The following is a 223,057-nucleotide window of genomic DNA, read 5'->3' on the forward strand; positions in this document are numbered from 1 at the left end:
GCTACCACGGATGGTGGTACCCACTGCCAGAGCCTCGTTGTCGGCGACGCGACGGGGAGCTTTCTGCTTGCTCATCAGCGCTTACCCTTCTTGTCGGCAGCGTGACCCGGGAAAGTGCGCGTAGGTGCGAACTCGCCGAGCTTGTGACCGACCATTTCTTCCGAAACGGAGACCGGGATGAACTTGTGGCCGTTGTACACGTTGAACGTGAGACCGACGAACTGGGGCAGGATGGTGCTGCGGCGCGACCAGGTCTTGATCGGCTTTGCGTTGCTTGCGTCCTGAGCCTCTTCGGCCTTCTTCAGAAGGCTGAGTTCGACGAACGGACCTTTCCAGACGGAACGAGCCATGTCGGATTACCTCTTCTTCTTCGCGTGGCGCGAACGGATGATCATCTTGTCCGTCTGCTTGTTGTTACGCGTACGGGCGCCCTTGGTCGGCTTGCCCCACGGAGTGACCGGGTGACGGCCACCGCTGGTGCGGCCTTCACCACCACCGTGCGGGTGGTCGACCGGGTTCTTGGCGACACCGCGGGTAAGCGGCTTGATGCCCATCCAGCGACGACGACCGGCCTTGCCCAGGTTCTGGTTCTGGTTGTCGGGGTTCGACACGGCGCCAACGGTGCCCATGCAGTCGGCGCGCAGGTAACGCTGCTCGCCGCTGTTGAGGCGCACGATGACCATGCCGCGGTCACGACCGACCAGCTGGACGTAAGCACCTGCCGAACGTGCGATCTGACCGCCCTTGCCGGGCTTCATTTCGACGTTGTGGCAGATCGTGCCGACCGGCATCTGGCCGAGCAGCATGGCGTTGCCGGGCTTGGTGTCGCACTTTTCAGCTGCGATCACCTTGTCGCCGACAGCGAGGCGCTGCGGAGCAAGGATGTAGGCCAGTTCCCCGTCTTCGTACTTCACCAGGGCGATGAAAGCGGTGCGGTTGGGATCGTATTCGATCCGTTCCACGGTGCCTTCGACGTCCCACTTGCGACGCTTGAAGTCGATGAAGCGGTACTTCTGCTTGTGACCGCCGCCCATGCCGCGCGAAGTGACATGGCCCTTGTTGTTGCGACCGCCGGTCTTGCGCTTGCCTTCCGTAAGCGACTTGACGGGCTTGCCCTTGTACAGGCCCGACTTGTCGACGAGGATGAGGCCGCGGCGTGCGGGGCTCGTCGGTTTGTAGTTCTTGAGTGCCATCAGCTCACACCTTCCGTGATGTCGATCATCGAACCCTCAGCGAGGGTGACGATCGCCTTCTTCACGTCGTTGCGCTTGTAGGGCTTGCCCTTCCAGCGCTTGGTCTTGCCCTTCACGTTGATCGTGTTGACCGAGACGACCTTTGCCTTCTGATCGGCATAGATCGCTTCCACGGCTTCCTTGATCTGCGGCTTGGTCGCATCGCCTGCGACCTTGAACACCACCGCGTTGTTTTCCGACGCAAGCGTCGACTTCTCGGTGATGTGCGGAGCAAGGATCACGTCGTAGTGACGCGCGTCGATTGCCTGCTTCTTAGCCATTGAAACGGCCCTCCAGCTTTTCAACAGCGTCCTTGGTGAGGACCAGCGTGTCGTGCTTCAGGATGTCGTAGACGTTCGCGCCCATGGCGGGCAGGACGTTCACGCCCGGCAGGTTGCCGGCAGCCTTCTTGAAGCCGTCGTTCACGGTTTCGCCGTCGATGACCAGGACCTTGCCGGCCCAGCCATTCTTGTCGAACATGCCCTTGAGAGCCTTCGTCTTGGCGTCCTTGAGCTCGAGGCTATCGACGACGATGAGGCCGTCCTTCGCCTTGCTCGACAGGGCCATCTTGAGGCCGAGAGCGCGGATCTTCTTGTTGAGCGACTGCGCGAAGTCACGCTTGCGCGCACCGTGGGCCTTGCCGCCGCCGATGAAGATCGGGGCTGCACGGTCACCGTGACGAGCCGTACCGCCGCCCTTCTGGCGACCGAACTTCTTGCCGGTGCGGGCAACGTCCGAACGCTCACGCGTCGGGCGGGCGGTGCCGCGGCGGTTTTCGAGCTGCCACGTCACGACGCGGTGCAGGATGTCAGCGCGCGGTTCGAGGCCGAAGACGTCGTCATTCAGCTCGATATCGCCCGACGCCTTGCCGTCGATTTTCTGGACCTTGACCTTCACGATCAGGACTCCTTGCTCTCGCCGTCGGTCGCGGCATCGGCCTGACCTTCGGTGGTGGTTTCGGCATCAGCACCGGCTTCCTGCGCCTTCAGCAGCTCTTCCTGCTGTTCGGCGGAAACTTCGGTGCCGACTTCATGCTCGGCTGCGCTCTCGACGAGACCCGGCTTCGCTTCTTCCGAGGCGAACTGGTCTTCGTTGCGGCGCATCACGCCCGGGAACGGCAGTTCGGCCGGAGCAGCAACCTTCACGGCGTCGCGGACGAGCAGCCAGCCATTCTTCGCACCCGGGACCGAGCCCTTGACGAAGAGAAGACCACGGTCGGCATCGGTGCGCACGATTTCGAGGTTCTGCTGGGTGCGCTGACGGTCGCCCATGTGGCCGGCCATCTTCTTGCCCTTGAACACGCGGCCCGGATCCTGACGGTTACCCGTCGAACCGTGGGCACGGTGGCTGATCGAAACACCGTGGGTGGCGCGCATACCGCCGAAGCCCCAGCGCTTCATGGCGCCAGCAAAGCCCTTACCCTGGGTGTGGCCGGTGATGTCGACCTTCTGGCCGGCAATGAAGTGTTCGGCCGAAATGCGTGCGCCAACGGGAAGCAGGGCTTCCTCGCTGTCGACGCGGAATTCCGCGACCTTCATCTTCAGCGCGACTTCGGCCTTCGCAAAGGCTTCGCGCTGCGGCTTGTTCACGTTCTTCTGCTTCGCTTCGCCCGAACCGACCTGGACGCCATAATAACCGTCACGGTCCTGCGTGCGATGTGCGGTAACCTGGCAATCTTCCAGCGAAAGAACGGTCACGGGAACGTGCCGTCCGTCCTCCTGGAAGAGGCGGGTCATCCCGACTTTCTTTGCGATAACGCCTGTGCGCATCGTCAAACTCCTCAACAGAGGCACCCAAGGGCCCATCCCATGGGTGCTTGCCAGCCCGATTGTGCGATGCGTGCCCCCGTCCGGGCTGATTGCCTTCGAGAGGAAGGCAGACGGGGGACGCAGTCCCGGATGAAATCCGGCGGTATCCCGATGTCTTGCCGGGCCTTGCGAGCCAGGCGGGGCAATCGAGGGCCCCTGAAACTTCCGGCGGCTTTAAGGTCCTGCCGGGGACCGGATCAGTGGCTTAGGCCAGCTTGATCTCGACGTTCACGCCAGCTGCGAGGTCGAGCTTCATCAGCGCGTCGACGGTCTGGGCGTTGGGCTGCACGATGTCGAGCAGACGCTTGTAGGTGCGCACCTCGAACTGCTCGCGCGACTTCTTGTCGATGTGCGGGCCGCGGTTCACGGTGAACTTCTCGATACGCGTCGGCATGGGAATGGGACCACGAATGAGGGCACCCGTACGACGTGCGGTTTCTGCGATTTCGCCAGTTGCCTGGTCGAGAACGCGATGGTCGAACGCCTTGAGGCGAATGCGGATATTCTGTGCTTCCATTACCTACACCGATGCGAAAGAGCCAAACGGACCAGCGGTGGCCCGCAAACAAAAAGAAAGGTCTGACCCCGCTTGTGAGCCCGGTTTCCCGGAACGGGCGACCTTCCATGAATTCTTGTACAGGGACGAATCCCCGTCTGTGGGCGCGCATATACGGGCGAGACCCGCATCTGGCAACCCCCGAATTCCACCCATTTTCACAGGTGGTCCGGAGGCGCGACGAACCGTGTTCCAGGCCCGTTCGCCAGCCCTCATAAAACCGGAAGGCCCGCCCTCCCCGAAGGAAGGACGGGCCTGCCAGATTTCAGCCGCTAATTACTTCTGGATCGAAGCAACAACGCCCGAGCCGACGGTGCGACCGCCTTCGCGGATTGCGAAGCGCAGACCTTCGTCCATGGCGATCGGTGCGATCAGCTTGACCTGGATGGTCACGTTGTCGCCCGGCATCACCATTTCCGTGCCTTCGGGAAGGATCACTTCGCCGGTGACGTCGGTGGTGCGGAAGTAGAACTGCGGACGGTAGTTCGCGAAGAACGGCGTGTGACGGCCGCCTTCGTCCTTCGACAGGACGTAGACTTCTGCGCTGAACTCGGTGTGCGGGCTAACCGAACCGGGCTTGCAGAGAACCTGGCCACGCTCGACGTCTTCACGACCGATGCCGCGGATCAGGGCGCCGATGTTGTCGCCGGCTTCGCCGCGATCGAGCAGCTTGCGGAACATTTCAACGCCGGTGACGGTGGTCTTCTGCGTGTCGCGGATACCGACGATTTCAACTTCGTCGCCGACGTTCACGACGCCGGTTTCAACGCGGCCGGTAACAACCGTACCACGGCCCGAGATCGAGAACACGTCTTCGATCGGCATGAGGAACGGCTTGTCGACCGGACGGTCCGGGGTCGGGATGTAGCTGTCGACGGCGTCCATGAGAGCCTTGATCGAGTTTTCGCCGATTTCCGGATCGCGACCTTCGAGAGCGGCCAGAGCCGAACCCTTGATGATCGGAATGTTGTCGCCGTCGAAGTCGTAGCTCGAAAGCAGTTCGCGAACTTCCAGTTCGACGAGCTCGAGGATTTCCTCGTCGTCGACCTGGTCGACCTTGTTCAGGTACACGACCAGCTGCGGAACGCCGACCTGGCGAGCCAGCAGGATGTGCTCGCGGGTCTGCGGCATCGGGCCGTCAGCTGCGTTCACGACCAGGATAGCGCCGTCCATCTGGGCAGCACCGGTGATCATGTTCTTCACGTAGTCGGCGTGACCCGGGCAGTCGACGTGTGCGTAGTGACGCGCGTCGGTTTCGTACTCGACGTGTGCGGTCGAGATGGTGATGCCGCGCTCACGCTCTTCGGGAGCCTTGTCGATGTTTGCGAAATCGACGGCTGCGCCCTGGACCTTGGTGATCGCCGCGGTCAGCGTGGTCTTGCCGTGGTCAACGTGACCGATGGTGCCGACGTTGACGTGCGGCTTGTTACGCTCGAACTTTTCCTTCGCCATTTTCCAATAACCTCTGTCTTAAAATTTGGGATTTCTGCGGGGAGGAAACGGCGCCCGCTGAATCAGGCGCCGCCCCTAGACCTTGAAGCTGGCTTACGCAAGCTTCTCCTTGACCTCGGCTGCGACGTTAGCCGGAACCTCGTCATAGTGGCTGAACTGCATCGTGTACTGCGCACGGCCCTGCGTGAACGAGCGCAGTTCGTTGACGTAGCCGAACATGTTCGCGAGCGGCACGTTGGCTTCGACTGCCTGGGCATTGCCGCGGCTGTCGGTGCCCTGGATCTGGCCACGACGCGAGTTGAGGTCGCCGATGACGTCACCGAGGTAATCCTCGGGGGTCACGACTTCCACCTTCATGATCGGCTCGAGCAGCTTGATGCCCGACTTCTGGGCCACTTCACGCATGGCACCGCGACCGGCGATTTCGAACGCGATCGCGCTCGAGTCGACGTCGTGGTAGGCACCATCGTAAAGCGTCACGGTGAAGTCGATGATCGGGAAGCCGACCAGGAAGCCGCTTTCGGCCTGCTCGCGGATACCCTTCTCGATGGCCGGGATGTATTCCTTCGGAATGTTACCGCCCTTGATTTCGTCCTGGAAGACGAAGCCCTGGCCACGTTCACCCGGCTCGACCTTGACCTTCACGCGGCCGAACTGGCCTGAACCACCCGACTGCTTCTTGTGGGTGTAGTCCACGTCCACCGGCTTGCCGAGGTATTCGCGGTAAGCCACCTGCGGCGCGCCGACGTTGGCTTCGACCTTGAACTCGCGCTTCATGCGGTCGACGAGGATGTCGAGGTGCAGTTCGCCCATGCCCTTGATGATGGTCTGGCCCGATTCATGGTCGGTCGAGACGCGGAAGGACGGATCCTCGGCAGCCAGGCGGTTGAGGGCGACGCCCATCTTTTCCTGGTCGGCCTTGGTCTTGGGTTCCACCGACAGCTCGATGACCGGCTCGGGGAATTCCATACGCTCGAGGATGATCGGCTTGGCCGGATCGCACAGCGTATCGCCCGTGGTGGTGTCCTTCATGCCGGCAAGCGCGACGATGTCGCCTGCGAATGCTTCTTCGATGTCCTCGCGGTTGTTCGAGTGCATCAGGAGCATGCGGCCGATCTTTTCCTTCTTGTCCTTGACCGAATTCAGGACCGAGCCCTTGGCGAGCTTGCCCGAATAGATGCGGGTGAAGGTGAGCGAGCCGACGAACGGGTCGTTCATGATCTTGAACGCGAGAGCAGCGAAGGGCTCGTCATCCGAAGACGGACGCGTTTCTTCAACGTCGCTATCGGGCAGGACGCCCTTGATCGCCGGAACGTCGAGCGGGGACGGCATGTAGTCGACCACTGCGTCGAGCAGCGGCTGAACGCCCTTGTTCTTGAAGGCCGAACCACAGGTAACCGGCACGAAGTCGCGCGCCATGGTGCCCTTGCGGATCAGCTTCTTGAGCGTGGCGACGTCAGGCTCGTTACCTTCGAGGTAGGCTTCCATGACATCGTCGTCCTGTTCGACGACGGTCTCGATCAGCTTCTCGCGATATTCGGCGACCTTGTCGGCCATGTCGGCCGGAATGTCGACGAACTCGTACTTCGCGCCGAGGTCTTCGGCCTGCCACACGATGCCGCGGTTGGCGACGAGGTCGACAACACCCTGCAGGTTGCTTTCGGCACCGATCGGGAGCGTGATCACCAGCGGGTTTGCACCGAGGCGGTCGACGATCGACTGGACGCAGTAATAGAAATCTGCGCCGGTGCGGTCGAGCTTGTTGATGAAGCACATGCGCGGAACGCCGTACTTGTCGGCCTGGCGCCACACGGTTTCGGACTGCGGTTCGACGCCGGCAACGCCGTCGAAGACTGCGACCGCACCGTCGAGCACGCGCAGCGAGCGTTCGACTTCGATGGTGAAGTCGACGTGGCCGGGGGTGTCGATGATGTTGATGCGGTACTTCGGCATGTTGGCACGCAGGTCTTCAGGCGCCGAGCGCGGATCCATTGCCGGATCTTCGGGCGTCCAGAAGGTCGTGGTGGCAGCCGAGGTGATCGTGATGCCGCGTTCCTGCTCCTGCTCCATCCAGTCCATGGTGGCGGCGCCGTCGTGGACTTCGCCGATCTTGTAGGACTTGCCGGTGTAGTAGAGGATACGCTCGGTCGTGGTGGTCTTGCCGGCATCGATGTGGGCCATGATGCCGATGTTGCGGTACCGCTCCAGCGGATATTCGCGTGCCATGTTAAGTCTCCATGAGGGGCAGCCCCCTCGATAAGTTTACCAGCGGTAGTGCGAGAAGGCGCGGTTTGCGTCCGCCATGCGGTGCGTGTCTTCGCGCTTCTTGACCGCGTTGCCGCGATTGTTGGCCGCATCCATCAGCTCGCCCGAGAGACGGGCAGCCATGGTGGTTTCCGGACGACCGCGAGCGGCCGAGATCAGCCAGCGGATGGCCAGCGCCTGGGCACGCTCAGGGCGAACCTCGACCGGCACCTGGTAGGTCGCACCACCGACGCGGCGGCTGCGCACTTCGACCTGCGGCTTGATGTTGTTCAGGGCTTCGTGGAACACCTCGACCGGGTTCGTCTTGGCCTTGGCTTCGACGGTGTCGAGCGCGGTGTAGACGATACCTTCTGCAACGGCCTTCTTGCCGTCATACATCAGGTTGTTCATGAATTTCGACAGGACCTGATCGTTGAACTTGGGATCAGGCAGGATTTCCCGCTTCTCGGGACGACGACGACGTGACATCTATCTTGCTCCTAACGGGATATCTTACTTCGGACGCTTCGCGCCGTACTTCGAACGGCTCTGCTTGCGATCCTTGACGCCCTGCGTGTCGAGCACGCCGCGAAGGATGTGGTAGCGCACGCCGGGAAGGTCGCGCACACGGCCGCCGCGGATGAGCACGACGCTGTGCTCCTGCAGGTTGTGGCCTTCGCCCGGGATGTAGGAGATGACTTCGCGCTGGTTGGTCAGGCGGACCTTGGCAACTTTACGCAGAGCCGAGTTCGGCTTCTTCGGGGTCGTCGTATAGACGCGGGTGCAAACGCCGCGCTTCTGCGGGTTCTGCTCCATCGCAGGGACCTTGCTCTTGGCCTTCTGCGGAACGCGGCCCTTGCGGACCAGCTGGTTGATCGTCGGCATGTGAGTTCTTTCTCTTCACCGTATGAAGGTGACGACTAGTGGGGTCCGGGTGGTGTGTCGGGTTCGTGCTTGCGACGCGCGCGGCGCATAAGCACCGGGGCGGCATATCTGCACGAGCCTGAAACGCTCCACCCTTCGGCCACACGGCCACCGGGTTACTTTGACGGCTGCCCCGAGCGATCCCATGAGGTTCGCTGCAATAGAAAAGAGCCTGGTCGAATTCTCGACAGGCCCCCGGGACATGACCGGCAATGTTCAGCTCTATCTGGCCGGAGCGGGACGAATCCTACGCCGGATGGGCGCGCACATAGTGGGATGGGGGGGATGGGTCAAGGGTTGGTCGGTTCGCTCGCTGTTTAGTCTAGGAGCTACGCGAAATATGCCTATCCAAGACCTCCTGTAATTCTCCCCGCCAAATCCGAACTTGCTCGGCATGCTCAGCAGTTACGTCTACCTTTTGTCCGTCACGAGTTTCGCTCATTGTAATGATGCGGTTCTCAAGCATCGGAAGCGAACTATCCCACACTTCTATTTGGCGCTTAGCCCATCTTACAAATGCGTCGTCCATATGCTCTCCTTTAATATCGAACGATTGGCGGCACTCATGAGCAACGCTGCGCATCCCGCCTTATAAAGTCAGCATCAAATCGCGTGAGAACCACCATGGTCAGAGTGGATCTCCTAAATCCATAGATATTCACACGGGCTCGATTTTTGCGAACAATGGCCAGAGGACGGCCAGAACCTAATCTGAGTGATTCACAGAAAGCGGATGAAAAGAGATTTCCACTGCTCCAAGGTTGTTTCATCTACGTGCTTGCTCGGATTAGCGATTAGCTTCTCTTTCACGCCTAAAGAAAGACGAACTTTCCACCCGGATTCGAGTTCGAAGCCTTGGCTAGTGGCCCATTCTTTGATTTGCGGAACGATCGGTTTCTTGGGGTCATGAAAATCCTCAAATTCGCGGTCAGCACGACGCTCCATCCGGTCTAAAACTTGACAGATCAACGCTGGCGGAATGAGATCCTCTATCTCTGTTCCGCTCAAATTTTCAATGACCTCATCGGTCATTAGGACGGAGTCTTCTGCGCCTTGGTAAAGCGTTTCACGAAGGGCTTTGGCAGCCTGCTTGCCAGGACCGTCTGAATCAAAAAGCACAACTGGCAAATCGTCATCCCGACCGGACAAAATTGATGCAATTATCTTTGCGGTCTTGGCGCCGCCCGATGGCGGAAAAACCAGTTCCGTCTTCGGCGCGATCTTCTTCTTCCCAATTAAGACACTCTTGATGGCAGAAAGGTAATGTTGGTCAGAAGGGCCCTCTACAATCACTGGCTTACACCCAAGGAGTAAGCTTTCAGCAACTGTGAGATTCAGGGCTGAATGGACGGCGTAGGTTGCCCCTCGCTCCCTTTCACCATCCCTACTGCGCGCCTCTCCTAAGTCGCTCGAAGCGACCGTCCCGCCACTCTCGCTTACGTAAACTTTACGCACACGATCAAGCCGGTCCGCATCGATCATAAAAGGGGAGTGTGTGGTGAAGAGAATTTGATTGGTTCTCGCGAGATTGTCGAAGAAATCCGAAAGATCCCGCTGCGCCAACGGATGCAATGAGTGCCCTGGCTCATCCAAGAGCACGATGGCATCCTCATGTGTGTCTTCACTTTCGTACGTGAAGACGAGAAAGAAACTCAAAAACCATTGGAGACCGGCACTTCGGTTCTCCAATTCAACCTCTTCGGGCCGCCTCGCGTCGGCTACGAATATTCGAAAATAATTCCCATCAGCCACCAATCTGAATCGGTAGTCCCCCTGCTTCCACCACTCCCGAAATGCCTTGGTCAGTTTACTAGATGCTGATTGAAGCAAAGCTTGCCGTTCGCGAAGTTGCTTGTCATCCTTCTCAATCTCGTCATCAGTCTTGCTTGTGAGCAAGCCGATCCGTTGGCCTTGCTGATTGACCCGCTCAGTCACCCCAGTTGCTCGGGCTAACTCAAGTACTTCCTCAGCGCTCAAACCAACGAGATCAAAGAGCACTTCTAAAGTTCGGGCTTTTGCAGCCTCCTTTTGACCGAGGTCGTCGCGCTCCATATTCTCGACCACATGCGGCAAGTAAATCTGAGCATCGAGATTGCCGTAGTTCGAATAGTAAACAAATTTCGGAAGTCGGGCTTTCATTGCCTTCCAAAGACTCGGCCCCTTATCTGCCTCGGTTTCGCCATCTTCGTCACTATCAGTCTCGACTGGTTTGTAGGCTTTTGTGAAAATGAATGATGGTAATTCTGGGAATTTGAAACCCATACGACCTTCAAAGTCACGCCAAACCTCCATCGTCGAAATCTTTGACCGTTCAGCGCCGTAGCTCGCCGCAAGCTCTTGCTCTTTTTCAGTAAGTTCAAATACACACCTGACGAAGTCATGACTGTCTGGATCGCTGCGCATTTCCGCATATCGGCCCCGGGGCATGTCATCGAGAAGGCTTATCTGACCGCCAGCTGATGGATTGAACTTCCAGAGAGGCAAAAGCAGGTTTGTCTTCCCAGCCTCGTTTTCTCCAATCAATGCCGTGACGTCCGAGACATCGATCCATCCACTATCCTCAACCGAACGAAAATTCGTCACGCGGAACTTGACCAGCTTCATCGGGATCACTCGTCCTTTTTCAACAGCTTGATGCTCCGCTAAACACCATTGATAGCGTCATTGCCAGCCTCTTCTCAATTGTTACACACCGTCAATAGAGGATACGATCAATTGAGCGAATATTATTCTTTGACCCTTGTCACCAGTAGGGGGCGCACTGAGACGTACTAATTGAAATCCACATCCGACGTGTGATTACATATTTCTGGTCCCTCAAACGCTGGGCGCGACGCGTCGGCGTCGCTCGGCTTTTTCGCATGAGCTCGGGCGGGCGGTCTCCCTATCCTGATCTGCGGCTCGGCGAGCCCGCCGGCCAGAACCATTTTCCTACACAACCAAAATCTGCATCCTGCGGTGGGCCATGACCGAACCCACCCGCAAGATCGCCCGCCAGGCCACCTCCGCCGTCGCTCACATCGCGCCCGAGCCGGAGGAGGACGATCCGCTGCTCGCCTTCGCGCCCTTCATCCATGCAGCGCCGCGGCGCAATTCGATTACGCCGGACTTGCAGCGCCGCTTCGTGGGCACGCTCGCGGCCACGGGGATAGTCACTCAGGCGGCGCGCTCCATCGGCAAGAGCATGGAGGCGCTCTACAAGCTGCGCGCGCGGCCCGGGGCGGAAGGGTTTGCCGCCGCCTGGGACGCGGCGCTGGAGCGCGGCGTGCAGCGGCTGGAGGATTGCGCGCTCGAACGCGCGCTGCAGGGCACGCCGACGCCGATCGTCTCGTCCGGCAAGCTGCTGGGCGTGTGGCACAAGCCCGATAACGGGCTACTCAAGTTCCTCCTCCAGCACCGGCTCAGGGACAGGTATTCCCCGGCCTCAAGCAGCGAAGCGGTAGGCCTCAAGAAAGGCGATGCGGTGTATGAGGCTATCAAGGCCGAGGTGCTGGCGGAGGAACGGGCGAAGGCCGCGGCGCGCTCGCCCGAGGCCGTCAACGCCGCGCGGCGGGAGCGGGCGATCGCGCTCTACGGCTACGATCCCGAGGAGGGGGAGCCGCCGGAGGAGGATGCGGGCGACGGGGCGATCGACTGGGACGCCGCCTTCCCCGGCGAAGAGCCGTGAGGGACGCGGCCTAGAACCAGGCCCTCAGCCCCAGGAGGAGCGCGATGCCGTCCGTATCCTCGCCCGCAAGGCGCGCGATGTCCGCCGTCTCGCCCAGCTTGGCTTCGTAGCCGACGCCGACATAGGGGGCGAATTCCCGCGCGAATTCGTAACGCAGGCGCACCCCTGTCTCCAGCTTGGTCAGCCCTGCCCCGATGTCGCGCTCGGGAATGTCCTGTGCGGACAGTTCCAGCTCCGCCCGCGGCTGCAGGATCAGGCGCTGGGTCAGCTTCCAGTCGTATTCGCCCTCCACCCGCGCGGTAATGTCGCCGCGATCGGACAGGAAGGCCGCCGCATCGACGTGCCACATGTAGGGCGCAAGGCCCTGCACGCCGAGGACGAGGTGGCTGCGCGTCTCCGGCTCCACATCCAGCCGCACGCCGGCCTGCAGGTCGAAGAAGGGGCCGATGGCATGGCCCCAGAGCGCCTGCAGTTCGGCATCCTCGATGCTGCCGCCGAATTCGCCTTCGCCTTCGGACTTGAAGACGAACTTGTCGATATCGCCGCCGTACCAGCCCTGCACGTCCCATAGGAAGGCATCGTGGCCGTCCGCGACGCGCGCTTCCAGCCGTTCGACCATGACGGTGCCGGTCTTCATCTCGCCGTGGGTCGCGTGGTTTTCCGCGCGGGCGGCGGCCATGGCCTCGGCCCCGAAGATGGCGTCGGCGGCGTGCTGCGGCCCCTCGAACGCCTCTGCCGGCGGCGGGCCGGAGGGCAGGTCGCCGACCTGGTGCGCCGAGTGGTCCATTTGCGGGGCGCCGGTCATGTCGGGCAGCTTGAACGGTGCGGGCGCCTTGGCGGGGGCCTTGGCGGGTTCTTCCGTGTGGCCTTCATGGCCGGTGTGGCCCGAGTGGTCCTGCGCTGCGGCCGGAAGGGCGAACAGGATCAGTGGCAGGGCGAGAGCTGTCTTCATGCGCCCTCTCCCGCCTTGGGGAACGGCCGCACGGTCACCGTCTGCATCATCCCTGCGTGCATGTGGTAGAGCAAATGGCAGTGGAAGGCCCAGTCGCCCGGCTCGTTCGCGGTGACGTCGAAAGTCGCCGTGCCGCCCGGCTGGACGACAACCGTGTGCTTCAGCGGCTGGTTCATCATCCCCGCGCCGTTCACCAGCTCGAAGAAGTGGCCGTGCAGGTGGATCGGGTGCGCCATCATCGTGTCGTTGACCAGCTTCACCCGCACCCGCTCGTCATAGGCGAAGCGGATCGGATCGTCGGTGACGGCGGAGAATTTCCTGCCGTCGAAGCTCCACATGTACCGTTCCATGTTGCCGGTGAGGTGGATCTCCAGCTGTCGCGTGGGCATGCGGTGCGGATTGGGCCGCTTCGCCTTGAGGTCGGTGTAACGCAGGACGCGGTGGTCCACCTTGTCGAGGCCGAGGCCAGGGAAGTCCATCCGGTCGACCGGCATCGGCGCCACCATGTCGAGGCCGGGTCCGACCTTCACATTGTCCGGCAGTTTCGAGGTATCGCGCATGGAATGGTCCATCGAGCCGTGGTCCATACCGGCCATCGCATCGCCGGAGCCGTGGTTCATCCCGCCATGGCCGTCGTGCCCTCCATGACCGCCATGACCGCCCTCGCCGCCTTCCATCGAGCCCATGCCCATGTCGGCCATGGTCAGCGTCACCGGTTCGCGCAGCGGCGGCGGGGCGGCGCGGTGGCCCTTGTGCGAGGTGAGCGAGGCGACGCCCATGCCCGAACGGTCCATCGCCTCGGCGACCAGAGCGTGGCTGCCGTCGGGCGGCGTCACGATGACGTCGTAGGTCTCGGCCGTGCCGATCTGGAATTCGTCGACTTCGAACTCTTCCACATCCTTGCCGTCGGCAGCGATGACGGTCATCGGCACGCCCGGAATGCGGATGTTGAAGAAGGTCATGGCCGATCCGTTGATGACGCGCAGCCTGATCCGTTCGCCGGGGGTGAAGAGATACTCCAGCCCGTCCATCGGCCCGTGGCCGTTGATAAGGAAGGTATAGGTCGCCCCCGTCACGTCGGAGATGTCGCGCGGGTTCATCCGCATGCGGCCCCACATCAGCCGCTCTTCCAGGCTCATCTCGCCTTCGGTCGCGGTCTGCATCTGGTAGTTGTAATAATGCTCCCCGACCTTCAGCTTGCGCGCGATCTCGTGCGGGTGGACGGGCGTGAACTCGCTCAGCAGCACGACATAGTCGCGATCGTAGCGCGGATCGGGCGTCGCGCTTTCGATGATGAGCGGGCCGTAGTGCCCTTCCTGCTCCTGAAGGCCGGAATGGCTGTGCCACCAGTAGGTGCCGTTCTGCCGGATCGGGAATTCGTAGGTGAAGGTCTCGCCCGGCTTGATCCCGGGGAAGCTGACGCCCGGCACGCCGTCGAACTGGAAGGGTAGCAGCAGGCCATGCCAGTGGATCGAGGTGTCCTCGGCAAGCCGGTTGGTCACGTCGATGCGCACGTTCTGCCCTTCGCGCAGCCGCACCAGCGGCCCGGGCACCGTGCCGTTCACGGCCACCGCGTGGCCGCTCCTGCCGCCGACGCCGAAATGGTGGCTGTCCACCGTCAGCGCGATGCGTTCGCCGCTCACCTCGCCGAAACCCTGGCGGGCGTGGGTCAGCGATTGCCCCTTGGCCCATGCAGGCAGCGGGACCGCGCTTGCTGCGGCAAGGCCGACGGTGCTGCGGATGAGGTTGCGACGCGTAATCAGGGGGGAGGAGTTCATCGACACTTCTGTACGGTTGCCACGGGGGTATTCGCGGCCCTATATATACCCCCATGGGGTATTTGGAAGGACCCATTTCGAGATGAACGAGAAGTCTGCCGCAAAGATCCGCCGGCTGAACCGGATTTCCGGACAGGTGAACGGAATCGCCCGCATGATCGAGGATGATCGCTATTGCATCGACATCCTCCACCAGATCCAGGCGGTGAAATCCGCGCTCGCCAAGGTGGAGAGCGAAGTGCTGAAAGACCATGCGGCCTGCTGCGTGTCCGAAGCCATCGCCAGCGGTGATGAAAAGGAACAGCGCCAGAAGTTCGAAGAACTGGTCGACCTCCTCGAAAAGCGGCGTTAGGCCGCGCCCCGAACCGAACAAGAGACAGCAGGAAAAACGAAGCCATGACCCTTACCTCGTTCACCCGCACTCCCCTTCGCATGACACTGGGCCTCGCACTCGCGGCCTGTGCCGGTGCGGCGCAAGCGACCAGCATCACCATGTACCGCGATCCCAATTGCGGCTGCTGCCTGTCATGGCTCAAGCACGCCAACGACCATTTCGCGAAGGGCGAGGAAAAGGTTACGGCCAAGTCGGTCGACAGCCAGAACATCGCAGCCTTCAAGTCGGCCAAGGGCGTGCCCGCCGACCTCGTTTCCTGCCACAGTGCCATCGTCGACGGCATGGTCATCGAAGGCCACGTCCCTGCAGCCGATATCGAGCGCCTGCTGAAGCAGCGCCCCAAGGGCATCACCGGCCTTGCCGTCGCCGGCATGCCGCTCGGCTCGCCCGGCATGGAAGCGGGCGACCGGCGGCAGGCCTACCAGGTCATCGCCTTCGGACCGAACAAGCGGGTCGTCTGGGCGACCTATCCGGCCAAGGGCGGTTAAGGCTCGGCTGGGCGTCAGGCGCCCGGCTCGATTTCCTCGGCAATCTCCGGCGTTACGGGCCGTTCGACCGTCTTCTTGGCCTTCTCCAGCAATTCGGGCGTCAGCTCGGCCGCGCGCGGTGGCAGGGGCGTACCATCGCCCATCTCGCCGTTGCGCTCGATATCTTCAAGCAGCAGCTTCATCTCCGCGATTTCCATAACCTGCGCCTCGATGATGGAATCGGCCAACTTGCGCACGCGTGGATCGCTGATTTCCGCGCGGCGGCTGGTGAGGACGGCAATCGAGTGGTGCGGTATCATGGCCTTCATCCATGCCTCATCCCCGACCGTCGACTGGCTGCGCGCCAGGAACAGAAACAGGAAGAAACCGGCGACGGCGGCGACCATCACGATGATCTTTGTCGCGAAGGTCTTGTACATGCCCCACATGAAACCGAGCATGATGACGATCATCGCCATGCCCATCATCAACGCCATCCACATCCGGGTCTGGCTGAAAAAGGCGTGATCGGCTTCGTAGATATTGGAATATTTGAGCACGAACATCGTCACGATCGATGTAGCGATCATCGCGAAAAAAGTGCTCCACTTGCCGTGGTGCGACCCACTGTTCTGATTTTGCATGGTTTTCCCCTTTCGGGGGATATTACGCGCTGAAAACCGGCATGGTTCCGGGGCGGAACTGCTATGCAATTCCCGCGTAAGGCGGAGCATGAGCATCGAGAGCGGTATCCCCAAACCCCCGTTTACGCCGTGGCGCGGCGGCTGCGGCCCCGGCTCCATCGACACGGCGCTTGAGGATGCGACACCCGTCTGCATCCGCCGCGTGACCCCTGCCGACGAGGCGCTGATGCGCGAGGGGATCGAACGGATGTCGCCGCGCTCGCGCTACCTGCGGTTCTTTTCCGGCATGCGCACCCCGCCCGATTGGGTGATCGAACGCTTGCTCGACGCAGACGGCGAGAAGCACCTTGCCTGGGGCGCCATCGACCTGTCGCAAGAGACACGCCCTGCCATCGGCGCGGTCCATGCCTTTCGCGATGAAAACGATCCCGACTGCGCGGAGTTTTCGGTCGCCATCGTGGACGATTACCACGGCCTCGGCCTCGGCAAGCTGCTGACCGCGACCATCCTGCTCGACGCGCGCGAGGAAGGGATCAGGCGCTTCCATGTCGAAACCCTGTCGGAAAACCACAGCGCTGCCAGCTTCACCCGCATGCTGGGGGGCGTGGGCAGCGGGAGCGTCGACATGACCCGCGGCTTCGTGCTCGAGGTGGAGGAAGCGCTCGCCCGCCTGCGCGACGCAGCCGACCCGCCGGGCATCGCTTCGGTATTTGCCGCTTTCGCCTAGCGCGGATCGCTGGCCAGCAGTCCGTAGACCAGCACATCGCGAAGCCCGGCATGGGTCGTCTCGTGCTGGCGGAAATGCGCCTCCTTTTGGAAACCGAGCCGTTCGAGCAGGCGGATGGATGGCGTGTTGTCGGTATCGACTTCGGCGGTGAGCTTGCGGGCGCCTTCTGTGAAGAGATGCTCGACCAGCGCGGCCATGCATTCGCTTGCGACGCCGTCGCTCTGCCGGTCCATCACGGTGACGTAGCCGACCTCCTCGACACCCGCCTCATGGCCGGGCACGGCGACGAACCTGCCGCAAACCGCGCCGTTTGCTCCCTCGGCAATCCAGGTGCGCCCGTTCCAGCCCGGCTCGGCCAGCCAGCCCCACAATTCCTCTTCTGACGTGAACGCCGGACGCGTCAGGTAAAGGCACTGGCCTTCGTCGGCGAAGGTGGGGAAAAGCGCGGCGGTGTCGTCGCGGCGCATGGGTCTCAAGGTGAAGCGGTCCGTGCGCAGGACCGTTACGTCACGCACCTTCCAGGAAAGCGACCAGCGCCTTGACCTTCTTGGTGCGCCATTGCGGCGTCGGCGCGACGAGCCAGTAGGCGCGCGTGCCGGGTTCGGGGCCGTCGAGCACTTCGAGCTGGCCCGCCTCAATCGCTTCCTTGGCAAGCAGTTCGGGAAGGATCGCCTTGCCCAGACCAGCCATGGCGGAGGACAGCGCCTGTCCTGCATTGCTGACGGTCACATGCGCCTGCACGCCGTCCTGCAGCGGCAGGCCCCAGTCGATCCACTTGTCCGGCGCGCCGGGTGCGGCCACCGTCACGCGGCGGGCCGCGGCCAGTTCAACGCCCTGCAGATCCCCAGGACCGTCGACCAGGCGGATCGCGCAATCGAGGTTCGCCTCGGTGAAATCGGCGTTCTCGTCCGCCACGAAAGCGAACTTGATGTCGGGGTTTGCCTCCCCGAACTTCGCGAGGCGCGGGGCCAGCCACTGCGCGTAGAATTCGCGCGGGCAGGCGATCGTATAGCTGTCGGATGCCTGCCCCGCCTGCATAGCGGACACGCTTTCCTCGAACTTCAGGAAGCCTTCGCGCAGCGCGTCGAGACCGGCCGCGCCTTCCTGCGTCAGTTCCAGCCCCTTGCTCGTGCGGCGGAACAGCACCGTGCCGAGATGGTCTTCCAGCGCGCGGATCTGTTGCCCCACGGCGGCAGGCGTCACCGCCAGCTCGTCCGCGGCGCGGGTAAAGCTGAGGTGACGCGCGGCGGCGTCGTATACGCGCAAGGCGTTCAGGGGCAGATGCGTGCGCTTCATGGTCTCACGCGTTTAGCAGTGCTGCGCCGCAGCACAAGATGGCAGGAAAAAGGCGCGGGTCAGCGCGTCAGAGGACGCTTTCGAGCCACTGCTTGAGCTGGCCCTTGGGCGCGGCGCCGCGCATCTGGGCGGTCGGCTCGCCGTTCTTGAACAGCACGAGATAGGGAATCGACTGCACGCCCATGGAGCCGGGAACGCCGGTGTTTTCCATGATGTCCATCTTGGCGATGGTGACCTTGTCGGCCATTTCGTCCGACAGTTCTTCCAGCGCCGGGGCGATCATCTTGCACGGCCCGCACCATTCCGCCCAGAAGTCGACGAGGACGGGCTTGTCGCTGTCGAGCACGTCCTTCTGGAAGCCTTCGTCGGTTACGTTGATGGTGGCCATGGGATATCTCCTGAATTCGTGTCTGGCGCCGATGTGGTGCGGCGGGGGCAATTACTCAAGCGGCGGCAGGGCAAAGCTTTCCTGCCGATCCGGGAAGGCGGCCTTGTAGGGTGCGAGAGCGCTCTCGGGCAAGGCGATGAGTTGCGGGGTCTGGGTATAGAGCACCGCCGCCGAAACGCGCCGCCCGGGATAGATCGCCTCCAGCGCGGCGACATAGGCGGCCATCTGGCGCAGGGTCGTCTCCGGCACCGCTTCGAGCGAGGCAGGAGGGCGGCGCGCGGTCTTGAAATCGACCACCGTGACCGTGTCGTCCGTCACCAGCAGGCGGTCGGCGGTGCCCATGACCACCTGTCCCTGCACGGTCGCGGCGAGCGGGATTTCCGCCAGCGCGCCGGGCGCGAAGATCGGCGCAAAGTCCGGTTCGCGCAGCACGTCGAGTGCGCGGGCGAGCATTTCGGCCCGCTCCGCATCGGGCAGGTCGGGCGCCCGGTTTGCCAGCCACGCGGTTGCCTTAGCCTCGCGCTCGTCCTCCGCCACTTCGGGCAGGCGTTCGAGCAGGGCATGGATCAGCACCCCGCGCCGCGCTGCACCTGCCGCGATCTCGGGCGGCAGAGGCGGGTCGCTGCCCTCGACCTCGCCGAGGCCGGAAGGGGCAAGCGGGCGCGGTGGGCGCGGTTCGGGGCCGACGGGGCGCTGCGCCCAATCGGGCAGTTCCGTGCGCGGCTCCGCCCCGCCAGGGGGCGGCGGCAGCTTGGCATCGCTCAGCGCGCCCCATTCCCAGCGCGCACCCCACAGATCGTCTTCCAGCGCCTCGTCGCCGAACAGCGGCTTCAACCGCGCGTACCAGCTGTCCTCGTGCGGGCCGTTCTTCGCATCGCGCGGACCGAGCGATCCGCCGATGAACAGCGCTTCTTCCGCGCGCGTCATGGCGACGTAGAGCTGGCGCCAGTGCTCCTCCATCGCTTCGGCAGAGGCGATGTCCTCGGCTTCACTCAGCGGTCCGACCTTCTCGTCCTTGCGCAGGCCCGGCAGCGGCACGGGGTGGACGAGATCGGTGCCGAGCGGCCTGTCGGCCAGTTCGAGATCGCCCGCGCCGTCCGGCCCGATGGCGGCGTCGGCGAGGATGACGATGGGCGCCTGCAGGCCCTTCGAGCCGTGCACGGTCATGACGCGGACCTGGTCCCCGCCCTCGCCCGCCTCGCGCTTGATCTCGCCCTCGCCCGCATCGAACCAGCGGATGAAACCCTGCAGGCTCGCCACGTGGCTGGCGGCATAGGCATTCGCAGCGTTGAGCAATTCGTCGATCGGGTCGTTCGCCTCGCGCCCCAGCCGCGCAACCAGCGCGCGCCGACCATCCATCGGGCCGACGAGGATCCAGTGCAGCAATTGCTGCGGGCTGTCGTAATCGGCACGGCGCAGAATCTCGCGCAGATCGGAAACCGTCTGCACCACGCGAGGATGCTTGCCTTCGCGCAAATGCTCCCACAGGCGCACGCCCTTGGGACGGAAACCGTGTTCGAGCAGCTCTTCCTGCGACCAGCCGACCAGCGGCGAGACCAGCAGGTTCGCCAGCGTCAGATCGTCGAGCGGCTGCGCTGCGAAGCGGATCGCGGCCATCAGGTCCTTCACCACCAGCGGATTGCCGAGCCGCAGGCGGTCGACGCCCGCCACCGGCACGCCGTGGCGATAGAGCCGCGCGACGATCAGCGAGGCGAGGTCGCGGCGCTTGCGCACCAGGATCATCACGTCGCCCGGCCCCGCGCGGCGCGGCTTGTCGCCTTTCACCAGCGGGAAGCCGTCGTCCATCCAGCGCTTCACCTGCCGCGCGATACGGTCGGCGAGCTTGCGGTCGTGCTTGCCCAGCCAGCTGTCGTCCGCCTCGCCCTCTTCCATCCCGCTGTCGGCATGGATGGTGTTCCACAGCGCCACGAGGCCGGGGCGGTCCTGCCCCTTGTGCGCTTCCGCCGCGCGGTCGAGGCCGAGCCGTTCGGAGCCGATCGCACCGATCGCTTCATCGACGAAATCGAGGACGTTGTCGGCGGTGCGGAAGCTCTGGCCGAGCCCGTATTCCTGCAAGGTGCGCGCCCGCTGTGCCCCGCGTGCCTCGTCCGCGGCTTCGGCGGCGCGGCGCATCCGTTCGGCGAAGCGGTCCCGCGCCTCGGCGAAATTGCGCGGGCTGGTGCCCTGGAAGCCGAAAATCGCCTGCTTGAAATCGCCCACGGTGAAGATCGTGCGGATACGATCCGACCTTGCGCCCTCGCCCGAGAAAAAATCGTCGGTCAGCGCCTCCACGATCTGCCACTGGGCGCGGTTGGTATCCTGCGCCTCGTCGACGAGGATATGGTCGAAACTGCGGTCGAGCTTGTAGCGGATCCAGTCCGCCACGGCCGCATCGGACAAGAGGTGCGCGGCGCGCTGGATGAGGTCGTCGAAATCGACCAGCCCCTCGCGCGCCTTGGCCTCCTGCCAGCGCAGCGCAAAGGCGCGTCCGGCCTCCAGCTGCGGGGCAAGGAATTCGGCCAGGTCGAGCAAGGCGGAGCGTTCACCGACAAGTCGCACGGCCTCGCCAATGACCTCTTGCTTACGGCCGAAATCGGGATCGTTCTTCTCCGCCCCCTTCATAGAAGTTGGGTTGCCATCCTTCTTCAGGATGCAGTTCCGCTGACGGAAGCCGTCGATTTCGCCAAGGCGTCCCACGGGGTCGAGTGACAGCCAATATTCGATGAAGGCGCGACTTGTTTCAGCTGACACCGTCTTCCAGCCGTCAAATGCGGAAAGCACGGAACGCAGAATATCGACGGGGAAGTTCGCATCTGAGCAAGCTTCCGCCACCCAGCTTTTGTCAGCGTCACACGGCACGCCCAGCACGCGCCGGACCGCGCCGGACAAGTCGCCCTGCCAGCCGGGCAGCTTCCACAGATCGAGGTAGCCTGCGCATTTCATCAGCCAGCCGCGCACCGCATCGGCCCCCTTGCGGCGGCTCATCTCCGCTATCGCTTCCACGAAGCGCGGATCGCCTTTTTCAAGCAAGTCGCCCAGCACCTCGCGGCTGAGGAGGTCGCGCTCGCGATCCTCCATCGGCTGGCTGCCGGGCAGGATTTCAGCCTCTGCCGGGAAGGCTGCGAGCAGGTATTGCGCAAAGGCGTGGATCGTATCGATCCTGAGGCCGCCGCCCGGACAATCGAGCACGCGGGCAAAGAGCGAGCGTGCCCGCGCCCGCGTATCGGGATCGGTCCGCGCGCCTAGGTTGCCCAGCTCTTCGGCCAGCTGCGTGTCTTCCATGCGCACCCAGCGCGCCAGCACCTCGTTCACGCGCACCGCCATTTCGGCTGCGCCCGCCTTGGTGAAGGTCAGGCAGAGGATCTGCGACGGGTCGGCGCCCGGCTCCAGCAGCAGGCGCAGCACGCGCGCGGACAACACCTGCGTCTTGCCGGTGCCTGCGCTGGCGGACAGCCACACGCTTTCCTGCGGGTCGACCGCATCGCGCTGGTGGCCGACCAGGGGATAGACCTTGCCGCTCATGTCTCGTCCTCCTCGACGTCCATGTGCGGCAGCCATTCCTCCAGCCGCATCAGCTGGTCATAGGTGTCGTAGGCCGGATAATCGGGATTGAAGCGCGCGGTGAAGGGATGCTCGCCCTTGATCCAGCGCGTGATGGCATCGGTCAGGTAGGTTTCGGTCTCGGGCAGGAAGTCCTCCGGCTCGATCCCGGTGCGCTTTTCGTCGATCTTGAGCGGGGTCTCGACATAGCCGAAGCCGAAGCGATTGGTATCCGCCTTCGCCTTGGCGAGCGACCAGTATTCGAACGCGCTCGCTTGGCCCTTTACTCCGCCGAAGCCGCTTTCGCCCGCCATCATGCCGAGCAGGCCAAGCTGGAGCGCGAAGCCCTGTTCCACCATCTTGGACGACGGGGGCGATCCGGTCTTGTAGTCGACGATGCCCAGCGTCCCGTCGGCGAAGCGGTCGAGCCGGTCGATCTTGCCGTGGACGCGCACGCCGTCGACATGCATCTCGCCCCACTGTTCCACCGCGACCACCTCGCGCCCGTCGGCATGGGTGATCTTATCCTCTACCCATTCGAGCGCTCGCTGCAGCCGCGGCTGCCACAGTCCGCGCATCAGCGGGTGGACGTTGCGCGCCTCGAACACGCGGTCCATCACCTCGGCAATCGGCACCTTGGGATCGGCTTCGTGCCATTGCTGGAGGATTTCGTGCGCCACCGTGCCCTGCCAGGCGGGCGAAGGTTCGGCATCGAGCGCGTCGAGCTCGGCAAGCTGCATGATCTTGCCCGCGTAGAACTGGTAGGGATCGCCCCGCAGCCGGTCGAGCGCAGTGGCGGAAATGTCGACCAGCCGCTGCTCGGCAGACGGCATGGGCTTGGGGCGCGGATAGGGTGCGGCAGGGTCCGCCCGCGAAATGGCCTTCGCCAGTTCGACCGCGCGCTTTTCCTCGTGGCGGGACAGCTGGTCGCCCAGCAGCGCCTGGACCCTCAGCAGGAAGCGGCTGGGAATGGCAGGCCCGCCTTCGTCCCGCGCCGCGCGGCTCAGCACGACTTCGGGTGCCCCCAGCGTCCCGGCAAGGTCGTGCGCGGATAGGCCGATGCGGAAATCGCTGCCGGGCACACCGAGATTGCGCAGCACCGGCGGAGCGAGAAGTGCATCGACGCTGCCGCGCGCGGGCCACACGCCCTCGTTGAGGCCGGCGCAGATGACGAGATCGGCGCGGTTCATGCGCGCCTCCAGCAGGCCGAGGACCTGTACGCGGGCATGGCCGCCATAGGGCGGGCGGACCGCCACCTGCTCCATCGCGTCGGACAGGAGCGCGGCAACATCACGCGGGGCGACGGCGAAACCGGCCTCGCGGGCATGGAGGCGGAAGTCCTCCACGAAAGAGGCGAGGCTGCGCCCGTCCTCGCGCGCCCACAGCCGTTCGCCGCACAGCGCCTCGGCACTGGCGGCCAGCGTATCGATCAAATCGCCGAGCGGCGCGGCGGCATCGTGATCGCGCGCCACCAGCGGTGCGAGGGCGGCTTCGGCAGTATCCCAGAACTTCGCCACATTGCCGTGCTTTTCCGACAGCTTGGCGGCGGTTTCTCTGACCGGGTCGAGGCCCGCTTCAAGCCGCGGCCCGCGCAACTCGCGTTCCACCCGGCGCAGCTGGCGCAGCCACACGCCGCGTTCCATCCCGCCGCTTGCCAGCGGGTGGCCGAGCAGCGCCATCAGCGGCACCGACATGGCATTTTCCGCCATCACTTCGGCAGCGAGCAGGAAGGCCCGGCCCGCCGCCGTCTGGGAGAGCGGGCGACCCGCGGAATCGTCGGCGAGGATGTCCCAGCGTGCAAGGTGATGCACCACGCGGCGGGCCAGCGCGCGGTCGGGCGTGACGACGGCGACCCGCTTTTCGGGCTGCTCGACCGCCTCGCGCACCAGCAGGGCGATGGCCTGCGCCTCCTCTTCGGGATTGGCGCATTGCATGACCCGCACCCCGGCAAGTCGGCGCTTTTCGGGCGGGAGGTCGACCCAAACCTTGCTTGCCTCGGGCGGCAGGAACAGCGCGCCGATGGCGTGGCTGCGCTCCGGCGGAGCGGCGGTCATGCCCTTGCGGTGCCAGGGCTGCACTTCCTCGCGGCGCACGCCCATGCGGTTGAGCAAGAGCTTGAGGTGGTACTGCGGGTGCGTGACCGCATCGTCTCGGTCGAAGACGATGTCGTCGGGCGTGGGGCGGTTGCCTGCCCTGCCCAGCTCGTCCCACACCTCGCCGCTCATCGTGAGGTCGAAATCGGGCAGGATCACCGCTCCCTGCGGCAGGTCGGCAACCATGCGCAAAAGCCTCGCGAGCGCGGGCGCGGCGCTGGTGACGCCGGCGGCGACGATCGGGGTTTCGGGCGGGTTCGCCTTCCAGCGGGCCGCGGCATGATCGAACAGGCGGTTGCGCCTTGCCGCTGCATCGAGCGCGCCGTTCGCTTCCAACCACGCGAGCCATTTGACCTGCACGCGGGCGAATATCCGCAGCGATTTCTGCCAGTGTTCGGACAGGCTGGGGTGGATGGCGAGCACCTTCTCGTCGAGCAATTGCTCGGGCCCCACGTCCTCCACCAGCAGGCGGTCCATCGTTGCGCCGGTTTCGCGGGCGAGGCGTAGCAGCGTCGCGCCCTTGGGGGCCTCGGCGCCCATTTCCTCCGCAATCAGCGCGGCGAGCGCGAACATGCGCCGCTGCGGGTCGATGGCGGGCTTGATGTCGCTGGTACCGAGCGGGTCGAGCAGCGGGCCCAGTGCCTCGTCGAGGTCGAGATCGCCGACCACGGCCATGCGCGGCATCAGCAGGCCGGGCGTACCGTTCTCACCCGCATGGCGGATGAACGCCTCGGCAATCGTGCGGCGGGCGCGGCTGCTCGGCAGGAGGAGAGTGAGGCGGGCGAGGCCAAGCCCGTCCTCGGCATAGCGCGGGACCAGCCCTGCCACGAGCGCATCGGCGAAACCGCGGTGGGCGGCGATAGAGTAGACCTTCGGCTGGTTTGCGACCCTGCCTTCCTCAGCCACCCGTCAACGCCTCTTCGGTTGGCCTGATGTGCTGCGGCGTGCCGACTTCGTACCATAGGCCGGTGAAGGCGACGCCGAAGAGGCGGCCTTCGGCAATGGCGCGGTCCCACAGGATATTGGTCGAGAACTTGCCGTCGGGCGCATCGCGCAGCAGCCGGTGCGAGACCAGCTGGATGCCGGTGTAGATGAAGGGTGCGATCCGGCCGGGCAGCTTGCGCTTCAGCCGACCTGCGCCGTCCATGTAGAAATCGCCCGTCCCGTCGAAATTATGCGCCCGCGCATGGGTTACGACCAGCAGCAGCGCATCCATGCGTTCGGGGTCCCAGGCATGCGAGAGGTCGCGAAAGGAGTTGCGCGGCCCGTCCAGCCAGATACTGTCGGCATTGCAGGCGAAGAACGGGTCGGGCAGCAGGCCCGCCTTGCTTGCCTTGACCATCCCCCCGCCCGTTTCAAGCAGCTCGGCGCGCTCGTCCGAGAAGGTGACGGAAGGGCTCTTGCGGAACTTGAGATGCGCCTCGATCGATTCCGCGAGGTAGTGGACATTTACCACCGCCTTGGCGATGCCCGCATCCTCGATCCGGTCCATCGCGCGGTCGATCAGCGGCTTTCCGGCAACCCGCACCATCGGCTTGGGCATGGCGGCGGTCAGCGGGCGCATCCGCTTGCCGAGGCCTGCCGCCATCAGCATCACCGTGTCGGAAGCCAGATCGCTCATGCGATTTCGCCCCCCTGCGCATCGCGCAGCGCCTGCGGGATATTGGCCTCGAACCACGCCGCGACAGGGGCAAGCGCCTCGTGCTGCAGGTCGCGTTCCATCGCCTTCCACACGCGCGGGATCATGCGCAGGTAGCGCGGCTTGCCGTCGCGCTTGTAGAGGCGCGTGAAGATGCCGACGATCTTGGCGTTCCGCTGCGCACCGAGGCGGGCGTAGTCGGCCTCGAAATGCTCGTCCGGACCGGCGGCCGCGCGGTAGCGGCACATCATGTCGTGTTCGAGCTGTTCCGACACGTCGCGGCGCGCGTCCTGCAGCAGGCTGACGAGGTCGTAAGCCTTGTGCCCGACCAGCGCGTCCTGGAAATCGATGATGCCCTGCTCCCCGCCCAGCTTGCCGGGTTCGAGCAGCATGATGTTCTCCGCATGATAGTCGCGCAGCACGGTCACGCCCGGCTGCTGGCGCTCGAACAGCGGCGCGAGCGCTTCCTCCCATGCGCGAGTCCAGCCCGCTTCATCGACCGGGAGACCTGCGGCAGGGCAATACCACTCGGTGAACAGGCCCGCCTCGCGCTGGTAGACGGCCATGTCGTAAGGCTCGAACGGGCCGGCCGGCAGGCGGTGCAGCTGCACCAGCGCGTCGATCGCCTGCGCGTAGACGGCCTGTTCGTCCCCCGGATGCTCGTCGATCCATTCCTTCATGCGGGAATCGCCGAAATCCTCGGTCAGGACCCAGCCCTGTTCGGGCAGTTCCGCGTAGATTTCCGGTGCGCGCATGCCATTGGCGGCCAGCCAGTGCGCGACATGGAGGAAAGGCGCGGGATCTTCATGCGGGGGCGGCGCGTGCATCAGCATGGCGCTGCGCCCGCCCATGCGCAGGCGGAAATAGCGGCGGAAGCTGGCGTCCCCGACCAGCGGCGCGATTTCCGCCCCCTGCCATGCGGTGTCGCCAAGAAACTCGTGAATGCCCTGCGGCAGCGTGTGGTTCATGGCATCCGCCCTTGCCAAGCTTCGCCCGCCGCGACAACGGCCCTGCGCCCCTCGCCCACGGTTTCCAGCGTGATTTCGAGGCAGGCCACCTCATGTGCGAAGCCGCCCGCGTGATCGGGCCATTCGGCGATCAGCGCGGCACCTTCGCGGTAATCGTCGAGGCCGATTTCCTCCGCTTCGGAGGGGTCTTCGAGCCGGTAGAAATCGGCATGGACCAGCGGCACGCGAAGGTGCTCGTAGGTCTCGATGATGGTGAAGGTCGGCGACGGCACTTCGCCTGCATGCCCCAGCGCCGCGATGATCGAGCGCGCGAGCGTGGTCTTGCCTGCCCCCAGCCCGCCCGACAGCGCTACCACGTCACCCGGCTGCAGGCGGGCCGCGATGCGTTTGCCGAATTCCTCCATCGCCGGAAGGTCCGGCAGCGGTTCGATGACCGGCGCGCCCGTCACGGCAGCGTGATGACCGCGCTGGTGCCCGCATTGCGGCGGCTCTGGATTTCCAGCGTGCCGCCATGTGCCTCGACCAGTTGGCGTGCGAGCGGGATGCCGAGGCCGTGGCGGCGCTCGATCCCCTTGCCGTCGGGCGCCATGCGGATGCCTTCGAGCGCGCGTGCGAGCTCGTGCTGGCTCATGCCGCGCCCGTTATCGGTGATCGAAATACGGTTGAGCCCGCGCTGCTTGGCCACGTCGATCACGATGCGGCCGCCGGGCGGCGTGTTGCCGATGGCATTGTCGAGCAGCTGGCCGATGGCGCGCTGCAGCTGCTGCTCGTCCGCCTCGACGATCTTGTTGGCATTGCCCTTGAGGTCGAGCGTCAGCCCGCCATCGAGGATCGACTGTTCGCGCTTGCGCACGATCTTCGTCAGCATCGGCAGCAATTCCACCCGCCCCTTGCGCAGCGGCATCAGCCCCGCTTCGGACTGCGAGAGGTCGAGCACGTTTTCCACCTGCTCGGTCAGCTTGCCGACCGACTGGGTGATTGCCGCCACATATTCTTTCGCCTGCGGGGTCAGTTCGCCCGCCAACCCGCTTTCGAGCATTTCGGCAAAGCCGCCGATGGTGGTGAGCGGGGTGCGGAATTCGTAGCTCATGTTGGCGAGGAAGCGCGTCATCACCGCGTCCGCTTCCTCCAGCGCGCGGTTGCGTTCGCGCAGCGCCTCTTCCGCCTGCTGCGAGGCGGTGACATCCATCACGGTGAGGAGGCCATTGCCGTCGGGCAAAGGAACGCCCGCGTAATCGAGCGTGCGCCCGTCGGCGAGTTCGATGCGCCCTTCGCGGTTCTTGCGGTCGAGCGTGGCCGAACGAATGGTCTGGCCGATCTGCGAGACCGCCTTGGGATCGACCAGCTGTCCGGCAATCGCTTCCAGCAGCTCTTCTGCCTGCGGATGGTTGTCGAGCACTTCGCTGTCGAGGCCCCAGGCGCGTGGGAAACCGCGATTCCACAGTTCGAGGTGCCCGTCCGGCGCGAAGACGGCGAGCGCTTCGAACAGGCTGTCGAAGGTCGCCGTGCGGGTGCGCAGCAGCGTGTCGCGGGTGGCGGACAGGTTGAGCTGTTCGGTCCGGTCTTCCGCGATGAGCACCAGCCCGCCATCGGGCAGCGGCTGGGCGACGACGCGCAAATGGGTGCCGTCGGACAGCGGCCAAGCCATTTCCTCCGGCTCGTCCTTCTGGAACCAGCCGACCAGTTCGCCGCGCCATGCGGGAAAATCGCGCACTTCGGGAATGCGCCCGTTCTCGCGCGCGACCATCAGCATCTGCTCGAAAGTGGTGCGTTCGTTGACCACGCCGGGGGGCAGCGAGAAGACGCGGTGGAACGGCTGGTTCGCAAAGGTCATCCTGCGCCGCGCATCAAACTGCGCGACGCCGATCGACAGCTGGTCGAGCATGGACCGCTGCGCTTCGCGGAAAGCGCGGAATTCGCGGGCCTGCTCTTCCATTTCCTCGATATCGACCGCGTATCCGGCGATCCCCTCGCCCATCAGTGGCAGGTCGGTCACGCGGATCGTGCGGCGCGCGTCCTTGATCGTGGCCGACACGATACGCTCGATCGGCTGGCGGCGGTCGGCGGCCTGCTGGGCGACTTCGGCAGCCGTGCGTCCGCCGACAGTTTCGACCAGTTCCACCTGGTCGGTCACGACTTGGTCGGCGCTGGTGCCGCCCACCGCCTCGACATAGGCGCGGTTGACGAGCCGCAGGTGCATGTCTGCGCCGCGGAACCACATCGGCATGGGCGCGGCCTCGATCAGGCCGACCAGCGCGCCGAAATCGTCACGCGCGCGCGCGGCCTCTTCGCCGAGGCGGGCAAGTTCGTCTTCGGTCTCGGTGAAATCGAACACCCAGACCAGTGCCGCGCCGCTGGGCGACACGGCCGGGTCCGCCAGCGCGCCGCGCAGGGCCAGCGTCTTGCCCGAACCCGGCGGGCGCAGCGACATCTTGAACGGCTTGGCGCTCTTCTGCGTGCGGCGCACAAGCGTGGAAAGCTGTTCGATCTGGTCTTCGGCAAGGCCGGTCCCGTCCTCGCGCGCCAGCTCGCTGAGATATTCGGGCACGCGGTCGAGCCCGAGCCAGCGGGCGAAGCGGTCGGGCGCCTCGATCCGGCCGTCGCTGCGCACCATCAGCGGGATGGCGGGGCCTTCCTCGACCATGCGTGCAAGCCGCAGCGCCGCCTTGCGATGCGATTCCGCCGCCTGCGCGCGATTGGTGGCGCGCAGCATCAGCCAGACGGCCGCGCCGGTCCACACGGCAAGCAATACGCCGATCAGGGGAAGGAGTGCGGGCGAGACTTCCATTACCCGCCAGCTATGCGGCCAGCGGCGGGGATGCAATGCCCCGCCGCCCTATTGCCTTGCTTACCCGCCGAAAAACGGGCGTTTTGCGATCAGTAGCGGTAATGTTCCGGCTTGAACGGACCTTCGACCGGCACGCCGATGTAATCCGCCTGCTCCTTGCTGAGCTTGGTCAGCTTGACGCCCAGCTTGTCGAGGTGGAGCGCGGCGACCTTCTCGTCGAGGTGCTTGGGCAGGACATAGACGTCGTTTTCGTAGTCGTCCGTGTTCTTCCACAGCTCGATCTGGGCCAGCACCTGGTTGGTGAAGGAACAGCTCATCACGAAGCTGGGGTGGCCGGTGGCGCAGGCGAGGTTCACCAGGCGGCCCTTGGCCAGCACGATGATTTCCTTGCCGTCGGGGAACTTCACCAGGTCGGTGCCGGGCTTGAGCTCGGTCCACTCGTAATTGTCGAGCGCGCTGATCTGGATCTCGCTGTCGAAGTGGCCGATGTTGCACACGATGCTCATCGGCTTCATCGCCTTCATATGTTCGGCGGTGATGACGTCCTCATTGCCGGTGGTGGTGACGAAGATGTCGGCGCGGGTGACCGCGTCTTCCATCGTCACGACCTCGTAGCCTTCCATCGCCGCCTGCAATGCGCAGATCGGGTCGATTTCCGTCACGAGCACGCGCGCGCCGCCATTGCGGAGCGACTGGGCCGAACCCTTGCCGACATCGCCGTAGCCGGCGACGCAGGCGACCTTGCCCGACAGCATCACGTCGGTCGCGCGGCGGATCGCGTCGACCAGCGATTCGCGGCAGCCGTAAAGGTTGTCGAACTTCGACTTGGTCACGCTGTCGTTCACGTTGATCGCCGGGAACGGCAGCTTGCCCTGCTTGGCAAGGTGGTAGAGGCGGTGGACGCCGGTGGTGGTTTCTTCGGACACGCCCTTGATGGCCTTGACCGTCCTGGTGAGGTAGCCGGGCTTCTTCTTCACGAAGTCCTTGAGCGCGCGCTGCATCTCGATTTCTTCGGCATTAGTCGGGGCCGGCATTTCCTCGCCCGCTTCGATGCGCGCACCCCATAGGGCGAACATGGTGGCATCGCCGCCATCGTCGAGGATCATGTTGGCGGTGCAGTCCGGGTCCTCATCGCTCGACCAGTCGAAGATGCGGCCGACATAGTCCCAGTATTCGGCCAGGCTTTCGCCCTTGATGGCGAAGACCGGAATGTCCTGCGCGGCGATCGCGGCAGCGGCGTGGTCCTGCGTGGAGAAGATGTTGCAGGTCGCCCAGCGCACTTCGGCGCCCAGCGCGGTCAGGGTCTCGATCAGCACGGCGGTCTGGATCGTCATGTGAAGCGAGCCGGTGATGCGCGCGCCCTTCAGCGGCTGCGCTGCGCCATATTCCTCGCGCGTGGCCATCAGGCCCGGCATTTCGGTTTCGGCGATGCGGATTTCCTCCCGCCCGTAATTGGCGAGCGAGATGTCCTTGACGACGTAGTCGGTAAACTGGGCCACGAGCGGTCCTTTGCGTTCGGTGAAATGGAACGTGTACCGCGCATACGAGAAGGGGCGGCACTGTCTGCGCCGCCCCTAGCTTGTGATTTATGGGAGGGCAACAGCGCCCCACTATCGCCCTCCCTCGCGTATCCCGAAAGGCCTCAGCGCCGCGCGTAGCGACCGCCGCCTGCCGGGCGCGGACCCAGCAGTTCGTCGGCGGCCTGCGCCAGCACGGCAGGATCCCTCGACTGCGAGAGGTCGGAGGTGATTTCCTTCAGTTCCGAACAGCCCAGCCAGGGATGGCCCTGTCCGTATTCGTTCGCCATGCCGACGCTCATCTTGTCGAGCGCCCGCTTCGCGCCGCGCGCACCGTGGCGCTTGACGAAGCCCTGCTCCATCCTGCGTGCCGCGCCGTTGAGCGTGTGCAGGTGGTTGGCCGAGAACTTGCGATAATGGTGCTGGAAGTCGTCCGAACCCATCCGGCACCGAAGCGAAGTGACCATCAGCATGATGTCGAGCTTGCGGATCTGCTCGTCGCCCGTCCCGGCGCTCGCAGTAGTAGGCACGCAAAGCAGCGCAGCGGCGGATGCCGCGAGCGCAATATCCCTCAGATTTTTCATAGTCCCTGGTCTCCCTTCGCGAGCGACCCGTTGCCCGCGATGGAAACATGAGTGCAAAATTTTACCGGGAGTTAAAGCCGCGCAGTAAACCCATCTTAACCATCCGACTCCCTTGCATGCACGGCTCGTCGCTCTACATCGTGGGTGTGGATGGGAAGACACAGGAGTTTTATCAAATGACAATCGCTGTTGGCGACAGCCTCCCCGATGTGAAGCTGGTGAAGGCGACGCCCGATGGGCCTCAGCAGGTCCAGTCGAGCGAGTATTTCAAGGGCAAGACCGTGGCGCTGTTTTCGGTGCCCGGCGCGTTCACGCCGACCTGCTCGGCGCGACACCTGCCCGGCTATGTCGACAAGGCCGAGGAACTCAAGGCCAAGGGCGTGGACGAGATCGCCTGCACCGCGGTCAACGACGCTTTCGTCCTCGGCGCTTGGAAGAATGCCAACGAAGCCGGCGACGTGACCATGCTGGCCGACGGCAATGGCGATTTCGCCGAAGCCGTGGGCCTGACCATGGACGGTTCGGGTTTCGGCATGGGCAAGCGCGGCCAGCGCTATTCGATGCTGGTCGAGGACGGCGTGGTGAAGCAGCTCAACGTCGAGGCGCCGGGTGACTTCTCGGTGTCGAGCGCGGAGCACATGCTCGAGCAGATGTAAGCCTGCAATCTGTCCCGATTGCGGACAATCCCGCGCCCCGTCTTGCCTCCGTGCACGGCGGGGCGCAGTCTTTAAGGCATGGGCAAGGACAGGGAAAAGCAAGACACGCCCAAGGAGGTGACATTCGGCATCCTCCTGGGCTGGGAATCCGCTCCTGCGGGAGAGCGCATCGCGCTCAAGCTGCAGAGCACCGACAAGGTCGTGACGAGCGCCTCCGACGTGCACGAATTCCGCTATTTCCTGACCAAGGAACAGGCCGTCCTGCTAGGCAACCACCTCTACACGCTCGCTGGACAGACCGCGCCCACGCGCAAGAAGCGCGGTTTGATCGAAAAGCTGATGGGCGGCTGAGCCCGGCTCAATCTGCCTGAACGGCAGCACCGACCGCTGCCCCGCGCAGGTCCAACCATGCGAGATACTGCTCGATCCACAAGTCGCTGGTCGTGCCCTGCGGGCGCATTCCGAAACCGTGCGATCCGCCGGCATAGAGGTGGAACTCGACGCTCCCGCCACTCTCGTGCCAGTCGCCGGCCAGGTCCAGTATCCCCTCGTGGAAAAGGAAATCGTCGATGGCGATCGCCATGAAGAGATCGGGCCGCGGCTTCATCGCGATGTCCTGTTCGACCGGCGGGTAGATGAGCGCGAGGTTCTGGACGAGCGAGGCCTCCTCTCTCGCCTCGAGCAGCCTGATGGCGGAGTGCGCGCCGGCAGAGAAACCGATTACACCCAGCCGATCCTCTGCCAGGCCCCATTCTTCCGACTTCCCGTGCACGAGGGAAACTGCGGCGGCCAGATCGTCCACCGCCGGCGGATAGTCGAAATCCTCGTCGTTGCTCTGGCCGGACCATTCGGCCAGCAAGCGGGTCATGAAAGCACCGGGGTCGCCGGGCGTGGCGCGGGGGCGATACTTGAGGACGAAGGCGGTGTATCCCTGCGCCGCAAGCCGCTCTCCTACCCAGAAGCCTTCGCTTTCGATCGACACGAAGGAGTAGCCGCCACCGGGCACGATGATGACGGCACGGCCATTGTCGCGGCCGTTCTTCGGAGCGATACGGTAAAGCGAAGGCCGGGTCACGTTGCGCACCCAGACCTGGCCGATCACCCGGTTCCATTGCTCGGTATCCGGCACCGCAGGTCCGGCGGTTTCAAGCGGGATCTCGTCTCCCGGCACTTCCGGGATGACCAGCGCGACCGGCGGGGCAGTGTCGGTCTGGGACGCAGCGGGTGATGCAAGGAAGATCGCCGTCAGCAAGCCAATCAGTGCGTTTTTCGTCATCCGGCCCTCACCCCCTCGTTAGGAAAAGCCAGAAAAGGCGAAGGCAGGGCGTTTGACAAGCACCGGATTGCCGGAAAGATCAGCTGTGCCCGGACGTCCGCCCCGCAGAATGGCGAACGCCCGGGAAACGGGCCATCAGTGATCACCGAAATGGACGATCCCTAGATTGCTGCAGCTGACATTGGGGTTCCACTGGGCATAGAGGCCGGCAGGATTTTCCTCGAACAGCCAGACATGCAGGTCGTAATGCGGCATGAAATTGTGTGCCTCGTCCTGCGGGGTTGCCGGATTGTCCGCCATGTAATTGTACTCGCGCCCCCGATATTTCGGCTTTTCCTTGTGCTCGGCGTGCCAGGCTTCGGCAAAAACGAGCATCTCGATGCCGACCAGTTCGAGTCCGCCGTGCCCATCCGGTGCATAAAGCAGGATCGCGGGCGGATTGGTGCCGGTATAGGTACCCGTGCCGTTCATCTTGCCGTTGATTGGCGCAGTGAATTCCAGAAGGCGCGGATTGACGTAATGGAAGCCCATCCCGCCAAGCGTGGGATGCACCTCGCAACCCGAGCCCCGGACGTAGCCATTCCGCTCGGCGTAAGCGACATCCTTGAAAGGTTCGAGTTGCCTCGCCAGCTCCTGCAGCGCCTGGTCGGGCTGGTCGCGCGGCACGTCTGCCGACACGGCTGTGGCGATCAACACCGGGCCAAGGGCCAGGGTCTTGAGAAATCTCTTCATGAAAGCCTCCTCGCTTTCCCGGCCAAGAGGCGGTCGGGATATGAGGAGTGTCGGTAGGCAAGCCCGCCATGTCCATGAAGGAAGGGTGACGGTTTCCCGATGATTTGCCGATGACCGTTTAGGGACCGGCTTACCTTGGTAGACTAGTCGCCCGCTTTGGTGAAATAGGCCGCGCTCATCGGTTCTTCGGCCAGGCCGCTGCAGCGCGAGCGCCACAGGCGATTGTTGCGGGCGACGGCTTCCTCAGAGTGCTCCATGCGCTTGGCGTCGGCAAAGCGTTCGAGGTCGGCTGCGTGCTGCGCATTGACCGCCTGTTCGAGCCGCGCGCGAGCTTCGGATTCACTGAGACCGCTTGCCATTGCGCTTTGCTGGGCTTGCTTGGTCCAGGCGACGAGACCTTCGCGATCGATCGTGTAACCCAGCTGTTCGCAGGTTTGCACCGAACTGACCGCAACGGCGATCTTCTCGTACTGCTCCGAATAGTCGGCCTGGGCTGCGGTCAGTCCGATCGCAACGAACGGAAGGGCCGAGACTAGAATTCCCATGGCAAGTCCTCTCCTGTTGATGCCCGGAAACCTGCGCCCCCGATACTGTCAGCTGGATGAACGGCTCGATTACCTCAGCCGTAACCCATCAGGCTGAGCACTTCCTTGCGGCTGCGCTGGTCTTCGAGGAAGGTGCCCATCATCCGGCTGGTGATCATGCCCACACCGGGGGTCCGCACGCCGCGCGCGGTCATGCAGCTGTGCGCTGCCTCGATCACCACGGCCACGCCCTGCGGCTGGAGGTGTTCCCAGATGCAGTCGGCCACTTCGGCGGTCAGGCGTTCCTGCACCTGCAGGCGGCGGGCAAAGCCGTGGAGCACGCGGGCGAGCTTGGAAATGCCGACCACGCGATCGTTCGGCAGGTAGGCGATCGCCGCTTTGCCGATGATCGGGGCCATGTGGTGTTCGCAATGCGACTGGAAAGGAATGTCCTTGAGCAGCACGATCTCGTTGTAGCCGCCGACTTCCTCGAACACGCGGCTGAGGTGGTAGCCGGGGTCTTCGCCGTAGCCGAGACAATATTCCTTCCATGCACGGGCGACGCGCGAGGGCGTGTCGACCAGCCCTTCGCGGGTCGGGTCGTCGCCGGTCCATTCGATCAGCGTACGGATCGCTTCCTGAACGTGTTCGGGCACGGGCGGCTTGCCGCGCGGGTCGTCTTCGTCCGGTCCTACAAGACTGCTCATTTGCCCCATTTTCCTCTGATTCTGGTGCGAACCCTCTCGAGCCGCGTTCCCTTGCGGAAAAGACCGCCCTTTGCAAACGGCTCGAACATGTCGTCTGGATCTTCGGGATCCAGCAGGCTGCTGTGCGCAACCTTCTTTTCCGCCTCGGTCAGTTCGGGTGGATGGTAGCGCTTCAGGTTCCGCCCGCCTTCGCTGACGGTGTGATCGATCATGCCGGCCATCGAACCGTAGCGCGCCAGCAGGTCGGGCATTTCGCTTTCCTCGACCCCGCAATGCTCGGCCAGCAGCGAATGGCGGATCGCGCGAATGGCATCGACAGCGTGCTCGTTCCCCTTGCGCGCAGCATCGACGAATACGTCGCATTCGCTGTCCAGCCCCATCGACCGGTTGTTGAGATTGGCCGAGCCGATGCGGAATATCTCGTCGTCGACGATCATCATCTTCGCATGCACATAGATCGGAGTTTCGCCGCTGTAGGGCATCCAGATGCTGAAGCGGTGGTTGTCGTCGACTTCCTCGATGCAGCGTACCAGTTCGGCGCGGGCATGATCCATCGCCTGCTGCTCGAGCCAGCCGTCGGCGTTGGCGGGATGGACGATCACGACCTCGGGCGGGTCGTCCTCCTGCATTCGCGCAAGGATGGCTTCTGCGACCTTGCGCGAGGCGAAGTACTGGCTTTCGGCATAGATGAACTTCTTCGCCCGCTTGACGTGCTGGACGAACAGCGCCTCGATTTCCTTCACCCCGTCCCAGTCGCGATAGGCGGCACGTGTCCGGGCGATGCCGACCTCGACATTCTCGAAGGTCGGCTCCAACTCCTTGGGCCACAGGCTGTCCGTCCGCGCCTTGATCGGCAGCAGAGGCTTGCCGCCGGCGCGCTGCCAACGGTCGAGGCCAAGCTCGCTCAGCGCGTCGGAAATCGGGCCTTCCATCATCATGGTCGCATCGTGCCAGGGCTCGTAGGCCTGGCCGCGCGGCGTCTTGCGATGAGGATTGTCTTCCTCGTGGTCGCGCGTGTCCCAGCGCTTTACCGTCATGTCGATGCCGCCGCACACGGCCAGCCGGTTGTCGAGGATCGCGATCTTCTGGTGGTGGCTGCACCCGGTGGGATGCGCGCTATCGAACTTGAAGTCGATCCGGCGGTGCCGCACCCAGCGCATCAGGTCCCACCACATCGAACCGCGCACGACGAATTTGAAAACGCCGAAGCTCCACTTCAGGATGCGGATCTCAAGGGTGGGGCGATGCCGTACCAGCCAGGAAAAGAACCCGCCCAGCCGCGAGGGATATTCGCGCCGGTAGGGCCTTTGCCACCAGCGGCGCCCGTCGGTGAGGTGAATTCGGGTGTCGAAGTCCCAGCCGATCAGGAAGATGCGGTGCTGCGCATTGAGCATCGCTTCCTGCATGGCGGCGAAGTAATCCGCCGCATCGATGATCACGCGCGCGCGTTCGACCTTCTCATAACACCACACGCCCGGCTCGACGCCATCGTCGAGCCGGGACACGCGTTTCGGGTCGACCGGTTTGTCGGTTTCGTCCCCCACCCCCTTGGCCATCCTATTCCTTGGCGTCCTCTTTCTTCTCGGGCGTCACCTCGGCCTCGGCCTTCTCTTCCTTCTTCCGGCGCTCGAAAACCTGGCGCATGTGCTTCATGTCGTCGTCTTCCAGATAGTTCTCAAAATCGGGGAAGTGCTCTTCCTCTTCCTCGTCGATATGGTGGCGATAGTCGTGGGCGAAGGTCTTGAACTTCGTCAGCCAGCCGCCTTCCGACATGTCGGTTGCGGCAAGGTCATTGAGCGCTTCGTCCAGCTCGTGATGTTCTGCGACCGAATGGCGCGTCTCGTCCGTGGTCGGGGGCTTGCGCAGCATGGTCGAATAGAGCGCCTGCTCTTCGGCGGCGGCGTGGGCTTTAAGCTCCTTGGTCAGTTCCGTGAAAAGCTCCTTGCGCTCCTCGCTCTCGCCGCTGGTGTCGAGCAGCTTGTCGATCAGGTCGCGGTGGCGGTCGTGATCTTCCTTCAGGCGTTCGAAGATTTCGGTGGCTTGGGTCATCGGGTTTCTCCTTTGCCTACCTGAACAGGCGAAAGCCGAGCGGGTTCCGTTCTTGCAGGATGCAGGTGCGCGACTCATATGAAGGCGATGCTCCACCTTCGCCCCGGCCCGACCCAGCAACAGATGCAGCAGATGGCGGAAGCCGTCCGCGCGACCCTGCCCGCGCAATTCCGCGAGCAGATGGAAGAGATCGTCATGAGGGTGGAAGAATTCGCCACGGCCGAACAGCTCGCCAGCGTCGACCTGGACGACAAATGGGAACTGAGCGGCCTTTACGAAGGCGTGTCCCTGCCCGATCGGTCGATCTGGGAAAGCGGGCGCCAGCCTGCCCGCATCTGGCTGTTCCGCCAGCCGCTGATCGCCGAGTGGCGCGATACGGGCGTCCGGATGGACGAACTGGTGCGCCATGTCGTGATCCACGAGGCCGGTCACCATTTCGGCTTCAGCGACGACGACATGCACTGGCTGGAAGACCAGGAAGACTGATTTCACCGGCCCCGAAACCACGAAAGCCCACCACTCTTTCGAGCGATGGGCTTTCGTGGCGCGCCAGGAAGGATTCGAACCTCCGACCGCCTGATTCGTAGTCAGGTACTCTATCCAGCTGAGCTACTGGCGCGTTGGAGGGCGGCACATAGGCAGGTGCTCTGCCCTTGGCAACACCTAATCGGGCATTTTTTCCAGCAAGCGTGCGGCAAGCACGATATCGAGCGGCGGCTTGTCCAGTCCGGCAATGGCCCCGGGCGCGAACCAGGCGACCTCGCCGCCTTCCAGCGCCGCCACCTCGCCCGTCCAGCGGCTGCAGGTGTAAAGCAGGATTACAATCGGCGCCCTGCCCTCTGCCTGTGCCTCTTCGGCAAAGCAGCAGGGCGCAAGGTCTGCTTCGCGAATCGCGATTCCCAGCTCCTCGCCGATCTCGCGAACCAGCGCAGACGCAGGCTTTTCAGCCGGTTCCACCTTGCCGCCGGGGAATTCCCACAAGCCGCCGTGATGCTTGTGCGCGGGCCGTTTGTGCAGGAGCCAGCGCCCGTTTTCGTCCTGCAGCGCCAGTGCCACCACGCACATCCATGTCGGATTATTTTCCAAAAGCGAGATCCTTCGAAACCCTTTCTTAACGGGTCACCGCGTAGTTCGACGATGTCAGCTACGAATTCAATCGAGGGGCAGGACAAGTGATCGAATTTCTCAAGAATCTGGGACGCGATGACTCCGGCGCCACCGCCATTGAGTACGGGCTGATCCTCGCTCTGATCTTTCTCGGCATGATGACCGCCGTGACTGGGGTCGGTCAGACCACCATCAACATGTGGAACAACGTCAGCACGACTGTCGCCACGGTTACCGGGGTCTGAGGCGAGAAAACCAAAGACGGTTGGCGATTAGGGAATTGTCAACTTGTCCGAGGCAGAAAGAGGATAGCTCGAACCGCAACAGGGGTGAGAGCCGGGTATTGAAGACTGAACCAGGAGACTAGACATGAAGTTCATCAACAAGCTGCGTCGCAACGAAGAAGGTGCAACCGCCATCGAGTACGGCCTGATTGCCGCTCTCATCGCCGTTGCTGCGATCACTGCCATGCAGAGCCTCGGCCAGGAGCTGAGCACCACGTTCAACACGACCGACTCGGCCATGGCAACCGCCAACGCTGCTGTCTAATCGACACGGCTTTCAGCCAAACAGAAAGGCGGCGAGGTCACCCTCGCCGCCTTTTTTGTTGCGCGTAACGAAAGCGCGGCGACCTAGCGGCCGCGCACCACGATTTTCACCTTCTGCCCTGCGCGAACGGTGTCGCTCGACGACAGGCCGTTGAGGACGCGGAAGCGGGTTTCCTGCGCATTGGAATAGGCCATCTTCGCGGCCATGGTGGCCACCGTGTCGCGCGAGCCCACCGTCACAACGTCGATGCTGCGCGGAATGACATTCGCTGCCTCGGTCGTGGAGATACGCCGCATCGACTGGAACATGCCGTTGAAGGTCCCCGACTGGCCGGCCGGCGTCAGCGCGAGGAAGTGGTAAGCGCGGTCGTTCGCGAATTCATAGGCGAACACGGTCACGTCGACCTGCTGCCCGCCATTCGTCACCCGCGCGGTCCCATAAGCAGCCGGAAGGCCGTTCACGGTCGTGCGCTGGATACTCGACGGGGTGATCTGCTGCTGCTGGCTAAGCGCCGCAAATACGCTGCTGACATAGCTCTGCAGATTGCCGTTGTACGGACCCAAGGAAAACTGGGCCTTGCCGCTCTGCCCGCTGATCGTCACGGCACGGGTGCCGTTGACCATGTAGAAGCCCTGCGGCGCGGTGAAAGCAAGGCGCAGATCCGGGTGGATGAACTGGCGCCCCTCGACCACGCCCTGTTGCGGATCGTCGCCATACAGGATGCCGTCGATCCGGGTCAGGAAGGTGTCGCGATTGGTCACCCCGCCCGTGCCGCCGGTCTGCTGCGCGAAGCTGAGCGCGGTCTGCACGCGGCTGGCCGGATCGGGGTGGGTCGAGGCCCATTCCGGCAGGCGCGCATTGTCGCGGCCCATCAGCTGCGCATCGAGCGCGTTCTGCGCCGCCAGGCTCGACAGCACGGTCGCCATGGCGCGCGTGTCGTAACCGGCAGTGTTGAGATACTGGATGCCGAGGCGGTCCGCCTCCAGCTCCTGCTCGCGGCTGAACTTGAGCGTCAGCAGCTGCGAGCCTTGCAGCGACAGCTGGCCGAGCTGCTGGCCGAGGCCCGAATTGCCCAGCAGGACCGAGCTGGCGATCGCGCCGAGCACGCCGAGGATGGAGTTACGCTGCGCAGCCTGCTGGCGACGCTGGGAGTGGCGGGCGGCGACGTGACCGACTTCGTGACCCAGCACGCCGGCCAGTTCCGCCTCGTTGTTCATCAGCGCGACCAGCTGGCGCGTCGTGTAGACATAGCCGCCGGGGATCGCGAAGGCGTTGTTCACCGGGCTGTTTAGCAGCGAAACTGTAAAGGCGCTGCGGGCATTGCCGAGGCCCGACTGGACCGCAATGTTCTGGCCGACGGTTTCGACATACTGTGCCTGCGGGCCGCTCATCGCGCCGCCGAATTCGGCAAGCAGCTGCGGATGCGCTTCGGCGCCCTGCTGAGCCTCGCCCTGCGATATCGGTGCGGAGCTGTCGGGAATGGTGGCGCAGCCGGTCAAAGCGAGTGCCAGCGTCGCGGTCGAGGCGGCGAGTGTCTTCATTGCGGACATTGGGTTCCCCTTGATTCTGGCCATGCGGGTCCCACCGCCGCCGGGCCGGTTCTTATACGCAAGGGGAAACAGGGGGATGCGGCTGTTTGTTCCCGCATCCCGAAACTTAGGCTCAGCCCGCGATCTTGAGGAAGCGCTCCTCGCGCATCCGCATCAGCTCTTCGGGCGAATAGCGCGACAGCATGTCGAGTTCCTCGCCGATCGCCTCGCCCAGCGCATGGGCGGCTGCACGCGGGTCGCGGTGGGCGCCGCCGACGGGTTCGGCAACGATCCGGTCGATGACGCCGAGCTCGGCAAGGTTCTGCGCGGTCACCTTCATGGCTTCGGCCGCATCGGGCGCCTTTTCAGCGGTGCGCCACAGGATCGAGGCGCAGCCTTCGGGCGAAATCACTGAATAGACCGCATGTTCGAGCATCAGCACCCGTTCGGCGCTGGCGAGCGCGACCGCGCCGCCCGAACCGCCCTCGCCCACGATGGTCGCGACCATCGGAACCGGCAGGGCCAGGCACGCCTCGGTCGAACGGGCGATGGCTTCTGCCTGCCCGCGCTCTTCCGCCTCGACGCCCGGGAAGGCGCCAGAGGTATCGACCAGCGTCACCACCGGCAGGCCGAAGCGGCCCGCCAGTTCCATCAGGCGGATCGCCTTGCGGTAGCCTTCGGGCTTACCCATGCCGAAATTGTGGCGCAGGCGGCTGGCGGTATCATTGCCCTTTTCGTGGCCGATCAGCACGACCTTGCGGCCGTTCAGCTTGGCAAAGCCGCCCATGATCGCCTCGTCCTCGCCATAGGCGCGGTCGCCGCCCAGCGGCACGAATTCCTCGAACGCATATTCCACGTAGTCGCGGAAGTGCGGGCGCGAGGGATGGCGGGCGACCTGCGTCTTCTGCCAGGGCGTCAGCGCGGCATAGGTCGTCGCAAGCAGATCGGCGCTCTTGAGTTCGAGGCGCTGCAGCTCGTTGGAAATGTCGACATCGTCGCCCTCGGCCGCATTGCGCAGTTCGGCAATGCGCGCTTCGAGTTCGGCAACCGGCTTTTCGAATTCGAGATAGGAAATCATCGCAGACCCGCTAGTCGCTCGCGCGCGGACGGGCAAGGGGATGGCGTTCGTTCACCAGCTTTACCAACCGTGCCGCATCGACATGGGTGTAGATTTGCGTGGTCGCGATATCGGCGTGGCCGAGGAGCGTCTGCAGCGCGCGCAGGTCCGCCCCGCCCTCCAGCAGGTGGGTCGCAAAGGCATGGCGCAGCACATGGGGACTGAGCTTTTCGGGCGGCAAGTCGGCCCGCACCGCCAGTTCCTTGAGCAGCTGGAACAGCCTGACGCGCGAGATATGCCCACTGCGCGAGGGAAAGAGGAAGCGCGAGCCCTGGTCACGCAAGCCAAGCCAGCGCGACAGCGCGTGCTTCGCGCGGCGGCTGACCGGCACCATGCGCGCCTGCCCGCCCTTGCCGGTGACGGTCAGGAACGGCTCGTCGCGCGGGACCGCCGAAATCGGCAGCGAGACGAGTTCGGTTGCACGCAGGCCGGATCCGTAGAGCAGTTCGAGCATCGCCAGCATGCGCACAGCCTCGGGCCGGTCGCTGGCGGCCTCGTCCTCGGCGCGGGCGAACAGGGCCTCGACCTGCGCTTGGCTGAGGATCTTGGGCAACGGACGGCGTGTGGCAGGGCGCGGCAGTGCATGGGTCGGATCGTCTGCGCGCAGCCCCTCGTCGAGGAGGAAGCCATAATACTGCCGCAGCGCCGAAATCTTGCGCGCCATGGTCGATGCCGCGAGCGAGGCCCAGCCCTGCCCCAGCTTCGAAAGCTGCGCGGCAGAAGCCCCGGCAAGGTCGCCGCCCAGCAGTTCTTCCGCCTGCGCCAGGTCGCGCCCGTAGGCGAGGATGGTGTTGCGCGCCGCTCCGCGTTCGGCGGCGAGCATGGCGAGGAAATCCTCGATCGTGTCCCCTGGGACAGCCACCGCCGGCTCAGGCTCGCGCGACCGCCTCCGCGGCGATCATCCGGGCTTCGGCTTCCATCCCCACGCGGCTCAGCGCGGAGACGATGTGATAGAGGTGGCGCGCGGTCATGCGGTCCCAGCTGTCGCCCTGCATGCCGAGGCCTGCAAGATAGGCGACGAGTGCACGGTTCTCCACTGCGGCAGCCCGGTCGATCATCTGCGTCCAGCGCGTCGGCGCACCGAGGTTCATCTCCAGACGCTGCGAATATTCCGCGATATCGCCCTCGTCCACACGCCCGAGGCCGGCAAGCCCGGCAAGCAGCATGCGCGACTTGCGGCTGTTCTGCGAATCATCGTCGTCGAAGAAGGTGTCGAGCTCGCCGTCGCTGACCGTTCCGCCGCGCGGGTTTGCCAGTGCCAGCAGTGCCCAGCCAAGGCTGCCCGCCTCCACGGCGTCCGCCCAGCGCAACGCATCGCGCTCGAGGCCCGCAGTTAGCATGGACGCGATCAGTTCGCCTGCATCATCGGCGAAGTCCTCGCTCGGCGTGACGCGCGCAGCGGCATAGGCGGTCAGCACCATGCGCCCGTAGTCCGCATCGCTGCCGCTCCACACGTCGCGGATGGCCGCAACGCGGTTTGCAGGCGACGGATCGACATAGGCATCGCGCAGGCGGGATGCGGTGGTCAGGGCAGGCCCCTCGCCAGCGTCGGTGCGTGCCGCGTAGAGCTGGCCATAGAGATCCACGATGGCTGCCGCCGAGAGCACGCCCGAAGCTGCCGCGACGTCTGCCCCGCGAATGCGCTGCGTTACCGGCAGGGCGGGCGTAATCGCTTCGGAGATCAGGTAGGTCGCGCCCAGATCTTCGGTGAGGTTTTCCGGCAGCGGTTCGCCCAGCGCATTGGCGAGCGCGAAACGCCATGGGGTCATCGAATCGATGCCGTCCCACTCGATCGTTACCGCGCGGCGCCCGTCGCCTGCCGCCCCGGCGAAACGCTGGGCCAGCAGCACGTCGATCCGCGCATCTCCCTCGGCGCGGGAAAGCAGGCGGCGAAGGTCGTTCTGGGCGCGCTGCGATTCGCCGGCAAATGCCGCGCAAATGCCTTCGAGCATGGCCCAGTTCGCAATCTCGTCCGTGCCGGTGCCGAGCAGGACCGAGGGGCAGGCCCCGACGATGTCGGCCGTGCCGATGTAGGCGTCGACTGCGGCCTGCGTCAGCGCAGGCGAATAGTTCGCCGTATCGATATCCTGCACCACCGCGCGCGCTGCGGCATATTCTCCCATCGAATTGAGCACGCGCACGCGCAGGGTGGCGAATTCGATCGGGCTCATGCCCTGCGGCGCGTCGAGACGGCTGGCGAGCGCGCGGCGCATGAGGATGTGCCCCCAACGCGACACCATCGGCCCGCGGATGCCGCCCAGCGTGGCGCGCACCAGTTCGGCAGGCTGGTTCGCCAACGAAAGCGGCGGAAGCCCGCCTTCCGAAGCGGCAATCACCCCGACGCGCGACAGCGAACGGCGTGCGGCAGGCGGAATGTCGAAGCGGGGCTTCAGGCCGAGAACCTCGTCGAGTTCGGCCGTGCTCATCGCCTCGAGTTCTTCCACCGAGGGGATATCGGACAGGTCGATGTCCGAGGTGTCGACCGGCTCGGGCGCGCTCGGCAGCGGCTGGACCACTTCACCGGTCTGGCCCGCGGGAGCGGAGGGCGCAGGCGATGCAGCCGGTGAGGGCGTGCGGGCAGGTGCCGGGCTCGGCGCGGGTGTATTCGCGGACGACGGCAGGATGCTTTCCGGCGCACGCTGGGCCAGCACCACGGTGGAAGACAGGACGAGCGCCGCGCCGGCGAGCCAGTAGCCGCGGCTCATCGGGCGATCTCCGGCACTTCGACAGGCTCGGTAATCGGCCGGATCGGCTCTTCGCCGCCGTCGATCCATGCGATGACGAGCACGGCCAGCAGGGCAAGCGCAGCTATCCCCAGAATGCGCGGGCGTTTCACGGCCAAGATTTTCGTATCCTCGATCAACAATCCGTGTGACTTGCCCGCGCCCTAGCCCATCTATAGGCCGAGCGGCAATGAACAACGCGCACAAGCCTTCCGAAACGGTGGACCGTGCCGGCATCGCCAGCAGGCTGGACCGGCCGCTGGTGCTCGTCGGCCTGATGGGCGTGGGCAAGACCAGCATCGGGCGAAGGCTCGCAGGCGCGCTCGGGCGCGATTTCGTCGATGCGGACGAAGAGATCGAAAAGGCGGCCGACCGCAGCGTCTCCGAAATCTTCGAAGAACATGGCGAGGCCTATTTCCGCGACGGCGAACGCCGCGTGATCGCACGCCTGATGGAGGAAGGCCACGGCGTCATCGCGACGGGCGGCGGTGCCTTCGTCGATCCCGAAACCCGCGCGCTGGTGCTGGAAAGGGGCGTAGCCGTGTGGCTCGACTGCGACCTCGACACGCTGGTCGAGCGCACATCGCGCCGTAACACGCGGCCGCTGCTCAAGACCGGCGATCCGCGCGAAATCCTGTTCAACCTGAAGGAACAGCGTGGCCCCGCCTATGCCGAAGCACAGATCCATGTCGTGACCGGCGACGGTCCGCACGATGCAGCCGTGAACCGAATACTGGAGGAACTGGCCGCATGGCTGTGATCGACGTCGCCCTTGCCGGGCGCAGCTACGAAGTGCGCGTGGGGCACGGCCTGCTGGCCGCCATCGGCGAACAGGCCGCGCCGTTCCTGCGCAAGGCGAGCGTGCCGATCGTCGCCGACGCCAATGCGCGCAAGCACTGGGGCGAAGCGGTCGAGGCATCGCTACGTGCTGCCGGCAAGGAGCCGCGCTGGTACGAGGTCGCGCCCGGTGAAGGATCGAAAAGCTGGGACAGCCTTGCCCGCCTGACCGACTGGCTGCTGGCCGAAGGGGTGGAGCGCGGCGACCACGTGCTGGCACTGGGCGGCGGGGTCGTGGGCGACCTCACCGGGTTCGCCTGCGCCATCCTGAAGCGCGGCTGCGGTTTCGTGCAATTGCCGACCACCTTGCTGGCACAGGTCGACAGTTCGGTAGGCGGCAAGACCGCAATCAACACCGCTGCGGGCAAGAACCTCGTCGGGGCATTCCACCAGCCGGGCCTCGTGCTCGCCGATCTCGACGCGCTCGCCACATTGCCCGCCCGTGAAATGCGCGCCGGCTATTCCGAGGTGCTCAAATACGGAATCCTCGGCGATCCCGGCTTTTTCCACTGGCTCGAAGCGAACGGGGCCAAGGTGCTGGCCGGCGATCCCGCTGCGCTCGAACATGCCGTGGCCGCCAGCGTCGCGATGAAGGCACGGATCGTGGCCGAGGACGAGCGCGAAACTAGCGGCGCGCGCGCCCTGCTCAACCTCGGGCACACTTTCGGCCATGCGCTGGAGGCGGAAACGGGCTTTTCCGATCGCCTGCTCCACGGCGAAGGCGTGGCGCTCGGCATGGTGCTGGCAGCCCGCTATTCCGCTCGGCGCGGGGAGATTTCCGCCGACGCAGCCCAGCGGGTCACGCACGCGGTCGATGCCGCTGGACTTCCGGCGGAAATCTCGGCGCTGGGTCTAGATTGCGACGGACGCGCGCTGGCCGATCACATGCTGCACGACAAGAAGATGGATGCAGGCACCCTGCCCTTCATCCTGCTGCGCGGCGTCGGTGACGCCTACCTCGCGAAGGATGTCGAACTGGCCGACGTCGCGGCCTTCCTCGACGAACAGCTGCAGGCGCATTAGGAGGGAAGGCATGACGCGCTTCATCGACCTGTCCATCTCGATCACCAACGACGTGGTCTCGGACCCGGAAGTGATGCGGCCGAAAATCCAGTACATGACCCACGAGAACACGTGGGAACAGATCGCCATGTTCTTCCCGGGCCTCGAAAAGCAGGACCTACCCGATGGCGAAGGATGGGCGGTGGAGATGCTGGAGCTTTCCACCCACAACGGCACCCACATGGATGCGCCGTGGCATTACCACTCGACGACGGACGATGGTGCCCGCGCCGCGCCCAGCATCGACGAGGCACCGCTCGACCGGTTCTTCCGCCCCGGTGTGAAGCTCGATTTCAGCCATTTGCCGCACGGCCACGTGGTGAGCGCGGCGGAGGTGGAACAGGCATTCGGGAAGATCGGTTACGACCTTCAGCCGCTCGATATCGTCCTCGTCCAGTCGGGCGCGGTTTACGGGACGGAGAATTTCACCGACCAGGGTGTCGGTCTTGGCGCGGAAGCGACGCTCTGGCTAACGGAACGCGGGGTGGAAGTGGTCGGCACCGATGCGTGGAGCTGGGATGCTCCCTTCAGCCACACTGCACGGCGCTGGGCGGAAAAGCGCGACCCCGCGATCATCTGGGAAGGCCACAAGGCAGGCCGCATCAGGCCCTATTACCAGATCGAGAAGCTGACCAATCTCGCCGCCCTGCCCGACCACGGCTTCACCTTCAGTTGCTTCCCGGTGAAGATCGAGCGCGCCAGTGCAGGCTGGATCCGCGCGGTCGCGATGGTGGAAGACTGACCATGCGGATTGCCGAGGCTAGCCTGGCGGACCCGGCGGTTCGCGACCTCATCGCTTTCCACCAGCAGGACATGGAGGCGATGTCACCGCCCGGCACCAGCTTCGCGCTCGATCTTTCGGGCCTGTCGGGGGCGGAGACGACCGTGCTGGGCGCGTGGGAGGGCGAGGAACTGGTCGCCATCGGTGCCCTCAAGCGGCTCGGCAGCGGGCAAGCGGAACTGAAATCGATGCGCACGCGGCCCAAACATCTCGGCAAGGGCATTGCGAAAGCGGTGCTGGAGGCGCTGATCGATCTTTCACGCGCGGAACGGATTGCGCGGCTGAGCCTGGAAACGGGGACTTCGGACGAATTCGTCCCCGCCATCGGGCTTTATACGAAATACGGTTTCGAACGCGGCGATGCCTTTGCGGACTACGTCAACGGGCCGCACAACCAGTGCTACCACCTCCCGTTGACGGAATGACCTTGCTCAGCCCGCGCGCGGTTCGAGCCGGGTGACCTTGGCCCCCGCGCCGACCGGCTGGTAATCGGCCAGCATCGCGTCGTGTTCTTCGAAAAGGCGTTCGATTTCAGGGCGGCGTTGCAGCAGCATCTGCGCGATGCCCGGTGCGAGGCTGTCGCCTTCGCCGATCTTGCCGAGAATGCCAGCGAGGTCCGCGATCGTCGCGTCCTCGGGCGTCTTGTGGTAATTGCCCCTGGTATCGAAGAAGCCTGTGCCCCTGTGTGCCATGCGATAACTCCTGTGCGTGTTGCGTCAGAAGCGAACCGAAGGCGCCCAGTATCTCCGGCTTACCGATTCGGTAAAAGCCCGTTCACCATGTTTGGGTGCAATGCAGCGAAATTCGCAAGGAATGTCGCGCAACCCTTTCAAAAGATTGCGCGGCCGTATCCTTAATCGCGCAAGGCACTTGCCTATTCGAGTTCGAGGATGACCTCGTCCACCGCCAGGCTGTCGCCCTCGCCTGCGTTGATCTTCCCGACCACCGCCTGTTTTTCGGCGCGCAGGATGTTTTCCATCTTCATCGCTTCCACCGTAGCGAGCGGCTGTCCGGGCTGCACTTCGTCCCCTTCGGCAACGTGCAGTTTCACCAGCAGACCGGGCATGGGGCAGATGAGCATCTTCGAAAGATCCGGCGGCTCCTTCTCGATCATGTGTGAAGCGAGATGCGCGATGCGCGTCTGGAGCATGCGCAGGCTGTGCGTCGCGCCGCGCGTGGTGATGGCATAGCCTGTACGGGTGGGCTTCAACTGCAAGGTGATCGCCTCCCCCTCGGCCTCGAGGTCGATCATGGTCTCGCCGGGCGTGTATTCCATGTCGAGATCGACCGGTCGGCCGTCGACCGTGATGGCATCTTCCTCCAGCACGACGCGGTAATCGGTTTCCCCCAGCCGCACGGTCCAGTCGCCCGGCGCGTAGAAATCGCCGTCCAGCTGCTGGTCGATGCGCCGCGCACGGTCGGCATCGGCAGTCGCAATGACCCCGCCGACGGCTGCCAGAACACGCTTCAGATCGTCCGAGGCGGCCGCGCCCTCAAACCCGTCGGGATATTCCTCGGCGATGAAACCAGTGGTTAGTTCACCCGAACGGAAGCGCGGGTGCTGCATGATCGCGCTGAGGAAATCGACATTGTGGCCGAGCCCTTCGATGCGGAATGCGTCGAGCGCCTGCACCTGTAGATCCGCCGCCTCGTCGCGCGTTTCGCCCCAGGTAATGAGCTTGGCGATCATCGGGTCGTAAAACATCGACACCTCGCCGCCTTCGAACACGCCGTCATCGACGCGCACGCCGGCCACGCCGCGGCGGCCGTTCTCCGCCCCGTCGTCGGCCCAGGGCTCGACCGGCGGCTGGTAGCGCACCAAGCGGCCCGTGGAAGGCAGGAAGCCGCGATAGGGGTCTTCGGCATAGACGCGGTTCTCGATCGCCCAGCCGTCGATCTTCACGTCGTCCTGCGTGATGGAAAGCTTTTCGCCTGCCGCGACGCGGATCATCTGTTCGACGAGGTCCACGCCGGTGATCGCCTCCGTGACCGGATGTTCCACCTGCAGGCGGGTGTTCATTTCGAGGAAGTAGAAGCTCTCGCCCGTCTTGTCGGCGCCGGAAACGATCAGTTCGACCGTGCCTGCGCTGTGATAGCCGACCGCCTTCGACAGCGCGACGCACTGTTCGCCCATGGCCTTTCGCATTTCGGCGCTGACGAAAGGCGACGGCGCTTCCTCGACCACCTTCTGGTGGCGGCGCTGGATCGAGCATTCGCGCTCGTTGAGGTAGATGACGTTGCCGTGCTTGTCGCCGAGGATCTGGATCTCGATGTGGCGCGGGTCCTCGATGAACTTCTCGATGAAGACGCGGTCGTCGCCGAAGGAATTGAGGCCTTCGCGCTTCACGCTTTCGAAGCCTTCGCGCACGTCCTTTTCGCTGTAGGCAAGGCGCATGCCCTTGCCGCCGCCGCCGGCGCTGGCCTTCATCATGACCGGATAGCCGATGTCGTTCGAGATCTCGACCGCATGCTCGGTATCGCGAATTTCGCCGACGAAACCGGGGACCACGTTCACGCCTGCCTCGCGGGCGATCTTCTTGCTCTCGATCTTGTCGCCCATCGCGGCGATCGCCTTGGTCGGCGGGCCGACGAAGGCGATGCCTTCCTTGTCCAGCGCATCCACGAAGCTCGCGCGTTCGGACAGGAAGCCGTAGCCCGGGTGAACCGCATCCGCGCCGGTCTGCTTGCAGGCGGCGATGATCTTGTCGGCGATGAGGTAGCTTTCGGACGCAGGGGCCGGACCGATGTGCACCGCCTCGTCCGCCATCCGCACGAAGGGCGCCCGCGCGTCGGCATCGGAATAGACCGCCACGGTGGCGATCCCCATGCGCTTGGCCGTCTTGATGACACGGCAGGCGATTTCGCCGCGATTGGCGATCAGGATTTTCTTGAACATTCAGGCTCCGGGAGCGGCAGAGGTCATGCTTAAGCCTATGCCGCCCCTTCGGAGCCACTTCAAGTCATGGTCAGTGATCGGCGTGCGCGTGCCCGATGTAACTGGTTTCGCGCGCGATGAGGGAATCGAATTCCTCCAGCAGTTTCTGCGCCTTGTCCCGGCCGCCGGCCAGCTTGGAAAGCTGTTCCATCCACGCGATATCGTCGGGCGAAGTGGCCCAGGTCAGGTCGTTCGGTCCGCCTTCCATGGGAAAGACATACATCAGGTCCCATTCGCCGGTGTTGAGATGGATGCCGTGGATGCCGCTCTTCTTGCCGGTCATGCCGTCGGCCTTGGCGAAATAGTCGCGGATGATTTCTGTCCCGCGTCCGCGCTTGCCCTGCTTGAACTTGGTCAGGACCACACGGGCCCAGGTCACGCCTTCCATGCGTTCCGGCCCTTCCTGGGCTATGGCAGGTGCAGCGGGAAGTGCGAGGCTAATTGCGGCTGCGGCGAGTAAAAGCTTCTTCATACGTCCTCTCCCTTCAAGGAATGCGGCCCTGAGAAGCGATCCGAATTGTAATGATGCTGTTGTCCCCCAGCGGCGCGAAAGACACGCCTTTTCCCGCCGGGAGTCAAGGAAGGCGCCTAAGCACCTGCCTCAACTGGATTTTTCCGCATAGGCGACCAGCGCCTCGGCATAGGCGCCGGCGCCGCGGCGGTCGCCCTCGCCGTCCAGCAGGGTGCGCATCGCGCCCGCCAGCCGCTCGACATTATCGCGCGACAATTCGCCCAGCGGCGAAACGTAGATGCCGATGGTGAAGAGGATCGCGCCCGTTTCGGGCAGGCGGCGCAGCGTCTGGCGTTCGGAGCGCACGAACAGCGTCTCGGCTGCATTGTCGGGGGTCACATGGGCAAAGGCCTGTGCCGGAGGCTCCGCCACCCAGCGCCGCTCACCCGTGGCAGCGATGAACCAGTTGCAGCGCCCGTAGATCGCGCCAGCCTTCAGCTTGGCCATGAAATGATCGACGCCGCTGGCTAGCTGCTCCTCGTATCCCTGGATCGGCGCATGGAGTGCGCGCAGGGGAAGCCCCAGCTTGTCCGCCGGTGTCCAGTCGGACGGCCATGCGACCGCCGCACCGACCAGGCGATACTGATCGTCGCCTTCGCGAAGGGTGAGGAGGCACATGTCCTCGTGATGCGCGCGAGCCGCTTCCGCCAGCCCGCCCGACAGGCCGAGCATGGCAGCGAGTTCCGCTCCCGGTGCCTCGCCCTCCGGCGAAATCTGGATGCCTTGCGGATAGGCTGCAAACCCAGCCTCGCGTGCAGCGAGCTCGGGATCGGGCTGGAGCCACTCGTCCTCGTCCAGCTTGACGAGCCCCATCTTCAGCACGCCGCCACCGCGTGCCTTGGGGAGCAAGTCATCGACTGAGAAGCCCAGCGTCATTCGGCTTTAAGACCTGCATTACTAATACGGACAGCGACTGCATGGCCGATGGAATAGATTAGGGCGGTCACTACAAGCCCCAATGGGTTTTCTTGAAGCAGTTTCCAGAAGAAGCTTTGGATGCCTGTCCAGTGAAGCACAAGGGCAACCAGAGTGACGAAGGCTACGCCGCCTGCACACGCAATCGTCACCTCTTTCACCAACCTGAAGGCCGCGGTTTTCGTCACTCGGCAGGCTCCATGACCTTGCAGGCGCGCATCGGCTCTTCCTGCTTGAGCGCGGTGAGGCCCAGCTTGGCGAAGAGCGCCGCATCGCTGTCGTCGCCCGCATTGGGCGCGGTCAGCAGCTTGTCGCCGGTGAAGATCGAATTCGCGCCCGCCATGAAGCACAGAGCCTGTGTCGCTTCGCTCATGCTCTCGCGACCGGCGGACAGGCGGACCATCGACATGGGCATGGTTATACGCGCAACCGCCACGGTGCGCACGAATTCGATATCGTCGATCTTGGCGAGCGGGGTGTCGGCCAGCATGTTGCCCAGCACCGTGCCCTTGACCGGCACCAGCGCGTTGACCGGCACGCTTTCGGGATGGCGTTCGAGCGTGGCTAGAGTGTGGACGAAGCCCACCCGGTCCTCGCGCGTCTCGCCCATGCCGACGATCCCGCCGCTGCACACGTTGATGCCCGCGTCGCGCACGTTCTGCAGCGTGTCGAGCCGGTCCTGGTAATTGCGGGTCGAGATCACGCGCTCGTAATATTCCGGCCCGGTATCGACATTGTGGTTGTAGTAATCGAGGCCCGCTTCCTTGAGCATCTCCGCCTGTTTCGGCGTCAGCATGCCCAGCGTCATGCAGGTTTCGAGGCCCATGGCGCGCACGCCCTTCACGATCTCGACGATCGCGGGCATGTCGCGGTCCTTGGGATTGCGCCACGCCGCGCCCATGCAAAAGCGCTGGCTGCCAGAATCCTTGGCCTGCGCCGCGCGCTGGAGGACGGATTGCGCCTCCATCAGCTTGGTCGCCTCGACGCCGCTGTCGGCCTTCACCGATTGCGAGCAATAGCCGCAATCCTCCGGGCACCCGCCGGTCTTGATCGACAGCAGAGTGCAGAGCTGGATCTGCTCGGGCGGATGGAATTCGCGGTGCACCGTGGCGGCGCGGAAGAGCAGTTCGGTGAAAGGAAGGTCGAACAGTCCCGCGATTTCCTCGCGGGTCCAGTCGGTACGGATTTTTATCATTCTACTCTTGGCCGATCTTTTTGATGATTTTTCTGGCGAACCAGTGGAACACGAGCACGCAAATCACAGCGTAAATGATGGCTGGCACAGAGCTGGTTAGCCAAATGTCCCAATTCGATGGCTCGTTACCGTCCGTGATTTGGCGACGCACCTGACCAATGCCGTCAACGGTGAGCCAGAAGATCACCGAGAACACGGCAAACCCAAGCGAAACGAGGCGGACAAACCTCCCCATCATTCCGCCGCCTCGTCCAGATCCTCTCCGGCAGGCGGCATGTTGTGGCCAAGCAGGCGCAGCACGTCTGCGGCACACTCCACGACATTGCTGCCCGGGCCGTAGATGCCCTGCACGCCTGCGCGCTTGAGGAAGTCGTAGTCCTTCTGCGGGATCACGCCGCCGGCGATCACCTTGATGTCGCTGCGACCCGCTTCCTTCAGCAGGGTGATGAGTTCGGGGATGAGGGTCTTGTGCCCCGCCGCAAGGCTGCTCGCCCCGATGGCGTCGACACCGTTTTCGAGCGCCATGTCACGCGTTTCCTCGGGCGTCTGGAACAGCGGGCCGGACACGACCTCGAAGCCCATGTCGGAAAATGCCGAGGCGATCACGTTGGCGCCGCGGTCGTGGCCGTCCTGGCCCATCTTGGCGACCATCAGTTTCGGCGCACGGCCAAGGCGGCGCTCGACCGCCTTCACGCCCTCGGCCACCTGCCGGTAGCGCGTGTCATCCGAATAGGCTTCCGAATACACGCCGCGCACCGGACGCGGCATGGTGTCGTAGCGGCCATAGGCGTCTTCCATCGCCTGGCTGATTTCGCCGAGCGTCGCATCGTGGCGCGCCGCCTCTACCGCGAGGGCGAGTAGGTTGCCTTCCTTCTGCGCCGCCCCGCGTGCCAGCGCATCGAGCGCGGCCTTGCAGGCGAACTCGTCGCGACCTTCGCGCACGGCCTTGAGGCGGGCGATCTGGCTCTGGCGCACGGCGTGGTTGTCGATGTCGAGTGTCTCGATATCGGCCTCTTCCGGAAGGCGGTACTTGTTCACGCCGACGATGACCGTCTCGCCCTTGTCGACGCTCGCCTGCTTGGCCGCAGCGGCCATCTCGATCTGCGCCTTGGGTTTGCCGCTGGCGACATATTCGGTCATGCCACCCGCCGCCTCGACCTCGTCGAGCAACTTGCGCGCTTCTTCGATCAGCGCGGCGGTCAGGCTTTCGATGTAATAGCTCCCGCCCAGCGGGTCGGCGACCTTGGTGACCCCCGTTTCTTCCTGGATCACCAGCTGCGTGTTGCGCGCGATGCGGGCGGAGAAGTCGGTGGGCAGCGCAATCGCCTCGTCCAGCGCATTAGTATGGAGCGACTGCGTGCCGCCCAGCACCGCCGCCATCGCCTCGATCGTGGTGCGAATGACGTTGTTGTAGGGATCCTGCTCCTGCAGCGAGACGCCGGACGTCTGGCAGTGCGTCCGCAGCATCTTCGACTTCTCTTGTCGTGCCCCCAGCTCCGACATGACATCGTGCCACAGCGCGCGGGCGGCGCGCATCTTGGCGATCTCCATGAAGAAGTTCATGCCGATGCCCCAGAAGAAGGACAGGCGCGGCGCGAAGGCGTCGATGTCGAGGCCCGCTTCCATCGCGCGCTTGGCGTATTCCTTGCCGTCGGCAATCGTGAAAGCCAGTTCCTGCACCGCCGTCGCCCCGGCCTCGTGCATGTGATAACCCGAAATCGAAATGCTGTTGAATTTCGGCATGTTGGCCGAAGTATATGCGATGATGTCCGAAACGATCCGCATGCTCGGCTCGGGCGGGTAGATATAGGTGTTGCGGACCATGAACTCCTTGAGGATGTCGTTCTGGATGGTCCCGGCGAGCTTGTCCTGAGAGACGCCCTGCCGCTCTGCCGCGACGATGTAGAAGGCCATGACCGGGATCACCGCCCCGTTCATGGTCATCGACACGCTCATTTCGTCGAGCGGGATCTGGTCGAACAGGATTTCCATGTCGCGCACGGTGTCGATCGCGACGCCCGCCTTGCCGACATCGCCGACCACGCGCGGGTGGTCGCTGTCATAGCCGCGGTGCGTGGCGAGGTCGAAAGCAACCGACAGCCCCTTCTGCCCCGCCGCAAGGTTGCGGCGATAGAAAGCGTTCGATTCCTCGGCGGTGGAGAAGCCCGCATACTGGCGGATGGTCCACGGACGGCCGGTGTACATCGAGGCATAGGGCCCGCGCGTGAAGGGCGCGATGCCGGGCACGCCGGGGTCGATCCCTTGCGTATCCGCGCTAGTATAGAGCGGTTTCACCGCGATGCCCTCGGGCGTTTGCCAGGTCAGGTCGCGGCCCTTCACCTCCTTGTCGGCGAAGGGCTTCCAGTCGTCATAGGTCGGGGTCTTGTCGGTCATGATCGCACTCAGGCTTTTGCACTCGGGCGGGCGGACACGCGCTCGTGCCAGCCGCGCAGGTTTTCGCAGTCCTCGGGCATGCCGCAGCCGACGAACTCGGCGAAATCGGCTGTCGTCAGCAGGAGGATGTCGGCCGCGCTATAGGCCGATCCGGCGAGGAAGTCGCGGTCCGCCAGCGACTGGTCGAAGAAGCGGAAGGCATCGGCGACGCGCGGGCGGTTGGCCTCGCCCCATTCGGCATTGCGGCCGGGCAGCGCGGCGGTGAAGGGATGCGTGTGGACCCAGACCGCGCCGATTGGCGGCATCGCGATCATCTCGACGCGGCGGCTCCACATCTCGATCTCGGCAATTTCGAGCGGCGTGGTGCCGAACAGCGGCGGCTCCGGGTGCAGCGCCTCGAGATAGCGCATGATCGCCACGCTCTCGGCAATCACCGTGCCATCGTCGAGCTCGAGGATCGGCGTCTGCCCGCGCGGGTTCTTGGCGACGTAATCAGGCGCCTTCTGCTCGCGCTTCGGGATCGAGACTTCACGGCTGGGCAGGTCGATGCCCTTCTCCGCCGCAAAGATGCGCACGCGGCGCGGATTGGGCGCCGGGTTCGGACTATCGTAGAACAGCATTGTCGTCCTCTCTCCCCGCGCCGGTCAGTTCGACCAGTGCGCGCCCGTCTTGGGCGTTTCCATGATCTCGGTCAGCTGGCCCATCATGTCCTTGGGGTGGAGGAAGAAGATGGGCGTACCATGCGCCCCGATGCGCGTGGGGCCGAGGATGCGCTTGCCCAGCCCCTCGAACCAGCTGCGCGCTTCCTCGATATCGTCGACCTCGTAGCACAGGTGATGCTGCGCGCCGGCGGGGTTCTTCTCGAGGAACTTGGCGATGGGGCTGTCGGCGCCGAGTGGCTCGATCAGCTCGATCTGCGTGCCGTGGGTGTCGTTCAGTCCCGGCGTATCGACGAAGCAGACCTTCACTCCCTGCGCCTCTAGATCGAACGGCTTGTGGAACGAAGTCGCGCCCATGACGTCGCGGTAATAGCGCACCGATTCTTCGATCGAAGGCGTCGCGACGCCGATATGGTTGAGACGGCCGAGTTTCATTTGATCATTCCTCAGTCTCTATTCGGTTTAGGAAATCTTCGAAACTTTCGCTGACCTTCTCCAGCGTAGTTTTGCCCGCATGGTTTAGCCGAAACCAAATGGAGTTGTCGGCCTTCAGCAAGTAAATTCCACCAAGTTCACAGCGAGCAAAAGGTAGGGCTCCTACTTCCAGATACTCATCTAGATACGCGCCCTCCGTCTGATCGATACGTTCAAGATCTAAGAAGCCGAGTACGCTGTATCTGCCTGCGCCATCAACCGAACCTCCGATGAATGCTCCGCCGTAGCGCGTTGCAAATTCTCGCAATGAGGTGGGCAAGGAGCGCCCTACACGAAATTCCAACGCGTTCAGCGCCCGCTCCGAACAGGGCTTTGCAGGTTCAATGTTGGTAGATGAGTCGATCACAACGGAATGTTGTCGTGCTTCTTCCACGGGTTCTCGAGCTGCTTCCCGCGCAGCTTCCTTAGCCCGAGCGCGATGCGCCGCCGCGTCGAATGCGGGTAGATCACCTCGTCGATATAGCCGCGCTGTGCTGCCACGAAGGGGTTGGCGAAGCGGTCTTCGTATTCCCTCGTCTTCTCGGCGATCTTGTCGGGATCGTCGCGGTCCTGGCGGAAGATGATCTCCACCGCGCCTTTCGCGCCCATCACGGCGATTTCGGCGGTGGGCCAGGCGTAGTTGAGGTCTCCGCGCAGGTGCTTGGACGCCATCACGTCGTATGCACCGCCATAGGCCTTGCGGGTGATCACGGTGATCTTGGGCACGGTCGCCTCGGCATAGGCGAACAGCAGCTTCGCGCCATGCTTGATGATGCCATTATGCTCCTGCGCGGTGCCGGGAAGAAAGCCGGGCACGTCGACGAAGGTCAGGATCGGGATTTCGAACGCGTCGCAGAAGCGCACGAAGCGCGCGGCCTTTTTCGAGGAGTTGATGTCGAGCACGCCGGCGAGCACCATCGGCTGGTTCGCCACCACGCCCACCGTACGCCCTTCGACCCGGCCGAAGCCGCAGATGATATTGGCGGCGTGGTTGGGCTGGATTTCGAAGAAGTCGCCCTCGTCCAGCGTCTTCCGGATGACTTCGTGCATGTCGTAGGGCTGGTTGGCATTGTCGGGGATCAGCGTGTCGAGGCTTGGCTCCTCGCGGTCCCATGCGTCCGAGGTCGGGCGCTCGGGCACTTCCTCGCGGTTCGACAGCGGGAGGTAATCGAAGAAATTGCGCGTCGCGAGCAGCGTCTCGATGTCGTTCTCGAAGCTGTTGTCGGCGACGGAGGTCTTGGTGGTGTGCGTTTTCGCCCCGCCTAGTTCCTCCTGCGTGACAACCTCGTTGGTCACCGTCTTCACCACGTCGGGGCCGGTGACGAACATATAGCTCGAATCCTCCACCATGAAGATGAAGTCGGTCATCGCAGGGCTGTAGACCGCGCCGCCCGCGCACGGCCCCATGATGAGGCTGATCTGCGGCACCACGCCGCTCGCCAGCACATTGCGCTGGAACACCTCGGCATAGCCGCCCAGCGAGGCAACGCCTTCCTGGATGCGCGCACCGCCCGAATCGTTGAGACCGATGACGGGCGCGCCGACCTTCATCGCGGTGTCCATGACCTTGCAGATCTTCTCTGCATGGCGCTTGGAAAGGGAGCCGCCGAAGACTGTGAAATCCTGGGAGAAAACATAGACGAGGCGGCCGTTGATCGTGCCCGATCCGGTGACCACGCCATCGCCCGGGATGCGCTGCTGGTCCATGCCGAAATCGACGCAGTCATGCTCGACGTAGCGGTCGAGCTCCTCGAAGCTGCCTTCGTCCAGCAGCACGTCGAGGCGCTCGCGCGCGGTCAGCTTGCCCTTGGCGTGCTGCGCGTCGATGCGCTTCTGCCCGCCGCCCAGCTCTGCAGCGGCGCGGCGGCGTTCCATTTCGGCGATATTGGCGGACATATTCTCTCCGTCTGAACTCTCTCGGCAAAGCGCCTAGAGCGGACGGAGCGGCAGCGTCAATGACGTCAGGTTGTCCTGTGCGCGCTAATCAGGAATTCCACATTGCCTTCGGGGCCGGTGATCGGGCTTTCGACAATGCCCTGCACTGCGAAACCGAGACCTTCGGCCCATGTCCGCACTTCTTCGCAGACGCGGGCGTGGAGGGCGGGATCGCTGACCACGCCTTTCTTGCCCACTTCCTCGCGCCCGACCTCGAACTGCGGCTTGATAAGGGCGACGAGACGGCAATCGCGCTCCGCCAGTTCGAGCGGGCGTCCGAGCACCTTGGCGAGGCTGATAAAGCTCGCATCGCACACGACCCACGAGACTGGGCGGTCGATCATCTCCGGCGTCAGGATGCGGGCGCTGGTCTGTTCGAGCACGGTGACACGTTCGTCCTGCCGCAGTTTCCACGCAAGCTGGTTGGTGCCGCTATCGACTGCGAACACATGCTCCGCCCCGCCCTGCAGCAATACGTCAGTAAATCCGCCGGTGGACGAGCCGATATCCATTGCCGTGACGCCGCGCGGATCGAGCCCGAAATGCTCGATCGCGTGGGCGAGCTTGATCCCGCCGCGGCTGACCCAGGGATGGTCGCGCCCGCGCACGTCTAGCGGCGCGTCCTCGGGCAGTTGCTGGCCGGGCTTGGCCATCTTCTGTTCGCCGGAAAAGACCAGCCCCGCCATGACCAGCGCCTGCGCCCGCGTGCGGCTTTCCACCAACCCGCGGTCCACCAGCATCTGGTCGAGACGTTTCTTCGCCACAGCAAACTCCGTTTGAAACCTAGGGCGTTAGCGCGCATTGTTCGTCTATGAAACCGATCTACGGACATTTTGCCGCCGCTGCCGCACTGACGCTCGGCCTTGCCGCCTGCATCCCGCCCGCGCCGGAACCGACGCCAGCGCCCAGCCCCACGCCTGCAGCGAGGCCGGCTCCGCCGCCAGCCCCGATTGCAGCCGCACCGGCGCCAGAGAACTGGATCGATGCGCCGCAGACCCCGGGCGACTGGAGGTACGGAAATAACAGCGCGACCTTTGGTACCGGGACTTCGCCGATGGAGACGGCCTTGTCGCTCAGCTGCAATCCGGCGGACCGGACGATTTCCATCGCACGCACGATTCGCGGAACGAACACAGCCTCGACCATGACGCTGCGGACCGAAACGCAGGACCGCACGCTGCAGGCAAGGCCTGCCACCTCGCAGGCGCCCCTGTCGGTGGCGGTGGTCGCGGCTCGCGATCCGCTGCTCGACGCGATTGCGTTGACCCGTGGTCGATTCGCAGTCGAGACACCGGGCCAGCCCACGCTTTACCTGCCCGCATGGGCCGAAGTGACGCGCGTGATCGAGGATTGCCGCTAGGCCGATTCCCTGCGGCCTCCACCGCCTTGCGCAAGCCAGCGATCGACCAACGAAAAAGGCCCGGAGCATGCTCCGAGCCACAAATGCTGATTCTGACGTGGGAAAACTTTTTTTCAAGCCTTGTTTTACACGCCGCAACGCAACAAATTGATAGTCAAGATCAGCGGCGAACGCGGTCTTGGGGCCCTTGAAAAGGCTTCTAGCTCACTAGCGCGAAAGGAGGTGATCCGATGTCTCATGGTTCAGCAGAGAGGTCGGCAAGTTTCCGCGCGAGGTACTATCGGTAAGCAGACCCGATAGAGACTTCGTGAGCGGCACTTCCGCCGCTGACCATGCGAAGGGCAGTTTCTCCTCCGGGCGAAGCTGCCCTTCTCATTTTGTGGCTTCAGACCTTGCCCTGAAACCCGCCTACCTTTAACCGCGCGGGCATGGATTTCGAGCACATCCCCCACCCCGCCCCGGTCCCCGGCGAAACGCGCCAGCAGGCCCTTCTCGACCCCGGCTTCGGTAAGCTCTTCACCGACCACATGGTCGTGATCGACTATGATGCCGACAAGGGCGGGTGGCACAAGGCGACGCTGGGACCGCGCGAGCCGATCAGCCTCGATCCGGCTGCTGCCGTGCTGCACTATGCGCAGGAAATCTTCGAGGGGATGAAAGCTTACAAGCAGGGCGACGACAGCCTTGCCCTGTTTCGCCCCGAACAGAATGCCCGCCGTTTCAACGACAGCGCCCGGCGCATGGCCATGCCCGAACTGCCGGAGGAACTGTTCCTCGAATCAATCCGCCAGCTGGTCGCGATCGACCGCGACTGGGTGCCGACCATACCCGACGGCGCGCTCTACCTGCGCCCCTTCATGTTCGCGTCCGAGGCTTTCCTCGGCGTGCGTCCGGCCCGCCAGTACAAGTACATCCTGATCGCCTCGCCGGTCGGCGGCTATTTCAAGGGCGGCGCGAAGGCGGTGAAAATCTGGGTCAGCCGCAACTACACCCGCGCTGCCCCCGGCGGCACGGGCGCGGCCAAGACCGGCGGCAACTACGCCGCCAGCCTCGTCCCGCAGGCCGAAGGTATCGAACACGGCTGCGACCAGGTCGTCTTCCTCGATGCGGTCGAGAAGAAGTGGATCGAGGAACTGGGCGGCATGAACCTGTTCTTCGTCTTCGACGACGGCAGCGTGATCACCCCGCCGCTCACCGGCACGATCCTGCCGGGCATCACCCGTGACAGCCTGATCCAGCTGCTGCGCGAGGAAGGCCTCACCGTGCGCGAGGAGCCTTACAGCATCGACCAGTGGCGCGCCGATGCCACCTCGGGTCGCCTGCTGGAGACCATGGCCTGCGGTACCGCAGCGGTGGTCACGCCGGTCGGCACGGTGCTCGGCCCCGACGGCGAATTCCACATCGGCAGCGGCGGCACGGGCCAGATCACCAACAAGATCCGCGAAAAGCTGGTCGGCATCCAGAAGGGTGCCGTTCCCGACACCCACGGCTGGACGGTGAAGCTCTAATCCCTAGCGGCGACCGACGGTTCGACCGCGCTGCAATCGCCCAGCCGCTCGCGGATCGCATCGATCAGCCAGCTGGTCGCCGGGCCTGGGCGTGCATCGCGGCGCCAGAGCGCGCTGAGCGTGTAGTTCGCGCCGGGCTTTTCGGGCAGGTCGAGCAGACATAGCCGGCCTTCGGCGATATCCGCGCTCACCGTGTGGCGCGGCATGTTGCCCCAGCCGATGCCCTCCTTGAGCAGCGCGTGCTTGGCGCCGAGATCGGCCAGCCGCCAGCTTTGCGGTGACAGGACCGAGAACTCGCGTCCCTCCGTCAGCGGCGACCTGTCAGACAGGACGAGTTGCAGGTGCTTGCGGCTTTCACCAGGCGCGACGCCCTTGCGGGCAAGAGGGTGCTGCGGCGCTGCCACGGGCACCAGCTCGACCTCACCGATCGCTTGCCGCTCCAATTCGGGATGGTCCGCCAGCACCGGCCCGCCGACGGCAAGGTCCGCGCCGCCATCGAGCAGGCAGGCCGCCACCGCCCCCAGCGCCTCGACCTGCAAGCGCAAGGCGACGGTCGGAAACATCGCGCGGAATTCGCGCAGGACGCTGGCAGTGACCTCGCCCGGCAGCATCACGTCGACCACCAGCGAAACCTCGCTTTCGAGTCCCGCGTGGAGGCTGCGCGTCTTGGCCAGCAGGGCATCGATCCCGTCGGCAATGCCCTTGGCCTCGGCCAGCAGGCCGCGCCCCTCTTCGGTCAGCACGGGCCGGCGCGATCCTTCGCGTTCGAACAGGGTGACGCCGAGCTGCGACTCCATCTGCGCGATGCCGTAACTGACGGCGGAAACCGCCCGCCCCATGCGCCGCGCGGCCGCGCCGAAGCTGCCCTCCTCCGCCACGGCGAGAAAGATGCGCAATTGGTCGAGGCTCGGTTCGCCCAACTTCATTGTTCGGATTTCCTGAACATCCTGATGTGTTTTATCGCAGTTATCGGAACGCGGTGCAAACTCTATCTCCACTCTCAACGAAGCATTCCCACAGGGAGACACGTCATGATCGAACTACGGCCTTTCAACACGCTCGGCGCGGCCAACCACGGCTGGCTCGATGCGCACCACCACTTTTCCTTCGCCGGATATCACGACCCCTCGCGCGTCAATTGGGGCGCCCTGCGCGTCTGGAACGACGACAAGATCGCGCCCAAGAGCGGCTTTCCGACCCACCCGCACCAGGACATGGAAATCATCACCTATGTCCGCAGCGGCGCGATCACGCACCGCGACAGCATGGGCAATGAAGGCCGCACCGAAGCGGGCGACGTTCAGGTGATGAGCGCGGGCCGCGGCGTGGCCCATTCCGAGTTCAATCTCGAGGACGAGGAAACCACACTGTTCCAGATCTGGATCATCCCGTCCGAACGCGGCGGCGATCCCAGCTGGGGCGCGCGGCAGTTTCCCAAGGGCGACCGGGCCGGCCAGTTCGTGCCGCTCGCCAGCGGCGCTGCCAATGATGACGATGCGCTGCGCATCCGCACCGATGCCCGCGTGCTGGGCGCCACGGTCAAAGCGGGCGAAAGCGTGACCTACACGCCTGCCCAAGCCGACCGGCACCTCTACCTCGTGCCCGCCACCGGCAGCATCCGCGTGGGCGACATCGAGGCGAGGGCGCGCGACGGCATCGCCATCACCAAGGAAGACAGCATCACCATCACCGCGCTCGAGGACAGCGAACTCGTCCTCGTCGACACAGCCTGAACAGGAGACAGTAACATGAGCACCATCCTTCACATCACCGCCAGCATCCGAGACGGAGAATCCGTTTCGCGCAGCCTCGGCAGCAAGCTCGTTGAAGGCCTCGCCGCGAAGCAGGGCGCAAGCGTCGTCACCCGCGACTTGTCGCAGAACAACCTGCCTTTCATCGATGCAGAGCGATTCGCTGCAAACCTTGCGCCCTATGCCGACCGCTCGCCCGAGCAGCATGAGCTGGCAAAGGTCGCCGACGAGCTGATCGAGGAACTGAAGGCAGCAGACACAGTGGTCTTCAGCGTGCCGATCTACAACTTCTCGGTCCCTGCGACCGTGAAGGCCTGGGCTGACCTCGTCGCGCGCGCCGGAACGACCTTCCAGTACACCGCCAATGGTCCCGAGGGCCTGCTGACGGGCAAGAAGGCCTACATCACCGCCGCTTCGGGCGGCACGCCGGTCGGCAGCGCGATGGACTTCATGACGCCTTGGCTGACCTTCTTCCTCGGCTTCCTCGGCATCAAGGACGTGGAAGTCGTTGCTGCCGACGGCATCATGGGTGAAGGCGGCGAAGAGAAGATCGCCGCCGCCCACCAGCAGGTAGAAAAGCTGGCCGCCTGATCAGGCCGGCTTTTGCGCCGCCAGTATGTCGCGCCGCTTCCGGAGTTCATAATACTCCGGGCGGCGCGGATACTGGACGGTCAGCAACAATGTCAGGGCTCCGGCGAGACCGGCCCCCACGATGAGGAAGATCGCGGGCAAGCCCCCAAGCGCATCGGTCTTGCCGAGCATGTACGCCCCGAACGAAATGCCGAAGTTGGACACGGCCATGTAGATCGTGAACTGCGTGGCGGCGACCGCCGGATCGCACAGGCGCATGGATATCGGCAGCAGTGCCACCGTGATCAGCATGTCCAGCGGGATCCAGAAGCACACGAAGGCCACGAAGACGGCCGAATTGCTCCAATAGGCGACGCCGAAATACATGACGGCACAAAGGGCAATTCCGGAGGCGAGCCACATCAGGCCTATCCGTTTCGCGCCGAACTTGTCGCCAAGCCAGCCCCCCAACGTCATGCACAGCACACCCGCCAACAGGCCCCCCGTCGCGGTCAGGCTGGCGATTTCCGACGTATCCCAGCCGGCATAATTCGCCCCGATCAGCGGGGTGGCCCCCGTAAACGCCCCGTAGAGCATCCCGCGCCCGAACAGGCACGGTATCCAAAGCAGGCTCACCGCCCGGCTCATCGAATGGAACGTCGCTTTAAGGAGCGGCCACCAGGCATCGAGCTGGATTTCCAGGTTCCGCCGATGCGCCTGCCCCGCGCTCCACGGCAACGACCTCTCTCCGCTGCGTTCCCTGAACGATGCGATGTAGACGCACAGGGCGAAGATCAGCGCCGCAACGATAAGGAAGGCGGCAGGCGCACCCAGACGCTCGATCACGAATCCGCAGATGGCCGTGGCAACGCCGACGCCGATCGATTGTCCGCCGAACATCATTCCGGACCCCCGGGCCCGTTCGTCTTCGGTCATGATATCGACTGCAAGGCCATCGACAGCGACGTCCTGGAACGTGGTCGCCATGTTCACGGCAAAGCCTATGCCGCCGAGGATGGCGACGTCGGTCACTGCCGGATCGATCAGGGCGCCGGCGACCAGGCACGCGATCATCACGAACTGCGCGCCAAGTATCCACGCCCGGCGCCTTCCCATGGGCAGGAAGGTGTAACGGTCCATGATGAAGCCGTTCACCAGCTTCAGCGACCATGGGAGTGCCGTCAGTGCGGCGACCGTGCCGACATCGGCAGCCGATGCCCCGTTCACCGCCATCCAGGCGGGGATGGCGAACCAGAACAGGCCGATGGGCATGCCTTGCCCGACATAGAGAATGAACAGCGTGAACAGCCGCAGTCGCTGGCTGTTCTCGAGAATCCACGCATTGCTTGAACCGGCAACAGCCATGCTCGTCCCCCCTTGAAGTGAGCGGCTGGCTTTGTGCCGTGGCCGGATGCGTCCCTAACGATCCGTGCCGGATGTGTGACTCGGAATCACCGCGATGGCAAGTGCGTCACGCAACCCCCTGATTTCGCGAAGACAAGCATCATATCCGCGTCTTCACGAGCAGCGGCTTGAAGATATTGCGCGTGGGCCTGAGGACGATGATCGCAACGCCCGCCAGCGCGATTGCCCCACCCACGACCAGCCTCGTGCTCACCGCATCGCCTGTCAGCCATGCTCCGAATACGATGGTCAGGATCGGTGTCATGAGAGTCAGGGGCACGACGAGATTTGCGTCGTTTTCCTGAAGCAGCCGGTAGTAGGCCGTGTGTGCGCCAACCGAAACGACGATCGCGGCGAACACCAGGCAAGCGGCCAGTTCCCACGGCGCGGCTCTCCAAGACGTAGCCTGACCCGTCTCCATCACCAGCGATAGCGGCAGCAGGACGAGAACCGACGCGAGGGCCGCCCATGCCTGCAGCCGGATCGATGAGATATCGAGCTGCTTCATGAACACCGTGCCCAGCGCACCGACGACCGCACCGGCAAATATGAAGATGAGGCCGGTGCTCGCCTCCATCTGGTTGCCGCCCGTCATCGCGTAAAGGACGCCTCCGAAGGCCAGTGCGATGCCGAGGGCACGTTTCCAGCGGATGCGTTCGCCAAGGAACAGGATGGCGAACAGCACCGTCATCGGTGCGCCCGACAGGCTGACCACTCCCGCAGCCGATGGGCTGGCTGTCTGAAGCCCTATGAACAGCAGGGCAAAGGACCCGCCGCTGATGGCGAGGCCGATCAGCATCACTCTACCCAACTGCCTCGGAACCGGTCGCAGCAGCGGCAGCAATGCCAGCGCGACGATGGCCGACCGCAGGAAGGCATAAAACAAGGGCGGCGTCTCGAGGTCGCTCACCGCAATCTTGCTGACCACGACATTGAGCGCCCAGACGACGTTGCACGTCATGATTATGGCAAAGGCGCGGGGCGACACGGGCTCAGCCTTCCAGCGGCGGAAGCGCGCCGTGCAAATCGGCCAGCCAGACATCGGCGACCGCATCGCTCGGTGCGCGCCAGTCGCCGCGGGGCGACAGCGCGCCGCCCGCGCTGACTTTGGGGCCATTGGGCAAGGCACTGCGTTTGAACTGGCTGAAGGCGAAGAAACGCTTCACGAAATTCTCGAGCCATTTGGCAATGGTGGAAAGGTCGTACTGGTTGCGCGCTTCATGCGGGAAGTCGATCGGCCACAACCCCGCCTGCGCGTCCTTCCACGCGTGCCATGCTAGAAAGGCGACATGGCTCGGGCTTTGCCCCCAGCGGATGACGTGGTGGAGGAAGAAGTCGTTCAACTCATAGGGTCCGATGATCGACTGGGTGGACTGGATGGCTCCGTCCGCTCCTGCCGGCACCAGTTCGGGGCTGATCTCGGTGTCCAGGATGGCGAGCAATATCTCGTCCACGCCGTCGTCGAACTGGTGCGTCGTGGTCGTCCATCGGATGAGGTACTGGATCAGCGTCTTGGGTACGCCCGCATTGACCGCATAATGGCTCATCTGGTCGCCCACGCCATAGGTGCACCAGCCGAGCGCCAGTTCGGACAGGTCGCCCGTGCCCAGCACGAAGCCCGAATGATGCCCCGCGAGACGGAACAGGTAGTCGGTCCGCAGGCCTGCCTGCACGTTCTCGAAGGTGGTGTCGTATTGCGGCTCGCCGTCGGAGAAAGGGTGATCGATATCCTCCAGCATCTGACGCGCGGCCGGCTTGATGTCGATTTCCTCTGCCGTGATGTGGAAAGCTTCCATCAGCTTCCAGGCATTTGACTTGGTGTGGTCCGAGGTCGCGAAGCCGGGCATAGTGTAACCGCGAATGTCGGTTCGGGGCCGCCCCAGCCGGTCCATCGCCTTGGCCGCGACGAGCAGCGCGTGGGTCGAATCCAGCCCGCCCGAGATGCCAATCACGATGGTCTTGGCCTTCGTGGATTCGATTCGGCGCATCAGCGCATCGACCTGGATGTTGAACGCCTCGTAGCAATCCTCGTCCAGCTTCTCGCGCCGGTTTGGCACGAAGGGGAAGCGGCGGATCGGGCGCACGAGACCGATGTCCCTGCGCGGCGCCCCGTGCTCGAACGTGGCGCGGCGATACCAGTCCTCGGGCCTTCCGGCGAAATCTCCGGCGTCGCCCCAGGTCTGCATCCGCATCCGCTCGGCAAGGATGCGGCGGGTGTCGATATCCGTCACGCATAGCTCGGGCGCATGGTCGAAGCGTTCGCTTTCGACCAGCAGGTCGCCAAGCTCGTAGATCATGCCCTGTCCGTCCCACGCGAGGTCGGTCGTGCTTTCGCCGTAACCGCTCGCCGAATAGGCATAGGCGCAGACCGAGCGCGAGGAACTGGCACGGGTGAGCATGTGCCGCTCGTCGGACTTGCCGATGGTGATGTTGGAGGCCGAGAGGTTCAGCAGGATCGTCGCCCCGGCCAGCGCGGCAAGCGTGCCGGGCGGGTTGGGCGACCAGAAATCCTCGCAGATCTCGATCCCGAAAGTGAAACCCGACAGGTCGCTCGCCTCGAATACGAGGTCCGTGCCGAAGGGTACAGTCTCGCCGCCCACCGTGATTTCCAGCCCGACGCACTCGCGCCCGTGGCTGAACCAGCGCTTCTCGTAGAACTCACGGTAATTGGGCAGGTAGCTCTTGGGCACCACGCCGAGGATGCGGCCCTTCGCAATGGCGATGGCGCAATTGTAGATGCGCCCGTTGCGCCGCAGCGGCGCCCCGATGACGAGGACGGGCGAAAGCCTCTCCGATGCCTCGACAATGTCTGACAGGTGCCGCTCCACCGCTTCGAGCAGGGCCGTCTGCAGGTGCAGATCGTCGATCGCATAGGACGAAAGGCACAGCTCGGGATAGAGCAGCAGGTCGACACCCTGATCGTGCGCCTTTTCGGCCTGCTCCAGAATGCCTTGCGCGTTGTAGGCCACGTCGGCCGTGCGAGTCCGGGGTGTAGCCGTCGCCACACGCACGAAGCCGTGGGTGTGCAGGTCGTAGAAGGGGTGCGTATCGCCCTTTGCCATTGGTCGGGTGTCTTTCTCGCCTTCAGAGGCAGGGGTGATCCAGTCGGCGGGCTGGCATATGCCGAGCTCGGAAAGTTTGCGCTGGGCATCGGCGCGCGCGATCCGGCCCTTGCTCTCCCAGCCGAATACGGTCTGTGTCTTGAAGCCGTGCCGCGAGGCGAATTCTTCCGCCGAGAGGGGCGGATCCTGCGACAGGCGCCAGGCCTTGAGTTTCTGTCCCGCGAGATGCATGCCCGTGCAATTATCTCTAAAAGATAATCGATGCAAGGCTCATGCAGCCTTTAGCAACTCCGCTGCCGCCGGCGCTTCCTGCAGCAGATCGATCAGCGCCCGTTCCTCGCGCGTCAGCCAGCGCGTAGCACGCGGGAGGCGCAGGTTCGCCCGCCACTCATCCTGCCGTTCCACCAGGTCGATCACGGCAGGGTGGATATAGCTCCTGCGCGTCACCGCGGGTGTATTGCCCAGCTTCTCGGCCACACAGTCGAGCAGCGCCTTGAGCGGCATCTTCCCCTCGCCATTGCGCAGGCATTCGAGCGCCAGCACGCTGGCGTGCCAGGTGCGGAAATTCTTGGCGGTGAACCGTTCGCCCATGGCCTCTTCGAGATAGTGGTTCACGTCGCTGGAGGTGACGGCATTCACTTCTCCGTCCTCGTCGACATATTTGAAGACGTTCTGGCCGGGCAGGTCCTGCATGCTCCGCACCATGCGAGCCAGCGTGCCGTCGGTCAGCGTCACCTCGCGCATCTTGCCGGACTTGCCCTTGTACCTGAGGCGCAGGGTCTTGCCCGTCACTTCGGCATGGCGGCGGCGCAGGGTCGTGGCTCCGAAGCTTTTGTTGCGCTCGGCATATCCTTCGTTCCCCACGCGCACGGCGCCAAGGTCGAGCAGGCGCACCACGCTGGCCACGGCCCGTTCGCGCGTCAGCTTGCGGCCTTTCAGATCGTCCTCAACCCGCTTGCGCACCAGCGGAAGCAGGTTTCCGAACGCGATGCAGCCATCGAACTTCTCGCTCTCGCGCGCGGCGCGGAATTCCGGATGGTAGCGGTACTGCTTGCGCCCCTTGGCATCGATGCCGGTGGCGAGGATGTGCCCGTTTGCCGCCGGGCAGAACCATGCGTCGGTATAGGCCGGTGGCAAGGCGATCGCATTGAGCCGCTTCTTCTCCGCCGCATCGCCGATCAGCCTGCCCTTCTCGTCGTAATAGGCCCAGCCCTTGCCGGCACGTTTGCGGGAAATGCCTGGCAGGCTGTCGTCGACATAGATGAGCTTCGTCATGGCGAAGCGAAGAACCGTGGCAGGGCTGTAGCGGTTCCCCATCTTGCGACGAACGGATGAGCCAACTAGCCCATCACGCAAAGGAGAACCCGATGGCCGACCCGACCTATACCCCGCCCGCAGTCTGGACCAACGACGCAGAGAACGGCGGCCGCTTCGCCAGCATCAACGCCCCGACCTCCGGCGCACGCGAGCAGAAGGACCTGCCGACTGGCGACCACGACTTCCAGCTCTATTCGCTAGCCACGCCCAACGGGGTGAAGGCCACGATTATGTTCGAGGAACTGCTGGAAGCGGGGCATTCGGGCGCGGAATACGATGCCTTCACGGTCAACATCGGCAATGGCGACCAGTTCGGATCGGGCTTCGTCGACCTCAACCCCAATTCCAAGATCCCCACCCTGCTCGACCGCAGCGGCGAGAAACCTGTGCGCGTGTTCGAAAGCGGTGCAATCCTGATGCACCTTGCGGAGAAATTCGGCGCCTTCCTGCCGACCGACGCCTCGCGCGCCGAAGTCCTCAGCTGGCTTTTCTGGCAAGTCGGCAGCGCGCCCTTCATTGGTGGCGGCTTCGGGCATTTCTATGCCTACGCACCGGAGAAGTACGAATATCCGATCAACCGCTATGCCATGGAAACCAAGCGCCTGTTCGATGTCGCGGACAAGCGGCTTGCGGACAGCGAATACCTTGGCGGCGACGAATACACGGTAGCCGACATCGCAACCTTCCCCTGGCTCGCACCTTTCGTCGAAGGCACGATCTACAACGAGGCGAAGACCTTCCTCTCGATCCACGAATACGAGAATGTCGCGCGCTGGGCGAAGCAGATAGCGGCTCGCCCTGCCGTCAAACGCGGACGGATCGTCAACAAGGCATGGGGCGAGGAGGACACCCAGCTTCTCGAGCGTCACTCTGCAGCGGATTTCGAGGGCAAGAAGCTCTAACACCCCCTTCACATCGGCGGCGGGCGCGCTATAGGAGCGCCCGCCTGCTGGGGTGTAGCCAAGTGGTAAGGCATCGGTTTTTGGTACCGACATTCGCAGGTTCGATCCCTGCCACCCCAGCCACTTTCTCCCATTTGCGTATTCGGCGCTTCCCGCTAACCCTGACCGCATGAGCGATCAGGACCCGAACCGCATTCCCGTCATCATCGGCGTTGGCCAGATCAACGACCGCACCGAAAATCCCGGCGACGCCCTCGACCCCATCGGGCTGATGGCAGAGGCACTTCGACGCTCCGATGCCGATGCAGGCGGCGGATGGCTTGAGACCTGCGATTCGCTGGCCGTGGTCGCGCAGCTGGCATGGCCGCAGCTCAACCCGGTCGACGGGGCGCTGGCCGAAAGGCTCGGCATCGAGCCGGCCCACCGCATGCAAACCGCCATGCCCAATGGCGACAGCCCGATCCTGCTCCTCCACGAAGCCGCCAACCGCATCGCCAGTGGCGAAGCGAGCGTGTGTGCAGTGGTCGGCGGCGAGGCCCTGCGCACCGCCGCACGCCTCGCCGCGCTGAAACCGCGGGAAGACGGCTCCAAGCCCAACGCGCTGCGCGATGCCTCGCACCGGCGGCGCACGGGCTATGCGCAGGGGTTCGGGCTGGTCGTGCCGACCGACGTATACCCGCTCTACGAGAATGCCGGACGCGCGGCCTATGGCCAGACGCTCGCGCAAGGGCAGGCGGAAAGCGGCATGATCTGGGCCGGCATGAGCAAGGTCGCGGCCGGGAACGAGAGCGCCTGGATCCGCCGCGAGGCAGAAGCCGGGGACATCGTCACCCCGTCGGACAATAATCGCCCGATCGCCTTCCCCTATACCAAGCTCCAGGTCGCCAATTCATCGGTGAACCAGGGCGCGGGCTTCCTCGTCACCAGCCTCGGCGAAGCGCGCGCGCGCGGTCTTGCCGATAATCAGGTGGTCTTCCTGGGATATGGCGCAGCGGCGCACGAAAGCGGCAATTTCCTTGCCCGCGACCGCTACGACGCCTCGCCCAGCCTTGCCACGTCGATCGAGTGGACGATGCAGCTGAACGATGTCGAAGTAGGCGACCTTGCCCATGTCGAACTCTATTCCTGCTTCCCCTGCGTGCCGAAAATGGCACGGCGCGTGTTGGGCTGGCCGCTGGACAAGCCGGCCAGCGTTTTCGGCGGCCTCACGTTCGGCGGCGGACCGATCGGCAATTACATGAGCCATGCGGTCGCCGAGATGGTGCTTCGCTTGCGCGGCACGGCGGACAAGGGCCTGCTCTTCGCCAATGGCGGCTACGCCACGCACAATCACACGATCCTGCTGTCCGGCCAGCCGACCGGTGCAAGCTTCCCGCAGGACTTCGATTACCAGGCAGAAGCGGACGAGCGGCGCGGCGACGTGCCCGAACTCGACGAAGAGTACACCGGCCCTGCGACGGTCGAAACCTATACCGTGTTCTACGAGCGCGACGGCAGCGTGCGCGAGGGTGTCGTGGTGGCACGCACGCCGGAGGGCAAGCGCACTCTCGCCGCCATCTCCGGCGATGACGCAGACATGATTGCCTTCTTCACCGACGGCACCAGCGAGCCGGTCGCCACTGCTGGCTCCATCGCATTTGGCGAGGACGGACGCGCAATCTGGCAACGCTCCTCGCAATAGGTTGCAATCGCGCACCGATTTGCGCAGAGGGGTTGCACAGATACATGAGAGAGGGACTGGAGAGATGAGCGATTTCGAAATGATCACGGCGACCCGCGAAGGTCCGGTCCTGACGATCACGCTCAACCGGCCCGAACGCCTCAACGCCTGCCCCCCGCAGATGGCCGACGAGATTTTCACCGCACTGCGCGATATCGGCGATGCACGCGCGGTGCTGTTGCGCGGCGAAGGCCGTGCCTTCTGTTCAGGGGCGGACCTTGCCGCCAATGCCGAAATGTCGGTCAGCGGAGGCGACCGTGCCTTTGCCTCGCTCAGCAAGCATTACAATCCGATGGTGCAGGCGCTGGCCAGCCTCCCCGTGCCCGTCGTTTCGATGGTCCAGGGCCCGGCAGCCGGCGTCGGCTGCTCGATCGCGCTTGCCGCCGACTTCGTGCTGGCGGGCAAAAGCGGCTATTTCCTGCAGGCCTTCGTCAACATTGGCCTCGTGCCCGATGGCGGATCGAGCTGGATGCTCCCGCGCCTTATCGGCACCGCACAGGCAACGCGCATGATGATGCTGGGCGAGAAGATCCACGGCGAAGAAGCCGAACGCATCGGCCTCATCTACAAGTGCGTGGAAGACGACGCGCTGGAAAGCGAAGCCCGCGCGCTGGTCGAAAAGCTGGCCAATGGACCTACCGTGGCGCTCGGTCAGATGAAGCGCACGCTGCGCGACGGGCTGCAGGCCGATTTCCCCGCCACGCTGGCGGCAGAGGCCAATGCCCAGCGTATCGCGGGCAGTACGCAGGATGCGGTCGAAGGTGCGATGGCATTCCTCCAGAAGCGCAAGGCCGCTTTCAAGGGCGCCTGAGGCAAAGGCTGCTCTGGCCAAGCAATGGCCGGCGGCCCTAGAAGGCGTTCATGACCAACTTCGACGAGGCGCTCGCGCTGCTTGCGGGCGCTGTTCGCCCCTTACCCACTGAAAGCGTGTTGCTCGAACAGGCGGCAGGGCGCTTCCTCGCGGCCCCGCTCCACGCGCGCTCGGACGCCCCTGCCCGCGCCGTGTCGGCAATGGATGGCTATGCCGTTTCGCTGGCCGAAGTGAATCCGGACCGGTGGATGGCCTTGGCCGGAGAAAGCCGGCCCGGCCTGCCTGATCCCGGCACCCTCGAACCGGGCACTGCCGTGCGGATATTCACCGGCGCTCCGCTACCTGCGGACGCAGATTGCGTGATCATGCAGGAATATGCCGAGCGCGAAGCCGGGCAGGTCCGGTTCCGCAGCGGCTTCGGTCCGGCGCGGCATGTAAGGACTGCCGGCAGTGATTTTCGTGCAGGCGACCTCCTCTTGGCCGCCGGGACAAGGCTGACACCACGCGCAATGGTGGCGGCGGCGTCTGCCGACCGGGACACGGTAGAGGTTTCAGCCAGCCCCAGGATCGCGATTATCGCGACGGGCGACGAATTGGCTGCCCCCGGGACTGCGCATCTGAAGGCGGGTGCAATCTCCGAATCCGCGAGCTACGGCGTAGCGGCAATGTGCGAGGCGATGGGTTGTGAAGTGGTCCTGCGGACAAGAGGCGCCGACCGGCTCGAATTGCTGGAAGAGGTGGCCGCCAAGGCCTTGGAAGCCGCCGATTGCGTGGTCGTGACCGGCGGCGCTTCGGTGGGCGATCACGATCTCGCCAAGCCTATGTTCGGCAAGGCAGGTCTGGACCTTGTCTTCGAAGGCGTTTCCATCAAGCCGGGCAAGCCGGTTTGGTTCGGGAAAGCGAATGGCCGCCTCGTGATGGGCCTGCCGGGCAATCCGACATCCGCCATGGTCACTGCGCGCCTGATCCTGCGCCCGATGTTGGCAGCGATGCAGGGCGGAATTCCGGCAGCAGAGTTGCGCTTCGTCCCATTTCCGCTGGCCGCACCCCTGCCCGAAACCGGCGACCGCGAGACATTCGTCAGGGCAACGGTCACGTCGGAGGGGTTGGTGCCGGTAGGAAACCAGGAAAGCGGGGCGCAGGCACCGCTCGCAGCAGCCGACTGGCTGGTCAGGCGTCCTGCCGGATCGCCTGCCTGCAACAAGGGGTCCCTCGTCGAGGCTCTCCCCTTCTGAAATGCGAAGCGCAGCCGCGCCGCGGGAACTCGGTGTTCCTCCCGCGGCGCGGCTGCACCTTTATGCCGGTCAGAACCGGTAGCTGACGCCGGCGCTGAGCACCCAGGGGTCGAGCTTGTGCTTGGTCTGGATGGCCAGCGTGTCACCGACATACCACTGCGCGGTGGTGTCGACGAAATAGCGCTTGGCATCGAAAGTCAGGCCAAGGCCCTTGTCGTTGAGATCGACATCGAAACCGGCCTGCAGTGCGACGCCGAATTCGTCCGAAAGGTCGGTGTCGGTCACGCCCAACGGCAGGGTCGCCGCACCCGGATCTTCGCCGACCCACAGGAAGTAGGTCGGGCCTGCGCCGACATAGGGACGCACCGCGCCGAGGTCGAAATGGTACTTCGCGGTGAAGGTTGCAGGGATCACCTTGGCGTTCGACACCAGTTCTGCGCCCGGGAGGCCCGAAACGGCATCGACATCGTGCTGGGTCATGCAGCAGATCGTCTCGACCGAGAAATTGTCGCTGAAGTAATATTCGATAGCCAGCGTCGGCACGAAGTTGTCGTTGGCCTTGGTCTGGGTATCGGCAGGCAGGCCGACGATGTCGGTGTCCACACGCGTGATTTCCCCGTCGGGGCTGACCAGCGTGCCCAGAAGCTTGACCTGCAGGTCGCCGGCTTCGGCAGATGCGGTGGCCGGGAAAGCTGCGATTGCCAGGGTGGCGAAGCTCAGCGCGAACTTGTTCTTCATGATTTCCGTCCTGGCGCTGCAGTGGCCGTCCTTTACGGCCGAGGTTGTTACAGCGCTCGCCAGTCCCAATGCCTTTGGCGCAAGGCCCTGACCTTGATTTAGGTCAATGCCGCCAAAGGTTTTGTGCGGCATCGCCGCGCAATGATGACCTTCGCCGAGCAATTCGACCGGTTTGCGCAGCTGCACCTGCCGGCACATCTTGGCGATGACGCCATCCTGCGGTTCCGCTCGCTGGCGCGCCCTGTGGACGCGGCGCGTGACGTCGCTCTCGGCCTTGACGAGGGGAGCGACCATCTCGTGTTCGTGTCATCGGGCGCAATCAAGCTGGTCGCCCATGCCTCTGCCGGCCGCAACCAGGTGGTCGCATTCCATTTCCCCGACGAACTGGTAGTCGTCCCTGCCCGCGCCGAGCATTCCTATACGCTGAGCACGCTGCGCAAGAGCGACCTCTTGGTGTTCGATTACGCCAGCTTCGCCGACCTTGCCCGCAGCGATCCCGCGGTATTGCGCAGCCTGCTCGACACGGCCCGCAGTTCGCTTTCACGTTCGCGCGAAAAGTCGCTCACGCTCGGCCGCAAGACCGCCACCGAAAGGCTCGCCAGCTTCCTGGTGGGCATGGCGCACCGCATCGGCGTGGAGCGCGAAGGCCTCACCTTCATCGACCTGCCGATGTCGCGGCGCGACATCGCCGACAGCCTCGGCCTGACCATCGAGACGGTAAGCCGCCAGTTCACCATCCTGCGCGACCTCGGGATCGTCCGCACGGTCGGCAAGTCGGGCGTGCAACTGGTCGACCTGCGCGCCCTCGAGGCGCGGGCCGGATACCTGACCGAGGCCGCGTGAAATTTTTGATCAAAATTGCGCTGGATCAAAGTTTGCCCGCCAGCGGGTGGCTAGCAGCAGTGCCGGACAACGGAGATTTCAATGCAAGCTGAATCTGCTCTCGGGCGCGTGGCACTATGGTTTGTCATCGCCCTGCTGGCACTGGCGGCGATGCTATCGGCCAAGGACGGCGGTTTCGCCGCGCATGCGCTGATCGTCGCGGTGACAGCCTTCGCCCTCGTCCTGGTCAGCGCCGCAAGGTTCGATCCCACGACATCGCTCAACAGCTTCTTCCGCATCCCGCCGGGGGAAAGCCAGTATGATGACGACCCGGTCCGCTGGGGCGTGCTGGCGACGATGTTCTGGGGCCTGGCAGGCTTCGTGGCAGGGCTCTACATCGCCCTGCAGCTTGCGTTTCCGCAGCTCAATTTCGAGCCCTACCTCAATTTCGGCCGCCTGCGCCCGCTGCATACCAGCGCGGTGATTTTCGCGTTCGGCGGCAATGCGCTGCTCGCAACCAGTTTCTACGTCGTCCAGCGTACCTGCCGCGCCAAGTTGGCCTTCCCCTCGCTCGCGCGCTTCGTGTTCTGGGGCTACCAGATGTTCATCGTGCTGGCGGCCACCGGCTATCTCCTCGGCGTTACGCAGTCCAAGGAATACGCCGAACCCGAATGGTACGTCGACCTGTGGCTGACCATCGTCTGGGTCGCCTATCTTATCGTCTTCGTCGCCACGATCGTGAAGCGTAAGGAACCCCACATCTACGTGGCCAACTGGTTCTTCCTCGCCTTCATCATCACCGTGGCGATGCTGCACGTGGTCAACAACCTCGCCATCCCGGTCAGCCCGACGGGTTCGCGCAGCTACCAGGTCTTCGCCGGGGTGCAGGATGCGCTAACCCAGTGGTGGTACGGCCATAACGCGGTCGGCTTTTTCCTGACCGCCGGCTTCCTGGCGATGATGTACTACTTCGTCCCCAAGCAGGCTGAGCGTCCGGTCTATTCCTACCGCCTGTCGATCATCCACTTCTGGTCGCTGATCTTCCTCTACATCTGGGCGGGTCCGCACCACCTTCACTATACCGCGCTGCCCGACTGGGCGCAGACGCTGGGCATGGTGTTCTCGGTGATGCTGTGGATGCCCAGCTGGGGCGGCATGATCAACGGCCTGATGACGCTGAACGGCGCCTGGGACAAGATCCGCACCGATCCGATCATCCGCATGATGGTCATGGCGCTCGCCTTCTACGGGATGAGCACCTTCGAAGGCCCGATGATGTCGATCAAGGCCGTGAACAGCCTGTCGCACTACACCGACTGGACCATCGGCCACGTCCATTCCGGCGCACTGGGCTGGAACGGCATGATCACCTTCGCCTGCGTCTACTACCTCGTGCCGCGCCTGTGGAAGCGCAAGCGGATGTATTCGCTGCGCATGATCAACTGGCACTTCTGGCTCGCGACGCTGGGGATCGTCTTCTACGCCGCAAGCATGTGGGTGGCAGGCGTCACCCAGGGCCTGATGTGGCGTGAATACGGTGCCGACGGCTACCTCGTGAACAGCTTTGCCGACACCGTCGCAGCGCTGCACCCGATGTACCTGCTGCGTGCCTTCGGCGGCCTGCTCTACCTGTCGGGCTACGTCATCATGATCTGGAACGTGTGGCAGACCCTCGCCGGTCGTGTCCGCGAGGAAGCTCCGATGACCGAGACCCCGCACGACGAGAACGCCGACCGTCCCCTTCCCCCTGCCGCCGTACCGGCCGAGTGAGAACGAGCATGACAGACCAAGTCGTCAAAGAAACCGTCAAGGGCCACAAGCGGCTCGAACGCAACGTCACCCTGATGGCGGTCGCGACCTTCCTCACCGTCACTATCGGCGGCATCGTGGAAATCGCCCCGCTGTTCTGGATCGACAACACGATCGAGAAGGTGGACGGGATGCGTCCCTACACACCGCTCGAACTCGCCGGCCGCGACATCTACATCCGCGAAGGCTGCTATACCTGTCACAGCCAGATGATCCGTCCGTTCAAGGACGAGGTCGAACGCTACGGCCACTACAGCCTCGCGGCAGAAAGCATGTACGACCACCCGTTCCAGTGGGGCTCCAAGCGTACCGGGCCGGACCTTGCCCGCGTCGGCGGCCGCTATTCGGACGAATGGCACGTGCAGCATCTCAAGAACCCGCAGGATGTCGTGCCCGAAAGCGTGATGCCGCAGTACGGCTTCCTGGCGGAGGCCGATCTTTCGATCGCCGATCCGGCCGCCAACCTCGCGGCGCTTCGCCGGGTGGGCGTGCCCTATTCGGACGAGCAGATCGAGAAGGCCGAGGCCGACCTCAAGCTCCAGGCTGACCCTGCCGGCAATGCGGCGGACCTCGCTGCCCGCTATCCCAAGTCGCAGGTGCGCGATTACGATGGCAATCCGGCTCGCCTGACCGAGATGGATGCGCTGGTCGCCTACCTCCAGATGCTGGGCACGCTGGTCGATGTCGACAGTGCCGCCGCGCAGGAGGAACTCGCCACCGAGAAGGGGCGCTGAGGATGTACGAGACCCTGCGCCACTTCGCCGACAGCTATGGCCTTGCAGCCATGATGGTCGCCTTCCTCGCGCTCTGCGCCTGGCCGTTCCGCCCCGGAGCACACCAGCACAACCAGAACGCCGCCAATTCGATTTTCAAGGACATGCCCGATGGCGAATGACGACAAGCGCATCGACCAGCCGACTGGGACCGAATTCGTCGGTCACGAATGGGACGGCATCGAGGAACTGAACACGCCGCTGCCGCGATGGTGGCTGTGGACCTTCTACCTGACGGTCTTCTGGGGCCTCGCCTACACGGTGGCCTATCCCGCCTGGCCGATGATCTCGGGCGCCACGCAGGGCATGCTGGGCTGGACCAGCCGCGGCCAGCTGGCAGACGAGATGGATCTCGCCGACCAGGCCCGCATGAGCGTTAACGAGCGGATCGCCGCTCTGGACGTGGAGAAGCTGGCCGCCGATCCCGAACTGATGGAACAGGCCATCGCTGGCGGCGCCGCGGCATTCCGCGTGAACTGTTCGCAGTGCCACGGATCGGGCGCAGCGGGCTATCAGGACCTCGGCTATCCCAACCTCAACGACGACGACTGGCTGTGGGGCGGTTCGATGAGCGAGATCGAATACACGATCACGCACGGCATCCGCCAGCCGGGTGAAGATCGCCGCCAGGGCGTGATGCCCCCGTTCGACGGCGCATTTGATAATGCCCAGATGGCTGCGCTCGTCTCGCACGTCCGGTCGCTCAGCGGCCTGGAACAGCCCAATGCCGCCGGCGCTGCCACTTATGCGGACAATTGTGCCGCCTGCCACGGCACCGCAGGCGAAGGGAACCGCGAACTGGGCGCGCCGCGCCTCGACGACGCCATCTGGCTGCGCGGCAGCAGCGCCGCAGCCATCCGGGCGCAGATCGTGAACCCGAAGATGGGCGCAATGCCCGCCTTTGGCGAACGGCTCGATCCGGTGACCATCAAGATGCTGGCGGCATTCGTCCATTCGCGCGGGGGAGGCGAGGACTTCGTGGAGGCTCCGGTCGAAGAACCGGTCGCCGAAGCCGATGCCGCAGAATGACGATCCGCGGCAGGTAATCGAAGACGGGGTCGTCAAGACCAACGACCCCGTCTCGAGCGCCGTTGCCAGCCCCGAAGCGGCCACCCGCAGGCACGAGCCGCACCAGCCGCCGCGTCAGGACCTGCCCGAAAAGCTCTACGAAGCGCGCAAGGCGGTTCACAACAAGCGCATCGACGGCCCGTTCCGCCGCTTCAAGTGGCTGGTGATGGTCGTTACCTTAGCGATCTACTACGGCACGCCGTGGATCCGCTGGGACCGTGGCCCGTACGCACCCGACCAGGCAGTGCTGGTCGATCTCGCCAACCGCCGCTTCTACATGTTCGGCATCGAGATCTGGCCGCACGAATTCTACTTCGTCGCCGGCCTGCTGATCATGGCGGGCATCGGCCTCTTCCTCGTGACCAGCGCGGTCGGCCGCGCCTGGTGCGGCTATGCCTGTCCCCAGACCGTGTGGACCGACGTGTTCCAGCACGTCGACCGCTTCGTCGACGGCGACCGCAATGCGCGCATGCGCCTAGACGCGGCGCCGTGGACGTGGAGCAAGGTCATGCGCCGCGCCTTCAAGTGGTCCATCTACCTCTTCATCGGCTTCTGGACCGGCGGCGCGTGGATCATGTACTTCGCCGATGCACCTACCCTGGTGCATGATTTCTGGCGCGGAGAGGCTGCCCCGGTCGCCTACATCACGGTTGCCGTCCTGACGCTGACCACCGTCACGCTGGGCGGGTTCATGCGCGAACAGGTGTGCATCTACATGTGCCCCTGGCCGCGTATCCAGACCGCGATGATGGACGAAAAATCGCTGCTGGTGACCTACAAGGACTGGCGCGGTGAACCGCGAGGCAGCGTCAAGAAAGCCGCCAAGAACCCCGGCCAGTTCGGTGACTGCATCGACTGCACCCAGTGCGTGCAGGTCTGCCCGACCGGCATCGACATCCGCGAAGGACCGCAGATCGGCTGCATCACCTGCGCATTGTGCATCGATGCCTGCGACCGGGTGATGAAGGATATCGGTCGCCCGCGCGGCCTGATCGACTACGCCACGCTTGAGGACTGCGAGCGGGAGGCCGCAGGCGGAACGCCGCGCCCGCCGTGGAAGGCGCTGCTGCGTCCGCGCACGCTGGTCTATCTCGGCATCTGGTCGGCGATCGGCTTCGCCCTGCTTTTCGCGCTCGGCACAAGGTCGCATCTCGACCTAACTATTTCACCCGACCGCAATCCGCCCTTCATGCTGATGAGCGACGGTTCGATCCGCAATTCCTACACGCTCAAGCTGCGCAACATGACCACCAGTCCGCGCGAGATGACCGTGACGATGGAGGGGCTGGAAGGCGGCCGTTTCTGGACCGACCGCATCAGCCAGGATGCCGCAGCGCGCAGCCAGGCCTTCACCGTCCCCGCGGACGAGACGCGGACCGTCAGGGCCTATGTCGTGGCGCCTGCAGGCAGCGGCCAGCAGGACTTCACCTTCACGCTGGCGACCGACGACCAGCAACCCGAAACCGCCAGCGGCACGACCCGCTTCAGCGCACCGGAGAGCGAATGATGACCAAGCGTTTCACGGGCTGGCACATGACCGGCATCCTCGTAGGAGGCTTCGGCGTGGTGGTCGCTGTCAATTTCATGATGGCCGGCCTTGCCGTGAACAGCTTCGGCGGAGTCGTCGTGGAGAATTCCTACGTCGCCAGCCAGAAGTTCAACGGCTGGCTGGCAGCAGCGGAAGAGGCCAATGAACTCGGCTGGTCGGCCCGTGTGGCACGAAATGGCGCAGGTCATCTGGAAGTCCAGACCGAGGGCACGCCCGTAGGCACGCTCGCGACGGCCGAACTGCGTCACCCGCTCGGCCGGGCAGAACCGCTGCGCTGGCAGCTCGAGGCAGAAGATGACGGCCGCTTCGTCAGCGCCGCGCCTTTGCCCGAAGGACGCTGGCTGGTTCGCCTGACCCTTGCCGAAGGCGAGCAAGAATACCGCATCGAGCGCCCCGTGGGATGAACGCTCTCGCCACTCCCCTGCCCGACGAGGCGCCGGCTCTGGTCGACAGCCGCTTCACCGTGCCGGGGATGCGGTGCGCAGGCTGTATCGCGAAGATCGAGCGCGGCCTTGGCGACATCGATGGTGTCGACGCGGCGCGCGTGAACTTCTCTGCCAAGCGCGTAGCGGTCCGCCACGATGCGCGAGTGGATGACGAGGCGCTGATCTCGGCACTCGAACACCTCGGCTTCGAAGCGCAGCCGGTGGCCGCCAACCCGCTGGCGGAAGACGACCGGGAGGCAAAGCGCCTGTTCCGCGCGCTTGCGGTCGCAGGCTTCGGCATGATGAACATCATGCTTCTGTCGGTCAGCGTGTGGTCGGGCGCAGGCGGCGTGACGCGCGAGCTGTTCCACCTTCTTTCCGCCCTTATCGCCCTGCCGGTGGTGGCTTATTCCGGCCGCCCCTTCTTTGCCAGCGCGGCCATGGCGCTGCGCTATCGCCGGACCAACATGGACGTCCCCATTTCGATCGGTGTCCTGCTGGCGACGGGCATGTCCTTCTACGAAGTGCTTACCGGCGGCGAGCATGCCTATTTCGATGGCGCTGTCATGCTGCTCTTCTTCCTGCTGGCAGGGCGTTCGCTCGACACCATGATGCGCAACCGCACGCGGGCAGGCATCGGCGCACTGCTGTCGCGCATGGGCAAGAGCGCAGCCATTGTCCAGGAGGACGGCAGCACGCAGCGGATCGCGGCGGAAAACCTCTTTCCCGGCATGACCATGATCGTGGCGGCCGGCGACGCCCTCGCCGCAGACGGCACGGTCGTTTCCGGCAAGGGAGCGCTCGACAATGCCATGCTGACGGGCGAAAGCACGCCCGAAGCCGTCGCCCCAGGCGATACGGTCCATGCTGGCGCGATCGCCCTCGAAGGCCCGCTGACTGTCGAGATCACGGCGACGCAGGGCGACACCGCGCTCGCGGAAATCGCGCGCCTTATGGATGAAGCGGGCCAGTCCCGCAGCCGCTACGTGCGTATCGCGGACCGCGCCTCGCGGCTCTATGCGCCTGCGGTTCACACGCTGGCCGTGCTGGCATTCGTCGGCTGGATGATCGCGGGCGCCGGCTGGCACCAGTCGCTCGTCATTGCGATTGCGGTGCTTATCATCACCTGCCCCTGCGCGATGGGACTTGCAGTTCCGGCGGCGCAGGTTGTTGCCTCCGGTGCGCTCATCAAGAAGGGCCTGCTGGTCAAGGACGGGACAGCGCTCGAACGGCTGGCAGAGGTCGATATCGCCCTGTTCGACAAGACCGGCACGCTCACGCTGGGCGAGCCTCGCCCCGATATCTCGCATCTCGACGAACGCGCCAAATCGGTCGCCCTCGCCCTTGCACAGGCGAGCAGCCATCCGCTCAGCCGCGGTCTCACGGCAAGCCTGCGGGCGGAAGACGTGAAACCTGCGACCCTTGCCGATATCAGCGAGATCAAGGGCGAAGGGATCGTGGCGACCTGGGACAATTCCTCGGTCGCGCTGCGCCGCAACGAGATCGGCGGGCCGGGCATGTCCACCACGCTCCATGTCGGCGGGCTCGCCTATCCCATTCTGTTTTCGGATGCCCTGCGACCGGACGCGAAGGAAGCGATCGACACGCTCGCGCGGATGGAGGTGCGCTCGCAGGTCATTTCCGGCGACCGCCCGGGTGCCGTCGCGAAGGTGGTCGAGGAACTGAACCTCGAAGGTTTTGCCGGAGTCGGTCCGGAAGAAAAGCTCGAACGGCTCGAAGGCCTGCGCGCTGAGGGTCACTTCCCGCTGATGGTCGGCGATGGCCTCAACGACGGCCCTGCCCTTGCTGCCGCCCACGCCTCCATCGCGCCGGGCACGGCCAGCGATATCAGCCAGCAGGCCGCAGATGCAGTCTTCATCGGCGAGCGCCTTGCGCCCGTGGCAACTGCCGTGAGCGTGGCTCGCGACACGATGCGTATCGTGCGCCAGAACTTCACCTTCGCCATCGGTTACAACGTGCTGGCCGTTCCGCTGGCGCTGGCAGGCATGGTCACGCCGCTGATAGCAGCCATCGCCATGTCGCTCAGCTCTCTGGTGGTGGTCGCAAACTCGCTTCGCCTCGCACGAGCTGCGAAGTGAGCGGGCTTGCGATCCTCATCCCGATTGCGCTCGGCATGGGCGTGTTCGGGCTGGCGATGTTCTTCTGGGCCATGCGCGACGGGCAGTTCGAGGATCTCGACGGCGCTGCGCACCGCATCCTTATCGACGATGAGGACGAGAGCGAGGAGAGCGCCAAATGAGTTCCTTCGCGTTCCCCCTTGCTGCGCTGCTACCACTGATAATCGGCCCCCTGCCCGCCGAAGCCACGAGCTTGACGGCTACGCTTTGCGCCAGTGGTGAAACCATCGTCCTTACCCTCCCGATGCGCACCGGCGGAGAAGACCAACCCGGCGCCTGCCTGCAAAAAGGGTGTCACGCCGGTTGCTCTCGAAAACGGCTTGATCGAAGTCAATGAAAGCGGGGGAAAATCCCGCCAATCCGGCCTGCATGTGGCCCTATCATCCCGACCTGCTCGCAACGCCCGTCCCGCGTTACACCAGCTTCCCGACTGCCGCCGAGTTCGGCGACATTCCGGGCGATGCCTATCGCAAGGCCTTGGAGAGCGTGTCGGGCGATGTCTCGCTCTACGTCCACATCCCTTTTTGCGAGAAAATCTGTTTCTACTGCGGCTGCAACACCGGCAAGGCCGGGCGCCGGCAGCGGTTGGAATCCTATCTCTCGGCACTGCACGCAGAGATTGATCTCGTGTCCTCGCTCCTCCCGCGAGGCACGAAGGTCGGGCGGGTGGCATTCGGCGGCGGCAGCCCCAATGCCATCACGCCTACCGATTTCGTGCGGCTGGTCGACACGCTGACCATCCGCTTCGGTCTCGACGACCCGATCTTCTCGATCGAGCTCGATCCGCGCACGATGACGCGCTCATGGGCCGAGGTCATCGGCCACGTCGGGATCGAGCGTGCCAGCCTCGGCGTCCAGACCTTCGCCCCGCACTGCCAGGAAGCGATCGGGCGCGTGCAGGCAGAGGATTCGATCGTCGAGACGGTCGATCTGCTGAGGAACGCGGGCGTTACCTCGCTCAATTTCGATCTCATGTATGGCCTGCCCGGCCAGACCCGCGACGACCTGCTCGACACGCTCCAGCGCACCCGCGTTCTGGGCGCGGATCGCGTTGCGCTATTCGGCTATGCCCATGTGCCGCACATCGTCCCGCGCCAGCGGATGATCGACGATACCGACCTGCCCGACCAGGCAGAGCGGTTCGCCATGGCCGGGCTCGGCTATTCCTACCTTGCGACCCACGGCTATGTGCCGGTCGGTTTCGACCATTTCGCGCGGCCCGGCGGCGATCCCCTTGCCCGTGCAGCGACGGAAGGGCGGGTGCACCGCAATTTCCAAGGCTTTACCGACGATGCCGCGCCGAACCTGATCGGCCTTGGCAGTTCGGCGATCAGTTCCTTCCCGCACCTACTCGCCCAGAACGAGAAGAACAGCGGACGTTACCGCATGATCGCCTCGCAAGGATCGCTCACCGCCCAGCGCGGGTTCGAGCGCAGCGCGGAGGACGGCGAGCGCGGCAAGGCAATCGAGGAACTGCTCTGTCAGGGCAGGACCGAATTGCCCGAATATCTCGCGGCAGACATCGCCTGCCGCCTGTCGGCTTTCACCGCGCGCGGCTTGGCATCGCTGGACGGGAACGTGCTGACCATGGACCCCGACGGCCTGCCTTATGCGCGGACGATCGCCGCCCTTCTCGATCCGTACCGGCAAGTGTCAAAGACGCGCTTCAGCGCAGCGGTCTGACAAACGGGCGGATGCGATCGGCATGGACGACCCGGCCTGGCCGGCCTAGCCTCTTGCCGTGGATACCACCCTCGATCCGAGCCAAATTGCCATCGTCATTGCCGCCGGCGGGCGTGGCGAACGCATTGGAGGAGACAAGCCTGCTCGGCTACTGGCCGGCCGGTCCATGCTGGAACGCGCCATCGATGCCGCGAAGACCTGGGGCGAGACCATCGCGATAGCGGTCGGGGAGCCGGGGCAGGCAGCGAATTCGAACCTTCCCGTCCTGCTTGATAACGCGAAAAACCTCGGCCCGATTTCGGCGCTCGCCAGCGCGTTCCGCTTTGCCAGTCAGCAGAACTCCTCTCACGTCCTGCTAGTCTCTTGCGACATGCCTTTCCTGCCCCGAGACCTTTTGCCGCGCCTTGCGGCAGCTATCGGCGATAAAGGCGCCGCGCTTCCCGTCGCGGAAGGTCATCTGCAGGCGATGGCAGGTCTCTGGCGAGTGGCACCGGACGAGCTTTCCGTTTTCATCGCACAAGGCGGGCGTTCGCTCCTGCGGTTTGCGGAGGTGCAGGAAGCGACCGAAATACAATGGCCTGCGGACGGGAGCGGCAATGCATTCGAGGATATTGACGACCTTGCACAGCTACGCGACGCCGAAGCACGGCTGAGCCTGCCAGGTCAGACGGCCTGCTCTCCGTAATACAGGGTGACGGCGTGCTTTGCTTCGGCGAAGAACAGCCAGCGCTCGGTCGCAACCCCGACCTGGCAGGCGACAAGGCCAATCACCGTAAACGGCAGTGTCAGGGGTTCGAAGGGGAAGACAAGCCCGTCCACCATGGCGAGCATTGGGATGATGAAACCGGACCATACGGTAATCCGCCGCAGCTTGTCCGCATGCTTCCTCGCGATGCGGAAGCCCATCTCCCGCAAGAGGTAATTGTCATTGTCGTGCGGGCTGCCGGTCATCTCGACCCGTCCCAGATGGCCCAGCCCTGTCGCCGAACCTGCCGTGCTGACGGGAGCGGAGGCGTGGATGTTCCGCCAGTAAGCCAGCTTCACGCCTAGCCCGATCATTAACAGTACCAGCGCAAGCAGCCGCGTGATCGCCGCCGCCTGGTCGACATCGGAAGCGTCCAGCAGGAATGCGAGGATCACCGCGCCATTCATTGGCCCGATGACAAGATAGCCGGCAACAGTCCAGCCGTTGAACCACGCGGGAACAGGCCGCAACGAAGCGTAGATCATGGCCGTACAGTAAACCGTCACGAGCGACAGGGCCGCTCCCGCGGTGCCCAGCGCGACGGCGGCCGAGCTTGTGATGAGGTTGAAGCTCCACGAAATCGCGAACAGGCCGAGCGGGACAAAGGCGATCACTGCTGCCAACCCTTCGCGCGAAAGCCAGCTCGAACGCCACTGCGACAACGCCCGCCATGCGCGCTCCGGACGTCCGAGATGCAGCGTCGAGGACAGCAACCCCGAAACGATCAGGGCGAAAGCCAGGCCGAAAGTCGCGAAACCGAAACCCGCCTCTCGCGGCAGGACGCCCAGCGATGCGAGGAAGGCCAAGACGATCATCATCCCGTAGCCCGCGCCGCTGGCGGTGGTGAAGAAGATCACGGATTTCGCAGGATGCATCGCCCGTTCCCCTACGACAGGATCTTGTCGACCCAGCGGGCGATCAGGCCCGCCCCATCGGTCGTTCCGTCGACATGGTCAAGCATGCGGGGGGCCTTGGCCCCTTCCCGCCCGTCCTGTCGCGGTCGCGGCGGCAGGTACTTGTTGACCGGTTTCGTCAGCTGTTCGGGCATGAGGTCGTAGCCGCCCCTTGCAGCGACGAGGCGTGACACTTCGCTATCCGGATCGCCAAGATCGCCGAAACTGCGCGCGCCTGCCGGGCAGGTCGATACGCAGGCGGGCACGCGGCTCTCCTCGGGGAGGTTCTCGTTGTAGATCTTGTCGACGCAGAGCGTACATTTCTTCATCACGCCCTGGTTCTCGTCATATTCGCGCGCGCCATAGGGACAGGCCCAACTACACAGCTTGCAGCCGATGCAAATATCCTCGTTGACCAGCACGATGCCGTCTTCCTCGCGCTTGTAGCTCGCCCCTGTCGGGCACACGGTCACGCAAGGCGCATCCTCGCAATGCAGGCAGGACCGTGGGAAATGGACGGTCTGGCCGCGGCCCGCGTCATCGGTCGTCTCGTAGGTGTGGACGCGGTTGAACCAAACGCCGTCCGGCTTCTTGCCGTAGGGGTCGTAATCAGTGAGCGGCGCGGACTTCGCCCCGGCGTTCCATTCCTTGCAGTTCACCGCGCAGGCGTGACACCCGACACAGATGTCGAGATCGACGACGAGGCCAAGCTTCTTGCCAGTAGTCTCCGGCAGGCTGGTCATGTCCCGTCATTCCCCCGGTTACCGCGCCCATCCCTGATGCCGTCGATCCAGCCGTGATTGGCGTGGCGCTGGCCGATAAATTCCTTGAGTACGGCCTTCCCGCCCGTCCCGTCACCCCTGAGGTCCGCGCCAAACTCCAGCGGGCCGTCCTGTCTCGAGACGTACTGTCCTACGGGCTCGAAAACGGGATAAGCTTCACCTGCCTCCTCCGCCGTACACTTCCGCAAGCGGACGCGAAGATCGTACCATGCGGCCTGGCCGGTCACCGGGTCGGAATTGGAATAGGCCTTGTCGCCCTTCTCCGGCAGCAGCTTATCGGTGATGATGTGATTGAGGAGGAAGCCGCGCGTCATCTCGGGGCTGTCCTTGTCGAGGCCCCACGCGCCCTTGCGCTTGCCGATCGCGTTCCAGGTCCACACGACATCGGGGTTCACGCCGGTTACGAGCTTCACCTGCGCCTTCACCCGCCCGCGGCCGTTTTCGATCCAGACCCAGTCGTCGTCCGCGAGGTCATGCTTCGCTGCAAGGTCGCCGTGCATTTGTAACTTGTTCGCGCTGGTGATCTGCCTCAGCCAAGCGTTTTGGCTGCCCCAGCTGTGATACATGTGCATCGGCCGCTGCGAGAGCGCGTGGACCGGGAAGTCTTCCCCGCCCTCCTCGCGTTCGAGGAAGGGCTGGTACCAGATGGGCAGAGGGTCGAAATAAGTGTCGATCCGTTCGCGATGCTCTTCCGGCGGCTGGATCTGGCCGTGCCCGCGCGCCGCCAGGCGGAATTTCTGCAAATCCTCGTTGTAGAGCTGGAAAGTGATCGGGTCGGTCGAACCGAGCCAAGCCATTTTCTTCGCATAGGCGAGGTATTCGCGGTTCGCGTATTTCATGAACTGCGCCGAAAGCGGCAGTTCCTCGTGCCAGAAGCACCCGTTCTCGATGTAGCGGTCCAGTTGGTCGGGATTGACCGCGCCGACGCCAGACTTGCTCCCGTCCTCGCCGCGCCAGCCCGATAGCGGACCGACGCCGGGCGCGCGTTCGTGGTTGACGATATAGTCCTCGTAGCCGCCCGGAAATTTCGGCGATCCGTCGGGATTGGTCATGCCGGGCAGGCCCAGCCGAGCACCCAGATCGAGCAGGACCGTCTGGAACGGGCGCACATCGCGATCGAGCGGCAGGACCGGCTGGCGGATCGCGTCCCCGCCGCCATGGGCAGACGAGATCGGCCGGTCGAGCATGGAGATGCAGTCCCACCTCTCCAGATAGGTCGTGTCGGGCAGGATCAGGTCGCAATAGGGCACCGTCTCCGACCAGAAGGCATCGGAGTAGATGATCTTCGGGATGACGTATTCACCGTCCTCGCACTTCTTCGTGAAATAGCCGAGCGTGTCGGGGATATTCATCGAGCTGTTCCAGGCCATGTTGGCCATGAACATGAACAGCACGTCGATGCCGTAGGGGTCCTGGGTCGCGGCGTTGTGCAGCACCATGTGCATCATGCCGTGCAGCGCCAGCGGGTGCTCCCAGCTGAAAGCCTTGTCGATCCTCAGCGGTTCGCCATGCTGGTCGACAATCAGGTCTTCGGGCGATCGCGGGAAGCCCAGCGGGGGGCCGTCCAGCGGAACGCCCGCCTCCGCCTTGGGCCATGCCGCCTTGACGCCGGGCGGGATCGGCTTGGGGAACGGCGCCTTGTACCGCCAGCCACCCGGACAATCGACCGAACCCAGCAACGCCTGCAGGATGTGGATGGCCCGGCAGGTGTGGAAGCCGTTCGAATGTGCCGAAATTCCGCGCATGGCATGGAAGGACACGGGCCGGCCGACGAAGCGGTCGTGGTGGCGCCCCCAGGCATCGATCCACGGCTCCTCGATCACGAGTTCCTTCTCAAACGCCGTCTCGGCGAGCTCTGCGGCAATGCGGCGGATCGTGTCCGCCGGAATGCCGGTCGTCTCTGCAACCGCATCGGGTGAGAATTCGGCGTCTAGGTACCGTTCCGCGAGCAATTGGAAAGACGGAACGACGCGGCGGCCATTGACCTCGCGCTCGCCCGCAAAGGCCGGTTGGATGTGCGCAGCATTGGCCCTGATCGCCCTGCCCTGCTCGAGGCACCAGGCAAGCGGTGCGCCATCATCTTCGTGCCGCAGGAACAGGCCGTCATCGGCAGCGCCCGGCTCGTTGATGACCAGCCACGGGGCATTGGAATATCGGGCAAGGCTCGCCCAATCGATCTTCTCTGCCCGCAGCAATTCGTGGATCAGCGCGAAGACGAATAGCCCGTCGGTCCCCGGTCTGATGCCGATCCATTCGTCGGCGATCGCCGAATAGCCGGTGCGCACCGGATTGACCGACACGAACTTCGTGCCGGGCCGGGTCTTCAGATTGCCGAGGCCGAGCTTGATCGGATTGCTGTCATGATCGTCGGCCACGCCGAACATCATGTGGTAGAGCGTGCGCTCGTAATCGGGCTCGCCGAATTCCCAGAATGCCCCGCCCAGCGTGTAAAGCCCGCCCGCCGCCATGTTGACCGAACAGAAGCCGCCGTGGGCTGCGAAATTGTGCGTGCCGAACTGGCTGGCCCACCAGCCGGTCAGGGATTGAGACTGGTCACGCCCGGTGAAGAAGGCAAGCTTGGCCGGATCACGCTCGCGAACCTCGCCCAGCCACTCGGTCGCCAGTTCCAGCGCCTCGTCCCATTCGATCTCGCGGAATTCGCCCGATCCCCTCTCCCCTGTGCGAAGCAGCGGCTTGGTCAGCTTGGCCGGCGCATACTGGTGCATGATGCCCGCGCTACCCTTGGCGCACAACACACCCTTGTTGACCGGATGATCGGGATTGCCCTCGATATAGCGGATCGTGCCGTTCTTCAGATGGACCCGGATACCGCAGCGGCAGGCACACATGTAACAGGTAGAGGTCTTCACCTCGTCGGCCACCTGCGGCGACAGGGCCACGTCCTCGCGGACGGTCTCGAAGGGGTTAAAGCCCATCTCTCTCCCACGGCTCGCGACTTGTTTTCATATCACGAGTTCCTAATACAGCTATTGCAGGGCCGGTTTCGCGACGCAACCGCGAATGGCCCGGTTGTCAGACGCGCGCGTGATGCCCGCAGCCAAGGAGCCGCCAGGTGGATCTTCCGCTTGAAATGATGCAGGAAAATGCGGGCCGCGCCGTCGCGCTGCTGAAGTCGATGGCGAACGAATCTCGGTTGATGATCCTGTGCCAGCTGTCGCAAAAGGAAATGACGGTCGGCGAATTGGCGACCAAGATCCCGCTATCGCAATCGGCACTTTCGCAGCACCTGAGTGTCCTGCGCCGCGAAAATCTCGTGAAGACCCGGCGGGAATCGCAATTCGTCTGGTATTCGATCGATAGCGAGGACGCGAAGGCCGTAATCGGCACGCTCTACGACCTGTTCTGCGCGCAATGCGAAACGGACGCCGGTCAGGCTTCGGCCTGATCCCCGCGCCCACCCCGCTCACATCCGTTTCTCTATCCGGTTGGCGCCGAGGTCTGGCGTCGACATGGTGCCGTGCGCAACTGCATCTGGCGCGAGCGTCTTGAACGCATCATACTGCGTCAGGAATATCTTGCCGCTCAGCTTGTAGAGGAAGTGGGTGCGCGACAGCCGGTCGGTGACGGGTCCCTTCACTTCGGACAGGTGCATGGTCACCCCAGCATCGCCCAGCCGCTCGTTGAGCGCCTCCAGCACTTCCAGTCCCGATGCGTCGATGAAATTCACCGCCGAGCACATCAGGACGAGGTGCTTTACCTCCGGATTGTCGGCAATTTCGCTGAGGACGAATTCCTCCAGCCAGCGCGAATTGAGATAGGTCAGGGATTCGTCGACGCGAATGGTGAGGACCCGCGGATCGCACAGGACCTTGTGCCGGCGCACATTGCGGAAATGCTCCGTATTGGGAACCTGCCCCACCACCGCCGCGTGAGGCAGCGAGGAATGCCAGACGAACAGGGCAAGGCTGGCGAGCACGCCAACCAGCACGCCCGTTTCCACCCCGTCCACGAGGGTAACGAGGATGGTGGCGGCGATCGCGATGAAATCCCGCTTGGAATAGCGCCACAGCTCGACAGGCTTGTGCAGGTCCACCAGGGTGAGGACTGCCACAATGATCGTCGCCGACAAGGTCGCCAGCGGCAGGTAGAACAGCAGCGGCGTCAGGAAAACGGTGGCCAGCGCGATGCCGATGGCCGTAAAAGCCCCTGCAGCCGGCGTTGCTGCGCCGGCGTCGAAGTTGACCACCGAGCGTGAAAAGCCTCCGGTCACCGGAAAACCTCCGGACAGCGAGGAAGCGAGGTTCGACGAACCGAGCGCCACCAGCTCCTGGTCGGGATCGATGCGCTGCCTGCGCTTCGCGGCAAGCGTCTGTGCGACGGATACTGACTCGACGAAGCCGATGATCGAGATGAAGGCGGCTCCGACCAGCAGTTCCGACCAGAGCCCCGCATCGAAGCTGGGCAAGGCGAACGGTGGGAGGCCGACCGGGATGTCGCCCACGGTCCTGACACCGCGCTCGTCGAGGCCCAGCAAGGCTACGGCTGCGGTCGTCACGACGATTGCCAAAACCGGGCCTGCCTTGGTCGCGACGCCTGCTCTACCTTCCTTGAGGCCGAGCTTCATCAGGGTAGGCTTAAGACCCTTTCGCACCCAGACTAGGAAGGCTGTTGCGCCTGTACCGATCGCCAAGGTGACGAGGTTGGTTTCCCCGACATGCGAGGAAAGCGACAGCACGATTTCGACCAGCGTTTCGCCCTCTGCCTTCACGCCCAACAGGTGCTTGAGCTGGCTGGCGGCAATGATGATCCCGCTTGCCGTGATGAAACCGCTGACGACCGGATGCGACAGGAGGTTGGCCAGGAAGCCGAGCCGCAACAGGCCCATCGCAGTCAGCATCAGCCCGGAAATTGCTGCCAGCGCGATGGTCGCGGCCAGATATTCGGCAGTACCGCCCGCAGCGACCTTTCCTGCCACTGCCGCGGTCATGAGAGAGACCACGGCCACCGGCCCGACCGAAAGCGTGCGGCTGGTACCGAAGATGGCATAGGCGATCAGGGGCAGGATCGAGGCATAAAGCCCGACGACCGGCGGCAGGCCCGCCAGCAGTGCATAGGCGAGGCTCTGCGGGATCAGCATCAGCGTGACGATCACCGCCGCGATGAGGTCGCTGGACAGCGTGACCCTGTCGTAGGTGCGCCCCCAGTCGAGTATGGGCAGGTAGCGCTGGGCGTGCTGGCGGGTCAGGCGCATCGCGCCGCCTGTCAACGATCCGTTCCCGGTGCCGGGAGCCTTGCTACCCATTCAACGCACCGCCGGTCAGAGGTTCGGACGCATCGAAGCGAGGTCGTATCCGGCCTGCGCCGCGATACCGATCCGCTCGTCCGGCGTCAGCCCGTCCGGATTTGCAAGCATCCAGAGGATGGTGGAGCGCCGGCCGCTGCCGCAATAGGCCAACACCTTGCCCTCGGCAGACTCCAAGATGTCGCCCTGGAACCCAACTTTTTCGGGCGTCAGCGTGTCTGGGGTTACAGGGTTGTTGTGGAAGGCGAGGCCAGCCGCACTCGCCGCCGCAGCGATAGCGTCGGCGGAAGGCTGGTCGGGGCTTTCGCCGTCGGGACGGTTGCAGACGATAGTCGTGAAACCTCCGTCCTTGGCGGCCTGCACGTCCTCGGCCGTAATCTGGCCGCGAACGCTCAGGCGATCGGTGAGCTTATTGGCTTGCATGGGCAGGTGCCTTTGCTTTCTGGTCGAAGAGCACGCGATGCATCAGCATCCCGGCCAGCAGGCTGGCGCAGAATACCACTGCTTCGAGCGGGGCGATGGCGAGGATTGCAAAGCCGGGTCCCGGGCACAGGCCGGCAAGGCCCCAGCCCACGCCGAAAAGAGTCGCGCCGCCCACCAATTGCGGGGTCAGGTCGGTCCTGTCGGGCAGCGAGAACTTCGGTGCGAACAGCGGATGCGCCATACGGGGCACGAAACGCCATGCGATCGCCATGACCAGCACTGCGCCGCCCATGACGAAGGCCAGCGTCGGGTCCCACGCACCGAAGATGTCGAGGAACCCGCGAATACGCGCAGGGTCGGTCATGCCGCCCAGCGCGAGGCCTGCGCCGAACAGGGTACCGGAAACCAGCGGAGGTAGATGCGTGCGGATCATCACAGAACTCCCATTACGGCCACGGTCGCGATACCCGCGATCATGAAGGTTGCCGTTGCCACGAGCGAACGCTGCGACAGGCGGCTGACACCGCAGACGCCATGCCCGCTGGTGCAACCACTGCCGAGACGCGCGCCGAAACCGACTAGCACACCTGCAACAGCGAGCAGCGGCAGGGGCACGAATTCGGGATCGAACCCGCCCTTCAGCGTTGCCACCAGGAACGCGCCGAGCGGCAGGCCGATGACGAAGGTCCAGGCGCTCGACCAGGACATGCCGCTGTCGTTGATGCCGAAGGCTCGCCCGACAATGCCGGACACGCCGGTGACACGGCCCGCACCGAGCAGCATGAGCGCTGCAGCGAGGCCGATGAGCAGGCCGCCCGCCAGGCCGGCGAGCGGGGCTGCTTCAGGGAAGCCGGGGAGGATCATACCGCGTTCACCGGGATCTTGATGTAACTCACGCCATTATCCTCCGGCTCGGGCAGGCGCCCGCCGCGAATGTTCACCTGCACGCTGGGCATGATCAGCTTGGGCATGTCGAGCGTCTTGTCACGCGCGGTGCGCATCTCGACGAATTCGTCCTCGCTGGTGCCTTCCTTGACGTGCACGTTCTCGCGCTTCTGCTGGCCGACCGTGGTTTCCCAGGCATATTCGTCGCGGCCAGGTGCCTTGTAATCGTGGCACAGGAACAGGCGCGTGTCCTCGGGCAGCGACAGGAGCCGCTTGATCGACTGGTAAAGCTGGCGCGCGTCGCCGCCCGGAAAGTCCGCACGGGCGGTCCCGAAATCCGGCATGAAGATGGTGTCGCCGACAAATGCGGCATCACCGATGATGAAGGCCATGTCCGCCGGCGTGTGACCGGGAACATGCAGCGCAATGCCCTCTAGCGTGCCGAGCTTGAACGTCTCGCCGTCATCGAACAGATGATCGAACTGCGAACCGTCGCGCTGGAAATCGGTGCCTGCATTGAACAGCTTGCCGAAGACTTCCTGCACGCGAATGATCTCGCGCCCGATGGCGAGCCTGCCGCCGAGCTTTCCCTGCAGATAGGGCGCTGCCGAGATGTGATCGGCATGGGCGTGCGTTTCGATCAGCCAGGTCACGGTCAGGTCGTTCTTGGTGACATATTCGATGATGAGGTCCGCCGAACCGTTGGAGGTACGGCCTGCAGCAGCATCGTAGTCGAGCACCGAGTCGATGATCGCCGCCTCGTTGGTGGCGGGATCGTGGACGACGTAGCTGATCGTGTTGGTCGCTTCGTCGAAGAACCCTGCAATAGAGGGCCGCAGCGCCTTGTCGTCGAGCGCGCGGCGGATCTGGGTCGTGGCGTTTTCCATAACGGTATCGTGGGTAGACATGGTCTCTAGCTCCCTAATATGAGCATTATCTAATATACTCCGCGGGGATGTCAATGTTCCCGGGAAAACTCGTTGGCAGAAAGCTCGTAACCTCCAATGAGAGCGCATAACTTGTCGTTTGGTCGGACTTGCGCCAGCTTCCGGTCAGGGGTCGATGTATTCGAAAGGAGGAAACAGGATGGGGATCAAAAGCATTAGTGCGGTCATGGCATCCGCAGCGCTTGCCGCACCGGCGCCACTGTATGCCGGAACTTCAGCCGATGTGCCGGCAGAGCTGCAGACCAAAATCGACGAGGCCGCCTCGGTTTGTGGGGAAATGGACGGCGGCACATTTGCTATGGAAGACACGGCGATCCAGCGCGTCGACCTCGACGGTGACGGCGACGAGGACTGGGTGCTGAACGAATCCGCCTTCGCCTGCTCCACCGCTGCCTCGATGTATGGAGGCACCGGCGGGACCATGTCGCACTTCCTCATCGACGACAGCCTCGCCTCCATGCTGACCCAGGGTTGGGGCATGGCGAAGCTGGGCCCACACACGGTCTTGCTGGCAGACGTCCACGGTTCGCAATGCGACGGGATCAACCCGACCCCGTGCGTGACCGCCAGCGTGTGGGACGCCGAGGAAAAGGTCTGGCGCTCTACCGGCGCCAGCTGGGAGTAACTCCCGACCCCTGCGATTTCGGCCGGGTTAGCCGGCTCTGTCAGCTACTCGGCAAATTCACAGAAGGTTGCACCATACTCGGCCCGGTCTAGTCCGGCCGCTTCGGCATCCGCTTCGGATGGATAGCGATTGCCGTCGGCATCGCAGACCTCGAACGCTTCAGTTTCCTGCGCGGCCGGTGCTTCAACCTCGGCTGCAGCTGCGGCGACCTCTTCCTCGGCTTCAGGCTGCGCGGGCGCACCGCAAGCCGCTACGAGAAGCGCGCCGACCACGGCACAGCTCGTTCCATACATCATCTTCACTGTCTTTCTCCCTGTTCCCCTTCAACGACCCAATTTCCAGCCTACAGCCTCACTCGACACGGTCAAACCGGACGCTATCGGTGCCGCCGGAGATACAAAGAAAGTCAGTTCACCGATAAGCGCGCCGTCCACCTGACGCGCCAGACGGCAGTGATCTTCCGCGCGAGGCTCGACGGTTCCTGGGACCTCAATCCCACCGACCGGAGGCGCGGTAGCTGCCGGAGGGCTCGACCCCCTACTCGCGCGCTACTCCTGGTGCGCTTCGTGGTAGTGGCGCCTCAGCCAATCGGATCCGTAGTCATTCGACGGGTCGCGCATGATCGAATGCACGTGATTATGCGCTCCGTCGCCGGACGGTTCACGGACATAGTCGATCAGCACTGACGGGCCCTGCACCCTGAACATGTAGCGGCCTCTCGGCTGGTCGGTGGGCCCCCACCAGGCAAATCGCAATGTGTCCGGACCGTCGGCACCGATCGACGCGCGTTGCCGCGCGGCCGCCTCATTCGACGCATCGCCGAGATATTCGTCGAGCAGGTCTTCCAGCAGGCGGCGCTGCACCAGGTTGAGGTCCGAGGCCTTTATCCCGAAGGACTGCTGGTGGTTTTCCTGTTTACCTGGCCCGGCAAAGACAGCGGCATCGACCTCTGCTGCCACGACGGCTTGCGCCAGTTGATCGTCGTCGAGGGATCCGAGCAAGGCCAACGCCCTGTCGGATTCATGCTGGAGCAGTTGCCAGCCTGCGTAGCGCCCCTCCTGGACAACCTGGGGATTGGCACCGAGGAACATCGGCGTGAACGCGATCTTGCCGCCGGACACGGTGAAGTTGACGGCGAAATGATGTCCCGTCACCAGCCAACCCCATTCGTCACCCCGGGCGTCGCCGAACACGGAGACGAAATACTTTTCGCTGTCGTAATTGTCGGCAAAGCCCAAAGCCTGGGCCTTGCGCGGATCGGTGTCCGGCATAGCCCCTACCATCGCGTCGAACATCGCCCGCAGCACGTCCTCGTGCCACATGATCGTCGCCGACTTGAGGTAACCCTGGCTCGACAGGGCCGACGCCATCATGGCGTGAAGCGCGCGGCGCTGTTCGGATGACATTTCCGCTACGACCAGTCCTGATCTCGGCGCCATGCTGACAGGCAGGTTGGACCAGCTTGTCCTGGTGGCATTGTCGTCCAGCGTGCTGCTCGCCTTTTCGCGTTGTTCGTCGGTCAGTGTGCCGAGAAATGCCAGCGTGGCTCCCTGCATGTCCGCCACCCGCATCGCTTCCAGTTCAGGGACAACCGGGTCGTGAGCCTGCGCCTGCATCGCAGGGAGGACCAAGGCGGAAACAGCAACGGCATAAAACAAGGATCGCGCGAAAGCACTCATAACCAAATCTCCCCCGGACCCGAGGGAAGACTATGACAGTCGAGCGCCAAGCACAAATCTTGAGGAAATCCGGTGGCAGAGGAATAGCTAGGCAGCCATTCCTGCCTGGTTCCCGCGTTCAAGCCACTGCCTGAAATCCGACGGCAACTTGGCCATCGCTTCCTCGTAGAGCGCGAGGTCTTCCTCATCCAGGACGCCAACCCAGCGCCGGTTCGTGCCCTTGTGGATGAAAGTATCCGCCCCTCCCTCGAAGGCGAAGGAGATACCCTCGCCCACCACCTTGGACGGGTTCTTCTTGACCTCTTCGAAAGTGCAACGGCGAACGACGTCCGGCCAGTTCTCCTCGGCCACGTCGATGTCCAGATACGCGGCAATGCGCCTCATCTCGCCTTCGAGATCGGCTCTAAGATCGTTGAAGTGGACCATCAGGATATTGTCCATCTCGCGATGGTTCCAGAAGGTGAGCGCGTAGCTCAGATGCGACCAATAGGGGTAGCCGCCGATCTCCCAATCGAACCAGCTGCGGGTGATCCAGTCCCGCCACATCTCCTTGATATCGCCGCCGAAACGCGGGAACTCGTCGCCCACTCTCCCGGGGGTCGAATTCGCCGCCATGTAGAACGCTTCGGTGTGGTTTCCCCAATGGTTGAGGAGCGACATGAAGACGTCCCGAGGATCACGGCTGACGCAGATGTACTTGGCTTCGGGGAAACAGGGCAGGCCGTCGAGCGGGGTATGCGTCTTGATGAATCGCCGGTGTTCCTGCGCTTCCAGCTGGCCGAGCACCAGTTCAAGCGGGAAAAGCCTGAAATCCAGCCACGGCGACAAATCGGATGCAGGCGCCGGCATATCGTCGTGCGGAAACAGGAGGTTTGCGACGATGGTCTGCATCAGCGTCGTCCCGGCCTTGTAGGACGTGGCTATGATGATGTCGTTGTCGCGGGGGTTGAACCAATTCCACCTCGTCGAATCCAGGTGGTGGTTCTGATATACGCGTGTCTTCGCTGGTTGATTTGCCAATAGAGCCTCCTCCCAGCGACCCTGACAGGTTGGCTACACCTGCCGGTCGCATCTTGGCAAGAAGTGGCGTGTCACCGCGGATTTCTGGGAAATCGCAACGGAGGGAGGCTCGCCGCCCCGACCTTCGAATTTGATCGATTTATTGGAATGACCGGCAACAATTGCCTCGGAGACGCCTTTTACAACCCAACTCGAACACGCTTCTCTGTTGTCTGCAGTGATGTTAGGTCTGTCCAAAATCAGGGGGAGACGGGGAATGGGCAAGGAAACTCCTGGCCGCAGATCGAGCGGCTTCTTCGCGACAAGCGCACTTTTGATTGCCGCTCTGGTTCTGCTGAGTTTTCCGGCCACCTACTTCATTCCCCTGGCAACAGGCAGCAAGCAATTCACGCTTTTGCGCCACCTGCACGGGTTGGCGTTCTTCGCCTGGGTTGGGCTCTTCGTGGTGCAAACGCAGCTGGTAAGAACAGGCAAGGTGACGCTGCACCGCGAACTCGGCATGGCAGGGGTCGCGCTTGCCGGAGCGATGTTGCCGCTCGGCATATGGCAGACTGTGCAAGCGGCAGGCGAACGACAGGCCCGCGGCGTTGAACAGCCGTTCGAATATGCGATCTACAACTTGGTCGATATCACGGTTTTTTGCATCGCGTTTGCCTGGGCCATCTTCGAAGCGACGCGGCGAGTTGAGTGGCATCGCCGGCTCATATTCGTGGCATTCCTGAACCTTTTCGCACCAGCCTTTTCACGAATTAGCTGGATGACCGTGATCCCGTTTCCATGGTCGGACATGATACCGGCATTGGTAGGCGATGCAGTTCTGATCGCGCTTGCCATCTACGACAAGCGCAAGCTTGGCCGGATCCACCCCGTAACCCTCGGGGCGATGACGATCCTGATCCCGGTGCATGCAATTTCGCCACTCATCGCCCGCACGGACTGGTGGAACTCGATTGCGCCGTTGCTGTTCGGATTTTGGTAGCGGAGGAGGGACTAGCCTCCTGTGCCCAGAAAATCGCAGAAATCCGCCACTTCGTGGACCCCTACCCTACTCCTTTTGACCCGGTTTTTGTACCACCGCAAGTACTGATCGAGGTCTGCCGTCGTGGCAATTCACGCAGCGAAATCCTACTCACCGAAACGGTAGACGGAAAATCCGGGGGGTACCATCAGCTCTTGCCGGAGGGACCCACTGGCATGCCCAGTGGCATTTGCTCTCTGAACATTGCCGCCCCCTTTCCGGGCTTCACGTGATAAAGGAGCGAAATGGCGAAGATCGATAAAGCAGAGGCAGGCAAACGCCTCATTGTCGCGGCTATTAAAATGGTCGAGCGTGGGGATGAACCATTAGCAAGTCACTTAGTCGCCACCTCAGCTCTGAATGTCCTTCGCGACCTTATCACCCACAGGGGTCAGGAGTATGTCACCGAGATTGTGAAGCGGGGAATGTTTAGCCTCGCGGAGGCGCAGTCGAAGGGCCTACCACTAGGCTTCGAAGTTCCCGAGGAACTTGCCGGAGTGATTGAAAAATTGTCTGAGGCAATAAGGGAAGGCAAGGTAACGAAGGCCGAAGAGCTCACCTTCGAACACGAAAAGCCCTGGGAGATGCTGGCGTATCTTCTCCGACCCACAAACTTTGTGAAGCATGCTGATCGCGACCCAGACGCGACAATCGATGAAGAAGAGGTCGATCCTGAAGATGCCATCGGTCAGGCTCTGGCGGCGTATTCGATGTTGCGGCCCGATGATCAACTTCCTGAGGAAACCGAGGAATACCTCAAACGCCGAGGCTTTATTTAAGGCGTCCGCTTTCTCATATTGATTGCGACGCCTGCCAAGAAACCACCGATCCCCGGTAGGCCGCAAGCAGTCAGGATCGCCAAAATCGTGGCGGAGACCGTGTAGGGCACCGGGTCGTCTCTTAAGGCACGCGCTGCTCTCTTGGCGAACCTCGCCGCATCTGTAGCCAAACCATCATTAAAGGCTTCTGTCAGACGTCCCTCATCAGCCGCTTCGATGAGTTCACCGAGCACGCTGTGCAAGTTTCTGAGCTCCGCGATGGCTTCTTCTATTTCATCGCGTTGAGGCCCCCCATTGTGTCCTGGCTCATCTAGGGTCGCCAACAGATGCGCCACCGCCTGCTGCGCCACAGGCATGAGGGTCCTAACGGCGGCTACTCTCTCGGTAGGTTTCGTCGCGCCTGTCCATGCGGAACTGCTGTAAGAAGCACGTCCGTCGCTGATGACATCGGCTGTCTCTTCTGACCCCATTTCCGCGAACAGCCACGTCTTTTCGGCCTCGTAGAGCAGCGGTTCAAATTGTCGGCGGATTTCCTGCCTTCGCGGCTCCCATTGTGGCGATAAGCTCTTGAGGGAAGGCCACATAACAGCGAGGTCGCGATGTCGACGAACAATTGAGGGGACGTAGCTCGCGTATGAACTCTCACTCATCAGGAGCTCGCGCAAGAATTGATACTCGCGCTCAGCTTCAGGGCCACGTTGCCCTTCAGCTGCTTGGAGTACGATATCCTGCAGCCGAAGTAACGCCTCAAGATCGTCATCAAACGGCCCAAACTCGTTTTCGTCGGTTTGAAATTTCATCAGGATGTTCTTGGCATGAAAAGTCGACAACCACTAGCCGTCGACGGGGCCCACAACTTGTACCTTTCGGACCTAGTGTCCCAGCCTGGTTCGGGATGGTCGAAAAGATACCATTAGGGGTTGTGGCCCATGGCCATTTGCGACAGGTACCTTCCCGTCCATCAGCGAGGCCCAAATGACCCACCGTATCGCCTATTATCGCGTTTCAACCCATGACCAGTCGATCGACGCTCAGCGTGAAGCCTTGGGCGGCAGCTTCCAAGAGGAGTTTATCGACGAAGGGATCAGCGGGGGCACTCTCGCTGCCGACCGGCCCGGCTTCAGCAAACTCCTCGCTCATGCCCGAAAGGGTGATGCCGTCCACGTCTACTCCATCGATCGGCTGGGGCGCGATGCGCTCGACGTGCAGGCGACGGTCAAGCACCTCCTCGACAAGGGCGTGACGGTCGACGTACGGGGCCTCGGCCCCATCTCGGGAGACGCTGGCAAGATCATCGTCGCTGTGCTGGCCCAGATGGCCGAGATAGAGCGCAACCGGATCAGAGAGCGCTGCGATGCAGGCCGAGCAGCCGCCAGGGCTTCCTTGGCAGCCACAGGGAAGACCCACAGGGGCAAGGCGAGCTTGGGGAGACCTATGGCCGCTGACGCTTCCGAGGTTATATCTTGGCGCAAGGAGCGGAAAGCCAGCATCCGGCAGACTGCGGAGCACTTCGGGATCAGCCCCACGAGCGTGAAGCGGTACTGCGCGGACGCTCTGGCCGCCTAGAGCCGTTCAGAAAATAATCGGGCAGGCTGAACGGCGCTAAGGCCGCTGTGGAGCCCGTGTTTTCGCATCTGGCGGCCAATCAGGCAGTGACGTAGTCGCCCTCGCCCACAGCAGCGCATGACCAAGACCGAGGGACCGTTGCTCCCTTCAGGAGACCACCCGTGCCTTCGACCAACCTGCCCACCCTCAAGACCGCAAGGGAAAACGCCTGCCTTGTTTCCTTGATGGGGAATGCACGCTCACCAGCAGCCCGAGCCTTCGTTCAGCAGCTCCTTGATGAGGTGATCCTGCCGCGTCGTGGGCTCTCTGAGCGGAAGAAGCAGGTGGGCGACGCGACCCTGGACAAGCTCAGGACAGCTACCACAACATTGCTGGCAGACCTGATGAACCTTGCTCGCCCTTCTCGGCGTACGACTGGTCCACTCGCGGCTGCCCATGGGATGTCGCGTAGCCACTTCCCTTCGGCAAAGCTCGGCTTCGGTTATGACATTTTTACAGAAGTCGTCAGGGCCTTAGAAGCTGAAGGGCTACTGGTGCGGCGGGTCGGCTATCCGCGCTGGGGAGCACCCGAGGGTGAGAAACACGGCGTGGCAACCTGCTTCCACATGACCGATCAGTTGATTGGGATGACGGCGGCGGCTGGTATGATCGTGGGTGATTGGGAAACGCACTGGACCCTGAAGCCAAGAGTGGTCGCGGCGGACGGCAAGCGGCTCGAGCTCCGTGCTAAGCGCCAGACCAGGTTCGGCGACAAGTTACCATCAGAGGAACTCCCCTTCGAACTTAGCGACCCGAGGGTGGCGGAGCTTGATACTCAGATTGAGCGGATAAACCAATTCCTGAACAGTCAGAACGTCGACGGTCTGTCTTTCCAAGGCCTGCGTCGCATCTTCAACAATGGGGACCAGCCAGACTTCGCTTGGAACAAGGGCGGGCGCTACTACTCGATCCGTGGCGGGGACGCCTACGAGCGGTGGAGCGCGGATCAGAGGCAGGAGAAGATCAGCATCAATGGAGAGAGGGTGGTGGAGGTAGACCTCAGAGCCTCCCACCTTACGTTGCTTCATGCCCTCGCTGGTGAGCCATTCGATCCTTGTGATGACCCTTATAACGTAGGAGATCTCCCAAGGGTTGTGGTGAAACTGTGGGTGGCACAGGCTGTCGGAGCATCGAACCCTGTAGCCCCCAGATGGTCCAAGACTTCGCAAGCCCACTACGAGGCAGAGCGTCGAAACCAGCGGCTGCAGGACGAGTTTCCGATCCGCGAGGTGGCGGCTGCCGTGAAAGCGAAGCACCCACTCCTCATTGACGTCGGGCACCTCGGGTACTCCACGCTCGACCTCCAGTACCACGAGGCTGAAATCCTGCGGGTCGCGATGGAAAAGCTCATGTTTGCTCAGGGTATCCCAGTCCTGCCGATCCACGACGCCCTGATCGTTCCTCGGTCGCGGACCGTGGAGGCCGAACAGTCCCTGAAGGATGCCTTCAGGGAGTACTTGGAGGGGGTGACAGGAAAGACATGCCTTATGGTGCCGAACGTCACCCTCAAGGACAGCTAACGACCCCAGGTCCCAAGGTGGGGAGTGTACAACACCCCCTCCCCACTCTTCAGATGATCATAGGGGACCGAAGGGGAAACGAAGGGGGAAGCATTAGAGTACGAAATCCTCCGACCGTCCTGCAATTCTGCGTGGGCCTTAGAAAAGTCGTGATTTGTAAACCACTTACCTCCAAAGATAATACGCCGCACGCAGCACACGAGGAAGCCATGGACGCCGATTGGTCATCACGACAGTGCAAGTTGACTGAGCCTGCTGTGCTGGAGACAGCTATCCGTTTCTCCGCGTACCTCCAGTACATGGCTGTCGGGGTCGACCTATATGACGACGCCTGGACCGAGTTCAGAACCCTCATTGCATCCGAAGTCGAAGAGCGGCTCGAGAACGAAGCTGAGGAGCTAGAGACCTACTCGGGGCTCAGCGGCTACGGGGACGAGTTCGCCATCGCCGTGATGGGCTGGGGCGGCATCTATTTCGTGGAAGCCTGCGAGTTCGAGCGGCACGGCTACTACCTCCGACTGGAAGATGCGCGAGCTGACGCAATGCACATTGCCGAGTGCTACTCGGGTATCGATGAGGGCGACACCGTCAGCCCCGTGCCGGGGCAGCGGATACGTGCATGGTACACGGACGACCTTCTCGCCTCGCACGGCCACCTGGATCAACCGACAGGCGAGCTGGAAGTCCACGCGGACACCGAGATCATCGCTCAGATAAGCTCCGGCCATCAAGTGAGTTTAGAGCTACCGAGACTGGCCAAAATTGGTGGCGAGTGGGTTCAAGTCGTGTGGCGGTTCAATATGCGGGGCCCTGGCAGTGCTTCCATCTGGCTCTATTCCCGCGATGGCAGTGAACCAGAGGTGCTTGAGGTCACATCGATGCAGATTGGCGATGAACCGGCTCGCAAAGCTCCTCCAATCTACGAAGATTGAAGCCGGGCATCTCGTGCATACCGCGTCAGCACAAAGTCCCACACCTGATCGACCTTCGCGTCCCAAAGGTCCTTCGGGTAAGGGTCTTCCGGTAGCTCGTTCAGGCCAACCTTGATTGCCCACTGTACAGCCCCACGGGTCTCCTGACCCCGCATCCAGTCGACCGCGTCTACAAGGCCCTGAAGCTTCTCCAAGAGCCCTCGGGCCACCTTCTTGACCTCCTGCTCCTGGGCCTTGGTGAGCTTTGGCTCCGGTGTGGTAAGCAAATCAAAGATCGCCAGCTCTTCCTCGGTCAGCTCCTCACGTGCCGCCCGCTGCTCTTCCTCGTCCAGACTGTCTATGAACGCCTTCAGGCCCTCGAAGAACTTCTCGGCGTCGATGGAGCCCGCATTGTACTCGGCGACCAGTTTCTCCAGCCGCTCGACAAGGTTGACCCTTGTGGGGTTGGCCTCAGCCATCTTCTTGACCTTGTCTTCGGCAGCCTCACGCATCTTCTCTGCCGCCACCTTGGGGCTGGTGTCGAACAGGCTCGCGAGCTTCTCGAAGTCTATGCCTGACAGGTCCACACGCCCCTCGGCGCTGTCGCCTCCGACGATAGGGGTGACAATTGCGACCCCCTCGAGTTTCTCGTCGAGGAGTTGCGCGATCCTGTCTGAGATGGCCGAGATGTCGACCGGGCCCAGCTTGGCTCTCACGGCATCGGACAGCATGTGAAAGACCGCCACGGGCCTCAGGAACGGTGCGGCTCGCTCATCCGGCAGCAGAGCCTTGTAGGCCCTTGTAACTGCCCCTGCGAGCCTGAGGAACTCGCGCCGCCGCTCGTCGGGGGCCACCAGGGCCTCTACGGCGCTGTTGATGAGCTTCAGGCGCTCAAAGTCCTTGGCGGCCATGATCGCCTCAGGATCGACCCCTAGCGGCGCTGAGAAGGCTCTGGCAGCCTCCAGGGACTTCTCCAGCTCCCTGACAAGCTCTTCCTTGTCCTTGATCGGCGTCTGGCCGTCGCCTCGACCAGCCGCATAGACCGCAAGCGCCTTCTGGAGGTTCTGAAAGACACCCACGTAGTCGACGATCACGCCGGAGGTCTTGCCCTCCGCCTTCCGGTTCGCCCTGGCGATGGTCTGCATCAGCGTGTGCGACTTCATCGGCTTGTCGAGATAGACCGTGCCAATGCTGGGCACGTCAAAGCCTGTGATCCACATGGCGCACACGAACACTAGGCGCAGCGGATCATCCTTGTTCTTGAACTTGGCCTCGAGGTCCTCCTTCTGCATCCGCTCGCGGTGCGGCAGGATGTCGAGCCCCTTCTGGCGCAGGTCGTCGACCTCGTTCTGGCCCTGGCTGACCACCACTGCCATGTCGAGCTCTCGCAGCCACATCAGCCGCTCGGCGATGGCCGCTCCTTCGGCCTCGTGGGCCGTCTTTAGGCGTCGCTCGTCCTCTGCGATCAGACGTGCCACCGCCGTCTTGACCCTGTCGTGCATTGATACTGCCGTGGCCTTGTCGATGGCCACGAACATCGCCTTCCCACGGTAGCCGCGCTGGGCGAAGTGAAGCGCCACGTCCTCAGCCACTTTGTCGAGCCGGTCGGGGTTGGTGATCAGGGTGTACTGCCGGGCAAATTGCTTGCTGAGCTTCTTCTCCTGCTCCTCGTCCAGCGCCGCCTCATCCAGTAGCGCGTCGAGCTCCTCCTGCAGCTCGTCGGTGTTGAGCTGGAGCTCCGGCTTGCGGCCCTCGTAGAACAGCGGCACCGTCGCGCCGTCCTTTACCGACTGGGCGAAGTCGTAGACCGAAACGTAGTCCCCGAAGACTTCCTTGGTTCGGCTCTCGTCGCCCTTGATCAGGGGGGTCCCGGTGAAGCCAATGAAGGCCGCGTTCGGGAGCGCTTTGCGCATATTGGCCGCGAGCTGAGCGTATTGGCTCCGATGGGCCTCGTCAGTCATCACGATGATGTCCGAACGCTCAGAGAGCACCGGCATGGGCTCCTGGTCGTCGGTCGAGAACTTCTGGATCAGCGTGAAGACATAGCGCTCATTGCCCGCAAGGAGGTCCCTTAGGTGCGCCCTGCTTCCCGCCTGGGCCTGCTGGGTGTCTTTTGTCAGTGCGCCAGCTGTGGCGAACTGCCCCGCGATCTGATCGTCGAGTTCGGTTCGGTCGGTCACCACCACAAAGGTGTAGTTGCCGCCCATGCGCCGCAATGCCTTCTCGGCGAACATCACCATCGAAAGGCTCTTGCCGGAGCCCTGGGTGTGCCAGAAGACCCCAAGGCGACCCTGGTTCTCCTCGATGTGCCGCAAGGCCTCGATGGCCCGGTTGACCCCCAGGACCTGGTGGTAGCGCCCAATGATCTTGATGAGACCGCCCTTGGCCTCGTCGAACAGCACGAAGTTCTCGATCAAGTCGAGGAAGCGGGCAGGCTCGCAGGTAGCCCGCAGCATGGTCTCTAAGCTAGGGTCTTCGGGGCCGCCTTCCTCCAGCCGCTTCCAGGGCGAGAAGAATTGGAAGGGCGCGTGGCTTGCCCCGACGACGCTCTCGAGGCCGTTGGATAGGATTACCAGACCGTTGGCATGGAAGAGCTGCGGGATAGCGTCCTTGTAGTCTCTGAGGTTCTTCTCGTAAGCGTCGGCCAGCGGCGCGGTCGGGGCCTTCCATTCTGCCAACAGCAGCGGCAGGCCATTGACGTAGCCGATGGTGTCGGGTCGCCGCTTGTGGAGCACCCCCTCGATCCACACCTGGTTGGCGACCAGGAAGTCGTTGTTGGTAGGGTTCTTCCAGTCGATCACGCGAACCAGCACGTCCTCGAACTTGCCCTGCTCGTTTTTCACCTCGACCCTGACGCCGTCCGTCACGAGCTCCAGGACCTCGCGGTTGGCCGCCACGGGCAACAGGGCCGTGCGATCCCGTGTGAGCTCTTCCTCGGCCAGGGTGAGGGCGTCCTCCGGCAAGTCGGGGTTGAGCTTGGCCAGCGCCGCTCGCAGCCTTGCAAGGAGGTAGGGCTCCTTGAGGCTGGCCCGCCCGTAGACATTCTCCGGCCCCGGCTGGTCATGGTAGAGGTTGACACACTCCCAGCCGAGCTCCTGCAGCAGCGCCAGCGCGGGCTTCTCGATGATGCCGTCTTCCGAGGCGACCAGGCCAGAGAGCGAAGGAGGCATCAGTCAGTCTCGTTGCCGTCCTGCGACTGGTCTAGGCCTTCACCGCTCTCAGGCAATTCGAGCACAAGGGGACGAAACACATCGTAGAACCGCTCGAGTTTTTCGATCAGCCAGGTGTGCTGGCGACCCCAGTCGCTCTCGTTTGTCGGATCGGCATTTTCAAGGTAGAGGGCCACGCGGCTCTGCTTCTTGCCGTCTAGTCGCTGCCACGACAGGGGATGGCCTATCTTGGCTTCGATCTCGTCCCGGTGGGCGACAATCGCATCGTACCAAACCTTGCCAGGCGGGCCGTTGCAGCAAAACTCAGCCCAGACGTTGTTCTTCTGGGTATTCATGCACGCGCCAAGCCAAGCTCCAGAGCGACCCAACGCGTATGTGGTCCAAGACTGCGGCTGCGCTTTCTGCGGACGCACCTTGCTACCCCGTTCGATCAATGCAGATCGCAGCGCGCTCCAGTAGTGTCGTTGGGTTTCCTTGAGGTCACTGACCCGCCCGCCTGCCCCCTGCTTCACTTCTCGCTGCCAATCGTTCGGCTCAGCGATGATGTTGAACATGGGTGCGGGGGGCGATCCCGCGATCTGCCACAGCTCAATCTCCAGCCCGAAGAATTCGAGCTGATCGCTGGTGACATCGTTGAGCCAGTCGAGCGCGGCGCGGTGCTCTTCGGCGAAGCTCTCCGCGATCCAGACAACAGTCACCGCATCTAGGCCAGCGGCGTAGGTCAATAGCTGCCCGAGGTGCCGGTGATCCGTGCGCTCGAGCTGGTTCTCGATCAGCACCCAGTGGTCATCGGTTGTGTCAGTGCGCTTGGCCAGAATGTCAGCCTTGAAGGGCCCTACGAATTTTTCAGTCGCCTCGACCTCCAACTCCATTCCTAGCGCTTCCTGGAGGAGTTCCATGCCTTCGTCAGAGGCTAACCAAGGGGTGAAGTGGCTAGCCTCGTTGGGCCAAGCGCTTCTGACGTCGACCCGGTGCACCTTTCCGAGCTTCGGGATCATGCGGCGTCCTCCAATTGGCGTTCGGCAGCCTCGACGGAAAGCTGGCCGGAGATAAGACGAGGAAGTAGGAGGTCGCGGGACGCGGCGAGTGACCGGTTCGAGCGCTCGAGGGAGAGCACCATGTCATGCATGGGGCGAGCAATATCTTCGAACTGAGCGGTCACTCGGTTATCGGGTACGCAAACCTTGAGTTTCTTAAAGACGCCCTTGGTTATCTCTTTGAAGGTCGCGCCCGTAGCGTGAGCAATGAAGATCGGTACATTCTGAGCAAGCAAATGGTAGAGGTAAGTCCTCGGCAGGCGCTCATTTGGCAGGCATGTAATGAAGCCTTGGTTAGTGCTCGCTGGACCTGTGCAGATCGAGATGACACCCAACGTCGCTCGGCTAGTCATCATAATGCTATCTGCGGGAAAGAGCTTGGCGGAACTTTTGGCCAAACCTGCTTCGGTGATACGAAGGCTGGATCGGTCCATAAACAACGATCCTGACCCCGTCAGATCAGTGGGAGTGTACCAGTCGACAGTCCCACCGGTCCAATATTCCTCAATTTTCTTGCTTGGAGTGCCACCACCAAGGAAGTCGAAAGCGTCCTCGATGTGCTGGAACTCCCACCCATCAGGCAGAGGACCATCGGGAGTGTTGAGGATGGACACGTTTTCGTGGCCGGGGAATTGGAAGCGGACGAACCACTCCTGGAAAAGGCCCCGCGCCATCTCCTCCAGCACCGACACTCGCCGCCGGTTCACTTCGATTAGGTCGTCATAGGCCCCGAGGATCGACGCGATGCGCTGTTGGGTTTTGACGGGTGGGAACGGGAACTCAATCCTCTCGATGATCGCTTGGTTGAGCGTGGCCATCGTCGACCCATGTGAAGACTGGTTGAGTATCCAATCCCTATGCTGCTTGGTTCTGAGGCAGAAGGAAGCGAACCTGTCGTCAAGATCGTCGCTGACCAGTCTCAGCCTGAGGCAGTCAGAGCCTTGCATCCAGCCCTCTTGTTCGGTGACCCAAAGATGACGATCTACGGCAGCTTTTCGTCCAAAGACAATGTCGCCTCGCTTCAGCAGATGCGATCGCAGTCTCTCAACCGTATCGTCTGCAACGTGCTCCAGTTTCGCATTCGTCAGCCCTCCCAGTCCTACATTTCGAACGTTGATTACAGGGCAGCCTTCTTCAACGTAGTGCGCCGCCTTTAGCTGTGTTCCGAAGGGTCCTGTCTTGATTTCGGCGCTGCCTTTGGCGACAAGATCGCCAACACGAACGGTTGTCCAGGAAGTCATCCTTCGAGGACCTCGGCCACGTTATGCGCGATGGTCTCCTGCAGCCTTGCCGCCTCAGCGTTCAGTACCTCCAGTTCCTCTTGCAGGCCCTCCAGCCGCTCCTTGAAGTCAACATCGTCCATGTGCTCGCCAGGTGCGACACCGACATACCGCCCAGGGTTGAGGCTCCAGTCTTGCGCCTCGATGTCGGCTCGGCTGGCGACCTTGCAGAGCCCAGGAGTTTCCTTGAAGCCTTCCTCGCCGAAGGTCTCGGCCATGAGGTATGCGCTGCCCTGCTCTGTCTCCACCTCCTCGCCGCGCCACAGCCGCACGATGTTGCCGATGAACTCGATGTGCGCTGGCGTGTATTCGCGGTGCGCCCTGGTCACTTGGCGAAAGATGTGGCGAGCGTCGATGAAGAGCACCTCGTCCACGCGCTCACTCTTCGCCTTGCCCTTGTCGAGGAACCACAAGGTCACTGGCAGGGTCACCGTGAAGAACATGTTGGGCGAAGTAGAGATGATCACATCGACCATCCCCGACTGGACCAGCTTCTTCCTGAGCTCCCGTTCTGAACCGCCAGCGTCAGAAGCCGAGTTGGCCATCACGAAACCTGCCCTGCCTTTCTCGTTCAATGCAGCGGCGAATAGGCCGACCCACAGGTAGTTCGCATTGTTGACTGTTGGGATGCCGAGCGAGAACCGGGCGTCCACTGTGCCCGCCTCATTGGTCAGCCGCTCCCGGTCGACCTCCGACTGGTTGAACGGCGGGTTGGCCATCACGAAGTCGAACTTACCGACCATCTGGTGCGGGTCTTCGTAGTAGCTGTTGGCCACCACGATGTCCCCCGAAAGCCCATGGACCGCGAGGTTGAGGCGGCACAGCTTCTGCGTGTCCTCCATTTTCTCGATCCCGTAGACGCTCAGCTCGCGACTGGGGGTCTTGTGGTGGCGGCGCACGAAGTCGGCAGAGTGAACGAACATGCCGCCCGATCCGCAGGCCGGGTCGAGTATTTTGCCGTGGTAGGGCTCGATGACCTCCACGATTAGCTTCACGATAGATGAGGGGGTGAAGTACTCGCCGCCCTTCTGCATATACGCCGAGGCGAACTCGCCCATGAAAAACTCGAAGATGGCACCGTAAGCATCCCCGCTTACATCCAGTGGCTGGAGGATACGCAGGAGCTCCCTGAGGACCTTGTCAGGCAGCGATCCGTAACCCTGGGGCATCACACCTGCCAGATCAGGGTTGTGTTCTGTGATGGCCTTCATGGCCTCGTTGAGGGCCTCGGCGACACTCTCGTTCTCCGGCAGGCCGAGTAGGTAGGAGAAACGGGCGTTGTCGGGCAGGAACACCGCCCCGTGCCCGTGGTAGGCCTCTGCGGTTGGCGTCAGGCGGCCCGTGAACGTCTTGGACAGCTCAGCGTGGACCTGGTCGAACTTGGCCTCCATCTGCCGCAGGGCGATCAGAGCAAGCACCGGCTGGGCATATTGGTCGGGCCTCAGTGCCGTATTGGTCCAGAGCTGGTTCGCAGCCTGGAAGAGCCTCCGCGAGAGGTCCTGAAGATCAACGGCCAATGATTATCCCCTGTGGTATCGAACTCGGTGCGGACAATACTTGGCCAGAGGTTCGCGTCCAGTGTTACTGTGTGAATTGTCAGGCTATTCTGAGGATGTACCCCGACAATTGTACGCGAGCGCTTCCTCGACCGCCGCAATGAACTTTGCCCTCGTTCGATCGAGGTGGCCGTAAGCGTGACCATGGGACGACAACATCTGAAGGTAGTACTGGGCCCCGGCAGCCGCCGCCCTGCCCCACACGTCGTTCTCGTGCAGCTCGGGCGAGAGCTGATCGGAAGCCTCATCGAAGCAATATCGTACCTCTCGGTCTTCGATTTCTTCAGCGATCGTCTTGGCAGCCTTGTGAAACCGATAGGCGGCTTCCTGGCTGTGCTTCCATGCCTGTTGTTTTGCGAACGACCCTTTGAGAACTTGGAGGACCATTTCGGCGACATCAGCTCCAACCATGTGTTCGTGGATGCGCTTTGCGGTTTTCACCTGTCCGTTATCTTTTTGCATGGGTCACGTCTCCTACAGAAGGAAGGATAGCCATCGCTGAGCGAGGATCGTGTGGATTGCATTAGCCATCAGCGGGAGCCGCCCAGCGAGGTACCAGAGAGACTATGTCGACTTCCTCGCCAGCCATATCGACTATCCTCAACTTGTCGATTTGCGATCCGAGGACCTCGGTCGATCCATAGTCCGAATTCGAGCTACCCCCTCTTGGTGCCTTGTGACCCTGGATGTACTCCTGGGCTTCGCGGTAGATGCCCGAGGAGCGGGCAGCAGTTGTCCACGTATCGCGAAATTCTCGCACCGGCTTGCGACCAGTATCGCGTTCGAGAACTCCGTGGCCGTAGACGTAATCTGCGAACCAGCCGCCGAAGCTGTCGTAGATGCCTGGCCGCCTGTTCTTCCGGGTCAACAGCGGGAAGAGGGCAAGCTGCTCCCGACTACGCAACCACGAAGCATAGTCGAGCAAGCCAAGTTCCAGCAGCGGCTGGGGCACCGGGATAGTCCTGCGGCCACTTTCGGTCCGCTCGGTCTTCAAGCTCTGGTGGCCTTTGACCGGATGTAGCCCCTCGTCGGTAAAGCGGATCAGCCACCGCCCGTCTTGCTGCCGCTGGTAAATGTCATCCACGAGGAGCTGCGCGACTTCCTCAGGACGCGCCCCAGTGTACAAGGCGATGAGCGGCAACCAAAAGGGCGTCTCTCCCCTTCCCCTTTTCGGGCGCTCACCGGACTGGAACACGGGCATGGAGAAGTAGCTCGTCAGCTCGGAAGCGGAGAAGCCAACACCACGCTTTCTGCTCTTGGGGGTCGCTTCAAATCGTCTGCCTAGGAAGGGGTTCTCGAGGTCGCCTTTGATGTCGCCTCTACTCACACCTTCCTTCCAGATGCGCGAAAGAGCGCTCATGCGCACGTCCTGCGTTCTGCCCGACATCCGCAGCACGTCTTCTCTGCCTTCGTACAGCACCGCGAGTTCTGGGAGAGTGAGATTACGCTCCTCCGTGGGCAACTTAACGGGGCGCTGGGCCATCAGGTCGAGAAGCGTCGTCACGGACAAACGAGTGAGCTCCGAGGGCTTAGGGTCACCCAGCACCTCTTCAATGAACCGGAGGCTCGTACGAACGTGCTCTCTGACGCCTTCCTTGATTGTCTTGACGGTGGGGCTGTCAACTATTCCACGAGCGATCGACCGAAAAGTTTCCTCGTTCGAGCTCGCAGACTTCACAAGGCATCCTATGCCTATTTCGGGTCCATCATCTGCGACGGGCCTGGTGGGAGGCTCTGGGGTGGCTGCGCCCTTCCCATCGTCCCGCCGGTCAATTGCCAACCACAACTTGCAGGAAGCCTCCCCAATTGCGCGACACAGAGCTGGGAACTGGGGATCACTGCGGCTGAACGTGTACCCCATCGCTTGCGAATAGGAGCTCACCCAATCGCCCCAGTAATCCACCAGGCCGGTTAGGTCATAGTCTTCGAGCAGCTCCCGACTGCTTTCGTAGTCCTGCTCACGATCTCTGCGCGTGTCGAATTGGTAGTGTGGGAGTGACTGCTGCCACCTGGAGGCCTCGTCCAGCTCAAGCTGATGGTGGATGTAGTTGTCGGCGAGGTACCGAATGAGAGGCGGGTCCAGCCGGTCATATGCTCCCGCTGCCAATTTCCGCGCCCTGCTCACCAAGCGCTCGTACTTGGCTGCAGCATCGTCATGACGGGCTTTGGCACCCGGCTCATCCAAAGAACGAGCGCCGAGAGAGACTTTGAGCTCCGTGAGCGCCCGACCTCCCTCCGTCACGAAAGGGCGCAGGGCGACTGGAAACGCCCTTCGATACCGGAGCACCTTGGTCTTGGGATCAGCCTGAAGATAACGCACATTGATTTCCACGTGTTGGCCACCTTTCTGTACCACCGGACGTACTACCGAGGTCTTAAAAAGGACGTGTTTCCAACGATTTCCTGGAAATCTGCCACTTGGCAATGCCATTGGTAGCGGAGGAGGGACTCGAACCCCCGACACGCGGATTATGATTCCGCTGCTCTAACCACCTGAGCTACTCCGCCCCGAAAGGCCATGTCGGCGGGCAAGTGCCCGCTCGGCAGGCGGCGCATTTAGGGCGCGGTTGCGCGCGGGTCAACACTCATTTCCCGCGAAATGCGAAGCGGCGGATGAACTCCCAAGGACCGCCGCGATAGGCGTGCAGCGCAAGGCCCGCAAAGGAGAAAGGGCGCGGCTCTATCGTGCCTGCAAGCTGGGCCTGCAGCGCCTGCGCTTCCTTGCCCGTGACCTTGTTCTGGATGGTCACGTGGAGCCTCGGACGGTGCTGGTCCTGATTGGTAAGCATGCCGCGGAAATGCTCAGCGATCTCATCGCGCAATGCCAGCATGTCGGGGCTCGACAGCTTGATCGCCGTGCCGCCGCCCAGCGGCATCAGTCCTTCCACCTGCCCGCGAACGGGGGCGATCTCTCCCGTCAGGCGGGCAAGGTAGCGGCGCAATTCATCCTCGCAATGCGCCGGCAAGGCGTGGAACAGGGTGACGTGCGCTTCGAGGTAATTTCGTTCCGGCGGAAAATGCGCGGTACGAAGGTCGGTATAGCGGCGATGCAGGTCGGGCGGCAGTTCCGCCGTCAGGATCAGGGGCGCGTCGCTGCCGCTCACATCTCACCGCGGGCGCGCCGCAGGGCGAACCATTTTTCGACATTCGCGTTATGCTCGGCCAGCGTTTCGGCGAAGGCGTGCCCGCCCGTCCCGTCGGCGACCATATAGCGCGCTTCGGTCTTTGCCGGATCGAGCACGGCGGCAATCGATTCGCGACCCGGATTGGTAATCGGCCCCTTGGGCAGCCCGACCATCGAATAGGTGTTGTAGTCGTTCACGGCCGAGATTTCCGACTGCCGGATACGCCGCCCCAACGGCTTGCCCTTGGTGATCGGATAGATGATCGTCGGGTCCGCCTGCAGCATCATCCCGTCCTTGAGGCGGTTGGAGTAGAGGCCTGCGACCATGCGGCGCTCGCCCGGAACGCCGGTTTCCTTTTCCACGATGGAAGCGAGGACGAGCGCGTCCTTGACATTGTCGACCGCGATGCCCGGCTTGCGCTTGGGCCATGCCTCGGCGAGGTAATTCTGCATGGCCGCCTGCATTCGCGCCAGCACTGCGGCGCGCTCTTCCCCGCGTTCGAAGTCATAGGTGTCGGGCAGCACGCTGCCTTCCTGCGGTACGGGAATGTAACCGGTCAGGTGCTCTTCCGCCATCAGGCGTTCCCAAACGAGGATGGACGGCATGCCTTCGGGCACAGTCACAAAGCGGCGAATGACCTCGCCGTCCTGGAACATGTCGAGGATCTGAGCCTGGCTCGCATTGGCGGGCAGCAGGAACTCGCCTGCCTGGATCGGATCGCCGCCGCCGAGGATCTTGGCACGCAGCAGGAAGGCATCCGCCGAGGCGATGATCCCTTCCTCCTCCAGCCTGTTCGCGACCGAGGTCAGCGTCGAGCCGGACGGCACGGTGAAGGACGTATCCTCCCCGATCTTGGCCGAGCCCCACCAACCGCTGGCGAACCAGACGGCACCCACGGCGACAAGCAGCGCAGCGAGTGCGCCGAGGACCAGCGCGCCCCGTGCCTTCACGTCAGTCTACCTTCTTGACGATCAGCGATGCGTTGGTGCCGCCGAAGCCGAAGCTGTTGTTGAGCGCGGCCTTGACCTCGCGCTTCTTGGCGGTGTGCGGGACGAGGTCGACGCCTTCCGTACCCTCGTCCGGATCGTCGAGGTTGAGCGTCGGCGGAACGATCTGGTCGCGGATGGCGAGGATGCAGAAGATGGCTTCCACTGCGCCTGCACCGCCGAGGAGGTGGCCGATGGCCGACTTGGTCGAGCTCATCGACGCGCCGCCCAGATTGTCGCCCAGCACGCGCTTCACCGCACCCAGTTCGATGGTGTCCGCCATGGTTGAGGTGCCGTGGGCGTTGACGTAATCGATGTCGCCCGGCTCCATTCCGGCCTTGCGCAGCGCCATGCGCATGGCGAGTTCCGCGCCCTTGCCTTCCGGATGCGGAGCGGTGACGTGATAGGCATCGCCTGAGAGGCCGTAACCGACCACTTCGGCATAGATCTTGGCGCCGCGCGCCTTGGCGTGCTCGTATTCCTCGAGCACGACCACGCCTGCACCTTCGCCCATGACGAAACCGTCGCGGTTCTTGTCATAGGGGCGGCTGGCTTCGGTGGGGCGGTCGTTCATGCTCATGTTGAGCGCGCGGGCCTGTGCAAAGCCTGCAACGCCCAGCGGGTTGATCGTGCTTTCCGCACCGCCAGCCAACATAACGTCGGCATCGCCGTCCTTGATCATGCGGGCAGCGTCACCGATCGAGTGCGCACCGGTGGAGCATGCGGTCACGACTGCGTGGTTCGGACCCATAAGGCCGTACTTGATCGAAACCTGACCGCTGATGAGGTTGATCAGGCGGCCGTGGACGAAGTGCGGGCTGACACGGCCGGGACCGCGTTCATGCAGGACGATGGATTCGCTCTCGATACCCGGCAGGCCGCCGATGCCCGAGCCGATCGAGACGCCGGCACGCAGCTTGAGATCGTCATCCATCTCGGCAAGGCCGGCATCTTCGAGCGCCTGTCCGGCAGCGTCGATGCCGTACACGATGAAGGGGTCGACCTGGCGCTGGACCTTGTGGTCGACGCGCTTGTCGGCATCGAAGCCGTATTCGTGATCCTTCGGCTTAACTTCGCAGGCGATGGTGCACTTCTGGTCGGATGTGTCGAACCGGGTGATCTGCCCCGCCCCGCTCTTGCCAGCGATCAGGTTTGCCCACGAGGTTTCGACATCGCCGCCCAGGGGGGTGACAAGGCCAAGTCCGGTTACGACCACACGACGCATGTAATTCTCCGCAGATAAGACAACAGGCCCGGCCCGCTACCGGGTCGGGCCTGTCCGGTCCCGCATTGGCGCGGGCTTCGAAAAGCGAAAGGCTTAGCCCTTGTGCTCTTCGATGTACTTGGTCGCGTCGCCGACGGTGGTGATCTTCTCAGCCGCATCGTCGGGGATTTCAACGCCGAATTCTTCTTCGAAAGCCATGACCAGTTCGACGATGTCGAGGCTGTCTGCGCCCAGATCGTCGATGAAGCTGGCTTCCTGCGTCACCTTGTCGGCTTCGACGCCGAGGTGCTCGACGACAATCTTCTGCACGCGGTCGGCAGTATCGCTCATTTTATTCCCTCTCGAATTCTTGGGGGTTTGAAATTGGGTTTCGCCCTAATGAACGGCGCGGACAAGCGCAAGTGCTCGCGATGCCGTAGCTGAAATTGACCTGTCACGGATATGGCGTATTGTGTGGATAAGACACAAGGAGCCCAACGCCATGAAAAAGCTTGCCCTCGCTGCCTCTGCCCTCCTCCTGACCACATCGCCCCTGCCCCTGTTGGCGCAGGAAGCTGCCCCCGCGGCGCAGGAGGCTGTGGATACCGGCACGGGCGCAACGATCGTTCCGGTCCCCGGCTGGGCCAGCGAGACGCGCGACGGCATGCTCGTCTTTACCGCACCCGAAGGCGATGCGACCGCGGCAGTCGTCGGAGTCGATGCAGCAGAGGATGGCAGCGCTGCCGTGGCCGCCGCGTGGCAGAAGCTGTCGCCCGGATTCGAGCGCGAAGTGCTCATCGCGCAGGATCCTCCGGCGCGCGACGGCTGGGACCAGATCACGGTGGTGAATTACAAGAGCTCCCCGGCAGAAAAGATCGCCGTGCAGGGCATCGGCCTGCGCAAGGGCGACCGCTGGACGGTCGTGCTGATCAACGGCGCGCTGGCCACCATCGCCAAGCGCAATGCCCAGCTCAACCAGGCTTTCGGCTCGCTCAAACCGGCCGATTTCGAACGCGAAACTTTTGCGGGCAAGGAGGCAAATGCGCTGACGCCTGCGCGCATCGCCGAAATCACCGGTTTCGTCGAAGAGGCGATGAAAGGCCTCGAAGTGCCTGGCGTAGGCCTAGCCCTGATCGAGGACGGCAAGATCGTTTGGGAAGGCGGCCTGGGGGTTACCGAACAGGGTGGCACGCAGAAGGTGGACGCAAACACCAGCTTCATGGTCGCCTCCAACACCAAGGGCATGGCCACCCTTCTGCTGTCCACGCTGGTGGATGAAGGCAAGCTCGCCTGGGACCAGAAGGTTACCGAGGTCTATCCCGAGTTCCGCCTCGGCAGCGATGCCACCACCGAAAGTGTGCGCGTCGAACACCTGATCTGCGCCTGCACCGGCCTGCCGCGCAAGGACATGCAGTGGGTCATGAATACCAGCGCCGAGACGCCTGCCAGCGACACCTTCGCGCAGCTTGCGTTGACGGAGCCGACCAGCGGCTTCGGCGAGGTCTTCCAGTACAACAACCTCATGGCGAGCGCAGCGGGCTATATCGGCGGCCACCTGGTCTATCCCGACATGGAGATCGGCGCCGCGTTCGACCGGGCGATGGACGAACGCATTTTCGATCCGCTGGGCATGAACGACACGACCTTCGATTTCTCCGAGGCGATGAAGGCCAACTGGGCCAAGCCGCATGCCCGCGGGTATGCCGGGCCGGTCGAGGAAGCCCCCATGGACTGGAACCACATGGTCTATCCCTATCGACCTGCAGGGGGCGTGTGGTCGACCGCGCACGACATGGCGCTGTATGCGCTCAACGAACTCAACAATGGCAAGATGGCAGACGGCACCCAGCTGGCATCGGCGGAAAACCTGCTCAAGCGCCGCGAGCGTTACGTGCCGCTAGGCGAAAACAGCTGGTACGGCATGGGCCTGATGGAGGACGCGGGCCTCGGCAAGCAGGTCTATTTCCACGGCGGCAGCCTCATCGGCTACAAGAGCAACTTCTGGTTCATTCCCGAAGACGGCATCGGCGCGGTGCTGCTGACCAATTCCGACACCGGGCAAGGCATGCTGGGTCTGTTCCAGCGCAAGCTCCTGGAAGTGCTCTACGACGGCAACAAGGAGGCGGAAGAGAACCTCGCAGCATCCGTCAAACTCGGGGCGGAAGCACGTGAAAAGGGTCGCGAGGGCATCATCGAGAAAGGCGACCCCGCCGTTCTGGCAACGCTCGCACCGCGCTACGTCAGCCCGGAATTGGGTCCGCTGACCATCTCGACCGAAAATGGCCTTACCTGGGCAACGGTGACTTCCGGCAAGTCAGCGATCGGCACCAAGGCCAATGACGATGGCACGAATTCGGTTGTCTTCATGACGCCCGGCTTCTTCGGCTTTCCCCTGATAATGGGCGAGCGCGAAGGGAAGCGCGTGCTGATCCTGATGGATGCCCAGCACGAATATGTCTTCACCGAGGACGCCGCCTGACGGCGTCCCTGGTTCAGTCTTGCAGCGGATAGCGCAGCGAAAGCTGGCGCTCCGCCTCGAGGCGGCTCGAGACGCGGTCCAATCCTGCCTCCGAATAATCCTTGCTCTCGCCGGTTGCTAAGGCGCGCCCATAGAGGTCGGCGGCCTCTTCCAGCCGTCCGTCGCGCTCTGCGCAAAGTCCGGCATTGAAGATCGCCGATACCTGCTCCGGGTTGCGTCCAGCCAGCTCCTCGAAGCGGATGCAGGCCGCCAACTGGTCGTTCTTGGTCAGCCGGACTGCGGTCTTGAAATCCTTGGAATCCTGCTTGGCCAGGCCCTTGCGGCTTTCGAGCACACGGATGTCCTCGCGCCGGAATTCAGGCGCCAGGTCGAGCCTGACGCGGGTCGCGAAGCCATCCACCAGCGCGTCCATCATCTTGTTGGCGGAAGGCTGCGAATACTCGTTCGCGCAGTAATTTTGCGACTGGCTGTGCCGGCCATCTGCCGCATAGAGCGTACCGCCTTCCCGAGCGATCAGGCGGAGCGATGGCGAGAAGCTGACGGTCATCGTCCGGCATTCGTAGACGTCGACCCGTTCCTCGACGCAGTTCTTGTCTTCGTCCTTCTTCACGCAGCGGGTCTTTTTCGTGGATCCGGACCGGTAATCCGACACCTCGCCCGATGCCGTGCCGCGCATGGTGGCGGACACCGGTCCCGCCTCGACCGCCGCGGCCACTTCGCTCGCAGGCGTATCTGCTCCGTAGATGTAGATGTTATCGCCCCCGCTGGAACCGGCGCGAACGTTAAAGTACCGCTCGCCGTCGATCTGCACGCCTTCGAGCCGGTCGGTCAGTGCGATGGCTAGCCGTTCACCCACTTCGCCGCCGAAGCGTTCGATAGTGATTTCCTCGACTTCGATCGCGCCTGCATCGCGGGCGGCATAGATACCTTCGACCGTCAGAACTTCGGCATTCGCCGCAGCCGGAAGTGCAACGACCAGCGCTGCCACGGAAACGCGGATACCAACACGCATTCGGACCCTCCCTCCTTTTTTGGAAGGCTAGCCCCAATCCGGTGGCCTTGTCATGAACGAATGCGCTGGACGCCCGCGAAGGAGCGATCAGGCGCCTTCGGTCTTGGGTGCCTCAACCGTGCGGATGTGGACATCGCGCAGCTGGCGCGGGCTGACGAGGCTGGGAGCGCCCATCATCAGGTCCTGCGCCTTCTGGTTGAGCGGGAAGGCGATCACTTCGCGGATGTTCGGCTCGTCGGCGAGAAGCATCACGATGCGGTCGATGCCGGGGGCCGATCCACCGTGCGGCGGTGCGCCAAGCTTGAAGGCCTCGATCATGCCGGAGAAGTTCTCGTCGACGTCGGCCTGCGTGTACCCGGCGATCTCGAACGCCTTGTACATGATTTCCGGCTTGTGGTTCCGGATCGCGCCCGAGGACAGTTCGTAGCCGTTGCAGACGATGTCGTACTGCCATGCCTTGATCTCGAGCGGGTCCTGCGTTTCCAGCGCTTCCATCTCGCCCTGCGGCATCGAGAAGGGGTTGTGGCTGAAGTCGACCTTCTTCTGCTCCTCGTCGTATTCGAACATGGGGAAGTCGACGATCCAGCAGAACTTGAAGCAGCCTTCCTCGATCAGTCCGAGTTCCTCGGCGACGCGGGTGCGGGCAGCACCGGCCAGCTTGGCGGCGTCCTTCTCCTTGCCGGCGGCAAAGAACAGCCCGTCGTTTTCGCCGAGGCCGAGTTCGGCGTAGAGCTTTTCCATGCCCTCGGTGCCGTGGTTCTTGGCGATCGGACCGCCGAATTCGCCGCCCTTGCGGGTGACATAGCCGAGGCCTGCAAAGCCTTCGCGGCGCGCCCAGTCGTTCATGTCATCGAAGAACTTGCGGCTCTTCTCGTGGGTGTTCGGGGCAGGAACCACGCGCACGCGGCCTCCGGTGCCGACGATCTTCTCGAACAGGCCGAAGCCCGAGGTGGTGAAGTGCTGGGTCACATCGCTGATGATCAGCGGGTTGCGCAGGTCCGGCTTGTCGCTGCCGTACTTCAGCATGGCTTCGGCATAGGGAATGCGCGGGAACTCACCTGCAGGGGTGACGGTCTTGCCGTTCGCGAATTCCTCGAACACGCCGGCAAGCACCGGCTCGATCGCCTGGAACACGTCTTCCTGCGTCACGAAGCTCATTTCGAAGTCGAGCTGGTAGAATTCGGGCGAGCGGTCGGCGCGCAAATCCTCGTCGCGGAAACAGGGTGCAATCTGGAAGTAGCGGTCGAAACCGGCGACCATCAGCAGCTGCTTAAACATCTGCGGCGCTTGCGGGAGCGCGTAGAAGCGGCCCGGGTGGAGGCGGCTGGGCACGAGGTAGTCGCGCGCGCCTTCGGGCGAAGATGCGCCGAGGATCGGGGTCTGGAACTCGAAGAAACCCTGCTCCTGCATCCGGCGACGCAGGCTGGAGATGACCTGGCTGCGCAGCATGATGTTGGCGTGGACGCGCTCGCGGCGCAGGTCGACGAAACGGTACTTGAGGCGCGTTTCCTCGGGATAGTCTTCCGCCTGATTCACGATCAGCGGCAGGTCGTCGGCACGGCTCTGCACCGTGACCGAACGGGCGAAGACCTCGATCTCACCTGTCGGCAGGTTCTTGTTCACTGCCACGTCGTCACGCGCCTTCACATCGCCGTCGATGGTGATGACCGATTCCAGCTTGAGCTTTTCCAGCACCGGCAGCGCTTCGCTATCGCTGTCGGCGACGATCTGCGTGATGCCGTAATGGTCGCGCAGGTCGACGAAGAGCACGCCGCCGTGATCGCGCTTGTTATGCACCCAGCCGGACAGGCGGACAGTTTCGCCGACATTTGCCTTGGTCAGCGCAGCGCAGTTGTGGGTACGATAGGCGTGCATCTAAAATCTTTCCATTTTCGGAGCTATGGCGCTAGGGGCGCGGCGTCGCGCTCCTCTAGCAGGAATCGCGCGCGCTAACAGGGCACCTGCGGGTTTTTGTCAAGGCTCGCTGCGGTGCGAGAGCGGTACTCCGCTCAAGAGCAAGAAAAGACACGATGAAGATACACGATCTGATTACGACTACCGAGGCCCTCGCAGACCTGTGCGAACGCCTGGCGAAAAGCGATTTCGTCACTGTCGATACCGAATTCATGCGCGAGAACACCTACTGGCCGGAACTGTGCCTGGTGCAGATCGCCAACGAGGAAGAAGCCGCGGCCATTGACCCGCTGGCCGACGGCATCGACCTGAAACCCCTGTGGGATCTCATGTGCGAGAACGAGGAAGTCCTGAAGGTCTTCCACGCTGGCGGACAGGACGTCGAGATCGTCTACAATTTCACCGGCAAGACGCCGCACCCGATCTTCGACACGCAGATCGCGATGATGGCGATCAGCCAGTCGGAACAGATCGGCTATGCCAACCTCGTCGAAAGCTGGCTGGGCATCACGGTCGACAAGGGCGCCCGCTTCACCGACTGGAGCCGCCGCCCGCTGACCGACCGGCAGATCGAATATGCCATCGGCGACGTGACCCACCTCTCGAAAATCTTTCCCAAGATCTTGAAAAAGCTGGTGAAGACTGGCCGCGGTGCATGGCTCGATGCGGAAATGGACAAGCTCGCCGATCCGGCGAACTATGCCAATGACGCCGACATCGCGTGGAAACGCATCCGCTCGCCCGGTCGCAATCCGACCGTGCTCGGCCGCCTCAAGGCGCTGGCTGCATGGCGCGAAGGCGAAGCGCAGCACAAGAACATCCCGCGTGGGCGCATCATGCGCGACGAAACGCTGGCCGACATCGCCAGTCACCCGCCGAAGAAGCAGGTCGACCTGACCAAGGTGCGCGGCCTCTCGAACGCATGGAAGGACAACGACATCGGCAAGCGGCTGATGAAGGTCATCGAAAAGGCCGAGCCGCTGACCAAGGAAGAAATGCCCGACAAGCCCAAGCGCGGTGCGCCGCTGGGCAAGGAAGGCGCGCTGGTGGCGGACCTGCTCAAGCTGCTGCTCAAGATCCGTGCCCGCGAAATCGACGTCGCCGCCCGCCTGCTGACCAAGGCGGACGAGATGGAAGCGCTGGCCGCTGGCGTTCGCAAGCTGCCCATCCTCGAAGGATGGCGATATGAGGTCTTCGGCAAGGACGCGCTCGAACTGGTCGAGGGGCGACTCGCCTTCGCGGTCAAGGATGGCAAGCTTCTGATGACCCACGTCGATGACATGGGCGAGGAACTGACCGAGGCACAGGCCGCGGAGTGAGCACTTACCTCCCCACCCTGAAGCAGCTGCAATATCTCGTCGCGCTGCACGAGCACGGCCATTTCGGCCGCGCGGCGGAGGCCAGCTTCGTGTCGCAATCGACGCTTTCGGCCGGCATCCGCGAGCTCGAGTCGCTGCTGGGTGTAACCCTGGTAGAGCGCAGCCGCCGCGTGGTGCGCTTCACGGCGCTCGGCAACCAGGTGGTGGAGAAAGCACACCGCATCCTGCGCGAAGCCGAGGAACTGGCGGACCTGGTCCAGGCCGCGGGCAAGCCACTGGCTGGGCAGCTGCGCATGAGCGTCATTCCGACGATCGCACCTTTCCTCCTGCCGCGCTTCCTCCCGCGTCTGCGCAAGGAGCGCCCCGACCTCGAGCTGTTCCTGCGCGAGGAAACCAGTCACGACGCGGTCGAATCGCTCCAGCACGGGAGGGTCGATTGCGTGCTGCTCGCCCTGCCCTTCGCCACGGGCGAGGTCGAGAAAGCACATATCTCGGACGATCCGCTCTACGTCGCTTTTCCGAAGGACGATCCGCGCGATCCACCAGAAACGGTGTCAGCCGACATGATCGACGAAGGGCGACTGCTGCTGCTGGAAGATGGGCACTGCCTCAAGGAACACGCGCTGGCGGCCTGCAACCGGCCCGAACTGCGCGGAAGCGCCACGATGATCGGCACCAGCCTGCATACGCTGGTGCAGATGGTCGACAACGGCCTCGGGCTCACGATGTTGCCGGAGATGGCCGTGGAAGCCGGTATACTGAACGGCACCGATGTCGTCGCCCGCCCGCTCAAGAGCAAGCAGGCCAGCCGCGAAATCGCGCTCATCTGGCGCAAGAATTCCCCGCGCCGGGACGATTTCGAATTGTTGGCGGAAGAATTGCGCGCCGGTTAGGCGGCAAGCGGTTCCCGGGTCTTCGCGGCCTTCGACTTCACGAACTTGTCGAGCTTCTTCACGGCGAACATCGGGACGATGACGCTGAGCGCGATCCCGGCGAGCGAGCAGAAGGCGATCCAGATCGCCATCGCCGTGCCGCCCGAGATATAGAGGCCGTACAGGACCGGCGCCGCGAGGATGAGCCCGCGGATCTCGTTGAAGATAATCGCCACTGCGCTGACCTTGAGCAGCGCGGCTAGGATCATGTGTATCGTCGTACCCATGCGACCGTTGTTAATTGCCTTTGGTAAAGGAACCGTTGACCACTCTGCGGTTTCCCCCGCTCGTCGCGAGGTGCCCCCGTCCCGCCGCTGGGGATGCGCAATTTTCGGGTGCATACCGGGCCGCTAACGCGTAGCGCTGGCTGCGACACACGGGGGAAGCATGCCGGTACGACAACGTCCGCAGGACACGGCCAGCCGATGAGCAGCGGATCGCCAGGCAGGGGCAGCGTCTATAGAGGCGCGGCGATTGCGGTTGCCCTGACATGGGTGCTGCGCGCAATCGGGCTGGTCTCGGTCTTCATTCTTGCGCGCCTTCTCACCCCGTCCGACTTCGGCGTCGTCGGCCTCGCCATGACCGCGGTCGCGCTGGTCGAGACATTCTCCTACCTAGGCATGAAGCAGGCCCTGCTACGGATGGAAAAGCCGGAGCGGGATTATTACGACACCGCTTTCACTATCCAGTTGATCATGTTTGCAGCACTTGGCCTGCTGTTGTTCGCGATTGCTGCCCCCGCCGCCGACTTCTTCCGTGAACCGCGCGTCGAACCCGTCATCTACGCGCTCTCGCTAAGGTTCGTGATGCTGGGCCTCGTCAACATCGGTGTGGTCGAGTTCGAACGCGATTTCGCCTTCGGGCGGGATCTCAAGATGAAGGCGACGGCGCGGATCGTCTCGTTCTTCGTCACCGTAGCGCTGGCCTTGTGGCTGCGATCCTACTGGGCGCTCGTGGTCGGCATGATTGTGCAATCGCTGATCCTGACGATCCTGTCCTACACGATGCAGCCATACCGCCCGCGCCTTTCGCTGGCGCGCCGCGCCGAACTGCTGGGCGTGTCCCTGTGGATCTTCTCAGGCGTGGTTGCGCAAACTCTATACAGCCAGGTTGAACGGATCGTGGTCGGCAGGACTGCAGACACCGGCACCGTCGGTGCCTTTTCGGTCAGCAAGGACGTGTCGAATATTCTCACGCAGGAAATCGCCATGGCGCTGAACCGCGTGACCTTCGTGACCACGGCGAGGAGCGGGGCCTTCGACACGCAGGGTGAACGCATTGCCCGCTCGCTGGGTGCCTATGCCATGATCACGGCGCCTATGGGACTTGGCCTCGCCGCGGTGGCCGAACACTTCATCCGGGTTTTCCTGGGCGGGCAATGGGGCTCGGCAGTGCCCCTTGTCGCACCCATCGCAGTCGCTACGGCATTGATGGCCGTATTCCGCCTGATCGCCTCTTCGTTGCAGGCCGGCGGTCACGAGAAAGCCTCAGGCCTTCTCTGCATCGCTGGCCTGGCCGGGCTGGCAGTCGCTGTCGGGGTCGTCGCGCATGCGGGCGGAAGCCCCCTTTCGATCGCTCAAACCGGGATGATAGTGAGTGCGGTGACCCTGCTTGCCGGCCTTGGCGTGATGGCGCACTTTACACGGTATGGTGTGGCGAGCTTCCTCGTAGCCGTGGCAAGGCCGTTCCTGGCGGGCACGGCGATGTATTTCCTCGTCCGCGCGATGCCGGTTCTCTCGCCATCACCATTCGTTGAACTGGTGTGGCGCGCAGCAATTGGTGCCGCAGCCTATTTCGCTGCACTGATGCTGCTCTGGCTGCTGTCGGGACGGCCCCAATCGAGCGAGGCCGAGATGCTGCGCGTTGCCCGAAGGCTGCTCGCGCGCCTCTAGTCCATGTGCTTGAGGCCGACCCGCAGGTAATCCCAGCCTGTGACAAGCGTCAGGATTGCCGCACCCCATAGCGATACTAGGCCGACGGTGTGCGGGACGTTGGCGACGATATCGCCGATTTGCATCGTCCAGCGCGGCAGGCCCTGGCCGAGGATCAGCGATCCCAGCGCCATGAGCTGGAAAGTCGTCTTCCACTTGGCGAGCCGGCTCACCGGCACGGAAATCTGCAAGCCGCCAAGGAATTCGCGTAGGCCCGAGACGGCGATTTCGCGCACGAGGATGATGAGCCCCGCCACGACATGCATGTCCCCGACATAAGGGCCGCGCAGCACGCCCTGCGCCGCCAGCACGAGGATGACCGAGGCCACCATGATCTTGTCCGCAATCGGATCGAGGAAAATGCCGAGCTTCGAGACCGTGCCGCTGGACCGCGCCAGCATCCCGTCGAAATAGTCGGTGATTCCCATCGCGCAGTAGAGCACGAAGGCGGCAAGATAACCGGTTTCCCAGCCCGGCCACCACAAGAGGAAGGCCAGAAGCGGGATCGCGAAGATGCGCGACAGCGTGAGGATGTTGGGCAGGCTCAACATGATGGCATTCCCCCTAACGACAAACGGTCCGCCGCAAAAGCCGCACAATCTCCTTGTCCGCCGCCGTGTTGTTCCTCACAAGGACCGCGCACGCGGGGTTGCGTACGGGGGGTCATGCTTACATCAACGCATTTGCTGCGCAGCAGGCGGTTCCTGCCGCTGTTCGTCACGCAGCTTTTCAACGCTTTCAACGACAACCTCTACAAGACAGCGATGGTGCTGTTCGTCGTCTATTCGATCTACAATTCGGAAGAGGCGGAAGGCCAGTTCAGCGCCATCGCGTCGGGACTGTTCATCCTGCCATTCTTCGTACTTTCGGCGCTTGCGGGCCAGCTTGCCGACATGCGCGACAAGGCGGCGATTATCCGCAAGGTGAAGTTCTGCGAGATCGTGCTGATGATCATTGGCGCAGGCGGGCTCTACCTTGCATGGCGCGGGTACGAGATGCCCGTGTCGCTCTTCGGCATCCAGACAAGTTTTCCGATCGTCCTGATGCTCCTCGCCCTGTTCCTGACCGGGGTGCAGTCGACTTTCCTGGGTCCGATCAAATATGCGATCCTGCCCCAGCACCTGAAAAAGGACGAAGTGCTCGCCGGGACGGGGCTGGTGGAGGCCGGAACCTACATCGCCATCTTGGCAGGAACGATCCTGGCGGGCTGGATCCCGGTCGAAGTCGCCGCAATCGGCATCATCCTGACCTCGATTGTCGGCTATCTCGTCAGCCGCCAGATCCCCGACGCACCGCCGCAAGGCACGGTAGAAAAGCTCGACTGGCACATCCTTCGTGCCTCGGTGAAGCTCGTGCGCGAGACGATGCACGTGGGCGAGGTGTTCTACGCCATCATCGCTATCAGCTTCTTCTGGACCATCGGTGCCGTATTGTTCATCCAGTTCCCGCCGCTGGCCAAGAACGTGATCATGGCAAGCAAGGAAGTGGCGAGCCTGTTCCTCGTGGTCTTCTCGGTCGGCATCGCCATCGGTTCGGTCGCCATCAATGCCCTGCTCAAGGGGCAGGTATCGGCCCGTTATTCGCCGCCTTCCGTAATCGTCATGGGCCTCTTCGTCATAGCATTCTACGCCGTGGCGAAGCTGTGGCAGGCTGACCAGCCAACCGAACTGCTGGACGTGGCAGGCTTCCTCGCCTGGCCCATGGCGACGGTTCTGCTGCTGTGTCTTCTCGGCATTGCGATTGCAGGCGGGATGTTCGTGGTCCCGCTCTATGCTTTCCTCACCACGCGCGTCGCGCCGGACAAGGCGTCACGCACGATCGCGGCAAACAATATCGTCAACTCGGGCGCGATGGTCTGCGGCTCGCTCCTGGCCATGGGGATGAGCGCTGCGGGCGTACCTATCGTAGAGCAGGTGCTCATCAGCGCGGCGATGTGCCTGATTTCCGCCTGGTTGGGGCGCAAACTGCTCGATGCCGAGCGGCAGGCAGCCGCACGCGAACAGGCATGATCAGGCGATAAAGGCGAGGACTGCGGCGAAGGTCGCGAAATAAACTGATGCAGCGCCCCGCACGTCGGACGCGGTCAGCTTCCAGTCGATCGGCTGGTCCTGCGGGATGTCGGCAAACATAGCCCGCCGCTGGGGAAGGCTGACCCGCAGCCAGTGGCGGGCTGCTTCGCTGTTGAGGACAAGTGCGCGTCTCATAATGCGGGCTTAACGCATTTTTAACCTTCGGGGTCCCGTTGAAAACGCGCTGTCGCAATGCGGGACATTAAGCCTTTCCGGTGAGTATAAAGCGCAAGAATTGCCGGCGCGATTGCGCAGGTCAGCGCCGGACGCTAACCGCGTCAGCCATGACCACGCGCCCCACCCCCGCCGCCGCCAAGCTGCTCGTCGACTGCCTGATCGAACAGGGGTGCGAGCGTATCTTCACCGTGCCCGGCGAAAGCTTCCTGCAGGTGCTCGATGCGCTGGCAGGGCAGGATTCCATCGATCTCGTAACCTGCCGCCAGGAAGGTGGAGTCGCGATGATGGCATGCGCCGACGGGGCGATGACCGGCAGGCCCGGCGTTGCCTTCGTGACCCGCGGTCCGGGCGCGACCAATGCCAGCATCGGCGTCCATGTCGCGATGCAGGATTCGCAACCGATGATCATGTTCGTGGGCGATGTCGATTCGGGCATGCGCGACCGCGAAGGCTTCCAGGAAGTCGACTTCGCCGCCTTCTTCGGCCCCATCGCCAAGTGGGCCGCGCGGATCGATTCCGCCGATCGCATCCCTGAATACGTGGCGCGCGCTTACGCCACGGCTATCTCCGGACGTCCCGGCCCGGTCGTGCTTGCCCTGCCGGAAGACATGCTGAGCCACGAGACCTCTGCCCGTCCGCGAAAGCGGGTCGAGCGTCCGGCACAAGCTCCCTGCCCCGATGCCATGCAGACGATGATGGACCTCATCGCCGATGCCGCGTCGCCCGTCGCCATCATTGGCGGTGCGGGCTGGAATGCCAAGGCGCGCGAGCATTTCCAGCTTTTTGCCGAACGGATCGGCATCCCGGTCGCCACCGCCTTCCGCCGACAGGACGCGATATCGCCCTCAAGCCGCGTTTATGCCGGCGCGCTGGGTTACGGCCCCAACCCCAAGCTTATCGAACGGGTGAAGAATGCCGACCTGATCCTCGCGGTGGGCGCCCGCCTCGGCGAAGCGACCACCGACGGCTATACGGTCCCGCCGCTGATCGCCGGGGATCGCAAGCTGGTGCACGTCCATCCCGATCCCAACGAGCTTAACCGCGTCTACCCCGCAGACCTCGCCATTTGCGCCGAGATGGACGAGTTCGCGGAAAGCGCGGCCCTGTGGGACGACGGCTCCGTCATCGATTTCGACGCCGGTGCCCAAGCGAATGCCGAATGGCAGGCCTGGGCGACCGCGAAGCCCGGAGACTATGCGCTCGACATGGCATCCTGCGTACAATTCATGCGCGATACGCTTCCTGCCGACAGCATCATCTGCAACGGTGCCGGCAATTTCGCCGGCTGGTGGCACCGGTACTGGCGTTACGAAGGCTATCCCAGCCAGCTCGCACCAACCTGCGGCGCGATGGGTTATGGCGTGCCTGCGGCAGTCGCTGCGGCGCTACGCCACAAGGACCGCACGGTCGTGGCTGTTGCCGGAGACGGCGATTTCCTTATGAACGGCCAGGAACTTGCCACGGTCGTGCAGCACGGAGCCGATCTCCTCGTGATCGTGGTCGACAACGGCGCTTACGGCACGATCCGCATGCACCAGGAACGCGAATTTCCCGGTGACGAACGGATCAGCGGCACGCGCCTCGCCAACCCCGATTTCGCGGCGCTTGCCTCGGCCTATGGCGGTTGGTCCGCCCGCGCCGAAACGACGCAGGAATTCAGGGACGCGCTCGTAGCCGCACAGGGCCGAAACGGCCTGCGGCTGATCCACTGCGTGATCGAGGTCGAACAGCTTGCTGCAAGCGGCGCGACCGTCAGCGGGCTACGCAATCGCTGACAAGTGAAAGGCCGCCTCCCGCAATCGGGAGACGGCCCTTCCTCGCTGTGTCTGAACTTGATGTTCGAACGTCAGATGTCGTTGCCGAGCTTTCCTTCGACTTCCCCGACGAACTGCTGGGCTTCCCCCTTGCGCTCCTGACGTTCGCCTTCGCGCTCAAGCCGCTCGTTATCTGTCATTTCGGCGACCGCTTGCTTGGTGTTGCCACTCAGCTCGTTGGCATTGCCTTTAATCTTTTCGGTGAGCTCGCCCATGGGGCCTCTCCTTCTGATTGATACGCCAAAAGTGACGTATTTACAGGAAGGTAAGTCCAATCAGCACGAGAGCGTTCCGCGCATTGCGGCCAGCTGTTTACAGCGAGCGACGAAGTCAAATACCCGCCATCGAGCAAATGACAGACCATTCATCGGGCGTGATCTCCGCCACCGACAGGCGCGAGAGCTTCACTAGCTCGCAATTCTCCAGCTGCGGCTCGGCCTTGATCTGCTTGAGCGTGACCGCATGCGGTAGCTTGGTCTTGGGCTTGACCTTGACCGCCGCCCACTTGCCTTCCGGGTCGGTGGGATCCGTGATCCCGGCCACGCTGACTTCGCAAATGCCGACGATCTCCAGCCCTTCGCGCGAATGGTAGAAGAAGGCCTGATCGCCTACCTCCATGGCGGCAAGGTTGTTCTTGGCCCGGTGATTGCGCACGCCGTCCCAGGTTCCCTCGCCTTCCGCGACGAGATCGTCCCAGCTGTATTTGAACGGTTCGGACTTCATCAGCCAGTATCGGGCCATGTGGGGAAATCTCCTTCGTGCTTGCTTGCTGCGACGCCCTAGCGCGAGCTTCGCGGCATGGCCAGAACCCCCTCCACAGGCACGCTGCGGGGTTAACCGCTTCTTAGACATCCCCCTCTAGAAACAGCCTACTGACAAGCGTGTCGCGGGGGACGATTTGGGCCAGGAACCCACCAGGGAACGGATTGAAAAGGAAGCGAAAGTACGGCTGCCGAAAGCTCCGCACGACCTGCTGACGCGCGGCATCGCCTTTGCCGCGATGATCCTTTTCGTCGGTACGGCAGGCGTTGCCCTGCCCAACGTCTTCAAGACCTGGACCGGCAGCGCAGGCGGGCCGGACATCATCCTGACCAATGCGCTGATCCTCAACATCGCGCTGATCCTGCTCGGCTGGCACCGCTACAAGGCGCTGAACACCGAACTGGTCGCACGCCGCAAGTCCGAACAGGAAGCGCGCCGCCTTGCAGAAATCGATGATCTTACCGGCTGTCTCAACCGGCGCAGTTTCGCAGACCGTCTCGCGGTCCTGCTCAAGACCGAATGCAGCGACGAAAGGGCGCTGGCCGCCATCGCGGTCGACCTCGACAACTTCAAGCAGGTGAACGACCTCAACGGCCACATGGCCGGCGATGCCGTCCTGCGCGCTACGGCGCAGCGGATCGAGCGCACCTTGCCGGCAGGCGGCGTCCTCGCCCGTATCGGAGGCGATGAATTCCTTTGTGTCGTTCCGTACTACGTGAATGTGTCGGACCGGATCGAGCACCTCGCGACCCGCATGATCGAAGCGGTGGCGACATCCGTATCGCACGACGGCGTATCGCTCGACGTGACGGTGTCCATCGGAATCGCCAGTTCCATCCACCTGGACAAGGAACTGGCGGCCGACAGCGCGGCCCAGGACCTGATGCACAAGGCGGATATCGCCATGTATCACGCCAAGAAGCAGGGCAAGAACCGCTACTACTGGTTCGAAGCGCCGATGGAAAACGAACTGCGTTTCCGCAACAAGCTGGAAGCCGGCATCCGCGCAGGCATCGCGAACGGCGAATTCGTCCCCTACTACGAACAGCAGGTCGATCTTGAGACCGACCAACTGGTCGGCTTCGAGATGCTGGCCCGCTGGGAATCGCCCGAACTGGGCGTGGTCGGCCCCGACATCTTCATCCCGATCGCCGAGGAAATCGGTGCCATCGGCGAATTGTCCGAAAACCTCATCGCGCAGGCCTTCGAAGATGCGAAGGAATGGGACCCGGAATTGACCCTGTCGGTCAACATCTCGCCCGTGCAGATGCGCGATCCGTGGTTTGCGCAGAAGATCCTCAAGCTTCTGGTGGCGCACCGTTTCCCGCCCAGCCGGCTCGATATCGAGATCACCGAAACCTGCCTGCACGAAAATGTCGGCATGGTCCGGTCGATGATCACCAGCCTGCGCAACCAGGGCGTGCACGTCAGCCTCGACGATTTCGGGACAGGCTATTCCAGCCTTTCCCAATTGCGTAGCCTGCCGTTCGACCGGCTCAAGATCGACCGCAGCTTCATCGGCGAACTGCGCCAGCAGGAAAACGGCGACGCGCTGGTCAATGCGATCATCGCCATGAGCGACGGCCTGAAACTGCCGATCACTGCCGAGGGGATCGAGAACGAAACGATCCTCGAAGCCCTGAAGCGGCTCGGCAAGATGAAGGGCCAAGGGTATCACTATGGCCGCCCCGAGCCGGCCGACAAGGTCCGCGAGAGGCTTGCCGATCATGGTCTTCTTGCCGGTCCGTCGGAACAGGTGGTGGACCTTGCCGAGCAGCGCGAAAAGCGCAGCGGCAAGCCTTCGGCAGACCAGCGCGCCGGCTGATACTGGACGCTGGGCCCGCGAGGGCATAGATGCGCGCCATAATGCGCGTTCCCTTCATCAAGATGCACGGCCTCGGCAACGACTTCGTCGTGCTGGATGCGCGCGTCGACGACCTGCCCGAATTGACCCACGGCACGGTGCGTCGACTGGCCGACCGCTTCACCGGTATCGGCTGCGACCAGCTTATTCTTCTCGCGCCGAGCTCGCATGCAGACTTCGCGATGCGCATCTTCAACCATGACGGCAGCGAAGTCGGCGCCTGCGGTAACGCGACCCGCGCCGTTGCGATGCTGCACGGAGAGGAAGCACGCATCGCCACCGCCGGCGGCCTGCTGCTGGCGTCACCTACTCAAGGCGGGGCGAGCGTGGACATGGGCGTGCCGCGTTTCGACTGGGACGCGATCCCCCTCGCCTACCCGATGGACACGCTGTCTATGCCGGTCGGTTGGGACATGCTGGAGAATCCCGGCGCGGTGAACGTGGGCAATCCCCACGTGATCTTCTTCGCCGACGATACCGATGCAGTCCCGCTCGATCGGCTCGGCCCCGAGATCGAGAACGATCCGCTGTTCCCCGAACGGGTGAACGTCAATGTGGCTGCCATCTTGGCACCCGACCACATTCGCCTGCGGGTATGGGAACGGGGCGCTGGGCTCACCCTCGCCTGCGGCACAGGCGCCTGTGCCACGGCAGTCCACGCCATGCGCCGCCGCCTTGTCGGGCCCAAGGTCAAGGTGACGCTGCCCGGCGGCGATCTCCAGATCGAATGGAGCGAAGGCGGCAGCATTCGCATGACCGGTCCTGCAACGGAGAGCTTCCGCGGCAGCTTCGAATGGGCCGACTACGCATGAATGCGCCGCAAGTCGTCTCGCTAGGTTGCCGCCTGAACATTTCCGAAAGCGAACGCATCCGCGCGATGCTGGCGGGCCAGAACGACCTCGTCGTCGTCAACAGCTGCGCCGTGACCAGCGAGGCGGTGCGCCAGACGCGCCAGGCCATCCGCCGCGCGCGCCGCGCCAATCCCGACGCACGCCTCATCGTTACCGGCTGCGCCGCCGAGGTGGAGCGCGAAGCCATCGCCGCGATGCCGGAGGTCGACGGTCTTGTCGCCAATACCGCCAAGCTCGACCCGCGCGCCTGGAACGTCCCGCAATCGCCGCCGCCTGTGGCCAAGCGGCGCACCCGGGCCTTCGTCGCGGTCCAGAACGGCTGCGATCACGCATGCACCTTCTGCGTCATCCCCCAGGGACGCGGAACCAGCCGCTCGCTGTCAGTGGACGAAGTGGTCGCAGAAGTGGCTCGCCATGTTTCGGAAGGCGCGCAGGAGGTCGTCCTGACCGGCGTCGACGTGACTTCATGGGGTCACGACCTGCCCGGTCGCCCTGCGCTCGGCGCGATGGTGCGCACTGTCCTCGACCGCTTTCCCGAATTGCCGCGCCTGCGCATGTCCTCGCTCGACGGAATCGAGGTGGACGAGGAACTGTTCGAACTGTTCGCGGCCGAGCGCCGCCTCATGCCGCATCTCCATCTCTCACTGCAGCACGGCCACGATCTCATCCTGAAGCGCATGAAGCGCCGGCACAGCCGCGCCGATGCCGTGCAACTGGTAACGGAACTCAAACGTCGCCGGGCTGACATCGCCATCGGGGCCGACCTCATCGCCGGTTTCCCGACCGAAACCGGGGAGCACCACACGGCGAACCTGTTGATCATCGAAGAGCTCGGCATCGTGCACGGGCATATCTTCCCCTACTCGCCGCGACCCGGAACACCTGCCGCGCGCATGCCGCAGGTGGAGCGCGAGGTGGTAAAGCACCGTGCTGGCGAACTGCGCGCAGCCGTCGCCAAGGTGCGCGCAGAGTGGCTGGCAACGCTCGTCGATAAGCCGCTGTCCGTCCTCGCCGAACGCGACGGGACGGGCTATTCGCAAAACTTCGCGCGGGTACGGATCCCCGCGGGTACAGAGGCCGGGCGGATCGTGACAATCGCCCCCAAGACTATCGAGGACAACCTCCTGGTATGAGTAAACCCAGCTGGACCGAGCGCCTGTTCGGCGGCTTCAAGAAGACGTCGGAACGCCTGAGCGAAAACCTCACCGAGGTGGTCAGCAAGGCGCGGCTCGATGATGCCACGCTCGACGATGTCGAAGATGCGCTGATCATGTCGGACCTCGGCCCGAGTGCCGCCGCACGCATCCGCGCCAAGCTCAAGGACAAGCGCTTCGGCCTCGAAATCAGCGCGCAGGAACTGAAGGAAGCGGTGGCGGAAGAAATCGCCGCCATCCTGCGCCCTGTTGCCAAACCGCTCGAAATCACTGCCTTCCCGCGCCCGCAAGTCGTGCTGGTCATCGGCGTCAATGGCAGCGGCAAAACCACGACGATCGCCAAGCTGGCCCACCTGTTCAAGGAAGACGACTACGCCGTCATGCTGGCGGCGGGCGATACTTTCCGCGCGGCGGCCATCGGCCAGCTCCAGACCTGGGCCGACCGGGTGGACGTGCCCATCGTGCGCGGACCCGAAGGCGGCGATCCTGCGTCGATCGTATTCGACGCGGTCAAAAAAGGTACGGAAATCGGCACCGACGTGCTGATTGTCGACACTGCCGGACGCCTGCAGAACAAGCGCGAGCTGATGGACGAGCTGGCGAAGATCCGCAAAGTCCTCGGCCGCCTCAACCCCGAAGCGCCGCACGACGTGGTGCTGGTGCTCGATGCGACCAACGGGCAGAACGCGCTTTCGCAGATCGATGTCTTCAAGGAAGTCGCTGGCGTCACCGGCCTGGTCATGACCAAGCTCGACGGCACGGCGCGCGGCGGCGTGCTGGTGCAGGCAGCCGAGCAATATGGCCTGCCCATCCATGCCATCGGCGTGGGCGAAAAGATCGACGACTTGCGCCCGTTCGACCCCGACCTTGTCGCGCGCGTCATCGCGGGGATTGCATGATGGCCGATACGAGCGAGAAGAGGCCCACCGGATGGCTGCACACGCTGGTCGACTACGGCCCGCTGCTGGTTTTCCTCGGCGTCTACAAATTCTCCCAGCCGCCCGCCGACTCCACCTTCGGGGAAATCGCCGCGGTCATCTACGGCACGGTGGCCTTCATGGTCGCAGCCGTGGTCGCCCTGGTCTTCAGCAAGTGGAAGTTCGGCAAGGTCAGCCCGATGCTGATTCTCTCGACCACGCTGATCGTCGGCTTCGGCGCACTGACAATCTGGCTGCGCGACGAGCGCTTCATCCAGTTCAAACCTACAGCGATCTACGTCCTGTTCGGCGTGGTGCTGATGATCGGCTGGCTGCGCGACAGGGCGTGGCTGCAGGTCCTGCTCGGTGCCGCCTTCGAGGGCGTGACACACGAAGGCTGGATGAAGCTGTCGCGCAACTGGGGCATCTTCTTCTTCGCGCTCGCCGCGCTCAACGAAGTGCTCGTGCGGACGATGAGCTTCGAAGGATGGCTCTGGGCGAAGCTGTGGGTGTTCCTGCCGCTCAGCTTCCTGTTCACCTTCACGCAGCTTCCCATGCTCCTGCGCCATGGCCTTTCCTTCGAGGACACGGACGAGGTCATGCAGGACGAACCGCCGACCGGTTGATCAGACATCGTCTCCCGGGGTGATCTTGATCATAACCCGCATCAGCGTTGTGTAGATCAGCACGACAGTTGCGGCGGATAGGCCAACCATCAGCACGGTTCCGGCAAAGAGCCCGTCGTAGACATTCTTGAACCACGCAGGCGGCAATTCCTCGAATTCGCCGATGGGCAGTGCGAACGCCATCAGCAGGAACAGCGTTACCAGCAAGGTGAGGGCCGAGAGCCGCCCGACCATCGCCACATCGCGATAGGCCGAGTGGTCGAAATCCTCGTCCATGCGGCGGATCATTCCGACCAGGGTCAGCATGAGGGCGATAATCGTGGCCGATGCCGTAGCAATGGCGGAACCGAGATAAAGACCTGCGCGCGACAAGGCATTGAGCAAGTCGACCGCCTCCGCTGCGCTGTAGACCCTGCCGATAGCCGACCTCGCGCCGTATCCGAGAAGCCCGGCAAGCATGAAGGTGGCCAGCGGCCAGCGATAGCAGGTGACAAGCTCCCTCATGCCCTATTTATGAATGGGCGGAGCGGTCGTTCCTGAATGCCTAGATTTCGACCTGGCTGCCCAGTTCCACCACGCGGTTGGTCGGCAGGCGGAAAAAGTCCATCGCAGTCGCCGCGTTCCTGAGCATCCAGGCAAAGATCTTCTCGCGCCAGATCGGCATGCCCGGCTTGTCGCTGGCGAGCAGTGTCTGGCGGCTGAGGAAGAAGCTGGTGTGCATCATGTCGAACTTGCCGCCACAGCGTTCCATTTCCTTCAGACCTTGCGGCACGTCGGTTTCCTGCATGAAACCGTAGTGGAGGATGGCCCGGTAGAAACCGTCGCCGAGGTCATGGATTTCACAGCGATGGTTGGCATCGACATAAGGAGTGTCGTCGATCAGCACGGTCAGGATGACCACGCGTTCGTGGAGCACCTTGTTGTGCTTGATGTTGTGCAGCAGCGCCGAAGGCACGCCCGCCGTCTGGCTGGCCATGAAGATCGCCGTGCCCGGCACGCGGGTGGCCGAATTCTTGGCGCTCTTGGCAAAGATTTCGATCGGTAACGCGGTCTCGCTCATGCGGTCGCGCATCAGCTTGCGTCCCTTGGCCCAAGTGGTCAGCAGGGTGAAGGCAACGAGGCCGACGACCAGCGGGAACCAGCCACCATCAGGCACCTTCACGAGGTTCGCGGCGAAGTAGGCACCATCGACAATGAGGAAGAACAGGACGACAGGAAGTGCGACCCACCATTTCCACTTCCACACGCCTACGAACAGGACACCCATCAGAATGGTGTCGATCGTGACCGCGCCCGTCACCGCGATGCCGTACGCGGCGGCAAGGTTGGACGAGCTCTGGAAGGTCAGCACCAGCACAATCACGGCCACCATCAGCGCCCAGTTGATGATCGGGATGTATATCTGGCCAGCCTCGGTTTCGCTCGTGTGGCGGATCGACAGGCGCGGCATGAAGCCCAGCTGCATCGCCTGGTGCGTAATCGAGAATGCGCCCGAGATAACCGCCTGGCTCGCAATGAAGGTCGCCATTGTCGCAAGAATAACCAGCGGCAGGCGGTACTCCTCGCTCGCCAGCAGGAAGAACGGGTTTTTCACGACCTCTGCAGCCTGTTCTGGCGGCAGGCCGGCGATCATCGCGCCCTGCCCGAAGTAGTTGAGCAGCAGGCACGGCATCACGAAGCCGAACCACGAAAGGCGCATGGGCCCGCGGCCGAAGTGCCCCATGTCCGAATAGAGCGCCTCTGCACCCGTCACGGCCAGCACAACCGCGCCGAGGGCGAGGAACGCGATGACCCCGTCGGTCACGAAGAACATGAAGGCGTAATAGGGATTGAGCGCCCACAAGATATCTGGGTTCTTGAAGATCTGGTTGAGACCGAGGCCCGCCAGCGTGATGAAATAGATGATCATCACGGGCGCAAACAGCGCCCCGACCTTGGCGGTGCCGCGGCTTTGCAGGAGGAACAGGAGTACGAGCAAGACAAGGGCGATCGGGATAACCAGCGGGTCGAGCCTGTGGTCGACCACTGTCAGGCCCTCCACCGCCGAAAGGACGGAGATGGCCGGGGTGATCATGCTGTCGCCGTAGAACAGCGAGGTTGCGAAGACCCCCAACAAGACGACCAGCCAGCCGTAACTCGATTGTCCGATGTGGCGGCTGATCAGCGCGATCAGGGCGAGACTGCCGCCCTGCCCCTTGTTGTCGGCGCGCATCAGGATCGTGACGTACTGGATCGCCACGACGATCGTCATCGACCAGAAAATGAGGCTGACCACGCCGAGAACGTGCATCCGGTCAATCGCGATATCTACCGCACCGGAAAAGGTTTCGCGGAAGGCGTAGAGCGGGCTGGTGCCGATGTCGCCGAACACGACACCGATCGCGCCCACTGCCAAGGCAGTGCGCGATGCGGCGTGTCCGTTGCCGTGCTGGCCGGACGAGCCCTCGGGGGCCGTATCACCTACGGTCGCGCTGTCGCTCATGGGAAGATGGTGTCCGGCTGCATCAGATGTTCTGCCTGTCCCGAAGGGCCCGTGCCCCTCGCAAGGTCGCGGCGCTTAGCACCGCTGCTCATCGCCCGCAATGGCGAGCGTAGCGCCTGTCACGGAGCGGTATCACCCTGTTCCCGCGCCATTTCGATGAGCGCATCGAGCCTTTCAAGCCGCAGGGCGAGCAATTCGCGCCACTCTGCATCGGCAGGTGCAACCTCGAGCGCTTCGGCCCACAGTTCGCGCGTCCTGCCAACTTCGCCCGCGCGCAGCCACGCGAGGCCGAGGAAATAGCGCGTCCCGCCATTCTCGGGCGAAAGAGCGGCAGCTTTCTCGAAAGCGTGCAGAGCTGCGGGCGTCAGATTCCCCTCGGCATGCTCGACCAGCGCGATCCCCAGGCCCAGCCACGCCTCGGTATCCGTCGGGTTCTCTTCGGTGGCGTTGGCATAAAGACCGGACGCCTGCGTGAAATCGCCCCGGCGGGCGAACCCGTCCGCGGTCACAACCCAGCGACTCGGCAATTGTCCCTTCCCGAAGAACTCGCGCCGAGCAGCAACGATGAGTTCACCGCTTTCGGCCTGCATGCGCGCTGCATCCTTGGGGGATCCGGCCTGCCCAGGCGATCCCTCAATCGCATATCCGGCAAGGCCGAAAAGGAGGGCGGCGCCAAGGATCGTCCAAGAGGCGCGCGGCAGCTTCAGCAGGAATGCCGCGGCAACGAAGACGACCAGCGCCAGAGCGACGATCGGCAGCCAACTCATGCGCGCCTCCGGAAACGCCGTAAGAGAATTGCCCCGACGATCAGCAGGAACACGACCGGCAGCGCATAGAGCGGCCAGGTACTTGCGCTGACGACCGGCGCATAGCTTACATAATCGCCATAGCGCTGCATGAGCCAGGACCGGATGTCCTCCGGGTTCTCACCTGCGGCGATACGGATACGGACCTGGTGGCGCATATCGCCGGCCATCGGCGCATCGCTGTCCGCGATCGACTGCGACTGGCACTTGAGGCAGCGCAGCGTCTCCATCAATTCCTGCGCGGCGGCTTCCTTCGCCGGATCGTCCAGCTGGCGATAGGCATAGGGCGCAGGCGGCGCATTGCCCTGCGCGACGATCGGCATGGCCATAGCCGCCAACAAGAGGGCGAGCAGCCCCCTCATCGACCCGCCTCGCGCAGTTTTTCGAGGAGGAGCGGAACGTCGTCTGCCCGTATATCGCCGATGTGCTGGTAGGTGATCGTGCCCTTGCCATCGATCACGAAGGTTTCCGGCACACCGGAAGACCCGATGCCCAGCTGCACTTCGGACAGGTCGTCACGACCAATGCGCGAATAGGGATTCCCGTGGCGCGCGAGGAATTCGGCCACGTCTGCCGGATCGTCTCGGATGGCAACGCCGACGATGTCTGCGCCCTGCTCCTTCAAAGCTTCGAGCTGCGGCGCCTCGGCGATGCAGGGAAGGCACCAGCTGGCCCAGATATTGAGCAGGCGCGGCTTGCCGTCGGCGAAGTCCTTGCTGCTGACGCCGGGCAGGTCCTCGGTGGCTGCGGGAAGTTCGAAATAGGGCAGCGACTGGCCGATCATCCGGCTTTCGACGAATTCGTCCTTCGGCTGGGTGAGTTGATAGGCCGCCAGCCCCAGGAACAGGGCGAAGACCATCAGCGGAAGCCACATGCGCCAGCCCATCACACCGTCTCCATGTCCGCGCGACGCACCGCGCCCTTGCGCCGGATCGAGCGCCGCTTGAGGTCCTGCTGCACCCTGCCGATAATGGCGAGAACGCCGCCCAGCGCGACCAGCATGCCGCCGTACCAGATGAAGGTCACGAAGGGCTTCCACCACAGCCTGAGCTGCCAGCGGCCGTCATTCGCCTCATTACCCATCACCGCATAAAGCTGCCCGTTCCAGCGGGTCAGCAGCACGCTTTCGGTGGTCTGCTGCGCCGGAGCCCAGAAATTGCGCGACTGGGGTGCGATCGGCTGCCCTTCCCCGCCCTTGTAGCTGGCGAGCATTCGCCCCTCGATCGCGGTCCAGTTCGGCCCTGCAACAGGTTGAACCGACGCAAGTTCGACTTCCCACGGACCGACCGTGGCCGATTGGCCGACTTCCAGTGCGGCGAGACGCTCGGTCGAGAAGGCACTTTCGCTCGCCATGCCGAACAGTGCGACCGCGATCCCGAAGTGGGCGACGACCATGCCCCATACCGCGATAGGCAGGCGTTTCAGGTTTCGGCCCCTCAGCGGCAGGAAGCTCGCCACTGCCAGCATGACCGCGAGCGCGAGGCCCAGCAGCGGCAGCAGCGCGCCGCCTTCGAACAGGGCGAAGAAGATGAGGCCTGCAATGACCAGCGCGGCAATCAGCGCAAGCTCCTTCGAAATCCGCGCAAAGCTGTCGCCGCGCCAGCGCAGCAGCGGGCCGACTGCCATGACCAGCAGCATCGGTATGGTGAAGATCGCGGAGACCGGATTGAAATACGGCGGTCCGACCGAAACACGCACGTCGAAAGCCTCGGTCAGCAGCGGGTAGAGCGTGCCGAGCAGCACCACCGCCAGGATGGCGCTGAGCATCACGTTGTTGAACACCAGCGCGCCTTCGCGGCTGGCGACGGCGAAGCGCTCACCCTCGCTGATCGAGGAGGCGCGCAGGGCGAACAGCAGCAGCGCTCCGCCGATATAGACGGCGAGCAGCGCCAGGATGAAGCTGCCCCGTTCGGGGTCGACCGCAAAGGCATGGACGCTCGTCAACACGCCCGAGCGCACTAGGAAGGTGCCGAGCATGCTCATGGAGAAGGCGACGACGCCCAGCATGATGGTCCACACCCGCAGCGCGTCGCGGCTGGCCAGAACGCTCACCGAATGCAGCAGCGCGGTCGCCGCCAGCCACGGCATGAGCGAGGCGTTTTCCACCGGGTCCCAGAACCACCAGCCGCCCCAGCCGAGTTCGTAATAAGCCCAGTAGCTACCGGCAGTGATGCCGAGCGTCAGAAACACCCAAGCGCCGAGGACCCAGGGCCGCATGGCGCGGGCGAAATCGGGCGTGACGGAACGGGTCAGCATGGCGCCCACGGCAAAGCTGAAGGCGACCGACAGGCCGACATAGCCGAAGTAGAGCGTCGGCGGATGCAGCGCGAGGCCGATGTCCTGCAGCAGCGGATTAAGGCCAAGGCCTTCCATGGCGGGTTCCGGCAGCCGCTCGAACGGGTTGGAGCTCAGGAGCAGGAAGGCATAGAAACCGAGCGCGACGAACCCCTGCGCAGCCAGCGTGGCCTGCATGGTCTTTTCGGGCAGGCGGCGCTCCACAGCCGCGATCAGTCCGCCGGCCAGTGCCATGACCGTCACCCACAGCAGCATGGAACCTTCATGGTTGCCCCATGCGCCCGAAAGCTTGAAAATCAGCGGCTTGAGCGAATGGGAGTTTGCCGCGACCAGCTTCACCGACAGGTCGGTCACGGCAAAGACATAGAGAAGTGCAAAGAAGGCAAACCCAGCCAGCCCGCCCTGCAGTATGGCGGCAGGGCGCGCGAGGCCGGCAATGCCGTCCGCCTCGCCCTCGCGCAGTGCCAAAGCGCCGCCGACCAGTTGCAGCAGCGCCAGCGCCGCCGCCAGCCACAGGGCTGCATGGCCGAGTTCTGCAATCATTCGAGGCCGACCGTGGTCTCTTCGGCCATTTCGGCGGCCTGGTGCTCGCTCATGCCTTCCAGTTCGCGCGGCACGTAATTCTCGTCGTGCTTGGCAAGGAGGTTATCGGCCACGAAGGTGCCGTCCGCCCCAAGCCTGCCTTCCGCCACCACGCCCGAACCTTCGACGAAGAGGTCGGGCAGGATGCCGGCGAACCGCACGGGAATGCGCGAATCTTCGCGTCCGGTGACCGCGAATGTCACGGTCACGCCGTCCGGCAGCGTCTCGAGCGAGCCGGGTTCGACCATGCCGCCAAGTCGCACCGCCTGCCCCGGTTCCGGCGGGTTCGCCGCCATTTGTTCAGGCAGGTAGAAATAGCTCGCCTGGTTGCGCAGCGCATAGGCAGCGAGCAGTCCTGCGCCCACCAGCGCGGCCAGCGCCAGCGCAATCAGGACCAGCCTCTGGTGTTTCGCCTTCACTTGCGCCGTGCCTCCTCGCGACGTTTTTCCGCGCGCTTCATCGCGACCCAGCTCCACGCGATCATGGCGAGCGTGCCCGCGACCGCGACGACGTAGGCCGCGACCACGAAATCCCACTGGTCCAGGGCTTCACGCATGTCAGTCTGCCTCCATCGCGCGGCGACGCAGGCGGGCTTCGGCCTGGATATCGGCCAGCAGCGCGCGCATGCGGGCCAGCACCACACCGCCGAAAATCAGCGAGAAGCCGAGCACCGCAAGGAGGAGCGGCTGCAGGAAGACCCCGTCGATCGCGCTCTTGCCCATGGTGATACTGGGCGGCTGGTGGAGCGAGTTCCACCACACCACGCTGCGGTTGATAATCGGGATGTTGATCGCGCCGAGCAGTCCGAAAATGGCCGGGATACGCGCCGAAACCCCTTCACGATCTGCCGCCTGGGCGAGCGCGATATAGGCCATGTAGAGGAAGGCGAGCACCAGCATGCTGGTCAGCCGGCCGTCCCACACCCACCAGGTGCCCCAGGTCGGGCGGCCCCAGATCGATCCGGTGACAAGGCAGATGACGGTAAAAACCATTCCCGGCACGGCAGCGGCGCGCGCGGCGATGGCCGCCAGCGGGTGACGCCAGACGAGGAACACGAGACTGGATATCGCAATCGCGCTCCACCCGCCCATGCCGAGCCATGCGGTCGGGACATGGATGAAGAGGATGCGCACGGTTTCGCCCATCAGGCGGTCGGGCGGGACCGACGTCATGCCCCAGAACAGCGCGATTCCCGTCAGCAACAGGCCCAGGGCCAGCAGCAGCGGGGTAAGCCACCGAGCCAGACCGAGGAACCGTTTGGGATTGGCAAAGCCGTGCATGATAATGAGCCGTCGCTCGCGCTTTTACAGGTGCGGCCCTGCCCCGCAAGGGGTGATCGAAGGTCTCAGCGACCGATAAGCGCCTGCGCCATGCGGTCGGCGACCTGGTCGGGCGATTCGCCAGTGCTGTCGCTTTCCTGCCAGATCTGTTCCAGCCGGCCCGGGATCAGCGCGATACGCTTGCGCACCTCGTTGATGTCGCAAGGCGCCTTGTCGTTGCGGCAGAGGTATTCGAGCGTCACGGAAATGATGCCGCCGGCGTTGATAACGTAATCCGGCGCATAGAGGATGCCGCGCTTGGCCAGCATGGGGCCGTGTTCGGGCCGCTGCAGCTGGTTGTTCGCGCCGCCGGCAACGACCATGCAGTCGAGACGGGCAATGCCCGCATCATCGAGGATCGCACCCAGCGCGTTCGGGCTGAAGACGTCGCAGGCAACCGACATGATCGCGTCCGGCGCAGCAGTGTCGGCACCGATTTCGGTGGCGAGCGCTTCGGCGCGGTCCATGTGGATGTCGGACACGGTCAGCTTCGCACCGTCGCGGGCCAACAGGCGGGCAACGCCGCCGCCGACGCTGCCGGTGCCCTGGATCGCGACATGGACGCCCTCGACGCTGTCCTTGCCCAGCTTGTGCTTCACCGCGGCCTTGATGCCGAGGAAGATGCCGAGCGCAGTGAACGGGCCGGGGTCGCCGCCTGCAGCGTCCTCGCCTTCGACCGGCAGGCCGGAAACATACTGGGTGCGCTGCGCGACGGCAGCCATGTCGGCTTCGGAAATGCCGACGTCTTCAGCCGTGACGTATTTGCCGCCGAGCGCTTCGACCGCGTCCGCGAAGGCCGCGAGCATCTCGGGGGTCTTGGTCTTGTCGGCACCGGCCAGGATGACCGCCTTGCCGCCGCCCATCGGCAGGCCGGCCATGGCGTTCTTGTAGCTCATGCCGCGCGACAGGCGCAGCGCATCGCGCATGGCGTCGGCAGGCTCGGCGTAGTGCCAGAAGCGCGTACCGCCCGCGCCGGGGCCGAGATGGGTGGAATGAAGCGCGATAATCGCCGTCAGGCCGCTCTTCCGGTCGCGTACGAGCTGCACCAGCTCGTGATCGTCGTAATCCGCTTCGGTCCAGAAAGCCGTCATCGCATGCCCCTGCAAGGAGTTGTACGTGACTGCGCAATGGGGAGAAAATGGGGCGATCGACGGGGTTCGAACCCGCGACCTCCGGTACCACAAACCGGCGCTCTAACCAACTGAGCTACGATCGCCACACGCCCCCGGAACGCAGCCGGGTAGGCGGCACATAATCGCGGGGAACCGGGCGTCAACCCGCCTTCCGCAACGGCGCGTGCCTGTTGCACAATGCGCTTCGAATGGGAAGCGAAAAAGCGTCAGGCCGGCCATCTGCGCAACTATCTTTCAGGCCCTTGCAGGGCTTGCAGTCGCAGCTATCGTGCAAAGCCATGATCGGACCCGGCGAATCCTCGGCATCCCTGCTCCTGTCGCGCCCTGGCGTGCAGCGTGTACCCACCGACCGGCTGGAGCTTTTCCAGCTGCGCGATTTCGTCAGTCCCGAACTGTGCGCCAAGTTGATTGCCCTGATCGAGAAGGACCGCCGTCCCTCCACCTTGGCCGATGCGGGCGACGACCGGTATTTCCGGACCAGCGAGACCTGCGATCTCGATGGGGAGGAGCCCGCCGTGCGCGAGATGGAGGCACTCTTTGCCGCGCTCAACGGCATCGATCCCGCGCATGGCGAGCCGCTGCAGGGCCAGCGCTACGATGTCGGGCAGGAGTTCAAGGCGCATTGCGACTACTTCAACCGGGACGGGCGCGATTGGGAGAGGTTCTGCTCTGTCTCGGGCCAGCGGACGTGGACCTTCATGGTTTATCTCAACGATGTCGAGGCGGGCGGCGCGACGCGGTTCAAGGCAATCGGCAAGAGCTTCCAGCCCGAAGCCGGCAAGCTGGTGTGCTGGAACAACTGGCGCCCCGACGGCCGGGAGAATCCCAACACCATCCATCACGGCATGAAGGTGCGGCGCGGCGTGAAATACGTCATCACCAAGTGGTACCGTGAAAGGCCCTGGGGTTGGTGACATGATCGAGGGCGGCAAGACTTACGAAGGCGGTTGCCATTGCGGCACGGTACGGTTCCGCTTCACCATGCCGGCAGAGCCTGTGATCCGGCGGTGCAACTGCACGATCTGCGCCATGAAGGGCGTGGTCATGCTCGACGTGCCGATCGCCGATTGCGAAATCCTGCAGGGCGAGGACGCGCTCACCCTCTACACCTTCGGCAGCGGGCAGGCGAAGCACCGTTTCTGTTCGAAATGCGGGATCCACCCGTTCCACCAGCTGCGGTCCGAACCCGATCATTACGGCATCAACCTCGCCTGTATCGACGGCATGACGATATACGACCTGCCGGAGATTGCCGTCTTCGATGGCCAGAACCACCCGGGCGACGGCGGCGAATACGGATATGTCGGCGTGATGCGGTTCGAACGCTTCCGAAATTGATCCTGGTCAATCCCTTGGGGTATCCTTCGCGCTAGCCTGCGAAGCGAGACAGAGCGAAGGGACCGAGGAATGACCGAATACAGCGACCTGCAGGACCGCCTCAAGACGCGCCTTGCCGACCTGCTCGAGCGGGCGGAGGTGATCGAGGACGATCTGCGCCACCCGCTGGATGCCGATTCGAGCGAACAGGCGGTCGACCTGGCCGATGACGAGGCGCTGGAAGGCGTGGACGATGTACTTCGCGCCGAGATCGTGCAGATCCGCTATGCCCTGCAGCGGATCGAGAACGGCACCTATGGCACCTGCGCCAAATGCGGCAAGGACATCGCCCGCGCCCGGCTCGAGGCACGCCCGATCGCCACGCGCTGCATCGACTGCGCCGACTAGGCTCCCAAACGAGAAAGGGCGGCCCGACCGGACCGCCCTTCCCTGATCTGTCGATCGCCGGAACGCTTACTTCTTGAGCGTAAGGCCGCCGAAACGCTTGTTGAAGGCTGCAACGCGGCCGCCTTCGGCGATCTGCTGCTTGCCGCCGGTCCAGGCCGGGTGGCTCGTCGGGTCGATGTCGAGCGTCAGCGTGTCGCCTTCGCTGCCCCAGGTCGAGCGAGTCTGGAATTCCGTACCATCGGTCATCTTGACCGTGATCGTGTGATAATCGGGGTGCCCTTCGGCCTTCATGATAAACGTCCTTCTAGCTTCGGAACGGTTCCGACCGGTCCAGCTGTTTGTGGAGAAGGCGCGCGGGTAGCGCCGCACGCGCCGATTTGCAAGCCTTATCGCTCGCCCGGTCAGGCCGGCTGCCGACTTCTTACACTCCGCGTAAGCACATCGCGCAGCCAGTTGCGGACGGGCCTGTCCCAGATCTTGTCGAGATACAGGGCCAGCACGATCAGCAAAGCCCAGGACAGGCTGGCCGGGATACCTGCCGCCTCCAGCACCAGAAGGCCGGTCACGTGAATGCAGTAGAGCGGATAGGACAGGTCGCTGAGCCGGTCCGCGATCCGCACCTGCGGCACTTCGAACCTCAGCGCGAGGAACAGGGCAGCAGGGACTGCGAGCAGGACGAATGCCAGTGCCGCGATATCGTCCTTCGTCGGCACCATGCACATGGCGGCGACCGCACCTGTCGGTACCAGCCAGGCAAGCGCGGTTTCCTTGCGGACCGCATTGGTCCCGGCGAGATGGCGGTATGCGAGCATCCCGAGCAGGAACGGGAACGCAAGACGGGCCAGCCCGTGCGGCAGCGCAAACCAGAAAGCCCCGAACTCGTGGAACGAGGGCCCCTTGCCCAGCGCCAGTGCTGCCAGCATGATGCCGCACGCCCCGAACATCATGACAAGCGTGCGCGTCGACAGGCGATAGAGGCCGCAGGCGAATACGACATAGGCGATCATTTCGAACAGGAGCGTCCAGTAGACCGGCGTGAGCGGGAAGAGCGAGCGCGCGTCCGGATCGGGCACGAGGATCAGTGACCCTGCCCAACCGCCGACGAGCACCGTCGGCACGGCCCCGAGGAAGAGCATCGGCCAGAGGCGCGCGATGCGCAGCTTCATGAAGGTCGCGGCCGGAAGGCCTGCCGTCAGCCTTTCGCCATAGCTCATCGCGATGACAAAACCGCTCATGGCGAAGAACAGGTCGACCGCAAGAAACCCGCCGGGCACGAGGTCGGATCCACCCGGCGTATGCCAGACCATCACCGCAATCGCGGCCATGCCCCTCATGGCATCGAGAGTCGCATAGCGTGAACCCTGCATCATCGCAGCGGTTACTAGCAGGTTAGGGTTATCAGGCCGTTAGCGTCCGGCGCGGACGATTGCGCGTTTTGGGGGCGCTTATTCCGGCGCGTCGGCGATCATCGCGGTGAACTGCACTTCGCAGGTCACCTTGCCGTCGACGCTGGCCTCGCCCGCGAACTTGCAGACGCGGGCGCGCTTCTGGACGAAGCTGGCCTTCAGATCGAGCAGCACGCCGGGCGTAACCGGCGCGCGGAACTTGGCGTTCTCGATCGCCATGAAATAGACCAGCTTGCCCGAACCTGCGAGGCCGAGGCTTTCCACCGCGAGCACGCCGGCGGCCTGCGCCAGCGCTTCGATCTGGAGCACGCCGGGCATGATCGGCGCACCGGGGAAATGCCCCTGGAAGAAGTCTTCGTTGAAGCTGACCGCCTTGACCGCGTGGATGCTCTCGTCCGGGACGAGATCCTTGACGCGGTCGACGAGCAGCAGGGGATAGCGATGCGGAAGGCGCTTCAGCACCTCGACGACGTCGAAACCGGTCTCGCTCATGCCCCTGCTCCCTGTCTTGTCAGCTTAGCGGCCGGTCGGCTGCGGCTGCTGTTGCTGCTGCTGAGCGGCAGCCTGCTGGCGGGCCGCAGCGACCATGAGGATCTGCTGGACCTGCTGGAAGGCACCGATCGACTGCTGGCTGGGCTGCCAGTTCTGCGGCGGCGTGATCTGCACCGAAGGCACGCGGGCGTTGAGCGCAGCCACGACCTTTTCGGTCATGTTGGCGGCCGGAACCGAGTAGGCGACGGCGTCGGGCGCCAGGACGACCTGCACGTTGTTCTGCTGGACGACGGTCTGCAGGGCAGCGTTGTACTGCAGGAGGATCTGCTCGATCGCATAGACGCGGGCGCTGTCGATCTGGGCCGAAAGTTGGGCGCTTTCACGGTCGAGCGTCTGGAGCTGGGTTGCCTGCGGCGTGTTCTGCGCAGCCTGCTGCTCGGCTTCGTCGAGCTGGCCGTCCTTGTTGGTGTCGAGCTGCTGGAGCAGGGTCTGGGCCTGCTGCTGCTTCTGCTGGATCTGCTGGATCTGCGAGGCATAGGTCGTCGAGATCTGCTGGTAGGCGGTTGCACGGGCCTGAGTGGCGGCAACTGCTGCCGGCGCGCTCACGATGCCGATGTTGCCGCTCACCTGCGCAGCGGCAGGCGTGGCGGCCAGTGCGGCGGCGGAAAGGCCCGCAGCGGCGAGCGTCTTGGAAATCAGTTTCATTAGAATTGCGTTCCTACATTGAAGGAAATGGTCTTGGTGTCGTCACCCGGCTGTTTCTTGATCGTCTGGGATAGATCGATCCTGAACGGCCCGAAGGGCGAGTTCCAGTTCACGCCGATACCCGCGGTGATGCGGGGGCTGATGCTGTCGCCGAACAGGACTTCGCGATAATATCCGCTCTCTTCGAGCGAAATTGCGTTCGCGTTACCGTCAGCATCGACTTCGTCGAACGTCTCACCGATGAGTGGATCGCCGTTCGCGTCCAGCACGGGATCACCGTCCTCGTCATAAAGCGGGCCGGTATAGACCAGCCGACCGCTGCGGACCTTCTGGAAGCTGTTCGGGAAATCGTCGAGCTGCGGGGTATCGATTGCGAACAGCGAGCCCACGTCCACCCAGACCGAGGGACGGATGCCCATTTCGCGCACGCCCGAACCCAGCGGAATCTCGAGCTCTGCACGGGCGAGGTAATAGGCGCGGCCACCCAGCGCATCGTCGAAGGCGCGGTTCTTGGTCTCGCGGAACTGGTCGATCGTCTCGAGCACGCGCGGCGTCGTCGGATCGGCATCGTCGTCGAGGTACTGCAGGCGCACAACGCGCGGACCCACGCCGCGAATGTCGAAGCCGCGGAACTGCGGTTCGCCAAGGAAGAAGCGGTCGGTCAGGCGGACGTCGTCGAAGCCGGGCTCTGCACGTTCGCTGAGAGCATGGATCCAGCCGCCTTCCGCGTTGAGCGAGAAGATGAGGCCGCTGCCGAGGTCGAACCACTTGCCCATGCGCGAACGCATGCGCAGGTATTTCACATTGCCGCCCAGGCCGGCGAATTCGCCGGTGATGCTGATCTGTTCGCCGCGCGTGGGACGGATGCGGCTGTCGAGATTGTCGAAGTTCAGCGTCGCGCCGAGGATCGAGACGGTCCGCGTGCCGACCGCTTCGCAGATGAAGCGCGACTGCTGGCATTCGGGTTCGCCGTCGCCGTCGATGTCGGAGAAGAAGCCGCTGCCGATCGACACGTCTTCATACTGCAGCGTGTAGCTGCCGACGAGCGACATGTATTCCGAAAGCGGTACGCCGGCACGCAGGCTGAAGCCGGTCTGCGCCTGCTTGTAGCGGTTGAAATCGGTCGCGAAGAAGTCATTGTCGTATTCGCGGTGATAGATGTCCGCGCCGAGCGAGATGTTGCGGTCGAACACATAGGGTTCGGCAAAGCTCACCTGCGCCGACTTGGAATAGCGCGAATAGTTGACGCTGAGGCCGATGGTCTGGCCGCGGCCGCGGAAGTTGCGCTGGCGGATCGAGCCGGCGAGGATGAAGCTCTGGATCGAGGAGAAACCGGCCGAAAGCTGCAGTTCCCCGGTCGGCTGTTCCTCGATATTGGCTTCGAGCACGATGCGGTCGGGGGCGCTGCCTTCCGACTGGGCGATCTCGAAGTTTTCCTGGAAATAGCCGAGCGAGTTGATGCGCGCTTCCGAACGCTTGATCGCGAGGCTGTTGAAGGCATCGCCTTCCGACACACGGAATTCGCGGCGCACGACCTTGTCCTGCGTCAGCGTGTTGCCGTTGACGTCGATACGTTCGACATAGACGCGCGGCGCTTCGCGGATGGCGAAGGTCACGTCCATGGTCAGGGTTTCGGGGTTGCGAGTGAACTGCGGGGCAACGTCGGCAAAGGCATAGCCGAAGGTGCCGGCCAGTTCGGTCAGCTGCTCGACGGTGTTCTCGACGCGTTCGGCATCGTACCATTCGCCGCTCTGCATCGGCAGGCGCTGGGTCATGGTGTCGCTGTCGAAGTCGCGCAGCTGGCTTTCGACCTTCACGTCGCCGAACTTGTAGCGCTCGCCCTCTTCCACCACGTAGGTGATGATGAAATCTTCCTTGTCCGGCGTCAGCTCGGCGACGGCGGAAACGACGCGGAAGTCGGCATAGCCCTGCGTCAGGTAGAAGGTACGCAGCTGCTGCTGGTCGAAGGCCAGGCGGTCGGGGTCGTAGCTCGTGTTGGAACTGAAGAAGGTCCACAGGCGCGACTGCTTGGTGACCATTTCGCCGCGCAGCTTGCCGTCCGAAAACGCCTCGTTGCCGATGATGTTGATCTGGCGGATCTTCGACTTGGGACCTTCCTCGATCTCGAAGACGATATCGACGCGGTTCTGGCTCAGCTGCACGAGCTTGGGTTCGACCGTGGCGGCGAAGCGGCCTTGGCGCTTGTAAAGCTCGATGATGCGCGCGACGTCGGCGCGGACCTTTGAACGCGTGAAGATCTGGCGGGGCGCGAGGCGGATTTCCGGCAGGATCTTGTCGTTCTTGATCCGGTCGTTGCCTTCCAGGATGATGCGGTTGATCACCGGGTTCTCGACCACGGTGATGACCACGTCGCCGTTGTTGTTCGTCACCGAAACGGTGGAGAACAGTTCGGTCGCCGACAGGTCCTTGATGACCTGGTCGCCCGCTGCGGCGGTATAGGCATCGCCCGGACGCAGGCGGATGTAGGAAAGGATGGTCTGCGGTTCGAGACGCTGGGCACCGGCAACGGCGATCGAGCGGACCGTGTCTTCACGGAACATCGACTGCGGGGCAGCCTGCTCGCCTTCCTGGGTGTCCTGCGCCAGTGCCACCACCGGCACGCCGGCCAGCACCGTTCCGGCCAGCAGTCCGGCGACGAGGCGCGCGCCGTGGGGTTTCCTATTGCTCGCGGCGTTCGCAAATCCAGTCATCGACAAGGGAGTTCCCGTCCTCAAAAATACAAAAGACGCCTTGCGGAGCGTCTGGAGGCCCCCTGCCCCATGCGCGCCAGGCAATCAAGCCGTGTGACGCCGCAATCGCGCCTTCACAAGACCCTGTCCCCGCCTAATTCCCGAAGAAGGGGAGTTTGGCGATATCGATGAAGGTGACGAATACCATCAGTGCAAGCACGATTGCCACACCGGCCCGGTAGGCCACCTCCGTACTACGGGGGCCCAGCGGTTTGCGGCGGACTGCTTCCGCTGCGTAAAATGCCAGGTGTCCGCCGTCGAGCGCCGGGATTGGCAGGAGGTTGATGAATGCCAAGTTAAGCGAGATCAGCGCTGCCAGGTTGAAGAATGCAAGCGGCCCAAGGCTCAACTGTTCGCCGGCAAACTTGCCGATCGTGACTGGTCCGCCCAGTTCCTTGACCGACCTGTCGCCCACGACGATCTGCTTGATTCCGGTCACCATCATGTCGACCAGCTTGCCGGTCTGCTCGACCGACAGACGCGTCGCCTCGATCACGCCCACGGGCTCGAACGACATGGCCGAGGAATAGATTCCGATGCGTCCGATGCGCGAGACGTTGCCGAAGCGGTCCTCTTCCTCGACGTCGGCGATGGTCACCGGAACGTCGAGCGTGCCGCCGTCGCGTTCCACGCGCATGACGATGTCCTTGCCCGGGTACATCATGACCCGGTCCTGGATGTCGTCGAATTCCGTTACCCTGTCGCCATCGATGGCGACGATCCGGTCGCCTTCCTCGATCCCGGCATCGCGCGCAGCCGATTCCTCGGAAAAGCGCACGACCACATTGGTTTGTTCGGGATCGGCGATCACGGGCTTGCCGAACATCATGAAGAAACTGGCGAGGATCGCGAGCGTCACGAGGATGTTCATCGCCGGACCGGCAAAGACGATCAGCGCCCGCTTGCCGAGGCTGGCGTGGTGGAAGCTGCCTTCCCGCTCTTCCGGCGTCGCATTGGCGATCTCTTCGGGATTGGGAACGCTGGCCGGGTTCATGTCGCCCTTGAACTGGACATAGCCACCCAGCGGCAGGGCGCTGAGTTTCCACCGCGTGCCATGTTTGTCGGTGAAGCCTGCGATTTCCTTGCCGAAACCTACCGAGAAGGCTTCTGCCTTAACCCCGAACCAGCGGCCCACGAGATAGTGGCCCAGTTCGTGCAACGTCACCAGCGGCCCCAGCAGCAGCGGGAAACCGATGATGTACATCCAGAAGGGGATCGATCCGTCCAACTCAGCAATGCTCCAGCATGGCGCTTGCGCGCATCCGCGCATCCTCGTCAACGCGCAGGACCTCTTCGAGGGTCCGCGGCGGTGATGGAAGTTCGGTTTCCGTAAGAATGCGCTCCACCATTAGCGCAATCCGGCTGAACGGGATGTTACCTGCGAGGAAGGCCGCCACGGCGACCTCGTTTGCTGCATTGAGTACGGCAGGGGCTGCCCCGCCCGCCTGCGCCGCCTCGCGCGCCAGCCGCGTGGCGGGAAAGCGCTCCTCGTCCGGCGCGTGGAAGGTCAGTTCCCCGATTGCCGCGAGGTCGAGCGGGTCCATCGGCGTCTCCATGCGTGCAGGGTATGCGAGGCAGGAGGCAATCGGCACGCGCATGTCGGAAGGGCCGAGCTGCGCCAGCGTCGATCCGTCGCGATATTCGACCATCGAATGGATCACGCTTTGCGGGTGCACCACGATACGGATGCGGTCGAGGCCGACGGGGAACAGGTGATGCGCCTCGATCAGTTCGAGGCCCTTGTTGAACATGGTCGCGCTGTCGACGCTGATCTTGGCGCCCATGTCCCAGTTGGGATGCGCGATGGCCTGCGCAGGCGTCGCCTTGTCGAGCTGCTCTTTCGTCCAGGTGCGCAGCGGCCCGCCGCTGGCGGTCAGCGTGATGGTGCGCACTTCTTCCATCTTGCCGCCCTGAAGGCACTGGAAGATGGCATTGTGTTCGCTGTCGACGGGCAGCAGGCGCGCGCCGTGTTTGGCGACGGCGGCGGTCATGACCTCGCCGGCCGACACCAGCGCTTCCTTGTTGGCGAGGGCGACGGTCGTGCCCTGCTCGATCGCTGCCATGACCGGGCCGAGCCCTGCACAGCCGACGATGGCCGCCATAACGATATCGACCTTGCGCGAAGCCGCTTCGCACAGCGCCTTGCGCCCTGCGGCAGCTTCGATACCCGAGCCTGCCAGCGCGTCCTTCAGCGCCTCGTAATGCTTCTCGTCCGCGATAACCGCGACGTCAGCCTCGAACTCGCGCGCCAGCCGGGCGAGGTCCGCGACATTGGAATGCGCCGTCAGCGCCGCGACCTGCCATTCGCCGCGATTGCGCCGCACGAGGTCGAGTGTGGAGGCGCCGACCGATCCGGTGGCACCAAGGATGGAAATGCTGCGTGTCATGCAGGCATGCCGAGGAACAGGCCCGCAATCAGCACGACGGGGATCATCCCGTCGGTACGATCGAAGACGCCGCCGTGGCCCGGAATGAGGTTCGAGCTGTCCTTCACGCCCGCCTTCCGCTTGAGCCAGCTTTCGAAGAAATCACCCGACTGTGCCGCCACCGCCAGCACCGTGCCGATCAGCACGATGATGCCCGTCTCGCGCAGATCGAAGCCCATGGTGGTCGGGCCACTGGTTTGGCGGGCTGCGAAATAGATGAAGGCGGCAAGCCATGCGCTTGCTCCGACGAAGCCGCCGAGCAGCCCGGCCCAGGTCTTGGACGGGCTGATGGATGGCGCGATTTTCGGCCCGCCGAGCGCGCGCCCGAAGAAATAGGCGCAGGTATCGACGGCGATGACCGTCCCCACCACGCCGACGATCATGGGCGCAGGAAGGTGTGTCAGGACGATGCCCGCTGCCGCGATGTAGAGCGTGCCGGCGATGATGCCGACGAAGCGGTTGGCCGCCTTTCCGGTCGCCTTCAGTACCAGCAGGACGAATTCCACCAGCGTCGCCAGCACGACCGCGATGATGAACCAGTCGAGCCACGGGTCGCCTGCGACAAGGGCGCCGGTAGCCACCGCCAGCATTACGACTGCCGAAGCAATCCGGACCGGCAGGTCGGCATTCTTTTTCGGCGCCAAGGCCTCAGCGTCCCCCAAATCGTCTCTCCCGCCCGGCAAACTGGTCGAGCGCATCCATCAGATGCGCCGGCGTGAAGTCGGGCCACAACACATCGGTGAAGATCATTTCCGCATATGCGGCCTGCCACAAGAGGAAATTGGACAGGCGTACCTCGCCGCTGGTGCGGATCAGCAGGTCGAGCGGCGGGAGGTCGGCGGTGTAGAGGTTGGCGGCGATGCTTTCCTCGGTCACCCCGCCAGAAGCAGCCGCCTTGGCCGCGGCCTGCACGATTTCCGCCTGCGCCCCGTAATTGAGCGCGACGGCCAGCGTGCGCGAACCGTGCGCGGTCTTTGCCAACGCATCCTCGAGCATTTCGACGATATCGGGCGCAAGCGATTGCCAGTCGCCGATTATCTTCAGCCTCACGTCGTTGGCGATGAACTCGGGTAGGTCCGATTTGATGAACTTGCGCATCAGGTTCATCAGGTCGTCGACCTCTTCTTCCGGACGCTTCCAGTTCTCGCTGCTGAAGGCATAGAGCGTCAGGCACTCGATCGAGGTGTCCTTCAGGCTGCGCACGAGCTCGCGCACGGCCTCCACGCCCTTCCTGTGGCCCATCACCCGCGGCAGGTGCTTGCGCTTCGCCCAGCGGCCGTTGCCATCCATGATGATGGCGACGTGGCGGGCGGTCTTTTCGGGAGAGGTCACAGCGCCATCCGATCGCACAGGGCGAAGGCGGGCCGCATCGGCGCTCCTGCCTGCACGAACGGCCCGGGGCCGCGGCAGGCTGGCGCCGCGCGGCTCACTTCGTCAGGATTTCCTGGACCTTCTTCTCGACCGCGGCGTCGGTTTCGGCGACGTGCGTGTCGGTCAGTTTCTGGACCTCGTCCTCCGAACGCTTGCGCTCGTCTTCGGAGATTTCCTTCTTCTTCTCGTCGTCCTTGAGCGCTTCCATGCCGTCGCGGCGCACGTTGCGGATCGCGATCTTGGCCTTTTCGCCATACTCGCCCGCCAGCTTGGCGAGATCCTTGCGGCGTTCTTCGGTGAGGTCGGGCATCGGCAGGCGCAGCGTCTGACCGTCGATCATCGGGTTGAGGCCGAGGTTCGCCTTGGCGATACCCTTCTCGACAGCGATCAGGTTGGCCTTGTCCCACACCTGCACGCTGAGCATGCGCGGTTCGGGAGCCGACACGGTGGCGACCTGGTTGAGCGGCATCATCGCGCCGTAGACTTCGACCACGACCGGATCGAGCAGGCTGGTGTTGGCGCGGCCGGTGCGCAGGCCCGACAGGTCGCCCTTGAGGCTTTCCACGGCGCCCTTCATGCGGCGCTCGATATCGGCTTTGTCGTATTTGGCCATGATGGCTTCCTCGTCTCTCTCGTGTGTTCTTATGCGGTGTGATCGGTAACGACAGTCTGTACGCCCTCGCCCGACAGGACGCGCGCCAGATTGCCCTTCTCGCGGATGGAGAAGACCACGATCGGAATGTCGTTGTCACGGCAGAGCGCAACTGCGCTCGCATCCATGACCTTCAGATTGTCTGCCAGCACCTTGCCGTAACTCACGGTTTCGTAACGCGTGGCCGACGGGTTGGACTTGGGGTCGCTGTCGTAGACGCCGTCGACGCTGGTGCCCTTGAGCAGCGCGTCGCAATTCATTTCGGCAGCACGCAGTGCAGCGCCGCTGTCGGTGGTGAAATAGGGCGCGCCGACACCGGCTGCGAAGATCACGATGCGGCCCTTTTCGAGGTGGCGTTCGGCACGGCGACGGATCACCGGCTCGCACACCTGGTCCATCTGCACTGCGCTCTGCACGCGGGTCTGCACGCCGAGCTGTTCGAGCGCGCTCTGCATCGCCAGCGCGTTCATGACCGTGGCCAGCATGCCCATGTAATCGGCCTGCGCGCGGTCCATGCCCTGCGCGGCCCCGGCCATGCCGCGGAAGATATTGCCGCCACCGATGACGAGGCAGATTTCGAGGCCCGTTTCCTTGGCCGCCTTAACTTCCTTCGCCAGTTCGAGGACGAAAGCGGGATCGATCCCGAACTGCTGGTCGCCCATCAGCACCTCGCCCGACAGCTTCAGGAGGACGCGGTTCATCTTGGGGAGAGTCATGGCAGGCGGAGAATCCGTATGAATTGTGGGATGCGGCTCCTTAGCCATGAAGACGGATGCGCGCAAAGGGAAAGCCCGACGAACCCTGGCGGAAGCGGGAAGCAGCCGTGGTGCACTATAGGAGCGTTTGGGAAAAAGAAGTGCCACCTCCCCGTATTCCGGGGGCTACCCAATTTCTCTCAACGGTGCGACCCGAAGGGATCAGGGGCGCGCGAAAGCTCGCAGGTGACGCAGGCGCTGTAGCAGAGTTCCCGCTCCAAAAAAGTCGGTTTTGTGGCAGGGCCGGACCCCCTGCCTTTTAATCTGCACAATTGGCCGCAGGCACGAAAAAGGGGCTGCCCGCGCATGGCGGACAGCCCCTTTCGAATTGGCCTGGAAGAAGGCTTAGCCCGCGACGGCAGCAGCCACTTCGGCTGCGAAATCGCTTTCTTCCTTCTCGATGCCTTCGCCGAGCTGGAAGCGGACATAGTCCACCAGTTCGACCTTGGCGCCGACGTCCTTGGCGGCCTGCTCGACGACCTGCGCGATCGGGGTCTTGTTGTCGATCACGTAGACCTGGCTGAGCAGGGCGTTTTCCTTGGCGTACTTGTTGACCGCACCGTCGACCATCTTGGCCTGCACTTCGGCGGGCTTGCCGCTTTCGGCAGCCTTTTCCGCAGCGATGGCACGCTCGCGCGCGATCACTTCGGCGTCGAGGCCTTCTGCGGTCAGCGCCTGCGGGAAGGCAGCGGCGATGTGCATGCCGAGCTTCTTGCCCAGCTCTTCCAGCTTGCCCTTGTCGCCTTCGCTTTCGAGAGCGACGAGCACGCCGATCTTGCCGAGGTCGGGAGCGACAGCATTGTGCATGTAGGGCACGATCACGCCGTTGGTGACCGAGACGGTCTTGATGCGGCGGATCTGCTGGTTTTCACCGATGGTCGCGACGTTGTCGGTCAGCTTTTCGCCGACGGTACCGCCATCGGGGTAGGCAGCGGCCTTGAGCGTGTCGACGTCGTCGCCGGCAGTGGCGAGCGCGGTCTGCGTGGTCTTGCGCACGAAGTCCTGGAACTTGTCGTTCTTGGCGACGAAGTCGGTTTCCGAGTTCACTTCGACGGCAACGCCCTTGGTGCCTTCGACAGCGATGCCGACGAGGCCTTCCGCAGCGGTGCGGCTCGACTTCTTCTGGGCCGTAGCGAGACCCTTGGCGCGCAGTGCGTCGACTGCGGCTTCGATGTCGCCATTAGCGGCTTCGAGAGCCTTCTTGGCATCCATCATGCCCGCGCCGGTCTTCTCGCGCAGGGCCTTCACGTCAGCGGCAGTGAATGCAGCCATGATACTTTCCTTCTCAAATCAGTGTGCGGGCACCGGGCCAGCTGGAGGAGCGGCCCGGCGCGTATCGTCGCATTGTGACGGGCTTATGGCGCGCCCGTCAGTCAATTGCCGGTCAGGCGACGGCTTCTTCCGGCGGATTTTCCATCGCGCCGACGTCTGCACCCGAATCCTGGATGCCTTCGCCCTTGCCCGAACGGGCTGCTTCGCTGACGGCGTCGCAGTAGAGCTTGATGGCGCGGGCAGCGTCGTCGTTGCCCGGGATCGGGAAGGCGATGCCGCTCGGGTCGACATTGGTGTCGAGCACGGCGACGACGGGGATGCCGAGAACGTTGGCTTCCTTGATCGCCAGGTCTTCCATGTTGGCGTCGATCACGAACATCACGTCCGGAATGCCGCCCATGTTACGGATACCGCCAAGCGACATCTCGAGCTTGTCGCGCTTGCGCGTCAGGTCGAGGATTTCCTTCTTGGTCAGGCCGGCGTTGTCACCTGCCAGACGCTCGTCGAGGGTCTTGAGGTACTTGATACGCTCGCTGATGGTCTTCCAGTTGGTGAGCATGCCGCCCAGCCAGCGGTGGTTGACGTAGTGCTGGCCCGAGGCGAGCGCGGCTTCGCGGATCGCGTCCTGTGCCTGGCGCTTCGTGCCGACGAACAGCACCTTGCCACCCGAACGGGCAGTCTGGTTGATGAAGTCGAGCGCGCGCGCGAACAGCGGCACGGACTGCGACAGGTCGATGATGTGGATGCCGTTGCGCGCGCCGAAGATGTACGGCTTCATGCGCGGGTTCCAACGGTGGGTCTGGTGGCCGAAGTGTGCGCCGGCCTCGATCAGTTGCTGCATGGTGACGGTAGGAGCCGCCATGGTCATTTCCTTTCCGGTTATACCTCTGGAAGGCAGGAACCCGTGGTGCGGAATATCCCGCGGCCGGGCACCGGTATGTGCGCCTTCCATGTGGATTTGCCCGCCGTCTGACCGGCCCGAATTGGCCGAATCTCAAGCGAACGGCGCGCCCTTAGCGGGCTTTTGCAGGCAAATCCAGACTCGATTCACCGCTAAAAAAGGGAATCCGGGCGCGAAAAGCGCTTGACAGGCGAGAACAAAACGGGAACATTGTTCTCATCACCGGAACAACCGGTGGGTCATAGGTGTTTTCCCGTAGAATTACCCAGGCTGTCAACAGCTTTGTCGACAGGCCCGGGACAGGAGATACTCGGATGTTCGCACTGTTCCTGACTGCCGTTTCCGCCCTCGCCGCAATTGCGGCTGTGGCCCTGCTCGTCGATGGCGGACTGCGTTGGTGGTCCGCTTTCGGCCAGCTGCGGCATCGCCTCCAGCTCCCTACGGAAGCTCAGGTCTGCGAAAGCGGAATGCGCCCGGCCCTTGCCCATGGCGGCTTCACCCGCCCCGGCCGCGTAACTGCGGTTACGCGCCAGACGGTTCGGCGCGCCGCCTGATCCGCGCATAGCGCATCAGCGTGAACGGCAGCAGCGCCAGATAACCGATACCGATCACGCTCAGCGTCCACCACGGCTCTGACAGCAGCGCCGCGAATACAAGGCCGATAAAGGCCAGCACCCACAAGCGAATGCCCCGACGCGGACGAAGCGACGTCCAGCTGGGTGTCGCCATGCTTGAAATCATCAGCAAAGCCACGGCCAGCACCCATGGCCCGACCACGATCGGCTCGCGGAAAATGTCGAGCCCCGTAGCCGACCACAGGAAGAATGGCATGAAGGCTAGCCCTGCCCCCATCGGCGCAGGGACGCCGGTCAGGAAGCCCAGCGATTTGTGCGGCTGGTGCTCCATGTCGATCTGGGCGTTGAAGCGTGCGAGGCGCAGCGCGCAGCAGATGGCCAGCGCCAACGCAGCAAACCAGCCCCAGCGAGGTTCGGCCGACAGCGACCACAGATATATGATGATCGCCGGCGCCGTGCCAAAGCTCAGCGAATCGGCAAGGCTGTCGAGTTCCGCCCCGAAACGTGACTGGGCTTTCAAGAGGCGCGCGATGCGACCGTCCATCCCGTCGAGGATACCGGCCACGATGATCGCAACCGCCGCAGCGGCCCACTGGTCGGAAATGGCAAAGCGGATACCCGTGAGGCCCGAACACAGCGCCGCTGCGGTAATCGCATTGGGCGCCATCGCGCGCAGCGACAGCCCGCGCGAACGGCCCATCAAGGGCTTCTCGTCCTCGGCCGATTTGGGGCCAAGGCGCGCACGTTCCTCGAAATCGCCGTGCGGACCGGCCGGGGGCAAGCTCATTGCGACACTCCTTCACGCAGGGGCTGCTTGCCAAGTTCGGCAATGACAGTCTCGCCCGCCACCACCCGCTGCCCCAGCATCACGCGCGAGCCGGTGCCTGCGGGCAGGTAGACGTCGACGCGGCTGCCGAAGCGGATCAGCCCCACTCTTTGCCCAATGCCCAGAGTGTCGCCCGGTTTCACGAACGGCACGATACGGCGCGCGACGAGCCCGGCAATCTGCGTGAAGCCGATCTGCACGCCGTCGCTGCGCTCCACCAATATGTGCTGGCGCTCGTTGTCATCGCTCGCCTTGTCGAGTTCCGCGTTGAGGAACTGGCCGGGGATATAGACGACGCGCTGCACCATGCCGGCAATCGGCGTGCGATTGATGTGCACGTCGAACACCGACATGAAAATCGAGATGCGCGTGACCGGCTCTTCGCCAAGGCCGCGCGTGCCGCTGCCGTCCGCAATCACCAGTTCGCGCGGCGGGGCGACTTCGGCGATCTGCACGATCTTGCCGTCTGCCGGCGAGACGATCGAGGTTTCGTCCTGCGGGACGACGCGTTCGGGATCGCGGAAAAACGCGAAGACGCCCAGCGAAAGGAACGCCATCGGCCATGCCAGCGTCTCCCAAGCGAAGAACGCGAAAACGAGCGAAATGCCCAGCGCTGCGATGCCGAACTTGCGTCCTTCGGGATGGACCGCGGGCAGCCCCCACTGCGCCTCGCCGCGACCCCGGCTGTCGAGTAGATCACCTGCCATGGCCTTGGCCTAGGCGCTGAAGGCGCGCCTCACAAGTCGCTCAGGCCACCTTGCGCACGAAAACCGTGCCTGCGGAATAGCCTGCGCCGAAGCTGCAGATGAGGCCCGTGTCGCCTGCGGCGAGGTCGTCACTGTGCAGGTGGAAGGCGATGATCGAGCCGGCGCTGGAGGTATTTCCGTAGGTGTCGAGCACGGTCGGGCTCTCGTCCTCGTTCGCTTCGTGGCCCAGCACCTTGTGCGCGATCAGGCGGTTCATGCCCGTGTTCGCCTGGTGCAGCCACATCCGGCGAAGCGCCTTGGGATCGATGTCGAGCCGCTCCGCTTCTTCGCAGATCATCTGCGCGACCATGGGCACGACTTCCTTGAAGACCTTGCGCCCTTCCTGGACGAACAGCTTGTCCGGCCCGCCCGCGTCTTCCGGATAGGCGCGGTTGAGGAAGCCGAAATTGTTGCGGATGTTGTTGGAGAAGACCGTCTTCAACTTGGTGCCGAGAATGTCCCAGTGCTGTGCAGGGGCGATGGCAGCATCTTCCACCAGCACGGCGGTCGCAACGTCGCCGAAGATGAAGTGGCTGTCACGGTCGCGCCAGTTGAGGTGGCCGCTGGTGATTTCGGGGCTGACGACCAGCACGCTCTTCGCATTGCCCGCGCGGATGTAATCGGCGGCGGTCTGGATGCCGAAGGTGGCGGACGAGCAGGCGACGTTCATGTCGAAACCGAAGCCGTCGATGCCCAGCTCCTTCTGGATCTCGATCGCCATTGCCGGATAGGGCCGTTCCATGTTGGACGCGGCGCACAGGACCGCATCGACATCCGCAGGGTCGCGGCCCGCGCGTTCGAGCGCCTGGTGGGCGGCCTTGATGCCGATCTCGGCAAGGATCGAGACTTCCTCGTTCGAACGCTGCGGCCAGCGCGGCGCCATGATATCGGGATCGAGCACCGGGGCTTTGGCCATGACATGACGGGCCTTGATCCCGCTCGCCTTCTCGATGAATTCGACCGAGCTGTACGCCAGTGGCTCCATCTCGCCCGCCGCGATCGCGTCGGCATTGGCGGCATTGTGGCGGCGCACATACTCGTTGAAGCTGGCGACCAGCTCTTCGTTGGTGATGCTTTCTTCGGGCGTGAACAGGCCGGTCGAGGAAATGACGGGCCGGCCGGTCATCTGGGGATGCTGTGTCATGCGGGCGTGACTAGGCGCGAGGCCGACCGCCTGCAAGAGAGTTGCTGTTCGAAATGCATGGGGGAAGCCGGTGGTGGACAGGGCTGGTATAGCCTATCCGTTATTTTTCAGGTATTTACGTGGGCAAACCTACCTGTTTTGCCCCACGGAGTTCCGCGGTGTTTAGGGCTTATTGCCTAACCTAAAACGTGAAGTTTTTCGGCCGCTTTCAGAGCCCATTTTGGCGAAGAACAATGTCCGATTTGGGGTGGAAAGAAGTCAGTCCGCTTTTTCGCCGAGCAGCTTCATTGCAACCACCCAAAGCGGAAGGATAATAGTTCCTGGCATGAGGTAGAAAGAAACTGACCAAAAGTATGTCTGCCATCTCAATGGACCGACCAAACCCGCCCCGAGAGGGTAAAGGATGCTCACAAGTAGGAAGACCAGAATCATCACTCCGACGACTATACCTGCAGCAGCGCTATGACTCTTGCGGGCTCGGCGAGAGAAAATCAGCGGGACCAGATACAGAGCTGACGCGCCAACGAAGTAAGGCAGATATGCGCCTACATCGGATATGTTCAGTCCAAACATTTCTCAGGCGTAGAGCCTTTTTCATCCATTCGAACAAGAAACTAACGGCAACTTCTGGCGCAAGCTGACGACTGTCGGCCGTCAAAAACGGGGTGGAAAGCGGTCATTAAATCTATTGCCGCTTCGACGATTCTAGGATCAATAATGCTGGATGCAATCGGATTTACAGGACTTGCTGCGGCGATGCTCCGTCGCCCACCCCACGCGGATCGTCGCAGTCGATGTGCGCGACAGGCGCCTCCAGATCACCGTGGAAGGCTACCCTTGGTGGCGTAATGAAAAGGCAGACCAACACGAGCAAATCCTGCTCTCGTTCGAGAACGTCCAAGAAGGAACGTTAAGCGCAGAGATCACAATGGACATGTTGGCTGGAGACGAAGAGGCATTGGAGTTTTTCAGTGTCTCCCCGTTACAAGATGAGCCTTGGGCCTTCGGCAATGAAGCTATGAGGACTTACTGCTCTGAACCGCTACCCGAACCCCTTAAACTGTTTGCCCTTGTAGAGGATTATCTTTGGGAGGCTGGCGCACTGCGCACGGCCAGAGACTTCCTGCATATTCCAAATGGGTCTCTTGCGGAATTTTGCGACCTGACGAGGGCAAATCTATATTTGGTCGCAAATGCTCCTCAGCATATCCACGAATTGATAGTGTCGGAGTTGCGGCGGCAAAACGTCGCACACCATGTGCTGACAGACGTCTCACATCCAGAGGAGGGGCTAATCGTCAGGATCGGTAGCACCGCCTTCATATGTCACGGCGCAACGGCAGAAGCTTGAACGTTCGCGACCGGGTCGTTAGCCGCCCGTCCGCATTTGGGACATCGCTAGCTCGGGAAAATTGGCTTCAGATGGGGTGGAAAGCGGACGCTAACGCCAGACGGCGCGACCCTTCCCAAATCCGGGATGACGCTGCTCGAACTCGTCGATGAACATCTGCCGCGCTTCGGCCAATCGTTGGCAAGCTTCCGGCGAGTAACCGTCATCGGCCGCCTCTGCGAGAAGATCGTAAAGTCCTAGCATGAACTGCTGGTAGCGCTCAGCTGGATCTTTGATGCGGCCACACTCATCCACCTCGCGACCCCAATCATCTAGCTCAGCCAATGCCTTCACCCCTGCGTTGTCTGAGTTAAGGATGCCTATCAGTCGGTCCTTCCGCAATCGGATTGTTTGCAGTCGGTCCGCTCCTGGCGCATCGCTAGCTCGGTGAGATCGTCGTCAGATGGGGTGGAAAGCGGTCAGTCAGGCCTATCGGTATCTGAACGAGAAATATCCTTGAACTGAGCCTCGCCGATGTTCTGGCCGTGGCGGTCGATAAATCTCTTAACCAGCCATGCCAGCAAGGTCGTGCCAACAATGACGACCACGGCAAATACTTGATTACCGCCGTGGCCCCAGTCGAGGTCCAACTCGAAAAGCAACAGAAAGCCAACAACGACGATTATGTAATCGCCACCACTCAGTGGCTTCGGATCATAGTTCTTCGATTTTTCCATCATCGACTTATCACATCCATTTGCAACGTCCGCAATCGGGTCGTTCGCCGACAGCCGGTTCTTGGCGCATCGCCAGCTCGCTGAAACTATCGTCAAATGGGGTGGGTAGCGAACATTCGGGCATGCCGCATTGGAGTGACAATGAGACACTCAGCGATGGGGATTGCCGGCCTACTTGAGACGGCATATCGAAGGGCATGATTTTCAGACCAAACGTTGACCACATGGAGGAAATCTTTCTTCGCCAGTTTGAGCAAGAAGGAGATCACTTCATTTATCGCAAACACGGTCGCGGAGCGCCAATCCCCGTCAGCGAAGAAGAGAAAGAGGAGTTCCGGGTCCAATATCGAATAGATAGCAGCCGGATGATTTGGGGCGCCGTCGCTGGCGTAGTGCTTGCAGTAGCGCTCGGCACGTTGGTCGCGCCCACCTTCATTGACGAAGGCCCAGGGATCATTGTCATTTCTTTGGTGATAGTTGGGTGGATTGCTTTTCTGAGCTGGCGCAATTCTACTGCTCCCGCGAGAGCATTGGAGCGTCGCACTCCTGTCGGTGACGCGCTTAGCAAAGACGAATGGCAAACTAAGCATTTCTCAACGACAAGTTGGCCGTTACTTGGCTCGATTTTTCTAGTTTCGACAGCGATATGCATTGGTCTTTTGACCAGTTCGAAAATTTACGAATGGTCCGATTATCTCTGGGCTTTTGGCAGTGGGATTGTTTCGATCCTAGGTGCGCGGGCGCTTTGGCTGAAATACCGGCTCTCGCGTAATTTGAACTGAGTTTTCCGATCTAGGCCGCGTCAGCAATCGGGTCGTTAGCCGTCCGTCCGCTCCTGACACATTCTTAGCTCGGTGAAAGCGTCATCAGATGGGTGGAAAGCTGCCGTTGCTACGACATCGTAGAACAGGTTCCTTGGCCTTTTACTGTCACAACAGTGCGCGCGTGAGGTGTCACATAACCTCCGCGAACCTTTGAACCATCAGAGCACAGCACTTCGATTCCGCCCTCCAGCGCGGGAATGCCGACAAAATAGCCTAATGGAATCTCCGAAAGCGGCTGCTTTTTCTTCGCACTTGTTAGTCGAGCGCTCGATACCATGCCTGTTTCATCGTGGACAATTACGAGCCCCCTATACTCCAGGAAAATCGCGGCAATGACCAAAACGGCGAGTAGAACGAAACTGGCTCTAGAAACTTTCCTCATCACTTGATGTTGCATGCAATGCATAACGACCGCAATCGGGTCGTTAGCGGAATTACCGCTTTTTGGCAGGAAGGCGAGGAAGCGGCCTGTCCGCTCTGCGGCTTTCCGAGATCCGCAATCCTATCAGTAGCTTCCAACTGCGAGGCTTTTAGAGCCAGGATGACCGAAGAAGTCAGCTGAAAGTTGCCTAGGTGGGAAACGGCCCAATTGGCAAACCTTCCGTAACCCCTTGAATTATAAGGCTTTTTGGGAAGGTTGTGGTGGACAGGGCTGGTATCGGCTATCCGTTATTTTTCAGGTATTTACGTTGGCAAACCTACCCGTTTTGACCCACAGAGTTCCGCGGTGTTTAGGGCTTATTGCCTAACCTAAAACGTGAAGTTTTTCGGCCGCTTTCAGAGCCTATTTTGTCGAAGAACAATGTCCGATTTGGGGTGTTAGCGGACGAGATCAAAAAATTCTTATCTTTGTTAGTTGTAGGCCAATTTCGCCATCAGCGCTCTTGAACGTAAAGAACGAGTGACAGTTCGCTTCGTCAATCGGATCCCCACTTCGCCAAAGCACATCGCACTCTTCGCAGAAGATGATTTTCTCTCCGGTGGCGACGATTTCAGCCGGAACCAAAGTGCCTTGGCCGCAAGCTGGGCAAAGACGGTGTGTGGCCGTTCCATATACGCTCTCGATGTAGGTTTTGATCCGCTGCTGAGCCCTTTGAACCGCAGGATCATCATAATATCCGGCCATTTATACGAGCTCCCGAAATCATTAGTGGTGTATTATTAAGGTTCACTCATGTCGAAGGCATTTATGACCAATTCAGTCATGAACTGGGGTGGAAAGCGGACTCAAGGCTCCAGTAGCAGGCGCCTCTCTTCTGGGTCGCTGATCAATTGTGAGAGCGCATCCTGCGCCTTCTTTGCGGCCAAGACGACCTCGAACCACTTTGGGTCAGAAAGAATAGTTTTGTGGTCGTAGGCATCGGTCGGGCTATCGTAGGCATCAGCGATCCGATGGAATTCTTCAATTGCCGCAACTTCGTCAGAGCTGAGAAGCCCCGCGTTTAAAGCCCAGTCGTAGCCACGTTCCGAGAGGCCGAGATCGTTGAAGTAGCTGCAGAAGTACTCGACAAACGAGAAATGCGGATTGGTGTTCTCTTGGTCTAGCCATAACCGTTTCTGCGTCTCATAATCAGCTAACTCTTGAATGCTGCTGAGCCAATTCGTTCGCCAAATGCGGCGCAGTTCTTGAACGTCGTGCATAAAGCGCTGGAATAACATGGATTCCCGAATGTCATCAATCGGGTCGTTAGCCGACGGTCGGCTCTCGGCGCATCGCTAGCTCGGTGAAAGCGTCGTTAGATGGGGTGGATACTGGACGCTGCGGTCAAAACTCTACCCAGCATTTTCCTCGTCACTAATTGCCTTCGCGGCAGCAAGGCGAAGGCGAGGACCTATGACAAAGTAACAGAACAAAATATTTATCGCTGAGATACCAAACAATTGTCGGGCAGTTGCAGAAGGGACCTGGTTTTCAAGAATGAAAAAATTAAAGGTCGAGGCGGCAACGAGAAGCAAAGACAGAATAAGGTAGCCTTTCAAGAGAGCAATTTTCATTGGCACCTATTCCCTCCTTACCACGCTAATACGCTAAATTCACTCGAACCCTAGGCAAAACAAATCCTTCGACACAAGGATCGGTAGCTGACGTTCCGCTTCTGGTACATCGCTAGCTCAGCAAATCAGTCAAACTGTGGGGTGGATAGCGGACAGTCGTCGTCCCGCATGTCTAGCGAAAATCAGAGAATGTTAGCACAGGCAATCTGACTGTCTCACTGCGCATTGAGACTGGCCAGTAGCCAGCGGCATCCAGAGCCGCGCATTCGAATTTCTCGCGCTCGATAACATGTTGTGGAACGAAGAACGTGAGAGTTACGGGCTCTCCCACATTCTCCAGCATCTGGTGTGTAAGCAAACCAGTCTTCAAATGGGCGGGCGCGGGATAGTCATCTTCTGGATCGTCACAACGAAATAAGCGCAAGTGGACATAAAGCTCCCAGCGACTGATTGCTTGAGCAGTGTCACTCGGTAAAGCCACATCAATAGCAGCCCAAGCGAACTGGCTTTTCTCGTAATCGGTTAGACCTCCAAATTCCTTGCCATTGGAGACATCAAGCACGTCCCCTTGAATGGTGCAGCCAACTAGGAAAATTAGCGCGAGGGCCGAGATCAGGTTTCTCATTGCAGTTGAAATTGCCTGAAACAATTGAGGTCCGCAATCGGGTCGTTAGCTGCCCGTCCGCTCCTGGCACAACGCTAGCTCGGTGAAACTGTCGTCAGGTGGGGTGGGAAGCGGCCATGGAAGCTTAATAAGAAAAATCGTCCGTGTACTGATGCCACAACATCAGTTCGATCCGCCGATTTTCAGGCTCTTCGTCTCTACCTCTCTCGCGGATTCGTGGCCTTTCCGAACGAAAATTGTGACCGATAATATCCGCGGTTGGGAAACCACGAGCCTCTAGATATTTCGTAACCACTTCCACGCGCATCTGTCCGACCTCTGGCCCTTCATCTTTGTCGGTATGGCCAGCTATTTGCGGATATCGCGCGAAGCAATTCTCTGCAGCTGCAATCGCGTTATCCAGTATTTCGCGAGATTTCGAGTCTACGAATGCGCTGTTCTTATCGAAGAAGAGAATGAAGGGCCCAGTTTGACAACTGACGGAGCTTGCCTTGTAGGCAGGCAAGGCTGATAGGCATAGCGCTATAACCAAAAACGGAAGTCGAACTACCAAGGACCTATTTCCCCCAATACGTATAATCAGAAAATGGCAGAAGTGCTAATCGTCCGCAATCGGGTCGTTAACTGTCGGTCCGCTCCTGGCTGGCGTTATGCTCCGCTAATCAGTCACGAATTGGGGTGGAAAGCGGACGCCGTCAAAACTAGGTTTGCTGCATGATTCCGCCCCATCGTAACGAAGAATCGCTGAGGAGCTGGCGCTGGATAGCCCAAGTCTACGTTTGGCTGAGCGTAGCGATATGTATCCTTGCGGCGTTTTCGCTAGGAATGTTCTCGCAAGCGGAGAATGCGAAACTAGTGGGAGCGGGTCTCTTGGTTTTTGCCGGGATTGGAGCTGCCTTCGCCCGAGCACTCCCTAATATCCAAAACGCCCGCTGGTGGCATTGGGCTTTGGGAGCTCTGCTGATTTCTCCCGCTGTGCTCTTGGTTTTCTAGTCCGCATACGGGCAGATAGCCGTCGGTCCGCTACCAGCACATCGTCAATTCGGTGAAAGCGTCGTCAGATGGGGTGAAAGCGGACAGTCCGCTACATTTCAGGGACGTCTTTCCACCCGGTCTTCGTCAACAGCATGAGCCCAAGGTCGAATAATGGACCTTCCTTGGGTGTATTATCTTGAACCAAGTCATATTGCCCGTCTCGAACAGTCTCCAAGACCCATTGCGTCCCGTCGAATGTGGAAAAGCAGGTGTCCTTAGGCCCCTCTTGGCGTGACGTTGCAATACTTTCATCACGAGCTTCTAAAATGCCGACTATACTCTCGTGAATGGCCGCAACCTCATCTTCCGTGAGTTCAATTTCCTTCGAGCGAGAAATGATTCCCGGATCATATCCGCCGCTGCCGGTCATCTGCTTCACAACGAGAATGTGCCCGCTGTCGTGTGATTCAAGACGCATATAGATGGAAGAATCAAACGATGGCAGATAGCTGAACCGGAAAGTAAATTGGGAACTGGTTTCCGACGTGGCAGCATCTTCTAGCGGAGGTTCGCAAGCGGCGCTCCACTGGCTCGGATACCATTCGGTCTCCACGGTGCTAAGACGTGGGCGCTCTACGCCACAATTGTCAGGTTGCATTTGCTCAGGGAAACCGTCCGGGAAATATCTGACCAAAGCCGCTAAGTTCCGCTCGTCGGAACCCATAAGCTTATCGGCCTGACACATCCTGTCTTGATGGCGAACTGGTCCGCAAGAACTTACGGCAAGCGCAGCAAGTATGTGCAAGAACCCTGTGCGCAAAGCTAAACTCATTCAGCGTCACTAATAAGGCGTGGCTACGTCCGCAATCGGGTCGTTAGCAGAATTACCGCTTTTTGGCAGGAAGGCGAGAAAGCGGCCTGTCCGCTCTGCGGCTTTTCGAGATCCGCAATCCTATCAGTAGCTTCCAACTGCGAGGCTTTTAGAGCCAGGATGACCGAAGAAGTCAGCTGAAAGTTGCCTAGGTGGGAAACGGCCCAATTGGCAAACCTTCCGTAACCCCTTGAATTATAAGGCTTTTTAGGAAGGTTGTGGTGGACAGGGCTGGTATAGGGTATCCATTATTTTTCAGGTATTTACGTTGGCAAACCTACCTGTTTTGACCCACGGAGTTGCGCGGTGTTTAGGGCTTATTGCCTAACCTAAAACGTGAGGTTTTTCGGCCGCTTTCAGAGCCTATTTTGTCGAAGAACAATGTCCGATTTTTGGGGTGGAAAGCGGACGTGAGGCTCAGCGCCACTTCTCTTTTGTGCGTGCTCGCCGCGAAACTAGGACGATGACACGTATCAGCAGAAAAGGTGCTGCGAGGGCACTAACCCCCCAGACCGCAATGAAGGGATAAGTTAGCTCGGCTGCGGACAGGAATTCTCGCGCGGCTGCAGACAACATAATGCCACAACAAATCGCGAAGACTGCTAAGGCGGCGCAAAACCATACAGTTGTCACCCTTAGCGTCATCAACTCAAACTGCCGCAGATACGAGTTGTCCGCAACCGGGTCGTTAGCCGACGGTCGGCTTCTGGCGCATCGCTAACTCGGTGAAAGCGTCGTCAGATGGGTGGTGAGCTGCCGTCAGTCACTCAGTCCATGTGCATCAATTGCAGCATGCATGACGCTCAACTCCATCACGACAAATGCGGCTGAAAACCATAGCCACCCAGCCTGAACCCCAGTCCAATGCTGCAAAAAATAGGTGGGCAAGATCCCCAAAACGAAAACCGCTCGTATCCATAATAGCGGTAAGGTGCCGGTCCGTTTTCCAAACAACCCCCACTCGGGGTCCGAGAACTTCTTATGCTTGCCCGGCCACGCATCGTCGCCCTGCATAGCCAAATTGGCAAGGTCGACGCCCCTTCTGTAAAACCGGCTGACAAGCATTCGAAGGAATAACAGTGTGGCCAATCCTGCAACAAACAGTGTGCTCGGAATTATCAATGGTTGGACCTGCTGAAGGGCAAATCCTACCAACGCCAATGAACCTGCGAGACTAGCGGTCCACAAGCTGATCGCCCTGAGTTTTCGGTCCTTCACAAGCCTACTCTTAGCATTGCACCTTATGGCCGCAACCGGGTCGTTAGCCGACGGTCCGTTCCTGGTGCATCGCTACCTTGGCAATGTCGTCATGAGTTGGGGTGGTTAGCGGCCATGTTGAAGAGACATAACAGCCGACATCACCCGGTCGATGATCGCTCCAAATACTTAGCCAGCCATCGAGACAGGCAATAGCTTAGTACGCAAAGTGGAATGCTCCACCACGCGAAGTGTGCGGTGACTGATGCAATAGCAGCCTCATCCTCCGGCAAAGGATCGAAGAACTGCTGGCGAAATCCGCGCAGAACGTACCAGTGGGGAATGGGATAGATCGCTACCATCGCTAGGGTTGCAAGACCCCAATACAGCCACGGCTTTCGTGAAGTGAACAATCCAAGAAGGATGGCCAGAAAGACAGGAATAGATGACCCAAGAATGACGCTATCCATACGGCAGACTAGACTGATTGAAGTGCGTCCGCAATCGGGTCGTTAGCGGAATGTCCGGTTTTTTTCAGAAAAAGTCAGAAAGCGGCCTCTCCGCTGTTGGACCTTGCGAGATCCGCACAGCTCCGATGCGATAGGGAGGATTCTACGCCCTGGATAACAAGAGAAGTTCTGTGAAATTTGCCTAGGTGGGAAACGGCCCGATTGGCAAACCTTCCGCAAACCCTTGAATTATAAGGTTTTTTAGGAAGGTTGTGGTGGACAGGGCTGGTATAGGCTATCCGTTATTTTTCAGATACCTGCGTTGGCAAACCTACCCGTTTTGACCCACGGAGTCCTGCGCCATTCAGGACCTATTGCCTAACCGAAAATCGGCCGAGTTGTCACGTGACAACTCATGCAAAATCCATGGAATTGTCACGTGACAATTTCCCCATGTGAACTGGTAAAGTGGACAGACGATAAGCTAACTGGTTACATCCATTCATGGATGCAAAACCTCCACATTTCCTTCGTCAATGGCGCACATTTCGAAACTTATCCTTGCGCGATCTGGCGAAGCAAGCCGCGACAACGCCGTCGACCATAAGCGATCTCGAGACGTTCAAACTCCAGCTGTCACCAAAGTGGCTAAGCCGGATTGCCCCTATCCTGCAGTGTCAGGAAGGTTGGCTCATTGACTACGATCCAAATGAATTTGATGGAGACCTGCTGGAAGCTTGGCGCCAGATTCCAGCGGAGAATAGATCTCAGGCCCTTCGTGTTCTCAAGTCATTCATTCCGGAAACCGCGGCACGTACGACGCAACATCGTCTATTTGGAGCGCTCAAAGGGAAAATAGATATTCCCGATGATTTCGACGATTTGCCTGACGGCATTATCGATGAAATCGAAGGCCGGTGACCGCCACCCGTTCAGCCGAGATCACGTCGTTTCTGCATTCTCATCAGCGTCCCGGCCGATATCCTGAACACTTCCTCGATCTGGGCCGCGATCTCTGGCGTCATAGGCTCGCGGCCATCGAGCACAGGCTCCAGCGTCGCTTCCTCGATATCGAGCCGATCGGCGAACTCTCGGATCGTTAGCCCAGCTCGCTGCATTACCTGGCGCGAAACCCAGCGGCCCGGATGGACTGCAAAGCTGCGGTGTATGACCCGCCTGTTGATGATGATTTTGCGGTTGCTGAAGAGGCCATTTTCGAGCGCCAGCTCCTCGCGCGTCACCTCACCGGCCGCCAGTCGGCGAGCGTCTTCTTCGCGCGACCGTTGCTTACGAGCCCGGTGAGCCTCAATGCTCCAGTCTGACTCGTCTTCGGCCACCCTTGAAGTTCCTAGTTTCCCGCAGCAATCGCCCAAAGGTATTTCGATATCCGATCTATCGCGTCATCGCCATCAAGGACCGTGTCGATGATCGATCGTTCGCCGAGGAAGCTGTCTTCTCGCCATGGACGCGAAACAAAATCAGCATACCGCTTCGGCGTCGAATGTAACCTCACAGCATCGTGCAGCCTTAATAACTGATCTAGGCGCTGCCACACCGGCCTCGAGACGATATCGAGCTCATGATTTCGCCAGCGCCGCAGCCATCCGGCATCTACCTTAAGCAATTTCTCGTACAAATCGTCGTCTAATGACCATGCCGCTTGCAATAAATCTAATAACGATTGACCGTAAATCGCAGGTCTCTGATATCTCTCAATTGGCATAATGATAAAAACACCTAAATAAAAATGATTTTACACTGATTGATTATTTCAATCTGGCGCCGCAATATTCTCTTGTCACCGAAAGAGGATATTGAAAATGATTGAAATTGTTGACACCAAGCCGGAAGAAATTAAGGGCACCAACGCCCGCGGCAACTACCATTTTTTCAAGCAGAAGGCGATCCTGCGAGCCGTTGATCGCGACGGTATCGAAGAGGTTCGAACCTTTGCTGTCGTGTCCAACCCCGGCGAAACCTATGAACCGGGCGATGACTACGCCCTCAGCCCCGATTGCCTTTATTTGGCCCGCGACGATCGCGGCAACGATGTCCTGCGAGTCCGTCGCGGTGTGAAGCTCGTGCGGGTCGGCTCCGGCGCCCGAGCCAAAGCCGCGTAACCAGATCTAGATCGACCGAAAGCGATCCAGATGCCCCAGGCACTCTGCTCAATCGACGAAACCGGTGCAGTCACAACCTGCATCGAGCTCACCGAAGGGCTGGTTGCCTGGGGACCCTCCTCCGGCACGTGGGAAGAAGGTCTAGGGCTCATCCTGACCTGCTACTTCGCCGGGTTAACCGTGGCTTTTATCAGCCGCACCCTCCTCCAAAAGGATTGAACTACAATGGAACCTACCCCGACTCCCGTGCAGTCCGCACTGCAGAACGCCGACCTCCAGGCTGGCCTCGCTGACGCTCAGGGCGCAATCATCGCTGCCGTCCTGATCCTCGTCGGCTTCGTCTTCGTCCGCAAGGCGTTCGGCAAGTAAGCAATGGATCTCTGGCTGGGCATCTTCCTCGGACTGGCGTTCGTCGCCGGCTGCCGATCAGCATGAGGTAACCCGGAAACTCCCCTCCCCTTCCAATATCTCCCGCAGGACCCGATGTTCCCGACCACGATCCACCGCTTCGCCCTCCCGCTGCTCATCATCGCAGCGGGAGGGTTTTCCGTTCCGGCCTCAGCTGGATACGTCGCCACACCGGCCATCGACAATCTCCCCATTGAGGCAGAACCAATCCGCCTCTGTGCCAATTACACCTTTGACACGCGCGCAAACCTAATCGCTTGCTTCGAAACCCGCTTTCGCGACCATGTCGGCTACACAGCGATCATCGGCGAAACAATCGACGGCTCATATGCAATCAACGCCGCCGACGGGGGCCAGTGTCAGCTCTACTCGCAATACGTCGTTCCGCGCCCGATCGGCTTCCGCGTCCTCGCTAAGCCCGGGATGTACGATGCCAGCTCCTACTTGCAGTGGAATCCAAGCGCAGCATCAGGCAGGTTCATAGCCACAGAAGATGGCTTTGCGGGTAGTTACCTCTACTCCGACCCATCCTGCACCAATTACACAACCTACCTGTCAGGTCAGAGAGCGCTGTTCCAGGTCAACGTGAACACAGCGCCCGGCGGGGCGAACGAGCCTCCTGAGCCAGTTCCGCACACGGCCGAAGACGACTGTCTCCTGCCATACGACTGGGTGGACTCCCAGAAACCAAAAACGCACATAGCTACGAAACCAGTCAACCAGCCTTTCAAGCCGGAAGTCGGTGACAAGTACTGGCGTCAAATTCCCACGGTAGCCAAGCTCCCGAAAGGGATTGCCAATGGCAGTTACGTCCCCGGCTCAGTCGTCAAGGTTCAAGAGGTAACGGGAAAGAGTTGCACCTTCCATCGACTGCAACAGATCCGCTTCACAAGCGAGTCTGTCGAGTGGCTCCAATACCTTGGGGCTCCATCAGGCGAGGACGCTGAGGCAGAAAAAGGCATCACGCCAAAGGAACGCTCCGGCGCCACCAAGATCAGCAAACCCATCGTCGAATACGGCAAGCCCTATGACGCCAACGGCAAGATCATAGACGAAGCCACCATCGAAGAAATCATGCTCGAGGTCATGCGCGAGCAAGGCATCGACATGACCGAGAACATCCAAGAGGCACGAGCCCAAGGCGTTGCGACAGAAACCATGAAGGTCAAAGTCGAATGCCAGCGAGGCGTGGACGGCCAGTGCTTGACCACGAACCACCATCCGGCGCCGCGCGAGCTCATCCGTGACAATCCCAGCTGTCACGATGCAATCGCGACCTGCGCCTGGAAGCCCTCGCCAACCGAGCCAGCCACGGCCGAAACCAAGCCAGAGCAGCTCACCCGCATGTCGAACGACGGGCAGAGCGTTGTCTACAACAACCCGTCGATCTACCCGAACACCCGCTATCCGGCGGCCATGGTCGCCGGTGGCACTGCTCCCGACACGACGGCTGATCCGGGCTCTGTCGCGAACCCGGGCGGATCTGATGTCGACGGCACTCCGGACGGCGCGGAAATCGGCGAATGCCTCCAAAACGAAAGCTGCGAGCTCACCGAAGGCCACGTCCGATCATACCTCCAGTCGATCGGCGTCGATGAAAATCGCGACCAGTCTGGCGATGGCGTTGCCAATCGCATCGTCGGCAACACGATTGCCAAGGGCAAGTGCGAGCACACCGAAAACAATTCGGCCTACTGCGGCCTTGCTGCCTCGATCGCCATCCTTGCCAACCGCACCGTCGACCAGACCGGGGACTTCGTGTTCTGGACCGGCAAGCTTCGATACGGCGGAATGGCTGAAGGTGAGACCCACGAGGCCAAGATTCCTGGCGCCTTTCTCGACGCCATCGAAATCATCCTGAACATCATGCTCGCCCTTTCGGTGATGAGCATCACACTTCGCGGGAAACCCTGGTAATGGCCCTTCCGATAGCTCTTCCTGCCATCCTCGGCATCGGTGCCTGGGCAAGTCGGCTCCTCGGAGCCGTCAAGCTCTCCGCTGTCCTTTTCGCGATCATCAAGCTCTATTGGCTCTTCAGCCTGCTCGCGATGGCCTTCTGGATCGCCATCACCTATTTCGCCAAAGAGATCTTCACCTGGATCTGCGAGGTCGTCCTGTCGCTGGTCGATATCGTGCTTTCCGCCACCATGTCCGAAAATCCCGGGCCCAAGATCGTTGAGCTCGTCAGTCAGCTCCCCCCGTTCATTCTGGACCTCTGGGCGCGCTTGGGCCTCTGGACTGGCCTGTCGGCCGTTCTGGCGGCCTACAGTGCGAACATGGCTCTCCGCTGCATCCCGTTCGTTGGCGGGATCTTCCGAGGATAATCGATGGCTACCACACTCATCATGGGCCAGCCCGGGGCCGGCAAAACCAGTCTCGCCATGGAGCGTATTATGCTCCCGCACTTCGCTCTCGAGCCGAAGATCTTCGATCCGGACTCCAACGAGCTCGGCGAAGGCATCCTGGTCACCAACGTCCCGCTCGACCGTGACAAATGGGTCCAGCGCTTCGGCGAGGAAGCCGTCAACGAACGTCTCATCACTTTCCCCGAATTCATCCGCGACGAAGAGACCGGTGAAGAGCGCCGCCCATTCACCACCTGGGAGGATTTCGAGCCGCTGCTCGAGCTCCGCGACAAGCACGGCCGTGCGCCCCTCTTCGCTATCGATGAGGCCCACGAGGTCATCCCGAAAGGTATGCGCTTCCCGGTCGACAAGGAGACGGGCCGGCGGACGGACACCTTCCCGAACAAGCTTCTCCTGCTCTTCACTCGCCAGCGCCACTACCTCGCCAGCTTCGCCCTGGTCACGCAGGATCCCTTCAGCATGGCGCCGGACATTCTCAAGCAAGCGCATAGCTCGATCTACGTCGAGAATGCGGAGACCAAGGGCCGCAAGCATGCCTACACGCTGAAAATCTGGAACAAGGCTCCGCCGCGCAATTTCGCCACCTGCACGTTCGATCAATGCGATGACGCACAGCCTTCACCTCGGTCCTACAATCCCGAAACGCAGGCCTTCTTCGTCAGCAATAGCAAGAACAATCTGGGCTCTGCTGGCCGAGCTCTCGAGGGGCGTTACCGTCACTCCAAGCCCGTCTGGAAGCGTCCTGCCGTCCTGATGATGATCCCGGCTGTCCTCGCCCTTTTCTACTTCGTCGGCAATTTGCTCGACATGGGCGAAAGCCCGGCCAATGCGGCCGTGCCGACCCCTACTGCAGAAGGCGCCAAGCCGCTCGAGCCGGCAGCTTCTCCTGAGCCTGCCGACGAACTCGCCCAGGTCGAGGTCATCGACAATCTCGCGGCGGTCGAGCTCACTTCGATGGTGACCGAGCACCAGCGCAATGAAACGCAGGCTCGCACGGTCCTCGCGGCCGCATGGGGCAAGTTTCAGGGCAAGAAGGGACCCTTGCTGGTCACCCACTATCCCGGCACCGATCAGCCGTATCTGTCCCATCTCGCCGACTATGCGAGCTACTGGGGCTATGCCCTCGAGCCCATCCATTGCGGTTGGAAGCTCTCGCGATCTGACAACACCCGCCACCTCTACAACCCGACCTGTCTAGGACTGTATCATGGAAAAACTCCCGCCGCCGACGTATCTTCCGGTTCGTCTGCATCCGGGCTGGAACCAGCTCTCCCTGGAGCAACAGCTCAGCCTGCAGCACCGCCGCCGCCTCCCCCTGTCTAAGCTGGCCAAGCCGGCTTTCTGGTTTGCTGCATCAGCCCTCTTCGTCGGTCTCATTTTTTTCTAGCGAGAGCGACGACGAGGACGACGACGACGAGCGAGCTTGTCGAGTGAGGAGCGAGGAGGATCGAGGAGGAGCGGAAGCGAAAAAGTCCAAAACAAATAATGACTTCATCTATTGTGAACAGGCCAAAAGGGCCTAAAATGGATACATCAAGACCACTGAGGAAGTCGCGCAATGCTTACCAAAAACTCCTTCGATCACGAGCAGCCGGACCTAGAAGAATTTGATGCTCAAGGGCATTCCTACGTCGCCAGCAGCGATGGCGATCGGGTCATTTTTAGCGATGGGTACCAGGACGTCGAAATCACCATGGGTGAGATCCCGACCCTCATCCGCCTGCTCGAGCGCGTCCTCGGTTCCCGTTCCAGGCACGCCAACTAATAGACGAATAAGGAAGTCTCACATGTCCCTCGAAGAAATCACCCGCATCGCCGCGATCTGCCTCAATGGCCTCTTCACACTCGTCACCATCCTGCTCGTCTCGCTCGCCGCGAATGGCATCATCAAGGTCGCCGACGCGAGCGATCGCATCGCGATCCAGCTTGAGCAGCAGGCGGATCCGTTCGCGTGGGAGAATCTGTGATGTTCTACAACCCACAAATCCTCATCGGCGCCGCCGAGATTGCGATCGTCGGTCTCTGGCTCGCTCTTTTCGCTGCCGAGATCTTCGAGTGACCCATCACGCAGGCCGAGAGATCGCCAAGAAACGTAAGGCGCGAGGCCTCACGCAGAAACAGCTTGGCGATCTCATCGGCTATCAGGGTGACCCTGGCCGGACGATCCGTAAAATCGAAGCAAAGGCGCAATTGTCGCCGCGTGTTCTGAAGGCGATCGATAGGGTCCTGAAGGACCTCTAGGCCCGCGAGGTTACCAAACTCGGCAACTTGTCAAAATGCGCGTAAACCTATGTTTTACAGTGCTTTTCTTCGATCCTTTGCTGACCACTATTTGGTCGCATCCTACGGGATAATACCTAGGCTTTCGGACTGCATTTGTTAGCATGTTAACACGTTAACACATTGATTTTTATAAAATAAATCCGGTTCATGTATTGAATGGCGAATCGCATGAGGTAGACTGAAATGGCCAAGCCGGAGAGCTAATCCAAATCTTCGGCGCCAGCGTCACTGCAAGCCCATCTGCACGGCACAATGACGCACCTGAAGAAGGTCATTCGAACGTGTCACTTGCTGCACCTGCCCGGTCTCCCATCGCCATGGCCCTTGATGGGCTCAGCACTCACCGAAACGTCGTGCCGGCGTATTTCGTGAGGAGCAAAAACGTCTTCATCATCGCCGGCCTCGCCCGAAATAACGGCGGCGCTGTTGTGATCGACGACGCAGGCAAGATCGTCAGCATGGCATCGTCGAAACGCGACGCCCTGGCAGCGCTCGGCTGCGAATAAAAAAGGAGCGGGTAGACAAGCCACCCGCCCCTTCGCGTCACTTCTGCAAAAACCTTAATACTTACACGACGCGAAAAAGCAACGGCTGTCTACCTCTTTAACGAGGTAAACAATGATCGACGGTCAACGTCTTCAAGCAGCCAAGGCTGCTCACGGTCCCCACACCCTTTCGGCTGCCTGCGATGCTGGCCGCGGCCTTACCATCATCACCGACGAAGTCGGGGACTTGGTAGATGGTAAGGGGCACTGCTTCCAACCTTATGCCGCTGCCCCTACAAACGAGCTGAAATGGTGGGAAACGCCTGAGCCGAAAGAAACCAGTCGCCAGCGACTGCGCCGCCGTCGCATGGCCGCTTCTAAGATACTCCGTGGACATTCCCCCAAGCTCGGCGCGACTAAGGAAAGTCAACGCGGCAAGTGGTACCCTGTCACAGCCTGCGCCACCGTACCTGCGCAAGTGGGAATGACCCTCGAGGCTCGTGCAAGTGGTCAGGTCGACCGCATCGGCATCATGCGTTGCGGAAGCGTGTGGACCTGTCCGCAGTGCGCCCAGCGCATCGCAGTGTCGCGAGCACGCGACATCGCCAACATGATCGAAGCTGCTCGGGAGCAGGGCTTTCGAGTCGAGATGGTTACATTTACGCAGCCTCATAACCTCGCAATGTCGGCAGCTGAATGCATGACGCGTCTGAAGGATGCCCTGCGCCAGTTCGCCTCGGGAGGCTCTATCTCGCGCCTGCTGGCCAAGCACGGATACCTCGGTCAGGTGAAATCGATCGAAGTGACCCGGGGAAACAATTCCGGGTGGCACTTCCACGCGCACGCGATTTTCGTCTTCGAGCCCAGCGTTGGCGAAACCGACAACGATACGGCCGAAGCTGATCTAAAGCGCTCGATCGAACTCAAAAAGGAGCTCTATCCGTTCTGGAAAAATGCATGCGCGAAGGTCGGAGCTCGCACACCGAGCTTTCGCCACGGCCTCGACGTCCGTGCTGTCTGGAGCTCGACGGACTACATCCAAAAAATGCCCGAGCCGGCTAAGGCGAAAGAGGATGCCGGAAAAAAAAGATGGGGTGCCGAAGCCGAACTCTCGAAATCTTTCCTAAAAGAAGGGAGGAAGAGCTCCCGAACGCCTTGGGAGTTGCTCGATACGGCTGATGAGGATGCCACCGATGCAAGGCTTTTTGCAGAATACGCAGCAGCGACCTGGGGCCGCAGCCAGATCGAATGGTCGAAAGGCAAGCGTGACCTGCGCAAGCTCTTTCTGGGCGGTGCCGAAGAAATCGCTGACGAAGCACTTGTCTACGAGGAAACTGAATGGGTTTTCGAGGACGAGGAAAGCGAGGTGCCTGACGTGGGCCAAGCGAACCTTGTTGTCGAACGCATCACTATTGAATCTTCAGATGCGTGGCGCGCCAGACATTATGCCTACGGTTCGATCGACCGTGCATGCATCGCCATTGCAAAAGGCGAAATACTCAATCTCGTCGATGGCCTCGCTCGAGAAGGTTGGATCATCGAGAAACGCAGCGATCTCCGCTGGGAGCAGGTACCGCGGACGGACTCGCGAGGCATGTATGTCGAGGACAAAGGCGGAAATATCGAAATGGATTCCATCCTCCATCCCGCCGAGTACGTCGCAACCTTCCCGCCGCGAAGCAACGGATAGCCAGAAAGGCGAGCACCATGAGCAGTAAGGCGCGCTTCAAGCAAGTCGACGTGACGCGCGCCCTTCGAGCCGCGAGGGACTGCGGCTTCCAAGACGTGCGCGTGCGAATTGACCCCGCTGGCTTAATCGAGATTATTGTTGGCCAGGCGGCTAACGATTCACCGCCACCGGTGGAGCTCGAATAATGTCGAAGCGCAATTGGCTTCCCCCCAATGTCACGCAGTGGCGAGATCGTCATGGCAAGCCAAGGTACCGCTTTCGGAAAAAAGGGTATCGGACGCACAATTTCCGCTCAGAACCCGGGACAGAGGAATTTCGCGAGGAGCTCGCCGAAGCTTTGGCCGGCAAGGTATCAGCAGGCTCAGATCGATCTCTGACCTACAGCTATCGTGCGCTCGCCCAGAGCTACTATCGATCAGCCATCTGGAAAGGAATGAAGCCATCCAGCCAAGCGACATACCGCGGTATAATTGAACGCTTTCTCGCCAAGAACGGCGACAAGGACGTCCGTCACGTGACGATCGCCGCTCTCGATGCGAAATTTGCCTCGATGCACGAAACGCCGGCCGCAGCGAATAATCTCCGCAAAGCACTAAAACGGCTTCACCGTCACGCGAAGAAGCTGGGCTGGCGACCTGATAATCCAGTCGATGACACCGACGGCTACAAGGAAGGTAAGGGCTGGCACTGCTGGACCGATCCTGAGATTCAGCAATTCCGAAACAGATGGCCCGTAGGCACGCGTGAGCGGCTTGCAATGGAGCTATTGCTCGACACAGCTCTGCGCGAAAGTGATGCTGTATTGGTCGGCCGACAGCATCGGAAAGGCGCCGAGCTCCATCTGCATCACGGGAAGAACGACAGCCTCACCGTGCTCGAGATCGGCCCCGACCTGGCAGAAGCCATGGCCGCATACGACAGCGGCAACATGACCTATGTCGCCACGGAATATGGGAGGCCTTACACTCCGAAGGGATTCTACAACTGGTTCAAGCGCGCCTGCGTTAAAGCCAATCTAGGCCATTGCTCGCCCCATGGACTCAGGAAAGCCCGAAGCCGTATCCTCGCCGAAGCCGGCGCCACAACCCTCGAGGGACGCGCAGTAACCGGACACAAGACGGACAAGATGTTCGAGCACTATGCCAAGAGCGCAAATCAACGAAAATTGGCCAAGAATGCCAATGCTAAAGTGGCAAACCTCAATGGCAAACCCGATGCCTAACCTTGCAAAAATCGCAGAATTCTGCGGTTTCTAGCGAGGGGGTGGTGGACAGGGCTGGATTCGAACCAGCGTACGCTTGCGCGGGCAGATTTACAGTCTGCTGCCTTTAACCACTCGGCCACCTGTCCACACGGGCTCGCCTGCTATCTCGTATAGAGATAAAACGTGCGGAACCGCTTGGGGTCCCGCGCCGAGAGGCGCCCCTTTGGCGAAGCGGCGCTTGCCTGTCAATGGCCTCGCTGGCAGGAGCGGCCCCGAAGACGAATTACAGGATGGATTTGATGGCAAAGGGCGAACGCAAACGCGCATTGAGGGGCCGTGCAGGCCGCATGAAGGGCGGGCGTGGCAGCGGCCGGGCCAGCGCGGGCGCGGTGCGCCTGTGGGGGCGTCACGCGGTCGAGGCCGCGCTCAAGAACCCCGACCGCGTGCACCGCAAGCTGTGGGCAACGCGCGAAGGCATCGAATCGCTCGACGGCGAACTGCCGGCCGATTTCCCGGTCGAATATGCCGACGTGGCCGACCTTGCCCGCCTCGTGGCCAAGGACGCCCCACACCAGGGTCTGGTGCTCGAATGCATGGCGCTGGAAGACCGCTTCCTCGACGAAGTGCTGGACGGCGATCCTGCGCGTCCCATCGTGGTGCTCGACCAGGTGACCGACCCGCACAATGTCGGCGCGATCATGCGTTCGGCCGTGGCGTTCGGTGCGGCGGCGCTGGTGACGCAGGACCGCCATGCCCCGCCCGAAGGCGGCGTAATCGGCAAGACCGCATCCGGCGCGCTCGAAACGCTTCCGTGGATCCGCGTGGTCAATCTCGCCCGCGCGCTCAAGGAGATGGCAGAGGCCGGATACTGGCGCATCGGCCTGACCGGTCACACCGATACGACTTTGGCCGAAGCCCTGCCCGCTGGCCCTGTCGCCATCGTGCTGGGCGCGGAGGGCGACGGGATGCGGCACAATATCCAGACGCATTGCGACGCGCTCGCCAAGCTGCCGATCTCGTCCGAGATCGAGAGCCTTAACGTTTCCAATGCCGCTGCCGTGGCACTCTATGCGGTAGCTACCCGAAGCTGATTCTCGAAACGGGGGGAATATGACGAAACCGATCCGCACCGCGGCGCTTGCCGCTGCCAGTTCGCTTGCCCTGACTGGCTGCCTGCTTTCGCCGGGCACCTTCACCAGCGAACTCCACATGATGAAGGACGGCAGCTTCGCCTATTCCTATGACGGCGAAATCCAGATGCTGGCGCTCAGCAAGCTGGCCGAGATGGGCGCCAAGGCCGACGATACCTTCAAGGCGGAGTGCATCGACGAGAAAACCTACGAGGAACGCGAATGCTCGCTGGCGGAAGTCAGCGAACAGCGCGCCGAATGGCAGGCCGGAGCGAGCGAACGCCGCGCCGAGGCGGAACGCAAGGCCCAACAGGCCAAGCAGATGCTGGGCGGTTTCGACCCGTCCGATCCCGAAGCGGCAAACAAGCTGGCTGACACGCTGGAACGCCAGCGCGGCTGGGAGAAGGTCGACTACATGGGCGACGGCATCTTCGACGTCGATTTCCGCGTGTCGGGCCGGATGACCCACGACTTTGCCTTCCCCATGGTCGAAAAGATGCCGATGGCGAACATGTTCGTCACCATGATGCTGCGCGATGGCGGGCAGGTCCGCGTGGACGCGCCGGGCTTTGCCGCGCAGGGCGGTGGAAATCCGATGCAGGGCATGATGGCCGGTATGATGGGGCTGGCGTCACTCGGCCTTGAAGAGGGCGAGACGGAGGGTGCCAAGATGCCGCGCATCGTGCTGCCGAAGGGGACCTTCACCATCGTCACCGATGGCCGCATCCTGGCCAACAACACCGACGAAGGCCCGGTTGCCAATGCGCGCGGACAGGCGCTGGTCTGGGACATCGACCAGCAGACCGAACAGGCCCCGACCGCACTGATCGCATTCGACTGAGCGGCATTCCGGCCAAAGAAAAGCCCCGCAGCCCACCAGGGCCACGGGGCTTTCTTGTTCCCGCCACAGAGGCGGAAAATCCGTCTTAGTTGACGGCGTCCTTGAGACCCTTGCCGGCCTTGAACTTCGGCTGGTTCGATGCCTTGATCGTCATCGGCTCGCCGGTGCGGGGGTTGCGACCGGTGGATGCCTTGCGCTTGGCGACCGAGAACGTGCCGAAGCCGACCAGGCGGACTTCGTCGCCGTTCGAAAGCGACTTGGTGATTGCGTCGAACACGCCTTCGACGGCGCTCGAGGCGTCGCTCTTCGAAAGGCCGCTCGAATCCGCAACCGCGCTGATCAGGTCGTTCTTGTTCATTTTAGTGGAAACCCCCTCATTGGTGTTTTGAAATGGTGCCGGTGACTCGGGGCCACCGAAGGGCTGGGAATTGAGAGACTTTTCCCCCCGCTGTCAAAGGCAAATTCGGCTAAAAAGTGCGGTTTTTGGCCTGCGAATTCGATTTCTGCGACGAACCGTTGCGAGCGTCTGTCCCACAACGGGAAAGGCGCCCGGACACCGGTCCGGACGCCTCTCCGAGTCGCTGCAGCGCAACTTATCCTTTGTTAGTGAGCCGTCGGCGAAGGCGATCCGCCCGCTGCGGGATGGCCCGGCTGGCTGGCGATGTCGTCGGCTTCGGTCCATTCGATCGGCGCCGGCAGCGCGGTCAGCGCGTGCTTCAGCACCTCGTCGACATGGCTCACGGCGACGATTTCGAGGCCTTCCTTCACATTGGCCGGAATCTCCGCCAGGTCCTTCACGTTCTCTTCCGGGATGAGGACCTTCTTGATCCCGCCACGCAGCGCCGCGAGCAGCTTTTCCTTCAGCCCGCCGATCGCCAGCACGCGGCCGCGCAGCGTGACTTCACCGGTCATCGCCACGTCCGCCCGCACCGGAACGCCCGACAGGGTCGAGACGATCGAAGTGACCATGCCCACGCCCGCGCTCGGACCATCCTTGGGCACCGCGCCTTCGGGCAGGTGAATGTGGATGTTCTTGCGCTGGAAGATGCTGGGCTTGATGCCATAGGCAGGCGCCCGCGCCTTCACGAAGCTGAAGGCAGCCGCGACGCTTTCGTTCATGACCTCGCCCAGCTTGCCGGTGGTCTTGATCTCGCCCTTGCCCGGCGTGGTGACGCTTTCGATGGTCAGCAGTTCGCCGCCCACTTCCGTCCAGGCAAGACCGGTCACGGCGCCGACCTGCGGCTCGTCCTCGCTCATGCCGTGCTTGAACTTGCGCACGCCAGCGAAGTCGCTGAGGTTCTCCGTCGTGATCGTGACGCTGCTCGCCTTGCCTTCGAGGATCTGTCGCAGGCTCTTGCGAGCGAGGCGCGCGAGCTCACGCTCCAGCGTGCGGACACCGGCTTCGCGGGTGTAATAGCGGATCAGGTCGCGCAGCGCGTCCTGCGTCAGCTCGAACTCGCCTTCCTTGAGGCCATGGTCCTTCACCTGCTTGGGCAGCAGGTGACGCGTCGCGATCTCGACCTTTTCGTCTTCCGTGTAACCTTCGAGCCGGATGATCTCCATGCGGTCGAGCAGCGGCTGCGGAAGGTTGAGGCTGTTCGCGGTGGTCACGAACATGATGTCCGACAGGTCGAGGTCGAGTTCGAGGTAGTGGTCCTGGAACTTGTTGTTCTGTTCGGGGTCGAGCACCTCAAGCAGCGCCGATGCCGGATCGCCGCGGAAGTCCTGACCCAGCTTGTCGATCTCGTCGAGCAGGAACAACGGGTTCGACTTGCCAGCCTTCTTGAGGTTGGTGACGATCTTGCCCGGCAGCGAGCCGATGTAGGTGCGGCGGTGGCCGCGGATTTCCGCCTCGTCGCGCACGCCGCCCAGCGACTGGCGCACGAATTCGCGTCCCGTCGCCTTGGCGATCGATTTGCCGAGGCTGGTCTTGCCGACGCCCGGCGGGCCGACGAGGCACAGGATCGGCCCCTTCAGCTTGCGGGTGCGCGCCTGCACCGCGAGATATTCGATGATGCGGTCCTTGACCTTTTCAAGGCCATAGTGGTCGGCATCGAGGATTTCCTGCGCCTTGCCGATGTCCTTCTTGACCTTGCTCTTCTTGCCCCAGGGCAGGCCGAGCAGCACGTCGAGATAGTTGCGGATGACTGTCGCTTCGGCGCTCATCGGCTGCATGGTGCGCAGCTTCTTGAGCTCGCTTTCGGCCTTCTCGCGCGCTTCCTTCGACAGCTTGGTCTTGGCGATCTTCTCGGTCAGTTCGGCAATCTCGTTGCCGCCGTCCTCGTCGTCGCCGCCCAGCTCGTTCTGGATCGCCTTCAACTGCTCGTTGAGGTAGTATTCGCGCTGCGTCTTTTCCATTTGCCGCTTCACGCGGCCACGGATACGGCGCTCCACCTGCAAGACCGACAGTTCGCCTTCCATGAAGGACATGACCATCTCGAGCCGCTTCAGCGGATCGGGTTCGACCAGCAGCGACTGCTTGTCGGACACCTTGGCATTGATGGCAGCGGCGATCGTGTCGGCCAGTTCGCCGGCATCGTCTATTTCGCGCAGCTGTTCGGCCGCGTCGTCGCCGACCTTCTTGTTGAGCTTGGCATATTCGGCGAACTGGTCGACGACCTGCCGCATCATGGCAGTGACTTCGCTGCCCGAAGCAGTCGGTTCGTCGATGATCGCGACATCGGCGATCACGTAGTCGCCTTCTTCGCGCAGGGTCTCGAGCTTTGCACGCTCCTGCCCTTCGACCAGCACGCGCACCGTACCGTCGGGCAGCTTCAGCAGCTGCAGAACCTGCGCCACGACGCCGAGGTCGTAGAGGTCGCTGCCTTCCGGGTCGTCGCAGCCCGGGTCGAGCTGCGAGAGGAGGAAGATGTCCTTCGATCCTTCCATCGCCGCTTCGAGCGCCGCGACCGACTTGTCGCGTCCCACGAAGAGCGGGACGACCATGCCGGGAAAGACGACGATGTCGCGCAGGGGAAGGAGTGGGAAACTCTGGGTCATATTCATGCGTCCGTTTGCGGTCCGATCGGTTCAGCAGGACCGTGCTTGAGGCTGAATATGGGTGCGCCCCCCGCGCTTCGCAACGCGGGGGGCGCAACATCTTGGGGATTGGCGGGCAGCAGGCCCCGCAGGCCGGTGCCGGCGTGATTACATTCCCGGCAGGTTGAAGCCCGGGGGCAGGCCCATACCGCTCTGGATGGCCTGCATTTCCTCGGCAGACTTGCGGTCGGCCTTGTCGCGCGCATCGTTGAAGGCAGCCGTGACGAGGTCTTCGACGATCTGCTTTTCTTCCGGCTTCATCAGGCTTTCGTCGATCTGGACGCCGATGATCCGGCCGCGCGCAGTGGCGCGGACCTTCACCAGGCCGCCACCGGCGATGCCTTCGACCTCGATATTGTCGAGCTTGGCCTGTGCTTCGCCCATCTGGGTCTGGATCGTCTCGGCCGCCTTCTGGGCCGCTGCGATCATTTCTTCCATCGATTTCATGCGTTTCTGCTCCAGGGTATTTCGCGCCGCATCGGGGGGAGTTCGGCGCCGTCTTCAATCAATTCGGCATCGGGAAATGCCGCGAAAGTGGCCTTCACCAGCGGGTGTTCGCGCAGTTTCGCCTTGGCTTCCTCGCGCGCGGCCTTGTCGCGTTCGACCAGCGAGGGCTGCGCCTTGGCCGGGTCCCCCGCCTCCAGCAACCAGCGTTCGCCGCTGACGGCATAGAGCGCGTCCTTGAGCACCGGCTCGATCGCATCGCTGAAATTGTCGGGGCGGTCATAGACCAGCTTGCCCTGCTCGACCGAAATCGGGCGGATTTGCAGGCGCATGATGCTGGCAGCCTGCAGGTGCCCGGCATGGTCGACCTTCTCGACCAGCTCTTCCCAGTCGAGCGAGGCCGTGGGCGCAGCCGCGCTCGCCCCGCCTTCCGACGGTGCAGCGGGTGCCGGACCGCGCTTGGCCAGTTCGTCCAGCTTCTTCGCCAGCTTGCCCGGGTCGGGCAGGTTGGAAGCGTGCAGCACGCGCAGCAATGCCATGCGCGCGGAAACCAGCGGATCGGGCGCCTGCCTGACCTCGTCATGGCCTTTCAGCAGCAATTGCCACAGGCGGTGGACCTGGCCGACCTCCAGCCGCTGGGCCCAGTCCTGCAACTGCTCGCGCTCTTCGACGGTCGGCGCATCCGCTTCGCCCGCGACCTGCGCCAGTGCGATACGGTGGGTGATGTCCATGAGCGAGCGCATCAGCGCGAGCGGTTCGACGCCCAGCGCATACTGGTCGTCCACTGCGGTCAGCGCGGCATTGGCATCGCCATCGAGGAGGTGCGCGAACAGCTTGCGCTGCGCCCCGCGATCCGCAAGGCCGAGCATGTCGCGCACGCGTTCCGCGGTGACGCGGCCGCCGGTATCCATGTCGGCATGGGCAATCGCTTGGTCGAGAATGGAAAGCCCGTCGCGGACCGAACCTTCGGCGGCATTGGCAATGATGTGCAAAGCCTCGCCATCGGCCTCGACGCTTTCCTTGCGGCAGATTTCCGCGAAATGCGCCTCGAGCAGTTCCACCGGGATTCGGCGCAGGTCGAAACGCTGCGTGCGGCTGAGGACGGTGACTGGCAGCTTGTCCACTTCGGTCGTCGCGAAGAGGAACTTCACATGCGCAGGCGGTTCCTCAAGAGTCTTGAGCAAGGCGTTGAACGCATTGCGCGACAGCATGTGGACTTCGTCGATGATGTAGATCTTGTAGCGCGCCGAAACGGCGGCGTAGCGCACCGCCTCGATGATCTCGCGCACGTCGTCGACACCCGTGTGCGAGGCGGCGTCCATCTCGATCACGTCGATATGGCGACCTTCCGCGATGGCGCGGCACGGTTCGCATTCGCCGCAGGGGCTGATCGTCGGACCGCCCTGCCCGTCCGGCCCGATGCAGTTCAGCGCCTTCGCGATGAGGCGCGCGGTCGAGGTCTTCCCGACCCCGCGAACGCCGGTCATCAGGAAGGCGTGGGCCAGCCGGTCGCGGGCGATGGCATTGGCCAGCGTGCGGACCATCGCGTCCTGGCCGATGAGTTCGGCAAAGGTCTGCGGACGGTACTTGCGCGCCAGCACGCGGTAGGGCTGCGAGGAGGCAGGCGCTTCGGCGGCCTTTGGCGCTTCCTCTGCTGCTTCGGGTTCCGCCACGGGTTCGGGCGCCGGAGCGGGAGCAGGCGGCGGTTCGGCAGGCGCGCCGAACATCGATTCCTGCCCTGCCGCCTCGAGTTCGGCAGCGCTCGGCGCGGCCTCTTCGGCCTCGCTTTCCCAAGGGAGCGAGTCGGTATTCTCCGGTGAATCACCCATGCATGACTAGGTAGGCACTGGCGCGCCAAATGTCACACCGTGAGCAATGCGAATTGTGGGTGAAAAAGGAGCCGGCCGACCCGCCGCAATCCACCTGGGCTGCTTCCTTCCGGACCTGACCCGGTGAGCGAACGCAAACGTCCGACCGACTCCCGGAGGCGCATATGGCGACGAGGAAGCCCCGATGCAAGCCAAGATGCGGCTGGCTAGTCGATGTCGATGCCCAGCCGCCCGGCTTCCGCGATCATCGCTGCGTTGATGCGGCGGTGGCGGTTGTAGCTCGCCTTGGTTGCGGCGATCCCGCTCTCGAGCATGGTCCGGTATCCGGTGCAGGTGCGGGCACCGTTATTTTCCTCAAGCCCCTTGAAGCTGTTTTCCAGGCTACCGATCATGCCCATCAGGTTTGCCTCGAAGTCGAGTTCTACGACGTCGTCGGCTTCGCGGGTCAATTCGAAGAAATCTTCGTCGGAAATCTTGCCCGAGGCGAGCAACATCCAGCCGAGCCACGTTCCCAGTCGCTGTTCGTATTGCTCCTGCGCATCATAGGGCATGTCGCCCGAGATCAATGTTCCCGCGTATGGACCCGCGACTTCGGTAGAGCCTGCTGCCGCGAACCTTGCGACGACTTCGGGATCGGCGCAGTCGAAGCGGGCAAGGTATTCGGTTTCGCTGGCAGGTGGGCCGGGATCGACCGGCCGCGGCGAGCCGGGTTCGAGTTCGCCCCCGACCTCGCGCTGGTAGAGGGCAAGCATGTCCGCTTCCCCGCAATCGACCGAATATTTGTCGAACGTGTCGAAACGGAAGACGAGCGTTCGCTCGTTCCCGTCGACAATTTCGGTCTTTTCGAAGGCCAGGGCCGACCATCCCGGACCTGCGCCGAACATGGTATCCTCGCGCTGCTCCCAGCCGTTCGCGGCGAGCGTCTCGGCAAGCGCGACGCGCCAGTCTTCCATGTGGTCGCCGTATTCGAGTTCGCTTTCCCAGCTCAGACCGGCAAGCCGCCCCGACCAAGGCGTGTAGACGCCCGAGCCCGAGGAGAAAGGCGCCCGCGCTTCACCCGGAGATTCGAACAAGGCCAGCGCGCCGGCTGGCTGCTCTTCTTCCGTCTTGCCGAGCACGAATTCATTGGCAGCAAGCGCGGGACAGAGGCTGTCGATCCATTCCGCCGAAACCTGCGGGGCCGTTTGTGCGAGCGCAGGTGCCGGCACCATCGCGCTCACGCCCAAGGCGACGGTACCTGCGATGCGGGCCGCCCTGCCGGCCCGGCAAAATCGTGATCTCATGCAATATCGATCCCACGGTCGGCATGATGCCAGTCCCGGTGGGATTATCTGCCAAAGAAGCGCAAACCCGCCAAGCGGTTTCGCGCGACCACAACCCTACCGGAAATTGTCGGCGTAGGCCTGCAGCTTGAGGCTCTTGGGCGGCGTTGCGTGAACGCGTGCGACAATGCCGTATTTTTCGGCATAGGCCTTGGCGGCATCCTTGGTCGGGAAGGTAAGCTGCACCTGCACCTGCGTGTCGCCGCTGCCGGTCCAGCCCATCAGGGGGTCCGCCTTGCGCGCTTCGGACTGCTCGAATTCGAGCACCCACTCGTCGGTCCGGGCCTTGCCGGACTGCATCGCATTTTTCGGTCGCTGGTAGATTCGTGCCGCCATAGTGGCCGCTCCCCTAATTCAGCCCTCGCTTTTTGAAAAGGCGTTCTTGGTCTTCAAACTCGGCTTTTCGGTCCACGGTTCCTCCGGCCAGCGGTGCTTGGGATAGCGGCCCTTCATGTCCTTGCACACGTCCGACCAGCTGCCGCGCCAAAAGCCCGGCAGGTCGCGCGTGGCCTGGATGGGTCGGCCTGCGGGACTGGTGAGCTTGAGCAGCAGCGGCGTGTCGCCGACCATCGGATGCCGCTCGAGCCCGAACAGCGCCTGCACCCGCACTTCCGTGCAGGGCGCATCGTCGCCGGTGTAGTCGATGGCGTGGGTGGTGCCTGCAGGCGAGGTGAACTCGCGCGGCGCTGCCCTGTCGAGGCGCTGGCGTTCGTTCCAGTCGAGCATCCCGAGCAAGGCATCGACAAGCCTGCCCTTGGGAATGTCGAGGTCGCGGCGCCCCGCCAGCAGCGGTGCGAGCCAGAGATCGGCCTGGCCAGCCAGAGATGCCGGATCCAGGGCTCCAATCGCGGCATAGCGGGCCCGTGCCGCCAATTCCCGCGGGACCAGCTTTCCCATGTCTTCCAACGCTTTTTCCACAAGGCTGTCCACAATCGCCGCCTCGTCGGGCGCAGGATCGGGTCCGGTGGCAAGCGTTATCGCGCCAAGCCTGCGTTCAAGCCGCGCCTCGATCCGGTTGCCGTTCCAGCGGATGACCGATCTGCGCTCGATCCGCTCGGGCAGCCAGCGTTCGAGGTCCTTCTCGTCAAGCGCGGTGGCCGCAGTGATCCGCGCGCCCTTCGCCTGCCCTTGTGCATCGCCGATGACGAGGAAATCCGCCCGGGCGAGCGAAGATGCCGGATCAAGCGCGAAGCCGCGCCCTCCCGCCGCGATCCAGCTTTCGCCGGACCCGTCGCGGCGCTTAGCGATGAATTCGGGTCTGCCAGCAGCCAGCAGGATGGCGAGCGGGACATCCTCGCGCGGCCGCTTGCCGACCAGTTCGCGGGCACGCTCCGCCCAGCGCGCAGCGAGCTTGCGGCTTGCATCCGCTCGGCCGGAACGGTCGGTGTTCCAGCGCGAAAGCCGCGCTTCGAGGTCTTCGCCGCGTCCGCCCAGCCCGCGTTCCTGCAACAGCAGGGCGAGCCGCGCCGCCTCGCCCTCGCAGCCGTGCTCCGCCCCGAACAGCAGCATCGCGGCAGAGGCCGGGTCGAGCGGGAGCGCGGCCATCTGCTGCCCACGCGCCGTGATCTTCCCGTCACCGTCTAATGCGCCAAGTGCCTGCAACGTCGCCCTCGCCGCGGCGACAGAGGGCGCGGGAGGCACGTCGAGCCACGGCAGCGATGCAGGATTGCTCGCCCCCCATTTCGCCAGCGTCAAAACCAGCGGGGCGAGGTCCGATGTCGCCATTTCCGGCGGGTCGAATGCGGGACGCCCCGCATGGCCACCCTCCTCCCACAGGCGATAGGCGACACCCGGCCCTTGCCGCGCTGCACGGCCTGCGCGCTGGGCCGCGGCAGCCTGGCTCGCGCGGTGAGTGACGAGGTGCGTGGTCCCCGCAGCCCGGTCGAATTCCGCACGGCGTGAGAGGCCTGCATCGACGACGACGGATACCCCGTCGAGCGTCAGCGATGTCTCCGCAATCGCGGTGGCAAGTACGATGCGCCGGCGTCCCTCAAGATCGCGGCGGATCGCGGCGCGCTGCTCGGCAGGCTGGACCTGCCCGTGAAGCGGCAGGACGAGCGCGGTCGGGAGCCGAACTTCCAGCCGTTCCCGCGTGCGTTCGATTTCCCCCACGCCGGGCAGGAAGGCGAGGATATCACCATCCTCCTCGCGCCAGGCCTGCGAGATGGCTGCCGCCATGGCGTCTTCGACCCGTTCTTGCGGTGAGGAACCAAGCCAGACGGTCCGCAGCGGGTAGGCTCGCCCCTCGCTTTCGACGACCGGCGTCCCTTCGCCGACCAGCGAAGCGAACCGCGCGCCGTCGATCGTCGCCGACATGACCAGAACGCGCAAATCCTCGCGCAGCACGGCGCGGCTTTCCAGTGCGAGCGCAAGGCCGAGATCGCTGTCGAGGTGCCGCTCATGCGCCTCGTCGAACAGCACGGCCGAAACGCCGGAGAGATCGGGATCGTCGAGGATCATGTTGACGAAGATCGCCTCCGTCACGACCAGCACGCGAGTCGCGGCGCTGCGCTTGCTGTCGAGGCGCGTCAGGTAGCCGATCGTCTGGCCCGCCTTCTCGCCCAGCAATTCGGCCATGCGTTCGGCCGCTGCACGCGCGGCAACGCGGCGGGGCGAGGTCAGGATGACGGTCCCCTCGCACCAGTCCTCGCCCAGCAGGGCCGGCGCCACGGCAGTCGTCTTGCCCGCCCCCGGCGGAGCGACGAGCACGGCGCCGGTGCCGCTGCGCAGTGCCGCCAGCAGGTCCGGCAAGACAGCATGGATGGGGAGATCGTCGGCCACGAAACGGCTCTTTGCACAGCGACGGCTCTTGCGCAGCCCCTCCCTGCCCGCTTTTTCGCACATCGGATTGAAATACCACACGAACCTCCACCTGTTTGCAGAAACGGCAGAAATGCTGGTATTTCCCCCGCTCCTTGCTCTTTCATTCGGGTGGAGGGGGTGAGGTCGTCCCGGGCTCCGGACAGCGCAAAGGCGCACGGCGGGACACCTGTAAAGCAAGGGAGAAAACCATGAAGAAGATGATGACCGCCCTGGCGGCATTTACCCTCGTGGCGGGGGCAACCGCCTGTTCCGAAACTGCGGATACGGAGGCGGCCAGCACGGAAGCAGGCTCCATCGCCGGCGAATGGAAGGCCGATATCGAATCGGCCAGCTTCGAAAACGACAACCGCGACTGGGTGCTCGCCGACGGCCAGTACCAGTGCAACAGCTGCCTGCCGCCCTACGGCTTCGCCGCAGACGGTAAATGGCAGACGGTCGACCGTCCGGGTACAGACAGCCAGATGATCGAGGTCGTCGACGAACGCACGGTCAAGTTCTCCAGCCGCTTCAAGGGCGAGGACACCGGCAGTTCGACCATGACCATCAGCGAAGACGGGCAGACCGCAACGGTCGAATGGACCGACCTGTCCGGCGACACTCCGGTCAACGGCAAGTCGACCTTCACGCGCACCGCAGCCGGTCCGGATGGCTCGCACGCCATGTCGGGCAAGTGGACGACGGCGAACATCGATTCCATCGACGAAGCCGGCCTCAAGTTCACCTTCGCGCTCGAGGGCGATACGCTGAGCAACAGCGGCAATGGCAGCAGCTGGACTGCCAAGCTCGGCGGTGAACCGGTGGCGATCGAAGGCGACAATTCGGGCACCATGGTCGCGGTCGAGAAGACCGGCGACAACAGCTACCGCGAAACCTATTCGCGTGACGGGGAAACGCTTTCCGTCACCGAACTGACGGTCGAGGGCGACAAGCTCAAGGGCGTCAGCACGGATTCGCGCGACGGCAGCAAGGTGACCTGGACCGCAACGCGCCAGTAAGCCAAAGGGCCAATAGACGAAGCCCCGGTCCTGCATTGCGCAGGGCCGGGGTTTTGCTTGGGATCAATAGCCGCGCGAAACTGCGAAAAGGGCAGCCTGCGTCATCGCCTGGCGCGCCTTGCCGTCGGGGAAGATCGACAGCGCGTCGATCGCGCGCTGGGCAAAGTGCCGCGCCCGCGCCTTGGTATCGGCCACGGCATTGTGGCTGTCGATCAGGCGGATCGCTTCTTCGAGATCGGCATCGCTGGTCCGGAAACCGCCGATGGCGGCTTTCCAGAAAGCGCGTTCCTCCTCGTTGCCGCGCGCATAGGCGAGGATGACCGGCAGGGTCATCTTGCCTTCGCGGAAATCGTCGCCGCGATCCTTGCCCATCTGCGCTGCATCGGCATCGTAATCGAGCGCATCGTCGACCAGCTGGAAGGCAACGCCCAGGTTGCGGCCGTATTCGTCGAGCGCGCGTTCCTCTTCCTCGTTGCACTCCGCCACCACGGCGGCGATCCGGCTGGCGGCTGCAAACAGCGCCGCGGTCTTGGCGCGGATGATGTGGAGGTAGCGTTCTTCCGAAGTGTCGATCTTGCGCTGGGCGGTCAGCTGGTCGACCTCGCCTTCCGCGATGATCGCCGAGGCGCCCGACAGGATCTTGAGCACCTTGAGGCTGCCGTCCTCGGTCATCAGTTCGAAGCTGCGGCTGAACAGGAAATCGCCCACCAGCACAGTGGCAGGATTGCCGAAGATGATGTTGGCCGCAGCCTTGCCGCGGCGCAGGTCGCTGCCGTCGACCACGTCGTCGTGCAGCAGCGTGGCGGTGTGGATGAATTCAACCGCAGCAGCCAGCTTGTAGTGGCGCGTGCCGCTGTACCCCACCAGTTCCGCACCGGCGAGCGTGAGCATGGGACGCAGTCGCTTGCCCCCGCCCGAAATCAGGTGGCCGGCCAGCGCTGGAATGAGCGGCACTTCGCTCTGCATCCGGTCGAGGATGACCTGGTTGACCTGGTTCATGCCCGACGCGGTCAGCGCCAGCATCGGCTCGATCGAGGGCTCGGGCCCTTTGCGCGGAAGAGGTACGACGTCGGCTGTCATTTCGGCTTGGCCATGGTCTGCACTTGCTTTCTTGGCAAGCGGGGAATTGATGATAGCGTGCTTCACATGACCAACGCGCCAGCCCAGGATCCGGTCCTTGCCGGGTATCGCAAGAGCATCGACAATATCGACGCGGCCATCGTGCACATGCTTGCCGAACGGTTCCGCATCACGCAGGCCGTCGGCGCATACAAGGCCAAGGCAACGCTGCCTCCGGCCGACCCTTCGCGCGAACAGGAACAGATCGCGCGCCTGCGCAGGCTGGCCGAGGAGAGCGAGCTTGACCCCGAGTTCAGCGAGAAATTCCTGCGCTTCATCATCGACGAGGTGATCCGCCACCACGAACAGGCGCGCGAGGGTTAGCCTCCGGCGCGTGGCAGGGTTAGGCTGACCAGCAGCCCGCCCAGGTCCTCGCTTTCGCCGAGCTCCACCGATCCGCCGTAGATTTCGGCAACATCGCGTACGATGGCAAGGCCAAGGCCCGTGCCCGGCTTGCCCGTGTCGAGCCGTGCGCCGCGGTCGAAGATGCGGGTCCGCTCGCTCGGCGGGATGCCTTCGCCGTCGTCTTCGACCCAGATGGTGCAGTCCTTGGCCTCGCGGTCGGCATCGATGGTGACGAAGACGCTGCCGCCGCCGTATTTCGCCGCGTTCTCGATCAAATTGCCGAGAATTTCGTCGAGGTCCTGCCGCTCGATCGACACGGCGGCCTGCTTGTTGCCGTCGACATCAAAGCGCGTGTTCTCGTAAATGCGCGTAACTGCGCGCAGCACGCTTTCCGCGCTCGGCCAGACATCGGCGCGCGAATGGCCCGACGCCCTGCGGCCCACTGCCCGTGCACGTGCAAGATGATGCTCGACATGGCGCTGCATCGTCTTGGTCTCGCGGAAGACGAGGTCGGACAACTGCGGATCGTTGGCCGTCGCGGCATTGGTCAGCACGGTCAGAGGGGTTTTCAGCGCATGGGCCAGATTGCCCGCATGCATCCGCGCCTCTTCAGCCTGTTTCTCGCTATGGGCGAGCAAGCCGTTGATTTCCTCCACCAGCGGCTCGACTTCCAGCGGCAGCGGTTCGGTAATCCGGTTGGCCCCTTCGGAGCGCATGGACTGGATCGCCGCCCGCACGCGGCGCAGGGGCGAAAGGCCGTAATAGCTCTGAAGCGCGGCCATAATGAGCAGCCCCAAGGCAAGCGCGGCAAAGCTCCAAACGAGGATGGAGCGGATGCGCGAGATCTGGAAATCCAGTTCCTCGCGCGCCGAGGCTACCGCGAAGGTCCAGCGCGCGTCGCTATCGGGCAGGATGACGCTGCGCTCCACGATGCGCAGGGGTTCGCCTGCAAACTGGTAGCTGTCGTAGAAATGCGGATCGTCGTCGAAATGATCCTGCCGCAGCTTCAGCGGACTGTCCCACAGAGAGCGGGACAGGGAGGGTTCGAGCGAATCCGAGGTGTAGCCTTCCTGCCCTTCCGCGCTGATCTGGTAGTAGAGCCCGCTGTTGGGCTCGAGGAAGCGCGGCTCGCCGACCGGGCGGTTGAAGTAGATTTCACCGTCCGGGCCTACTTCGGCCACCACCAGCATGGCGTTGAGAAGATATTCCAGCTGGTCGTCGAAATTCTTCTCGACCATGCGCGTCAGCGTGCGGTCGAGCGCGAAGCCGCCGCCCAGCAACAGCACCGCGATCCACACCGCGGCGATCGCCATCATGCGCTTGGCAAGGCTGCGGCGGGGTGGGCCGGCCGGAACCGTCACCCCCGCGTCTTCGGGCGCAGGCGTATCGGCGGGCGGGGTCACCGCCGCGCGACGCGCCTCGGCAGCCGGAGTATCCTCAGGCCCGGGGTGCGTCTGCGGGGTCGTCGAGGCTGTACCCAAGTCCACGGATGGTCGTGATCACTTCCGCGCCCAGCTTCTTGCGGATGCGCGTGACGAAGACCTCGATCGTGTTGGAATCGCGGTCGAAATCCTGATCGTAGATATGCTCGATCAGTTCGGTGCGGCTGACCACCTTGCCCTTGTGGTGCATGAGGTAGCTCAGCAGCTTGTATTCCTGCGCGGTCAGCTTGACCGGTTCGCCTGCAAGCGTGACGCGGCCCGAACGCGTGTCGAGACGCACCTGGCCTGCAGTCAGTTCGCTGGAGGTATTACCCGAAGCACGGCGGATCAGCGCGCGCAGGCGGGCGATCAGTTCTTCGGTCTGGAACGGCTTGGCGAGGTAATCGTCGGCACCTGCATCGAGGCCTGCGACCTTGTCCGACCAGCTGTCACGCGCGGTCAGCACCAGCACGGGGAACTTGCGGCCTTCCTTGCGCCACATGCCCAGCACGGTCAGCCCGTCGATTTCAGGCAGGCCGAGATCGAGGATGACGGCATCGTAATCCTCGGTCGAGCCGAGGAAATGGCCGTCCTCGCCATCGGTCGACAAATCGACTGCATAGCCGTTCTGTTCGAGAGTGGTTTTGAGCTGGAGGCCGAGCGTGGGCTCGTCCTCGACAATCAGGATCCGCATGAATTTCCGTCCTTGTAACCTTTGTGACGCGTGTCGTTCATGTAGATGAACGCGTCAAGATGAACGGAGTTTCTCCGGCGATCAGTTGCTGCGCCGGATTACCCGGCCGGTGCGCGCATCGACGTCCACGAACAGCACGCGGCCGTTGCGGATGAATTTGAGGCGATAGGCCACGGCCACACTGTCGTAGGCGGGGCCGAGATATTCGGCATCGCCCATGGTCGGCAGGATGCGCGCCTCGATCTGGCGGAGCGAAAGCGTGCGGCCCGCGCTCATTTCCTTACGCGCTTCGCCCTGGTCGGAACGGCTCTGCGCCGCGAGCGGGGCCGCAGCGATCGGGCCGGCGACGAGGCCGACGGCGAGAATGGAGGAGAGCAGGCGTTTCATGGTGCCTGTGTGACTAATCGCGATCCATTGAACAAGGTGTGAATACTGCCTTTCGCGCCCGTTCAGCGGGTCATTTCGTATTTCACCAGCACCGAAACGCCGGTTCCGACCTCGCCCGGCTCGATCTGGGTCGTCGCATCTGCCGAGACAGCGGTGACCGCGATAGCGCCCTCGCCGCGCATCATCGGGCCGTAGCTCTGGTAACTTTCGGACACTTCGAGCAGGCGCACGCCGGTATAGCCGCTCATGCGTGCATATTCCTCGGCCATGGCGCGCCCGCTGGCGAAAGCCGCCTTGCGCGCGGCCTGCTTCGCTTCCTTGTCGTCCTCCAGCATGAAGTTCGGGCCGTAAATGTTGTTCGCACCCGCGCTGACCAAAGCGTCGAGCACCTCGCCTGCACGTTTGAGGTCGCGCAGCTTCACGTTGAGCTGGTTGGTCACGTCATAACCCACAAAGGTCGGCTGGCGGCCGTCATTGTTGTACTGGTACTGCGCGTTGAGGTTGAAGTTCGAGGTCTGGATATCCTTGCGCGCTATGCCGAGCGAACGGAGCTTGTCGATCAGCCGTTCCATCTGCTGCGCGTTGAGGCGCACGGCCTCCTGAGCCGTGGCGGCCCGCGTGGTCACCCCTGCCCCGACCCCCGCGACATCGGGTGCCGTACGGACCACCTCGTTGACGGTCAGTTCCACTACCGGACCGGTGGCGGCAATCTGGATCTCGGCTCCCAAGGCAGGCGAAGCGGCGGCAATAGCGGCGATGGCGGCAGCGGTAACGGTGATGCGGGACATGGCGTAACTCCTTAAACCTCGGTACCTTTTCGGCATTCCCGCTTTACCGATGGCTGAACGGTTCGGTTCCCCGCTTCCCTTGTCGCCGTGAAGCCGTTAGCCAGCCCGAAACGAAATCAGGGGGACGAGAATGGGTATCCGCAAATTCCTGGCCGGCATGGCAATCGTCGTGATGGCGAGCAGTGCTTCGGCGCAGATGCAGCCCGTCCCCGATCGCCTGCCGGGCGAGGCGGAAGGTCCTTTCGAGACCCTCATCGTGTCCGGCGCGACCATGATCGAAGGGTCTGGCGCCCCGCCGATGGGTCCGGTCGATATCGTCATCGAGGGCAACCGCATCGCCGCGATCCACGGCGGCGGCGCCCCTGACGCGGTGAAGGCCGGTGCATCGCGCGTGCTCGATGCGCGCGGCATGACCGTCATGCCCGGCTTCGTCGACGTGCATGGCCACAATGGCGATCCGGGCAAGGCCGCCCAGCCGTCCTATGGCTATCGCCTGTGGCTCGCACACGGGGTCACCAGCGTGCGCGGCGTCTCGTTCTATTTCGGGCCCGGCCAGCCCGACCTGACCGATGCCCAGCGCAGCGCGGCGAACACCATCGTCGCGCCGCGGCTCTATCCCTACGCCGTGTTCGGCGACAAATGGGGCCGCCCCGCCCCAACCACTGAAGCCGGCGCGCGCGAATGGGTGCGCTGGGCCAAAGCGCAGGGGTTCTGGGGGATCAAGTTCTTCAACTCGCTGATGCCCGATGTCTTCGCCGCCGCACTGGACGAGGCGGAGAAGCATGGCATGGGCACGGTCGCCCACCTCGCCCAGCCGGGCGTGCAGCGCGTCAATGCGAAGAAGGCGGTTGAACTGGGCCTCGACGGTGTGACCCATTTCTACGGCCACTTCGAAAGCCTGCTGAGCGACAATGCGCTGGTCCGCTATCCCGAAGGCTACAACTATTTCGACGAGCAATCGCGCTTCGGCTGGGTCGCGCGGCTTGCCGACCAGGTGGTCAAGCCGGGCAGCGAGGAATGGGACGAGTACATCGACTTCCTGGTCGAAAGCGGCGTGACGCTGAGCCCCACCTTCAACATCTATTCCGCCAGCCGCGATGTGATGGCGGCCAAGAACCGCGACTGGCACGCGCGCTATTCGCTGCCTTCGCTGATGGATTTCTACGCCCCCAGCGCGACCAATCACGGCAGCTATTACAAGGACTGGAGCACCGAGGACGAGGTCGCCTGGCGCAAGTTCTACCGTTACTGGTTCGACTTGACGGCAGAATTCCACCGCCGCGGCGGACGCGTCACGGCGGGCAGCGATCCGGGCTATATCTACCAGACCTGGGGCTTCGCCTATATCGGCGAGCTTGAAATGCTGCGCGAGGCGGGCCTTTCCCCGCTGGAAGTGATCCGAGCCGCGACCATTTCGGGTGCTCAGGAAATCTACGATCCGCGCGGGGAGGAACCGCCCATGGGTACGATCCAGGTCGGCAAGCTGGCCGATCTCGTCATCGTGCCGGGCAATCCGCTCGACAATCTGAAGCTGCTCTATGGCACCGGCCATACGAAGCTCAATTACGAGAGCGGAGAGATCGAGCAGGTCGGCGGCGTGCGCTGGACGATCAAGGACGGCGTGGTCTACGACGCGCCGAAACTGCTCGAAAGCGTGGCCGCCATGGTCGAAGCGCAGAAGGCTCAGCAACCTTCGGGCGAGTAGCGCTTGCAGCTTGCGGGCCGCGCGACTACCTCGCGGCCCGACATGGCACAGCCCCCCATCCTCAGCCTCGAAGGCATGGCCCTGCAGCAGGGCGGCAAATGGCTGTTCGGCGGCCCCGACCACGCCCCGCTGGACCTCCACATCGGCCCGCGCGACCGGCTGGCGCTGATCGGCCGCAACGGCGTCGGCAAGACGACGCTCTTCCGCATGATCGACGGGCGCATAGAAACCGATGCGGGCACACGCAAGGTGAAGCCGCACGCCAAGATCGTGCTGCTCGAACAGGATCCTGACCTTTCGGGTTACAAGACCCTGCTCGACTGGGCGCTCGCCGGCGAGCACGCCCCGCAGGAGCACGAGGTGGAGGCTATCGCCGGCCAGCTCGGCATCGACATGAGCCGCGAGACGAAGGGCGCCAGCGGAGGCGAGAAACGCCGCGCGGCCATTGCCCGCGCACTGGCGCAGGACCCCGACCTGCTGCTGATGGACGAGCCGACCAACCACCTCGACCTTGGCGCGATCGACTGGCTGGAAGGCTGGCTCGAACGTTATCGCGGCGCCTTCGTGGTCATCAGCCACGACCGCACCTTCCTGAAGCGCCTGACCCGCGCGACCATCTGGCTCGACCGCGGCATCCTGCGGCGCAAGGAAGTGGGCTTCGGCGGCTACGAAGCGTGGGAAGAACAGGTCTATGCCGAGGAAGCGCGCGCGGCGGAAAAGCTCGACGCCAAGCTGAAGATCGAGGCCCACTGGCTCGAACGCGGCGTGACCGCGCGGCGCAAGCGCAACCAGGGACGGCTCGAGAAGCTGTGGCAGATGCGCGCCCAGCGCGCCTCGATGATCGCCAGCGCAGGCACGGCCAAGCTCAAGCTCGCCACGGAAGAAGACTTCAAGTCGAAGTCGGTCATCGTCGCCGAGAACATCACCAAGTCCTATGGCGACCGCACGATCATCAAGCCCTTCTCGCTGCGCATCCAGCGCGGCGACCGGATCGGCATCGTCGGTGCGAACGGGGCGGGCAAGACCACGCTGCTGAAGATGCTGACCGGCGAGATGGAGCCCGACAGCGGCACGGTCGACATTGCCAAGACGCTGACCGGCGTAATGATCGACCAGCAGCGCCAGCTGCTCGGCGAGGACAAGACCGTGCGGCAGGTGCTGGCCGAAGGCGGCGACTGGATCGACGTTCGCGGTGTGCGCAAACACGTGCAGGGCTATCTGAAGGAGTTCCTGTTCGACCCCAAGATCGTCGACATGAAGGTCGCGGTGCTGTCGGGCGGTGAACGCAGCCGCCTGCTGCTGGCCCGCGAATTCGCCAAGGCATCGAACCTGCTGGTGCTGGACGAGCCGACCAACGATCTCGACCTAGAAACGCTCGACCTGCTGCAGGAAGTGATTGCCGATTACGAAGGCACGGTCCTCATCGTCAGCCACGACCGCGACTTCCTCGACCGTACCGTCACAATCACGCTCGGCCTCGACGGAACCGGCAAGGTGGACGTGGTCGCGGGGGGTTACGAAGACTGGGAGGCCAAGCGCCGCCTGCCGGTTTCCGGCAAGGGGAAGAAGGACGACAAGTCCGCCGCTCCTGCGCCCGCCCCTGCCCCGCCGCCGTCCAAACCGACCAAGCTGTCCTACAAGGACCAGCGCGATTTCGAGCTGCTGCCTGCGCGGATAGAGGAGCTGGAAGCGGCCATCGCCAAGGGCGAGACGATCCTGTCCGATCCCGATCTCTACACCTCCGACCCGCAGAAATTCGCGACCATCAGCAAGGGCATCGAGAATGCCCGCGCCGAAAAGGACGCAGCGGAAGAACGCTGGCTGATGCTGGCGGAAATGGTCGAGGCGCTTTGAGCGCAGAGCGGCTGGCCGACGAGATCGCCGCTTGCCGGCTGTGCGAAAGGCACCTGCCGCACGGGGTCAGGCCGGTTGCCAGCTTCTCCCCTACTGCACGGCTGCTGATCATCGGCCAGGCCCCCGGATCGAAGGTTCATGAAAGCGGCATCCCGTGGGACGATGCGAGCGGTGACCGCCTGCGCGAATGGACCGGCCTGACCCGCGAGCAGATGTACGATCCCGCGCAGGTTGCGCTCGTGCCGATGGGTTTCTGCTATCCCGGCAAGGCCAGCGGCGGGGACAAGCCCCCGCGCCCCGAATGCGCGCCGCAATGGCACGATCGCGTGCTGGACCTTTTGCCCGAAGACCGGCTCACCCTGCTGGTCGGCACTTATGCGCAGGCGCGTTACCTTCCAGAAACGCGAAAGCTCTCGCTGGCAGAGCGCGTTGGGAATTACCGCGACTATCTTCCGGAATATCTGCCCCTACCCCACCCCTCATGGCGCAGCACCATGTTCATGCGCGCCCATCCTTGGTTCGAGGCAGAGCTCGTGCCCGCCCTGCGAGAGGCAGTGGCTCAGCGGATCCGGTAGAAATCCGCAACGCGGTCGAGCGCCAGCTTCAGCACCAGCTTCCCGCTGCGCGCCGGCCAGCCGAGGCCCTTCTCCGCTTCTGGCAGGCTCTCGCAGCCGCAGACCACGCGCCACAGGACATCGGACAGCCCGCTGCCCGCTTCGGCCATCGCCCCGTCGAACCGGGCCTTGGCCGCAATCTGGCGCTCGGTCGGCGTCATGCCGTCACCGCCGCCTCCGTCGACGCGCACCGGGTCCCAGCGCATGGTGACGCCGGGCGATAGCTGGGCCCGCTCGTAATCCAGCCGAAGCCGTTCCCCGGCCTGGAAGAGGCGGTCGTCCAGATGTCCCCGGGCATGGAGCCAGGACAAAGGGCTCTCGGCGAGATTTACCGTTACGGTTCGCTTAGCGCGCCTTTCTGAGCCACGACCGCTCACGCCGGTTTCCGTCAATTCCCGTTCAACCAGTTCGCGGCGCATCGGCAATCTCCTTTGTTTGAGGAGAGCCCTTGCAAAGTTTCGGTTAGTGTAGGAAAGTAGAAAAACCATTCCGGTTAAGGGAGAGCCCGAGTGATCAACCGCATCCGCGATATCCGCAAGCAGAAGGGCTGGACACTGGCCGACCTTGCAGAAGCCTGCGTGCCGCCGACGACCCCGCAGACGGTCGGGCGACTGGAAACCGGAATGCGCAATCTGTCGCTCAAGTGGATGGACCGGATCGCCGCCGCGCTGGAAGTGGAGCCCGAAGTCCTGGTGCGCTCGGAAAATGCCGAACACCCGCAAGTGGTCGCCACGCTCGGTAGGGACGGGCCCGAAGCGCTGGAGACGACGCGCGATGCGATCCTTGTCACCGACCTCGGCGGCAGCGGTACGCTGATGGTGCTGACGATCGATTATCCTCACGGCGAATATCGGCCCGGCGACCAGCTCTGGCTGCGGCAGATCGCGCCAGAAGACGCCGCCCGCGCAGTCAACCGCGACGTACTGGTGCCGAAGAAGGCAGGCCGCTTCGCCTTCGGTCGGCTGATCGACCGGCAGGGTAGCCTAGTCGGCATCCTTCCGCCGGGGCATGGCGAGAAGCAGCAGGTCGTCGATGGACCCGCCTGGATCGGGGTTGCCGAAATGCTGGTCCGCCGGCTGTGAGCGACGCGCCGAAACGCCGGGTACTCGTTCTCTCGACGCTCTGGCCGAACGAGGCGCACCCGCGCTTCGGAACTTTCGTCGCCCGTTCGATCGAGGCGCTCGCACGCGAAACCGACTGGCAGCCCGTGGTCATCAATCCCATCGGCCTGCCGCCCGTGGTGTTCGGCCGTTACAAGACCGTGCGCGATGCGGCGGTCAGCGGGACGGAAAAAGGCGTCGAGATCCACCGGCCCGTCTTCCGCCTGCTGCCGAAAGTGGGCGGCAGGCTCAATCCTGCGCTCATTGCCTCGGCCGTCATGCCGCTCGCCCGCACGCTTCATGAGGCGGCGCCCTTCGACCTGGTCGATGCGCAGTTCTTCTACCCCGACGGACCGGCCGCCATGCGTATCGCGGACGAGCTGGACCTGCCCTTTTCGGTCAAGGCGCGCGGGGCGGACATCCATTACTGGGGAGCACGCAGCTATGGCCTCGCAGCGCTGCGCGAAACGGCGGACAAGGCGGCGGGCGTGCTCGCCGTGTCCGACGCGCTGGCAGACGACATGGCCGCGCTGGGAATGCCGCGCGAGAAGATCACGATCCACCGCACCGGCCTCGATCGCGACCGGTTCCGCCCCCTCGGCCATACGCAGCTGCGCACGCGGCTGGCGGAGGAACTGGGCATCCCGCTATCCAAGGACGACCAGTTGCTCGCCACAGTCGGCGCGCTGATCGAGCGCAAGGGACAGGCGCTGGTCATCAAGGCGCTGGGCGACTTGCCGGAGGCCCGCCTTCTGCTGGTCGGAAAAGGCGAGGACGAGGCCAGCCTGCGCGCCCTTGCCCGCTCGGAAGGCGTGGCGGACCGCGTGCACTTCCTTGGTTTGCTCGATCACGACCTCCTGCCGCTGGTCCTGTCGGCGGCGGACGCGATGGTCCTGCCCTCTGCCAGCGAGGGCCTTGCCAACGCCTGGATCGAGGCCCTTGCTTGCGGCACGCCCATCGTCATCACCGATGCAGGCGGCGCGCGCGAAGTCGTCGATACGCCGGTTGCCGGCGTGATCGTCGCCCGCCGGACCGAGGCGGTGCGCGAAGGTATCCGGCTGGTATTGCAAAACAGGCGGCCACCCGAAGAGGTAGCCGCCTGCGTAAAGGAATACAGCTGGGAGGCGAACGGGAGGGCGCTGGGCGCCCACTACGATCGCCTGCTGGAAGGCTAGACTTCGCCGCGGGCGACCTTTTCCTGCCGGTCGGCGACCGTCTCTTCCGGGATGAAGCTGTCCGAGGTCACGCCCATCCACACCAGCAGCGGCGCTGCCATGTAGACCGAGCTGTAGGTACCCACGAACAGGCCCAGCGTGATGGCCGCGGTGAGGCCGAACAGGCTCGCCGGACCGACGATCAGCAGCGGCAGCAGCGCCAGCAGCAGCGTAAGCGAGGTCATCACGGTACGCGCCAGCGTCTCGTTGACCGACAGGTCGAGCAGCTCGGGTAGCGGCATCTTGCGATATTTCTTCAGATTCTCGCGGATGCGGTCGTAGACGACGATCGTATCGTTCAGCGAATAGCCGATGATGGCCAGGATCGCGGCGATGATCTGGAGGCTGAATTCCATCTGGAACAGCGCGAACATCCCCAGCGCCAGCGACACGTCGTGGAACAGCGCGAAGAGCGCGCCTACGCCGAATTGCCATTCGAAGCGTATCCAGATGTAGATCGCCACCGCCAGCATGGCGGCGACCAGCGCGAATATCGCGTCCTCGCGAAATTCTCCCGAGACCTTACCCGACACGTTGTCGTTCCCGTCGAGCCGGAAATCGGGGTAATTGCCCTGCAGTTCCGCAACGACCTCGTTCGCGGCCGCCTGCGCAGCCTCGTTATCGGCCGCTACCTCATCGGGAAGGCGGACACGGATCGAGACTTGGTTGTCCTCGCCGAAACGCTGGACCACCGGGCTCTGGTAGCCGAGGTTCTCGACATCCTCCCGCAGCTCCGCGACCGGCGCTTCGGCGCGTTCGGTAAAGGTAGCGCGCACTTCGAGGCCGCCGGCGAAATCCACGCCGTAGTTGAGCCCCTTGGTGAAGACCATCGCCCAGCTGCCCGCGATCAGCAGGATGCTGACCACGAAGAAGGGGAAGCGCCACTTGAGGAACTTGATGTTGGTGTCGTCGGGGACGAGCTTGAGAAGTTTCATCGTCCGTTACCTCAAAGATTGATGTCGGTGGGGCGCGTCTTGCGCAGCCAGCCGGCAACCCACATGCGGGTGAGCGGCACGGCGGTGAACACGCTGGTGAAGAGACCCACCACAAGCACGACCGCGAAGCCCTTGATCGGGCCCGAACCGAAATTGAACAGCAGCACGCCGGCGATGAAGTTCGTGACGTTGGCGTCGTAGATCGCGCGGCTGGCTTCCTTGTAGCCATTTTCCACCGCGGCCACGACCCGCCGCCCGCGTTTGCGTTCTTCGCGGATGCGTTCGTTGATCAGCACGTTGGCGTCGACCGCCGCGCCGATGGTCAGCACGAAGCCGGCGATACCGGGCAGGGTCAGCGTCATATTGAGCGCGGCCATGATGCCCAGCAGCATGAACACGTTGATGACCAGCGCCACCGTCGCATAGATGCCGAAGCGACCATAGGTCACGATCATCAGGCCCATCACCAGCAGCGTACCGATGAGGATGGCGATCATGCCCTGCTTGATCGAATCGGCGCCGAGGTCGGGACCGACGGTCCGTTCCTCGACCACGCTGAGATCGACCGGCAGTGCGCCAGAACGCAACTGGATGGCGAGGTTGTTCGCGCTTTCGACAGTGAAGCTGCCGGAAATCTGCGACTGGCCGTTCTGGATCGGTTCCTGCATCCGCGGTGCCGAGATGACCTCGCCGTCGAGGATGATCGCAAACTGGCGGCCGGTGTACTGCGTCGTCATGCGCGCAAAGCGGCGACCGCCGTCGGGGTTGAAGGTGATCGAGACGACCGGTTCGTTGGTGCGGGGGTCGAAGCTCTGCTGCGCGCTCGTCAGCGTTTCGCCGTCGATGCCGCCGATACGCTGGACCACGACGCCGTTGGGGAAGCCTTCGCCTTCGGCATACGGCACCACTTCGCCGCCCGCGACGAAGCCGCGCTGGACTTCTTCCGCGCTCGCCTGGCGTTCGACCAGCTTGAATTCGAGCTTGGCGGTCTTGCCGAGCAGTTCCTTCAGCTGTTCGGGATCCTGCAGGCCGGGCACTTGCACCACGATACGAGTGTCGCCCTGGCGCAGGATGGTCGGCTCGCGCGTGCCGAGGCCGTCGATACGGATGCCGACGGTGCGCAGCGCGCCTTCCATCGCGGCATCGACCGCATTGTCGAGGCCCGCCTGGGTCGGCGTCAGGACGAACCGCTGGCCGTCGACGACCTGGAGGTCCCATTCGCGCACCGGCCCGGTGCCGTTCATGATGGCTTCGAGTGCGGCGCGCGCGCGGTCCACTTCGGTGACGTCGTCGAGCAGGAAGCTCAGCTGGCCGTCGGCGGTCGAGACATCGCCGATACGGATGCGCGGTTCAGCGCGGCGCATGGCATTGCGGACGCTTTCTTCCAGGTCCTCGAGCCGGGTCGCGGCGACATCGGCGCGGTCGGCTTCGAGCAGAATGTGGCTACCGCCGGCAAGGTCGAGGCCGAGATTGATCGTCGGCTCGGGAAGCTGCTCGGGCCAGTCGAGATTGGCGAGCGAGAAGATGGAGGGCAGCGACAGGAGCATGCCGACGATGGCAACGCCCCACAGGAACGCTTTCCTCCAGGTTGGAAATTCGAGCATGGCTTGGATTACGCCTTTTGCCGGGTCAGTCGTTGGCGGGCTTGGTCGCAGTGCCCGAAAGCACTTCGCCGATGGTGTTGCGGACCGCGCGGACCTTCATGCCCTTGGCGAGTTCGACTTCGACGAACTGGTCCTCCACCTTGGTGATGCGGCCCACGAGACCGCCTGCGGTCACCACTTCGTCACCGCGCTTGAGCCCGGCGATCTTTTCCTGGTGCGCTTTCTGCTGGCGCATCTGCGGGCGGATCATCAGGAACCAGAAGACGGCGAAGATCGCCACCCACGGAAGGATCTGGAGCCACACGGGCGGCTGGGCTGCGGCGGAGCCGGCTGCGGCGAGAAGGTCGATCATGCGGGAATTGCCTGTGTCCGTTCGTAAATTGATCCGTGCGAGGTAGGTCCGCTTGCGCTGCAATCAAGCAGCGACAGGCGCACCTCCCCCTCGATGTGGCGCGCAGCTAGCAGGATCGCGATTGCAGGGCAATGAATTGCCCGCGCTAGACGCTTGCCATGCACAGGAGCGGGGCCTATAGGGCCGCCTCCACTGGTATCGGGACGTGGCGCAGTCTGGTAGCGCACTATACTGGGGGTGTAGGGGTCGCTGGTTCGAATCCAGTCGTCCCGACCAGTGGTTTCCCTTCCAAATCGATGGAAATGTCGCGCTGCCTCGGCGCGCGAACGCGTGCGTCAGCCCGGGCTGATCGAGCCGCCGCCGCCACCGCCGCCTACAGCGGCGATCAGGCCTGCCCCGAAGAATCCGAGCAGGATGCCGACAGCGGTGTTGGGCTTGGGTTCGGCAAGGCGCGCGGCGCCGCATCCGGCATCGTCGGCCCAGTCGAGCCAGTCCTGCCAGGTATAGGTGCGGTCGTTGGCGACATCGCGATAGGTCTTGCCGACGTAGCGCCAGTTTTCGGGCGCATTTCCGGCGTCCAGATAAGCGGTGTATTCGGGCCGGATACGGTCGCAATCCCAGTATTCGGGCGCATCGAGCGCGCCTTGCGTGTCGGACGCGATCGGCTGCGAAGACTGCGCCAGCGCGCTGCCGCCGACCAGCGCAATCGCTGCGGCAGAGGCGACAAGAGTTGGAAATGCGCGTTTCATCCGGTGCTCCAGGCCCCTTCGACTTGCCTGCCGATACCGCAGAAATGCCTGTAATTCAATGAACGGGTGTGGCTCGATCCCCGAGGACCTTCACCCCGATTTCCTACATGTGCCGATATGGTTATTTTTCTCACGAAGGAGAAACCAAATGGCACTAATCGAATCGCTTATCGGCCCCATCGCCTCGATCATCGACAAGATCATCCCCGACAAGGAAGCCCGCACAAAGGCGAAGCTGGAACTGCTCGCGCTGGAAGGCACGCATGAACTCAAGTCCATCGAAGCCCGCCTTTCCGCCATCGTCGCCGAAGCCAATTCGGCCGATCCGTGGACCAGCCGCGCGCGGCCCAGCTTCCTCTACGTGATGTATGCAATCATCCTCTTCGCCATCCCCATGGGCGTGCTGGCCGCCTTCTCGCCGCAGGCGGCAGGCGACATCGGCGACGGGATCACGCGTTACCTGCGCGGCCTGCCGGACGAACTCTACGCGCTCTTCGGCACGGGCTATCTCGGCTACACAGCTGCGCGCCAGTGGGGGAAGGCCAAGGGGGTGGAACGGTAATTTCGCCAGGGGTGTGTTCCATCCGTTCCATCCTGTAGGGACGGGCGGGACGCAATCCGGCTTTTGCCTTGCGTCCCGACTGGGCTAGGACAGGCCCCATGACCGACACCGTCTTCGTCCTCAACGGCCCCAATCTCAACCTGCTCGGCACGCGCGAGCCGGAAATCTACGGCTCCGACACGCTGGCCGATATCGAGGCGCGCCTCGTCGAACAGGCACGCGGCCTAGGGCTGGCGGTCGATTTCCGACAGACCAACCACGAAGGCGTGCTGGTCGACTGGCTGCACGAAGCGCGGGCCAGCGGCGCGAAGGCGGTATTGCTCAATGCCGGCGCCTACACCCACACCTCGATTGCGCTGCTCGATGCGATCCGCGCAATCGGAGTGCCGGTGATAGAGGTTCACCTGTCCGATCCCGCGCAGCGCGAGGCTTTCCGGCACGTTTCCTACGTGGGGATGGTCGCTGTCGACGAGGTGAAAGGGCTGGGCGCACGCAGCTATGCCGTAGCGTTGGACAAGGCCGCCGCGCTGTAAACAGCTTGCCCCCTACCCCTTGTCAGTTTGATGACAGACGCGCATAGGCCCGTTCAAACAACCTCAGGGATACCCATGTCCGACCACAAGTCCTCCGCCGGCAAATCCGGCATGAACGTCGATACCGCGCTGGTCCGCGAACTCGCGGAAATGCTCGGTGAAACGGGCCTCGTCGAAATCGAAGTCGAAGACGGCGACCGCAAGATTCGCGTTTCGCGCGGCGGCGGCATCGCCATGGCCGCGGCACCCGCCCCGATGATGGCCGCTGCACCTGCAGCAGCACCCGCAGCAGCCGCTCCCGCCCCCGAAGCGGCTCCCGCAGCCGCTGCCGAAGGTGCGATCAAGTCGCCCATGGTCGGCACGGTATACCTCGCTCCCGAACCCGGCGCGAAGGACTTCGTATCGGTCGGCGACAGCGTGAAGGAAGGCCAGACCCTCGTCATCGTGGAAGCGATGAAGGTCATGAACCCGATCACCGCCGACAAGGCCGGGACGGTCAAGGCGATCCTCGTCGAGAACGCCCAGCCGGTCGAATTCGACCAGCCGCTGATCGTCATCGGCTGAGGCAGGCCATGACGATTTCGCGTATCCTCATCGCCAATCGCGGCGAAATCGCGCTGCGCATCCACCGCGCGGCGCATGAAATGGGCATCGAGACGGTCGCGGTGCACTCCACCGCCGACGCCGATGCCATGCATGTGCGCCTTGCAGACCATGCCGTGTGCATCGGCCCGCCTGCCGCCACCGACAGCTATCTCAACATCGCCAACATCATCTCTGCAGCAGAGGTGAGCCACGCCGATGCGATCCACCCGGGCTATGGCTTCCTTTCGGAAAACGCCAAGTTCGCCGAGATCGTCGAAGCGCACGACATAAAGTGGATCGGCCCCAAGCCCGAACACATCCGCACGATGGGCGACAAGGTCGAAGCCAAGCGCACCGCCGGCAAGCTCGGCCTGCCGCTCGTGCCCGGCTCAGACGGTGCGGTCTCGGAGATCGAGGAAGCGCGCGCGATCGCGGCCGAGATCGGCTATCCGGTCATCATCAAGGCGGCCAGCGGCGGCGGCGGCCGCGGCATGAAAGTCTGCGAAAGCGAAGACCAGCTCGAGACGCTGATGCAGCAGGCCGGCAGCGAGGCGAAGGCCGCCTTCGGCGACGCCACGGTCTACATTGAGAAATATCTCGGCAATCCGCGCCACATCGAATTCCAGGTCTTCGGCGACGGTGAAGGCAATGCCATCCACCTCGGCGAACGCGACTGTTCGCTCCAGCGCCGCCACCAGAAGGTTCTCGAAGAAGCGCCCTCGCCCGTGATCAGCCACGAAGAGCGCATGCGGATGGGCGAAATCTGCTCCTCGGCCATGCGGGACATGGGCTATCGCGGCGCAGGCACGATCGAGTTCCTGTGGGAGAACGGCGAGTTCTACTTCATCGAGATGAACACTCGCCTGCAGGTCGAGCACCCTGTCACCGAAGCGATCACCGGCGTCGACCTCGTGCGCGAACAGATCCGCATCGCGGCGGGTCACCCGCTCTCGGTCAAGCAGGACGAGATCGAATTCCACGGCCACGCCATCGAGTGCCGCATCAATGCCGAGGATCCCTGGACCTTCGCGCCCAGCCCCGGCCAGGTGAGCTATTATCACGCGGCCGGCGGCATGCACGTGCGCGTCGATAGCGGCCTTTACGCCGGCTACCGGATCCCGCCCTATTACGACAGCATGATCGCCAAGCTGATCGTCTACGGTCGCACGCGCCAGGGCTGCATGATGCGCCTCAAGCGTGCGCTTGAAGAGATGGTCGTCGAAGGCGTGAAGACCAACATCCCGCTCCACCAGGAATTGCTGCTGCAGGACGACGTGAAGAGCGGCGATTACTCAATCAAGTGGCTCGAGGAATGGCTCAAGGAGCGCGAGGGCTGAACAGCGGCGAAGCGTCGCGGCAGATAGAGCCGCGCCGCCTTGCGGCCTGGACAGTGCTGGCGAACCTGTTCCTCGACACCGAGCATTCGGACGAAATCCGGCTCTGTCTCGCGCGCGACCTGCGTGAGACCGGCTATTCGTCCGGCGAACTGGAAGACATCCTGCGCCGCGAGGTGGCCCCTGTCTTCGGCAGCAACCTGCTGTCCATGGCCGGCGAATGGGCGCTGTGGGACGAGGACGAGGTCGCGGAAATCATGGAACGGGAGTTCCTGTCCCGCAAGCGCCTGACCCCCAGCCAGTGGGTTGTCGGGCGCCTCACGAATGCGATGGTGCGGCGCGACCTCAGGAAGCTGATGCGCCTGGCCTAGCTAGTCGAAGGTGAACCCCGCCGCCTTGGCTTCGGCGATGATCTCCTCGCCGGTCATGCGCGGATGTTCTCCTGACACGCAAGTCCAGCTTGCCGCCTCGTCGACGAAGATCTCCTTCTCGATCTCCGCGCCACTGGCATCGTCGAACAGTCCTGCAGAAAAACTGCGGTTTCCTGTGGGCAGGAACTTGAACCACAGGTTCGACCCGCAAGTCTTGCAGAACGCGCGCTCGGCCCAGGCGCTGGACTGGTAGACCGCGATCTGGTCCTCGCCGTGGATTGTGAAACCGCTTCCCGAGAGCGCGCTATAGAACGCCCCGCCCCAGCGGCGGCACATCGAACACTGGCAGATTTCGACCTGCCCCGCAGGCTCGTCCAGTTCGATCCGGACGGCCGAGCAGAGGCAGCGCCCCTCGATCATCCCAGCGGGACGCCCGGTTCGTTCTTGCTGGTGCGGATCGTCAGCGATGTCTTCACGCTCGCCACATTGGGCGCAGGCGTGAGCTTGCTGGTCAGGAATTCCTGGAAGCTCTGCAGGTCGCGACTGACGATCTTGATGATGAAATCGATCTCGCCATTGAGCATGTGGACCTCGCGCACTTCGGGCAGGTCCTTCATCGCGCTCTCGAATTCGCGCAGCGCGTCTTCCGCCTGGCTCTTCAGGCTGACCATGGCGAAAACGGTGATCGAGAAGCCCAGCTTCGAAGGATCGAGTTCCGCGTGGTATCCGCGAATCACGCCTTCTTCCTCCAGCGCGCGCACGCGCCGCAGGCACGGCGGGGCGGTCAGGCCGACGCGGTGCGCCAGTTCCACATTGGTGATTCTGCCCTCGTCCTGCAGTTCGGAAAGCAGACGACGATCGATTTCGTCGAGATTCGCCATGAATTATCCTCGATACAACGCCACGCCAGAAAGACGATGCGCACTTAAGAAATGTTGAAAAGGCGCAACCATCGGATTGGCTAACATTATTATCTTTGCCAGCAATCGTCCCGCTTTGCAACGTGGCGGAAACATCTCGTTCATCACGTTTGTTGGAGCGGTAGAAGGGGTAGGCGCGCCATGGTTACCGGCCCGCAAACCTTCCCTGTACCGGAGCTGCAATGCATTTTGACGACCGCCTTGCCACAGTCCTGCGCAATCGCGCGGCGGGCGAGCGTGCGGCGCGTACGCAGTTCCGCCAGCTGCTGGACCTGCTGGGAGAGCGTCCGCAGGCCGGCGACAAGGCGCTGAAGGCTGCCGCTTACCTGCGGCTGATCGCGCTGGGGGAGATGATCCCGGTCAAGGACCGCGCCTCCATCGTCGGTGAAAGCGGCTGGCGTTTCCGCAATCCGGAACTGGTGAAGTGGTTCGGCGAGGCGCATCCCCATATCGCGGCTGCCGCGCTCTATCGCGCCCGCCTGACGGGAGAGGAGTGGGAGCAGCTCATCCCGCAATTGCCTATCCGGGCCCGCGGTTTCCTCCGACATCGCCGGGACCTGCCCGACGAGGCGGTCCGCGCTCTCGACGCACTAGGCGTGTCCGACCGCGCGCTGCCGCTGCCCGAACCGTTCGACCTGGTCGAAGAATTCGCAACGCCGGATATCGAGGGCGTGCCGGAGCTAAGCGAACCCGAAATCCTGCCCGAAGAGCCGGAACCCCTTTCGCTCTCTCCCGAGCGACTGGTACCGGAGCCGGAACCCGAACCCGTCTCGCAACCAAAACCGCAACCGGCCATGGGCGGTTCGGAAGGTATTCGCGCCCTGGTCGACCGGATCGAGGCATTCCAGCGCACCCGTTCGGAACGCTCAGGCGACAGCGACGACCCGCGCCTGCCGCTGGGCGAAGACGACGATCAGGTCGCGGCAAGGCCCATCGACCAGTTCCTGTTCGGCTGCGACACGGAAGGCCGCATCGATTGGGCCGAACCGGGTATCGCTCCGATGGTGACCGGCATGGACATGGCTTCCATGGCCTTGGATAGCGAAGAGGCAGCGCGCATCCTCCGCATGCGCCAGCCCATGGCATCGCTGGCCGTCAACATTCGCGGCGCGGTCAGGCTGGAAGGCGATTGGGTGGTGGACGCAACGCCGCGCTTCACCCGCTCCGAGGGCCGTTTCTACGGCTATGTCGGACGTTTCCGGCGGGCGGTTTCCGGTATCGAGGACCGCCGCGAGGCCGAGGCGGACCGCCTGCGCCAGCTGCTCCACGAACTGCGCACGCCGGTCAACGCCATGCAGGGCTATGCCGAGATCATCCAGCAGCAGATGATCGGCCCCGTTCCCCATGAATATCGCGCCATCGCCGCGACCATCGCCGGGGATGCCGCGCACATCCTTGCCGGCTTCGACGAGCTCGACCGGCTGGCCAAGCTGGAAACAGGCGATCTCGACCTCGAAAAGGGCGATGCCGATTTCGCCGCGATCGCCCGCAAGCAGGTGGCGCAGCTGCAGCCGGTGCTCAGCCCGCGCGTTGCGCGCTTCGACGCCGACCTTGGCGAAGGGCGCGCGCCCATCGGCCTGTCGCAGGGCGAGGCGGAACGGCTCGCCTGGCGCCTTCTCGCCACACTCGCGGGCACATTGGCCGCCGGGGAGACGGTATCGCTCAAGATGCAGACGGGGCTCGAGCAGGTCGAGTTCGCGCTCACCCTGCCCGCTGCCCTACGCAAGGCGGCAGACATATTCTCGGTCGATACCCGCGCGCAGACCGGCGCGCTGAGTGCGGGCATTTTCGGAGCAGGCTTCTCGCTCAGGCTCGCGCGGGCAGAGGCGCGCGCGGCCGGCGGGGAACTGGCAAGGGTGGACGATGCGCTGGTGCTGAGCCTGCCGCTCTTGACCGCCGCCAGCAGCCTGCCTAGCCCTGAAAACCAGCCGGACAGTGCAGCCGGCTGAAAAGGGGGCAAAAACTCCCGGGGCTCGCGATGCAACGCTTGAGGGGAAGTTTCGCTTGGCCGACCGCAGCCTGCTCGATCCGCCGCCAGCCTCGCTCAAGGTGCGATTTGCGCCGGGTTTCGGCCAGCGCGTCCTCCTGACGGTCGACACCGAAGAGGAATTCGACTGGTCCAAGCCCTTTTCTTCCGAAGGACACGGCATCGGCCACGTGCTGCGCATCGCCAAATTTCAGGAATTCTGTGAAGGCATGGGCGTGGTGCCGGTCTACCTCGTGGACTGGCCGGTCGCCACCTCGCAGCGGGCCCGCGATATCCTCGTCCCGCTGGTGCAGCAGGGCAAGGCCGAGATCGGCGTGCAGCTCCACCCGTGGGTCAATCCGCCGCTCATCGAGGAAACCAGCGTACACAACAGCTTCGCCGGAAACCTCCCGCCGGATCTGGAGCGCGACAAATTCAACCGGCTGGTCGACGCGATCGAGGACAGCTTCGGCATCTTGCCGCAAATCTATCGAGCAGGAAGGTACGGAGTGGGGCCTGCGACTGCGCGCATGCTGAAGGACCGCGGCATCGCCATCGACAGTTCAGTGCGGCCGCATCACGATTATTCCGCACAAGGCGGGCCGGATTTCCGCCGCCACCCCGACCATCCCTATTGGTCCGACGAGGAGCGGCGGCTGGTCGAACTGCCGCTCACGACCAGCTTCTGGGGCATGCTTCGTCGGCAGGGCGCGCTCGTCCAGCCACTGCTGCGCAGTTTCCCGAAACTGGGCGGCGTTCTCAATCGGCTGGGCCTGTTCGAACGCATTCCGCTGACGCCGGAAGGCACCAGCAAAGAAGAGGCGCTGCGCTGCATCGACATGGCGCTGGACGATGGGCTGGAATTGCTGGTCATCAGCTTCCACAGCCCCTCGCTCGTGCCCGGGCACACGCCCTATGTCCGCACCGAAGACGACCTGGACGATCTCTACGACTGGTTGCGCGGGGTCTATGCCTATTTTGCCATGCGCGGCGTGCGGCCCACAACGGTGCGGGAAATCGTCCAATCGGTGGAGGTCTGACGCTTGCGTATAAGCGAAGGCGCGGCTAGTCGCGGCATTCGCCAGATCGGCGGATGGCGTGGGCCTGTAGCTCAGTTGGTTAGAGCTGGCCGCTCATAACGGCTAGGTCGCGGGTTCGAGTCCTGCCGGGCCCACCAGCCAGTCCGTCCATCCGGTCGTGTTTGCCCGTGTCGGGGAGTAGCGCAGCCTGGTAGCGCATCTGTTTTGGGAACAGAGGGTCGCAGGTTCGAATCCTGTCTCCCCGACCACACGGCAAACTGAGGGAAGGAGGACAGACTGACCGCCTCCACCTCTCCCGCAGTCCCCGACCGGCGCGCAATCTGGGCGATTGCCCTGCCCGCCATGGTGACCAATGTCGCGACCGCGCTGATCGGGATCGGCGACATGTGGATCGTGGGCCAGCTGGGCGATGCGCCGACCCAGGGTGCGGTGGACGTGGGGGCACGTCTCTTCGCCGTGCTCTTCACGGTCATGAACTTCCTCAAGACCGGCACCACCGGCCTCGTCGCACAGGCCGGGACGCGGTCCGGCATGGATGCGCAAGTCTCTGTGCTGGTGCGCGGACTGGTCGTGGGACTTGCCATTGCGGCCATGTTGCTGTTGGCAAAGCCAGTGCTGCTGCCGCTTTCGCTGGAGGCGCTGGGCGCCGGGGGCGCTGTGCTGGACGCCGCGCGGGTCTATGCCGAAATCCGCTACTGGTCCGCGCCGGCCGTCATGGCCAATCTCGCGCTCATCGGCTTCATGGTCGGCCGGCGGCAGATGACCGCCGTGCTGTTGTTCGAAGTGGCCTACAACCTTGCCAATATCCTGCTTGGCCTGTGGTTCGTCTTCGCGCTGGACTGGGGCATTGCCGGCATCGGCTGGTCGAGCCTGATTGCCGAATACGGCAAGCTGGCCGCGCTTGCGCTGTTCCTCGCCCGCGGCGAATTGCTGCGGCAGGTGGCAGCCGCGCTCAGGGAACGCTCGACGCTGGAGTGGCGGTCCCTGCGACCCTTCCTGTCGGTCAATCGGGACCTGTTCCTGCGCACGCTGGTGCTGACCGTATCGCTTGCCGCGCTGACGCGCCTTTCGGCAGAGCGCGGTGCGGTGCTGCTCGCAGCGAACGGCATCCTCTACCAGATGTTCATCTTTACTGCCCTGCTCCTCGACGGGTTCGAGAACGCGGCGCAGGTCCTCAACGGCGAGCGGGCAGGCGCAAGCGACCGGAGGGGCTTTGTCGCCTATGCGCGGGCGATACTGCTGCGCGGAATGGGTGCCGCGGCGGTTGTCGCGCTTGCCTTCGCCTTGTTCTCGGCCCCGGTGCTGGCGAGTTTTGCGGCGACGGCGGACGTGGAAGCCACTGCGCTGGTGCTGGCCCCGTGGCTGATCGTCATCCCCTTTGCAGGCGTCGCCAGCTTCGTCCTCGATGGAGTGTTCGTAGGCGCCAGCTGGACGCGGGCGCTGCTCGTTTCGATGGGTCTGGCGTCTGCTGTCTACGCCGCAACACTATGGCTCAGCTGGCCGCTCGGCGCGCATGGGCTGTGGCTGTCGTTCACCGTGTTCCTTGTGGCGCGGGCCGGTTTCCAGCTACTGCTGATGCCGCGCCTGCTGGACCGGGAGTTCGGTGCGAGACCGTCCGCCTAGGCGCGGGCGGCGCGCAGTTCGTCCTCGCCGCGCCACTCGGTGACGACGTTGTTCTTGTCCATCTTGCCGTCGTGGACGATGCGATTCCGCCCGCCCTGCTTGGCGGCATAGAGCGCCGCGTCGCAGCGCGCGAAGAGCCTGCCGTAACCTTCGCCCTCGTCACGCCCGGCAACGCCGAAGCTTGCCGTGAGGCGGTGATCTTCGGGCATGCCTTCGATGGCGCGGTCACCGAAGCGGCGGCGTACGCGCTCGGCCATGGCCATGGCTGCCGCGCCGTCACAATTCCATGCGAGAACGCAGAATTCCTCGCCCCCGATGCGACCGGCAATGTCGGTGTCGCGAATGGTGGAGCGGATGACCTCGCCGAATTCGGCAATCGCATTGTCGCCGGTCTGGTGGCCGTAGACGTCGTTGACCGCCTTGAAGTGGTCGATGTCGGCGACGACGAGCGAGACGGGCACGGCTTCCTGCTTAGCCTTTTCCAGCCAGGCAATCACGTCCTGTTCGAAGGCGCGGCGCGTCCGGAGGCCGGTCAGCATGTCGAGTTCGGCCTTCTCGCGAACGGCGACCATCTGGTCGTAGATGCAGGCGCCCAACAGGACCAGCGCGCTCGAGAGCGAGATGATCGAGAGCGAGAGGTTCACGACCGAATAATAGATCGATTCGCGGTATTCGCTGGCGATGATGCTGCCTTCGAACATCAGCGTGATGACCGGGCGGATCAGGAATTGCGCGGCCAGCAGCACGTGCATGAAAATCACGAAGCGGTCGATTACCTCGCGCCGGTGCGCATTGAGCAGCGACATCAGGCCGATGACATACATCACGCCGTATCCGGTGTTCACGATGATCAGGCGCGACGAAATGTCCGCCGAGACCGCCACGGCCACGGCAAGCGTCACAGCCGACAGTCCGTAAACAAGCAACAGCGCGCCGAGATAGGGCGGCTGGCCGACACGGCGCGTCAGGCCCCAGATTGCCGATGCGACGCTGAGCGAATAGAAGAACTGCGTGAGGTGGAACACGTAGCTCGACGCGGTGTCGAGCAGGTGCGTCACCGTGAATCCGACGGTGAAGAAGAAATAGGTTGCGGCGAAAGCGAGGACGTAATTGTCCATCTTCCCGCGCTTCCAGATCACGAGGAACAGCACGCAGAAGATTACCGCCGAAAGCGGAGTAATCAGTCCGATTATCTGTTCGCGCATGCGTGGTTTCCCCCCGAAAGCCCCGAACTAACCCGCGAGGGTTAATTTGTTGTTTAGGAAAAGCGCGATTATCGAGTGATTTTCGCCCTTTACCGGGTAGCGCCCTTAGTTAGCGGGGGCAGCACCGCGCAATATCGGGCCTTCCCGATTGGCGAGGATTCCCACAACCTCGGTCCAGACAGCGACATTCTGGCGCAGCTGCACGGGGTCGATCTTGTCGAGCGTGTCGTCGGCCGTGTGGTGCAGGTCGAAATAGCGGGTGCCGTCCTGCCGCAGGTCAATCAGTGCCCCGCCCTGCTCGCGAACCAAGTTGAGGTCGGCCCCGCCGCTCGCCACGCCGCGCGACGGCGCGACGCCGAACCGCGCGACGGCGCGCGCGATCTGGCCGAAGATCGCCGGGTCGCTGGCAGTGAAATTGGTGTCGAATTTCCAGATTCGGTCGGCGCCGAAATCGCTTTCGAGACCGACATAGACCGGCTCGTCAGCATGGGCCTTGGCATAGGCATCGCTGCCCCACAGGCCCGTCTCCTCGGCTCCTGCGAACAGCAGGCGGATAGTGCGCAGGGGCCTGCCCTGCGCCGCGACATGCTTTGCTGCCGCAGCGATAATGCCGCAGCCCGCCCCGTCGTCGATCGCGCCCGTGCCGAGGTCCCAGCTGTCGAGATGGCAGGCAAGCAGCACCGGCGGGAGCGAGGGATCACGCCCGGTGATCTCGCCCACGACGTTGCCGCTCGTGGTCGTGCCGAGATCGCGCGGCGTCAGCAGCAGCTTCATGCGCACCGTTTGGCCGCGCGCGAACATGCGCTCCAGATTGTCGGCATCGGGGTTGGACAGCGCCCCTGCCGGGATCGGCTCAACCCCTTCGGAAAAAGTGGTTGTTCCGGTGTGCGGCACACGGTGATTGTCGGTTCCGACCGATCGGATGACGGTTGCAATCGCGCCCTTGCTCGCGGCCAGCGAAGGCGCGGTCCAGCGCGCGGGTCCGGCAAAGCCGTAGCCCGAACCGTCCTGTGCAGGGCGCATGTCGTGGCTCACGAAGGCGATCTTGCCTGCAAGGCTGCCTGCTTCCGCGTCGCGCAGATCGGCGAAGCTGGGGAAATAGACCACCTCCGCCTCGATCCCCTCGGGGCCGGTCGAACTGGTGGTCGAGAGGGCCGTGATCGCCATCGGCTGGGCGAAGGGCGCAGTGACCCAGGCAAGTTCCTGCCCGCGCACCCAGGTTTCCATCTCGAAGGGTTCGTCCGCCACATTGGCAAAGCCGTTGCGCTTCAGCCAGGCCATCGCCCAGATGCGGCCACGCGCCTCTTGCTCGGTGCCCGGCATGCGCGGACCGACTTCGGTGGTGATACCCTCCACGAAATCCCACGCGATGGTATCGCCGGTCAGGGCCTCGTCGGCGGTATTGGCTAGGGCCGGTACGGCGAAGGCGAGCGCGGCAAGCGCAACGATCTGTTTTTTCATGGCGCGCTTGCTAGCAGCCGCAGCCGTCCTGCCAAGCGTCAATCGGGCGCGCGCGCCGCGAAACCGCTCTGGTCGAAATAGCGCACGGTCTTTTCGAGCCCTTCGCGCAACCGCGTGGTTGCCTCCCAGCCGAGCATTTCACGGGCAAGCGTCGTGTCCGGACGGCGGCGGCGCGGGTCGTCCTGCGGCAGCGGCTTGTGGACCAGCTTCGAGCGGCCGCCGACGATGTCGAGCACGGTCTGCGCCAGTTCCAGCATCGAAAACTCGGCCTCGTTGCCAAGGTTCACCGGACCGGTCGTATCGGCATCTGTCGCCATCATGCGCACGCAGCCGTCGACCAGGTCGTCGACATAGCAGAAGCTGCGCGTCTGCTCCCCGTCGCCGAAGATGGTGATGTCCTCGCCCCGCAGCGCCTGCAGGATGAAGTTAGACACCACGCGCCCGTCATTGGGATGCATGCGCGGGCCATAGGTGTTGAAGATGCGCACCACCTTGATCGGCAGGTCGTGCTGGCGGCGATAGTCGAAGAACAGCGTTTCCGCGCAGCGCTTGCCCTCGTCATAGCAGGACCGCGGGCCGATCGGATTGACGTTGCCCCAGTAGGTCTCCGGCTGGGGATGCACGTCGGGATCGCCGTACACCTCGCTGGTCGATGCCTGCAGGATCGGCACGCGCAGCCGCTTGGCAAGGCCGAGCATGTTGATCGCGCCGATGACGCTGGTCTTGGTCGTCTGGACGGGGTCGAACTGGTAGTGGATCGGCGATGCAGGGCAGGCGAAATTGTAGATCTCGTCCACCTCTACCGACAGCGGCATGGTGATGTCGTGCCGAACCAGCTCGAAACGCGGATGGTCGAACAGGTGCGCGACATTGGCGCGGGCACCGGTGAAGAAATTGTCGACACACAGCACCTCGTGCCCTTCGGCAAGCAGCCGGTCGACGAGGTGCGAGCCGAGAAATCCCGCCCCGCCCGTCACCATGACGCGCTTGGTCAGCGAATAGCGCGACAGGGCGCTCGGTTTGTCGGAGCCGCTCATGTACCGGCCATGTCCTCCCAGAAATGAACTGCCCGCTCAGCGCCCTTGCTGTCGGGGTCGAACAGCGCCTCTACCGCATCGGCGAAGCGCTCTGTATCACCCATGTGGGCCCGCGCGGTAGTGGCCTGCGAGTATCTCTGCCAGTCCGCTTCGTCCTTCGACAGCGCCAGCATGGCATGGGCGATCCCTTCCGCCGATTGCGGTTCGACCACATGGCCGGTGACCCCGCTGCGCACCAGCGCATCGCGCGAGCCGACGGCAGTGGAAACGATTGCCGGCACGCCGAAGGCCGCGGCCTCGTTGACAACCAGACCCCATTGTTCCTCGGTGCTGACAAGGCACAGGGCCAGTGCGCGGGCGAGCCGCACCGACACCTCTTCGGCCCGCAGGAAACCGGTAAACTCGACGCCCTCGCCCGCCTGTTCCTTCAAAGCGGTGGCCAGTTCACCGTCGCCGGCGAGGACAAGGCGGCGTGCATCGGGCCCGGCAAGTTCGCGATATCGGGCGTATCCCGCGAGCAGGACCGGCAGGTTCTTCTTCTCCACGAAGCGCCCGACGAACAGGAAGTCCCTTTCTTCCCAGCGCACCGCTTCGCCCGCGCCTTGCGCGCGGATGCGGTCGAGGCCCACGCTGTCGTAACCCGGGAGGATCGGCTTGTCGCCGAAACCGAGGAAGCGCAAATATTCGCGCTGCCTCAGGCCGCCCACGATCGCCGCGCGATAGGAGGACAGCAGCCGCGCTTTGGCCTGTTCGCGCGGCAAGGTGCGGGGAAAGTCGTCGAATTTGCTTTCGGTCATCATGACCACGCGCTTGCCCGCAGCGGCCAGTCTCCACGAAAGAGCGATGATGTCGCGTTCCGAATAGGGCACGCCGATGCAGACCATCTCCGCATCGCGCACCGCCTTCATCGCCACACGGTAGCGGGCAAGGTGGCCGACCTCGTCATAGGA

The 223,057-nt window shown here is 63.1% G+C and carries 232 protein-coding genes, 8 tRNA genes and 1 other RNA gene (2 of these 241 cut by a window edge); 90 read left to right on the forward strand and 151 right to left on the reverse strand.

Annotated features, from left to right (window positions below; all coding sequences use genetic code 11):
* The 12 genes from rplV to LC083_RS00605 all read right to left on the reverse strand — a co-directional run.
* Positions 1–75, reverse strand: partial view of a 50S ribosomal protein L22 gene (gene rplV, locus LC083_RS00550; RefSeq protein WP_160607322.1) — the beginning only. The gene continues 303 nt to the left of window position 1, outside the view; only the first 75 of its 378 coding nucleotides appear in the window; it begins with the start codon at positions 73–75; the stop codon falls past the left edge of the window.
* The gene (gene rpsS, locus LC083_RS00555; protein WP_160607323.1) at positions 75–350 is read right to left on the reverse strand and encodes a 30S ribosomal protein S19; all 276 of its coding nucleotides are present in this window, start codon (positions 348–350) and stop codon (positions 75–77) included. Before rpsS ends, rplV begins: the two co-directional genes overlap by 1 nt.
* Before the next feature lie 6 nt (positions 351–356).
* Positions 357–1,193, reverse strand: a complete 837-nt coding sequence (gene rplB, locus LC083_RS00560; protein ID WP_160607324.1) for a 50S ribosomal protein L2 — start codon at positions 1,191–1,193, stop codon at positions 357–359.
* Positions 1,193–1,513 carry a 50S ribosomal protein L23 gene (locus tag LC083_RS00565; RefSeq protein ID WP_160607325.1) on the reverse strand — a complete coding sequence of 107 codons (321 nt, stop codon included), beginning with the start codon at positions 1,511–1,513 and terminating at the stop codon, positions 1,193–1,195. Before LC083_RS00565 ends, rplB begins: the two co-directional genes overlap by 1 nt.
* Positions 1,506–2,129, reverse strand: a complete 624-nt coding sequence (rplD, locus tag LC083_RS00570; RefSeq protein WP_160607326.1) for a 50S ribosomal protein L4 — start codon at positions 2,127–2,129, stop codon at positions 1,506–1,508. Before rplD ends, LC083_RS00565 begins: the two co-directional genes overlap by 8 nt.
* A gap of 2 nt (positions 2,130–2,131) precedes the next feature.
* Positions 2,132–3,001 carry a 50S ribosomal protein L3 gene (gene rplC / locus LC083_RS00575; protein ID WP_222553095.1) on the reverse strand — a complete coding sequence of 290 codons (870 nt, stop codon included), beginning with the start codon at positions 2,999–3,001 and terminating at the stop codon, positions 2,132–2,134.
* Between the two features lie 244 nt (positions 3,002–3,245).
* Positions 3,246–3,557: a 30S ribosomal protein S10 gene (gene rpsJ / locus LC083_RS00580; protein WP_061924928.1), complete on the reverse strand. Its 312-nt coding sequence runs from the start codon at positions 3,555–3,557 to the stop codon at positions 3,246–3,248.
* 315 nt (positions 3,558–3,872) lie between these two features.
* Positions 3,873–5,048, reverse strand: a complete 1,176-nt coding sequence (gene tuf / locus LC083_RS00585; RefSeq protein ID WP_160607328.1) for an elongation factor Tu — start codon at positions 5,046–5,048, stop codon at positions 3,873–3,875.
* A 93-nt stretch (positions 5,049–5,141) separates the two neighbouring features.
* Positions 5,142–7,274: an elongation factor G gene (gene fusA, locus LC083_RS00590; RefSeq protein WP_224830654.1), complete on the reverse strand. Its 2,133-nt coding sequence runs from the start codon at positions 7,272–7,274 to the stop codon at positions 5,142–5,144.
* Positions 7,275–7,310: 36 nt separating this feature from the next.
* Positions 7,311–7,781 (reverse strand): 30S ribosomal protein S7, encoded by a 471-nt coding sequence (gene rpsG / locus LC083_RS00595; RefSeq protein WP_160607330.1) that lies wholly within the window; start codon positions 7,779–7,781, stop codon positions 7,311–7,313.
* A gap of 24 nt (positions 7,782–7,805) precedes the next feature.
* Complete coding sequence (rpsL, locus tag LC083_RS00600; RefSeq protein WP_160607331.1) at positions 7,806–8,177, reverse strand: 30S ribosomal protein S12; 372 nt, start codon at positions 8,175–8,177, stop codon at positions 7,806–7,808.
* A gap of 759 nt (positions 8,178–8,936) precedes the next feature.
* Positions 8,937–10,820, reverse strand: coding sequence for an AAA family ATPase (locus LC083_RS00605; RefSeq protein WP_226698756.1), 1,884 nt, complete (start codon positions 10,818–10,820; stop codon positions 8,937–8,939).
* Positions 10,821–11,181: 361 nt separating this feature from the next.
* Here LC083_RS00605 and LC083_RS00610 point away from each other — a divergent pair, with 361 nt between their 5' ends.
* The gene (locus LC083_RS00610) at positions 11,182–11,883 is read left to right on the forward strand and encodes a hypothetical protein (RefSeq protein ID WP_226698757.1); all 702 of its coding nucleotides are present in this window, start codon (positions 11,182–11,184) and stop codon (positions 11,881–11,883) included.
* A gap of 10 nt (positions 11,884–11,893) precedes the next feature.
* Here LC083_RS00610 and LC083_RS00615 read toward each other — a convergent pair whose 3' ends face one another.
* Positions 11,894–12,835, reverse strand: coding sequence for a copper resistance protein B (locus tag LC083_RS00615; protein ID WP_226698758.1), 942 nt, complete (start codon positions 12,833–12,835; stop codon positions 11,894–11,896).
* Entirely contained in the window at positions 12,832–14,613 is a 1,782-nt protein-coding gene (locus LC083_RS00620) for a copper resistance system multicopper oxidase (protein WP_226698759.1), read from the reverse strand. The genes LC083_RS00615 and LC083_RS00620 overlap by 4 nt, the downstream gene beginning before the upstream one ends.
* An 82-nt stretch (positions 14,614–14,695) precedes the next feature.
* Between LC083_RS00620 and LC083_RS00625 the strand changes: the two genes are divergently transcribed.
* Together LC083_RS00625 and LC083_RS00630 are read left to right on the forward strand one after the other, a co-directional pair.
* Complete coding sequence (locus tag LC083_RS00625) at positions 14,696–14,965, forward strand: metal-sensitive transcriptional regulator (RefSeq protein WP_224830661.1); 270 nt, start codon at positions 14,696–14,698, stop codon at positions 14,963–14,965.
* A gap of 44 nt (positions 14,966–15,009) precedes the next feature.
* Positions 15,010–15,495: a DUF411 domain-containing protein gene (locus LC083_RS00630; RefSeq protein ID WP_226698760.1), complete on the forward strand. Its 486-nt coding sequence runs from the start codon at positions 15,010–15,012 to the stop codon at positions 15,493–15,495.
* 14 nt (positions 15,496–15,509) lie between these two features.
* Here LC083_RS00630 and LC083_RS00635 read toward each other — a convergent pair whose 3' ends face one another.
* Positions 15,510–16,118: a DUF305 domain-containing protein gene (locus LC083_RS00635; RefSeq protein ID WP_226698761.1), complete on the reverse strand. Its 609-nt coding sequence runs from the start codon at positions 16,116–16,118 to the stop codon at positions 15,510–15,512.
* Positions 16,119–16,206: 88 nt separating this feature from the next.
* Here LC083_RS00635 and LC083_RS00640 point away from each other — a divergent pair, with 88 nt between their 5' ends.
* Positions 16,207–16,845, forward strand: a complete 639-nt coding sequence (locus tag LC083_RS00640; RefSeq protein WP_226698762.1) for a GNAT family N-acetyltransferase — start codon at positions 16,207–16,209, stop codon at positions 16,843–16,845.
* Here the strand turns inward: LC083_RS00640 and LC083_RS00645 are convergent.
* The 11 genes from LC083_RS00645 to LC083_RS00695 all read right to left on the reverse strand — a co-directional run bounded on the left by LC083_RS00645 (position 16,842) and on the right by LC083_RS00695 (position 31,658).
* Entirely contained in the window at positions 16,842–17,360 is a 519-nt protein-coding gene (locus LC083_RS00645; RefSeq protein ID WP_226698763.1) for a GNAT family N-acetyltransferase, read from the reverse strand. The two genes, LC083_RS00640 and LC083_RS00645, sit on opposite strands and share 4 nt — an antisense overlap.
* Positions 17,353–18,141 (reverse strand): LysR substrate-binding domain-containing protein, encoded by a 789-nt coding sequence (locus tag LC083_RS00650; protein WP_160607342.1) that lies wholly within the window; start codon positions 18,139–18,141, stop codon positions 17,353–17,355. Before LC083_RS00650 ends, LC083_RS00645 begins: the two co-directional genes overlap by 8 nt.
* 67 nt (positions 18,142–18,208) lie before the next feature.
* The gene (gene trxA, locus LC083_RS00655; RefSeq protein WP_222553085.1) at positions 18,209–18,529 is read right to left on the reverse strand and encodes a thioredoxin; all 321 of its coding nucleotides are present in this window, start codon (positions 18,527–18,529) and stop codon (positions 18,209–18,211) included.
* 51 nt (positions 18,530–18,580) lie between these two features.
* Positions 18,581–22,051, reverse strand: coding sequence for a double-strand break repair helicase AddA (addA, locus tag LC083_RS00660; RefSeq protein ID WP_226698764.1), 3,471 nt, complete (start codon positions 22,049–22,051; stop codon positions 18,581–18,583).
* Complete coding sequence (gene addB / locus LC083_RS00665; protein WP_226698765.1) at positions 22,048–25,068, reverse strand: double-strand break repair protein AddB; 3,021 nt, start codon at positions 25,066–25,068, stop codon at positions 22,048–22,050. The genes addA and addB overlap by 4 nt, the downstream gene beginning before the upstream one ends.
* Positions 25,061–25,783, reverse strand: coding sequence for a nucleotidyltransferase family protein (locus LC083_RS00670; protein ID WP_226698766.1), 723 nt, complete (start codon positions 25,781–25,783; stop codon positions 25,061–25,063). The genes addB and LC083_RS00670 overlap by 8 nt, the downstream gene beginning before the upstream one ends.
* Entirely contained in the window at positions 25,780–26,769 is a 990-nt protein-coding gene (locus tag LC083_RS00675; protein WP_226698767.1) for an aminoglycoside phosphotransferase family protein, read from the reverse strand. The genes LC083_RS00670 and LC083_RS00675 overlap by 4 nt, the downstream gene beginning before the upstream one ends.
* On the reverse strand, positions 26,766–27,218 hold the full coding sequence (gene tsaE, locus LC083_RS00680; protein WP_226698768.1) for a tRNA (adenosine(37)-N6)-threonylcarbamoyltransferase complex ATPase subunit type 1 TsaE: 453 nt from the start codon (positions 27,216–27,218) through the stop codon (positions 26,766–26,768). The genes LC083_RS00675 and tsaE overlap by 4 nt, the downstream gene beginning before the upstream one ends.
* Positions 27,215–29,557, reverse strand: coding sequence for a PAS domain-containing sensor histidine kinase (locus LC083_RS00685; RefSeq protein WP_226698769.1), 2,343 nt, complete (start codon positions 29,555–29,557; stop codon positions 27,215–27,217). The genes tsaE and LC083_RS00685 overlap by 4 nt, the downstream gene beginning before the upstream one ends.
* Positions 29,558–29,646: 89 nt before the next feature.
* Positions 29,647–31,056: an adenosylhomocysteinase gene (gene ahcY, locus LC083_RS00690; protein ID WP_226698770.1), complete on the reverse strand. Its 1,410-nt coding sequence runs from the start codon at positions 31,054–31,056 to the stop codon at positions 29,647–29,649.
* A gap of 143 nt (positions 31,057–31,199) precedes the next feature.
* A complete protein-coding gene (locus LC083_RS00695; protein WP_222553078.1) occupies positions 31,200–31,658 on the reverse strand; it encodes an S-adenosyl-L-homocysteine hydrolase in 459 nt (152 codons plus the stop codon).
* 176 nt (positions 31,659–31,834) lie between these two features.
* Here LC083_RS00695 and LC083_RS00700 point away from each other — a divergent pair, with 176 nt between their 5' ends.
* Positions 31,835–32,314 carry a peroxiredoxin gene (locus LC083_RS00700; protein WP_222553077.1) on the forward strand — a complete coding sequence of 160 codons (480 nt, stop codon included), beginning with the start codon at positions 31,835–31,837 and terminating at the stop codon, positions 32,312–32,314.
* A gap of 78 nt (positions 32,315–32,392) precedes the next feature.
* Positions 32,393–32,665, forward strand: coding sequence for a hypothetical protein (locus LC083_RS00705; RefSeq protein ID WP_226698771.1), 273 nt, complete (start codon positions 32,393–32,395; stop codon positions 32,663–32,665).
* A 7-nt stretch (positions 32,666–32,672) separates the two neighbouring features.
* On the opposite strand, the gene LC083_RS00710 is transcribed toward LC083_RS00705, so the two are convergent.
* From LC083_RS00710 to LC083_RS00735, 6 genes are all read right to left on the reverse strand, one after another.
* The gene (locus tag LC083_RS00710) at positions 32,673–33,590 is read right to left on the reverse strand and encodes an alpha/beta hydrolase (protein ID WP_226698772.1); all 918 of its coding nucleotides are present in this window, start codon (positions 33,588–33,590) and stop codon (positions 32,673–32,675) included.
* Positions 33,591–33,725: 135 nt separating this feature from the next.
* A complete protein-coding gene (locus tag LC083_RS00715) occupies positions 33,726–34,322 on the reverse strand; it encodes a hypothetical protein (RefSeq protein WP_226698773.1) in 597 nt (198 codons plus the stop codon).
* 143 nt (positions 34,323–34,465) lie between these two features.
* Positions 34,466–34,867, reverse strand: a complete 402-nt coding sequence (locus LC083_RS00720) for a hypothetical protein (RefSeq protein WP_226698774.1) — start codon at positions 34,865–34,867, stop codon at positions 34,466–34,468.
* A 74-nt stretch (positions 34,868–34,941) separates the two neighbouring features.
* Entirely contained in the window at positions 34,942–35,553 is a 612-nt protein-coding gene (folE, locus tag LC083_RS00725) for a GTP cyclohydrolase I FolE (protein WP_226698775.1), read from the reverse strand.
* Positions 35,550–37,109 (reverse strand): phospholipase D-like domain-containing protein, encoded by a 1,560-nt coding sequence (locus LC083_RS00730; protein ID WP_226698776.1) that lies wholly within the window; start codon positions 37,107–37,109, stop codon positions 35,550–35,552. Before LC083_RS00730 ends, folE begins: the two co-directional genes overlap by 4 nt.
* A gap of 1 nt (position 37,110) precedes the next feature.
* Positions 37,111–37,602 carry a hemerythrin domain-containing protein gene (locus LC083_RS00735; protein WP_224830678.1) on the reverse strand — a complete coding sequence of 164 codons (492 nt, stop codon included), beginning with the start codon at positions 37,600–37,602 and terminating at the stop codon, positions 37,111–37,113.
* 87 nt (positions 37,603–37,689) lie between these two features.
* On the opposite strand from LC083_RS00735, the gene LC083_RS00740 reads away from it, so the two are divergent.
* A complete protein-coding gene (locus LC083_RS00740; protein ID WP_226698777.1) occupies positions 37,690–38,088 on the forward strand; it encodes a metallopeptidase family protein in 399 nt (132 codons plus the stop codon).
* A gap of 56 nt (positions 38,089–38,144) precedes the next feature.
* Here LC083_RS00740 and LC083_RS00745 read toward each other — a convergent pair.
* Together LC083_RS00745 and LC083_RS00750 are read right to left on the reverse strand one after the other, a co-directional pair.
* Positions 38,145–38,221: transfer RNA gene (locus LC083_RS00745), tRNA-Arg, on the reverse strand.
* Between the two features lie 44 nt (positions 38,222–38,265).
* Positions 38,266–38,688: a (deoxy)nucleoside triphosphate pyrophosphohydrolase gene (locus LC083_RS00750; protein ID WP_319003408.1), complete on the reverse strand. Its 423-nt coding sequence runs from the start codon at positions 38,686–38,688 to the stop codon at positions 38,266–38,268.
* A gap of 86 nt (positions 38,689–38,774) precedes the next feature.
* On the opposite strand from LC083_RS00750, the gene LC083_RS00755 reads away from it, so the two are divergent.
* The gene (locus LC083_RS00755; protein ID WP_160607360.1) at positions 38,775–38,954 is read left to right on the forward strand and encodes a Flp family type IVb pilin; all 180 of its coding nucleotides are present in this window, start codon (positions 38,775–38,777) and stop codon (positions 38,952–38,954) included.
* A 124-nt stretch (positions 38,955–39,078) separates the two neighbouring features.
* Positions 39,079–39,258, forward strand: coding sequence for a Flp family type IVb pilin (locus tag LC083_RS00760; protein WP_160607361.1), 180 nt, complete (start codon positions 39,079–39,081; stop codon positions 39,256–39,258).
* A gap of 83 nt (positions 39,259–39,341) precedes the next feature.
* On the opposite strand, the gene LC083_RS00765 is transcribed toward LC083_RS00760, so the two are convergent.
* The 5 genes from LC083_RS00765 to LC083_RS00785 form a co-directional block, all read right to left on the reverse strand.
* Positions 39,342–40,808 carry a M48 family metalloprotease gene (locus LC083_RS00765; protein WP_226698778.1) on the reverse strand — a complete coding sequence of 489 codons (1,467 nt, stop codon included), beginning with the start codon at positions 40,806–40,808 and terminating at the stop codon, positions 39,342–39,344.
* A 112-nt stretch (positions 40,809–40,920) separates the two neighbouring features.
* The gene (locus LC083_RS00770) at positions 40,921–41,865 is read right to left on the reverse strand and encodes an acetyl-CoA carboxylase carboxyltransferase subunit alpha (protein ID WP_226698779.1); all 945 of its coding nucleotides are present in this window, start codon (positions 41,863–41,865) and stop codon (positions 40,921–40,923) included.
* A 10-nt stretch (positions 41,866–41,875) separates the two neighbouring features.
* Positions 41,876–42,766, reverse strand: a complete 891-nt coding sequence (locus tag LC083_RS00775) for a tyrosine recombinase (RefSeq protein ID WP_226698780.1) — start codon at positions 42,764–42,766, stop codon at positions 41,876–41,878.
* Positions 42,767–42,773: 7 nt separating this feature from the next.
* Positions 42,774–44,609, reverse strand: a complete 1,836-nt coding sequence (locus LC083_RS00780; protein WP_226698781.1) for a hypothetical protein — start codon at positions 44,607–44,609, stop codon at positions 42,774–42,776.
* On the reverse strand, positions 44,606–44,746 hold the full coding sequence (locus LC083_RS00785) for a hypothetical protein (RefSeq protein WP_170289991.1): 141 nt from the start codon (positions 44,744–44,746) through the stop codon (positions 44,606–44,608). The genes LC083_RS00780 and LC083_RS00785 overlap by 4 nt, the downstream gene beginning before the upstream one ends.
* Positions 44,747–44,817: 71 nt before the next feature.
* Here LC083_RS00785 and LC083_RS00790 point away from each other — a divergent pair, with 71 nt between their 5' ends.
* From LC083_RS00790 to LC083_RS00805, 4 genes are read left to right on the forward strand one after another with little or no spacing between them, the layout of a single operon-like run.
* Positions 44,818–45,387: a shikimate kinase gene (locus LC083_RS00790; RefSeq protein ID WP_226698782.1), complete on the forward strand. Its 570-nt coding sequence runs from the start codon at positions 44,818–44,820 to the stop codon at positions 45,385–45,387.
* A complete protein-coding gene (aroB, locus tag LC083_RS00795; RefSeq protein WP_226698783.1) occupies positions 45,378–46,487 on the forward strand; it encodes a 3-dehydroquinate synthase in 1,110 nt (369 codons plus the stop codon). Before LC083_RS00790 ends, aroB begins: the two co-directional genes overlap by 10 nt.
* A gap of 10 nt (positions 46,488–46,497) precedes the next feature.
* Positions 46,498–47,268: a cyclase family protein gene (locus tag LC083_RS00800; protein ID WP_226698784.1), complete on the forward strand. Its 771-nt coding sequence runs from the start codon at positions 46,498–46,500 to the stop codon at positions 47,266–47,268.
* Positions 47,269–47,270: 2 nt separating this feature from the next.
* On the forward strand, positions 47,271–47,732 hold the full coding sequence (locus LC083_RS00805) for a GNAT family N-acetyltransferase (protein ID WP_226698785.1): 462 nt from the start codon (positions 47,271–47,273) through the stop codon (positions 47,730–47,732).
* A 6-nt stretch (positions 47,733–47,738) separates the two neighbouring features.
* Here LC083_RS00805 and LC083_RS00810 read toward each other — a convergent pair whose 3' ends face one another.
* The 13 genes from LC083_RS00810 to LC083_RS00870 form a co-directional block, all read right to left on the reverse strand.
* Positions 47,739–47,999 (reverse strand): hypothetical protein, encoded by a 261-nt coding sequence (locus LC083_RS00810; RefSeq protein ID WP_160607369.1) that lies wholly within the window; start codon positions 47,997–47,999, stop codon positions 47,739–47,741.
* A gap of 182 nt (positions 48,000–48,181) precedes the next feature.
* The gene (locus LC083_RS00815) at positions 48,182–50,203 is read right to left on the reverse strand and encodes an acetyl/propionyl/methylcrotonyl-CoA carboxylase subunit alpha (RefSeq protein WP_226698786.1); all 2,022 of its coding nucleotides are present in this window, start codon (positions 50,201–50,203) and stop codon (positions 48,182–48,184) included.
* Between the two features lie 70 nt (positions 50,204–50,273).
* Positions 50,274–50,714: a hypothetical protein gene (locus LC083_RS00820; protein WP_226698787.1), complete on the reverse strand. Its 441-nt coding sequence runs from the start codon at positions 50,712–50,714 to the stop codon at positions 50,274–50,276.
* 129 nt (positions 50,715–50,843) lie between these two features.
* Positions 50,844–51,629: a heme-dependent oxidative N-demethylase family protein gene (locus LC083_RS00825; protein WP_226698788.1), complete on the reverse strand. Its 786-nt coding sequence runs from the start codon at positions 51,627–51,629 to the stop codon at positions 50,844–50,846.
* On the reverse strand, positions 51,626–51,856 hold the full coding sequence (locus LC083_RS00830) for a hypothetical protein (protein ID WP_226698789.1): 231 nt from the start codon (positions 51,854–51,856) through the stop codon (positions 51,626–51,628). The genes LC083_RS00825 and LC083_RS00830 overlap by 4 nt, the downstream gene beginning before the upstream one ends.
* On the reverse strand, positions 51,853–52,863 hold the full coding sequence (bioB, locus tag LC083_RS00835) for a biotin synthase BioB (protein ID WP_226698790.1): 1,011 nt from the start codon (positions 52,861–52,863) through the stop codon (positions 51,853–51,855). Before bioB ends, LC083_RS00830 begins: the two co-directional genes overlap by 4 nt.
* Before the next feature lies 1 nt (position 52,864).
* Positions 52,865–53,101 (reverse strand): hypothetical protein, encoded by a 237-nt coding sequence (locus tag LC083_RS00840; protein ID WP_226698791.1) that lies wholly within the window; start codon positions 53,099–53,101, stop codon positions 52,865–52,867.
* Positions 53,098–55,257, reverse strand: coding sequence for a methylmalonyl-CoA mutase (gene scpA, locus LC083_RS00845; RefSeq protein WP_226698792.1), 2,160 nt, complete (start codon positions 55,255–55,257; stop codon positions 53,098–53,100). Before scpA ends, LC083_RS00840 begins: the two co-directional genes overlap by 4 nt.
* Positions 55,258–55,265: 8 nt before the next feature.
* A complete protein-coding gene (locus tag LC083_RS00850; RefSeq protein ID WP_226698793.1) occupies positions 55,266–55,877 on the reverse strand; it encodes a glutathione S-transferase family protein in 612 nt (203 codons plus the stop codon).
* A gap of 24 nt (positions 55,878–55,901) precedes the next feature.
* Positions 55,902–56,351, reverse strand: coding sequence for a methylmalonyl-CoA epimerase (gene mce, locus LC083_RS00855; protein ID WP_226698794.1), 450 nt, complete (start codon positions 56,349–56,351; stop codon positions 55,902–55,904).
* Positions 56,352–56,355: 4 nt separating this feature from the next.
* Positions 56,356–56,784: an SMI1/KNR4 family protein gene (locus LC083_RS00860; RefSeq protein WP_226698795.1), complete on the reverse strand. Its 429-nt coding sequence runs from the start codon at positions 56,782–56,784 to the stop codon at positions 56,356–56,358.
* Entirely contained in the window at positions 56,754–58,286 is a 1,533-nt protein-coding gene (locus tag LC083_RS00865; protein ID WP_226698796.1) for an acyl-CoA carboxylase subunit beta, read from the reverse strand. The genes LC083_RS00860 and LC083_RS00865 overlap by 31 nt, the downstream gene beginning before the upstream one ends.
* A gap of 65 nt (positions 58,287–58,351) precedes the next feature.
* Entirely contained in the window at positions 58,352–59,065 is a 714-nt protein-coding gene (locus LC083_RS00870) for a TlyA family RNA methyltransferase (RefSeq protein ID WP_226699993.1), read from the reverse strand.
* Between the two features lie 71 nt (positions 59,066–59,136).
* On the opposite strand from LC083_RS00870, the gene LC083_RS00875 reads away from it, so the two are divergent.
* The gene (locus LC083_RS00875; protein ID WP_226698797.1) at positions 59,137–59,685 is read left to right on the forward strand and encodes a hypothetical protein; all 549 of its coding nucleotides are present in this window, start codon (positions 59,137–59,139) and stop codon (positions 59,683–59,685) included.
* Between the two features lie 428 nt (positions 59,686–60,113).
* Positions 60,114–61,193: a branched-chain amino acid aminotransferase gene (locus LC083_RS00880; protein WP_199800430.1), complete on the forward strand. Its 1,080-nt coding sequence runs from the start codon at positions 60,114–60,116 to the stop codon at positions 61,191–61,193.
* Here the strand turns inward: LC083_RS00880 and LC083_RS00885 are convergent.
* Positions 61,190–62,119, reverse strand: coding sequence for a LysR family transcriptional regulator (locus LC083_RS00885; protein WP_226698798.1), 930 nt, complete (start codon positions 62,117–62,119; stop codon positions 61,190–61,192). The two genes, LC083_RS00880 and LC083_RS00885, sit on opposite strands and share 4 nt — an antisense overlap.
* Before the next feature lie 105 nt (positions 62,120–62,224).
* Here LC083_RS00885 and LC083_RS00890 point away from each other — a divergent pair, with 105 nt between their 5' ends.
* The gene (locus LC083_RS00890) at positions 62,225–62,926 is read left to right on the forward strand and encodes a pirin family protein (protein WP_226698799.1); all 702 of its coding nucleotides are present in this window, start codon (positions 62,225–62,227) and stop codon (positions 62,924–62,926) included.
* A gap of 15 nt (positions 62,927–62,941) precedes the next feature.
* On the forward strand, positions 62,942–63,535 hold the full coding sequence (locus LC083_RS00895) for an FMN-dependent NADH-azoreductase (protein ID WP_226698800.1): 594 nt from the start codon (positions 62,942–62,944) through the stop codon (positions 63,533–63,535).
* Here LC083_RS00895 and LC083_RS00900 read toward each other — a convergent pair whose 3' ends face one another.
* From LC083_RS00900 to LC083_RS00915, 4 genes are all read right to left on the reverse strand, one after another.
* Positions 63,536–64,879 carry an MFS transporter gene (locus LC083_RS00900; RefSeq protein WP_226698801.1) on the reverse strand — a complete coding sequence of 448 codons (1,344 nt, stop codon included), beginning with the start codon at positions 64,877–64,879 and terminating at the stop codon, positions 63,536–63,538.
* A 139-nt stretch (positions 64,880–65,018) separates the two neighbouring features.
* The gene (locus LC083_RS00905) at positions 65,019–65,879 is read right to left on the reverse strand and encodes a DMT family transporter (protein ID WP_264187035.1); all 861 of its coding nucleotides are present in this window, start codon (positions 65,877–65,879) and stop codon (positions 65,019–65,021) included.
* 31 nt (positions 65,880–65,910) lie between these two features.
* Positions 65,911–67,980, reverse strand: a complete 2,070-nt coding sequence (locus tag LC083_RS00910) for an NAD(+) synthase (protein WP_226699994.1) — start codon at positions 67,978–67,980, stop codon at positions 65,911–65,913.
* A 270-nt stretch (positions 67,981–68,250) separates the two neighbouring features.
* Positions 68,251–69,255, reverse strand: coding sequence for a DNA topoisomerase IB (locus tag LC083_RS00915; RefSeq protein WP_226698803.1), 1,005 nt, complete (start codon positions 69,253–69,255; stop codon positions 68,251–68,253).
* A 92-nt stretch (positions 69,256–69,347) separates the two neighbouring features.
* Between LC083_RS00915 and yghU the strand changes: the two genes are divergently transcribed.
* The 5 genes from yghU to LC083_RS00940 all read left to right on the forward strand — a co-directional run bounded on the left by yghU (position 69,348) and on the right by LC083_RS00940 (position 73,965).
* Entirely contained in the window at positions 69,348–70,199 is an 852-nt protein-coding gene (gene yghU, locus LC083_RS00920; protein ID WP_226698804.1) for a glutathione-dependent disulfide-bond oxidoreductase, read from the forward strand.
* Positions 70,200–70,247: 48 nt separating this feature from the next.
* Positions 70,248–70,322 (forward strand) — tRNA-Gln (locus LC083_RS00925).
* Positions 70,323–70,368: 46 nt separating this feature from the next.
* Positions 70,369–71,880 carry an acetyl-CoA acetyltransferase gene (locus tag LC083_RS00930; protein ID WP_226698805.1) on the forward strand — a complete coding sequence of 504 codons (1,512 nt, stop codon included), beginning with the start codon at positions 70,369–70,371 and terminating at the stop codon, positions 71,878–71,880.
* Between the two features lie 64 nt (positions 71,881–71,944).
* Positions 71,945–72,730, forward strand: coding sequence for an enoyl-CoA hydratase-related protein (locus tag LC083_RS00935; protein ID WP_226698806.1), 786 nt, complete (start codon positions 71,945–71,947; stop codon positions 72,728–72,730).
* A 50-nt stretch (positions 72,731–72,780) separates the two neighbouring features.
* Positions 72,781–73,965: a molybdopterin molybdotransferase MoeA gene (locus LC083_RS00940; protein ID WP_226698807.1), complete on the forward strand. Its 1,185-nt coding sequence runs from the start codon at positions 72,781–72,783 to the stop codon at positions 73,963–73,965.
* 69 nt (positions 73,966–74,034) lie between these two features.
* Here the strand turns inward: LC083_RS00940 and LC083_RS00945 are convergent, their stop codons facing one another.
* Positions 74,035–74,703 (reverse strand): OmpW/AlkL family protein, encoded by a 669-nt coding sequence (locus LC083_RS00945; RefSeq protein ID WP_160607390.1) that lies wholly within the window; start codon positions 74,701–74,703, stop codon positions 74,035–74,037.
* A gap of 141 nt (positions 74,704–74,844) precedes the next feature.
* Between LC083_RS00945 and LC083_RS00950 the strand changes: the two genes are divergently transcribed.
* The 11 genes from LC083_RS00950 to LC083_RS01000 all read left to right on the forward strand — a co-directional run bounded on the left by LC083_RS00950 (position 74,845) and on the right by LC083_RS01000 (position 85,655).
* On the forward strand, positions 74,845–75,546 hold the full coding sequence (locus LC083_RS00950; RefSeq protein ID WP_226698808.1) for a helix-turn-helix domain-containing protein: 702 nt from the start codon (positions 74,845–74,847) through the stop codon (positions 75,544–75,546).
* An 81-nt stretch (positions 75,547–75,627) separates the two neighbouring features.
* Entirely contained in the window at positions 75,628–77,295 is a 1,668-nt protein-coding gene (ccoN, locus tag LC083_RS00955; RefSeq protein WP_226698809.1) for a cytochrome-c oxidase, cbb3-type subunit I, read from the forward strand.
* Between the two features lie 8 nt (positions 77,296–77,303).
* The gene (ccoO, locus tag LC083_RS00960; protein ID WP_226698810.1) at positions 77,304–78,068 is read left to right on the forward strand and encodes a cytochrome-c oxidase, cbb3-type subunit II; all 765 of its coding nucleotides are present in this window, start codon (positions 77,304–77,306) and stop codon (positions 78,066–78,068) included.
* Positions 78,069–78,070: 2 nt separating this feature from the next.
* A complete protein-coding gene (locus LC083_RS00965) occupies positions 78,071–78,229 on the forward strand; it encodes a cbb3-type cytochrome oxidase subunit 3 (protein WP_160607394.1) in 159 nt (52 codons plus the stop codon).
* Complete coding sequence (gene ccoP, locus LC083_RS00970) at positions 78,219–79,136, forward strand: cytochrome-c oxidase, cbb3-type subunit III (RefSeq protein WP_226698811.1); 918 nt, start codon at positions 78,219–78,221, stop codon at positions 79,134–79,136. Before LC083_RS00965 ends, ccoP begins: the two co-directional genes overlap by 11 nt.
* Positions 79,123–80,682: a cytochrome c oxidase accessory protein CcoG gene (ccoG, locus tag LC083_RS00975; protein ID WP_226698812.1), complete on the forward strand. Its 1,560-nt coding sequence runs from the start codon at positions 79,123–79,125 to the stop codon at positions 80,680–80,682. Before ccoP ends, ccoG begins: the two co-directional genes overlap by 14 nt.
* A complete protein-coding gene (locus LC083_RS00980) occupies positions 80,682–81,128 on the forward strand; it encodes a FixH family protein (protein ID WP_226698813.1) in 447 nt (148 codons plus the stop codon). Before ccoG ends, LC083_RS00980 begins: the two co-directional genes overlap by 1 nt.
* Complete coding sequence (locus tag LC083_RS00985) at positions 81,125–83,248, forward strand: heavy metal translocating P-type ATPase (RefSeq protein WP_226698814.1); 2,124 nt, start codon at positions 81,125–81,127, stop codon at positions 83,246–83,248. Before LC083_RS00980 ends, LC083_RS00985 begins: the two co-directional genes overlap by 4 nt.
* Positions 83,245–83,409 (forward strand): cbb3-type cytochrome oxidase assembly protein CcoS, encoded by a 165-nt coding sequence (ccoS, locus tag LC083_RS00990; protein WP_226698815.1) that lies wholly within the window; start codon positions 83,245–83,247, stop codon positions 83,407–83,409. The genes LC083_RS00985 and ccoS overlap by 4 nt, the downstream gene beginning before the upstream one ends.
* Before the next feature lie 247 nt (positions 83,410–83,656).
* Entirely contained in the window at positions 83,657–84,970 is a 1,314-nt protein-coding gene (locus tag LC083_RS00995; protein ID WP_226699995.1) for a radical SAM protein, read from the forward strand.
* A 58-nt stretch (positions 84,971–85,028) separates the two neighbouring features.
* The gene (locus LC083_RS01000) at positions 85,029–85,655 is read left to right on the forward strand and encodes a molybdenum cofactor guanylyltransferase (RefSeq protein WP_226698816.1); all 627 of its coding nucleotides are present in this window, start codon (positions 85,029–85,031) and stop codon (positions 85,653–85,655) included.
* Here the strand turns inward: LC083_RS01000 and LC083_RS01005 are convergent.
* The 3 genes from LC083_RS01005 to LC083_RS01015 are packed head-to-tail and all read right to left on the reverse strand — an operon-like array spanning position 85,634 to position 90,326.
* Complete coding sequence (locus tag LC083_RS01005) at positions 85,634–86,590, reverse strand: dimethyl sulfoxide reductase anchor subunit family protein (RefSeq protein ID WP_226698817.1); 957 nt, start codon at positions 86,588–86,590, stop codon at positions 85,634–85,636. The two genes, LC083_RS01000 and LC083_RS01005, sit on opposite strands and share 22 nt — an antisense overlap.
* 11 nt (positions 86,591–86,601) lie before the next feature.
* Positions 86,602–87,351, reverse strand: a complete 750-nt coding sequence (locus LC083_RS01010) for a 4Fe-4S dicluster domain-containing protein (protein ID WP_319003409.1) — start codon at positions 87,349–87,351, stop codon at positions 86,602–86,604.
* The gene (locus tag LC083_RS01015; RefSeq protein ID WP_226698818.1) at positions 87,348–90,326 is read right to left on the reverse strand and encodes a molybdopterin oxidoreductase family protein; all 2,979 of its coding nucleotides are present in this window, start codon (positions 90,324–90,326) and stop codon (positions 87,348–87,350) included. The genes LC083_RS01010 and LC083_RS01015 overlap by 4 nt, the downstream gene beginning before the upstream one ends.
* A 137-nt stretch (positions 90,327–90,463) precedes the next feature.
* Between LC083_RS01015 and LC083_RS01020 the strand changes: the two genes are divergently transcribed.
* Positions 90,464–90,796 carry an ArsR/SmtB family transcription factor gene (locus LC083_RS01020; protein ID WP_224830715.1) on the forward strand — a complete coding sequence of 111 codons (333 nt, stop codon included), beginning with the start codon at positions 90,464–90,466 and terminating at the stop codon, positions 90,794–90,796.
* Positions 90,797–90,814: 18 nt separating this feature from the next.
* Here the strand turns inward: LC083_RS01020 and LC083_RS01025 are convergent, their stop codons facing one another.
* The 5 genes from LC083_RS01025 to LC083_RS01045 are packed head-to-tail and all read right to left on the reverse strand — an operon-like array spanning position 90,815 to position 94,848.
* Positions 90,815–92,653 carry a SulP family inorganic anion transporter gene (locus tag LC083_RS01025; RefSeq protein ID WP_226698819.1) on the reverse strand — a complete coding sequence of 613 codons (1,839 nt, stop codon included), beginning with the start codon at positions 92,651–92,653 and terminating at the stop codon, positions 90,815–90,817.
* A 15-nt stretch (positions 92,654–92,668) separates the two neighbouring features.
* Positions 92,669–93,076 carry a TIGR01244 family sulfur transferase gene (locus LC083_RS01030; RefSeq protein ID WP_226698820.1) on the reverse strand — a complete coding sequence of 136 codons (408 nt, stop codon included), beginning with the start codon at positions 93,074–93,076 and terminating at the stop codon, positions 92,669–92,671.
* The gene (locus LC083_RS01035) at positions 93,063–93,509 is read right to left on the reverse strand and encodes a DUF6691 family protein (RefSeq protein WP_226698821.1); all 447 of its coding nucleotides are present in this window, start codon (positions 93,507–93,509) and stop codon (positions 93,063–93,065) included. The genes LC083_RS01030 and LC083_RS01035 overlap by 14 nt, the downstream gene beginning before the upstream one ends.
* Positions 93,509–93,940: a YeeE/YedE family protein gene (locus LC083_RS01040; protein WP_226698822.1), complete on the reverse strand. Its 432-nt coding sequence runs from the start codon at positions 93,938–93,940 to the stop codon at positions 93,509–93,511. The genes LC083_RS01035 and LC083_RS01040 overlap by 1 nt, the downstream gene beginning before the upstream one ends.
* The gene (locus LC083_RS01045; RefSeq protein ID WP_226699996.1) at positions 93,937–94,848 is read right to left on the reverse strand and encodes an MBL fold metallo-hydrolase; all 912 of its coding nucleotides are present in this window, start codon (positions 94,846–94,848) and stop codon (positions 93,937–93,939) included. The genes LC083_RS01040 and LC083_RS01045 overlap by 4 nt, the downstream gene beginning before the upstream one ends.
* A 199-nt stretch (positions 94,849–95,047) precedes the next feature.
* Between LC083_RS01045 and LC083_RS01050 the strand changes: the two genes are divergently transcribed.
* Positions 95,048–95,533, forward strand: a complete 486-nt coding sequence (locus LC083_RS01050) for a hypothetical protein (protein ID WP_226698823.1) — start codon at positions 95,048–95,050, stop codon at positions 95,531–95,533.
* Between the two features lie 44 nt (positions 95,534–95,577).
* Here LC083_RS01050 and LC083_RS01055 read toward each other — a convergent pair whose 3' ends face one another.
* The 3 genes from LC083_RS01055 to LC083_RS01065 form a co-directional block, all read right to left on the reverse strand.
* Positions 95,578–95,835 (reverse strand): hypothetical protein, encoded by a 258-nt coding sequence (locus LC083_RS01055; protein WP_226698824.1) that lies wholly within the window; start codon positions 95,833–95,835, stop codon positions 95,578–95,580.
* A gap of 246 nt (positions 95,836–96,081) precedes the next feature.
* Positions 96,082–97,212, reverse strand: a complete 1,131-nt coding sequence (locus LC083_RS01060) for a DUF3500 domain-containing protein (RefSeq protein ID WP_226698825.1) — start codon at positions 97,210–97,212, stop codon at positions 96,082–96,084.
* An 87-nt stretch (positions 97,213–97,299) separates the two neighbouring features.
* The gene (locus LC083_RS01065) at positions 97,300–98,232 is read right to left on the reverse strand and encodes a sulfotransferase domain-containing protein (protein ID WP_226698826.1); all 933 of its coding nucleotides are present in this window, start codon (positions 98,230–98,232) and stop codon (positions 97,300–97,302) included.
* 256 nt (positions 98,233–98,488) lie between these two features.
* Between LC083_RS01065 and LC083_RS01070 the strand changes: the two genes are divergently transcribed.
* Positions 98,489–99,211, forward strand: a complete 723-nt coding sequence (locus LC083_RS01070) for a hypothetical protein (protein ID WP_226698827.1) — start codon at positions 98,489–98,491, stop codon at positions 99,209–99,211.
* 284 nt (positions 99,212–99,495) lie between these two features.
* The gene (locus tag LC083_RS01075) at positions 99,496–100,029 is read left to right on the forward strand and encodes a hypothetical protein (RefSeq protein WP_226698828.1); all 534 of its coding nucleotides are present in this window, start codon (positions 99,496–99,498) and stop codon (positions 100,027–100,029) included.
* On the opposite strand, the gene LC083_RS01080 is transcribed toward LC083_RS01075, so the two are convergent.
* Complete coding sequence (locus tag LC083_RS01080; protein WP_226698829.1) at positions 100,026–100,829, reverse strand: hypothetical protein; 804 nt, start codon at positions 100,827–100,829, stop codon at positions 100,026–100,028. The two genes, LC083_RS01075 and LC083_RS01080, sit on opposite strands and share 4 nt — an antisense overlap.
* A gap of 175 nt (positions 100,830–101,004) precedes the next feature.
* Between LC083_RS01080 and LC083_RS01085 the strand changes: the two genes are divergently transcribed.
* The 3 genes from LC083_RS01085 to LC083_RS01095 all read left to right on the forward strand — a co-directional run bounded on the left by LC083_RS01085 (position 101,005) and on the right by LC083_RS01095 (position 104,086).
* Positions 101,005–101,595, forward strand: coding sequence for a recombinase family protein (locus LC083_RS01085; RefSeq protein ID WP_226698830.1), 591 nt, complete (start codon positions 101,005–101,007; stop codon positions 101,593–101,595).
* Between the two features lie 161 nt (positions 101,596–101,756).
* Complete coding sequence (locus tag LC083_RS01090) at positions 101,757–103,154, forward strand: hypothetical protein (RefSeq protein ID WP_226698831.1); 1,398 nt, start codon at positions 101,757–101,759, stop codon at positions 103,152–103,154.
* 209 nt (positions 103,155–103,363) lie between these two features.
* Positions 103,364–104,086 carry a hypothetical protein gene (locus LC083_RS01095; protein WP_226698832.1) on the forward strand — a complete coding sequence of 241 codons (723 nt, stop codon included), beginning with the start codon at positions 103,364–103,366 and terminating at the stop codon, positions 104,084–104,086.
* Here the strand turns inward: LC083_RS01095 and LC083_RS01100 are convergent.
* From LC083_RS01100 to LC083_RS01150, 11 genes are all read right to left on the reverse strand, one after another.
* Positions 104,074–107,235, reverse strand: coding sequence for a type I restriction endonuclease subunit R (locus tag LC083_RS01100; protein ID WP_226698833.1), 3,162 nt, complete (start codon positions 107,233–107,235; stop codon positions 104,074–104,076). The two genes, LC083_RS01095 and LC083_RS01100, sit on opposite strands and share 13 nt — an antisense overlap.
* Complete coding sequence (locus tag LC083_RS01105) at positions 107,235–108,233, reverse strand: DUF4268 domain-containing protein (protein ID WP_226698834.1); 999 nt, start codon at positions 108,231–108,233, stop codon at positions 107,235–107,237. Before LC083_RS01105 ends, LC083_RS01100 begins: the two co-directional genes overlap by 1 nt.
* A complete protein-coding gene (locus tag LC083_RS01110) occupies positions 108,230–109,513 on the reverse strand; it encodes a restriction endonuclease subunit S (protein WP_226698835.1) in 1,284 nt (427 codons plus the stop codon). The genes LC083_RS01105 and LC083_RS01110 overlap by 4 nt, the downstream gene beginning before the upstream one ends.
* Positions 109,510–111,069, reverse strand: coding sequence for a type I restriction-modification system subunit M (locus LC083_RS01115; RefSeq protein WP_226698836.1), 1,560 nt, complete (start codon positions 111,067–111,069; stop codon positions 109,510–109,512). The genes LC083_RS01110 and LC083_RS01115 overlap by 4 nt, the downstream gene beginning before the upstream one ends.
* An 84-nt stretch (positions 111,070–111,153) precedes the next feature.
* Positions 111,154–111,570: a hypothetical protein gene (locus LC083_RS01120; RefSeq protein WP_226698837.1), complete on the reverse strand. Its 417-nt coding sequence runs from the start codon at positions 111,568–111,570 to the stop codon at positions 111,154–111,156.
* Positions 111,571–111,631: 61 nt separating this feature from the next.
* A complete protein-coding gene (locus LC083_RS01125; RefSeq protein WP_226698838.1) occupies positions 111,632–113,440 on the reverse strand; it encodes a hypothetical protein in 1,809 nt (602 codons plus the stop codon).
* Positions 113,441–113,539: 99 nt separating this feature from the next.
* Positions 113,540–113,616: transfer RNA gene (locus LC083_RS01130), tRNA-Met, on the reverse strand.
* Between the two features lie 77 nt (positions 113,617–113,693).
* A complete protein-coding gene (locus LC083_RS01135) occupies positions 113,694–114,212 on the reverse strand; it encodes a 2'-5' RNA ligase family protein (RefSeq protein WP_226698839.1) in 519 nt (172 codons plus the stop codon).
* A complete protein-coding gene (gene mltG / locus LC083_RS01140; protein WP_226698840.1) occupies positions 114,209–115,183 on the reverse strand; it encodes an endolytic transglycosylase MltG in 975 nt (324 codons plus the stop codon). The genes LC083_RS01135 and mltG overlap by 4 nt, the downstream gene beginning before the upstream one ends.
* A gap of 1 nt (position 115,184) precedes the next feature.
* Positions 115,185–116,444 carry a beta-ketoacyl-ACP synthase II gene (gene fabF / locus LC083_RS01145; RefSeq protein ID WP_224830726.1) on the reverse strand — a complete coding sequence of 420 codons (1,260 nt, stop codon included), beginning with the start codon at positions 116,442–116,444 and terminating at the stop codon, positions 115,185–115,187.
* A 93-nt stretch (positions 116,445–116,537) separates the two neighbouring features.
* Positions 116,538–116,774, reverse strand: coding sequence for an acyl carrier protein (locus LC083_RS01150; RefSeq protein ID WP_006834437.1), 237 nt, complete (start codon positions 116,772–116,774; stop codon positions 116,538–116,540).
* A gap of 151 nt (positions 116,775–116,925) precedes the next feature.
* Here LC083_RS01150 and LC083_RS01155 point away from each other — a divergent pair, with 151 nt between their 5' ends.
* Positions 116,926–118,902, forward strand: coding sequence for a serine hydrolase domain-containing protein (locus LC083_RS01155; protein WP_226698841.1), 1,977 nt, complete (start codon positions 116,926–116,928; stop codon positions 118,900–118,902).
* A gap of 13 nt (positions 118,903–118,915) precedes the next feature.
* On the opposite strand, the gene LC083_RS01160 is transcribed toward LC083_RS01155, so the two are convergent.
* Positions 118,916–119,914: a hypothetical protein gene (locus tag LC083_RS01160; protein ID WP_226698842.1), complete on the reverse strand. Its 999-nt coding sequence runs from the start codon at positions 119,912–119,914 to the stop codon at positions 118,916–118,918.
* An 87-nt stretch (positions 119,915–120,001) separates the two neighbouring features.
* Entirely contained in the window at positions 120,002–121,789 is a 1,788-nt protein-coding gene (aspS, locus tag LC083_RS01165) for an aspartate--tRNA ligase (protein ID WP_226698843.1), read from the reverse strand.
* 155 nt (positions 121,790–121,944) lie between these two features.
* Here aspS and rnd point away from each other — a divergent pair, with 155 nt between their 5' ends.
* Positions 121,945–123,147 carry a ribonuclease D gene (gene rnd, locus LC083_RS01170; protein WP_226698844.1) on the forward strand — a complete coding sequence of 401 codons (1,203 nt, stop codon included), beginning with the start codon at positions 121,945–121,947 and terminating at the stop codon, positions 123,145–123,147.
* Positions 123,144–124,040 (forward strand): hydrogen peroxide-inducible genes activator, encoded by an 897-nt coding sequence (locus LC083_RS01175; protein WP_160607460.1) that lies wholly within the window; start codon positions 123,144–123,146, stop codon positions 124,038–124,040. Before rnd ends, LC083_RS01175 begins: the two co-directional genes overlap by 4 nt.
* On the opposite strand, the gene LC083_RS01180 is transcribed toward LC083_RS01175, so the two are convergent.
* Positions 124,037–124,306, reverse strand: coding sequence for a hypothetical protein (locus LC083_RS01180; protein WP_222554170.1), 270 nt, complete (start codon positions 124,304–124,306; stop codon positions 124,037–124,039). The genes LC083_RS01175 and LC083_RS01180 overlap by 4 nt on opposite strands.
* A gap of 198 nt (positions 124,307–124,504) precedes the next feature.
* Here LC083_RS01180 and LC083_RS01185 point away from each other — a divergent pair, with 198 nt between their 5' ends.
* On the forward strand, positions 124,505–125,971 hold the full coding sequence (locus LC083_RS01185; RefSeq protein WP_226698845.1) for an oligosaccharide flippase family protein: 1,467 nt from the start codon (positions 124,505–124,507) through the stop codon (positions 125,969–125,971).
* Here the strand turns inward: LC083_RS01185 and pgsA are convergent.
* A complete protein-coding gene (gene pgsA / locus LC083_RS01190; protein WP_160607463.1) occupies positions 125,968–126,561 on the reverse strand; it encodes a CDP-diacylglycerol--glycerol-3-phosphate 3-phosphatidyltransferase in 594 nt (197 codons plus the stop codon). The two genes, LC083_RS01185 and pgsA, sit on opposite strands and share 4 nt — an antisense overlap.
* A 114-nt stretch (positions 126,562–126,675) precedes the next feature.
* Between pgsA and LC083_RS01195 the strand changes: the two genes are divergently transcribed.
* Entirely contained in the window at positions 126,676–128,019 is a 1,344-nt protein-coding gene (locus LC083_RS01195) for an MFS transporter (protein WP_226698846.1), read from the forward strand.
* Here the strand turns inward: LC083_RS01195 and LC083_RS01200 are convergent, their stop codons facing one another.
* On the reverse strand, positions 128,020–128,214 hold the full coding sequence (locus LC083_RS01200; protein WP_226698847.1) for a hypothetical protein: 195 nt from the start codon (positions 128,212–128,214) through the stop codon (positions 128,020–128,022).
* Between the two features lie 149 nt (positions 128,215–128,363).
* On the opposite strand from LC083_RS01200, the gene LC083_RS01205 reads away from it, so the two are divergent.
* Positions 128,364–130,031, forward strand: coding sequence for a thiamine pyrophosphate-binding protein (locus tag LC083_RS01205; protein ID WP_226698848.1), 1,668 nt, complete (start codon positions 128,364–128,366; stop codon positions 130,029–130,031).
* 71 nt (positions 130,032–130,102) lie between these two features.
* On the opposite strand, the gene LC083_RS01210 is transcribed toward LC083_RS01205, so the two are convergent.
* Positions 130,103–130,285, reverse strand: a complete 183-nt coding sequence (locus tag LC083_RS01210) for a CsbD family protein (RefSeq protein WP_226698849.1) — start codon at positions 130,283–130,285, stop codon at positions 130,103–130,105.
* A 115-nt stretch (positions 130,286–130,400) separates the two neighbouring features.
* On the reverse strand, positions 130,401–130,811 hold the full coding sequence (locus LC083_RS01215; protein ID WP_160607468.1) for an EVE domain-containing protein: 411 nt from the start codon (positions 130,809–130,811) through the stop codon (positions 130,401–130,403).
* 157 nt (positions 130,812–130,968) lie between these two features.
* Here LC083_RS01215 and LC083_RS01220 point away from each other — a divergent pair, with 157 nt between their 5' ends.
* The 5 genes from LC083_RS01220 to LC083_RS01240 are packed head-to-tail and all read left to right on the forward strand — an operon-like array spanning position 130,969 to position 136,244.
* The gene (locus LC083_RS01220; RefSeq protein WP_226698850.1) at positions 130,969–132,657 is read left to right on the forward strand and encodes a putative bifunctional diguanylate cyclase/phosphodiesterase; all 1,689 of its coding nucleotides are present in this window, start codon (positions 130,969–130,971) and stop codon (positions 132,655–132,657) included.
* Positions 132,658–132,698: 41 nt separating this feature from the next.
* Entirely contained in the window at positions 132,699–133,508 is an 810-nt protein-coding gene (gene dapF, locus LC083_RS01225) for a diaminopimelate epimerase (RefSeq protein ID WP_226698851.1), read from the forward strand.
* Positions 133,505–134,680, forward strand: coding sequence for a MiaB/RimO family radical SAM methylthiotransferase (locus LC083_RS01230; protein ID WP_226698852.1), 1,176 nt, complete (start codon positions 133,505–133,507; stop codon positions 134,678–134,680). The genes dapF and LC083_RS01230 overlap by 4 nt, the downstream gene beginning before the upstream one ends.
* The gene (gene ftsY / locus LC083_RS01235) at positions 134,677–135,600 is read left to right on the forward strand and encodes a signal recognition particle-docking protein FtsY (RefSeq protein ID WP_222554164.1); all 924 of its coding nucleotides are present in this window, start codon (positions 134,677–134,679) and stop codon (positions 135,598–135,600) included. The genes LC083_RS01230 and ftsY overlap by 4 nt, the downstream gene beginning before the upstream one ends.
* On the forward strand, positions 135,597–136,244 hold the full coding sequence (locus tag LC083_RS01240; protein ID WP_413469437.1) for an inner membrane-spanning protein YciB: 648 nt from the start codon (positions 135,597–135,599) through the stop codon (positions 136,242–136,244). The genes ftsY and LC083_RS01240 overlap by 4 nt, the downstream gene beginning before the upstream one ends.
* On the opposite strand, the gene LC083_RS01245 is transcribed toward LC083_RS01240, so the two are convergent.
* The 11 genes from LC083_RS01245 to LC083_RS01295 form a co-directional block, all read right to left on the reverse strand.
* The gene (locus LC083_RS01245; RefSeq protein WP_226698854.1) at positions 136,245–136,748 is read right to left on the reverse strand and encodes a hypothetical protein; all 504 of its coding nucleotides are present in this window, start codon (positions 136,746–136,748) and stop codon (positions 136,245–136,247) included.
* Positions 136,749–136,788: 40 nt separating this feature from the next.
* Positions 136,789–138,726 carry a potassium transporter Kup gene (locus LC083_RS01250; RefSeq protein WP_226698855.1) on the reverse strand — a complete coding sequence of 646 codons (1,938 nt, stop codon included), beginning with the start codon at positions 138,724–138,726 and terminating at the stop codon, positions 136,789–136,791.
* Between the two features lie 119 nt (positions 138,727–138,845).
* Entirely contained in the window at positions 138,846–139,493 is a 648-nt protein-coding gene (locus LC083_RS01255; RefSeq protein ID WP_226698856.1) for a tetratricopeptide repeat protein, read from the reverse strand.
* Positions 139,490–139,894 carry a cytochrome c-type biogenesis protein gene (locus tag LC083_RS01260; RefSeq protein ID WP_226698857.1) on the reverse strand — a complete coding sequence of 135 codons (405 nt, stop codon included), beginning with the start codon at positions 139,892–139,894 and terminating at the stop codon, positions 139,490–139,492. The genes LC083_RS01255 and LC083_RS01260 overlap by 4 nt, the downstream gene beginning before the upstream one ends.
* Positions 139,891–140,418: a DsbE family thiol:disulfide interchange protein gene (locus LC083_RS01265; protein ID WP_226698858.1), complete on the reverse strand. Its 528-nt coding sequence runs from the start codon at positions 140,416–140,418 to the stop codon at positions 139,891–139,893. The genes LC083_RS01260 and LC083_RS01265 overlap by 4 nt, the downstream gene beginning before the upstream one ends.
* On the reverse strand, positions 140,418–142,370 hold the full coding sequence (locus tag LC083_RS01270; RefSeq protein ID WP_226698859.1) for a heme lyase CcmF/NrfE family subunit: 1,953 nt from the start codon (positions 142,368–142,370) through the stop codon (positions 140,418–140,420). Before LC083_RS01270 ends, LC083_RS01265 begins: the two co-directional genes overlap by 1 nt.
* On the reverse strand, positions 142,367–142,828 hold the full coding sequence (gene ccmE, locus LC083_RS01275; RefSeq protein ID WP_226698860.1) for a cytochrome c maturation protein CcmE: 462 nt from the start codon (positions 142,826–142,828) through the stop codon (positions 142,367–142,369). The genes LC083_RS01270 and ccmE overlap by 4 nt, the downstream gene beginning before the upstream one ends.
* Positions 142,825–142,965: a hypothetical protein gene (locus tag LC083_RS01280; RefSeq protein ID WP_226698861.1), complete on the reverse strand. Its 141-nt coding sequence runs from the start codon at positions 142,963–142,965 to the stop codon at positions 142,825–142,827. The genes ccmE and LC083_RS01280 overlap by 4 nt, the downstream gene beginning before the upstream one ends.
* A 1-nt stretch (position 142,966) precedes the next feature.
* Positions 142,967–143,689 (reverse strand): heme ABC transporter permease CcmC, encoded by a 723-nt coding sequence (gene ccmC, locus LC083_RS01285; protein WP_226698862.1) that lies wholly within the window; start codon positions 143,687–143,689, stop codon positions 142,967–142,969.
* A 65-nt stretch (positions 143,690–143,754) separates the two neighbouring features.
* Entirely contained in the window at positions 143,755–144,819 is a 1,065-nt protein-coding gene (locus LC083_RS01290) for a Leu/Phe/Val dehydrogenase (RefSeq protein ID WP_226698863.1), read from the reverse strand.
* A 48-nt stretch (positions 144,820–144,867) separates the two neighbouring features.
* Positions 144,868–144,944, reverse strand: a tRNA-His gene (locus LC083_RS01295).
* Between the two features lie 195 nt (positions 144,945–145,139).
* Here LC083_RS01295 and LC083_RS01300 point away from each other — a divergent pair.
* The 3 genes from LC083_RS01300 (at position 145,140) to LC083_RS01310 (ending at position 146,586) form a co-directional block, all read left to right on the forward strand.
* Positions 145,140–145,775 carry a prolyl hydroxylase family protein gene (locus tag LC083_RS01300; protein ID WP_226698864.1) on the forward strand — a complete coding sequence of 212 codons (636 nt, stop codon included), beginning with the start codon at positions 145,140–145,142 and terminating at the stop codon, positions 145,773–145,775.
* 1 nt (position 145,776) lies between these two features.
* Positions 145,777–146,199 carry a GFA family protein gene (locus tag LC083_RS01305; RefSeq protein ID WP_226698865.1) on the forward strand — a complete coding sequence of 141 codons (423 nt, stop codon included), beginning with the start codon at positions 145,777–145,779 and terminating at the stop codon, positions 146,197–146,199.
* A gap of 69 nt (positions 146,200–146,268) precedes the next feature.
* The gene (locus tag LC083_RS01310) at positions 146,269–146,586 is read left to right on the forward strand and encodes a TraR/DksA family transcriptional regulator (RefSeq protein WP_160607484.1); all 318 of its coding nucleotides are present in this window, start codon (positions 146,269–146,271) and stop codon (positions 146,584–146,586) included.
* A 66-nt stretch (positions 146,587–146,652) separates the two neighbouring features.
* Here LC083_RS01310 and rpmE read toward each other — a convergent pair whose 3' ends face one another.
* From rpmE to rpsB, 13 genes are all read right to left on the reverse strand, one after another.
* Positions 146,653–146,877, reverse strand: a complete 225-nt coding sequence (gene rpmE, locus LC083_RS01315; protein WP_160607485.1) for a 50S ribosomal protein L31 — start codon at positions 146,875–146,877, stop codon at positions 146,653–146,655.
* A gap of 110 nt (positions 146,878–146,987) precedes the next feature.
* Positions 146,988–147,956: an acyltransferase family protein gene (locus LC083_RS01320; protein ID WP_226698866.1), complete on the reverse strand. Its 969-nt coding sequence runs from the start codon at positions 147,954–147,956 to the stop codon at positions 146,988–146,990.
* Between the two features lie 75 nt (positions 147,957–148,031).
* The gene (fabZ, locus tag LC083_RS01325) at positions 148,032–148,484 is read right to left on the reverse strand and encodes a 3-hydroxyacyl-ACP dehydratase FabZ (protein ID WP_226698867.1); all 453 of its coding nucleotides are present in this window, start codon (positions 148,482–148,484) and stop codon (positions 148,032–148,034) included.
* Between the two features lie 24 nt (positions 148,485–148,508).
* Positions 148,509–149,189 (reverse strand): OmpH family outer membrane protein, encoded by a 681-nt coding sequence (locus LC083_RS01330; protein ID WP_226698868.1) that lies wholly within the window; start codon positions 149,187–149,189, stop codon positions 148,509–148,511.
* The gene (gene bamA, locus LC083_RS01335; protein ID WP_226698869.1) at positions 149,189–151,900 is read right to left on the reverse strand and encodes an outer membrane protein assembly factor BamA; all 2,712 of its coding nucleotides are present in this window, start codon (positions 151,898–151,900) and stop codon (positions 149,189–149,191) included. Before bamA ends, LC083_RS01330 begins: the two co-directional genes overlap by 1 nt.
* 133 nt (positions 151,901–152,033) lie before the next feature.
* Complete coding sequence (gene rseP, locus LC083_RS01340) at positions 152,034–153,143, reverse strand: RIP metalloprotease RseP (RefSeq protein ID WP_226699997.1); 1,110 nt, start codon at positions 153,141–153,143, stop codon at positions 152,034–152,036.
* 25 nt (positions 153,144–153,168) lie between these two features.
* Positions 153,169–154,326, reverse strand: a complete 1,158-nt coding sequence (gene dxr / locus LC083_RS01345) for a 1-deoxy-D-xylulose-5-phosphate reductoisomerase (RefSeq protein ID WP_226698870.1) — start codon at positions 154,324–154,326, stop codon at positions 153,169–153,171.
* Positions 154,323–155,009, reverse strand: coding sequence for a phosphatidate cytidylyltransferase (locus LC083_RS01350; RefSeq protein WP_226698871.1), 687 nt, complete (start codon positions 155,007–155,009; stop codon positions 154,323–154,325). The genes dxr and LC083_RS01350 overlap by 4 nt, the downstream gene beginning before the upstream one ends.
* 4 nt (positions 155,010–155,013) lie before the next feature.
* Positions 155,014–155,655 (reverse strand): polyprenyl diphosphate synthase, encoded by a 642-nt coding sequence (gene uppS / locus LC083_RS01355; protein WP_264187137.1) that lies wholly within the window; start codon positions 155,653–155,655, stop codon positions 155,014–155,016.
* 136 nt (positions 155,656–155,791) lie between these two features.
* Complete coding sequence (frr, locus tag LC083_RS01360) at positions 155,792–156,349, reverse strand: ribosome recycling factor (protein WP_160607492.1); 558 nt, start codon at positions 156,347–156,349, stop codon at positions 155,792–155,794.
* 29 nt (positions 156,350–156,378) lie between these two features.
* Entirely contained in the window at positions 156,379–157,104 is a 726-nt protein-coding gene (gene pyrH, locus LC083_RS01365; RefSeq protein WP_160609108.1) for a UMP kinase, read from the reverse strand.
* A gap of 384 nt (positions 157,105–157,488) precedes the next feature.
* On the reverse strand, positions 157,489–158,415 hold the full coding sequence (gene tsf, locus LC083_RS01370; protein ID WP_226698873.1) for a translation elongation factor Ts: 927 nt from the start codon (positions 158,413–158,415) through the stop codon (positions 157,489–157,491).
* 112 nt (positions 158,416–158,527) lie between these two features.
* Positions 158,528–159,277, reverse strand: a complete 750-nt coding sequence (gene rpsB, locus LC083_RS01375) for a 30S ribosomal protein S2 (protein ID WP_160607494.1) — start codon at positions 159,275–159,277, stop codon at positions 158,528–158,530.
* Between the two features lie 353 nt (positions 159,278–159,630).
* Between rpsB and LC083_RS01380 the strand changes: the two genes are divergently transcribed.
* A complete protein-coding gene (locus LC083_RS01380) occupies positions 159,631–159,870 on the forward strand; it encodes a hypothetical protein (protein WP_226698874.1) in 240 nt (79 codons plus the stop codon).
* On the opposite strand, the gene LC083_RS01385 is transcribed toward LC083_RS01380, so the two are convergent.
* From LC083_RS01385 to LC083_RS01395, 3 genes are read right to left on the reverse strand one after another with little or no spacing between them, the layout of a single operon-like run.
* Positions 159,839–160,678 carry a CDP-alcohol phosphatidyltransferase family protein gene (locus LC083_RS01385; protein WP_222554142.1) on the reverse strand — a complete coding sequence of 280 codons (840 nt, stop codon included), beginning with the start codon at positions 160,676–160,678 and terminating at the stop codon, positions 159,839–159,841. The genes LC083_RS01380 and LC083_RS01385 overlap by 32 nt on opposite strands.
* Entirely contained in the window at positions 160,675–161,424 is a 750-nt protein-coding gene (locus LC083_RS01390; protein WP_226698875.1) for a phosphatidylserine decarboxylase, read from the reverse strand. The genes LC083_RS01385 and LC083_RS01390 overlap by 4 nt, the downstream gene beginning before the upstream one ends.
* Before the next feature lie 40 nt (positions 161,425–161,464).
* Entirely contained in the window at positions 161,465–162,607 is a 1,143-nt protein-coding gene (locus tag LC083_RS01395) for a beta-ketoacyl-ACP synthase III (protein ID WP_226698876.1), read from the reverse strand.
* A 724-nt stretch (positions 162,608–163,331) separates the two neighbouring features.
* Here LC083_RS01395 and LC083_RS01400 point away from each other — a divergent pair.
* Entirely contained in the window at positions 163,332–163,958 is a 627-nt protein-coding gene (locus LC083_RS01400; RefSeq protein WP_226698877.1) for a hypothetical protein, read from the forward strand.
* Positions 163,959–164,048: 90 nt separating this feature from the next.
* On the opposite strand, the gene LC083_RS01405 is transcribed toward LC083_RS01400, so the two are convergent.
* Together LC083_RS01405 and LC083_RS01410 are read right to left on the reverse strand one after the other, a co-directional pair.
* Entirely contained in the window at positions 164,049–164,282 is a 234-nt protein-coding gene (locus LC083_RS01405; RefSeq protein ID WP_226698878.1) for a hypothetical protein, read from the reverse strand.
* 134 nt (positions 164,283–164,416) lie between these two features.
* Complete coding sequence (locus tag LC083_RS01410) at positions 164,417–164,674, reverse strand: hypothetical protein (protein WP_226698879.1); 258 nt, start codon at positions 164,672–164,674, stop codon at positions 164,417–164,419.
* Between the two features lie 197 nt (positions 164,675–164,871).
* Between LC083_RS01410 and LC083_RS01415 the strand changes: the two genes are divergently transcribed.
* Positions 164,872–165,456, forward strand: a complete 585-nt coding sequence (locus tag LC083_RS01415) for a hypothetical protein (protein ID WP_226698880.1) — start codon at positions 164,872–164,874, stop codon at positions 165,454–165,456.
* Between the two features lie 109 nt (positions 165,457–165,565).
* Here LC083_RS01415 and LC083_RS01420 read toward each other — a convergent pair whose 3' ends face one another.
* The 8 genes from LC083_RS01420 to LC083_RS01455 form a co-directional block, all read right to left on the reverse strand.
* Positions 165,566–165,880 carry a hypothetical protein gene (locus tag LC083_RS01420; protein WP_226698881.1) on the reverse strand — a complete coding sequence of 105 codons (315 nt, stop codon included), beginning with the start codon at positions 165,878–165,880 and terminating at the stop codon, positions 165,566–165,568.
* A 450-nt stretch (positions 165,881–166,330) separates the two neighbouring features.
* A complete protein-coding gene (locus LC083_RS01425) occupies positions 166,331–166,624 on the reverse strand; it encodes a hypothetical protein (RefSeq protein WP_226698882.1) in 294 nt (97 codons plus the stop codon).
* Positions 166,625–166,725: 101 nt separating this feature from the next.
* Positions 166,726–167,157 carry a hypothetical protein gene (locus tag LC083_RS01430; RefSeq protein WP_226698883.1) on the reverse strand — a complete coding sequence of 144 codons (432 nt, stop codon included), beginning with the start codon at positions 167,155–167,157 and terminating at the stop codon, positions 166,726–166,728.
* Between the two features lie 114 nt (positions 167,158–167,271).
* Complete coding sequence (locus tag LC083_RS01435) at positions 167,272–167,493, reverse strand: hypothetical protein (RefSeq protein ID WP_226698884.1); 222 nt, start codon at positions 167,491–167,493, stop codon at positions 167,272–167,274.
* Positions 167,494–167,665: 172 nt separating this feature from the next.
* Positions 167,666–168,118: a hypothetical protein gene (locus LC083_RS01440; RefSeq protein ID WP_226698885.1), complete on the reverse strand. Its 453-nt coding sequence runs from the start codon at positions 168,116–168,118 to the stop codon at positions 167,666–167,668.
* 1,084 nt (positions 168,119–169,202) lie between these two features.
* On the reverse strand, positions 169,203–169,817 hold the full coding sequence (locus LC083_RS01445) for a hypothetical protein (protein WP_226698886.1): 615 nt from the start codon (positions 169,815–169,817) through the stop codon (positions 169,203–169,205).
* Positions 169,818–170,723: 906 nt separating this feature from the next.
* Complete coding sequence (locus tag LC083_RS01450; protein ID WP_226698887.1) at positions 170,724–170,978, reverse strand: hypothetical protein; 255 nt, start codon at positions 170,976–170,978, stop codon at positions 170,724–170,726.
* A 344-nt stretch (positions 170,979–171,322) separates the two neighbouring features.
* A complete protein-coding gene (locus LC083_RS01455; RefSeq protein WP_226698888.1) occupies positions 171,323–171,631 on the reverse strand; it encodes a hypothetical protein in 309 nt (102 codons plus the stop codon).
* Between the two features lie 483 nt (positions 171,632–172,114).
* Between LC083_RS01455 and LC083_RS01460 the strand changes: the two genes are divergently transcribed.
* The gene (locus LC083_RS01460) at positions 172,115–172,531 is read left to right on the forward strand and encodes a helix-turn-helix domain-containing protein (RefSeq protein ID WP_226698889.1); all 417 of its coding nucleotides are present in this window, start codon (positions 172,115–172,117) and stop codon (positions 172,529–172,531) included.
* 11 nt (positions 172,532–172,542) lie between these two features.
* On the opposite strand, the gene LC083_RS01465 is transcribed toward LC083_RS01460, so the two are convergent.
* On the reverse strand, positions 172,543–172,947 hold the full coding sequence (locus tag LC083_RS01465; protein ID WP_226698890.1) for a HigA family addiction module antitoxin: 405 nt from the start codon (positions 172,945–172,947) through the stop codon (positions 172,543–172,545).
* Between the two features lie 483 nt (positions 172,948–173,430).
* On the opposite strand from LC083_RS01465, the gene LC083_RS01470 reads away from it, so the two are divergent.
* The 12 genes from LC083_RS01470 (at position 173,431) to LC083_RS01525 (ending at position 182,184) form a co-directional block, all read left to right on the forward strand.
* A complete protein-coding gene (locus LC083_RS01470) occupies positions 173,431–173,730 on the forward strand; it encodes a hypothetical protein (RefSeq protein ID WP_226698891.1) in 300 nt (99 codons plus the stop codon).
* Positions 173,731–173,955: 225 nt separating this feature from the next.
* The gene (locus tag LC083_RS01475; RefSeq protein WP_226698892.1) at positions 173,956–174,099 is read left to right on the forward strand and encodes a hypothetical protein; all 144 of its coding nucleotides are present in this window, start codon (positions 173,956–173,958) and stop codon (positions 174,097–174,099) included.
* Positions 174,100–174,213: 114 nt separating this feature from the next.
* Complete coding sequence (locus LC083_RS01480; protein ID WP_226698893.1) at positions 174,214–176,055, forward strand: hypothetical protein; 1,842 nt, start codon at positions 174,214–174,216, stop codon at positions 176,053–176,055.
* On the forward strand, positions 176,055–176,462 hold the full coding sequence (locus tag LC083_RS01485) for a hypothetical protein (RefSeq protein WP_226698894.1): 408 nt from the start codon (positions 176,055–176,057) through the stop codon (positions 176,460–176,462). Before LC083_RS01480 ends, LC083_RS01485 begins: the two co-directional genes overlap by 1 nt.
* A gap of 3 nt (positions 176,463–176,465) precedes the next feature.
* Positions 176,466–177,827: a zonular occludens toxin domain-containing protein gene (locus LC083_RS01490; protein WP_226698895.1), complete on the forward strand. Its 1,362-nt coding sequence runs from the start codon at positions 176,466–176,468 to the stop codon at positions 177,825–177,827.
* Between the two features lie 235 nt (positions 177,828–178,062).
* Positions 178,063–178,269 (forward strand): hypothetical protein, encoded by a 207-nt coding sequence (locus LC083_RS01495; RefSeq protein ID WP_226698896.1) that lies wholly within the window; start codon positions 178,063–178,065, stop codon positions 178,267–178,269.
* 22 nt (positions 178,270–178,291) lie between these two features.
* Positions 178,292–178,471: a hypothetical protein gene (locus LC083_RS01500; RefSeq protein ID WP_226698897.1), complete on the forward strand. Its 180-nt coding sequence runs from the start codon at positions 178,292–178,294 to the stop codon at positions 178,469–178,471.
* A gap of 88 nt (positions 178,472–178,559) precedes the next feature.
* Positions 178,560–178,745: a helix-turn-helix transcriptional regulator gene (locus LC083_RS01505; RefSeq protein ID WP_226698898.1), complete on the forward strand. Its 186-nt coding sequence runs from the start codon at positions 178,560–178,562 to the stop codon at positions 178,743–178,745.
* A gap of 410 nt (positions 178,746–179,155) precedes the next feature.
* The gene (locus LC083_RS01510) at positions 179,156–179,293 is read left to right on the forward strand and encodes a hypothetical protein (protein WP_226698899.1); all 138 of its coding nucleotides are present in this window, start codon (positions 179,156–179,158) and stop codon (positions 179,291–179,293) included.
* Between the two features lie 112 nt (positions 179,294–179,405).
* Positions 179,406–180,962 carry a hypothetical protein gene (locus LC083_RS01515; RefSeq protein WP_226698900.1) on the forward strand — a complete coding sequence of 519 codons (1,557 nt, stop codon included), beginning with the start codon at positions 179,406–179,408 and terminating at the stop codon, positions 180,960–180,962.
* A 17-nt stretch (positions 180,963–180,979) separates the two neighbouring features.
* Positions 180,980–181,147 carry a hypothetical protein gene (locus LC083_RS01520; protein WP_226698901.1) on the forward strand — a complete coding sequence of 56 codons (168 nt, stop codon included), beginning with the start codon at positions 180,980–180,982 and terminating at the stop codon, positions 181,145–181,147.
* Positions 181,147–182,184: a tyrosine-type recombinase/integrase gene (locus tag LC083_RS01525; protein WP_226698902.1), complete on the forward strand. Its 1,038-nt coding sequence runs from the start codon at positions 181,147–181,149 to the stop codon at positions 182,182–182,184. The genes LC083_RS01520 and LC083_RS01525 overlap by 1 nt, the downstream gene beginning before the upstream one ends.
* A gap of 42 nt (positions 182,185–182,226) precedes the next feature.
* Here the strand turns inward: LC083_RS01525 and LC083_RS01530 are convergent.
* Positions 182,227–182,312: transfer RNA gene (locus tag LC083_RS01530), tRNA-Tyr, on the reverse strand.
* Positions 182,313–182,465: 153 nt separating this feature from the next.
* Between LC083_RS01530 and rlmB the strand changes: the two genes are divergently transcribed.
* Both rlmB and LC083_RS01540 read left to right on the forward strand, forming a co-directional pair.
* Positions 182,466–183,257: a 23S rRNA (guanosine(2251)-2'-O)-methyltransferase RlmB gene (rlmB, locus tag LC083_RS01535; RefSeq protein ID WP_226698903.1), complete on the forward strand. Its 792-nt coding sequence runs from the start codon at positions 182,466–182,468 to the stop codon at positions 183,255–183,257.
* Positions 183,258–183,276: 19 nt separating this feature from the next.
* A complete protein-coding gene (locus tag LC083_RS01540) occupies positions 183,277–184,137 on the forward strand; it encodes a hypothetical protein (RefSeq protein WP_226698904.1) in 861 nt (286 codons plus the stop codon).
* 85 nt (positions 184,138–184,222) lie between these two features.
* Here LC083_RS01540 and LC083_RS01545 read toward each other — a convergent pair whose 3' ends face one another.
* The 8 genes from LC083_RS01545 to hrpB form a co-directional block, all read right to left on the reverse strand.
* Positions 184,223–184,495 (reverse strand): HU family DNA-binding protein, encoded by a 273-nt coding sequence (locus LC083_RS01545; RefSeq protein WP_061922727.1) that lies wholly within the window; start codon positions 184,493–184,495, stop codon positions 184,223–184,225.
* Positions 184,496–184,740: 245 nt separating this feature from the next.
* The gene (lon, locus tag LC083_RS01550) at positions 184,741–187,137 is read right to left on the reverse strand and encodes an endopeptidase La (RefSeq protein ID WP_226698905.1); all 2,397 of its coding nucleotides are present in this window, start codon (positions 187,135–187,137) and stop codon (positions 184,741–184,743) included.
* 147 nt (positions 187,138–187,284) lie between these two features.
* Complete coding sequence (locus LC083_RS01555) at positions 187,285–187,623, reverse strand: YbaB/EbfC family nucleoid-associated protein (RefSeq protein WP_226698906.1); 339 nt, start codon at positions 187,621–187,623, stop codon at positions 187,285–187,287.
* On the reverse strand, positions 187,620–189,449 hold the full coding sequence (locus tag LC083_RS01560; protein WP_226698907.1) for a DNA polymerase III subunit gamma/tau: 1,830 nt from the start codon (positions 189,447–189,449) through the stop codon (positions 187,620–187,622). Before LC083_RS01560 ends, LC083_RS01555 begins: the two co-directional genes overlap by 4 nt.
* Before the next feature lie 61 nt (positions 189,450–189,510).
* Positions 189,511–189,605: signal recognition particle sRNA small type (gene ffs / locus LC083_RS01565), an RNA gene on the reverse strand.
* A gap of 50 nt (positions 189,606–189,655) precedes the next feature.
* A complete protein-coding gene (locus LC083_RS01570) occupies positions 189,656–190,732 on the reverse strand; it encodes a hypothetical protein (protein WP_226698908.1) in 1,077 nt (358 codons plus the stop codon).
* 96 nt (positions 190,733–190,828) lie between these two features.
* Positions 190,829–191,107 carry an ETC complex I subunit gene (locus LC083_RS01575; RefSeq protein ID WP_224830765.1) on the reverse strand — a complete coding sequence of 93 codons (279 nt, stop codon included), beginning with the start codon at positions 191,105–191,107 and terminating at the stop codon, positions 190,829–190,831.
* 18 nt (positions 191,108–191,125) lie between these two features.
* Entirely contained in the window at positions 191,126–193,552 is a 2,427-nt protein-coding gene (gene hrpB, locus LC083_RS01580; protein ID WP_226698909.1) for an ATP-dependent helicase HrpB, read from the reverse strand.
* 230 nt (positions 193,553–193,782) lie between these two features.
* On the opposite strand from hrpB, the gene LC083_RS01585 reads away from it, so the two are divergent.
* Positions 193,783–194,589, forward strand: a complete 807-nt coding sequence (locus LC083_RS01585; protein ID WP_226698910.1) for a hypothetical protein — start codon at positions 193,783–193,785, stop codon at positions 194,587–194,589.
* A 63-nt stretch (positions 194,590–194,652) separates the two neighbouring features.
* Here the strand turns inward: LC083_RS01585 and LC083_RS01590 are convergent, their stop codons facing one another.
* Positions 194,653–195,669: a polyprenyl synthetase family protein gene (locus LC083_RS01590; protein WP_226698911.1), complete on the reverse strand. Its 1,017-nt coding sequence runs from the start codon at positions 195,667–195,669 to the stop codon at positions 194,653–194,655.
* Between the two features lie 66 nt (positions 195,670–195,735).
* Here LC083_RS01590 and LC083_RS01595 point away from each other — a divergent pair, with 66 nt between their 5' ends.
* The gene (locus tag LC083_RS01595; RefSeq protein ID WP_224830769.1) at positions 195,736–196,032 is read left to right on the forward strand and encodes a chorismate mutase; all 297 of its coding nucleotides are present in this window, start codon (positions 195,736–195,738) and stop codon (positions 196,030–196,032) included.
* Here the strand turns inward: LC083_RS01595 and LC083_RS01600 are convergent.
* The 4 genes from LC083_RS01600 to LC083_RS01615 all read right to left on the reverse strand — a co-directional run bounded on the left by LC083_RS01600 (position 196,029) and on the right by LC083_RS01615 (position 199,343).
* Entirely contained in the window at positions 196,029–197,369 is a 1,341-nt protein-coding gene (locus tag LC083_RS01600; RefSeq protein WP_226699998.1) for an ATP-binding protein, read from the reverse strand. The genes LC083_RS01595 and LC083_RS01600 overlap by 4 nt on opposite strands.
* A gap of 121 nt (positions 197,370–197,490) precedes the next feature.
* Positions 197,491–198,168 (reverse strand): response regulator transcription factor, encoded by a 678-nt coding sequence (locus LC083_RS01605; RefSeq protein WP_160607510.1) that lies wholly within the window; start codon positions 198,166–198,168, stop codon positions 197,491–197,493.
* Positions 198,169–198,249: 81 nt separating this feature from the next.
* Positions 198,250–198,555 (reverse strand): PepSY domain-containing protein, encoded by a 306-nt coding sequence (locus LC083_RS01610; protein WP_222554130.1) that lies wholly within the window; start codon positions 198,553–198,555, stop codon positions 198,250–198,252.
* A 62-nt stretch (positions 198,556–198,617) separates the two neighbouring features.
* Positions 198,618–199,343 carry an SIMPL domain-containing protein gene (locus LC083_RS01615; protein ID WP_226698912.1) on the reverse strand — a complete coding sequence of 242 codons (726 nt, stop codon included), beginning with the start codon at positions 199,341–199,343 and terminating at the stop codon, positions 198,618–198,620.
* Positions 199,344–199,473: 130 nt separating this feature from the next.
* Here LC083_RS01615 and LC083_RS01620 point away from each other — a divergent pair, with 130 nt between their 5' ends.
* The 3 genes from LC083_RS01620 to LC083_RS01630 are packed head-to-tail and all read left to right on the forward strand — an operon-like array spanning position 199,474 to position 203,477.
* Positions 199,474–201,048 carry an amidohydrolase family protein gene (locus LC083_RS01620; RefSeq protein WP_226698913.1) on the forward strand — a complete coding sequence of 525 codons (1,575 nt, stop codon included), beginning with the start codon at positions 199,474–199,476 and terminating at the stop codon, positions 201,046–201,048.
* Between the two features lie 42 nt (positions 201,049–201,090).
* Positions 201,091–202,902: an ABC-F family ATP-binding cassette domain-containing protein gene (locus tag LC083_RS01625; RefSeq protein ID WP_226698914.1), complete on the forward strand. Its 1,812-nt coding sequence runs from the start codon at positions 201,091–201,093 to the stop codon at positions 202,900–202,902.
* Positions 202,899–203,477 (forward strand): uracil-DNA glycosylase family protein, encoded by a 579-nt coding sequence (locus tag LC083_RS01630; RefSeq protein WP_226698915.1) that lies wholly within the window; start codon positions 202,899–202,901, stop codon positions 203,475–203,477. Before LC083_RS01625 ends, LC083_RS01630 begins: the two co-directional genes overlap by 4 nt.
* On the opposite strand, the gene LC083_RS01635 is transcribed toward LC083_RS01630, so the two are convergent.
* Positions 203,462–203,935, reverse strand: coding sequence for a DUF6456 domain-containing protein (locus LC083_RS01635; protein ID WP_226698916.1), 474 nt, complete (start codon positions 203,933–203,935; stop codon positions 203,462–203,464). The two genes, LC083_RS01630 and LC083_RS01635, sit on opposite strands and share 16 nt — an antisense overlap.
* Before the next feature lie 90 nt (positions 203,936–204,025).
* On the opposite strand from LC083_RS01635, the gene LC083_RS01640 reads away from it, so the two are divergent.
* Positions 204,026–204,598 carry a helix-turn-helix transcriptional regulator gene (locus tag LC083_RS01640; RefSeq protein WP_226698917.1) on the forward strand — a complete coding sequence of 191 codons (573 nt, stop codon included), beginning with the start codon at positions 204,026–204,028 and terminating at the stop codon, positions 204,596–204,598.
* Positions 204,595–205,791 (forward strand): glycosyltransferase, encoded by a 1,197-nt coding sequence (locus LC083_RS01645; RefSeq protein ID WP_226698918.1) that lies wholly within the window; start codon positions 204,595–204,597, stop codon positions 205,789–205,791. The genes LC083_RS01640 and LC083_RS01645 overlap by 4 nt, the downstream gene beginning before the upstream one ends.
* Here LC083_RS01645 and secF read toward each other — a convergent pair.
* Genes secF through yajC form a run of 3 tightly spaced genes read right to left on the reverse strand, consistent with a single transcriptional unit; the run spans position 205,788 to position 208,721 of the window.
* On the reverse strand, positions 205,788–206,765 hold the full coding sequence (gene secF, locus LC083_RS01650; RefSeq protein ID WP_226698919.1) for a protein translocase subunit SecF: 978 nt from the start codon (positions 206,763–206,765) through the stop codon (positions 205,788–205,790). The two genes, LC083_RS01645 and secF, sit on opposite strands and share 4 nt — an antisense overlap.
* Before the next feature lie 11 nt (positions 206,766–206,776).
* Complete coding sequence (gene secD / locus LC083_RS01655) at positions 206,777–208,369, reverse strand: protein translocase subunit SecD (RefSeq protein WP_226698920.1); 1,593 nt, start codon at positions 208,367–208,369, stop codon at positions 206,777–206,779.
* Positions 208,370–208,394: 25 nt separating this feature from the next.
* Complete coding sequence (yajC, locus tag LC083_RS01660) at positions 208,395–208,721, reverse strand: preprotein translocase subunit YajC (RefSeq protein WP_224830780.1); 327 nt, start codon at positions 208,719–208,721, stop codon at positions 208,395–208,397.
* A gap of 199 nt (positions 208,722–208,920) precedes the next feature.
* Here yajC and LC083_RS01665 point away from each other — a divergent pair.
* Positions 208,921–208,997, forward strand: a tRNA-Pro gene (locus LC083_RS01665).
* A 59-nt stretch (positions 208,998–209,056) separates the two neighbouring features.
* Here the strand turns inward: LC083_RS01665 and LC083_RS01670 are convergent.
* A complete protein-coding gene (locus tag LC083_RS01670; protein WP_226698921.1) occupies positions 209,057–209,470 on the reverse strand; it encodes a hypothetical protein in 414 nt (137 codons plus the stop codon).
* A 148-nt stretch (positions 209,471–209,618) separates the two neighbouring features.
* Between LC083_RS01670 and LC083_RS01675 the strand changes: the two genes are divergently transcribed.
* The 5 genes from LC083_RS01675 to LC083_RS01695 all read left to right on the forward strand — a co-directional run bounded on the left by LC083_RS01675 (position 209,619) and on the right by LC083_RS01695 (position 212,855).
* Positions 209,619–210,032 carry a holin family protein gene (locus tag LC083_RS01675; RefSeq protein ID WP_226698922.1) on the forward strand — a complete coding sequence of 138 codons (414 nt, stop codon included), beginning with the start codon at positions 209,619–209,621 and terminating at the stop codon, positions 210,030–210,032.
* Positions 210,033–210,130: 98 nt separating this feature from the next.
* Positions 210,131–210,565, forward strand: a complete 435-nt coding sequence (locus LC083_RS01680) for a type II 3-dehydroquinate dehydratase (protein WP_226698923.1) — start codon at positions 210,131–210,133, stop codon at positions 210,563–210,565.
* A gap of 75 nt (positions 210,566–210,640) precedes the next feature.
* The gene (gene accB, locus LC083_RS01685; protein WP_222554118.1) at positions 210,641–211,129 is read left to right on the forward strand and encodes an acetyl-CoA carboxylase biotin carboxyl carrier protein; all 489 of its coding nucleotides are present in this window, start codon (positions 210,641–210,643) and stop codon (positions 211,127–211,129) included.
* 8 nt (positions 211,130–211,137) lie between these two features.
* Positions 211,138–212,487: an acetyl-CoA carboxylase biotin carboxylase subunit gene (gene accC / locus LC083_RS01690; RefSeq protein WP_226698924.1), complete on the forward strand. Its 1,350-nt coding sequence runs from the start codon at positions 211,138–211,140 to the stop codon at positions 212,485–212,487.
* Positions 212,463–212,855 carry a hypothetical protein gene (locus LC083_RS01695; protein ID WP_226698925.1) on the forward strand — a complete coding sequence of 131 codons (393 nt, stop codon included), beginning with the start codon at positions 212,463–212,465 and terminating at the stop codon, positions 212,853–212,855. Before accC ends, LC083_RS01695 begins: the two co-directional genes overlap by 25 nt.
* Here the strand turns inward: LC083_RS01695 and LC083_RS01700 are convergent, their stop codons facing one another.
* Positions 212,856–213,275 carry a GFA family protein gene (locus tag LC083_RS01700; RefSeq protein WP_226698926.1) on the reverse strand — a complete coding sequence of 140 codons (420 nt, stop codon included), beginning with the start codon at positions 213,273–213,275 and terminating at the stop codon, positions 212,856–212,858. It abuts the gene before it with no gap.
* Positions 213,272–213,736 carry an Lrp/AsnC family transcriptional regulator gene (locus LC083_RS01705; RefSeq protein ID WP_160607537.1) on the reverse strand — a complete coding sequence of 155 codons (465 nt, stop codon included), beginning with the start codon at positions 213,734–213,736 and terminating at the stop codon, positions 213,272–213,274. The genes LC083_RS01700 and LC083_RS01705 overlap by 4 nt, the downstream gene beginning before the upstream one ends.
* Positions 213,737–213,957: 221 nt before the next feature.
* On the opposite strand from LC083_RS01705, the gene LC083_RS01710 reads away from it, so the two are divergent.
* The 5 genes from LC083_RS01710 to LC083_RS01730 all read left to right on the forward strand — a co-directional run bounded on the left by LC083_RS01710 (position 213,958) and on the right by LC083_RS01730 (position 218,404).
* Positions 213,958–215,724, forward strand: a complete 1,767-nt coding sequence (locus tag LC083_RS01710; RefSeq protein ID WP_226698927.1) for a sensor histidine kinase — start codon at positions 213,958–213,960, stop codon at positions 215,722–215,724.
* Positions 215,725–215,779: 55 nt separating this feature from the next.
* Positions 215,780–216,781, forward strand: a complete 1,002-nt coding sequence (locus LC083_RS01715; RefSeq protein ID WP_226698928.1) for a polysaccharide deacetylase family protein — start codon at positions 215,780–215,782, stop codon at positions 216,779–216,781.
* Positions 216,782–216,841: 60 nt separating this feature from the next.
* Positions 216,842–216,918, forward strand: a tRNA-Ile gene (locus LC083_RS01720).
* A 34-nt stretch (positions 216,919–216,952) separates the two neighbouring features.
* Positions 216,953–217,029, forward strand: a tRNA-Pro gene (locus LC083_RS01725).
* A gap of 94 nt (positions 217,030–217,123) precedes the next feature.
* Positions 217,124–218,404, forward strand: coding sequence for an MATE family efflux transporter (locus LC083_RS01730; protein WP_226698929.1), 1,281 nt, complete (start codon positions 217,124–217,126; stop codon positions 218,402–218,404).
* Here LC083_RS01730 and LC083_RS01735 read toward each other — a convergent pair.
* From LC083_RS01735 to LC083_RS01750, 4 genes are all read right to left on the reverse strand, one after another.
* Positions 218,401–219,609: a GGDEF domain-containing protein gene (locus LC083_RS01735; RefSeq protein ID WP_226698930.1), complete on the reverse strand. Its 1,209-nt coding sequence runs from the start codon at positions 219,607–219,609 to the stop codon at positions 218,401–218,403. The two genes, LC083_RS01730 and LC083_RS01735, sit on opposite strands and share 4 nt — an antisense overlap.
* A 105-nt stretch (positions 219,610–219,714) precedes the next feature.
* Positions 219,715–221,070 carry a M20/M25/M40 family metallo-hydrolase gene (locus LC083_RS01740; protein ID WP_226698931.1) on the reverse strand — a complete coding sequence of 452 codons (1,356 nt, stop codon included), beginning with the start codon at positions 221,068–221,070 and terminating at the stop codon, positions 219,715–219,717.
* A gap of 38 nt (positions 221,071–221,108) precedes the next feature.
* Complete coding sequence (locus LC083_RS01745) at positions 221,109–222,107, reverse strand: UDP-glucuronic acid decarboxylase family protein (RefSeq protein WP_226698932.1); 999 nt, start codon at positions 222,105–222,107, stop codon at positions 221,109–221,111.
* A protein-coding gene (locus LC083_RS01750; RefSeq protein ID WP_226698933.1) for a glycosyltransferase crosses the window boundary here: on the reverse strand, positions 222,104–223,057 show its 3' portion. It continues 222 nt past the right edge of the window; 954 of the gene's 1,176 nt are visible here — the last part of the coding sequence; the start codon falls outside the window, past its right edge; the stop codon is at positions 222,104–222,106. Before LC083_RS01750 ends, LC083_RS01745 begins: the two co-directional genes overlap by 4 nt.

This window comes from Qipengyuania gaetbuli (assembly GCF_020524765.1).
Classification (GTDB): domain Bacteria; phylum Pseudomonadota; class Alphaproteobacteria; order Sphingomonadales; family Sphingomonadaceae; genus Qipengyuania; species Qipengyuania gaetbuli_A.

Coding starts and splice junctions, on each gene's coding strand:
- LC083_RS01085 (WP_226698830.1), top strand. CDS start 101,005: ATGACCCACCGTATCGCCTATTATCGCGTTTCAACCCATGACCAGTCG.
- LC083_RS01460 (WP_226698889.1), top strand. CDS start 172,115: ATGGATGCAAAACCTCCACATTTCCTTCGTCAATGGCGCACATTTCGA.
- LC083_RS01560 (WP_226698907.1), bottom strand. CDS start 189,449: ATGGGTGATTCACCGGAGAATACCGACTCGCTCCCTTGGGAAAGCGAG.
- uppS (WP_264187137.1), bottom strand. CDS start 155,655: ATGGATGGCAACGGCCGCTGGGCGAAGCGCAAGCACCTGCCGCGGGTG.
- LC083_RS01615 (WP_226698912.1), bottom strand. CDS start 199,343: ATGTCCCGCATCACCGTTACCGCTGCCGCCATCGCCGCTATTGCCGCC.
- LC083_RS00820 (WP_226698787.1), bottom strand. CDS start 50,714: ATGAAGAAGCTTTTACTCGCCGCAGCCGCAATTAGCCTCGCACTTCCC.
- LC083_RS00805 (WP_226698785.1), top strand. CDS start 47,271: ATGCGGATTGCCGAGGCTAGCCTGGCGGACCCGGCGGTTCGCGACCTC.
- rpsL (WP_160607331.1), bottom strand. CDS start 8,177: ATGCCGACGATCAACCAGCTGGTCCGCAAGGGCCGCGTTCCGCAGAAG.
- LC083_RS01440 (WP_226698885.1), bottom strand. CDS start 168,118: ATGAGAAACCTGATCTCGGCCCTCGCGCTAATTTTCCTAGTTGGCTGC.
- rnd (WP_226698844.1), top strand. CDS start 121,945: ATGAAGATACACGATCTGATTACGACTACCGAGGCCCTCGCAGACCTG.
- LC083_RS01255 (WP_226698856.1), bottom strand. CDS start 139,493: ATGAGTTGGCTGCCGATCGTCGCTCTGGCGCTGGTCGTCTTCGTTGCC.
- LC083_RS00875 (WP_226698797.1), top strand. CDS start 59,137: ATGAAACCGATCTACGGACATTTTGCCGCCGCTGCCGCACTGACGCTC.
- ftsY (WP_222554164.1), top strand. CDS start 134,677: ATGAGTAAACCCAGCTGGACCGAGCGCCTGTTCGGCGGCTTCAAGAAG.
- LC083_RS01450 (WP_226698887.1), bottom strand. CDS start 170,978: ATGCAGGGCGACGATGCGTGGCCGGGCAAGCATAAGAAGTTCTCGGAC.
- LC083_RS00890 (WP_226698799.1), top strand. CDS start 62,225: ATGATCGAACTACGGCCTTTCAACACGCTCGGCGCGGCCAACCACGGC.
- frr (WP_160607492.1), bottom strand. CDS start 156,349: ATGGCCAAATACGACAAAGCCGATATCGAGCGCCGCATGAAGGGCGCC.
- LC083_RS01185 (WP_226698845.1), top strand. CDS start 124,505: ATGAGCAGCGGATCGCCAGGCAGGGGCAGCGTCTATAGAGGCGCGGCG.
- ccoP (WP_226698811.1), top strand. CDS start 78,219: ATGGCGAATGACGACAAGCGCATCGACCAGCCGACTGGGACCGAATTC.
- LC083_RS01415 (WP_226698880.1), top strand. CDS start 164,872: ATGATTTTCAGACCAAACGTTGACCACATGGAGGAAATCTTTCTTCGC.
- LC083_RS01390 (WP_226698875.1), bottom strand. CDS start 161,424: ATGGCAGGTGATCTACTCGACAGCCGGGGTCGCGGCGAGGCGCAGTGG.
- LC083_RS01260 (WP_226698857.1), bottom strand. CDS start 139,894: ATGAGGGGGCTGCTCGCCCTCTTGTTGGCGGCTATGGCCATGCCGATC.
- LC083_RS00740 (WP_226698777.1), top strand. CDS start 37,690: ATGCTCCACCTTCGCCCCGGCCCGACCCAGCAACAGATGCAGCAGATG.
- LC083_RS01320 (WP_226698866.1), bottom strand. CDS start 147,956: ATGATGCAGGGTTCACGCTATGCGACTCTCGATGCCATGAGGGGCATG.
- LC083_RS01525 (WP_226698902.1), top strand. CDS start 181,147: ATGTCGAAGCGCAATTGGCTTCCCCCCAATGTCACGCAGTGGCGAGAT.
- LC083_RS00635 (WP_226698761.1), bottom strand. CDS start 16,118: ATGCAAAATCAGAACAGTGGGTCGCACCACGGCAAGTGGAGCACTTTT.
- LC083_RS01695 (WP_226698925.1), top strand. CDS start 212,463: ATGGCTCAAGGAGCGCGAGGGCTGAACAGCGGCGAAGCGTCGCGGCAG.
- LC083_RS00605 (WP_226698756.1), bottom strand. CDS start 10,820: ATGAAGCTGGTCAAGTTCCGCGTGACGAATTTTCGTTCGGTTGAGGAT.
- LC083_RS01395 (WP_226698876.1), bottom strand. CDS start 162,607: ATGACACAGCATCCCCAGATGACCGGCCGGCCCGTCATTTCCTCGACC.
- LC083_RS01600 (WP_226699998.1), bottom strand. CDS start 197,369: ATGATGGCGATCGCCGCGGTGTGGATCGCGGTGCTGTTGCTGGGCGGC.
- LC083_RS00935 (WP_226698806.1), top strand. CDS start 71,945: ATGAGCGATTTCGAAATGATCACGGCGACCCGCGAAGGTCCGGTCCTG.
- LC083_RS00700 (WP_222553077.1), top strand. CDS start 31,835: ATGACAATCGCTGTTGGCGACAGCCTCCCCGATGTGAAGCTGGTGAAG.
- LC083_RS00885 (WP_226698798.1), bottom strand. CDS start 62,119: ATGAAGTTGGGCGAACCGAGCCTCGACCAATTGCGCATCTTTCTCGCC.
- fabF (WP_224830726.1), bottom strand. CDS start 116,444: ATGCGTCGTGTGGTCGTAACCGGACTTGGCCTTGTCACCCCCCTGGGC.
- LC083_RS01430 (WP_226698883.1), bottom strand. CDS start 167,157: ATGTTATTCCAGCGCTTTATGCACGACGTTCAAGAACTGCGCCGCATT.
- LC083_RS00995 (WP_226699995.1), top strand. CDS start 83,657: ATGTGGCCCTATCATCCCGACCTGCTCGCAACGCCCGTCCCGCGTTAC.
- LC083_RS00720 (WP_226698774.1), bottom strand. CDS start 34,867: ATGGGAATTCTAGTCTCGGCCCTTCCGTTCGTTGCGATCGGACTGACC.
- rpsJ (WP_061924928.1), bottom strand. CDS start 3,557: ATGGAAGCACAGAATATCCGCATTCGCCTCAAGGCGTTCGACCATCGC.
- LC083_RS01380 (WP_226698874.1), top strand. CDS start 159,631: ATGTTCGCACTGTTCCTGACTGCCGTTTCCGCCCTCGCCGCAATTGCG.
- tuf (WP_160607328.1), bottom strand. CDS start 5,048: ATGGCGAAGGAAAAGTTCGAGCGTAACAAGCCGCACGTCAACGTCGGC.
- LC083_RS01015 (WP_226698818.1), bottom strand. CDS start 90,326: ATGGGCTTTAACCCCTTCGAGACCGTCCGCGAGGACGTGGCCCTGTCG.
- LC083_RS01300 (WP_226698864.1), top strand. CDS start 145,140: ATGATCGGACCCGGCGAATCCTCGGCATCCCTGCTCCTGTCGCGCCCT.
- LC083_RS01215 (WP_160607468.1), bottom strand. CDS start 130,811: ATGGCCCGATACTGGCTGATGAAGTCCGAACCGTTCAAATACAGCTGG.
- rpsS (WP_160607323.1), bottom strand. CDS start 350: ATGGCTCGTTCCGTCTGGAAAGGTCCGTTCGTCGAACTCAGCCTTCTG.
- LC083_RS01200 (WP_226698847.1), bottom strand. CDS start 128,214: ATGAGACGCGCACTTGTCCTCAACAGCGAAGCAGCCCGCCACTGGCTG.
- ccoO (WP_226698810.1), top strand. CDS start 77,304: ATGACAGACCAAGTCGTCAAAGAAACCGTCAAGGGCCACAAGCGGCTC.
- rpmE (WP_160607485.1), bottom strand. CDS start 146,877: ATGAAGGCCGAAGGGCACCCCGATTATCACACGATCACGGTCAAGATG.
- mce (WP_226698794.1), bottom strand. CDS start 56,351: ATGAAACTCGGCCGTCTCAACCATATCGGCGTCGCGACGCCTTCGATC.
- pyrH (WP_160609108.1), bottom strand. CDS start 157,104: ATGACTCTCCCCAAGATGAACCGCGTCCTCCTGAAGCTGTCGGGCGAG.
- LC083_RS01060 (WP_226698825.1), bottom strand. CDS start 97,212: ATGAGTGCTTTCGCGCGATCCTTGTTTTATGCCGTTGCTGTTTCCGCC.
- pgsA (WP_160607463.1), bottom strand. CDS start 126,561: ATGTTGAGCCTGCCCAACATCCTCACGCTGTCGCGCATCTTCGCGATC.
- tsf (WP_226698873.1), bottom strand. CDS start 158,415: ATGGCTGCATTCACTGCCGCTGACGTGAAGGCCCTGCGCGAGAAGACC.
- rlmB (WP_226698903.1), top strand. CDS start 182,466: ATGGCAAAGGGCGAACGCAAACGCGCATTGAGGGGCCGTGCAGGCCGC.
- rseP (WP_226699997.1), bottom strand. CDS start 153,143: ATGTACATCATCGGTTTCCCGCTGCTGCTGGGGCCGCTGGTGACGTTG.
- LC083_RS00900 (WP_226698801.1), bottom strand. CDS start 64,879: ATGGCTGTTGCCGGTTCAAGCAATGCGTGGATTCTCGAGAACAGCCAG.
- secF (WP_226698919.1), bottom strand. CDS start 206,765: ATGAAACTTCTCAAGCTCGTCCCCGACGACACCAACATCAAGTTCCTC.
- LC083_RS01050 (WP_226698823.1), top strand. CDS start 95,048: ATGGGGATCAAAAGCATTAGTGCGGTCATGGCATCCGCAGCGCTTGCC.
- LC083_RS00940 (WP_226698807.1), top strand. CDS start 72,781: ATGACCAACTTCGACGAGGCGCTCGCGCTGCTTGCGGGCGCTGTTCGC.
- bamA (WP_226698869.1), bottom strand. CDS start 151,900: ATGACTGGATTTGCGAACGCCGCGAGCAATAGGAAACCCCACGGCGCG.
- LC083_RS01180 (WP_222554170.1), bottom strand. CDS start 124,306: ATGGGTACGACGATACACATGATCCTAGCCGCGCTGCTCAAGGTCAGC.
- LC083_RS00705 (WP_226698771.1), top strand. CDS start 32,393: ATGGGCAAGGACAGGGAAAAGCAAGACACGCCCAAGGAGGTGACATTC.
- LC083_RS00630 (WP_226698760.1), top strand. CDS start 15,010: ATGACCCTTACCTCGTTCACCCGCACTCCCCTTCGCATGACACTGGGC.
- rplB (WP_160607324.1), bottom strand. CDS start 1,193: ATGGCACTCAAGAACTACAAACCGACGAGCCCCGCACGCCGCGGCCTC.
- LC083_RS00565 (WP_160607325.1), bottom strand. CDS start 1,513: ATGGCTAAGAAGCAGGCAATCGACGCGCGTCACTACGACGTGATCCTT.
- LC083_RS00670 (WP_226698766.1), bottom strand. CDS start 25,783: ATGAGCGATCTGGCTTCCGACACGGTGATGCTGATGGCGGCAGGCCTC.
- LC083_RS01160 (WP_226698842.1), bottom strand. CDS start 119,914: ATGCGTGTTGGTATCCGCGTTTCCGTGGCAGCGCTGGTCGTTGCACTT.
- LC083_RS01470 (WP_226698891.1), top strand. CDS start 173,431: ATGATTGAAATTGTTGACACCAAGCCGGAAGAAATTAAGGGCACCAAC.
- LC083_RS00800 (WP_226698784.1), top strand. CDS start 46,498: ATGACGCGCTTCATCGACCTGTCCATCTCGATCACCAACGACGTGGTC.
- dapF (WP_226698851.1), top strand. CDS start 132,699: ATGCGCGTTCCCTTCATCAAGATGCACGGCCTCGGCAACGACTTCGTC.
- LC083_RS01610 (WP_222554130.1), bottom strand. CDS start 198,555: ATGAAACGCCTGCTCTCCTCCATTCTCGCCGTCGGCCTCGTCGCCGGC.
- LC083_RS01070 (WP_226698827.1), top strand. CDS start 98,489: ATGGGCAAGGAAACTCCTGGCCGCAGATCGAGCGGCTTCTTCGCGACA.
- LC083_RS00965 (WP_160607394.1), top strand. CDS start 78,071: ATGTACGAGACCCTGCGCCACTTCGCCGACAGCTATGGCCTTGCAGCC.
- LC083_RS01030 (WP_226698820.1), bottom strand. CDS start 93,076: ATGCAAGCCAATAAGCTCACCGATCGCCTGAGCGTTCGCGGCCAGATT.
- LC083_RS00980 (WP_226698813.1), top strand. CDS start 80,682: ATGACCAAGCGTTTCACGGGCTGGCACATGACCGGCATCCTCGTAGGA.
- LC083_RS01480 (WP_226698893.1), top strand. CDS start 174,214: ATGTTCCCGACCACGATCCACCGCTTCGCCCTCCCGCTGCTCATCATC.
- LC083_RS01710 (WP_226698927.1), top strand. CDS start 213,958: ATGCATTTTGACGACCGCCTTGCCACAGTCCTGCGCAATCGCGCGGCG.
- LC083_RS01730 (WP_226698929.1), top strand. CDS start 217,124: ATGGTGACCAATGTCGCGACCGCGCTGATCGGGATCGGCGACATGTGG.
- LC083_RS01025 (WP_226698819.1), bottom strand. CDS start 92,653: ATGGGTAGCAAGGCTCCCGGCACCGGGAACGGATCGTTGACAGGCGGC.
- LC083_RS01575 (WP_224830765.1), bottom strand. CDS start 191,107: ATGGCGGCACGAATCTACCAGCGACCGAAAAATGCGATGCAGTCCGGC.
- aroB (WP_226698783.1), top strand. CDS start 45,378: ATGGCTGTGATCGACGTCGCCCTTGCCGGGCGCAGCTACGAAGTGCGC.
- LC083_RS00880 (WP_199800430.1), top strand. CDS start 60,114: ATGGATTTCGAGCACATCCCCCACCCCGCCCCGGTCCCCGGCGAAACG.
- LC083_RS01425 (WP_226698882.1), bottom strand. CDS start 166,624: ATGGCCGGATATTATGATGATCCTGCGGTTCAAAGGGCTCAGCAGCGG.
- LC083_RS00770 (WP_226698779.1), bottom strand. CDS start 41,865: ATGATTTCCTATCTCGAATTCGAAAAGCCGGTTGCCGAACTCGAAGCG.
- LC083_RS01625 (WP_226698914.1), top strand. CDS start 201,091: ATGGCACAGCCCCCCATCCTCAGCCTCGAAGGCATGGCCCTGCAGCAG.
- LC083_RS01670 (WP_226698921.1), bottom strand. CDS start 209,470: ATGAAACGCGCATTTCCAACTCTTGTCGCCTCTGCCGCAGCGATTGCG.
- rpsB (WP_160607494.1), bottom strand. CDS start 159,277: ATGGCGGCTCCTACCGTCACCATGCAGCAACTGATCGAGGCCGGCGCA.
- LC083_RS01005 (WP_226698817.1), bottom strand. CDS start 86,590: ATGCATCCTGCGAAATCCGTGATCTTCTTCACCACCGCCAGCGGCGCG.
- LC083_RS00780 (WP_226698781.1), bottom strand. CDS start 44,609: ATGAGCCGCGGCTACTGGCTCGCCGGCGCGGCGCTCGTCCTGTCTTCC.
- LC083_RS00650 (WP_160607342.1), bottom strand. CDS start 18,141: ATGAAGCGCACGCATCTGCCCCTGAACGCCTTGCGCGTATACGACGCC.
- LC083_RS01290 (WP_226698863.1), bottom strand. CDS start 144,819: ATGACGGCTTTCTGGACCGAAGCGGATTACGACGATCACGAGCTGGTG.
- LC083_RS01485 (WP_226698894.1), top strand. CDS start 176,055: ATGGCCCTTCCGATAGCTCTTCCTGCCATCCTCGGCATCGGTGCCTGG.
- LC083_RS00735 (WP_224830678.1), bottom strand. CDS start 37,602: ATGACCCAAGCCACCGAAATCTTCGAACGCCTGAAGGAAGATCACGAC.
- rpsG (WP_160607330.1), bottom strand. CDS start 7,781: ATGTCACGTCGTCGTCGTCCCGAGAAGCGGGAAATCCTGCCTGATCCC.
- LC083_RS00945 (WP_160607390.1), bottom strand. CDS start 74,703: ATGAAGAACAAGTTCGCGCTGAGCTTCGCCACCCTGGCAATCGCAGCT.
- LC083_RS00730 (WP_226698776.1), bottom strand. CDS start 37,109: ATGGCCAAGGGGGTGGGGGACGAAACCGACAAACCGGTCGACCCGAAA.
- LC083_RS00710 (WP_226698772.1), bottom strand. CDS start 33,590: ATGACGAAAAACGCACTGATTGGCTTGCTGACGGCGATCTTCCTTGCA.
- folE (WP_226698775.1), bottom strand. CDS start 35,553: ATGAGCAGTCTTGTAGGACCGGACGAAGACGACCCGCGCGGCAAGCCG.
- LC083_RS01500 (WP_226698897.1), top strand. CDS start 178,292: ATGTCCCTCGAAGAAATCACCCGCATCGCCGCGATCTGCCTCAATGGC.
- LC083_RS01420 (WP_226698881.1), bottom strand. CDS start 165,880: ATGAGGAAAGTTTCTAGAGCCAGTTTCGTTCTACTCGCCGTTTTGGTC.
- LC083_RS00760 (WP_160607361.1), top strand. CDS start 39,079: ATGAAGTTCATCAACAAGCTGCGTCGCAACGAAGAAGGTGCAACCGCC.
- LC083_RS00610 (WP_226698757.1), top strand. CDS start 11,182: ATGACCGAACCCACCCGCAAGATCGCCCGCCAGGCCACCTCCGCCGTC.
- LC083_RS01195 (WP_226698846.1), top strand. CDS start 126,676: ATGCTTACATCAACGCATTTGCTGCGCAGCAGGCGGTTCCTGCCGCTG.
- fabZ (WP_226698867.1), bottom strand. CDS start 148,484: ATGAGCGAGACCGGTTTCGACGTCGTCGAGGTGCTGAAGCGCCTTCCG.
- aspS (WP_226698843.1), bottom strand. CDS start 121,789: ATGCACGCCTATCGTACCCACAACTGCGCTGCGCTGACCAAGGCAAAT.
- LC083_RS00695 (WP_222553078.1), bottom strand. CDS start 31,658: ATGAAAAATCTGAGGGATATTGCGCTCGCGGCATCCGCCGCTGCGCTG.
- rplC (WP_222553095.1), bottom strand. CDS start 3,001: ATGCGCACAGGCGTTATCGCAAAGAAAGTCGGGATGACCCGCCTCTTC.
- lon (WP_226698905.1), bottom strand. CDS start 187,137: ATGACCCAGAGTTTCCCACTCCTTCCCCTGCGCGACATCGTCGTCTTT.
- LC083_RS00640 (WP_226698762.1), top strand. CDS start 16,207: ATGAGCATCGAGAGCGGTATCCCCAAACCCCCGTTTACGCCGTGGCGC.
- LC083_RS01495 (WP_226698896.1), top strand. CDS start 178,063: ATGCTTACCAAAAACTCCTTCGATCACGAGCAGCCGGACCTAGAAGAA.
- LC083_RS00910 (WP_226699994.1), bottom strand. CDS start 67,980: ATGGCAAAGGGCGATACGCACCCCTTCTACGACCTGCACACCCACGGC.
- LC083_RS00765 (WP_226698778.1), bottom strand. CDS start 40,808: ATGTCCGCAATGAAGACACTCGCCGCCTCGACCGCGACGCTGGCACTC.
- LC083_RS01595 (WP_224830769.1), top strand. CDS start 195,736: ATGACCAACGCGCCAGCCCAGGATCCGGTCCTTGCCGGGTATCGCAAG.
- LC083_RS01270 (WP_226698859.1), bottom strand. CDS start 142,370: ATGATTGCAGAACTCGGCCATGCAGCCCTGTGGCTGGCGGCGGCGCTG.
- LC083_RS01745 (WP_226698932.1), bottom strand. CDS start 222,107: ATGAGCGGCTCCGACAAACCGAGCGCCCTGTCGCGCTATTCGCTGACC.
- LC083_RS01150 (WP_006834437.1), bottom strand. CDS start 116,774: ATGAGCGATACTGCCGACCGCGTGCAGAAGATTGTCGTCGAGCACCTC.
- LC083_RS01735 (WP_226698930.1), bottom strand. CDS start 219,609: ATGCGCGAACAGATAATCGGACTGATTACTCCGCTTTCGGCGGTAATC.
- LC083_RS01310 (WP_160607484.1), top strand. CDS start 146,269: ATGACCGAATACAGCGACCTGCAGGACCGCCTCAAGACGCGCCTTGCC.
- LC083_RS00905 (WP_264187035.1), bottom strand. CDS start 65,879: ATGACGTGCAACGTCGTCTGGGCGCTCAATGTCGTGGTCAGCAAGATT.
- LC083_RS01240 (WP_413469437.1), top strand. CDS start 135,597: ATGATGGCCGATACGAGCGAGAAGAGGCCCACCGGATGGCTGCACACG.
- bioB (WP_226698790.1), bottom strand. CDS start 52,863: ATGATAAAAATCCGTACCGACTGGACCCGCGAGGAAATCGCGGGACTG.
- LC083_RS01545 (WP_061922727.1), bottom strand. CDS start 184,495: ATGAACAAGAACGACCTGATCAGCGCGGTTGCGGATTCGAGCGGCCTT.
- LC083_RS01250 (WP_226698855.1), bottom strand. CDS start 138,726: ATGAGCGACAGCGCGACCGTAGGTGATACGGCCCCCGAGGGCTCGTCC.
- LC083_RS00895 (WP_226698800.1), top strand. CDS start 62,942: ATGAGCACCATCCTTCACATCACCGCCAGCATCCGAGACGGAGAATCC.
- LC083_RS01305 (WP_226698865.1), top strand. CDS start 145,777: ATGATCGAGGGCGGCAAGACTTACGAAGGCGGTTGCCATTGCGGCACG.
- LC083_RS01010 (WP_319003409.1), bottom strand. CDS start 87,351: ATGACCAGCCTGCCGGAGACTACTGGCAAGAAGCTTGGCCTCGTCGTC.
- ccoN (WP_226698809.1), top strand. CDS start 75,628: ATGCAAGCTGAATCTGCTCTCGGGCGCGTGGCACTATGGTTTGTCATC.
- LC083_RS01100 (WP_226698833.1), bottom strand. CDS start 107,235: ATGCCTCCTTCGCTCTCTGGCCTGGTCGCCTCGGAAGACGGCATCATC.
- LC083_RS00685 (WP_226698769.1), bottom strand. CDS start 29,557: ATGGAAGTCTCGCCCGCACTCCTTCCCCTGATCGGCGTATTGCTTGCC.
- LC083_RS01080 (WP_226698829.1), bottom strand. CDS start 100,829: ATGAAATTTCAAACCGACGAAAACGAGTTTGGGCCGTTTGATGACGAT.
- LC083_RS00620 (WP_226698759.1), bottom strand. CDS start 14,613: ATGAACTCCTCCCCCCTGATTACGCGTCGCAACCTCATCCGCAGCACC.
- LC083_RS00915 (WP_226698803.1), bottom strand. CDS start 69,255: ATGACGAAGCTCATCTATGTCGACGACAGCCTGCCAGGCATTTCCCGC.
- LC083_RS01590 (WP_226698911.1), bottom strand. CDS start 195,669: ATGACAGCCGACGTCGTACCTCTTCCGCGCAAAGGGCCCGAGCCCTCG.
- LC083_RS00615 (WP_226698758.1), bottom strand. CDS start 12,835: ATGAAGACAGCTCTCGCCCTGCCACTGATCCTGTTCGCCCTTCCGGCC.
- scpA (WP_226698792.1), bottom strand. CDS start 55,257: ATGACCGACAAGACCCCGACCTATGACGACTGGAAGCCCTTCGCCGAC.
- LC083_RS01680 (WP_226698923.1), top strand. CDS start 210,131: ATGACCGACACCGTCTTCGTCCTCAACGGCCCCAATCTCAACCTGCTC.
- LC083_RS01520 (WP_226698901.1), top strand. CDS start 180,980: ATGAGCAGTAAGGCGCGCTTCAAGCAAGTCGACGTGACGCGCGCCCTT.
- LC083_RS00950 (WP_226698808.1), top strand. CDS start 74,845: ATGATGACCTTCGCCGAGCAATTCGACCGGTTTGCGCAGCTGCACCTG.
- LC083_RS01490 (WP_226698895.1), top strand. CDS start 176,466: ATGGCTACCACACTCATCATGGGCCAGCCCGGGGCCGGCAAAACCAGT.
- trxA (WP_222553085.1), bottom strand. CDS start 18,529: ATGGCCACCATCAACGTAACCGACGAAGGCTTCCAGAAGGACGTGCTC.
- LC083_RS01230 (WP_226698852.1), top strand. CDS start 133,505: ATGAATGCGCCGCAAGTCGTCTCGCTAGGTTGCCGCCTGAACATTTCC.
- LC083_RS00930 (WP_226698805.1), top strand. CDS start 70,369: ATGAGCGATCAGGACCCGAACCGCATTCCCGTCATCATCGGCGTTGGC.
- dxr (WP_226698870.1), bottom strand. CDS start 154,326: ATGACACGCAGCATTTCCATCCTTGGTGCCACCGGATCGGTCGGCGCC.
- LC083_RS01280 (WP_226698861.1), bottom strand. CDS start 142,965: ATGCGTGAAGCCCTGGACCAGTGGGATTTCGTGGTCGCGGCCTACGTC.
- LC083_RS01210 (WP_226698849.1), bottom strand. CDS start 130,285: ATGGGCGAGCTCACCGAAAAGATTAAAGGCAATGCCAACGAGCTGAGT.
- secD (WP_226698920.1), bottom strand. CDS start 208,369: ATGCTCGAATTTCCAACCTGGAGGAAAGCGTTCCTGTGGGGCGTTGCC.
- LC083_RS01455 (WP_226698888.1), bottom strand. CDS start 171,631: ATGGATAGCGTCATTCTTGGGTCATCTATTCCTGTCTTTCTGGCCATC.
- LC083_RS01045 (WP_226699996.1), bottom strand. CDS start 94,848: ATGGAAAACGCCACGACCCAGATCCGCCGCGCGCTCGACGACAAGGCG.
- ccmC (WP_226698862.1), bottom strand. CDS start 143,689: ATGCACGGCTTTGCCAATCCCAAACGGTTCCTCGGTCTGGCTCGGTGG.
- LC083_RS00625 (WP_224830661.1), top strand. CDS start 14,696: ATGAACGAGAAGTCTGCCGCAAAGATCCGCCGGCTGAACCGGATTTCC.
- LC083_RS01635 (WP_226698916.1), bottom strand. CDS start 203,935: ATGCGCCGCGAACTGGTTGAACGGGAATTGACGGAAACCGGCGTGAGC.
- LC083_RS01540 (WP_226698904.1), top strand. CDS start 183,277: ATGACGAAACCGATCCGCACCGCGGCGCTTGCCGCTGCCAGTTCGCTT.
- LC083_RS01740 (WP_226698931.1), bottom strand. CDS start 221,070: ATGAAAAAACAGATCGTTGCGCTTGCCGCGCTCGCCTTCGCCGTACCG.
- LC083_RS01700 (WP_226698926.1), bottom strand. CDS start 213,275: ATGATCGAGGGGCGCTGCCTCTGCTCGGCCGTCCGGATCGAACTGGAC.
- LC083_RS01435 (WP_226698884.1), bottom strand. CDS start 167,493: ATGAAAATTGCTCTCTTGAAAGGCTACCTTATTCTGTCTTTGCTTCTC.
- LC083_RS01585 (WP_226698910.1), top strand. CDS start 193,783: ATGAAGAAGATGATGACCGCCCTGGCGGCATTTACCCTCGTGGCGGGG.
- LC083_RS01515 (WP_226698900.1), top strand. CDS start 179,406: ATGATCGACGGTCAACGTCTTCAAGCAGCCAAGGCTGCTCACGGTCCC.
- LC083_RS00825 (WP_226698788.1), bottom strand. CDS start 51,629: ATGACGCTGGGCTTCTCAGTCGATGACTTGCTCCCCAAGGCACGCGGT.
- LC083_RS01120 (WP_226698837.1), bottom strand. CDS start 111,570: ATGCAAAAAGATAACGGACAGGTGAAAACCGCAAAGCGCATCCACGAA.
- LC083_RS00850 (WP_226698793.1), bottom strand. CDS start 55,877: ATGCTGTTCTACGATAGTCCGAACCCGGCGCCCAATCCGCGCCGCGTG.
- LC083_RS00675 (WP_226698767.1), bottom strand. CDS start 26,769: ATGAACCACACGCTGCCGCAGGGCATTCACGAGTTTCTTGGCGACACC.
- LC083_RS01705 (WP_160607537.1), bottom strand. CDS start 213,736: ATGGCGAATCTCGACGAAATCGATCGTCGTCTGCTTTCCGAACTGCAG.
- LC083_RS01475 (WP_226698892.1), top strand. CDS start 173,956: ATGGAACCTACCCCGACTCCCGTGCAGTCCGCACTGCAGAACGCCGAC.
- LC083_RS01570 (WP_226698908.1), bottom strand. CDS start 190,732: ATGAGATCACGATTTTGCCGGGCCGGCAGGGCGGCCCGCATCGCAGGT.
- LC083_RS01265 (WP_226698858.1), bottom strand. CDS start 140,418: ATGGGCTGGCGCATGTGGCTTCCGCTGATGGTCTTCGCCCTGTTCCTG.
- ccoG (WP_226698812.1), top strand. CDS start 79,123: ATGCCGCAGAATGACGATCCGCGGCAGGTAATCGAAGACGGGGTCGTC.
- LC083_RS01410 (WP_226698879.1), bottom strand. CDS start 164,674: ATGGAAAAATCGAAGAACTATGATCCGAAGCCACTGAGTGGTGGCGAT.
- LC083_RS01400 (WP_226698877.1), top strand. CDS start 163,332: ATGCAATCGGATTTACAGGACTTGCTGCGGCGATGCTCCGTCGCCCAC.
- LC083_RS01620 (WP_226698913.1), top strand. CDS start 199,474: ATGGGTATCCGCAAATTCCTGGCCGGCATGGCAATCGTCGTGATGGCG.
- LC083_RS00790 (WP_226698782.1), top strand. CDS start 44,818: ATGAACAACGCGCACAAGCCTTCCGAAACGGTGGACCGTGCCGGCATC.
- fusA (WP_224830654.1), bottom strand. CDS start 7,274: ATGGCACGCGAATATCCGCTGGAGCGGTACCGCAACATCGGCATCATG.
- LC083_RS01605 (WP_160607510.1), bottom strand. CDS start 198,168: ATGCGGATCCTGATTGTCGAGGACGAGCCCACGCTCGGCCTCCAGCTC.
- yajC (WP_224830780.1), bottom strand. CDS start 208,721: ATGATCGACCTTCTCGCCGCAGCCGGCTCCGCCGCAGCCCAGCCGCCC.
- LC083_RS01205 (WP_226698848.1), top strand. CDS start 128,364: ATGACCACGCGCCCCACCCCCGCCGCCGCCAAGCTGCTCGTCGACTGC.
- LC083_RS01035 (WP_226698821.1), bottom strand. CDS start 93,509: ATGATCCGCACGCATCTACCTCCGCTGGTTTCCGGTACCCTGTTCGGC.
- LC083_RS01095 (WP_226698832.1), top strand. CDS start 103,364: ATGGACGCCGATTGGTCATCACGACAGTGCAAGTTGACTGAGCCTGCT.
- LC083_RS00985 (WP_226698814.1), top strand. CDS start 81,125: ATGAACGCTCTCGCCACTCCCCTGCCCGACGAGGCGCCGGCTCTGGTC.
- LC083_RS01555 (WP_226698906.1), bottom strand. CDS start 187,623: ATGAAATCGATGGAAGAAATGATCGCAGCGGCCCAGAAGGCGGCCGAG.
- LC083_RS01110 (WP_226698835.1), bottom strand. CDS start 109,513: ATGACTTCCTGGACAACCGTTCGTGTTGGCGATCTTGTCGCCAAAGGC.
- LC083_RS00865 (WP_226698796.1), bottom strand. CDS start 58,286: ATGTCCGCCAATATCGCCGAAATGGAACGCCGCCGCGCCGCTGCAGAG.
- LC083_RS00840 (WP_226698791.1), bottom strand. CDS start 53,101: ATGATGGGGAGGTTTGTCCGCCTCGTTTCGCTTGGGTTTGCCGTGTTC.
- LC083_RS00810 (WP_160607369.1), bottom strand. CDS start 47,999: ATGGCACACAGGGGCACAGGCTTCTTCGATACCAGGGGCAATTACCAC.
- LC083_RS01445 (WP_226698886.1), bottom strand. CDS start 169,817: ATGGGTTCCGACGAGCGGAACTTAGCGGCTTTGGTCAGATATTTCCCG.
- yghU (WP_226698804.1), top strand. CDS start 69,348: ATGGCCGACCCGACCTATACCCCGCCCGCAGTCTGGACCAACGACGCA.
- addA (WP_226698764.1), bottom strand. CDS start 22,051: ATGAGCGGCAAGGTCTATCCCCTGGTCGGCCACCAGCGCGATGCGGTC.
- LC083_RS01330 (WP_226698868.1), bottom strand. CDS start 149,189: ATGAAACTGATTTCCAAGACGCTCGCCGCTGCGGGCCTTTCCGCCGCC.
- LC083_RS01675 (WP_226698922.1), top strand. CDS start 209,619: ATGGCACTAATCGAATCGCTTATCGGCCCCATCGCCTCGATCATCGAC.
- accB (WP_222554118.1), top strand. CDS start 210,641: ATGTCCGACCACAAGTCCTCCGCCGGCAAATCCGGCATGAACGTCGAT.
- LC083_RS01155 (WP_226698841.1), top strand. CDS start 116,926: ATGAAAAAGCTTGCCCTCGCTGCCTCTGCCCTCCTCCTGACCACATCG.
- LC083_RS00815 (WP_226698786.1), bottom strand. CDS start 50,203: ATGTTCAAGAAAATCCTGATCGCCAATCGCGGCGAAATCGCCTGCCGT.
- LC083_RS01245 (WP_226698854.1), bottom strand. CDS start 136,748: ATGAGGGAGCTTGTCACCTGCTATCGCTGGCCGCTGGCCACCTTCATG.
- LC083_RS00715 (WP_226698773.1), bottom strand. CDS start 34,322: ATGAAGAGATTTCTCAAGACCCTGGCCCTTGGCCCGGTGTTGATCGCC.
- accC (WP_226698924.1), top strand. CDS start 211,138: ATGACGATTTCGCGTATCCTCATCGCCAATCGCGGCGAAATCGCGCTG.
- LC083_RS01105 (WP_226698834.1), bottom strand. CDS start 108,233: ATGATCCCGAAGCTCGGAAAGGTGCACCGGGTCGACGTCAGAAGCGCT.
- LC083_RS01075 (WP_226698828.1), top strand. CDS start 99,496: ATGGCGAAGATCGATAAAGCAGAGGCAGGCAAACGCCTCATTGTCGCG.
- LC083_RS01385 (WP_222554142.1), bottom strand. CDS start 160,678: ATGAGCTTGCCCCCGGCCGGTCCGCACGGCGATTTCGAGGAACGTGCG.
- LC083_RS00870 (WP_226699993.1), bottom strand. CDS start 59,065: ATGCTGGTGGACCGCGGGTTGGTGGAAAGCCGCACGCGGGCGCAGGCG.
- LC083_RS01040 (WP_226698822.1), bottom strand. CDS start 93,940: ATGATCCTCCCCGGCTTCCCTGAAGCAGCCCCGCTCGCCGGCCTGGCG.